At 75.9% G+C, this 192,595-nt stretch carries 181 protein-coding genes, 1 pseudogene and 1 riboswitch; of the genes and pseudogenes, 96 read left to right on the top strand and 86 right to left on the bottom strand.

The genetic code is table 11. From position 1 onward, the window contains the following. From ACI781_RS05625 to ACI781_RS05615, 3 genes are all read right to left on the bottom strand, one after another. Positions 1 to 1,822 (bottom strand): ATP-binding cassette domain-containing protein (locus ACI781_RS05625; RefSeq protein WP_456565092.1); only part of this gene is annotated, 1,822 nt, incomplete at its 3' end. Continuing rightward, positions 1,819 to 2,853: a cytochrome d ubiquinol oxidase subunit II gene (gene cydB, locus ACI781_RS05620; protein WP_456565091.1), complete on the bottom strand. Its 1,035-nt coding sequence runs from the start codon at positions 2,851 to 2,853 to the stop codon at positions 1,819 to 1,821. The genes ACI781_RS05625 and cydB, both read right to left, overlap by 4 nt. Before the next feature lie 13 nt (positions 2,854 to 2,866). Then, positions 2,867 to 4,471, bottom strand: a complete 1,605-nt coding sequence (locus tag ACI781_RS05615) for a cytochrome ubiquinol oxidase subunit I (protein WP_456565090.1) — start codon at positions 4,469 to 4,471, stop codon at positions 2,867 to 2,869. A 111-nt stretch (positions 4,472 to 4,582) separates the two neighbouring features. On the opposite strand from ACI781_RS05615, the gene ACI781_RS05610 reads away from it, so the two are divergent. Both ACI781_RS05610 and ACI781_RS05605 read left to right on the top strand, forming a co-directional pair. After that, a complete protein-coding gene (locus ACI781_RS05610; protein ID WP_456565089.1) occupies positions 4,583 to 4,951 on the top strand; it encodes a BlaI/MecI/CopY family transcriptional regulator in 369 nt (122 codons plus the stop codon). 1 nt (position 4,952) lies between these two features. Beyond that, on the top strand, positions 4,953 to 5,888 hold the full coding sequence (locus tag ACI781_RS05605) for a M56 family metallopeptidase (RefSeq protein WP_456565088.1): 936 nt from the start codon (positions 4,953 to 4,955) through the stop codon (positions 5,886 to 5,888). A 158-nt stretch (positions 5,889 to 6,046) separates the two neighbouring features. Here the strand turns inward: ACI781_RS05605 and ACI781_RS05600 are convergent, their stop codons facing one another. The 7 genes from ACI781_RS05600 to ACI781_RS05570 form a co-directional block, all read right to left on the bottom strand. Further along, a complete protein-coding gene (locus ACI781_RS05600) occupies positions 6,047 to 6,955 on the bottom strand; it encodes an oxidoreductase (protein ID WP_456565087.1) in 909 nt (302 codons plus the stop codon). Beyond that, positions 6,952 to 9,258: a heavy metal translocating P-type ATPase gene (locus ACI781_RS05595; protein ID WP_456565086.1), complete on the bottom strand. Its 2,307-nt coding sequence runs from the start codon at positions 9,256 to 9,258 to the stop codon at positions 6,952 to 6,954. The genes ACI781_RS05600 and ACI781_RS05595 overlap by 4 nt, the downstream gene beginning before the upstream one ends. Continuing rightward, a complete protein-coding gene (locus tag ACI781_RS05590; RefSeq protein WP_456565085.1) occupies positions 9,255 to 10,169 on the bottom strand; it encodes a hypothetical protein in 915 nt (304 codons plus the stop codon). The genes ACI781_RS05595 and ACI781_RS05590 overlap by 4 nt, the downstream gene beginning before the upstream one ends. A 9-nt stretch (positions 10,170 to 10,178) precedes the next feature. Continuing rightward, positions 10,179 to 10,388, bottom strand: coding sequence for a heavy-metal-associated domain-containing protein (locus ACI781_RS05585; protein ID WP_456565084.1), 210 nt, complete (start codon positions 10,386 to 10,388; stop codon positions 10,179 to 10,181). Between the two features lie 23 nt (positions 10,389 to 10,411). Continuing rightward, positions 10,412 to 10,717 (bottom strand): metal-sensitive transcriptional regulator, encoded by a 306-nt coding sequence (locus tag ACI781_RS05580; RefSeq protein ID WP_456565083.1) that lies wholly within the window; start codon positions 10,715 to 10,717, stop codon positions 10,412 to 10,414. 55 nt (positions 10,718 to 10,772) lie between these two features. After that, complete coding sequence (locus ACI781_RS05575) at positions 10,773 to 11,138, bottom strand: helix-turn-helix domain-containing protein (RefSeq protein ID WP_456565082.1); 366 nt, start codon at positions 11,136 to 11,138, stop codon at positions 10,773 to 10,775. A gap of 98 nt (positions 11,139 to 11,236) precedes the next feature. After that, complete coding sequence (locus ACI781_RS05570) at positions 11,237 to 11,737, bottom strand: Hsp20/alpha crystallin family protein (RefSeq protein WP_456565081.1); 501 nt, start codon at positions 11,735 to 11,737, stop codon at positions 11,237 to 11,239. A gap of 191 nt (positions 11,738 to 11,928) precedes the next feature. Here ACI781_RS05570 and ACI781_RS05565 point away from each other — a divergent pair, with 191 nt between their 5' ends. The 4 genes from ACI781_RS05565 to ACI781_RS05550 all read left to right on the top strand — a co-directional run bounded on the left by ACI781_RS05565 (position 11,929) and on the right by ACI781_RS05550 (position 14,673). Next, a complete protein-coding gene (locus ACI781_RS05565; RefSeq protein ID WP_456565080.1) occupies positions 11,929 to 12,291 on the top strand; it encodes an STAS domain-containing protein in 363 nt (120 codons plus the stop codon). 123 nt (positions 12,292 to 12,414) lie between these two features. Then, positions 12,415 to 13,725: a YibE/F family protein gene (locus ACI781_RS05560; RefSeq protein ID WP_456565079.1), complete on the top strand. Its 1,311-nt coding sequence runs from the start codon at positions 12,415 to 12,417 to the stop codon at positions 13,723 to 13,725. Then, the gene (locus tag ACI781_RS05555; RefSeq protein ID WP_456565078.1) at positions 13,722 to 14,354 is read left to right on the top strand and encodes a class I SAM-dependent methyltransferase; all 633 of its coding nucleotides are present in this window, start codon (positions 13,722 to 13,724) and stop codon (positions 14,352 to 14,354) included. Before ACI781_RS05560 ends, ACI781_RS05555 begins: the two co-directional genes overlap by 4 nt. Next, a complete protein-coding gene (locus ACI781_RS05550; protein WP_456565077.1) occupies positions 14,344 to 14,673 on the top strand; it encodes a TraR/DksA family transcriptional regulator in 330 nt (109 codons plus the stop codon). The genes ACI781_RS05555 and ACI781_RS05550 overlap by 11 nt, the downstream gene beginning before the upstream one ends. A 209-nt stretch (positions 14,674 to 14,882) precedes the next feature. Here the strand turns inward: ACI781_RS05550 and ACI781_RS05545 are convergent, their stop codons facing one another. From ACI781_RS05545 to ACI781_RS05525, 5 genes are read right to left on the bottom strand one after another with little or no spacing between them, the layout of a single operon-like run. Next, on the bottom strand, positions 14,883 to 15,779 hold the full coding sequence (locus ACI781_RS05545) for a glycosyltransferase family 2 protein (protein WP_456565076.1): 897 nt from the start codon (positions 15,777 to 15,779) through the stop codon (positions 14,883 to 14,885). Continuing rightward, positions 15,776 to 16,660: a glycosyltransferase family 2 protein gene (locus tag ACI781_RS05540; RefSeq protein WP_456565075.1), complete on the bottom strand. Its 885-nt coding sequence runs from the start codon at positions 16,658 to 16,660 to the stop codon at positions 15,776 to 15,778. Before ACI781_RS05540 ends, ACI781_RS05545 begins: the two co-directional genes overlap by 4 nt. A 31-nt stretch (positions 16,661 to 16,691) precedes the next feature. Next, positions 16,692 to 17,720 carry a prenyltransferase gene (locus tag ACI781_RS05535; RefSeq protein ID WP_456565074.1) on the bottom strand — a complete coding sequence of 343 codons (1,029 nt, stop codon included), beginning with the start codon at positions 17,718 to 17,720 and terminating at the stop codon, positions 16,692 to 16,694. A gap of 46 nt (positions 17,721 to 17,766) precedes the next feature. Then, complete coding sequence (locus tag ACI781_RS05530; protein WP_456565073.1) at positions 17,767 to 18,552, bottom strand: class I SAM-dependent methyltransferase; 786 nt, start codon at positions 18,550 to 18,552, stop codon at positions 17,767 to 17,769. Between the two features lie 10 nt (positions 18,553 to 18,562). After that, positions 18,563 to 19,816, bottom strand: a complete 1,254-nt coding sequence (locus ACI781_RS05525) for a glycosyltransferase family 4 protein (RefSeq protein ID WP_456565072.1) — start codon at positions 19,814 to 19,816, stop codon at positions 18,563 to 18,565. A gap of 85 nt (positions 19,817 to 19,901) precedes the next feature. On the opposite strand from ACI781_RS05525, the gene ACI781_RS05520 reads away from it, so the two are divergent. After that, positions 19,902 to 20,195, top strand: a complete 294-nt coding sequence (locus tag ACI781_RS05520; protein ID WP_456565071.1) for a Dabb family protein — start codon at positions 19,902 to 19,904, stop codon at positions 20,193 to 20,195. Between the two features lie 89 nt (positions 20,196 to 20,284). Continuing rightward, positions 20,285 to 21,340 (top strand): DUF4192 domain-containing protein, encoded by a 1,056-nt coding sequence (locus tag ACI781_RS05515; protein ID WP_456565070.1) that lies wholly within the window; start codon positions 20,285 to 20,287, stop codon positions 21,338 to 21,340. A gap of 16 nt (positions 21,341 to 21,356) precedes the next feature. Here ACI781_RS05515 and ACI781_RS05510 read toward each other — a convergent pair whose 3' ends face one another. Both ACI781_RS05510 and ACI781_RS05505 read right to left on the bottom strand, forming a co-directional pair. After that, complete coding sequence (locus ACI781_RS05510) at positions 21,357 to 23,453, bottom strand: S9 family peptidase (protein WP_456565069.1); 2,097 nt, start codon at positions 23,451 to 23,453, stop codon at positions 21,357 to 21,359. A gap of 63 nt (positions 23,454 to 23,516) precedes the next feature. After that, positions 23,517 to 24,251 (bottom strand): metal-dependent transcriptional regulator, encoded by a 735-nt coding sequence (locus ACI781_RS05505; RefSeq protein WP_456565068.1) that lies wholly within the window; start codon positions 24,249 to 24,251, stop codon positions 23,517 to 23,519. Between the two features lie 177 nt (positions 24,252 to 24,428). Between ACI781_RS05505 and ACI781_RS05500 the strand changes: the two genes are divergently transcribed. Together ACI781_RS05500 and ACI781_RS05495 are read left to right on the top strand one after the other, a co-directional pair. Further along, a complete protein-coding gene (locus tag ACI781_RS05500) occupies positions 24,429 to 25,610 on the top strand; it encodes an acetoin utilization protein AcuC (protein ID WP_456565067.1) in 1,182 nt (393 codons plus the stop codon). A 54-nt stretch (positions 25,611 to 25,664) separates the two neighbouring features. Then, entirely contained in the window at positions 25,665 to 28,355 is a 2,691-nt protein-coding gene (locus ACI781_RS05495; protein ID WP_456565066.1) for a bifunctional acetate--CoA ligase family protein/GNAT family N-acetyltransferase, read from the top strand. 114 nt (positions 28,356 to 28,469) lie between these two features. Here ACI781_RS05495 and sigB read toward each other — a convergent pair whose 3' ends face one another. The 3 genes from sigB to ACI781_RS05480 form a co-directional block, all read right to left on the bottom strand. Next, the gene (sigB, locus tag ACI781_RS05490; RefSeq protein ID WP_456565065.1) at positions 28,470 to 29,453 is read right to left on the bottom strand and encodes an RNA polymerase sigma factor SigB; all 984 of its coding nucleotides are present in this window, start codon (positions 29,451 to 29,453) and stop codon (positions 28,470 to 28,472) included. 257 nt (positions 29,454 to 29,710) lie between these two features. Beyond that, complete coding sequence (gene dtd, locus ACI781_RS05485; protein WP_456565064.1) at positions 29,711 to 30,142, bottom strand: D-aminoacyl-tRNA deacylase; 432 nt, start codon at positions 30,140 to 30,142, stop codon at positions 29,711 to 29,713. A gap of 52 nt (positions 30,143 to 30,194) precedes the next feature. Further along, complete coding sequence (locus ACI781_RS05480; RefSeq protein WP_456565063.1) at positions 30,195 to 31,211, bottom strand: iron-siderophore ABC transporter substrate-binding protein; 1,017 nt, start codon at positions 31,209 to 31,211, stop codon at positions 30,195 to 30,197. Between the two features lie 185 nt (positions 31,212 to 31,396). Here ACI781_RS05480 and ACI781_RS05475 point away from each other — a divergent pair, with 185 nt between their 5' ends. Together ACI781_RS05475 and ACI781_RS05470 are read left to right on the top strand one after the other, a co-directional pair. Beyond that, positions 31,397 to 31,861: a hypothetical protein gene (locus ACI781_RS05475; RefSeq protein WP_456565062.1), complete on the top strand. Its 465-nt coding sequence runs from the start codon at positions 31,397 to 31,399 to the stop codon at positions 31,859 to 31,861. 46 nt (positions 31,862 to 31,907) lie between these two features. Beyond that, positions 31,908 to 32,030, top strand: a complete 123-nt coding sequence (locus ACI781_RS05470) for a hypothetical protein (protein WP_456565061.1) — start codon at positions 31,908 to 31,910, stop codon at positions 32,028 to 32,030. Positions 32,031 to 32,105: 75 nt separating this feature from the next. Here the strand turns inward: ACI781_RS05470 and ACI781_RS05465 are convergent, their stop codons facing one another. Then, positions 32,106 to 32,705, bottom strand: a complete 600-nt coding sequence (locus ACI781_RS05465) for a TetR/AcrR family transcriptional regulator (RefSeq protein WP_456565060.1) — start codon at positions 32,703 to 32,705, stop codon at positions 32,106 to 32,108. A gap of 179 nt (positions 32,706 to 32,884) precedes the next feature. Between ACI781_RS05465 and ACI781_RS05460 the strand changes: the two genes are divergently transcribed. The 3 genes from ACI781_RS05460 (at position 32,885) to ACI781_RS05450 (ending at position 34,512) form a co-directional block, all read left to right on the top strand. Continuing rightward, positions 32,885 to 33,235 (top strand): cytoplasmic protein, encoded by a 351-nt coding sequence (locus ACI781_RS05460; protein WP_456565059.1) that lies wholly within the window; start codon positions 32,885 to 32,887, stop codon positions 33,233 to 33,235. A 185-nt stretch (positions 33,236 to 33,420) separates the two neighbouring features. Beyond that, entirely contained in the window at positions 33,421 to 34,005 is a 585-nt protein-coding gene (locus ACI781_RS05455) for an HhH-GPD-type base excision DNA repair protein (protein ID WP_456565058.1), read from the top strand. Positions 34,006 to 34,152: 147 nt separating this feature from the next. Continuing rightward, complete coding sequence (locus tag ACI781_RS05450) at positions 34,153 to 34,512, top strand: DUF3099 domain-containing protein (protein ID WP_456565057.1); 360 nt, start codon at positions 34,153 to 34,155, stop codon at positions 34,510 to 34,512. Between the two features lie 41 nt (positions 34,513 to 34,553). On the opposite strand, the gene ACI781_RS05445 is transcribed toward ACI781_RS05450, so the two are convergent. The 6 genes from ACI781_RS05445 to ACI781_RS05420 all read right to left on the bottom strand — a co-directional run bounded on the left by ACI781_RS05445 (position 34,554) and on the right by ACI781_RS05420 (position 40,576). After that, entirely contained in the window at positions 34,554 to 35,381 is an 828-nt protein-coding gene (locus ACI781_RS05445) for an ABC transporter ATP-binding protein (protein ID WP_456565056.1), read from the bottom strand. A gap of 52 nt (positions 35,382 to 35,433) precedes the next feature. Then, positions 35,434 to 36,486, bottom strand: coding sequence for a FecCD family ABC transporter permease (locus ACI781_RS05440; RefSeq protein WP_456565055.1), 1,053 nt, complete (start codon positions 36,484 to 36,486; stop codon positions 35,434 to 35,436). Then, positions 36,483 to 37,526, bottom strand: coding sequence for a FecCD family ABC transporter permease (locus ACI781_RS05435; RefSeq protein ID WP_456565054.1), 1,044 nt, complete (start codon positions 37,524 to 37,526; stop codon positions 36,483 to 36,485). The genes ACI781_RS05440 and ACI781_RS05435 overlap by 4 nt, the downstream gene beginning before the upstream one ends. A 10-nt stretch (positions 37,527 to 37,536) precedes the next feature. After that, the gene (locus tag ACI781_RS05430) at positions 37,537 to 38,562 is read right to left on the bottom strand and encodes an iron-siderophore ABC transporter substrate-binding protein (protein WP_456565053.1); all 1,026 of its coding nucleotides are present in this window, start codon (positions 38,560 to 38,562) and stop codon (positions 37,537 to 37,539) included. A gap of 177 nt (positions 38,563 to 38,739) precedes the next feature. Next, positions 38,740 to 39,633 carry a carbohydrate kinase family protein gene (locus tag ACI781_RS05425; RefSeq protein WP_456565052.1) on the bottom strand — a complete coding sequence of 298 codons (894 nt, stop codon included), beginning with the start codon at positions 39,631 to 39,633 and terminating at the stop codon, positions 38,740 to 38,742. 16 nt (positions 39,634 to 39,649) lie between these two features. Further along, complete coding sequence (locus ACI781_RS05420; RefSeq protein WP_456565051.1) at positions 39,650 to 40,576, bottom strand: pseudouridine-5'-phosphate glycosidase; 927 nt, start codon at positions 40,574 to 40,576, stop codon at positions 39,650 to 39,652. A 102-nt stretch (positions 40,577 to 40,678) separates the two neighbouring features. Here ACI781_RS05420 and ACI781_RS05415 point away from each other — a divergent pair, with 102 nt between their 5' ends. Beyond that, entirely contained in the window at positions 40,679 to 40,909 is a 231-nt protein-coding gene (locus tag ACI781_RS05415; RefSeq protein ID WP_456565050.1) for a DUF3039 domain-containing protein, read from the top strand. A gap of 19 nt (positions 40,910 to 40,928) precedes the next feature. Here the strand turns inward: ACI781_RS05415 and ACI781_RS05410 are convergent, their stop codons facing one another. The 3 genes from ACI781_RS05410 to ACI781_RS05400 form a co-directional block, all read right to left on the bottom strand. After that, a complete protein-coding gene (locus tag ACI781_RS05410) occupies positions 40,929 to 41,981 on the bottom strand; it encodes a YihY/virulence factor BrkB family protein (RefSeq protein WP_456565049.1) in 1,053 nt (350 codons plus the stop codon). Between the two features lie 82 nt (positions 41,982 to 42,063). Beyond that, positions 42,064 to 44,595 (bottom strand): VanW family protein, encoded by a 2,532-nt coding sequence (locus ACI781_RS05405; protein ID WP_456565048.1) that lies wholly within the window; start codon positions 44,593 to 44,595, stop codon positions 42,064 to 42,066. A gap of 159 nt (positions 44,596 to 44,754) precedes the next feature. Then, the gene (locus tag ACI781_RS05400) at positions 44,755 to 44,964 is read right to left on the bottom strand and encodes a DUF7455 domain-containing protein (protein WP_211435403.1); all 210 of its coding nucleotides are present in this window, start codon (positions 44,962 to 44,964) and stop codon (positions 44,755 to 44,757) included. Between the two features lie 561 nt (positions 44,965 to 45,525). Between ACI781_RS05400 and ACI781_RS05395 the strand changes: the two genes are divergently transcribed. Beyond that, entirely contained in the window at positions 45,526 to 46,398 is an 873-nt protein-coding gene (locus tag ACI781_RS05395) for a phytanoyl-CoA dioxygenase family protein (RefSeq protein ID WP_456565047.1), read from the top strand. A gap of 191 nt (positions 46,399 to 46,589) precedes the next feature. Further along, the gene (locus ACI781_RS05390) at positions 46,590 to 47,552 is read left to right on the top strand and encodes a helix-turn-helix transcriptional regulator (protein ID WP_456565046.1); all 963 of its coding nucleotides are present in this window, start codon (positions 46,590 to 46,592) and stop codon (positions 47,550 to 47,552) included. Positions 47,553 to 47,564: 12 nt separating this feature from the next. Here ACI781_RS05390 and ACI781_RS05385 read toward each other — a convergent pair whose 3' ends face one another. The 3 genes from ACI781_RS05385 to ppgK form a co-directional block, all read right to left on the bottom strand. Then, entirely contained in the window at positions 47,565 to 48,773 is a 1,209-nt protein-coding gene (locus tag ACI781_RS05385) for an MFS transporter (RefSeq protein WP_456565045.1), read from the bottom strand. Between the two features lie 163 nt (positions 48,774 to 48,936). Next, a complete protein-coding gene (locus ACI781_RS05380; protein ID WP_456565044.1) occupies positions 48,937 to 50,256 on the bottom strand; it encodes an RNA polymerase sigma factor in 1,320 nt (439 codons plus the stop codon). Between the two features lie 296 nt (positions 50,257 to 50,552). Beyond that, positions 50,553 to 51,296 (bottom strand): polyphosphate--glucose phosphotransferase, encoded by a 744-nt coding sequence (ppgK, locus tag ACI781_RS05375; protein ID WP_456565043.1) that lies wholly within the window; start codon positions 51,294 to 51,296, stop codon positions 50,553 to 50,555. A gap of 94 nt (positions 51,297 to 51,390) precedes the next feature. Here ppgK and ACI781_RS05370 point away from each other — a divergent pair, with 94 nt between their 5' ends. After that, positions 51,391 to 52,194 carry an inositol monophosphatase family protein gene (locus tag ACI781_RS05370; RefSeq protein WP_456565042.1) on the top strand — a complete coding sequence of 268 codons (804 nt, stop codon included), beginning with the start codon at positions 51,391 to 51,393 and terminating at the stop codon, positions 52,192 to 52,194. Between the two features lie 30 nt (positions 52,195 to 52,224). Here ACI781_RS05370 and ACI781_RS05365 read toward each other — a convergent pair whose 3' ends face one another. Next, complete coding sequence (locus ACI781_RS05365) at positions 52,225 to 52,713, bottom strand: LytR C-terminal domain-containing protein (RefSeq protein ID WP_456565041.1); 489 nt, start codon at positions 52,711 to 52,713, stop codon at positions 52,225 to 52,227. A 110-nt stretch (positions 52,714 to 52,823) separates the two neighbouring features. Further along, the gene (locus ACI781_RS05360; RefSeq protein WP_456565040.1) at positions 52,824 to 53,867 is read right to left on the bottom strand and encodes a phosphotransferase family protein; all 1,044 of its coding nucleotides are present in this window, start codon (positions 53,865 to 53,867) and stop codon (positions 52,824 to 52,826) included. A gap of 270 nt (positions 53,868 to 54,137) precedes the next feature. On the opposite strand from ACI781_RS05360, the gene ACI781_RS05355 reads away from it, so the two are divergent. The 7 genes from ACI781_RS05355 (at position 54,138) to ACI781_RS05325 (ending at position 58,694) form a co-directional block, all read left to right on the top strand. Next, positions 54,138 to 54,440 carry a DUF4193 domain-containing protein gene (locus ACI781_RS05355; RefSeq protein ID WP_089306675.1) on the top strand — a complete coding sequence of 101 codons (303 nt, stop codon included), beginning with the start codon at positions 54,138 to 54,140 and terminating at the stop codon, positions 54,438 to 54,440. Positions 54,441 to 54,503: 63 nt separating this feature from the next. Then, positions 54,504 to 55,430: a hypothetical protein gene (locus ACI781_RS05350; RefSeq protein ID WP_456565039.1), complete on the top strand. Its 927-nt coding sequence runs from the start codon at positions 54,504 to 54,506 to the stop codon at positions 55,428 to 55,430. Positions 55,431 to 55,471: 41 nt separating this feature from the next. Beyond that, positions 55,472 to 55,951 carry a dUTP diphosphatase gene (dut, locus tag ACI781_RS05345; RefSeq protein WP_456565038.1) on the top strand — a complete coding sequence of 160 codons (480 nt, stop codon included), beginning with the start codon at positions 55,472 to 55,474 and terminating at the stop codon, positions 55,949 to 55,951. Between the two features lies 1 nt (position 55,952). Further along, complete coding sequence (locus tag ACI781_RS05340; protein WP_456565037.1) at positions 55,953 to 56,654, top strand: DUF3710 domain-containing protein; 702 nt, start codon at positions 55,953 to 55,955, stop codon at positions 56,652 to 56,654. After that, positions 56,651 to 57,412 (top strand): alpha/beta hydrolase family protein, encoded by a 762-nt coding sequence (locus ACI781_RS05335; RefSeq protein WP_456565036.1) that lies wholly within the window; start codon positions 56,651 to 56,653, stop codon positions 57,410 to 57,412. The genes ACI781_RS05340 and ACI781_RS05335 overlap by 4 nt, the downstream gene beginning before the upstream one ends. Positions 57,413 to 57,432: 20 nt before the next feature. Next, a complete protein-coding gene (locus ACI781_RS05330; protein ID WP_456565035.1) occupies positions 57,433 to 57,810 on the top strand; it encodes an OB-fold nucleic acid binding domain-containing protein in 378 nt (125 codons plus the stop codon). After that, the gene (locus ACI781_RS05325; protein WP_456565034.1) at positions 57,807 to 58,694 is read left to right on the top strand and encodes a DUF3159 domain-containing protein; all 888 of its coding nucleotides are present in this window, start codon (positions 57,807 to 57,809) and stop codon (positions 58,692 to 58,694) included. Before ACI781_RS05330 ends, ACI781_RS05325 begins: the two co-directional genes overlap by 4 nt. Here the strand turns inward: ACI781_RS05325 and ACI781_RS05320 are convergent. Both ACI781_RS05320 and ACI781_RS05315 read right to left on the bottom strand, forming a co-directional pair. Further along, positions 58,691 to 59,359 (bottom strand): potassium channel family protein, encoded by a 669-nt coding sequence (locus ACI781_RS05320; protein WP_456565033.1) that lies wholly within the window; start codon positions 59,357 to 59,359, stop codon positions 58,691 to 58,693. The two genes, ACI781_RS05325 and ACI781_RS05320, sit on opposite strands and share 4 nt — an antisense overlap. Continuing rightward, positions 59,359 to 60,027 carry a potassium channel family protein gene (locus ACI781_RS05315; RefSeq protein ID WP_456565032.1) on the bottom strand — a complete coding sequence of 223 codons (669 nt, stop codon included), beginning with the start codon at positions 60,025 to 60,027 and terminating at the stop codon, positions 59,359 to 59,361. The genes ACI781_RS05320 and ACI781_RS05315 overlap by 1 nt, the downstream gene beginning before the upstream one ends. 177 nt (positions 60,028 to 60,204) lie before the next feature. On the opposite strand from ACI781_RS05315, the gene ACI781_RS05310 reads away from it, so the two are divergent. The 6 genes from ACI781_RS05310 (at position 60,205) to ACI781_RS05285 (ending at position 66,638) form a co-directional block, all read left to right on the top strand. Then, the gene (locus tag ACI781_RS05310; RefSeq protein ID WP_456565031.1) at positions 60,205 to 62,241 is read left to right on the top strand and encodes an APC family permease; all 2,037 of its coding nucleotides are present in this window, start codon (positions 60,205 to 60,207) and stop codon (positions 62,239 to 62,241) included. Continuing rightward, positions 62,234 to 63,544 (top strand): class I SAM-dependent RNA methyltransferase, encoded by a 1,311-nt coding sequence (locus tag ACI781_RS05305; protein ID WP_456565030.1) that lies wholly within the window; start codon positions 62,234 to 62,236, stop codon positions 63,542 to 63,544. Before ACI781_RS05310 ends, ACI781_RS05305 begins: the two co-directional genes overlap by 8 nt. 46 nt (positions 63,545 to 63,590) lie before the next feature. After that, a complete protein-coding gene (locus ACI781_RS05300) occupies positions 63,591 to 63,821 on the top strand; it encodes a DUF4177 domain-containing protein (protein ID WP_456565029.1) in 231 nt (76 codons plus the stop codon). 50 nt (positions 63,822 to 63,871) lie between these two features. Next, entirely contained in the window at positions 63,872 to 64,237 is a 366-nt protein-coding gene (locus tag ACI781_RS05295) for a hypothetical protein (protein WP_456565028.1), read from the top strand. A 182-nt stretch (positions 64,238 to 64,419) separates the two neighbouring features. Beyond that, entirely contained in the window at positions 64,420 to 66,339 is a 1,920-nt protein-coding gene (gene dxs / locus ACI781_RS05290; protein WP_456565027.1) for a 1-deoxy-D-xylulose-5-phosphate synthase, read from the top strand. Continuing rightward, positions 66,336 to 66,638, top strand: a complete 303-nt coding sequence (locus tag ACI781_RS05285; protein ID WP_456565026.1) for a thiamine-binding protein — start codon at positions 66,336 to 66,338, stop codon at positions 66,636 to 66,638. The genes dxs and ACI781_RS05285 overlap by 4 nt, the downstream gene beginning before the upstream one ends. Here ACI781_RS05285 and ACI781_RS05280 read toward each other — a convergent pair. Continuing rightward, positions 66,619 to 67,242, bottom strand: coding sequence for a TetR/AcrR family transcriptional regulator (locus ACI781_RS05280; protein WP_456565025.1), 624 nt, complete (start codon positions 67,240 to 67,242; stop codon positions 66,619 to 66,621). The two genes, ACI781_RS05285 and ACI781_RS05280, sit on opposite strands and share 20 nt — an antisense overlap. Positions 67,243 to 67,320: 78 nt before the next feature. Here ACI781_RS05280 and ACI781_RS05275 point away from each other — a divergent pair, with 78 nt between their 5' ends. Further along, positions 67,321 to 67,725, top strand: a complete 405-nt coding sequence (locus ACI781_RS05275) for a VOC family protein (protein ID WP_456565024.1) — start codon at positions 67,321 to 67,323, stop codon at positions 67,723 to 67,725. 205 nt (positions 67,726 to 67,930) lie between these two features. On the opposite strand, the gene ACI781_RS05270 is transcribed toward ACI781_RS05275, so the two are convergent. Further along, the gene (locus ACI781_RS05270; protein WP_456565023.1) at positions 67,931 to 69,082 is read right to left on the bottom strand and encodes a ribonuclease D; all 1,152 of its coding nucleotides are present in this window, start codon (positions 69,080 to 69,082) and stop codon (positions 67,931 to 67,933) included. Between the two features lie 222 nt (positions 69,083 to 69,304). Beyond that, the gene (locus ACI781_RS05265) at positions 69,305 to 69,943 is read right to left on the bottom strand and encodes a DUF3000 domain-containing protein (RefSeq protein WP_456565022.1); all 639 of its coding nucleotides are present in this window, start codon (positions 69,941 to 69,943) and stop codon (positions 69,305 to 69,307) included. A gap of 72 nt (positions 69,944 to 70,015) precedes the next feature. On the opposite strand from ACI781_RS05265, the gene hemE reads away from it, so the two are divergent. Continuing rightward, complete coding sequence (gene hemE / locus ACI781_RS05260) at positions 70,016 to 71,071, top strand: uroporphyrinogen decarboxylase (protein WP_456565021.1); 1,056 nt, start codon at positions 70,016 to 70,018, stop codon at positions 71,069 to 71,071. After that, on the top strand, positions 71,068 to 72,456 hold the full coding sequence (hemG, locus tag ACI781_RS05255; RefSeq protein WP_456565020.1) for a protoporphyrinogen oxidase: 1,389 nt from the start codon (positions 71,068 to 71,070) through the stop codon (positions 72,454 to 72,456). The genes hemE and hemG overlap by 4 nt, the downstream gene beginning before the upstream one ends. Before the next feature lie 134 nt (positions 72,457 to 72,590). Here the strand turns inward: hemG and ACI781_RS05250 are convergent, their stop codons facing one another. Then, positions 72,591 to 75,425, bottom strand: coding sequence for an ATP-binding protein (locus tag ACI781_RS05250; protein WP_456565019.1), 2,835 nt, complete (start codon positions 75,423 to 75,425; stop codon positions 72,591 to 72,593). A gap of 160 nt (positions 75,426 to 75,585) precedes the next feature. On the opposite strand from ACI781_RS05250, the gene ACI781_RS05245 reads away from it, so the two are divergent. The 3 genes from ACI781_RS05245 (at position 75,586) to hemQ (ending at position 77,653) form a co-directional block, all read left to right on the top strand. Beyond that, a complete protein-coding gene (locus ACI781_RS05245; protein WP_456565018.1) occupies positions 75,586 to 76,092 on the top strand; it encodes a hypothetical protein in 507 nt (168 codons plus the stop codon). Then, positions 76,089 to 76,613, top strand: a complete 525-nt coding sequence (locus ACI781_RS05240) for a YceI family protein (RefSeq protein WP_456565017.1) — start codon at positions 76,089 to 76,091, stop codon at positions 76,611 to 76,613. Before ACI781_RS05245 ends, ACI781_RS05240 begins: the two co-directional genes overlap by 4 nt. Positions 76,614 to 76,936: 323 nt before the next feature. Further along, positions 76,937 to 77,653, top strand: coding sequence for a hydrogen peroxide-dependent heme synthase (gene hemQ, locus ACI781_RS05235; protein WP_456565016.1), 717 nt, complete (start codon positions 76,937 to 76,939; stop codon positions 77,651 to 77,653). A gap of 30 nt (positions 77,654 to 77,683) precedes the next feature. Here hemQ and msrB (ACI781_RS05230) read toward each other — a convergent pair whose 3' ends face one another. The 4 genes from msrB (ACI781_RS05230) to ACI781_RS05215 are packed head-to-tail and all read right to left on the bottom strand — an operon-like array spanning position 77,684 to position 81,417. Further along, positions 77,684 to 78,097, bottom strand: coding sequence for a peptide-methionine (R)-S-oxide reductase MsrB (gene msrB, locus ACI781_RS05230; protein WP_456565015.1), 414 nt, complete (start codon positions 78,095 to 78,097; stop codon positions 77,684 to 77,686). Positions 78,098 to 78,155: 58 nt separating this feature from the next. Then, a complete protein-coding gene (msrB, locus tag ACI781_RS05225) occupies positions 78,156 to 78,578 on the bottom strand; it encodes a peptide-methionine (R)-S-oxide reductase MsrB (RefSeq protein ID WP_456565014.1) in 423 nt (140 codons plus the stop codon). A gap of 44 nt (positions 78,579 to 78,622) precedes the next feature. Further along, positions 78,623 to 79,279, bottom strand: a complete 657-nt coding sequence (locus tag ACI781_RS05220; RefSeq protein ID WP_456565013.1) for a response regulator — start codon at positions 79,277 to 79,279, stop codon at positions 78,623 to 78,625. After that, entirely contained in the window at positions 79,276 to 81,417 is a 2,142-nt protein-coding gene (locus ACI781_RS05215) for a histidine kinase (RefSeq protein ID WP_456565012.1), read from the bottom strand. Before ACI781_RS05215 ends, ACI781_RS05220 begins: the two co-directional genes overlap by 4 nt. Positions 81,418 to 81,593: 176 nt before the next feature. On the opposite strand from ACI781_RS05215, the gene ACI781_RS05210 reads away from it, so the two are divergent. Further along, complete coding sequence (locus ACI781_RS05210) at positions 81,594 to 82,235, top strand: hypothetical protein (protein ID WP_456565011.1); 642 nt, start codon at positions 81,594 to 81,596, stop codon at positions 82,233 to 82,235. Between the two features lie 133 nt (positions 82,236 to 82,368). Then, on the top strand, positions 82,369 to 82,833 hold the full coding sequence (locus ACI781_RS05205) for a hypothetical protein (protein WP_456565010.1): 465 nt from the start codon (positions 82,369 to 82,371) through the stop codon (positions 82,831 to 82,833). Between the two features lie 96 nt (positions 82,834 to 82,929). Here the strand turns inward: ACI781_RS05205 and ACI781_RS05200 are convergent, their stop codons facing one another. Beyond that, the gene (locus ACI781_RS05200; RefSeq protein ID WP_012948038.1) at positions 82,930 to 83,133 is read right to left on the bottom strand and encodes a cold-shock protein; all 204 of its coding nucleotides are present in this window, start codon (positions 83,131 to 83,133) and stop codon (positions 82,930 to 82,932) included. Between the two features lie 217 nt (positions 83,134 to 83,350). Here ACI781_RS05200 and ACI781_RS05195 point away from each other — a divergent pair, with 217 nt between their 5' ends. Together ACI781_RS05195 and ACI781_RS05190 are read left to right on the top strand one after the other, a co-directional pair. Further along, positions 83,351 to 83,623 (top strand): hypothetical protein, encoded by a 273-nt coding sequence (locus tag ACI781_RS05195; protein ID WP_456565009.1) that lies wholly within the window; start codon positions 83,351 to 83,353, stop codon positions 83,621 to 83,623. Positions 83,624 to 83,763: 140 nt separating this feature from the next. Beyond that, entirely contained in the window at positions 83,764 to 85,452 is a 1,689-nt protein-coding gene (locus ACI781_RS05190; protein WP_456565008.1) for a metallophosphoesterase family protein, read from the top strand. Between the two features lie 15 nt (positions 85,453 to 85,467). On the opposite strand, the gene ACI781_RS05185 is transcribed toward ACI781_RS05190, so the two are convergent. Genes ACI781_RS05185 through ACI781_RS05165 form a run of 5 tightly spaced genes read right to left on the bottom strand, consistent with a single transcriptional unit; the run spans position 85,468 to position 89,568 of the window. Further along, positions 85,468 to 86,070, bottom strand: a complete 603-nt coding sequence (locus ACI781_RS05185; RefSeq protein WP_456565007.1) for a hypothetical protein — start codon at positions 86,068 to 86,070, stop codon at positions 85,468 to 85,470. After that, positions 86,067 to 87,383 carry a hypothetical protein gene (locus ACI781_RS05180; protein WP_456565006.1) on the bottom strand — a complete coding sequence of 439 codons (1,317 nt, stop codon included), beginning with the start codon at positions 87,381 to 87,383 and terminating at the stop codon, positions 86,067 to 86,069. The genes ACI781_RS05185 and ACI781_RS05180 overlap by 4 nt, the downstream gene beginning before the upstream one ends. Then, complete coding sequence (locus ACI781_RS05175; RefSeq protein WP_456565005.1) at positions 87,380 to 88,180, bottom strand: ATP-binding cassette domain-containing protein; 801 nt, start codon at positions 88,178 to 88,180, stop codon at positions 87,380 to 87,382. Before ACI781_RS05175 ends, ACI781_RS05180 begins: the two co-directional genes overlap by 4 nt. Before the next feature lie 39 nt (positions 88,181 to 88,219). Next, complete coding sequence (locus ACI781_RS05170; RefSeq protein WP_456565004.1) at positions 88,220 to 89,020, bottom strand: zf-HC2 domain-containing protein; 801 nt, start codon at positions 89,018 to 89,020, stop codon at positions 88,220 to 88,222. Further along, positions 89,017 to 89,568, bottom strand: a complete 552-nt coding sequence (locus tag ACI781_RS05165; protein WP_456565003.1) for an RNA polymerase sigma factor — start codon at positions 89,566 to 89,568, stop codon at positions 89,017 to 89,019. The genes ACI781_RS05170 and ACI781_RS05165 overlap by 4 nt, the downstream gene beginning before the upstream one ends. Before the next feature lie 188 nt (positions 89,569 to 89,756). Here ACI781_RS05165 and ACI781_RS05160 point away from each other — a divergent pair, with 188 nt between their 5' ends. From ACI781_RS05160 to ppsA, 3 genes are all read left to right on the top strand, one after another. After that, positions 89,757 to 90,728 (top strand): NADPH:quinone oxidoreductase family protein, encoded by a 972-nt coding sequence (locus ACI781_RS05160; RefSeq protein ID WP_456565002.1) that lies wholly within the window; start codon positions 89,757 to 89,759, stop codon positions 90,726 to 90,728. Positions 90,729 to 90,977: 249 nt separating this feature from the next. Next, positions 90,978 to 91,859 carry a pyruvate, water dikinase regulatory protein gene (locus ACI781_RS05155; RefSeq protein WP_456565001.1) on the top strand — a complete coding sequence of 294 codons (882 nt, stop codon included), beginning with the start codon at positions 90,978 to 90,980 and terminating at the stop codon, positions 91,857 to 91,859. Continuing rightward, on the top strand, positions 91,856 to 94,273 hold the full coding sequence (gene ppsA, locus ACI781_RS05150) for a phosphoenolpyruvate synthase (RefSeq protein WP_456565000.1): 2,418 nt from the start codon (positions 91,856 to 91,858) through the stop codon (positions 94,271 to 94,273). The genes ACI781_RS05155 and ppsA overlap by 4 nt, the downstream gene beginning before the upstream one ends. Before the next feature lie 12 nt (positions 94,274 to 94,285). On the opposite strand, the gene ACI781_RS05145 is transcribed toward ppsA, so the two are convergent. From ACI781_RS05145 to ACI781_RS05120, 6 genes are read right to left on the bottom strand one after another with little or no spacing between them, the layout of a single operon-like run. Beyond that, positions 94,286 to 95,353: a DNA polymerase domain-containing protein gene (locus tag ACI781_RS05145; protein ID WP_456564999.1), complete on the bottom strand. Its 1,068-nt coding sequence runs from the start codon at positions 95,351 to 95,353 to the stop codon at positions 94,286 to 94,288. A 51-nt stretch (positions 95,354 to 95,404) separates the two neighbouring features. After that, positions 95,405 to 96,967: an alpha/beta hydrolase gene (locus tag ACI781_RS05140; RefSeq protein WP_456564998.1), complete on the bottom strand. Its 1,563-nt coding sequence runs from the start codon at positions 96,965 to 96,967 to the stop codon at positions 95,405 to 95,407. Positions 96,968 to 97,026: 59 nt separating this feature from the next. Beyond that, the gene (locus ACI781_RS05135; protein WP_456564997.1) at positions 97,027 to 97,185 is read right to left on the bottom strand and encodes a hypothetical protein; all 159 of its coding nucleotides are present in this window, start codon (positions 97,183 to 97,185) and stop codon (positions 97,027 to 97,029) included. An 11-nt stretch (positions 97,186 to 97,196) separates the two neighbouring features. Beyond that, entirely contained in the window at positions 97,197 to 97,928 is a 732-nt protein-coding gene (locus ACI781_RS05130; protein ID WP_456564996.1) for a class E sortase, read from the bottom strand. Continuing rightward, positions 97,925 to 98,995: an ATP-dependent DNA ligase gene (locus ACI781_RS05125; protein ID WP_456564995.1), complete on the bottom strand. Its 1,071-nt coding sequence runs from the start codon at positions 98,993 to 98,995 to the stop codon at positions 97,925 to 97,927. Before ACI781_RS05125 ends, ACI781_RS05130 begins: the two co-directional genes overlap by 4 nt. 4 nt (positions 98,996 to 98,999) lie before the next feature. After that, on the bottom strand, positions 99,000 to 99,689 hold the full coding sequence (locus ACI781_RS05120; protein ID WP_456564994.1) for a signal peptidase I: 690 nt from the start codon (positions 99,687 to 99,689) through the stop codon (positions 99,000 to 99,002). A gap of 86 nt (positions 99,690 to 99,775) precedes the next feature. Between ACI781_RS05120 and ACI781_RS05115 the strand changes: the two genes are divergently transcribed. Both ACI781_RS05115 and ACI781_RS05110 read left to right on the top strand, forming a co-directional pair. After that, positions 99,776 to 100,702, top strand: a complete 927-nt coding sequence (locus ACI781_RS05115; protein WP_456564993.1) for a hypothetical protein — start codon at positions 99,776 to 99,778, stop codon at positions 100,700 to 100,702. Continuing rightward, on the top strand, positions 100,699 to 101,289 hold the full coding sequence (locus ACI781_RS05110) for a hypothetical protein (RefSeq protein ID WP_456564992.1): 591 nt from the start codon (positions 100,699 to 100,701) through the stop codon (positions 101,287 to 101,289). The genes ACI781_RS05115 and ACI781_RS05110 overlap by 4 nt, the downstream gene beginning before the upstream one ends. A gap of 5 nt (positions 101,290 to 101,294) precedes the next feature. On the opposite strand, the gene ACI781_RS05105 is transcribed toward ACI781_RS05110, so the two are convergent. Beyond that, positions 101,295 to 101,981: a LuxR C-terminal-related transcriptional regulator gene (locus ACI781_RS05105; protein ID WP_456564991.1), complete on the bottom strand. Its 687-nt coding sequence runs from the start codon at positions 101,979 to 101,981 to the stop codon at positions 101,295 to 101,297. Continuing rightward, on the bottom strand, positions 101,978 to 103,486 hold the full coding sequence (locus ACI781_RS05100) for a sensor histidine kinase (protein ID WP_456564990.1): 1,509 nt from the start codon (positions 103,484 to 103,486) through the stop codon (positions 101,978 to 101,980). The genes ACI781_RS05105 and ACI781_RS05100 overlap by 4 nt, the downstream gene beginning before the upstream one ends. Positions 103,487 to 103,739: 253 nt before the next feature. On the opposite strand from ACI781_RS05100, the gene ACI781_RS05095 reads away from it, so the two are divergent. Both ACI781_RS05095 and ACI781_RS05090 read left to right on the top strand, forming a co-directional pair. Beyond that, positions 103,740 to 104,447: a TasA family protein gene (locus ACI781_RS05095; protein WP_456564989.1), complete on the top strand. Its 708-nt coding sequence runs from the start codon at positions 103,740 to 103,742 to the stop codon at positions 104,445 to 104,447. Between the two features lie 233 nt (positions 104,448 to 104,680). Then, the gene (locus ACI781_RS05090; protein WP_456564988.1) at positions 104,681 to 106,150 is read left to right on the top strand and encodes a serine/threonine protein kinase; all 1,470 of its coding nucleotides are present in this window, start codon (positions 104,681 to 104,683) and stop codon (positions 106,148 to 106,150) included. Positions 106,151 to 106,278: 128 nt separating this feature from the next. On the opposite strand, the gene ACI781_RS05085 is transcribed toward ACI781_RS05090, so the two are convergent. The 5 genes from ACI781_RS05085 to glgX all read right to left on the bottom strand — a co-directional run bounded on the left by ACI781_RS05085 (position 106,279) and on the right by glgX (position 114,214). After that, entirely contained in the window at positions 106,279 to 107,001 is a 723-nt protein-coding gene (locus ACI781_RS05085; RefSeq protein WP_456564987.1) for a dihydrofolate reductase family protein, read from the bottom strand. A 1-nt stretch (position 107,002) separates the two neighbouring features. Then, positions 107,003 to 108,757 carry a malto-oligosyltrehalose trehalohydrolase gene (treZ, locus tag ACI781_RS05080; RefSeq protein WP_456564986.1) on the bottom strand — a complete coding sequence of 585 codons (1,755 nt, stop codon included), beginning with the start codon at positions 108,755 to 108,757 and terminating at the stop codon, positions 107,003 to 107,005. Between the two features lie 83 nt (positions 108,758 to 108,840). Next, positions 108,841 to 109,710 (bottom strand): MOSC domain-containing protein, encoded by an 870-nt coding sequence (locus ACI781_RS05075; RefSeq protein WP_456564985.1) that lies wholly within the window; start codon positions 109,708 to 109,710, stop codon positions 108,841 to 108,843. A gap of 89 nt (positions 109,711 to 109,799) precedes the next feature. Then, a complete protein-coding gene (gene treY, locus ACI781_RS05070; protein ID WP_456564984.1) occupies positions 109,800 to 112,112 on the bottom strand; it encodes a malto-oligosyltrehalose synthase in 2,313 nt (770 codons plus the stop codon). Further along, entirely contained in the window at positions 112,109 to 114,214 is a 2,106-nt protein-coding gene (glgX, locus tag ACI781_RS05065; protein ID WP_456564983.1) for a glycogen debranching protein GlgX, read from the bottom strand. The genes treY and glgX overlap by 4 nt, the downstream gene beginning before the upstream one ends. Positions 114,215 to 114,658: 444 nt before the next feature. Here glgX and uvrB point away from each other — a divergent pair, with 444 nt between their 5' ends. The 6 genes from uvrB (at position 114,659) to ACI781_RS05035 (ending at position 122,251) form a co-directional block, all read left to right on the top strand. Then, a complete protein-coding gene (gene uvrB / locus ACI781_RS05060; protein WP_456564982.1) occupies positions 114,659 to 116,782 on the top strand; it encodes an excinuclease ABC subunit UvrB in 2,124 nt (707 codons plus the stop codon). A gap of 349 nt (positions 116,783 to 117,131) precedes the next feature. Next, positions 117,132 to 118,268 carry a TerC family protein gene (locus tag ACI781_RS05055; RefSeq protein WP_456564981.1) on the top strand — a complete coding sequence of 379 codons (1,137 nt, stop codon included), beginning with the start codon at positions 117,132 to 117,134 and terminating at the stop codon, positions 118,266 to 118,268. Next, a complete protein-coding gene (locus ACI781_RS05050) occupies positions 118,265 to 118,825 on the top strand; it encodes a hypothetical protein (protein ID WP_456564980.1) in 561 nt (186 codons plus the stop codon). The genes ACI781_RS05055 and ACI781_RS05050 overlap by 4 nt, the downstream gene beginning before the upstream one ends. An 11-nt stretch (positions 118,826 to 118,836) precedes the next feature. Continuing rightward, positions 118,837 to 119,940, top strand: coding sequence for a TerC family protein (locus tag ACI781_RS05045; RefSeq protein ID WP_456564979.1), 1,104 nt, complete (start codon positions 118,837 to 118,839; stop codon positions 119,938 to 119,940). Positions 119,941 to 119,965: 25 nt separating this feature from the next. Then, positions 119,966 to 121,906: a S9 family peptidase gene (locus tag ACI781_RS05040; protein WP_456564978.1), complete on the top strand. Its 1,941-nt coding sequence runs from the start codon at positions 119,966 to 119,968 to the stop codon at positions 121,904 to 121,906. Between the two features lie 9 nt (positions 121,907 to 121,915). After that, positions 121,916 to 122,251 (top strand): hypothetical protein, encoded by a 336-nt coding sequence (locus tag ACI781_RS05035; RefSeq protein ID WP_456564977.1) that lies wholly within the window; start codon positions 121,916 to 121,918, stop codon positions 122,249 to 122,251. A 4-nt stretch (positions 122,252 to 122,255) separates the two neighbouring features. On the opposite strand, the gene ACI781_RS05030 is transcribed toward ACI781_RS05035, so the two are convergent. Further along, positions 122,256 to 122,924, bottom strand: coding sequence for an MBL fold metallo-hydrolase (locus tag ACI781_RS05030; protein WP_456564976.1), 669 nt, complete (start codon positions 122,922 to 122,924; stop codon positions 122,256 to 122,258). A gap of 48 nt (positions 122,925 to 122,972) precedes the next feature. On the opposite strand from ACI781_RS05030, the gene ACI781_RS05025 reads away from it, so the two are divergent. Then, the gene (locus tag ACI781_RS05025) at positions 122,973 to 124,424 is read left to right on the top strand and encodes an amidase (RefSeq protein WP_456564975.1); all 1,452 of its coding nucleotides are present in this window, start codon (positions 122,973 to 122,975) and stop codon (positions 124,422 to 124,424) included. 70 nt (positions 124,425 to 124,494) lie between these two features. Continuing rightward, positions 124,495 to 127,386 carry an excinuclease ABC subunit UvrA gene (gene uvrA / locus ACI781_RS05020; RefSeq protein ID WP_456564974.1) on the top strand — a complete coding sequence of 964 codons (2,892 nt, stop codon included), beginning with the start codon at positions 124,495 to 124,497 and terminating at the stop codon, positions 127,384 to 127,386. 45 nt (positions 127,387 to 127,431) lie between these two features. Here the strand turns inward: uvrA and ACI781_RS05015 are convergent, their stop codons facing one another. After that, complete coding sequence (locus ACI781_RS05015) at positions 127,432 to 128,106, bottom strand: response regulator (protein ID WP_456564973.1); 675 nt, start codon at positions 128,104 to 128,106, stop codon at positions 127,432 to 127,434. Further along, positions 128,103 to 130,685 (bottom strand): ATP-binding protein, encoded by a 2,583-nt coding sequence (locus ACI781_RS05010; RefSeq protein ID WP_456564972.1) that lies wholly within the window; start codon positions 130,683 to 130,685, stop codon positions 128,103 to 128,105. Before ACI781_RS05010 ends, ACI781_RS05015 begins: the two co-directional genes overlap by 4 nt. A gap of 293 nt (positions 130,686 to 130,978) precedes the next feature. Here ACI781_RS05010 and kdpF point away from each other — a divergent pair, with 293 nt between their 5' ends. From kdpF to ACI781_RS04935, 15 genes are all read left to right on the top strand, one after another. Further along, positions 130,979 to 131,071 (top strand): K(+)-transporting ATPase subunit F, encoded by a 93-nt coding sequence (gene kdpF / locus ACI781_RS05005; protein ID WP_456564971.1) that lies wholly within the window; start codon positions 130,979 to 130,981, stop codon positions 131,069 to 131,071. Further along, positions 131,071 to 132,732 (top strand): potassium-transporting ATPase subunit KdpA, encoded by a 1,662-nt coding sequence (kdpA, locus tag ACI781_RS05000; protein ID WP_456564970.1) that lies wholly within the window; start codon positions 131,071 to 131,073, stop codon positions 132,730 to 132,732. The genes kdpF and kdpA overlap by 1 nt, the downstream gene beginning before the upstream one ends. Further along, positions 132,729 to 134,783 carry a potassium-transporting ATPase subunit KdpB gene (kdpB, locus tag ACI781_RS04995; RefSeq protein WP_456564969.1) on the top strand — a complete coding sequence of 685 codons (2,055 nt, stop codon included), beginning with the start codon at positions 132,729 to 132,731 and terminating at the stop codon, positions 134,781 to 134,783. The genes kdpA and kdpB overlap by 4 nt, the downstream gene beginning before the upstream one ends. Continuing rightward, positions 134,783 to 135,391, top strand: a complete 609-nt coding sequence (gene kdpC, locus ACI781_RS04990) for a potassium-transporting ATPase subunit KdpC (RefSeq protein ID WP_456564968.1) — start codon at positions 134,783 to 134,785, stop codon at positions 135,389 to 135,391. The genes kdpB and kdpC overlap by 1 nt, the downstream gene beginning before the upstream one ends. A gap of 88 nt (positions 135,392 to 135,479) precedes the next feature. Next, positions 135,480 to 135,788 (top strand): hypothetical protein, encoded by a 309-nt coding sequence (locus tag ACI781_RS04985; protein ID WP_456564967.1) that lies wholly within the window; start codon positions 135,480 to 135,482, stop codon positions 135,786 to 135,788. 154 nt (positions 135,789 to 135,942) lie between these two features. Then, complete coding sequence (gene uvrC, locus ACI781_RS04980) at positions 135,943 to 137,994, top strand: excinuclease ABC subunit UvrC (RefSeq protein WP_456564966.1); 2,052 nt, start codon at positions 135,943 to 135,945, stop codon at positions 137,992 to 137,994. Further along, complete coding sequence (rapZ, locus tag ACI781_RS04975; protein WP_456564965.1) at positions 137,991 to 138,923, top strand: RNase adapter RapZ; 933 nt, start codon at positions 137,991 to 137,993, stop codon at positions 138,921 to 138,923. The genes uvrC and rapZ overlap by 4 nt, the downstream gene beginning before the upstream one ends. Further along, positions 138,923 to 139,879 carry a gluconeogenesis factor YvcK family protein gene (locus ACI781_RS04970; protein ID WP_456564964.1) on the top strand — a complete coding sequence of 319 codons (957 nt, stop codon included), beginning with the start codon at positions 138,923 to 138,925 and terminating at the stop codon, positions 139,877 to 139,879. The genes rapZ and ACI781_RS04970 overlap by 1 nt, the downstream gene beginning before the upstream one ends. Before the next feature lie 227 nt (positions 139,880 to 140,106). Beyond that, the gene (gene whiA, locus ACI781_RS04965) at positions 140,107 to 141,081 is read left to right on the top strand and encodes a DNA-binding protein WhiA (protein WP_456564963.1); all 975 of its coding nucleotides are present in this window, start codon (positions 140,107 to 140,109) and stop codon (positions 141,079 to 141,081) included. 190 nt (positions 141,082 to 141,271) lie between these two features. Further along, entirely contained in the window at positions 141,272 to 142,276 is a 1,005-nt protein-coding gene (gene gap / locus ACI781_RS04960; protein WP_456564962.1) for a type I glyceraldehyde-3-phosphate dehydrogenase, read from the top strand. Between the two features lie 5 nt (positions 142,277 to 142,281). Further along, on the top strand, positions 142,282 to 143,484 hold the full coding sequence (locus ACI781_RS04955; protein WP_456564961.1) for a phosphoglycerate kinase: 1,203 nt from the start codon (positions 142,282 to 142,284) through the stop codon (positions 143,482 to 143,484). After that, positions 143,484 to 144,308, top strand: coding sequence for a triose-phosphate isomerase (tpiA, locus tag ACI781_RS04950; protein ID WP_456564960.1), 825 nt, complete (start codon positions 143,484 to 143,486; stop codon positions 144,306 to 144,308). Before ACI781_RS04955 ends, tpiA begins: the two co-directional genes overlap by 1 nt. 34 nt (positions 144,309 to 144,342) lie before the next feature. Beyond that, entirely contained in the window at positions 144,343 to 146,157 is a 1,815-nt protein-coding gene (locus tag ACI781_RS04945) for an ABC transporter substrate-binding protein (protein WP_456564959.1), read from the top strand. A 77-nt stretch (positions 146,158 to 146,234) separates the two neighbouring features. Further along, complete coding sequence (gene secG, locus ACI781_RS04940) at positions 146,235 to 146,468, top strand: preprotein translocase subunit SecG (protein WP_456564958.1); 234 nt, start codon at positions 146,235 to 146,237, stop codon at positions 146,466 to 146,468. Between the two features lie 142 nt (positions 146,469 to 146,610). Beyond that, positions 146,611 to 146,952: an RNA polymerase-binding protein RbpA gene (locus tag ACI781_RS04935; RefSeq protein WP_456564957.1), complete on the top strand. Its 342-nt coding sequence runs from the start codon at positions 146,611 to 146,613 to the stop codon at positions 146,950 to 146,952. Positions 146,953 to 147,005: 53 nt separating this feature from the next. On the opposite strand, the gene pgl is transcribed toward ACI781_RS04935, so the two are convergent. The 5 genes from pgl to tkt all read right to left on the bottom strand — a co-directional run bounded on the left by pgl (position 147,006) and on the right by tkt (position 153,997). Continuing rightward, positions 147,006 to 147,812, bottom strand: coding sequence for a 6-phosphogluconolactonase (pgl, locus tag ACI781_RS04930; RefSeq protein WP_456564956.1), 807 nt, complete (start codon positions 147,810 to 147,812; stop codon positions 147,006 to 147,008). Continuing rightward, positions 147,809 to 148,996 carry a glucose-6-phosphate dehydrogenase assembly protein OpcA gene (locus tag ACI781_RS04925; protein ID WP_456564955.1) on the bottom strand — a complete coding sequence of 396 codons (1,188 nt, stop codon included), beginning with the start codon at positions 148,994 to 148,996 and terminating at the stop codon, positions 147,809 to 147,811. Before ACI781_RS04925 ends, pgl begins: the two co-directional genes overlap by 4 nt. A gap of 34 nt (positions 148,997 to 149,030) precedes the next feature. Further along, positions 149,031 to 150,548 carry a glucose-6-phosphate dehydrogenase gene (zwf, locus tag ACI781_RS04920; RefSeq protein ID WP_456564954.1) on the bottom strand — a complete coding sequence of 506 codons (1,518 nt, stop codon included), beginning with the start codon at positions 150,546 to 150,548 and terminating at the stop codon, positions 149,031 to 149,033. A 92-nt stretch (positions 150,549 to 150,640) separates the two neighbouring features. Continuing rightward, positions 150,641 to 151,747 (bottom strand): transaldolase, encoded by a 1,107-nt coding sequence (gene tal / locus ACI781_RS04915; RefSeq protein ID WP_456564953.1) that lies wholly within the window; start codon positions 151,745 to 151,747, stop codon positions 150,641 to 150,643. 30 nt (positions 151,748 to 151,777) lie between these two features. Then, positions 151,778 to 153,997 carry a transketolase gene (gene tkt / locus ACI781_RS04910; RefSeq protein WP_456564952.1) on the bottom strand — a complete coding sequence of 740 codons (2,220 nt, stop codon included), beginning with the start codon at positions 153,995 to 153,997 and terminating at the stop codon, positions 151,778 to 151,780. 322 nt (positions 153,998 to 154,319) lie between these two features. Between tkt and ACI781_RS04905 the strand changes: the two genes are divergently transcribed. Then, the gene (locus ACI781_RS04905; protein WP_456564951.1) at positions 154,320 to 155,234 is read left to right on the top strand and encodes a heme o synthase; all 915 of its coding nucleotides are present in this window, start codon (positions 154,320 to 154,322) and stop codon (positions 155,232 to 155,234) included. A gap of 219 nt (positions 155,235 to 155,453) precedes the next feature. Here the strand turns inward: ACI781_RS04905 and ACI781_RS04900 are convergent, their stop codons facing one another. Further along, complete coding sequence (locus tag ACI781_RS04900; protein WP_456564950.1) at positions 155,454 to 156,407, bottom strand: COX15/CtaA family protein; 954 nt, start codon at positions 156,405 to 156,407, stop codon at positions 155,454 to 155,456. Between the two features lie 164 nt (positions 156,408 to 156,571). Between ACI781_RS04900 and ACI781_RS04895 the strand changes: the two genes are divergently transcribed. Genes ACI781_RS04895 through ACI781_RS04860 form a run of 8 tightly spaced genes read left to right on the top strand, consistent with a single transcriptional unit; the run spans position 156,572 to position 163,482 of the window. Further along, entirely contained in the window at positions 156,572 to 157,381 is an 810-nt protein-coding gene (locus ACI781_RS04895) for a helix-turn-helix transcriptional regulator (protein ID WP_456564949.1), read from the top strand. Further along, positions 157,378 to 158,811, top strand: coding sequence for a Fe-S cluster assembly protein SufB (sufB, locus tag ACI781_RS04890; RefSeq protein ID WP_456564948.1), 1,434 nt, complete (start codon positions 157,378 to 157,380; stop codon positions 158,809 to 158,811). The genes ACI781_RS04895 and sufB overlap by 4 nt, the downstream gene beginning before the upstream one ends. After that, entirely contained in the window at positions 158,811 to 160,106 is a 1,296-nt protein-coding gene (gene sufD / locus ACI781_RS04885) for a Fe-S cluster assembly protein SufD (RefSeq protein ID WP_456564947.1), read from the top strand. Before sufB ends, sufD begins: the two co-directional genes overlap by 1 nt. After that, complete coding sequence (locus ACI781_RS04880; RefSeq protein WP_456564946.1) at positions 160,106 to 160,471, top strand: non-heme iron oxygenase ferredoxin subunit; 366 nt, start codon at positions 160,106 to 160,108, stop codon at positions 160,469 to 160,471. Before sufD ends, ACI781_RS04880 begins: the two co-directional genes overlap by 1 nt. 14 nt (positions 160,472 to 160,485) lie before the next feature. Further along, entirely contained in the window at positions 160,486 to 161,256 is a 771-nt protein-coding gene (gene sufC, locus ACI781_RS04875; RefSeq protein WP_456564945.1) for a Fe-S cluster assembly ATPase SufC, read from the top strand. Further along, positions 161,253 to 162,605 carry a cysteine desulfurase gene (locus ACI781_RS04870; protein ID WP_456564944.1) on the top strand — a complete coding sequence of 451 codons (1,353 nt, stop codon included), beginning with the start codon at positions 161,253 to 161,255 and terminating at the stop codon, positions 162,603 to 162,605. Before sufC ends, ACI781_RS04870 begins: the two co-directional genes overlap by 4 nt. A 2-nt stretch (positions 162,606 to 162,607) precedes the next feature. Next, positions 162,608 to 163,099 (top strand): Fe-S cluster assembly sulfur transfer protein SufU, encoded by a 492-nt coding sequence (sufU, locus tag ACI781_RS04865; protein ID WP_456564943.1) that lies wholly within the window; start codon positions 162,608 to 162,610, stop codon positions 163,097 to 163,099. Next, positions 163,096 to 163,482, top strand: coding sequence for a metal-sulfur cluster assembly factor (locus tag ACI781_RS04860; protein WP_456564942.1), 387 nt, complete (start codon positions 163,096 to 163,098; stop codon positions 163,480 to 163,482). Before sufU ends, ACI781_RS04860 begins: the two co-directional genes overlap by 4 nt. Before the next feature lie 74 nt (positions 163,483 to 163,556). Here the strand turns inward: ACI781_RS04860 and ACI781_RS04855 are convergent, their stop codons facing one another. Genes ACI781_RS04855 through ACI781_RS04840 form a run of 4 tightly spaced genes read right to left on the bottom strand, consistent with a single transcriptional unit; the run spans position 163,557 to position 168,239 of the window. Further along, positions 163,557 to 163,946 (bottom strand): VOC family protein, encoded by a 390-nt coding sequence (locus tag ACI781_RS04855; protein ID WP_456564941.1) that lies wholly within the window; start codon positions 163,944 to 163,946, stop codon positions 163,557 to 163,559. Next, entirely contained in the window at positions 163,943 to 164,239 is a 297-nt protein-coding gene (locus ACI781_RS04850; protein WP_456564940.1) for an ArsR/SmtB family transcription factor, read from the bottom strand. The genes ACI781_RS04855 and ACI781_RS04850 overlap by 4 nt, the downstream gene beginning before the upstream one ends. A 45-nt stretch (positions 164,240 to 164,284) precedes the next feature. After that, positions 164,285 to 166,030, bottom strand: coding sequence for an SCO7613 C-terminal domain-containing membrane protein (locus ACI781_RS04845; RefSeq protein ID WP_456564939.1), 1,746 nt, complete (start codon positions 166,028 to 166,030; stop codon positions 164,285 to 164,287). Positions 166,031 to 166,076: 46 nt separating this feature from the next. Continuing rightward, on the bottom strand, positions 166,077 to 168,239 hold the full coding sequence (locus ACI781_RS04840) for an SCO7613 C-terminal domain-containing membrane protein (protein ID WP_456564938.1): 2,163 nt from the start codon (positions 168,237 to 168,239) through the stop codon (positions 166,077 to 166,079). A gap of 140 nt (positions 168,240 to 168,379) precedes the next feature. Between ACI781_RS04840 and ACI781_RS04835 the strand changes: the two genes are divergently transcribed. Continuing rightward, the gene (locus ACI781_RS04835) at positions 168,380 to 169,981 is read left to right on the top strand and encodes an ABC-F family ATP-binding cassette domain-containing protein (protein WP_456564937.1); all 1,602 of its coding nucleotides are present in this window, start codon (positions 168,380 to 168,382) and stop codon (positions 169,979 to 169,981) included. Positions 169,982 to 170,003: 22 nt separating this feature from the next. Here ACI781_RS04835 and ACI781_RS04830 read toward each other — a convergent pair whose 3' ends face one another. After that, complete coding sequence (locus ACI781_RS04830) at positions 170,004 to 170,378, bottom strand: VOC family protein (RefSeq protein ID WP_456564936.1); 375 nt, start codon at positions 170,376 to 170,378, stop codon at positions 170,004 to 170,006. Between the two features lie 178 nt (positions 170,379 to 170,556). Between ACI781_RS04830 and ACI781_RS04825 the strand changes: the two genes are divergently transcribed. The 6 genes and pseudogenes from ACI781_RS04825 (at position 170,557) to ACI781_RS04800 (ending at position 174,963) form a co-directional block, all read left to right on the top strand. Further along, on the top strand, positions 170,557 to 170,790 hold the full coding sequence (locus ACI781_RS04825; RefSeq protein ID WP_456564935.1) for a helix-turn-helix domain-containing protein: 234 nt from the start codon (positions 170,557 to 170,559) through the stop codon (positions 170,788 to 170,790). Next, positions 170,787 to 171,569: an enoyl-CoA hydratase/isomerase family protein gene (locus tag ACI781_RS04820; protein WP_456564934.1), complete on the top strand. Its 783-nt coding sequence runs from the start codon at positions 170,787 to 170,789 to the stop codon at positions 171,567 to 171,569. The genes ACI781_RS04825 and ACI781_RS04820 overlap by 4 nt, the downstream gene beginning before the upstream one ends. Before the next feature lie 76 nt (positions 171,570 to 171,645). Then, a complete protein-coding gene (locus tag ACI781_RS04815; RefSeq protein WP_456565094.1) occupies positions 171,646 to 173,526 on the top strand; it encodes an ABC transporter ATP-binding protein in 1,881 nt (626 codons plus the stop codon). Between the two features lie 117 nt (positions 173,527 to 173,643). After that, positions 173,644 to 174,108 (top strand): SgcJ/EcaC family oxidoreductase, encoded by a 465-nt coding sequence (locus tag ACI781_RS04810; protein WP_456564933.1) that lies wholly within the window; start codon positions 173,644 to 173,646, stop codon positions 174,106 to 174,108. Then, a pseudogene (locus ACI781_RS04805) lies at positions 174,105 to 174,425 on the top strand (sulfurtransferase); the annotation flags it as partial. The gene ACI781_RS04810 and the pseudogene ACI781_RS04805, both read left to right, overlap by 4 nt. A gap of 232 nt (positions 174,426 to 174,657) precedes the next feature. Beyond that, positions 174,658 to 174,963, top strand: a complete 306-nt coding sequence (locus ACI781_RS04800) for a sulfurtransferase (protein ID WP_456564932.1) — start codon at positions 174,658 to 174,660, stop codon at positions 174,961 to 174,963. Here ACI781_RS04800 and ACI781_RS04795 read toward each other — a convergent pair. From ACI781_RS04795 to ACI781_RS04770, 6 genes are all read right to left on the bottom strand, one after another. After that, on the bottom strand, positions 174,947 to 175,261 hold the full coding sequence (locus tag ACI781_RS04795) for a DMT family transporter (protein WP_456564931.1): 315 nt from the start codon (positions 175,259 to 175,261) through the stop codon (positions 174,947 to 174,949). The two genes, ACI781_RS04800 and ACI781_RS04795, sit on opposite strands and share 17 nt — an antisense overlap. Before the next feature lie 11 nt (positions 175,262 to 175,272). Beyond that, positions 175,273 to 175,340: riboswitch (guanidine-III (ykkC-III) riboswitch) on the bottom strand. Positions 175,341 to 175,360: 20 nt separating this feature from the next. After that, positions 175,361 to 176,110, bottom strand: coding sequence for a DUF427 domain-containing protein (locus ACI781_RS04790; protein WP_456564930.1), 750 nt, complete (start codon positions 176,108 to 176,110; stop codon positions 175,361 to 175,363). Positions 176,111 to 176,181: 71 nt separating this feature from the next. Then, positions 176,182 to 176,709: a hypothetical protein gene (locus ACI781_RS04785; protein ID WP_456564929.1), complete on the bottom strand. Its 528-nt coding sequence runs from the start codon at positions 176,707 to 176,709 to the stop codon at positions 176,182 to 176,184. Between the two features lie 9 nt (positions 176,710 to 176,718). Beyond that, a complete protein-coding gene (locus ACI781_RS04780; protein WP_456564928.1) occupies positions 176,719 to 177,459 on the bottom strand; it encodes a sirohydrochlorin chelatase in 741 nt (246 codons plus the stop codon). Next, a complete protein-coding gene (locus ACI781_RS04775) occupies positions 177,456 to 178,217 on the bottom strand; it encodes an SDR family oxidoreductase (protein WP_456564927.1) in 762 nt (253 codons plus the stop codon). Before ACI781_RS04775 ends, ACI781_RS04780 begins: the two co-directional genes overlap by 4 nt. A 5-nt stretch (positions 178,218 to 178,222) precedes the next feature. After that, positions 178,223 to 181,045, bottom strand: a complete 2,823-nt coding sequence (locus tag ACI781_RS04770; RefSeq protein WP_456564926.1) for an aconitate hydratase — start codon at positions 181,043 to 181,045, stop codon at positions 178,223 to 178,225. 182 nt (positions 181,046 to 181,227) lie between these two features. On the opposite strand from ACI781_RS04770, the gene ACI781_RS04765 reads away from it, so the two are divergent. Together ACI781_RS04765 and ACI781_RS04760 are read left to right on the top strand one after the other, a co-directional pair. Next, positions 181,228 to 181,980 carry an SIR2 family NAD-dependent protein deacylase gene (locus ACI781_RS04765; RefSeq protein WP_456564925.1) on the top strand — a complete coding sequence of 251 codons (753 nt, stop codon included), beginning with the start codon at positions 181,228 to 181,230 and terminating at the stop codon, positions 181,978 to 181,980. Beyond that, a complete protein-coding gene (locus ACI781_RS04760; protein WP_456564924.1) occupies positions 181,977 to 182,399 on the top strand; it encodes a DUF1772 domain-containing protein in 423 nt (140 codons plus the stop codon). Before ACI781_RS04765 ends, ACI781_RS04760 begins: the two co-directional genes overlap by 4 nt. A 43-nt stretch (positions 182,400 to 182,442) precedes the next feature. Here ACI781_RS04760 and ACI781_RS04755 read toward each other — a convergent pair whose 3' ends face one another. Then, positions 182,443 to 183,816 carry an FAD-binding oxidoreductase gene (locus ACI781_RS04755; RefSeq protein ID WP_456564923.1) on the bottom strand — a complete coding sequence of 458 codons (1,374 nt, stop codon included), beginning with the start codon at positions 183,814 to 183,816 and terminating at the stop codon, positions 182,443 to 182,445. Between the two features lie 49 nt (positions 183,817 to 183,865). After that, positions 183,866 to 184,276, bottom strand: a complete 411-nt coding sequence (locus ACI781_RS04750; RefSeq protein WP_456564922.1) for a RidA family protein — start codon at positions 184,274 to 184,276, stop codon at positions 183,866 to 183,868. Positions 184,277 to 184,399: 123 nt separating this feature from the next. On the opposite strand from ACI781_RS04750, the gene ACI781_RS04745 reads away from it, so the two are divergent. The 6 genes from ACI781_RS04745 (at position 184,400) to ACI781_RS04720 (ending at position 192,354) form a co-directional block, all read left to right on the top strand. Further along, on the top strand, positions 184,400 to 185,536 hold the full coding sequence (locus ACI781_RS04745; RefSeq protein WP_456565093.1) for a LuxR C-terminal-related transcriptional regulator: 1,137 nt from the start codon (positions 184,400 to 184,402) through the stop codon (positions 185,534 to 185,536). Between the two features lie 9 nt (positions 185,537 to 185,545). Further along, positions 185,546 to 187,081 (top strand): AMP-binding protein, encoded by a 1,536-nt coding sequence (locus ACI781_RS04740; protein WP_456564921.1) that lies wholly within the window; start codon positions 185,546 to 185,548, stop codon positions 187,079 to 187,081. A gap of 137 nt (positions 187,082 to 187,218) precedes the next feature. Further along, positions 187,219 to 188,589, top strand: a complete 1,371-nt coding sequence (locus tag ACI781_RS04735) for an NlpC/P60 family protein (RefSeq protein WP_456564920.1) — start codon at positions 187,219 to 187,221, stop codon at positions 188,587 to 188,589. A 278-nt stretch (positions 188,590 to 188,867) separates the two neighbouring features. Continuing rightward, positions 188,868 to 190,205: an AAA family ATPase gene (locus ACI781_RS04730; protein WP_456564919.1), complete on the top strand. Its 1,338-nt coding sequence runs from the start codon at positions 188,868 to 188,870 to the stop codon at positions 190,203 to 190,205. A gap of 113 nt (positions 190,206 to 190,318) precedes the next feature. Beyond that, a complete protein-coding gene (locus ACI781_RS04725) occupies positions 190,319 to 191,404 on the top strand; it encodes a DUF58 domain-containing protein (RefSeq protein ID WP_456564918.1) in 1,086 nt (361 codons plus the stop codon). Continuing rightward, positions 191,401 to 192,354, top strand: coding sequence for a VWA domain-containing protein (locus ACI781_RS04720; RefSeq protein WP_456564917.1), 954 nt, complete (start codon positions 191,401 to 191,403; stop codon positions 192,352 to 192,354). The genes ACI781_RS04725 and ACI781_RS04720 overlap by 4 nt, the downstream gene beginning before the upstream one ends. Positions 192,355 to 192,595: the final 241 nt, after the last annotated feature.

Below are 192,595 nucleotides of genomic sequence, written 5' to 3'. Positions count from 1 at the left end.
GACCCCTAACGCGGTCCCCCCGCGCGCCAAGACCCCTGACGCCGTCCCCCCGCGCGCCGAGAGCGGCGAACTCGGCGGCATCAGCCGCTGATACCGCCGAGATCGCCGATCTCGGCGGAGTAGCGGGGGTGGGGAGCGGAGCGGCGGGGGTGGGGAGCGGAGCGGCGGGGGTGGTCGCGGGGGCGGGGAGGTCGACCGTGCGGTCGGCGAGCGCGGCCAGCACCGGGTCGTGGGTCACCAGCAGGACGGTGACGGTCCCGCGCAGCGAGGCGAGGACGGCGGCCACCCGGGCCGTGGCGGCGGCGTCGAGCGAGGCGGTCGGCTCGTCGAGCAGCAGCAGCCGGGCGCCGCGGCGGACCCGCACGAGGGCCCGCGCCAGGGCCACCCGCTGCAGCTCGCCGGGGGAGAGGGTCTCGCACGAGCGGCCGGCGAGGTCGGCGGCGCCCACCCGGGCCAGCACCTCGACGACGTGGGCCTCCGCGACGACCTCGTCGACGCCCGGCGCCGCACCGGCGTGCCGGCGGAGCTCGTCGGCGACGGTCGCGCCGGTGGTGCGCGGGTGCTGGGGCACCCAGGCGACCGCGCCGGTGGGCACGCCGCCGACCGTGCCGGCGACCACCGCGTCCGGCGGCAGCACCCCGGCCAGGGCGGCCAGCAGCGTCGACTTGCCCGAGCCGCTGCGGCCGCGCAGCGCGACGAGCTCGCCGGGGCGGACGGCGAGGTCCACCGGCGGCAGGGCCGGCACGCCGCGACCGGGGTGGCGCACGGTCAGGGCGGTGACGGCGAGGTCGGCGCCCCGCGGGTCGTCGTCGTCCCCGCCGGCCGCGACCACCGCGGCCTTGCCGTCGTCGGCGGCGAGGACCGCGCGGGCCTCGGCCGCCGCGAGCGTGGCGGCCTCGCCGGCGTGATGGGCGGAGCCGAGGGCGCGCAGCGGCGCGAACGCCTCGGGGGCGAGCAGCAGCGCGGTCAGCGCGACCGCCAGCGGCAGGTCGCCGTGCACCAGCCGCAGGCCGGCGGTGACCGCGACCAGCGCCACCGACAGCGTGGCGATCAGCTCGAGCACCAGCGAGGAGAGGAAGGCGAGCCGGAGGGTGGCCAGGGTGCGGCGCCGCGCGGCCTCGCCCAGCCCGGCGAGGGCGGTCACCTGCTCGGCGGCCCGGCCGAGCCCGACGAGCACGGGCAGCCCGCGCACCAGCTCGGCGACGTGCGCGGCGATGCGGTCCAGCGCGCGGGCCGACTCCGTCGTCCCGTCGCGGGTGGTCAGGCCGACCAGGACCATGAACACCGGCACCAGCGGCAGGGTGACGGCGACCAGGACCGCCGACAGCAGGTCGGTCCAGGCGAGCACGACGAGCAGCAGGGGCGGCACCACGAGCGTCTGCGCCAGCGCCGGCAGGTACGTGGCGAGGCCGGGCGCGAGGTCGGCCAGCCGCGTGGTGGCCAGGACGGCGGCCGGGCCCGGGCCGCCGGCCGCCTCGACGGCGGCGGGCGAGCCGGCCAGGCGCGCCAGCAGCCGCTCGCGCAGCTGCTCCTCGGCGCGCCGGGCGTCGCGGGCGGCCAGCAGCTCGCCCACCGCCCCGGCGACCGCGCGCAGCACCGCGCCGCCGGCGGCCACCGCCAGCGGGGGGAGGACGGCGCCCTCGGCGTACCCGGCCGCGCGGGCGACGGCGGCGGCCAGGCCCGCGGCCAGCAGCACCAGCCCCGCCGCCTGCCCCAGCGCGGCGACGGCCGCCCGGGCCAGCGTGCCGCGCAGCGCCGGGACGCCCGCCAGCGCCGCCAGCGGTCCCCGGGCGGCGCCGGTCGCGCGCGGCGCCCTGCTCACGCCGGCACCTGCTCCGGCTCGTGCGCGTGCTGCGGCTGCGCGGTCAGCCGCTTGCGGAACACCCAGTAGGTCCAGGTCTGGTAGGCCAGCACCACCGGCAGGCCGATCCCGGCGGCCCAGGTCATGACCGTGAGCGTGTAGTCGCTGACCGCGGCGTCGGCGACGGTGACGTCGAAGGCGGCGTCGACGGTCGAGGGGATGACGACCGGGTAGGCCGCGCCGAAGATCGTGGCGGCCGCGGCCGCGAGCATCGTCCCCCAGGCGGCGAACGCCTGGCCCTCGCGGCCGGCCCGCAGCCGCGCCCAGGCCAGCACCACGGCCAGGGCCGCGACCAGCCACAGCACCGCGGTGACCGGCGTGCCGTACCGCAGGTGCACGATGCCGGCCCAGCCCAGCAGCGGCAGCGCCGCGACGGGCGCCCAGCGCAGCGCCAGGGCGTGCGCCGCGACCCGGAGCGGCCCGTCGGTCTTCAGCGCCAGGAACACCGCGCCGTGCACGACCGAGTAGGCGAGTACGGCGACGGCGCCCAGCAGCGCCGGCCAGCCCAGCCCGGCGAGCGGGCCGCCGACCCGGTTGCCGTCGGCGTCGATCGGCAGCCCGAGCGTGGTCGCGCCCAGCGCCGCGCCGATGCCGGCGGCGGCGATCAGCGAGCCGCCGGTGATGACCCACGTCCAGGTGCGGTCCCAGGTCTCCGTGTGGTGCGAGTGCCGCCACTCGAAGGCCACCGCCCGGATGATCAGCCCGAAGAGCACGAACACGAACGGCAGGTACAGCGCCGGCAGCCAGGTGGCGTACCAGCCGGGGAAGGCGGCGAACACCGCGCCGACGGCGGTGATCAGCCACACCTCGTTGCCGTCCCAGACCGGGCCGATGGTGCGCAGCATGAGGTGCCGGTCGGCCCGCCCCTCGACGCCACCGCGCCGGCCGAGCACCGGCAGGAGGGCGGCCACGCCGAAGTCGAAGCCCTCGAGCAGGAGGAAGCCGATCCAGAGCACCGCGACCGCGGCGAACCAGAGGGTCTGCAGGTCCATGGCGATACCCCGATCAGTACGCGAAGGAGAGGACGTCGTCGTCGCGGTCCGGCCGCGAGCGGCCGCCGGAGGACGGGCCGCCGTCGCCATCGCCGTCGTCCCGGTCGTCGTCCCGGGCGCGCTGCGAGGGCAGGGCGACCGGCGTGGGGTGCGCGTCCCCGGTGGTGACGCCGCGGCGGACGAAGCGGGTGATGAGCCACAGCTCGACCACCGCGAGCGCGCCGTAGACGGCGCTCAGCGCGATCAGCGACGTGAGCACCTCGCCCGCGCTGACGCCGGGGGAGACGGCCTGGGCGGTGAAGAAGTACACCTGCTCGCCGACCGGGACGTCGGGGTTCGGGTAGACGACGAAGGGCTGGCGGCCCATCTCGGTGAAGACCCACCCGGTGGCGTTGGCGACGAACGGCGCGGCCACGGCCAGCAGCGAGCCGTAGACGCCGATCCGCGAGGTCGGTACCCGGCCCCGCCGGGTGGCCCACAGCGCGTAGGCCGCGACGGCCGCCGAGACCGCCCCCATGCCGATCATCAGCCGGAAGCTCCAGTAGGTGACCGCGAGCAGCGGCGTGTAGTCGATCTCGCCGCCGGCCCGGTCACCGAAGGACGGGTCGTCGGGGTAGGTCGTGCCGTAGGTCTCGGCGTACCGCTCCTGCAGCTCGTTGACGCCGGGGACGGCGGTCTCGAAGTCGCTGTGCGCGAGGAAGGACAGCAGGCCGGGGACGGTCCAGGAGTGGACGTCGTCGCACTCGTTGGAGCCCAGCTTGCCGAAGGCGAAGATCGAGAAGGGGGCCGGCGACTCGGTCTCGCACAGCGCCTCGGCCGAGCTCATCTTCAGCGGCTGCTGCTGGTACATGAGCTTGCCCTGCCAGTCGCCGGTGACCGCGACGAGCACGAACGCGGCCAGCGACACGAACCCGCCCAGCCGCACCGACCGCCGCCACACCTGGTGATCCACGTCGGTGTCCGGCTGCTGCGCCAGCTTCCGCCGGCGCAGGTGCCACAGGCCGATGCCGACCAGCAGCGCGCCGGCGACCATGAGCGCGGCGACGATCGCGTGGCTGAAGGCGGCCAGTGCGGTGTTGTTGGTCAGGACGGCGAGGAAGTCCACGTGCTCCGGCCGGCCGTCCGCGCCGACCTCGACGCCGACGGGGTGCTGCATCCAGGAGTTCGCGGCGATGATGAAGTAGGCGCTCACGATCGAGCCGATGACCGCGGCCCACAGCGCGGCCAGGTGCAGCTTCTTGGGGATGCGTCCCCAGCCGAAAATCCACAGGCCGAGGAACGTGGACTCGAGGAAGAAGGCCAGCAGCGCCTCGAGCGCGAGCAGCGCGCCGAACACGTCGCCGACGAAGCGCGAGTACTCGCTCCAGGCGAGGCCGAACTGGAACTCCTGGACCAGTCCGGTGGCGACGCCCAGGGCGAAGTTGATGAGGTAGATGCGGCCCCAGAAGCGGGTCATCCGCAGCCACTCGGGCTTGTTCGTCCGCACCCACATCGTGTGCATGACCGCGACCAGAATCCCCAGGCCGATGGTCAGCGGCACCATCAGGAAGTGGTAGACGGTGGTGATCCCGAACTGCCAGCGGGCCACGTCCAGTGTGTCCAGTCCGAGCACGTCCACCCGGGGTCTCCTCGCGCCGTCCGATCCGACGTATCCTTTCTACGTCGCGTAGAAGAAGAGTTCTACACGTTGTAGAAAATCGGGCGTGTGACACGCCGGACAGGAGGAGCGATGGCCTCGCTGGGGGACCTCGAACGCGCCGTCATGGACCGGCTGTGGGCCGCCGCCGGCCCGCTGGCCGCGACCGACCTCCGCGACGCCCTCGCCGACCGCGGCCTGGCGCTGACCACCGTGCACACGGTGCTCGGCCGGCTGGAGGCCAAGGGGTTCGTCGCCCACGACGAGGCCCGCCCGCGCCGCTTCCGGCCGACCGCGACCCGCGAGGAGCACGCGGCCGAGCTCATGCACGAGGTGCTCGGCCAGGCCGCCGACCGGCAGGCGGTCCTGGCCCGCTTCGTCGGCAGCGTCGACGCCGAGGAGGCCGCGCTGCTGCGCCGGCTGCTGACCGGTCCGGACACCGCGGCCGCCCCGACCGCCTGACGTGCTCCCCGCCACCGCCGCCACCCTGGCGGTGCTCGCCGCGCTGCTGGCCTGGCCGGTGCCGGCCCTGCTGGGCCGGGCCCGCTGGCCGGGGCGCGACCCGCTCGTCGCGCTGGTCAGCTGGCAGGCGCTGGGCCTGGCCGGTGGCCTGTCGATCATCGGCGCGCTGCTGGTGCACGGGCTGGCGCCGTGGGGGCACTCGCTGCCCGAGGCCGGCTGGCACCTGCTCACCGGGGCCCCAGCCGCCGGGCGGGTCCGCGGGGACCACTGGGTCGCGCTGACCCTGGCCGGGGCCCTGGCCGCCCAGCTGCTCGGGGTGCTCGCGCTGTCGTGGTGGCGCACCGCCCGCGCCCGCCGCCGGCACCGCGAGCTGCTGGAGGTCGTCGTCCGGCCGGCCGACACCGTGCCCGACGCCCGGCTGCTGGACACCCCCGCGCCGGTGGCCTTCTGCATCCCCGGCGCCCGCCCGCTGCTGGTCCTGTCCGCCGGGATGGTCGCCGAGCTCGACGACGCCCAGCTCGCCGCCGTCGTCGCGCACGAGCGGGCCCACCTGCGCGAGCACCACCACCTCTACCTGCTGCCGTTCGTGGCGTGGGAGGCGGCGCTGCCGGTGCTGCCCGCCGCGGCCCGCGCGCACGTCGCCGTCCGCACCCTGGTCGAGATGCGCGCCGACGACGTCGCGCTGGCGGCGGTGCCCGGCCCCGACCCCCGCCGCACCCTGGCGCGGGCGATCGTCGCGGCCGGTGCCTCCAGCGGGGGCGACGGCGTGCCGTCGGGGGCGCTGGCCGCGTCCGGCGGGGCGGTCACCGCCCGAGTGCGGCGGCTGCTGGAGCCGCCGGCGCCGCTGCCGGCCGCGGTGCGCGCCGCGGTGCTGACGGCGGCGGTGCTGCTGCTCGCCGTCCCGACCGCGCTGCTGCTCCTCCCCGCCGTCCTCTGAGCCGGCCGTCCGCCGAGCCCGCCGTCCGCCGAGCCCGCCGTCCTCCGAGCCCGCCGTCCGCGCACTCTGCGGGGCGATTCCGCACCCTGCGGGCGGGATCCGGCCCGCAGGGTGCCGATCCCGCCCGCAGGGTGGGGCCGCGCCGGGCCTGGGGCGGGTCAGCCCGCCGGCAGCGGGGAGGGGGAGTCGACGCCGGTGAGCTCCACCGAGCGGGCCCACAGCGCGGCGGCCAGCCGCGGGTCGCTGGCGGCGGGGGTCCGGCCGACCAGGGTGGGCGCCCCGCGGGTCTCGGCCAGCCGGCTCGGCCCGGCGTAGCCGCCGCCGGGCAGGTCCGCGGTCGCGGCGAAGAGCGTGGGCAGCGCGCCCTCGGCGGCGCTGGTGGCCACGACCCGGTTGGCCACCCCCATGAGCGCGTCCCAGGCGCGGTTGCCGGTGTGGCCCTGCAGGTTGGTCGCCGCGTAGCCGGGGTGGGCGGCCAGCGCCCGCAGGCGCGACCCGGCGGCGGTCAGCCGCCGCTGCAGCTCCAGCGTGAACAGCAGGTTGGCGAGCTTGGAGGCGGCGTAGGCGGCGGTGGGGGAGTAGGGACGGCGCCGCCAGCCGAGGTCGTCCACGTCGAGGCCGCCCATCCGGTGGGTGGACGAGGAGACGGTGACGACCCGGTCGGTCAGGTGCGGCAGCAGCAGGTTGGTCAGCGCGAACGGGCCGAGGTGGTTGGTGCCCAGGTGGGTCTCGAACCCGTCGACGGTCTCCCCGGCGGGCACCCACATCACGCCGGCGTTGTTGACCAGCACGTCCAGCGGGCCGCTCCAGCCCGCGGCGAACGCGCGCACCGAGGCGAGGTCGGCCAGGTCCAGCCGGCGCACCTCGGTCGACCCGGGCAGCCCGGCCGCGACCGCCGCCCCGCGCGCGGGGTCCCGCACGGCGAGGACGACGTGGGCGCCCGCGGCGGCCAGCGCGCGGGCGGTCTCCAGCCCGAGCCCGCTGGTCGCGCCGGTGACGACCGCGGTGCGGCCGGCCTGCGGCGGGAGGTCGACGGGGGGCTCCGACCCGGTGCGGGCGCTCGTCATGCCGATCCAGCGTAGGCGCGGGTCGCCGGCCGGTCGTCCGGCAGCGGGCCGGTGGCCGCCCCGTTGCCCGGCAGCGGCGCGAAGCCGCGCAGCCGCAGGCTGTTGGTCACCACGAACACCGAGCTGAACGCCATCGCGGCGCCGGCGATCATCGGGTTCAGCAGCCCGGCGACGGCCAGCGGGATCGCCGCGACGTTGTAGGCGAACGCCCAGAACAGGTTGCCCTTGATGACGGCGAGGGTGCGGCGGCTGAGCCGGATCGCGTCGGCGGCGGCCCGCAGGTCGCCGCGGACCAGCGTGAGGTCGCTGGCCTCGATCGCCACGTCGGTGCCGGTGCCCATCGCCAGCCCCAGGTCGGCCTGGGCGAGCGCCGCGGCGTCGTTGACGCCGTCGCCGACCATCGCCACCACCCGGCCCTCGCCCTGCAGCCGCCGGACGACGGCGGCCTTGTCGGCGGGCAGCACCTCGGCGATCACGTCGTCGATGCCGACCTCGGCGGCCACGGCGCGGGCGGCGCGCTCGTTGTCGCCGGTGAGCAGGACCGGCCGCAGGCCCAGGTCGCGCAGCTGGCCGACGGCCGCGGCCGAGGTCGGCTTGACCGTGTCGGCGACGACGAGCAGCCCGCGGGCGGCGCCCTCCCAGGCGACGGCGACGGCGGTGCGCCCGGCGGCCTCGGCCGCGGCGCGCGCGGTCTCGAGCTCCGCGGGCAGCGGCACCGACCGCTCGGCCAGCAGCCGCGGCCGGCCCACGACGACCGCGCGGCCCTCGACGGTGCCGGTGACCCCGAGCCCCTCGACGTTGCCGAACGACACGACCGCCGGCAGCTCACCCCGCTCCGCCGCCGCGCGGGCGACCGCCTGGCCGATCGGGTGCTCCGACGCCGCCTCGAGCGCGCCGGCCACCCGCAGCACCGCCGCGGGGTCCTCGCCGGCCGCGGGGACGACGTCGTGCAGCGCCATCCGCCCGGTGGTGACGGTGCCGGTCTTGTCCAGCACCACCGTGTCGACCCGGCGGGTGGACTCCAGCACCTCCGGGCCCTTGACGAGGATGCCCAGCTGCGCGCCGCGCCCGGTGCCGACCATCAGCGCGGTCGGCGTGGCCAGCCCGAGCGCGCAGGGGCAGGCGATGATCAGCACGGCGACGGCCGCGGTGAACGCCGCGGGCAGCCCGCCGCCGGCGCCGATCCAGAACCCGAGCGTGGCGACGGCGAGGGTGAGCACCACCGGCACGAAGACCGCCGAGACCCGGTCGGCCAGCCGCTGCACCTGCGCCTTGCCGTTCTGCGCCTCCTCGACCAGCCGGGCCATCTGGGCCAGCTGCGTCTGCGCGCCGACCCGGGTGGCGCGCACGACCAGCCGGCCGCCGGCGTCGACGGTGCCGCCGGTGACCGCGTCGCCCGGGCCGACCTCCACCGGCACGGGCTCGCCGGTCAGCATCGAGGCGTCGACGGCCGAGGACCCCTCGGTCACCACGCCGTCGGCGGCGATCCTCTCCCCGGGCCGGACGACGAACAGGTCCCCGACGGCGAGCTGGGCGGCCGGCACCCGGTGCTCGGTGCCGCCGCGCAGCACCGACACCTCCTTGGCGCCGAGCTCCAGCAGCGCGCGCAGCGCCGCACCCGACCGCCGCTTGGCGCGCGCCTCGGCGTAGCGGCCGGCGAGCAGGAAGGTGGTGACCCCGGCCGCGGCCTCCAGGTAGACCTGCCCGGCGCCGTCCGCGCGCTCGACGGTGAACGAGAAGGGGTGGGTCATGCCGGGTGTGCCGGCGGTGCCCCAGAACAGCGCGTACAGCGACCACGCGAACGCGGCGAGGGTGCCGAGGGAGACGAGGGTGTCCATGGTGGCCGCGCCGTGCCGCAGGTTGGTCCAGGCCGCCCGGTGGAACGGCAGCCCGCCCCACACGACGACCGGCGCGGCCAGCGTCAGCGACAGCCACTGCCAGTACTGCACCTGCAGCGCCGGCACCATCGCCATCGCCACGACGGGCACGGTCAGCGCGAGGGAGACCAGCAGCCGCGTGCGGAGCGGCCGATCGGCGTCGGTCTCCGCGGCCGGCGCCTCGGGCTCCGGCTCGGGCAGGTGTGCCGTGTACCCGGTCTTCTCCACCGTGGCGATGAGGTCGTCGACGGGGACGTCGCCGGCGACGGTCACCCGCGCCTTCTCGGTGGCGTAGTTGACGGTGGCGGTGACGCCGTCCATCCGGTTGAGCTTCTTCTCCACGCGGGCGGCGCAGGAGGCGCAGGTCATCCCGCCGATGAGCAGCTCGAGCTGGACGGGGGCGGGCTCGGTCGCGGGCCGGGTCATGCGGGGACCTCCACGGTGAACTCCGCGGTGCGGACGACGTCGCCGTGCCGGAAGTCGAGGAACAGGCGGTAGGTGCCCGCCGAGGGAGCGGTCGTGACGAAGGCGACGTGCGGCCCGGGCGCGGGGGCGGCGCCGTCGGCCGGGTCGGCCGGGTGCACGTGCAGGTAGGCCAGGTCGCCGGAGCGCAGCACCACGAGGTGGCCGTAGGCCCCCAGGTAGGGCTGCAGGTCGGTCACGGGGACGCCGTCGCGGCTGACGCTCAGGGTCAGCTCGGTCTCCGCGCCGTCAGTGAGGGTGCCGGTGAGCACGACGGTGTACCCGTCGACCTCGGCGGTCGCGGCCGGGGGTGGCAGCTCCGCCGGCGCGAGGTCACCGGGCACGGACACGTCCGCGCCGAGGGTGAGGCCCGCGCCGAGGGCCGAGGGGGTGGTGTCGGCGACCAGCCGCCAGCTGCCCGGGGTGAGGTCCAGCGGGACGGTCCAGGTGCCGTCCGGGGACGGCGTGGGGTGCACGTGCTGGTACCCGCTGAGGTCGCGGCGGACGGCGACCAGGTGCAGGTCCTCCTCGTGCACGACGTCGAAGGCGGTCACCGGCGCGCCGTCGGGGCCGAGGACGCGGAAGGCCAGGGGCGTCGCCGGGCCGGCCGGCAGCGTGCGGGGGACGTCGAGGGTGTAGCCGGCCTCGCTCACCGACAGCCCGCCGACGGCGACCTCCCCTCCCGCGCCGTCCGACGCCGAGTCGTCCTCGTGCCCGCCGTCGGCGTGGGGGTCACCGCCGTGGCTGTCGGTGCCGTGCGTCGCCGCGGCGGGCTCGGCGTCCACCGGCCCGACCGCGGCGCCCACCCCCAGGGCGGCGCCGAAGGCGGCGGCCAGCCCGAGCGCGAAGGCGGCGACCCGCCCCGTGGTGCCCATGGCCGCGGGTCAGCTCCCGGCCAGCTCGTACCCGGCCTCCTCGACGGCGGCGGCCACGGCGGCCTCGTCGAGGGGGGCGTCGCTGGTGACGGTGACCGCGCCGATCGGCAGGTCGACGTGGACCTCGCTGACGCCGGGCAGGGCGCCGACCTCCTCGGTCACGGCGGAGACGCAGTGGCCGCAGGTCATGCCGACGACGGTGTAGGTGCTGGTGCTCACGGGGATCTCCTCGGGGTGTCGGGTCAGCTGCGGACGAGCCGGGCGATGGCGGCCGAGGCCTCGCGGACCTTCTCGTCGGCCTCGGGGCCGCCGGCCTGGGCGGCCGCGACCACGCAGTGCGCCATGTGCTCCTCGAGCAGCCCCAGCGCCACCGACTGCAGCGCGCTGGTCATCGCCGAGACCTGGGTGAGGATGTCGATGCAGTACTTCTCGTCCTCGACCATCCGCTGCAGGCCGCGGGCCTGGCCCTCGATGCGGCGCAGGCGCTTGAGGTAGTCGTCCTTGCGGGAGATGTACCCGTGCGGGGCGTGCGCCGTGCCGTCGTCCATGGCGCGAACCATACCCCCGTTGGGTATCGGCGTCCAGCGTCCCACGGTGCGCTGCTCAGCCGGCGTCGTCCCGGTCGGCCTGCAGCCGGTCGACCGCCCCCTGCAGCCGGGCGGTGTCGGCCCGGGCGTCGGCGAGCTCGTCCTGCAGCCCGACGATGACCTCCGCGGAGGCGAGGGTGTGCCCGTCGTCGAGCAGCGCCCGCAGGCGGGCGGCCACGGTCAGCTGGGCCCGGGAGTAGCGGCGGTGGCCGCCGGGGGAGCGGTGCGGGTGCAGGGCGCCGGAGCCGTCGAGGCTGCGCAGGAACGCGGCCTGCACGCCCAGCAGGTCGGCGGCCTGGCTCATCGTCAGCGCGGGGTAGTCCGGGTCGTCCAGCCGGCGCAGCGGGTCGGCCGGGCCGTCCCGCTCCTCGGGTGTGCCCACGGTGCTCCCTCCTCCCGGGACGACGGAGGGCCGGACCTCGGCGGTCCGGCCCTCCGGCCCGATCCCGTCGCCGCCCGTGCGGGCGGCGACCGCCGCCGTCAGCTCTCGACCGCCGGCTGCTCCGACTGCCCGTGCTCGCCCTCGATGGTGCGCGGCTGCACGGTGGCCGGCGTGTCGGCCCGCGTGACGGTGATCTTGCGGGCCCGGGCCTTCTCGGCCACCGGGATGCTCAGGGTGAGCACGCCGTCGTGGTAGTGCGCCTCGAGGCGGTCGGTGTCCAGGCTGCGGCCGAGCACCAGCTGGCGGGTGTAGCTGCCGAAGGGGCGCTCCGCGACGGTCCACTCGGCGCCCTCGATCTGCGGCACCGAGCGCTCGGCGCTGATCGTGAGCGTGTTGCCCTCGACCGACAGGTCGATCGACCCCGGGTCGACGCCGGGCAGGTCGAAGTGGGCGACGAAGTTGTCCCCGACGCGGTAGGCGTCCATCGGCATGCCCGACAGGGGGCGGGCGGTCGTCGAGCCCGAGCGGCCGGTCAGCTGGTCCAGCGCGCGGAAGGCGGCGGACGTGGCGGCGAACGGGTCGTAGGCGGTCAGCATCATGGCTGGTCAACCTCCTGGTGTCGCTGGGTGCGGTTCGCTGCCCGAGGAGAACCTCTAGTGGCAAGTGGAGATTACCTCGGTCGTGCGTTCCTGTAAACGTCTCCCGTGTGCTGGTGTTCCCCCGGGCTGCGGGGCGGCGGCGCCCGGGTGCCCGGGGTTGCGGGACGGGCCGAACGGGGCAGGAGGGCACCGTGGACGACATCTCCAGCGATGCAGCAGCACCCGCCGGCCCGCACGTCCTCGACGTGCAGGAGCACCGAGGCGGCGAGGTCTGCACCCTGACCCTCACCGGCGAGCTGACCGAGGCCGCCCGCCGGCCGCTCGTGCGCGCCGTCACCGACGTGCTGCTTGAGGAGCCCACCCTCCGCCGGGTCGAGCTGCGGCTGGGCGAGGTGACGTTCATGAACTCCGCCGGCATGGCCGTGCTCGTGCAGCTGCAGAAGATGACAGCGCCCCGGGGCGTGGACGTCGTCCTCGTCCGGCCGCGCGCCGTCGTCGCCCGGCCGCTGCAGCTGTCGGGGCTCTGGCACCGCTTCCCGGTGCTCGAGACGTGAGCCGCGAGCGGCCGCGGCCCGAGCGGTGCGCGCCCGGGACCGCAGCCCCGCCGCTCCCGTCACCGGCCGGGCACCCCCGCGCGCGTGCGCGGGGGAACCGGTGCCGGTCCTTACCCTGACCGGGTGCCTGCCTCCCCGCACGACCACACCGGCCACTCCCACGGCAGGGACCCCGACGCGCCCCCGCCACCGCCCGAGGTCGTCGCCCGCCGGCGCCGCGCGGTCCGGCTCATGCTGGTCCTGCTGGTCCCCGTCGGCCTGGCCACCGTCGTCGGCCTGGTCTGGCTGTGGCCCTCCGGCGAGCCCAGCCGCGCGCAGGAGGCCGCGGAGGTCCAGCTGCCCGCCGGCACGACCTACCCCGACGGCCGGGTCGTCTCCGTCGACCCCTACGACTGCTCGCTGCCGGCCGGGGACGACGGGACGGTGCAGGAGCTGACCTGTGCCTCGGTCGTCGTCGAGGTGCTGGAGGGGGAGGACGCCGGGGAGTACCGGCAGCTGGACCTGCCCGCGGAGGTGTACGCCTCGGGGATCGACGTCGACGACGTCCTCGTGCTCAGCCGCGACGGCGGGGCCGAGGGCGGGGCCACGGTCGCCTTCGCCGACTACGAGCGCACCACGCCCATGGTGCTGCTCGCGATCCTGTTCGCGGTGGTGGTCGGCGCGGTCGCCCGGCTGCGCGGGCTGGCGGCGCTGCTGGGGCTCGCCTTCGCGTTCGTCGTCCTGCTGCAGTTCATGCTGCCCGGCCTGCTGGAGGGGTCCTCGCCGACGGCGGTGACCCTGGTCGGCTCGGCGGCGATCATGTTCGTCGTCCTCTACCTGGCGCACGGCTTCTCCGCCCGGACGACGACGGCGCTGGTCGGCACGCTGTTCGGCCTCGCGCTGGTCGCCGGCCTCGGCGCGATCGCGGTGGCTGCGGCCCGGCTGACCGGCCTCACCAGCGAGGAGACGGTGACCCTGCAGGGCTACGACCCGGGGCTGGACTTCTCCGGGCTGGTGCTCGCCGGCGTCGTGGTGGCCGGGCTGGGCGTGCTCAACGACGTCACCATCACCCAGGCCTCGGCGATCTGGCAGCTGCACGAGGTGGACCCCTCGCTGGGGTGGCGGCAGCTGTACCTGCGGGGGATGGCCGTCGGCCGCGACCACATCGCCTCCACCGTCTACACGGTCGTGTTCGCCTACGCCGGCGCCGCCCTGCCGCTGCTGCTGCTGTTCGAGCTGTACTCCCGCCCGGCCGGGGTGACCCTCACCAGCTCGGGGCTGGCCGAGGAGGTGATCCGTACGCTGGTCGGCGGCATCGCGCTCGTGCTGGCGGTGCCGGTGACCACCGCCGTCGGGGCGTTCTTCGCGACCGCCTCCCAGACGGCCTCGGGATCGGAGTCGCAGTCCATGTCGGACAAGGGTCTGGCCGCGCTGCGGTCGCGGTTCGCCCGGTGACGGGGGCACCCGCGGCCGCCCTGCTCGCCGCCGCCCGGGCGGCCGAGGGCTTCATGCCCGACGACGAGGGCACGGCGCTGTACGAGGCCGCCCGCTCCGTCGCCGTCCCTGGGCCGCTGCTGGAGGTCGGCAGCTGGATGGGGAAGTCGGCGCTGTACCTGGCCGCCGCCGCCCGCGAGACGGGCCGGCAGGTGGTCACCGTCGACCACCACCGCGGCTCGGAGGAGCACCAGCCCGGCTGGGAGTACCACGACCCCGCGCTCGTCGACCCGCACGTGGGGCGGGTCGACACCCTGCCGCGGTTCCGGCGGCAGGTCGCCGAGGCCGGCGCGGAGGACGTCGTGATCGCCGTCGTCGCCCGGTCGGAGGCGCTGGCCCCGCTGTGGGCGACGCCGCTGGCCCTGCTGTTCCTCGACGGCAGCCACACCGAGGAGTCCGCCCGGCGCGACCAGGACGCGTGGGTCGCGAAGCTCGCCGTCGGCGGCACCCTGGCCATCCACGACGTCTTCCCCGACCCCGCCGACGGCGGGCAGGCCCCGTACGGCGTCTACCAGCGGGTGCTGGCCTCCGGGGACTTCACCGAGCTGCCCGGCGCCGGGTCGCTGCGGCTGCTGCGCCGTGAGCGCTGACCGGCTGACCGCCGAGCGGGACGCCGCCCGCGCCGCGATCGCCGCGCTGACCGGGGAGTTCGACGCCGTCGTCGCCGCCTCGCAGTCGTCCAACGCCGACGACGAGCACGACCCCGAGGGCGCGACCATCGCCTTCGAGCGGCAGCAGGTCGCGGCGCTGCTGGAGGCCGCCCGCCGCCGGCTGGCCGACGCCGAGGCCGCCCTGGCACGCCGGGCCGCCGGCGCCTACGGCGTGTGCGAGAGCTGCGGGCGCGACATCGCCCCCGAGCGGCTGGCGGTGCGCCCCGCGGCGCGCACCTGCATCGTCTGCGCCCGCTGACCCCACCCCCGCCCGCGCCTCCCTGACCCGCTCCCGCGCCTCCCTGACCCGCTTCCCGCCCCCGCCGCGCTTCCCGCCCCTGTCTGCCGAGATCGGCGATCTCGGCGGCATCGGGGCCTGATGCTGCCCAGATCGCCGATCTCGGCAGGGGTCCCGGGGGTCTCGGCAGGGTCCCGCGGGCCCAGGGGGTCGGGCGGGGTCGCGGCGGGTCAGCTGACGTAGCGGCGGGCGGTCGACCGGCGCTGGACGGCGTCGAGGGCCGCGAACCGCGCCTCGGCGTGCGGCGGGAGGACCCGACGCTCGCGCACCAGCCACGGGACCCCGCGGGCCGCGGCGAGCAGGCCCTGCGCGGTCACCCGGTCCCGGGGCAGGGTGCGCAGCAGGTGCGCGGTGCGGCGCAGCGCGGGCCACAGCGGCCGGCGCAGCCACGTCGTCCACAGCGTGTTGCGGATGCCGTCGCGGCGGCGCCGGTGCGCGTCACGGACCCGGGACGCGCGGTGGTGCACGGTCAGCGCCGGCAGGTAGCACAGCTCCCAGCCGGCCGCGGCCAGGTCGCCGGCCATCAGCTCCTCCTCCCCGCCCAGCCACAGGCGCGGGGAGAAGCCGCCGACCGCGGTGAACGCCTCCCGGCGCACCACCGAGGCGCCGGCCAGGAAGGAGCCCAGGGCGGGGCCGGGCAGCCAGCCGGCACCGGGCACGGGGGAGTCGCGCAGCTCCGGCACGATCGGGTCCTCCCGCCCGCCGGGCTCGACCAGGATCCGGGCCGTCACGACGGCGAGCCGGGGGTGGGCGTCGAGCACGTCGGCGGCGGTGCGCAGCGAGCCCGGTTCCCACCAGGTGTCGTCGTCGCAGAAGGCCACGTAGGGGGTGCCCACCCGGGCGACGCCGACGTTGCGGCCGATCGCCCCCAGGTTGTCCGGGCTGGCGACCAGCTCCACCTGGGGGAACCGGAACCGGACGGCGGCGGCGGTGCCGTCGGTCGAGCCGTTGTCCACGACGACGACGTGCGGCCGCTCGGGCAGCGCGACCAGCCGTTCCAGTGCGAGCAGCAGCTCCGCCCGCCGCTGGTGGGTGATGACGACGACGGCCACCCGCGGGTCCCTCACCCGCCCCCTCCCTCCAGCAGCCGCCGCTGCGCGAGGACGGCGTCGGGCACCCGGCGGCGCCGCCGCACCGCCCGCGGCAGGTCGGGCAGGGCCCGGGCGAGACCGCGCCGCTCCGCGGGGCCGGCCCGCAGCGCGGCGAGGACCACCCCGGCGACGTGGCGCACCGGCAGCCGCATCACCGCGGTGAGCACCCGCGACCGCCAGATCGCCGTCCGCCGCGCCGCCGGGTCGTGCCGGCGGGACGAGGGGTGGTGGTGCACGGTGACCGAGTCGACGTAGGCCAGCCCCCAGCCGGCCGCGGCCAGGTCGAGGGTCAGCCGCTCCTCCTCGCCGGGGAACCGGACGACCGGGTCGAAGCCGCCGACGGCCAGGAACGCCTCGGTGCGCACCATCGCCCCGCAGGCGACGAACCCCAGCAGCGACGGGCCGGGCAGGCCCGGCCCGGTGCCCAGCGGGCTGGCGGCCATCTCCGCGCACACCGGGTCCAGCCGCTCCTCGGGGCCGACCAGGATCCGGGCGTTGAGCACCGCGAGCCGCGGGTGCTCGCGCATCACCGCCGCGGCCCGGGCCAGGTCCCCCGGTGCCCACCAGCTGTCGTCGTCGGCGAAGGCGACGAACGGCGTGCCCGCGCGCTCGGCGCCCAGGGTGCGGGCGCGGGCACCGACGTTGCGGGCCAGCGGCAGCACGGTGACGTCGGGGTGGGCGGCGCGGACGGCGTCGACCGACCCGTCGGTGGAGCCGTTGTCGACGAACACGACGCGCGCCTCGTGCCGGGGCATCGAGGCGAGGAGGTCCTCGCGGCGGTCGCGGCTCATGACGACGACCGTGACGTCGTCGGTCCCCGCCGGGCGGGGTGAGCGCTCGGTGGACGTGCTGGTCACGTCCGGGGACCGTGCCCAGTCCCGGCCCGGCTCAACCGGCTCGGGGCTCGAACTCCTCGTCGGCGTCGACCGGCGGGAGGGCGGCCGGGTCGGCGAACAGCCCGCTGCCGCCCGTGGCGCCCGCGAGCGCGTCGGCGGCCAGCACCACCGCGGCCGCGGTCCACGTGGTGCGCTCGACCGGCCAGCGCTTTCCGTCGGCGAAGACCAGCCCGGTCCAGTAGGCGCCGTCGTCGTCGCGCAGGTGCTGCATGGCGGCCACCTGCTCGAGCGCGTCGTCGGGCCGGCCGGCGGCGGCCAGGGCCAGGGCCAGCTCGCAGGTCTCGGCGCCGGTGACCCAGGGCCGGTCGGCCACGCAGCGGATGCCCAGCCCCGGGACGACGAACGCCGGCCAGGAGGCGGCCAGCCGCTCGTCGGCGTCCGTGCCGGTCAGGGCGCCGGCCAGGACCGGGTAGTACCAGTCCATCGAGTAGCGCGACCGGTCGGCGAACGCGGCCGGGCGGTGGCGCAGCGCCGCGCCGAGGCCGACCGCGGCCAGCTCCCAGTCCGGCTGCGGCTCACCCAGCAGCGCGGCCAGCGCCACCCCGCAGCGCAGGGCCTGGAACTGGCTGGCGTTGCCGGTGAGCAGGGCCGTGTCGTCGGGGGTGCCGTCCGGGCGCAGGGCCCAGCCGATCGCCCCGGTGGGCAGCTGCATGCGGGTGACCAGGTCCAGGCCGCGGCGCACGGCCGGCCACAGCTCGGCCACCAGCTGCTCGTCGCCGGTGACCAGCCACCGGTGCCACAGGCCGACGGCGAGGTAGCCGGCGTGGTTGCTCTCCACGCCCGCCTGCGTCTCCCTCCAGCCGGTGCCCGCCGGGCGCAGTTCGGCGGCCCAGGAGCCGTCGGGGCGCTGCCGGCCGGCCACCCAGCGGTAGGCGGCCGCGGCGCGGTCGGGGCGGCCGCCGACGTCCAGCGCCATCGCCGCCTCGACGGAGTCCCACGGGTCGAGCTGGCCCCCGCGGAACCAGGGGAGCGCGCCGTCGGCGTCCTGCTGGTCGGCGATCCAGTCGACGGTCTGGCGCACCTGGCCGCCGGCGAGGACCCCCGGGAGCTCGGGGAGGTCCGCCGGCTCAGCGCGCAGCGGCCCGCTCCCGGTCCGGCCGGCCGGACCCGGCCGACCAGCGGCGGGCGGCGGGGGCGGCGGGGACCGCGGGCTTGTCGGCGTAGACCACGAGGCTCTTGCCGATGACCGGGTCGAGCAGCTTCTCGGCGGTGCGGGTGACCCACGGGCGCTCGGTGAGGTCCCAGACCAGCAGCCGGTGGTAGGCGCGGACGGCGGCGTTGTCGCGCTCCACCCCGGTCGCGCACTTGAGCCACCAGAACGGCGCGTGCAGGGCGTGCGCGTGGTGCTGCGGGCCCGGCTGCAGGCCCGCCTCCGCCAGCCGGGACCGCAGCTGGTCGCCGCGGTAGATGCGGATGTGGCCGCCCTCGTTGGCGTGGTAGGTGTCCGACAGCGCCCAGCAGATCCGCTCCGGCAGCCAGCGGGGCACGCTGACGGCGACGCGGCCGCCGGGCTTGAGCACCCGGGCGATCTCGGCCATGGCGGTGCGGTCGTCGGGGATGTGCTCGAGCACCTCGGCGGCGATGACCCGGTCCACGCTGGCGTCGGGCACCGGCAGGTGGAGCAGGTCGCCGCGGACCGACGCCGCGGCCGCGCCCGCCGGGGCCTCGCCGGTCTCGGCGATCGCGGTCAGCCAGGTGCGCGTCGTCCGGACCTCGTCCACGCCCCAGTCCAGCGCCACGACGCGGGCGCCGCGCCGGTAGGCCTCGAACGCGTGCCGCCCCTCGCCGCAGCCCAGGTCCAGCAGGGTCATCCCCGGCCGGAGGTCGAGCAGGTCGTAGTCGACGGTCAGCACGTGCGCGTCCTCACTGGGCGGCCCTCTTCCGGTCGAGCACCTCGGCGTACCAGTCGGCGGTGCGCTCGGCGGCCGAGCGCCAGGTGTAGCTGGCGAGGACGCGGCGCCGGCCGGCCCGGCCGAGCTGCTCCTGCAGTCCGGGGGAGTCCAGGACCAGCCGCAGGGCCTCGGTGAGCTCGCCGACGTCCCCGGCCCGCACCCGGATGCCCGCCTGCGTCCCGACCACCTCGGGCAGCGCGCCGGCGTCGGTGGTCACCAGCGGGGTGCCACAGGCCATCGCCTCGATGGCCGGCAGCGAGAAGCCCTCGTAGAGCGACGGGATCGCCACCACCGCGGCCCGCTGCAGCAGGCCGACGAGGTCGGCCTCGGGCAGCGACCCGGTGAAGGTGACCGCGTCGTGCAGCGCGAGGCGGTCCAGCGCCGTCTGCGCCGGGCCGCCGGGGCGGGCGCTGCCCACCACGGTCAGGTGCACCGGCCGCTCGGTGCGCAGCTTGGCGACCGCCTCCAGCAGGTGCACCAGCCCCTTGAGCGGGACGTCGGCGCTGGTCACCACGACGACCGACTCGGGGTCGCGCGGCCGGCCGGCCGGCGGCGGGGTGAAGACGTCGGGGTCGATGCCGACCGGGATGACCGAGATGCCCTCCGGCGGCACGCCCAGGTGGGTGCCGATGTCGGCGCGCGAGTTCTCCGACACCGTGGTGATCGCGTCCAGCCGTGGGGCGACGCGCGCCTGCATGCGGGTGAAGGCGTACCAGCGGCGCAGGGTGAGCTTGCGGGACCGCGAGGGCGCGGCGGCCAGCTCCAGCTCGCGGTCGATGGCCACCGGGTGGTGCACCGTGGCCACCGTCGGGATCCCGGCGCGCACCAGCCGCAGCAGCCCGTAGCCGAGGCTCTGGTTGTCGTGGACGACGTCGAACTCGTCGCGGCGGGCCAGCAGCAGCCGCGCCGCGCGCAGGCTGAACGTCAGCGGCTCGGGGAACCCGGCGACGGCCATGGTCGCCCACTCGGTGACGTCGATCCAGTCGCGGATCTCCGACGGCCGGACCACGCGGAAGGGGTCGGGCTCGCGGTACAGGTCGAGGCTGGGCACCTGCTCCAGCGGGACGCCCTCGTCGAGCTCGGGGTAGGGCTGACCGCTGAGGACGCGCACGTCGTGGCCGAGGTGCGTGAGCTCGCGGGAGATGGCCCGGACGTACACGCCCTGCCCGCCGCTGTGCGGCTTGCTCCGGTAGGACAGCAGTGCGATGCGCAGCGGCCGTCCCATGACCCGGACTCTAACGACCCGGTTCCGGCGGCCGGGATCGCCCGGTCGGGTGCGCGGCGCCGCGGGGGGCTGACAGGGTGGCTGCATGATGCGCCACGTGGTCGTGTTCACCTGGTCCGACGACGCCGACGAGGAGCGCCGGGAGGCGACGCTCGCCGAGCTGCGGCGCCTGCCGGAGACCGTCGGCGGGATGACCTCCTTCGCCGTCGGCCCGGACGCCGGCCTGCGCCCGGGCAACGGGCACGCCGCGCTCGTCGCCGACTTCCCCGACGCGCAGGCCTGGCGCCGCTACGCGGAGGACCCGGTGCACCTGCAGGTGATCGCCGACCACGTGACCCCGATCCTCGCCGCGCGCACCGCCGTCCAGTACGAGGTCTGAGCCGCCGCCGGTCGTCCACAGCCCGCGGCGCCGTCCACAACCCGCGCCGGCGGGGACCGCCGGGTGTCGCGGGCGGTCACGGTCGGGGCATGGCCGAACTCCCGCACCCTCCCGTCCGCGTCTCCGGCCCGGGGGAGGTCGCCGCAGCCCTCCCGGCCCTGCTGGGGTTCGCCCCGCAGGAGTCGGTGGTGCTCGTCGCGCTCGGCGGGCCCGGCGGGGAGCGCGTGGGCATGGTCGCCCGGGCGGACCTGCCGGCGGGGGACACGGCCGTGGGCACGGCGGGGGACGGGGCCGGGGGGACGGCCCGGCGGATGGCCGCGGAGGTGCTGGACCGGGTCGCGGGCAGCGGCGCGACCGGGGTCCTGGTCGTGGTCGTCTCGGAGGCTCCCGACGTGCTCGAGCGGGCGGTCCCGCGCGGCGGGGACGTGCCGGGGCTGCCGCACCGCGACCTCGCCGGCGCCCTCGTGGCCGCCGCGGACGCCCAGGCGGTGCCGGTGCGGGAGGTGTTGCTGGTGCGCGCCGGGCGGTGGTGGTCCTACGACTGCCCCCGCTCCTGCTGCGCGCCGGGTGCGGGCACCCCGCTCCCGGTGGGCGTCTCACCCGTGGAGGCCGCCGCCGTCGCCGGCGGTGCGGTCGTGGAGCGCGCCCGCTCCGCGCTGGCCGACCGGATCGCGCCGCCGTCGGCGGACGCCCGGCGGGCGTGCGCGTCGGCGGTCTGGGAGGCCGCCGGCAGCCCGCACGGGTGGGAGGCGGTGACCGCGGCCCTGCGGCGTTGCGCGCCCGGGCGCACCGGGGGGCTGCCCGATCCCGACGTCGCGGCCGTGGTCTGGGCGCTGAACGACCGCGACCTGCGCGACCGCGCGCTCGGCTGCGCCCTGGGCGAGGACGCCGCCGCCGCGGAGACGCTGTGGACCGAGTGCACCCGCCGGGCGCCGGCCCCGCTGGACGCCGCGCCCGCGACGCTGCTGGCCGTCTCCGCCTGGCTGCGCGGGGACGGCGCGATGGCCAACGTGGCCCTCGACCGCGCACTGACCAGCCGGCCCGGCTACTCGCTCGCCCTGCTGCTGGCCGAGGCGCTGTCCCGGGCGCTGTCCCCGGCCGACCTGCGGCTCGTCGTCAGCGAGGTCGCCGGGCGGGCCGGCTGAGTGCCGCGCGGCCCGGTCACAGCAGGGCGGGGCGCTCCCACGGCCGGTCCAGGACGTGCTCGGCGAGGAACGCCAGCACCGTCTCGTACCAGACGATCGAGTTGCCGGGGGTCAGCACCCAGTGGTTCTCGTCCGGGAAGTACAGGAACCGCGACGGGACGCCGCGCTTCTGCAGCCCGTACCAGAGCTGCAGCGCCTCCCCGATCGGCACCCGGTAGTCCCGGTCGCCGTGGATGACCAGCATCGGGGTGCGGATGGCGTCGACGAAGCGGTGCGGGGAGTGCAGCTCGTAGCGGCGCGGCTCGGTGAACGGGTCGCCCCACTCCTTCTCCCAGAAGTAGGCGGCGTCGGTGGTGCCGACGAACGAGTCGAGGTTCCACAGGCTGGCGTGGGTGACGATGGCCCGGAACCGGTCGGTCTGCGTGGCGATCCAGTTGGCCATGTAGCCGCCGAACGACCCGCCCATCGCGGCGGTCCGCTCCGCGTCCAGGTCGGGGCGCTCCAGCGCGGCGTCGACGGCCGCCATCAGGTCGGTGTAGGGCGCCTCGCCCCAGGCGCCCCAGCCGCGGCGGACGAAGTCCTGCCCGAAGCCCTGCGACAGCGCGGGGTTGGGCAGCAGGACGGCGTAGCCGCGGGCCGCCATCACCCACGGGTTCCACCGCCACGACCAGGCGTTCCAGCTCATCAGCGGCCCGCCGTGGACCCACAGCAGCAGCGGGGCGGGCGACTCGGCCGACGCGCCCTCGGGCAGCACCAGCCAGGACTGCACGCGGCTGCCGTCGGCCGCGGTCGCGGAGACGTCGTGCACGGTGCCGGGCAGCGGGCCGAGCGCGCCGGGGGAGGGCAGGCCGGGCGGCTGCTGCATCGGTGCCGCGGGGTCCAGCCGCACCGGCGTCGGCGGCTCGTCGTAGGCCGACCTCAGCGCGTACAGCGCGCTCCCGTCGAGGGCCACCCGCAGGTCGCTGTAGGCGCCGTCGGCGGTCAGCCGGACCGGCTCGCCGCCACCGGCTGGCACCCGGAACAGCGCGTGCCGGCCGTCGTCGTCGGCGAGGAAGTACACGGCCGTCCCGTCCGCGGCGAACTGCGGGGCGCTCGGCCACCGGTCGAAGCCGGCGGTGAGGTCACGGGTCGTCCCGGAGGCGACCTCGACGTGCAGCAGCGTGTAGTCCGGCGGCTCGGCGTAGCTGGACAGGCTCTCGCGCACGCAGACGACGGCCGACCCGTCGGGGGAGAAGCGGGCGGAGTGGACGTCGGCCAGCGGGTCGTCGACCAGCGGCCGGGACGCCCCGGTGGCGGTGTCGACGAGCGCGAGGCGGGTGCGCTGCCCGGCGGGCCCGTCGGGCACCGACTCGACGACCAGCAGCAGGCTGCCGTCGGGGGACAGCGCCGGGTCGTCCCCGCCGCCGGCCGGCGGCAGCGCGCCGGGCGTGAGGTCGCGCAGCACGACCGGCTCCGGCGCGGCGCCCGAGGGGTCCTCGGCCGGCAGCTGCCCGGCCCAGAACAGGTGGGTGGTGTCGGGGCCGAGGTCGGCGTCCCAGTGCCGGACCGGGTAGCGCTCGTGCAGCACCGCGGTGACCCCGGCGTCCTTGCGCGCCGCGCGGCGGGCGGACTCGGCCTCGGCGTCGTCGGCGCCGGGCATCGCCGGGGCGACCACGACGACGTCCCCGCTGCCGGCGGCCACCGTCACGCCGGCGACGCCGGCCGGGTGCGCCACGACCAGCCGCGCCTCGCCGCCGTCGGCCGGCAGGCTCCACAGGGCCGGCTTCGGCTCGCCCGCGTCCGGCCCGGCGCCCGGGTCCGGGCGGGCGGAGGTGAACAGCAGCGTGCCGTCGGGGGCGAAGACCGGCGCCGACTCGCCGGGGGCGCTGCGGGTCAGCCGCCGCGGGGGCCGCTGCCCGTCGGGGTCGACCTCCCACAGGGCCGACACCCACTTCTTCCGCGGCGGGTCCAGCGTCTGCACCGACACGGCCAGGCGCCGGCCGTCGGGGGAGAGCGCCAGCCCGGTCACCCGTGGCAGGGCGACGAACGCGGCGAGGTCGGCGAACGGGTCCGGCGCGGCGGCCTCCCCGGCCGGGGCGTCGGGGGCGGGGGTCGTGACGTCGGCCTGGCTCACCCCGGCCACGTTAGTGACCGGCCGCCGGCCCGGCTCCTCGTGCACGACCCCCGCCGCGGCCCGTCAGAGGCGGGCCGCCGCCTGCGCGGGGGTGAGGTCCTCGTCGAGGGCGTGGACGAACAGGTGCTGCGCCACGCCTGCCGGCAGCGGCTCGCCGTCGACGCTGATCGCGTCGCCCTCCTGGCGGGCGACGACGGTCACGCCGGGCCGCACGCCCTGCTGGGCGAGCGCCCGGATGAGGCTCGTGTCCTCCTGCAGCTGCTCGCTGATCCGGCGGATCTGCACCCGCCGGCCCTCGGCGGTCGCGGTGGTCGACAGCAGCGTGAGCGCGTCGAGCACGGCCGACGTCTCGCCGCCGACCGGGGCGGCGACCGGCTGGGCGCCGAGCTCGTCGAGCCCGGGGATCGGGTTGCCGAACGGGGAGACCGTCGGGTTGCCGAGCAGGGCCAGCAGCTTCTTCTCCACCGCCTCGCTCATGACGTGCTCCCAGCGGCACGCCTCCTCGTGGACGTCGGCGTAGTCCAGGCCGATCACGTCCACGAGCAGGCACTCGGCCAGCCGGTGCTTGCGCATGACGGCGGTGGCCAGGCGGCGGCCCTCCGGGGACAGCTGCAGGTGCCGGTCGCCCTCGACGGTGAGCAGGCCGTCGCGCTCCATGCGCGCGACCGTCTGGCTCACCGTGGGGCCGCTCTGGTGCAGGCGCTCGGCGATCCGGGCCCGGAGCGGGACGATGCCCTCCTCCTCGAGCTCGAAGATCGTCCGGAGGTACATCTCCGTGGTGTCGATGAGATCGTTCACAACTCTCCTCCGTGTCACGGCGATCGTACGGGCGAGCGGCGACGTCCCCGGTCAACCGCCCACGGCAACGGCGGCACGCCGTGCCCGATTCCCGGCGGTAGCGTCGGGGACCCCGGGAACCGGACCCGACGGCGGGTGCGGAGCCGGCGGAGCCGGCCTGCCCGGCGAGGAGGGATCGTGAGCGACTCCGTCGCCGTCGTCTGGGACGACGCGCTGCTGGGCTACACCATGGGCGGCGACCACCCGATGCACCCCGTGCGCCTCGACCTGACCATGCAGCTGGCGGACTCGCTGGGCGTCCTCTCCGGGGACCGCGTCACCGTGGTGTCGCCCCGGCCCGCCGGCGAGGACCTCCTCACGCTGGTGCACGACCCGGCCTACCTCGACGCCGTGCGGCGCGCGCCGGGAGACCCCGGCGTCGGCCACGGCCTGGGCACCGACGACAACCCGATCTTCCCCGGCATGTACGACGCGGCCGCGCTCATCACCGGCGGCAGCGTGGAGGCCGCCCGACTGGTGCACGAGGGCGGCGCGCAGCACGCGGTCAACATCTCCGGCGGGCTGCACCACGCGATGCGCGACCGGGCGTCGGGGTTCTGCGTCTTCAACGACGCGGCGGTCGCGATCGCCTGGCTGCTCGCCCAGGGCTACGAGCGGATCGCCTACGTCGACGTCGACGTGCACCACGGCGACGGCGTCCAGGCCGCCTTCTACGACGACCCGCGGGTGCTCACGGTCAGCATCCACCAGACGCCGCTCACCCTGTTCCCGGGCACCGGCTACCCGGAGGAGACCGGCGACCCGGAGAAGGCGCTGGGCAGCGCGGTCAACCTGGCCCTGCCCAACGGCACCGACGACTCCGGCTGGCTGCGGGCCTTCCACGCCGTGGTGCCCGGCGCGCTGCGAGCGTTCGAGCCGCAGATCCTGGTCACCCAGTGCGGCTGCGACGCCCACCACGAGGACCCGATGGCCGACCTGGCGCTCACCGTCGACGGCCAGCGCGCCAGCTACCGCGCGCTGCACGACCTCGCCCACCAGCTGTGCGACGGCCGCTGGGTCGCACTCGGCGGCGGCGGGTACGGGCTGGTCCGGTGCGTGCCGCGGGCCTGGACCCACCTGATCGCCGAGGCCTCCGGCGACCGGCTGGACCCGGAGACCGAGATCCCGGAGTCCTGGCGGGAGGACGTCGTCCGTCGCGGGCTGCGGGCCCGACCACCGACGCACATGACCGAGGGCGGTTACACCGGCTTCGCGCACTGGGACCCGTTCACCGAGTCCCGCGTGGACCGCGCCGTCCTGCGCACCCGCCGCGCCTCCTTCCCCTACCTCGGCCTCGACCCGGACGACCCCCGTGATTGAGGACCCCGCTCGCGCGCTCGCGGTGAGCCTCGGGACGGGGTCGAGGAGGATGCCGTGACCACCGACGACGAGCAGACGCCGCAGCCGCCGGCCCACTGGGAGGCCGACATCGTGGCCGCCGACGGCGGCACCGTGCACCTGCGGCCGATCGGCCCCGCCGACGCCGACGGCCTGGTCGGGCTGATGGACCGCAGCTCCGACCAGACCCGCTACTACCGGTTCTTCGGGCCGATGAAGCGGCTCAGCGACCGGGACCTGCGCCGGTTCACCCACGTCGACCACGACAGCCGGGTGGCGTTCGTGCTGCTGCTGGGCGACCAGGTGATCGGCGTGGGCCGCTACGACCGCTACCCCGGCACCGACGACGCCGAGGTGGCGTTCCTGATCGAGGACGCCCACCAGGGCCGCGGGCTGGGGTCGGTGCTGCTGGAGCACCTGGCCGCGGCCGCGCTGGAACGGGGCATCAAGCGCTTCGTCGCCGAGGTGCTGGCGCAGAACAACCGGATGGTGCGGGTCTTCCTCGACGCCGGGTACACGCCCACCCGCACCTACGAGGAGGGCGTCGTCCACCTCACCTTCCCGATCGCACCGACCGCGACCGCGCTGGCGGTGGCCTCCGAGCGGGAGCAGCGCAGCGAGTCCCGCTCCATCGCGCGCCTGCTGGCGCCGTCGTCGGTGGCCGTCGTCGGTGCCAGCAACGTCGACGGCAAGATCGGCCACGCGGTGCTGCGCAACCTGCTGGCCTACGGCTTCGACGGGCCGGTCTACCCGGTGAACCCCGGTGCCCGGCACGTGCGCGGGGTCCCCGCCTACGCGGGGCTGGAGGAGATCCCCGGCGACGTGGACCTCGCGGTGGTCGCGGTCCCCGCCGAGCAGGTCGCGGGCGTCGTCGCCGCCGCGCGGCGCAAGAAGGTGCACGGCCTGGTGGTGATCTCCGGCGGGTTCGGCGAGTCGGGGGAGGAGGGGCGCGCCCGGGAGCGCGAGCTCGTGGCCGCCGCCCGCCAGTCGGGCATGCGGGTGGTCGGGCCCAACTGCCTGGGCATCGTCAGCACCGACCCGGCGGTGCGGCTCAACGCCAGCCTCGCGCCGCGGGTGCCCGGCCGCGGGCGGGTGGGGTTCTTCGCCCAGTCCGGGGCGCTGGGCGTCGCGCTGCTGGAGCGGGCACGCGAGCGCAACATCGGGCTGTCCAGCTTCGTGTCGGCGGGCAACCGCGCCGACGTCAGCGGCAACGACCTGCTGCAGTTCTGGGCCACCGACCCCGGGACCGAGGTGGTGCTGCTGCACCTGGAGAGCTTCGGCAACCCGCGCAAGTTCGCCCGGCTCGCCCGCTCCGTGGGCCGCACGAAGCCGGTGGTGGCGGTGAAGAGCGGCCGGCACGTGCGGATGACCGAGGGGCTGGCCGGCACGTCGGTGGCGGTCCCGGAGGAGTCGGTGGCGGCGCTGTTCGCCTCGGCCGGCGTGATCCGGGTCGAGACGCTGGCGCAGCTGTTCGACGTCGGTCTGCTGCTGGCCCACCAGCCGCTGCCCGCCGGCGACCGCGTCGCGATCGTCGGCAACTCGACGGCGCTGGGGGTGCTCGTCGCCGACGCCGTCCTCGAGGAGGGCCTGGTGCCGGCCCACGACGCGCCGATCGACGTCGGCACCGCCGCGGACCCGGAGGTCTTCGCCGGCGCGCTGCGGGAGGCGCTCGAGGACGACCGCGTGGACGCGGTCGTCGCGGTGTTCCTCCCGCCGCTGGCCCGCCGGGTGGAGGAGTTCGGCCGCGCGCTGCTGGAGGTGGCCCGCACCTCGCCGAAGCCGGTCGTGGCGACGTTCCTCTCCACCGAGGGCATCCCGCCCGAGCTGACGGTCCCCGGCGAGGACGGGACGCCGGCCCGCGGCTCCATCCCGTCGTTCTCCACGCCGGAGCGGGCGGTGATCGCGCTGGCCAAGGTGGCCGAGTACGCGCGCTGGCGCCGCCGTCCGGTCGGCGAGCTGCCCGAGCTGGCCGACGTCCACGAGCCGGCCGCGCGGGCGGTGGTGGAGTCGGTGCTCGTCGACGCGCCGGGCGGCCGGGACCTCACCGACGACGAGCTGATCGGGCTGCTCGCGGCCTACGGGCTGCCGCTGCTGGGCACCCGCACGGTGACCAGCGACGCCGAGGCCGCGGCCGCGGCCGACGAGATCGGGTACCCGGTCGTGCTCAAGTCGACCGCGCCGTGGCTGCGGCACCGCACCGATCTCGGCGGGGTGCGGATGGACCTGGCCGACGCGGCGGCGGTCCGGGCGGCCTTCCGCGCCATCCCGGCCGGTGACCCGGTGATCGTGCAGGAGATGGCGGCGCCGGGCGTGGCGACGGTCGTGGAGATCGTGGACGACCCCTCGTTCGGTGCGCTGGTCAGCTTCGGCGTCGGCGGGGTCGCCACCGACCTGCTCGGGGACCGGGCCTACCGGACGCTGCCGTTGACCGACCTGGACGCCGCCGAGCTGGTGCGCGCCCCGCGGGCGTGGCCGCTGCTCAACGGCTACCGCGGCTCCGAGCCGGTGGACGTCACGGCGCTGGAGGACCTGCTGCTGCGCGTGGCGCGGCTGGCCGACGACCTGCCGGAGGTGCTGACGCTGCGGCTGGACCCGGTGATCGTCGGGCCGGCGCAGCCCTGGCACGGCGGCCGGTCGCTGGTCATCGCCGGCGCCTCGGCACGCGTGGGCCGGCCGACCGCCCGCGTCGACACCGGCCCCCGCCGCATGCGCTCCCCGGGGGTGTAGCGACGCCGAGCCCGCCACCCGGGCGACGGGTGGCGGGCTCGGGATGTGCTCAGCGGCCCCCGCGGGCCGAGAGCCGCTCCTGCGGGCGGTGTCGTCCGGTGGGACGACGAGGCGTCACGCGAGGTAGTCGCGGAGGGCGTCCGCGCGCTGCGGGTCGCGCAGCTTGGCCATCGTCTCGCGCTCGATCTGGCGGACCCGCTCGCGGGAGAGCCCGAACTGCTTGCCGATCTGCTCCAGCGTCCGGGGCTGGCCGCCGTCCAGGCCGAAGCGGAGGACGACGACGTCGCGCTCGCGCTCCTCCAGCGTCTGCAGGACGTTGCGCACGTCGCCCTTCATCATCTGGAAGGCGACGGCGTCCTCGGCGACCGCGGCGTCGGCGTCCTCGATGAAGTCACCGAGGCGCGACTCCTCGTCGGCGCCGACGGTCTGGTCGAGGCTGACCAGGTCGCGGCTGTACTCGAGCAGCTCGGTGACGCGCTCGGGCGTCATGTCCAGCTCGAGGCCGAGCTCCTCGGCAGTGGGCTCGCGCTCCAGCTCCTGGTGGATGCGGCGCCGGGTGCGCACCACCTTGTTGACCTGCTCGGCCAGGTGGACGGGCAGGCGGATGGTGCGGCCGGAGTCGGCCATGGCGCGGGTGATCGCCTGGCGGATCCACCACGTCGCGTAGGTCGAGAACTTGAAGCCCTTGGTGTAGTCGAACTTCTCGACCGCCCGGATGAGGCCGACGTTGCCCTCCTGGATGAGGTCCAGGAACGTCATGCCGTGGCCGGTGTAGCGCTTGGCCACGGACACGACGAGGCGCAGGTTGGCCTCCAGCAGGTGCCGCTTGGCGGCCTTGCCGTCGGCGGCCAGGGCCCGGTAGTCGCGCTGCAGGGAGGGGGTGAGCCGCCGCTCGGCGAGGAGGCGGTCGGCGTACAGTCCGGCCTCGATGCGCTTGGCGAGCTCGACCTCCTGCTCGGCGGTCAGCAGGGCGGTCTTGCCGATGGTGTTCAGGTAGACGCGCACGAGGTCGGTGGAGACCAGGCCACTGGTGTCGGGCTCGCGGCGGGGCGAGCGGACCTCGAGGGCGTCGTTGGGGGAAGACTGCAGCAGCGTCACGATCTGTCTTCGTCCTTGCCTCTGGTTCGGATGCCTCCGCCGGGCGTCTTCGGCGGCGGGGCGACCGGGCGTCGGTGAGGGTCGGCGGTGCCGGCCGGGGGCCCTCGCGATGTCTCGTCTGTGTGGTACGCCCTGTCCAACGGCCGCGACGGGGCCGGGTGTTCCACACCGGGGCCCTTCACAGCCAACCCACAGGACGTGTGTTCCGTCACCGCTGCCATACCCGCTGCGGCGCCGGACGAACGACATCGGTGGAACTAGACCTCGAGCAGCAGCGTCATCGGTCCCTCGTTGACCGAGGAGACGAGCATCGCCGCGCCGAACAGGCCCGTGGCGACCTCGGCGCCGCGCCGCCGCAGCTCGGCCACGACCTCGGCGACCAGCGGCTCGGCCACCTCGCCGGGTGCGGCGTCGGCCCAGGAGGGACGCCGGCCCTTGCGCGTGTCGGCGTAGAGGGTGAACTGGCTGACGACGAGCAGCGGCAGGCCCAGGTCGGCCGCGGACGCCGCGCCCTCGGCGTCGGGGAACACCCGCAGCTCATGCACCTTGCGGGCCAGCGCCCGCGCGGCGGCGGCGTCGTCGGTGCGGCCGACGCCGACCAGCGCGAGCAGCCCGCGGCCGATCTCCCCGACGACGGCGTCGTCCACCGTCACGGCCGCCCGGGTCACCCTGCTCACGACGGCGCGCACCGGCCCATCCTGCGGGACGGGCCGGTGCGCGCGGTGCGGGGGACGCCGCCGGTCAGGACCGGGCGTCGAGCGCCTCCTGCAGCAGGGGGACCAGCCGGTCGACGACGTAGGGGACCGACAGGACGGAGTTGTAGGTCATGGCGCCGCGCAGGTCCAGGTCGGGCAGCACGAGGCCGCCGGCCCGGGACACGGGCAGGTTCTGCAGCACCGGGTCCTGCTCGACGGTCGCCCGGGTGCCCTCGTCGGTCAGGACGACCAGGACGTCGCCGTCGACCATGTCCAGCCGCTCGCGCGAGACCTCGACGAAGAAGCTGTCCCCGGGGTCGGCGGCGACCACCGCGTCCGGCAGCTCGAAGCCGAGCTGGTCCATGGCCTGGCCGCGGTTGTCCCCGGGGAGGTAGGCGCCGTACTTCCCGTCGTAGGGGAGCACCACGGTGCCCGTCGCGCCAGCGAAGTCCGGATGGGCCTCGACGGCGTCGGCATAGGCGGCGTTGGCCTCGTCGATCAGCTCCTCGCCGCGGGCCTCCTGGCCCAGGGCGCGGGCGATCATGCGGGTCGCGTCGTCCCGGGGGACGGCGTAGGCGTCGGTGCCGGCCGGCCGCACGACGGTCGGGGCGATCTGGCTGAGCTGCTCGTACACCGGCTCCTCGAACCCGGCCGACACCGCGACGATCAGGTCCGGGTCGTAGGTGGCGATCTGCTCGACGTCGATGTCGCTGGACGAGGCGAGGACGTCGGGGCGGGCCCCGTCGAGGTACGGCTCGGCCCACGGGCCGACGCCGAGCCCGTCCAGGTAGAACGAGAACCCGGAGACCGCCTGCGGGACGACGCCGAGGGCGAGCACCGGGTCCGCGTCGGTCACGCCGAGGACGACGACCCGCTCGGGCTCCTCCTCGACGGTGGTGCTGCCCCAGATGTGGTCGATCGTCACCGGGAAGGCGTCGGACCCGTCCTCCGCGCCGGCGCCGGCCTCCGGCTCGCCGGACGTGTCCGCTCCGCAGGCCGAGGTGAGGAGCAGCAGGCCGGTCGCGGCGGCCAGCAGCGCGGTGCGGGGGGCGGGGGTGGGCACGAGGACTCCTCACGTCGGGCGGCCGGTTCGCCGCGAGAACGAAGGTTAGCCTGCCCTCACTCGGAGTTGATCACCGGGTCCGGCCTCCGTCGCCCGGACGCGGGCGCCGTCCGTGGTGCTGCCGGCGCCCGCCCCCGCGGACGTCGGCTACCGTCCGCTGCCGGTCGAGTCCGTGGGAGGTCCTCGTGTCGTACGTCGTCGACGTCGAGCAGGTGTCCGTCGAGGGGCTGGAGTCCTCGCCGGTTGCCGAGGCACTCGCCGGGCTGCGGGCGAACGAGGCCCGCTACTACCGGAACAAGTTCGGTCACGTCTTCACCGTCGACCCGGCGGGCGAGGCCGCGGAGACGGTCGACTGGGTGCACCGCGTCCTCGCCGAGGAGCGGGACATCGTCATCGCGTCGCGACCGCTGGAGGCCACGGCCTTCGAGGTCGACGGCACCCGGATGGCCTACGTGTTCTACGAGTCCGGCCTGGCGGTCAACGTGATGTACGGCCTGGCCGAGGGGTCCAAGCGCGCCGTGGGCTTCAAGCTGTCCGACGGGATGGAGGTCCCCGAGGAGCTCGCGTCCCGGTTCAAGTTCGCCCGCCAGCGGTCGAAGTTGGCCGGCACCATCCGCGGGTCCTACTTCGTGGTCAAGGGGCAGTACTGAGCCTCCGGCCGGACGGGCCCACCCGCCGGTCGGGCAGGATGTCGCCGTGCCGGAGCGGACCCTCGCCCAGGACCCGCGCGCCGACGAGTTCCTGGGGCGCGAGCTTCTCGCCCTGCTGCTGGGCATGCCGTTCGACCAGCACGTGCGTCGACGAAGCAGTGTTGCGTGACGCTGCTCCGGCGGCCGGCACGCGGCCCCTCTGTTGCGGCCGGCACGGTCCACCAGGAGCCGGCGATCGCGGACGTCAGTGGTGGAACAGAGCAGAGCAGAGCATCTCGTTGGCGAGGCGCGTGGCTTCGCCGTCCCCGTCGTGGACCTGCTCGCAGAGCGTCTGCCAACCGGCGTGGCTGGTGAGCGTGTAGGCGAGGGCGATGGCCGTGGACGGTGGGATCTCGAGGATCCCCGCCTGCTCGGCGCGGTCGATCACCTGACCGAGTCGCCTGGTCCGCTGCGCCCGGATCTCGCGGACCTGGTGGTCCAGCTCGGGATACCCGCGCAGCGCGAGCAGCGCGCTCAGCCGGGCCCCCATCCGGGCGTAGCGCTGGTGATAGGCCTCGACGACGTGACGCAGTTGTTGCTCGGGGTCGGCATCGGGAACGGTGAGCGCATCGACCGCGATCCGGGTCTGTTCTGCGTGATGGCGGAACGCCGCCGCCAGGAGCTGGTCGCGGCCGGCGAAGTGGTTGTACAACGTGCGCAGTGCCACGTCGGCCCGGGCGGCGACCGCTTGGAGCGTGACCTCACCGTTGGCAGCAGCGACCTCGTCGAGCGCCGCTTCGAGGATGCGGCGCTGGATCTCGGTGGCCGCCTGCTGCCGCCGCTCCATCGAATAGGGCCGAGGCATGCCCAGGAAGGTAGCACTTTACGTGCATGCTTGCGTGCATTAGATTTCTCACCGTCGGTCGAGGTCGACAGCACCGGGCCGGCGATCAGCAGGCGGGTGACCGCGCAACCCCGCCGGGCCCGTCCGAGGACCCGACCGCGGCCCACCGCCGGAACCACACACGAGCGGAGGAGCCGGCCGTGACCCTGGACCCCACCATCACCAACTCCGACCACTACAAGGTCGTCTTCGAGAACGACCGCGTGCGCGTGCTGGAGTACACGGACGTACCAGGGGACAAGACGACGCAGCACGAACACCCCGACAGCGTCCTGGTCGCTCTCAGCACCTTCCGGCGGCGCATGTACTCGAAGGACGACGAACCGCACGACGTCACACTGGCCGCGGGAAGGGTCGGGTGGCTCGACGCCCAGCAGCACGCGGGCCACAACATCGGCGACACCGACAGCCACGTCATCTTCGTCGAGCTGAAGGAAGGGCCACGTGCGCCGGGGGCGGCTCTCGGTCCCATCGGGCCGGCCGTCGGGTAGTGCCTCCAGCCTGCACCCTGGGCGGGACAGGCGAGTTCGGACGTGACCGGGGGTGCGGTTGACCCCCGTGTCGCGTCCCGCTCGTCGGCGAGCAGCTACAGCCGCACGTGCGTGTCCCTGTGCGGAGCGACGTCGGGATGGGGGAGCTGATCGCCCTCTGATCGCCCTACGGCACCATCTCCGGTGTGCCTCAGTTGACGCTCACCCAGGACCCGCGCGCCGACGAGCTGCTGGGCCGCGACCCGCTGGCGCTGCTGCTGGGCATGCTGTTCGACCAGCAGTTCCCGATGGAGCGTGCCTTCGCCGGCCCGCGGCTGCTGGCCGACCGGATGGGGGTCGACACCCTCTCCGCGGCGCAGCTCGCCGACGCCGACCCCGGGCAGGTGGCCGCCTGGTTCCAGGGACCGCCCGCCGTCCACCGCTATCCCGGCTCCATGGCCGCGCGCGCCCAGGCGGTGTGCCGGCTGCTGGTCGAGCGCTACGACGGCCGCGCCGACGCGCTGTGGGCCGACGCCCCCGACGGGACGACGCTGCTGCGCCGGATCGGTGAGCTGCCCGGCTTCGGCGCGCAGAAGGCGAAGATCCTCGTCGCGCTGCTCGGCAAGCGGTACGGCGTCGCGCCGCCGGGCTGGCGGGAGGCCGCCGGCGAGTACGGCGAGGAGGGGTCCCACCGGTCGGTCGCCGACATCACCGGGCCCGAGTCGCTGGCCGAGGTGCGCCGCACCAAGCAGGAGAAGAAGCGGGCGGCGAAGGCCGCGGCGACCTCCTAGACCGGGTCCGCAGCGGGCGGCCCAGGTACCTGCGTCGCGCGCGATCCGGTGGCACGATGGGCGGCAGGAGCCGGGGGCTCCGGGGCCGACGGATCCGCTCGCCGACTCCTCGCCACCACCCCCCGGCCGGTCCAGGGAAGGGCACCCGTGGCCTCCAGCCAGCAGTCCGCACGATCCCGGCGAGCAGAGCCGGTCCTCATCACCGAGGCGGCGCCGAGCCTCGCCGAGCAGCACGCCGCGCGGAAGCGCCGCTACGTGATGACGATGGGCGTGCGCCTGGTCAGCGTCGTGCTGGCCGCGGCGTTCTACCAGACCCTGTGGCTGGCGATCGGCTTCGCCGTCCTCGGCACCGTCCTGCCCTGGATCGCCGTCGTCATGGCCAACGACGCCCCACCGAAGAAGAAGCTCGACCCCAACCGCTACCGGCCGCCGGCGCCGGACCGGATCCTCGCCGACCCGGCCGCCGCCCGCCGGGCCATCGAGCCGGGTCGGGTCATCGAGCACTGACCCCGGCGCACCGACCCCCAGCGCACCGACCCGGGGGGCCCTCAGCCGCGCGGGGACACCTCCGCCGGCGTGCCCACGTGGTGGCGGCCCAGCGGGAGCATCAGCGGTGCGCCGGACGTCGGGTCCACGACCACCCGGCTGTCCAGCCCGAACACGGCCCGCACGCACTCCTCGGTGAGCACGTCGGCCGGGCTGCCGGCGGCGTGGATCCGGCCGGCGGCCAGGGCGACGAGGTGGTCGGCGTAGCGCGCGGCCAGGTTCAGGTCGTGCAGCACCATCACGATCGTCGTCCCGCGGGTGCGGTTCAGGTCGGTGAGCAGGTCCAGCACCTCGACCTGGTGGGCGACGTCGAGGAAGGTCGTCGGCTCGTCCAGCAGCAGCAGGTCGGTCTGCTGGGCCAGGGCCATCGCGATCCACACCCGCTGCCGCTGACCGCCGGACAGCTCGTCGACCGCCCGGTCGGCCAGCGCCGTCGTCTGCGTCGCCTCCAGCGCGGCGGCCACCGCGGCGTCGTCCTCCCGGCTCCAGCGCGAGAACACGCCCTGGTGCGGGTGCCGGCCGCGGCCGACCAGGTCGGCCACGGTGATGCCCTCGGGGGCGATGGGCGACTGGGGGAGCAGCCCGAGGGTGCGGGCGAGCTCCTTGGCCGGCGTGCGGTGCACCGCCCGGCCGTCCAGCAGCACCTGGCCCGCACGGGGGGAGAGCAGCCGCGACATGGACCGCAGCAGCGTCGACTTCCCGCACGCGTTCGCGCCGACGATGGCGGTGATCCGCCCCGCCGGGACGGCGAGGTCCAGGCCCTCGATGACCGTGCGGTCGCCGTAGGCGAGCGTGAGCTGCTCGGCCGCGAGCGAGTGGGTGGCGGTCACGGTGTGCTCCGTTCGCTCGGGTGCGGCGCGGCCGGCGCCGGCGGCGGGCCGCTCACACCGAACCACCGCCGCGGTTGGTGCGGACGATGAGGTAGATCAGGTACGGCGCGCCCAGCACGCCGGTGACGACGCCGACGGGGTAGCGGGTGCCCAGCGCGAACTGCCCGACCAGGTCGGCGACCAGCACGAGCAGGGCCCCGACCAGCGCCGCCGGGACCAGCAGGGACCCGTTCGGCCCGACGATCCGCGCGGCGATCGGCCCGGCGAGGAACGACACGAACGCGATCGGGCCGCACGCGGCGGTGGCGAATGCGACGAGCCCGACCGCGCAGACGATCGCCACGACGCGGGTGCGCTCCACCCGGACGCCCAGCGCCGAGGCGGTGTCGTCGCCGAGCTGCAGCGCCGACAGGTTCCTCGTCTGCCCGAGCAGCACCGGCGCGAGCACGACGAGGGCGACCAGGGCGGGGGCGACCGCCTCCCAGGTCGTGCCGTTGAGGCTGCCGGTCAGCCAGCGCAGCGCCTCCTGGTAGTCCCAGGCGCCGGCCTTGGTCAGCACGTAGGAGACGACGCTGTTGAGCATCGCGCCGACGCCGATGCCGATCAGGATGAGGCGGGTGCCCGCGACGCCGTTGCGGAACGCCAGCAGGTAGATGACGAGCGCGACGCCCAGGGCGGCGACGACGGCGAGGGTGGAGACCGCCGTCCCGCCGAGGGAGAAGATGACGATGCCGGTGACGGCGGCCGCGCTGGCGCCCGAGCTGATGCCGATGACGTCGGGGCTGGCCAGCGGGTTGCGCAGCATCGTCTGGAACGTGACGCCGGCCAGGCCGAAGCTCAGCCCGGCGACGATCGCGAGGACCCCGCGCGGCAGCCGCAGGCGCCCGACGGTGAAGGTGGCGCCGGGCACGCGCTCGCCCAGCAGCACGCGGAGCACGTCGCCGGGCGGGTAGGTGGTCTGCCCGACCATCAGCGTGACGGCGAAGCCGGCGACCAGCAGCGTCCCGAGCACCGCGATGACCACCCGGCGCCGGGAGGCGCGGCGGACCCGGTCGCGGGTGACGGTCTCGACGGTGGCGTCGGGGACCGGGACGACGGCGGTCACAGCGCGCGCACCTTCTGCCGGCGGACGATCGCGATGAAGACCGGCGCCCCGACCAGGGCGGTGATGATGCCGACGTCGAGCTCGGAGGGCCGGGCCACGACGCGGCCGATCACGTCGGAGGCGACCAGCAGGCACGCCCCGGCGAGCGCCGAGAAGGGGAGCAGCCACCGGTGGTCCACCCCGACGAGCAGCCGGCACAGGTGCGGGACGACCAGCCCGACGAACCAGATCGGGCCCGCGACGGCGGTCGCCGCGCCGCACAGCAGCACCGAGCCCAGCGCCGCGACCCCGCGCGCCAGGGCCACGCGCTCGCCGAGGCCGGCGGCGAGCTCGTCGCCCAGGGCCAGGGAGTTCAGGCTGCGGGCCGACAGCAGGCTGATGGCGAGCCCGGCCACGAGGAACGGCAGCACCGGGGTGATGGTGGCGAAGGTGGCCCCGCCGACCCCGCCGACCTGGAAGGACTGGACGTCGGCGGCGATGTCCCCACGCGGCAGGGCGATCGCCGTGACGAACGAGGTCAGGGCCGCCGACGTCGCGGCGCCGGCCAGCGCCAGCTTGAGAGGGGTCGCGCCGCCGCGGCCCAGGGACCCGACGGCGTAGACGAACACCGCGGCCAGGGCGGCGCCGGTGATCGCGGTGGCGATCTTGCTGGTCGCCGAGAACAGGCCGAACCACGCGATGCCGGCCACGACGGCCAGCGAGGCGCCCATGTTGATGCCCAGGACGCCCGGGTCGGCCAGCGGGTTGCGGGTCACCCCCTGCATCACGGCGCCGGCCAGCCCGAGGGCGGCGCCGACCAGGACGGCCAGCACCGTGCGCGGGATCCGCTTGGTGACCGCGGCCTCCTCGATGGTGTCCGAGGAGCCGCCGAGCGCGGCCAGGATGTCCGACCAGCCCACGCCGCGGGAGCCGATCGCCACGGACGCGGCCGCCAGCAGGACGAGGGCGGCCACGACGAGCAGCAGCCAGAGCACGCGCACCGACCCCGGACGCCGCGCGGCGGCGGTGTCCGGGGTCGGTGCGGGGTGGACCGAGGTCACGAGGGACCGGTCACGCGGCCGGCGCCACGGCCTTGTCGGCGGCCTCGGCCAGCATGGTCACGTAGTCCTCGAGCACCCAGGAGATCGCCAGGGGGGTGGGGTTGGCCGCGGTGCCGAGCGGGGTGTCGGGCAGCAGCACGATCGCGTCGTCGGCCACCGCGGGCATCTGCGACAGCAGCGGGTCGGCCTTCAGCGCGTCCACCAGCGACTGGTCGCCGTAGGTCACGATGATCTGCACGTCGTCGAGGGTGTCGATCTGCTCGGCGCTGATCGTGCCCGAGAACTGCTCCGGGTCGGTCGACGCGGCGGTGATGCTGGGGGGCGTGCCCAGGCCGAGGTCGGCGAAGAACGCGCTCCGGGTGTCGAACGGCGTGTAGTAGCTGACCTCGCTGAGGTCGGTGGTGTCGACGTGCGTGAGGAACATCGTGTTCACGCCCTCGAGCTGCGGGTGCTCCGCCACGGTGTCCTCGATCTGCTGCTCGAGGTCGGCGATCAGCTCGTCGCCCTCCTCGGCCATCCCCATGCCGGCCGAGTTGATCTCGATCATCTCGCGCCACGGGGTCGCCCACGGCGCCTCGGGGAAGGCGATGGTCGGGGCGATCTCGCTGAGGGTGTCGTAGTCCTCCTGCGTGAGGCCCGAGTAGCCGGCCAGGATCACGTCGGGCTGGGTGTCGGCGACGGCCTCGAAGTCGATGCCGTCGGTCTCGTCGAACAGCACGGGCGTCTCGCCGCCCAGCTCCTCCAGGCGCTCGGAGACCCAGGGCAGCAGGCCGTCGCCGTCGTCGTCGCCGAAGTTGGCCGCGGCCATGCCGACGGGGACGACGCCGAGCGCCAGCGGGACCTCGTGGTTGGCCCAGGCCACCGTCGCGACGCGCTCCGGCGTCCCCTCGATCGTCGTGGTGCCGAAGGCGTGCTCGACGGTGACGCTGTCGTCGGCGCCCGCGGCGTCGTCCGAGGAGTCCTCACCGCAGGCGGCGAGGCCGCCGACGAGGAGGGCGGCGGTGGTGAGCGCGGCCAGTCGCGGAGCGCGGCGCATGGTGTCCTTCCGGTCGGAGCGGGCGCGCGGGGCGCCCCGGTGAGTGCACCCCCGCGGTCCGGCGCGTCGCGCGGTCCGGCGGCCCCATCGAGACGGGCTGAGGGTTGCCTAACCGAACTTAGGGTGTCCTTGGCGATTCGTGGGTCACGATCGAGTCACGGTTGACCCATCCGCGGGTCAGCGCGCTCCCGGCCGCCGCACCACGTCGGCGGCGACCGCCATGCCGGCGTCGAGGAGCGCCGCGGCGGCCGCCTCCGGTGCCCGGCCGGCGTCCCCGGCCGGCCAGGCGGCCAGCAGGCCGGCGGTGAAGGCGTCGCCGGCGCCGGTGGTGTCGAGCACGGTCGTCGGGGGCGCGGGCCGGTGCACGAGGAGGTCGCCGGCGCACCACAGCGCGCCGTCCGCGCCGAGCGTCACCGCGACGGCCGGGTGCCGGCCGGCGAGCGCCCGCGCCGCGTCGGCGACGTCCGCGCAGCCGGTGAGCAGCCGCGCCTCGTCGGCGTTGGGCAGCAGCAGCGTCACGCCGGCCGTGTCGGCCAGCCAGCGGTCGACGCCGTAGCGGGCCAGCGGGCCGGTGGAGGCGGGGTCCAGGGAGGTGGTGGCGCCCGCGGCCGCCGCGGCGGCCAGCGCCGCCAGCCCGGCGGTGCGCGGGCGCGGGTCCAGCAGCGTGTAGCCCGACAGGTGCAGGTGCGTCCCGGCCGACGGCGGCGGGACGTCGTCCGCCACGAGCTCCAGGTTGGCCCCGCGGTCGGCGACCATGCTGCGCTGCCCGCCGGGCTCCACGAGGCTGACGATCGTCCCGGTGACCCCGCCGGGCACCGTCCGGACGGCGAGCGCCACCCCCGCCGCGGCCAGCTCCGCCCGCAGCGCCTCCCCGGCGGGGTCCGCGCCCACGCAGCCGGCGAAGGTCACCGCGACGCCGAGCCGGGCCAGGTGCACCGCCACGTTGGCACCGGCACCGCCGCCGCGGGTGCGGATGGTCGCGGGGCGGTCCGAGCCGGGCGCGGGCTCCCCGGCGAGGACGGCGACGACGTCGGTCGCCGCGTCCCCGACGACGACCACGGCGCGCCCCACGTCCGGCGGCCGCGGGTCAGGCCGGCAGCGCGGCCAGCGCCGCGGCGATCCGCCCGGCCAGCTCCGCGTTGCGCAGCACCAGCCGCACGTTGACCGCGAGCGTCGCGCCCGCGCTGGCCCGGTGCAGGTGGTCCAGGACGAACGGCGTCACCGCCTTGCCCCGCACGTCGTAGGCGTCGGCGGCCGCCAGCGCGTCGGCGATCACCCGGTCGTGCAGGCCGCGGTCCAGCTCCTCCTCGACCGGCAGCGGGTTGGCCACCACGACCGCCCCGGGGGACAGCCGGCGTCGGGCGGCGAGCACCGCGGCGGCCTCCGCCGGGTCGTCCACCGACCAGTCCACGGTCGACCCCGAGTCGGCCACGTAGAAACCGGGGAAGGTCCGGGTGCGGTAGCCGACGACGGTCACCGAGAGGCTCTCCAGCCGCTCGAGGGTCGCGGGGACGTCGAGGATCGACTTCACGCCGGCGCAGACGACCGCCAGGGACGTGCGCGACAGCGCGGTGAGGTCGGCGGACTCGTCGAACGTCTCGACCGACTGCCGGTGCACCCCGCCGAGGCCGCCGGTGGCGAACACGCCGATGCCGGCGCGCTCGGCCAGCAGCGCGGTCGAGGAGACGGTGGTGGCCCCGGACAGGCCCAGGGCCGCGGCCACCGGCAGGTCGCGGACCCCGAGCTTGGCCAGGTCGGGATCGGCGCAGACGCGGTCGACCTGGGCGGGGGTGAGGCCCACGTGCGGGACGCCGTCCAGCACCGCGATCGTCGCCGGCACCGCGCCGCCGGCCCGCACGGCCGCCTCGACCTCGTCGGCGGCGGCCCGGTTGTCCGGGCGCGGCAGGCCGTGGGCGAGCAGCGTGCTCTCCAGGGCGACGACGGGCGCGCCCGCGGCCAGCGCCGCGGCCACCTCGGAGGACAGCTGCACGGCGGGGGAGGGGAGCCCGGTCACCCTGTCATCATGGACGTCGGCCGGCGGGTCCGCGCCGGCCCGGACACGGGTCCGTCCGGGGCCCGTCCGCCGCAGTCCGCCCGCCGAGCCAGGGAGCACCCCGTGAGCAGCAGCGACCTCCTCGAGAAGCCCGACGTCCGCGAGGGCGACACCGGCAGCGCCAACGAGGTCTTCCACTACGTGCGCAAGAACAAGATCGCCGAAAGTGCGGTCATGGGCACGCTGGTGGAGGCGCTGTGTGGCGAGGTCTTCCCGGTGACGAAGAGCCCGAAGCCCGGCAGCCCGGTGTGCCCGGCCTGCAAGGAGGTCTACGAGCAGCTCCGCAAGGAGTAGCCGGCTCCGGCGGGCGGGGTCACAGCGCGTCGAGCTGGCGGGCGCGCTCCAGCTTCTCGGCCCGCCGCTGCTGGCGGCGCTTCTCGTGCCGGCGCAGCGGCGCCGGCCACCGCTCCTGGATCGTCGCGTTCAGCTCGGCGCCCAGCAGGATGGCCATGCCGAAGAAGAAGCAGAACAGCAGGACCGCGATGGGGGTGGCCAGCGCCCCGTAGGGCAGCGCCGCCACCAGGATGTCGGCGATGTAGACGCGCAGGATCGTCGCGGCCACCCAGAAGAAGGCCATCGCCAGCACCGTGCCGGGCAGGTGCCGCCGCCACGGCAGCCGCCGCGGCAGGATCACGTGGTAGAAGCTCGTCAGCCCCACCAGCAGGCCGATGAGCACCACGGGCCCGTAGACGGCGTTGACCAGCACGGTCGCCGTCCCCTGCCAGCTCTCGGCGAACAGGTCCACGAGCAGGCCCGGGCCGAGCACCAGCAGCGGCAGGGTGAGCACCGCCAGCAGCAGCCCCACGACGAACAGCCACAGCGCCATGAGCCGGGTGGCGATCGGTCCGCGGACGTCGCGCTGCCCGTACGCGATGACGATCGTGTTCATGAAGGTGGCCGTGGCCGAGGAGCCCGCCCAGAGGGTCACCAGGAAGCCGACGCTGACGACGTCGAGCCGGCCGGAGCCCAGGATGTCGGTGAGCGTCGGCCGCACCAGGTCGTCCACCACGTCCGGGGTGAGCGCGGTGGCCGAGGCGTCGACCAGCTGCTCCTCGATGCGCGCGACCGTGTCGCCACCAATCCAGTCCCCGAGGAAGCCCAGGGACCCCAGGAGGGCGATCAGCAGCGGCGGGATCGACAGCACCTGCCAGAACGCCGCCTCCCCGGACAGCCCGAGGATGCGGTCGGACCACGCCTTGGCCACGGTGCGGCCCAGCACCCGGAACGGCACCCGGACCGCGGTCGCCCACCCGGGCCGGGTCGCTCCCGCGCCGGACGCGGTGCTGCCGCCGGGCGGGGGGTTCCCCGGCGGGTCGACGGGCTCGCCGGCCCGAGCCGGGGAGTCCCCGGGCAGCACGGCGCTCACCGGACCAGTGTGCACGCCCGCCCGGGGTGGACCGGGACGGCGCCCGGCGCGGCCGCGGCGGGACGGGCGCCGCGGCCGGAGGTCAGCCGGCCCGCCGCCCGCCGGGGCGACGCCCCGCCGGCCCCGCCGCCGGGGTCTGGCCCGGCGTGGCGGGCGGCGCGGCCGGGTCCGCCGGGGGCGGCACCGGCACGCAGGTGATGACGGCCTCGGCGGCGTAGGAGGTGTCGAACGTCTCCCGGCGCAGCTCCGCACCGGTCTGCAGGTCGCGGAAGATCCGGGTCACGGTCACGTCGAAGCCGGGGACGCCGGACTGGGCGATGCAGTCGCCGTCGTCCGGGCGCTCCAGGACGGCGGGCTGCCGGGAGTTGGTCCGCGGCCCCTCGACGGCCTCGATCTCGTAGCGCCGGGTCCCGTAGAAGGTCACCGTCACCGAGCCGCCACCCCCGGCGCGCGGCTCCCAGGCGGTGTCGACGTAGACACCGGTGTCGGAGTCGTTGCGCCACTGCAGGTCGATCTGGCCCTCGTACACGGTGGCCTCGCGGCCGGCCGGGTAGCGGCTGATGTAGAAGCTGTGCGGCTTGTGGTAGACGTCCTCGAGCCCGGCGAAGAAGACGGCGTTGAACATCGTCGTCGCGAACTGGCTGATGCCGCCGCCGACCGCCGTGGACAGCCGCCCGCCGCTGATGACGTTGGCCGGCACGTAACCCTGGGCGGTGCCCCGCGGGCCGGTGAAGTCGTTGAGGCTGAACGTCTCGCCGGGTAGCACCAGCGCGCCGTCCACCTCCTCGGCGACCACGCGGATGTTGGTACCGCTGGCGCTGCTCTGCGTGGTGGTGGTGAAGCTGCTGATCTCCTCGCGGATGCCCAGCGCCTGCGCCTCCTCGGTGGTGAGGTCGGCCGGCACCGGGCCCAGCTCGGCGGTGACCTGGCGGGGCGCCGGGGCCGGCAGCACCTCGACGACCTGCGCGGCCAGCGCCGCGGGGTCGACGCCGGTGCCGTCGACCGACGGCACGACCTGCACCTCGCCGCCGGAGATCTCGAAGCGGGCGTCCTGGGCCGGCGTGCCGAAGGCGGCGAACCCGTCCTCCATGGCCTCGACCAGCCGGGCGGGGTCGATTCCGACGACGAGCTCGCCGTCGTCCTGCGGGGTGAAGGTCAGGGAGCCGGCGATGGCCTCGACGGGGACCTCGACCGAGGCGCTGCCGTCGGAGCTGGCCACGGTGACCGGCGCCGCCAGGCCCGGGGTGACGACCTCGTCGAGGACGCGCTGCGCCTCGTCGGCGTCGACCCGGAACCCGGCCTCCTCGACCGGCAGCTCGATCGGCTGCGCCGGGTCGCCGCCGGAGGCCAGGGCGGCGGTGACGGCCGCAGCCGCCGCGTCCCGGTCCAGCTCGCGGCCGACCTGCGGCGCGACGACGGACGCCGAGGTGCCGTCGAGCGCGATCGTGGCGTCCACCGGCGGGCGGTCGACCTCCGCGGCGATGGCCTCGACCTGGGCGGCGAGGGCGGTGTCGTCGCCGGAGATCACCGGCTCGACCTCGCGGTCGGTGAAGAAGCTGGTGACCCGCGTCCACGGGTTCAGCGGCTGGCCGGACGCGGCCTCGACCGTGGCGTCGACGTCGAGGGCGATGCCGGCGGCGGCGGGGGACAGCGGCGCGGTGACGTCGTCGGCGACGACGGTGTGGTCGGCGACCACCCGCGGCGCGAGCCGGTCCTCCAGGGTCCGGGCCGCCTCGGCGGGGGACAGTCCGCCGATGTCGATGCCGGACACCACGGTGTTGCGCGGGACGCCGTCGCCGGCCACCACGAGGTCGGCGGCGTACGCGCCGCCCAGGACGACGACCGCGGCGGCGGGAGCGAGGACCGCCGGGCGGCGCCACCAGGCGCGCCGCGCGCCCGGGGGTGGGCCGCCGTCGCCGGGACCGTCGTCACCGGGGCCGTCGTCGCCGGGGCCGTCGTCGCCCGGGCCGTCGTCCCGGGGGCCGTCGGGGGCCGGCGGCACCGGGCCGCCCGGGGTCGGGGGGAGGGCGGCGGTGTCGTCGTCGGCCGGTGCGGCCTGCTGGCCCGGGACCTGGCCGGCGGGGAGGCGGAGGTCGGCCGTCCGGTCCCACTCGGCCGCGGGCGCCGCGACGGAGGCGGCCGCGGGCGGCGGCGCCATCTCGCCGGGGAGCGGGCCGCGGTCGCGCGGGACCGGGCGCGTGTCGTCGGACAGCCCCTGCTCACCGGCCGCGGGACCCGCGGGCACGACGTCGGCGGGCGCCGCGTCGGCGGGCGCCGCGTCAGCGACGGCCGGAGGGGTGGCGGGCGCGGTGTCGACGGGCTTGGTGTCGGCGGGCGCGGTGTCGACGGGCCCGGTGTCGACGGGGACCGGGTCGGCGACGGCCGGAGGGGCGGCCGGGGCGGCGTCGACCGGAGGGGCGTCGGCTCCGGCGGTCGGCTCGGCGGCCGCCGCGGGCGCCCCTGCAGCCGGTGTGCCGGCAGACGGGTCGGCGGGGCTGGCCTCGGTAGGGCCGGGCTCGACCGGGCTGGGCTCGGCCGGGCCGGGCTCGGCGGGGGTGGGGACGGCGTCGCCCGCGCGGGCGGTGTCGTCGGAGATCTCGGGGCGCTGCGGCATGGGGTGTTCCTCGGGTGGCCGTCGACCGGTGCTACCCGGGAACGACGGAGCCGCCGGGCCCTCGTACGCATCACGCGAACGGGGGACACCGGCGGCGGCGTCGGGTGAGGGCTTCATCGCTGTCCGCGACGATAGCGCCTCCTTCGGGTGAGGCCGGGGCTACTCGCCGTCGGTCTCGATGATGTCGGCGGCCATGTCGCGGAGCTTGCCCTCGTACTCGCGGGCGTGGTGCCCGCAGAACACGAGGTCGCTGCCGCTGGGGAGGACGACCCGCACCTTGGCCAGCGCCCCACAGCGGTCGCAGTGGAAGGGGACGACGAGGTCGTCGGCGGGCGTGGTCGTCGTCAGCGTCTGGGTCATCTGGGTCATCACTCGCTCTCTACCGCACGGACCCGCGGCTGCGGATCGGCCTCCTGCACAGCGCCAGGATGGCCTCCCGTGTTCCCGGGCCGGCGGGGCGGCTGCGGGACCCGCCGCGAGGTCGGGTCGGCCGTGGCCGGTGGTGCCGGTGGGTCCAGCAGGGACTCATCACTGGGTCGTGCTGATCTGTCGTCGGTCGTGCTGTCGTGGTTCCGTGCGCCGGGTTGTGGTCCGGCCGTGGGTCCGCTGCTGTCGTGTGCGTCCCCAACGCTACGCCCGATACCCGACAGGTGTGGCCGTACACGGCTCCTCCGGCCCCTGGGGGTGAGATCGTGACCTCCCCGAGATGACCGCGCCGGCCGCCCTGCACCGCGTGCCCGCGGCGGCGGCCCACCGCGGCGTCTTCCCGCTGGTCCCGGCCGCGACGCGACGGCCCGGACCGCCGGCGGGGGACCCCCGGCCGCGCCGTCCACCCCGTCGTCCAACCCCGTGGCAGACGACCCCAATCCGGGCGCCGCCGGCCGGGCGATGTTGTGCAGGACACACCCGCCACGGCGAAGGGGACCTCCCATGACCACGACGACGACCCGCGGCCTGCGCCGGCTGCCCGCCACCGCTCCGCTCGAGGACCTCCTGCAGGTCTACCGCGAGGACGGCGGGGTGATCCTGCAGGGGTTCCTCTCCCCGGAGCAGGTGCGTGCGGTCAACGCCGAGCTCGACCCCCACCTCGAGGGCGTCAAGGCGGGCAACCCCGCGCACGACACCGAGGCGGCGGCGGACTTCCACGGCCGGCAGACCAAGCGGATGAACCGCCTGGTGGTGCGCAGCCGGACCTTCCGCGAGGAGGTCCTGGACCTCGACCTGCTGCACGACCTGTGCCGCGCGGTGTTCGAGGAGGAGTCGGGCTCGTACTGGATGACCACCGCCCAGCTCATCCAGATCGGCCCCGGGAACGCGCCGCAGACGCTGCACCGCGACCTCGAGGACCACCCGCCGTTCGTGGGGATGGGCCAGGCCGGGCCGGAGGTGATGGTCAACTTCATGATCGCGCTCACGGAGTTCACCGACGCCAACGGCGGGACCCGCGTCATCCCGGGCAGCAACACCTGGCCCGACTACACCGACCGCGGCACCCAGGAGATGACGGTCCCCGTCGAGATGGAGGCCGGCGACGCCTTCTTCTTCTCCGGCAAGGTCGTCCACGGCGGCGGCGCCAACCGGACCGCGGACGAGCACCGCCGGGGGATCGCGCTGCCGCTGCAGCCGAGCTACCTGACGCCCGAGGAGCCCTACCTGTTCATCGTGGACCTCGACCTGGTCCGGACGCTGCCCACCCGGGTGCAGTCGATCCTGGGCTTCCGCTCGCAGCAGACGAAGGGCTCGCCGGCCGGGGTCTGGTTCGTCGACAGCGGCCGCGAGCTGGCCGACCACCTCGGTCTCTGACCCGGCCGCGGCGTGGCCGCCAGGAGGGCTCGCGCGTCGCGCGGGCCCTCCTGCGCGGGGAGGAGGACCATGATGGCGGGTCCGCGAGCCGGGACCACGACGCTCCGCGGCCCGACGCCGTCCCCCGAGGGCGCGCCGGGGCGCGGGACCGGCGCGGCGCCGCGGACGACACGGTCGGCGAGGAGGTCCGGATGACGACGGTGCGAGCCGGCGCGGCGCTCGAGGTGAGCGGACCGGTCGACCCTGCGCGGCTGCGTGCCTGGAGTGCCGCCTACGTCGGCAGCGGGATCGCCGACGCAGTCTGGATCCCCGAGCAGCTCACGGCGTTCCGGGGCCGGCTGCGCCGGCGGATGGTGCAGGACATCGCCCTCATCGACGTCGAGTCCGACCCGTTCGGGTCCCGGTGGACCACCGGGACCGCCGCCGCCGAGCACATCGGGGTGTCGGTGAAGACGCGGACGTTCACCGAGCGGGTGGTGCTGGGTGACAACCGGGAGTTCGTCTCGACCACGTCGATGGACGTGTGGGACGCGAGCATCCTGGTGGAGGCCGAGGTGCTGGACCCGATGGCGCAGACGATGCTGCTCGTCCCGAAGTCGGCGCTGCACATGTCGCCGTCCTGCTCGCTGCGGCGCAGCGCGGCCGTGGGTGCCGACGAGCCGACCCTCGCCGTGCTGCGCAGCCTGGTCCTCGCGGTGACGGCCAACGCCGACCGCTTCGACGCGACGTCGGCCGCCGCCGCCCGCGACGCCGTGGTCGACCTCCTGCTGTGCGTCGTGCGCGAGCGGCGGCTGCCGCCGGGCGCCGCCGTCGGCGATGCGATGCGCGTGGCCGTCTGCCGCTGGGTCGAGGAGAACCTGCCGCTGGGGAACCTGACGGCCGAGCAGGCGGCCGAGCACCACGGGATCTCGGTCCGGTCGCTGCACCGGCTGTTCACCGAGTCCGGCGACAGCTTCCGGTCCCTGGTGCGGCGGCGCCGGGTCGCCGGGGCCGGCCGGGACCTGCTGCGGACCGACGACCTGGTGCAGACGATCGCCATGCGCTGGGGCTACTACGACGCCAGCCAGTTCATCAACGAGTTCAAGCGGGCGCACGGCTCGAGTCCGGCCGCCTACCGCGCCGCCCACCGGACGGTGCCGCGCCCGCCCGGCTGACCGGGCGGGGCGTCAGGGCTGGTACGCCGCCGCGGAGAGCCGGGCGACGTCGCCCCGCGTCGTCCGCAGGGACAGCAGCAGGGCGAGGACGGCCCCCGCGGTCGCCATCAGGAAGGCCCCGGTCACGCCCCACCGGCTCTCGATGACCAGGCCGGCCACGGCCGTCCCCACGGCCGCCGCGCCGAAGGTGACCGTGGACAGCCACGTGAACGCCTCGGTGGCGGCCCCGGCGGGGGACAGCTGGCCCATCAGCGCGTTCTGCACGGTCAGCATGGGGGCCAGGGCCGACCCGCCGACGAACAGCACGGCCCCGAGCGCCCAGGTGCTCGAGGCGGCGGCCAGCGGCGCCGTCCCGAGGGCCACGGCCAGCAGGCTCCACACGTACTGCTTCGGCAGGGGCATCCGGAACACGCGGGAGCCGAACCAGAGCCCGCCGAACACCGAGCCGACCGACCACACCGACACCAGGACCCCCGCGGCGCCGGGGGTCCCGGCCTCCGTGGCGAAGGCCGGGATGGCGACCTCCAGCGCGCCGAACCCCGTCATCACCGCGGTGGCGGTCAGCAGCACCCGGGCCACGCCCGGTGCCCCGACCGTCGCGAGCAGGCCGCGCCGCTCGCCGCCCTCGGCCGTCGGCCACGCGCGCATCGGCCGCGACACGGCGATGAGCAGCGAGCCGGCCGTCCCGGCCGCGCCGGCCACCGCCACGGCCAGCACCGGGCTCACCGGCACCGCCAGGACCGCGACCAGCGCCGGCCCCACCACGAAGACGAGCTCGGTCGTCGTGGCGTCCAGCGCGAAGGCGGTCGGGCGCAGCGACACCGGTTCCGTCCGGGCCCAGAGCGCCCGGACCGTGCCGGAGACCAGCGGGGTCGCCGCCCCGGCCGCGGCCGAGGCCGCGACGACGAGCGCGGTGGCGGACCCGGCGCGGACGACGACCACGAGGACGGCGAGCAGCAGCGGGTAGACCAGCGCCTGCGCCAGCAGGACCGGGCGGGGGGAGCGACGGTCGGCCAGCCGGCCGAGGATCGGCGCCATCACGGCCATCGCGATGCCGATCGCCGCCGTGGAGATCCCGCCGACCGCGAACGAGCCGGTCTCCTCCTGCACCATCAGCAGCAGGGCGAGCGGGACCATCGCCGCGGGCAGGCGCCCGACCAGCCCGCCGAGCAGGAGCGCGGGGGCCGAGGGCAGCCGCCAGACGTCGAGGTATGCGCGCACGGTCGGGCTGCTCCTGCCGGGTGAGGACGACGACGTCCCGCACGGTACGGCGCTGGCCTCGCCGTTCCCGGCCAGGGCCCCCGGGCGCGGCGGCGCTCCGCCGCAGGACGCAGCCGACCCCCGGCCCGTGGGACGGGCCGGGGGTCGGCGGGGTCGAGCGGGGTCAGTCCAGGTAGTCGCGCAGGACCTGCGAGCGGCTGGGGTGGCGCAGCTTCGACATGGTCTTGGACTCGATCTGGCGGATCCGCTCACGGGTCACGCCGTAGACCTGGCCGATCTCGTCGAGGGTGCGCGGCTGCCCGTCGGTGAGCCCGAAGCGCAGCCGGACGACGCCGGCCTCCCGCTCCGACAGCGTCTGCAGCACGCTGGTCAGCTGGTCCTGCATCAGCGTGAAGCTCACCGCGTCGACGGCCACGACGGCCTCGGAGTCCTCGATGAAGTCGCCGAGCTGGCTGTCGCCCTCGTCGCCGATCGTCTGGTCGAGGCTGATGGGCTCCCGGGCGTACTGCTGGATCTCCAGCACCTTGTCCGGGGTGATGTCCATCTCCTTGGCCAGCTCCTCCGGGGTCGGCTCGCGGCCGAGGTCCTGGAGCAGCTCGCGCTGGATGCGGCCGAGCTTGTTGATGACCTCGACCATGTGCACCGGGATGCGGATGGTGCGGGCCTGGTCGGCCATGGCGCGGGTGATCGCCTGGCGGATCCACCAGGTGGCGTAGGTGGAGAACTTGTAGCCCTTGGTGTAGTCGAACTTCTCGACCGCACGGATGAGGCCCAGGTTGCCCTCCTGGATGAGGTCCAGGAACGCCATGCCGCGGCCGGTGTAGCGCTTGGCCAGGGAGACCACGAGGCGGAGGTTGGCCTCCAGCAGGTGGTTCTTGGCGCGCTCGCCGTCGCGGACGATCCAGTTGAGGTCGCGGCGCATCTGCGGGGAGAGCTTCTGGCCCTCCTCCTCGACCTGGCGCAGCCGCTCGGCGGCGTAGAGCCCGGCCTCGATGCGCTTGGCGAGGTCGACCTCCTCCTCGGCGTTGAGGAGGGCGACCTTGCCGATCTGCTTGAGGTAGGCCCGGACCGAGTCCGCCGAGGCGGTCATCTCGGCGTCCTTGCGGGCCTGCCGCAGCGCCTCGGACTCCTCCTCGTCGTCCCACTCGAAGTCGCCGCCCTCGGCGGTCTCCCCGGCGGCCGGCTCGGCCTCGGCGACCGCGACGCCGTCGGGGCCGGCGACGACGGTCTCGTCGAGCTTGAGACCCTCCCCGCCGTCGACGACCGCGACCGTGGTGCCGTCGGTGGCGACGGCGGTCAGCACGGCGCCGCCCTCGCCCGCGGTGGGCGAGGAGGCGATGGCGGGCTTGGTGCGGCTGGTCTTGGCGGCGCTCTTCGCCGGGGCCTTCTTGCGGGCCGCGGGGGCGGCCTTGCCGGCGGCCGTCCTCGAGCGGCTGGCGCTGCTCGCGGTGGCGATGTCCGGTGCGGGCGTTTCGGCGGGCACTCAGGGTTCCTTCCCGTGCTGGGTCCCGTTCCCCGGTGAACCGATCGGTCTCCGGGCAGCGGCCTCGATCCGCGTCGGCGAGCGCGAGTGGGGACCCCGACCCTGCGCGGCGTTTGACCGGCGCGCAGCGGGGGGAGGGCTCTCGGCTGGGAGCGACGGGGCGGGGCTCGTCCATTGTAACGACGCTCGGGCCGGCTTCCACCGCCTTCGTCGTGCGGGCCTCGCCCGGAAGGGCGGGTCACCCACCCGGTGGTGCGGGCGGCGGCGGACGCGCAGGTGGGGGACGGGGACGCCGGTCAGCGGCCGATGCCCTCCGCGGCGGCCAGCGCGGCGCCCACGATGCCGGCGTCGTTGAGCAGCTGGGCCGGCACCACCGGGGTCCGGGTGGACAGCAGCGGCACCCACTTGTCGGCCTTCTTGCTCACCCCGCCGCCGACGATGATCAGGTCCGGCCACACGCCGGCCTCCAGCACGTCCAGGTAGCGGTCCACCCGCCGGGCCCAGTCGGGGTAGGAGAGCTCCTCCCGCTCGCGAGCCGAGGCCGACGCGCGCTTCTCGCCGTCCTCCCCGTCGACCTGGATGTGACCGAACTCGGTGTTGGGCACGAGGACGCCGTCGGCGAACAGGGCGCTGCCGATGCCGGTGCCGAAGGTGAGCATCAGCACCACCCCGTCGTGGCCGCGGCCGGCCCCGTAGCGCATCTCGGCGAGGCCGGCGGCGTCGGCGTCGTTCAGCGTCTGCACGGTGCCGGGGATCCGCTTCGCCACGCCTTCGGCCAGGTTCGTGCCCAGCCAGCTCTTGTCCACGTTGGCCGCGGTGTGCGCGACGCCCCGCTTGAGGACGCCGGGGAAGGTGACGCCGATCCGCTCGGACCAGTCGAAGGCCGCGACGATCTCGGCGACCGCCTCACAGACCGGGTCCGGCAGCGAGGGCTGCGGGGTCGGGAGGCGCACCCGCTCGCCGACGAGCTCGCCCCGGTCGAGGTCGACCACGCACCCCTTGATGCCGCTGCCGCCGATGTCCACGCCGAAGCCCCGCACGGGCTCACCCTAGAAGGACCCCCTCGCCCCCCGCCCCTCGCAGGCCCGCGGCGGGCCCCTGCGAGGTGGCCACGGCGTGCAGGAGGATCGGGCCGTGACCGGACCGGACGCCCTGCTCGACCTCGCCGTCGCCACCGCCGCCGAGGCCGCGACGCTGATCGCCCGGGAGCGGGCGGGCGCGGCCGCCCTGGTGGACACCAAGTCCAGCCCCACCGACGTCGTGACCGCGGTCGACCGGGCCGCCGAGGAGCTGATCACCGGGCGGCTGCTCGCGGCCCGCCCCGACGACGGGCTGCTGGGGGAGGAGGGGGCGCAGCGGGCCGGCACCAGCGGCGTGCGGTGGGTGGTCGACCCCGTCGACGGCACCGTGAACCTGCTCTACGGCCTGCCGGCGTTCTCCGTGTCGATCGCCGCCGAGGTCGACGGGCAGGTCGTGGCCGGCGTGGTGCACAACGTGCTCACCGGCGAGCGGTACACGGCCACCGCCGGCGGGGGCGCGCACCTGGCCACCCCGGACGCCCCCGGACCGGTGCGGCTGTCGGCCGGCAGCCCGGCGTCGCTGGAGCAGACGCTCGTCCTCACCGGGTTCGGCTACCGGGTCGAGCAGCGCCGCGCGCAGGGCGCCGTCGTCGCCGAGCTGCTCCCGCAGGTCCGCGACATCCGCCGGCACGGCTCGTCCGCGCTCGACCTGTGCACGGTCGCCGCCGGCCGCGCCGACGCCTACTACGAGGAGGGGCTCAAGCCGTGGGACCACGCGGCGGGCGCGCTCGTGGCCGCCGAGGCGGGCGCGGTGGTCACCGGCCTGCCCGGCCGGGCGTTCGCCGACCCGCTGGCCATCGCCGTGGCCCCGTCGGTCGCCGGGCCGTTCGTCGAGCTGCTGGCCCGGCTGCACGCCTGAGCGCCGGCCGCCCGCGGCACGGGCGGCCGGCTACGCGGCGTCGGGGCCGCAGGCCGCCGCGGCGCTGGACGCCGGGTTGAGGACGGCATCGACCTCGTCGGCCGACGGCAGGCCGGCGTAGTCGGGACCCAGCACGACGTCGACCAGGTCCGTGGCCCGGGTGTCCAGCCAGTCCCCGGCGCCGGGCAGGTAGACCTCCATGTAGGCCGCGGCGTCGGTGCCGGGGTGCCCGTGCCGGATCTCCCCGACGCCGGTCACCTCGCGGTCGGTGGGGTCGTTGTCGACCTCCTCCACCGCGAACCCCCGCGCCTGCAGGTCCGCGGCGACCTGCTGGGCCAGCCCGGGCGTGTCGGTGGCGTTGAAGACGCGCAGGCGCACGGTCGAGGGGTCCAGCTGCGGCGGGGCCTCCGCCGCCGCGTCGCAGGCGGCGTCCCGGCGCTCGTCCTCCTCGGCGGCGTCGCCGAAGACCTTCCACCAGACGCCGACGGCCACGATGGCCAGCACCAACAGGAAGATCAACGGGGGCAGGGGACGACGGCCGCTGCGAGGCCGGACCGCCGGACGGTCGGTCGTCGTGCTCACCGCTGCTCCAGTCCCACGGCGCGGGAGTCTAGGGGCGGGGACGGCGGCTAGATCGCACCGTCGTCCAGCGCGGCGCGTCCCAGCTCGACGCAGGGGCCGATCCGCTCGGCGTACCCGGTCGTGTCCTTGCCGGCCATCGCGCCGGCGGCCGAGCGGGCGACGATGCCGGCCACGATCGCGGCGAACTTGAAGAAGGCGAAGCCCACGTACCAGGACAGGTCCGACAGGTCCAGGCCGCTGCGCTGCGCGTAGCGCTCGGCGACCTCCCGCCGGGTGGGGAAGCCGGGCAGCGCCGTCACCGCGTTCGCCGTCGGCCGGTCCTCGCCGGCCTCGGGCCAGTACAGGAACAGCATCCCGATGTCGGTCAGCGGGTCGCCGAGCGTGGACATCTCCCAGTCCAGGACGGCGCGGATGCGGCCGGGCGTGGCGGGGTCGAGCAGGCAGTTGTCCAGCCGGTAGTCGCCGTGCACGACGCCGGACCGCTGCGTGGCCGGGACGGTCTCGGCGAGGCGGGCGGCCAGCGCGTCCATGTCGGGCCGGTCGCGGTCGCGGGTGGCGTCCCACTGCTTGGTCCAGCGGCGCACCTGGCGTGCGGTGAACCCCTCGGGCCGGCCGAAGTCGGCCAGCCCGACCGCGGCCGGGTCGACGGCGTGCAGGTCGGCGAGCACGTCGACCAGGCCGTCGCCGATGGCGCGCCGCTGGGCCGGCTCGTCGGCGTAGCCCGGCGGCAGGTCCGAGACGACGTGCACGCCGGTGACCTTCTCCATCACGTAGAACGGCGCCCCGAGCACCGCGGTGTCGGTGCACAGGTGCAGCGTGCGCGGCACCGGGACGGCGGTGCCGCCCAGCGCGGAGATCACCCGGTGCTCGCGCTCCATGTCGTGCGCGGTGGCCAGGACGGCGCCCGTGGGCGGTCGCCGGAGGATGACGGCGTCGTCCTCCGTCCCGCCCTCGGGAGTGACTGTGTAGGTCAGGTTGGACATGCCCGCGGCGATGAGGTCCACGGTCACCCGCTGCCAGCGCTGGTCGCCCAGTGCGCTGGCGAGGTACGGCCCGACGACGGCTGGTTCGGCACCCACGGTGGTCGACACCGCCGCAGGGTAACCTCTGGCGCTCCGCGGTCCACCCGGTGCGATCCGGCGCGGACGTGCCGCTCGCGACAGCCGGGCACAAAGCGGGGCCGCTCGGCGTTGGGGGGCCTGCCGGTCCGCTGGCGCCGCGTCCCCGACCGGGCACGGGGCCGGGAACGGACAACGAACCGATCGGTCGCCCCGTGCGGCCGACCAGGACGGCGACGCCCCGCGTCGCCGTCGACAGGCGGGCGACAGCCCGACAGGACCCCGGAGGAGGGGCACACACCAATGGCCACCGACTACGACGCCCCGCGCCGAAACGAGGCGGACGAGCTCGGCGAGGACTCGCTCGAGGAGCTCAAGGCGCGGCGCGCGGAGGCTCAGTCGTCGTCCGTCGACGTCGACGAGACCGACTTCAACGAGAACCTCGAGCTGCCCGGCGCGGACCTCAGCAACGAGGAGCTCACCGTGCGGGTGCTCCCGAAGCAGGAGGACGAGTTCACCTGCTCCCGCTGCTTCCTGGTGCAGCACCGCAGCCGGCTGGCCGCCACCAAGGGCGACCAGCTGTACTGCCGCGACTGCGCCGCCTGAGGCAGGACCCCGCCGCCCGGCCGGCGACGGGGGCCGGGGGCGGGTCCTGACGGAGGGGGAGCGATGACCGAGCACGTCCGCACCGGACCGGCGCGGGACGTGCCGCCGCCGCGCCCGGTGCCGCCGGACGACGCGCCGGCGGCCGAGACCGGGCGCGCCCGGGCCGCCCGGCTGCTGGCCGAGGCCGTCACCGGCCTGCTCGGCACCGCCGGGCCCGACGCGAGCGGCGGACCCGACGCGGCCGGTGGGTCGTCGGCCGCCGGCGGTGCCCGCGCCGCCGGTGGCGTCCTGCGCGAGGTCGTGGCGGCCGTCGCGTCAGCCGTGGGGTCGGGCCTGACCCGCGGCCGGGCGCCGGAGGACGGCACCCGGGACGACGCCGCCCACGGTCCGGCCACCGGGAGCCCCGACGGCGGGCCGGGCCTGCTGGGCGACCTGCTCGCCGCCGCCGTCCCGCGGCTGCCCGTCCGCGACGGCGCCGCGCTGCGGGCGGCCCACCCCGGCCGCGCCGACGAGGAGATCGCCGACGCGCTCGTCGCCCGGGCCGCCCGGCTGACCGCGGCGGTGGGGGCGGGCACCGGCGGGCTGTCGGCGGCGCACTGGTTCGCGCCGCCGTCGATGCTGGCCCTGCCGCTGGAGCTGGCGGCCGAGACGGTCCTCACCGCCGCGGTCGAGGTCGTGCTCCTCGGTGAGCTGCACGAGCTGCACGGCCGCGCCCCGGCCGGGAACGCGCGGGAGCGGGCGGCGGCGTACCTGGCCAGCTGGTCGGCCCAGCGCGCCGTGGAGCGCAGCGGCCAGACCGGGCTGGGCTCGGTGCTCGGTGCCGCGGGCTTCCGCGCCCTGCGCCGCCGGCTGGGCCGCCGGATGGCGCGCGGGGCCCCCGCCGCGGCGCCGTTCCTCATCGGGGCCGCGCTCGGTGCCCGCGGCAATCGGAAGGCGACCGAGACCCTGGCCCGCCGGGTGCGGGCCGACCTCCGCCGGCCCCTGGCGTGAGCGCCGACCCGGCGGGGGCAGCGCCTCCTAGGATCGGCCTCGTGCCGCAGCCGCCCGCCCCGCCCGGTCCCGCCGAGGTGGAGGTCCCGGTGCGGCTGACCGGACCCGGGGCGGTGCCGCCCGCCTACGCCCGGTCCGGCGACGCGGGCGCCGACCTCACCGTCACCGAGGACGTCGAGCTGGCCCCGCTGCAGCGCGCGCTGGTCGGCACGGGCGTGGCGGTGGCGATCCCGGACGGGTACGCCGGTTTCGTGCACCCGCGGTCGGGCCTGGCCCACCGGCTGGGGCTCAGCGTGGTGAACGCGCCCGGCACCATCGACGCCGGCTACCGGGGGGAGATCAAGGTGAACCTCGTGAACCTGGACCCGACGACACCGCTCACGCTCCGCCGCGGCGACCGGGTCGCGCAGCTGGTGGTGCAGCCGGTGGTGCGGGCCCGCTTCGTCCCGGTCGAGGAGCTGCCGGCCAGCGAGCGCGGCGCGGGCGGCCACGGCTCGACCGGTGTCGGCGGGGAGGGCTGAGATGCCGTTCGGACGCCGTCGCAACCGGATCGACCGCAGCCTGCGGGAGAAGGGCGTGCCGCCGGAACCGCAGGTGCGGGTGCGCGAGACCGCCGTCACCACCGGGCCCTTCGACGAGGCGGACGCCCCGCCGGCCGGTCCCGCCATCGACCTGGGGGCGCTGCGGCTGCCGGCCGCCGGCGGCATGGAGCTGCGGGTGGACGTCAACCAGCAGCAGAAGGTGATCGGCGCGACCCTGCGCTACGGGGAGTCGCTGCTGCAGGTCGCGGCGTTCGCGGCGCCCCGCGCCGGCGGGATCTGGGACGACGTCCGCGCCGACCTGGCGCGCAGCGCGTCCGGACAGGGCGGTTCGCTGCGCGAGGTCGAGGGTCCGTTCGGGACCGAGCTCGCCGGGCACGTGCGGGTGGCCCCTCCCGCCGCGGCGGGGCAGCCGGCCCCGGCTCCGGTGCGCCGGGCCACGCGGTTCCTCGGCGTCGACGGCCCGCGCTGGTTCCTCCGCGGGATGATCAGCGGCCCGGCGGCGGAGAGCCCGGAGGCGGCGGCGCCGCTGGAGGACGTCTTCCGCCGGATCGTCGTCGTCCGCGGGACGGCGCCGATGCCGGTGCGCGAGCAGCTGCCGCTGTCCCTGCCCCCGCAGGCCGCCGCCCAGGTCGCGGCGCAGCAGGCAGCCCGCCAGCAGCCGCCCACGCCGCCCCGGGCGTGACCTCGACGGTCGCCTACGGGCCGCACCCCGACCAGTTCCTGGAGCTGACCCTCCCGGCCGGGGACGGGCCGGCCCCGGTGGCCGTGGTGCTGCACGGCGGGTTCTGGCGGGCCGCGTACGGCGTGGACCTGGCCCGGCCGCTGGCCGCGGACCTCGCGGCGGCCGGGTTCGCGGCGGTCGCCGTCGAGTACCGCCGGGTGGGGGCCGGTGGCGGGTGGCCGCGGACCGCCGAGGACGTGGCCGCGGCCCTGGACGCCCTGCCCGGGCTGGGCGAGGCCGCCCGGCTGGACCTCGGCGACGTGACGGTCGTCGGGCACTCGGCCGGCGGTCACCTCGCGGCCTGGGCCGCCGGTCGGGCGCGGCTGCCGGCGGGCGCCCCCGGTGCGGGGCCGCGGGTGCGCGTCGCCGCCGCGGTGCTGCAGGCCGGCGTGCTGGACCTCGCCCGGGCCGACGGGCAGGACCTCGGCGGCGGTGCGGTGCGGGAGCTGCTGGGCGGCCCGCCGACGCCGCAGCTGCTGGCGCTCGCCTCGCCGGTGGCCCTGCTGCCCACCGGCGCGCGGGTGCTGTGCGTGCACGGCACCGGCGACGACGTCGTCCCCGCGGAGCAGAGCGAGCGGTACGCGGACGCCGCGGGGCGGGCCGGGGACGACGTGCTCGTGCGGCTGGTCCCGGGCGACCACATGGGGCTGATCGACCCGGCCGGACCGGCCTGGGCGGTGGTCCGGGAGTGGCTCGGGACACGGCGCACACGCCCCTGAGCCGGAGCTACGCTGGGACGGTGACAGAGACCCGGCCGGCCGGCTGGTTCACCCGGACCCTGCAGCGGCTCACCGCCGACGACCACACCCGCGACGCGGAGCAGCTGCGCGACGACGCGGCCAGCGCCGGCTGCGAGGCCGTGAGCGCGTGCCAGAAGGGGCGGGTCGTCACCGTGACGGGCCGGCTCAAGTCGGTCGTCTACACGCCGCGGGAGACGGTCCCGACGCTGGAGGCGGAGCTGTTCGACGGGTCCGGCTCGGTGACGCTGGTCTGGCTGGGGCGCCGGCGCATCGCCGGCATCGAGCCGGGGCGGACGCTGACCGCGCGCGGGCGCTTCGGCTCCTTCGAGGGCCGCGAGGTCATCTACAACCCGTGGTACGAGCTGGGCGCCGGGTGACGGCTGCGGCCGGGAGCGAGCGTCCCGCGGAGGGGACGCCGGGGGAGGAGCAGCCCGGTCCCGACGGCGACGGCGCCGCCCGGGCGCCAGGCTTCGACCGGCACGTGGTGCTCGACCAGCTCGGCGGCTGGCGGGGCATGCTCGACGCGTCGCTGCCGACGGTGGCGTTCATCGTCGCCAACTCCCTCGCGGGCCTGCGGGTCGGGATCTGGAGCGCCGTCGGCGCGGCGCTGCTGGTCTTCCTCGTCCGGCTGCTGCGCCGGCAGAGCGTGCAGCAGGCGTTCAGCGGGCTGTTCGCGGTCGGGATCGCCGTCGCCATCGCCGCCTACTCCGGCCAGGCGCGCGACTTCTACGTCCTCGGGATCGTCCGGAACGCGGCGATCGGCCTGGTGCTGCTGGGCTCGGTGCTGGTCCGCTGGCCGCTGGTCGGGGTGGTCGCCGAGTTCCTCGCGCCCAGCCACCTGGGCGCGATGGCCGCGCACACGGCGCACCCACCCGGCCTGCGCGGGCGGCTGCACCGGGCGTCGGCGGTGCTGCAGCCCGCCGAGCGGGACCCGGAGACCGGCACGCGGGCGGCGGACCCGGAGGCGGAGTGCCACTGGCGGGACGACCCGCGGCTGGTGCGCGCCTACAACTGGCTGACCGTGCTGTGGGGCGGGGTGTTCCTCCTCCGCGCCGCCGTCACCGGGCCGCTGTACCTCCAGAGCGAGGACGGGGACGCGACCGTGCTCGGCGTCGTCTCGCTCGTGCTCGGCATCCCGGTGACCGTCGTCGAGCTGGGCGTCACGCTGTGGGTGGTCGCCCGCCTGCACCGGCACCGCACGCCCGCCGCGCCGCCGGGCCCCGGGCGCTCCGCCGGCCGGACCGAGCGGCCCGCCGACTAGACCGGGCGGCCCGCCGAGAGCACCTGCTGGAGCTGCTCCTCGACGTCGGCGTGGGCGACGAACAGCAGCTCGTCGCCGGCCTCCAGCGGCTCGTCGGGGCTGGGCGTGATCACCCGGTCGCCGCGCAGCACCGCGGTCAGCACGGTCTCGCGGGGGAGCGGCACCTCGCGCAGCGGGCGGCCGACCCAGGGCGTGTCCTCGGCGAGGGTGATCTCGACGAGGGCGGCCGCGCCCTTGCGGAAGGTCATCAGGCGGACGACGTCGCCGACCGTGACGGCCTCCTCGACCAGCGCCGCGAGCACCCGCGGGGTCGAGACGGCGACGTCGACGCCCCACGCGTCGGTGTAGAGCCACTCGTTGCGCGGGTCCTTGACGCGGGCCACCACGCGGCTGACCGCGAACTCGGTCTTGGCCAGCAGGGACACCACGAGGTTGGCCTTGTCGTCACCGGTGGCCGCCACCACGACGTCGCAGGAGGCGAGCTGGGCCTCCTCCAGGCTGGAGACCTCGCAGGCGTCGGCCTGGACCCACTCGGCGCCGGGGACCGCCCGGGTGCGCACCTTGCGCGGGTCCTTCTCGATGAGCATCACCGCGTGCCCGTTGTGGAGCAGCTCCCCGGCGATCGAGCGGCCGACGGCGCCGGCGCCGACGATGGCGACGCGCATCAGTGCAGCCCTCCCTCGGGCCCGCGCTCGACGACCTCGTGCACGCGGGGGGTGATCGCATCGGTCACGGCGAGCGCGAGCTGGTCGCCGTCCTGCAGCACGGTGGTGGAGGTGGCCAGCTGCGCCTCCCCGAACCGGTTGAGCCAGGCGGCGCGGGCGCCGGTGGCCTGCTCGAGCTCGGCGAGCTTGTGGCCCACCCACCGGTCGCTCACGGCGACCCGCAGCATCAGCACCTGCCCGGTGGGCTCGCGCCACAGCTCGTTGACCTTCACCGACAGCAGCTCGCGCAGCAGGCGGTTCACCGTCCACGGCACGGTGGCGACGCTCGGGATGCCCATCCGCTCGTAGACCTCGGCCCGCTTGGAGTCGTAGATCCGCGCGACGACGTGCTGGACGCCGAAGGTCTCGCGGGCCACGCGGGCGGCGATGATGTTGGAGTTGTCGCCGCTGCTGACCGCGGCGAACGCGCCGGCGGAGTCGATGCCCGCGTCGAGCAGCGTCTGGCGGTCGAAGCCCAGCCCGGTCACCTGCCGGCCGGCGAAGTCCGGCCCGAGCCGGCGGAACGCCTCCGGGTCCTGGTCGATGACCGCGACGCTGTGGCCGACGTCCTCCAGCCGCCGCGCGATGGCCGAGCCGACGCGGCCGCAGCCCATGACGACCACGTGCACGTGCCGCTCCTCGGTCCCCCGGCGGGGGGTTCGGTGTCCGCGTGCGCGCGACGTCCGCTGCGCACCCGGCGCGAAGCTACACCCGCGACGGGCCCCGGGGAGCCGCGCCGGGGAGAGGTCCCTCTCACGGGGCGGCGCGCCCCCGCGGCGGGGCCCGGCGTCCGTACCATCGCCGCCGTGCCAAGCCTGTCCGACCTCGGACAACTCCCGAAACGGCTCGTCCTGGGGCGTCCGGTCCGCAGCGACCGCGCCGGCGAGTCGCTGCTCCCGAAGCACCTGGCCCTGCCGATCTTCGCCAGCGACCCGCTCTCCTCCGTGGCCTACGCCACGCAGGAGGTGTTCATCGTCCTGACCCTCGCCGGGACGGCGTTCCTGTTCCTCGCGCCGTGGCTGGCCGTGGGCGTCGTCGTCCTGCTGGCGACCGTCGTGCTGTCCTACCGGCAGGTGGTGCGCGCCTACCCGTCGGGCGGCGGCGACTACGAGGTCGCGATGAAGAACCACGGGCAGTTCGCCGGGCTGACCGTGGCCAGCGCGCTGCTGGTGGACTACGTGCTCACCGTCGCCGTGTCGGTGTCCTCGGGCACGGACAACATCATCTCGGCCTTCCCGTCGCTCGACGAGCACCGGCTGGCCATCGCGCTGACCCTCGTCGCCGTCCTCGCCGCGGCGAACCTGCGCGGGGTCCGCGAGTCGGGCAAGGCCTTCGCCGTCCCGACGTACCTGTTCGTCGCCGGCATCATGGTCATGATCGTGACCGGGCTGGTCCGGGACCTGTTCACCGACGACCCGGTCATCGCGGAGAGCGCAGACTGGAGCATCACCCCGGAGCCGGGGTACGAGAACGTCGCCGGGCTGGCGCTGGTCTTCTTCGCGCTGCGGGCGTTCGCCTCCGGCTGCACCGCGCTGACCGGGGTGGAGGCGATCGCCAACGGCGTCCCCGCGTTCCAGCCGCCGAAGAGCCGGAACGCGGCGACCACGCTGGCCCTGATGGGCGGCATCGCCGCGCTGATGTTCTCCGGGGTGACGGCGCTGGCCCTGCTGGCCGACGTCAGGTACGCCGAGAACGCCTGCGACCTCGAGGGCTTCACCGACTGCGCCACCGAGCCGCAGCGCACCGTCATCGCGCAGCTGGCGGCGGCCACCTTCGGCGGCGACACCTCCGTCGGCTTCTTCTACGTGCAGGCCTTCACCGCGCTGGTCCTCGTGCTGGCGGCCAACACCGCCTTCAACGGCTTCCCGCTGCTGGGCTCGGTCCTCGCCCAGGACCGGTTCATGCCGCGGCAGCTGCACACCCGCGGCGACAAGCTGGTCTACAGCAACGGCATCCTGCTGCTCGCCGGGTTCGCGGCGCTGCTCATCGTGGCGTTCGACGCCGACCCCAACCGGCTGATCCAGATGTACATCGTGGGCGTCTTCACCAGCTTCAGCATCGGCCAGTGGGGCATGGTGCGGCACTGGAACCGGGAGCTGCGGACCGAGACCGACGCCCTGGCCCGCCGCCGGATCCGCCGCTCGCAGACGATCAACACCGTCGGCGGCACGCTGACCAGCGTCGTCCTGGTGATCATCGTGATCACCAAGTTCTCCCGCGGGGCGTGGCTGGTCCTGCTGATCATGCCGGTGCTGTTCGTGCTGATGCGGGCGATCAACCGGCACTACTCGCACGTGGCCGAGCAGCTCGTCCCCGACACCGACGCGCGCACGCTGCCGAGCAAGGTGCACGCGATCGTGCTGGTGTCGAAGGTGCACAAGCCGACGCTGCGCGCCCTGGCCTTCGCCCGCGCCACCCGGCCGGACGCGCTCACCGCGCTGACGGTGAACGTCGACGACGGCGAGATGCGCGGCCTGCAGGCGGACTGGGAGCGCTACGACATCCCCGTGCCGCTGACGGTGCTGGAGTCCCCCTACCGGGAGATCACCCGCCCGGTCCTCGACTACGTGAAGAAGATCCGCCGGGCCAGCCCGCGCGAGCTGGTCGTGGTCTTCGTGCCGCAGTACGTCGTCGGGCACTGGTGGGAGAACGTGCTGCACAACCAGAGCGCGCTGCGGCTGCGGGCCCGCCTGCAGTTCCAGCCGGGCGTCATGATCACCACCGTGCCCTGGCAGCTGGAGAGCTCGGTCGGGCGCGACGAGGACTCCCGGCGCGGCGGCCCCGCCCCCGGTGACCTGCGCCGGGGCATCACCGACGACGCGGACGCCACCCCCTATGGCTGACCGCCGGCGGGCGTCGTCCCGCACCCCGCGGCCGCCGCGGGCCGACCGCGGACTCGGCTGGGCCGGCCGCCGGTTCGAGGTCGAGGTCGGCCCGGTCGCGCACGGCGGACACTGCGTCGCCCGGCACGAGGGGCGCGTCGTGTTCGTCCGGCACGCGCTGCCGGGGGAGCGGGTCGTCGTCGAGGTCACCGAGGACCGCCAGCCCGGCTACTGCCGCGCCGACGCGGTCGAGGTGCTCCAGCCCTCGGCGCACCGCGTGGAGCGCCCGTGCCCGCACAGCGGTCCCGGCCGCTGCGGCGGCTGCGACTGGCAGCACGTCGACCCCGCCGAGCAGCGCCGGCTCAAGGCGGCGGTCGTGCGCGAACAGCTGTCCCGGCTCGCCGGGCTCGGCGAGGACCCCGCGGTCGCGGGCCTGGCGGTGGAGGAGCTCCCCGGCGGTCCGCTGCGCTGGCGGTCCCGGGCGCGGTTCGCCGTCGACCGCAGCGGGACGCCGGGGCTGCGCCGGCACCGCTCGCACGACGTGCACCCGCTGCCGGACTGCCCGATCACCCTGGAGCCGGCCGCCGCCGCGGTCCTGCAGCGGCGCTGGCCGGGGGCCGGGGCGGTCGACGTCGCCGTCGACTCGGCCGGCGCGGTCACGACCACCCGGCTGGACCGCCGCGGCACCCCGACGTCCACCCGGGTGCAGCGCCCGGGGGGAGAGCTGCCCGAGGAGCCGGCGGCGCGGGCCGCCCGCGCGGCCGGTGGCCGCGACTGGGAGGTGGAGGGGACCGGCTTCTGGCAGGTGCACCCCGCCGCCGCCGACGCGCTGGTCGCCGCCGTCGCCGGCTACGCCGGCGTGCGGCCGGGGGACACCGTCCTGGACCTCTACGCCGGCGCGGGGCTGTTCGGCGGCGCGCTGGCGCCCGCCGCCGGCGCGGAGGGGCGGGTGGTGTGCGTCGAGGCCGACGCCGGCGCCTGCGCCGCCGCCGAGGCCAACCTCGCCGGCCTGCCGCAGGCCGAGGTCTGGCAGGGGGAGGTGGACGCCGCGGGGCTGGCCGAGCTGCTCACCGAGCTCGGGGACCGGCCGTCGGTGGTCGTGCTGGACCCGCCGCGGGCCGGCGCGGGGGGCGCGGTGAGCCGGGTGCTGGCCGGCTCCGGGGCGCGGGCGGTCGTGTACGTGGCGTGCGACCCCGCCGCCCTCGCCCGCGACGTCGCCGCCTTCGCCGCGGCCGGCTGGCGGCTGGCCGGGCTGCGCGCGTTCGACGCCTTCCCGATGACGGCCCACGTGGAGTGCGTGGCGCTGCTGGAGCCCGCCGCCTGACCCGGGTGGTGGGCCGGTCCGGCCGGGCCCCGGCTACGGTCGAGGGGTGACCACCTGGGAGTACGCCTCGGTCATCACGGCCAACGACGCGGAGTCGCAGCGCGCAGGGGTGAGCGTGAAGCTCCCCGGCGGAGCCCTCGAACGGCAGGCGGGCGACACGAGCTCGGTCCTCAACCGCCTGGGCGGCGAGGGGTGGGAGCTGGTCAGCTACCACTCCAGCGGTGCCGGCACCTGGGGCTTCGAGCAGTTCTGGCTCAAGCGGCCCGTGGCCTCCTAGGCCCCCACGCCGGGTCGAACGCCTGTTCGACCCGGTGGCACACTGGTGCGGTGGACGCGACCCCGCCCGGCTGGCCGGAGGCTGTGCGCCCGCCCGGCGCCCCGGACTGGGAGCGGACGGCGGTCGCGTGGCTGTTCGATCTCGTGCCGCCCGACTACCGCGCGCACGAGGTGCTGCGCCGGTACCCCGTGCTGCTCGCCCGCTTCGCCCGCGACCACGTCGCCGCGGGCCTGGAGGCGGCGCGGGCCGGCTGGCGCACGGTGCGGGTCGAGCTCGCCGACCACCTGCCGGCCGACGCCATGGCCGCGGCGATGACCGCCTACGAGCGGGAGGGTGCCCGGTTGGCGGCCGCGGCCCGCGGCGTGGAGGTCGTGGCCGGCGCGCTGCGCGGGGAGCGGTGGGTACCGCGGCTGTAGCGAGTGCGCGCCCGGGCGACGGTGAGCCGCACCGCCGGTGCGCCGGGCGCCGCCCGGCGGGAGAGAGCAGTGCCTCCTGCGCTCACCCGGAGGGAGGAGCCGTTCGCGGATACAGTGGGTGCCCCGGCGGCGTCCCGCGTTGCCCGGTCCCTGCCGCCGACAGAGAGGACGCTGACCACCTCGTGTCGCTCCTGCGCTCCCTCCGCGGTCCCGAGGACCTGCGGGCCCTGCCCGCCGACCAGCTCCCGCCGCTGGCCGCGGAGATCCGCGACGCCCTGGTGAGCAGCGTCGCCCGCACCGGCGGGCACCTGGGGCCCAACCTCGGCACCGTCGAGCTGACCATCGCCCTGCACCGGGTCTTCGACTCCCCGCGCGAGCCGATCGTCTTCGACACCGGCCACCAGTCCTACGTGCACAAGATGCTCACCGGCCGCGTCGATGGCTTCGACCGGCTGCGCCAGCGGGGTGGCCTGTCCGGCTACCCCAGCCGGGCCGAGAGCGAGCACGACTGGGTGGAGAACAGCCACGCCTCCACCGCGCTGTCCTACGCCGACGGGCTCGCCAAGGCCTTCGCCGTGCGCGGGGACTCCCGCCCGGTCGTCGCCGTGGTGGGCGACGGCGCCCTCACCGGCGGCATGTCCTGGGAGGCGCTGAACAACATCGCCGCGGCCCGCGAGCGGCCGGTGGTCATCGTCGTCAACGACAACGGCCGCTCCTACTCGCCGACGATCGGCGGGGTCGCCGACGCCCTCGCCACGCTGCGGCTGCGCCCCGGCTACGAGCAGGCGCTGCTGCAGGTGCGCCAGGCGCTGCAGCGGGCGCCCGTGCTGGGCACGGCGCTGTACGACGCGCTGCACGCCATCAAGAAGGGCCTCAAGGACGTCCTGTCCCCGCAGGGCATGTTCGAGGACCTGGGCCTGAAGTACCTGGGGCCGGTCGACGGGCACGACGTCGAGGTGCTGGAGTCCGCCCTGCGTCGCGCCCGCGCCTTCGGCGGCCCGGTGATCGTGCACGCCGTCACCACCAAGGGCTTCGGGTACGCGCCCGCCGAGACCGACGAGGTCGACGCCTGGCACGCCACCGGGGTGTTCGACCCCGACAGCGGTGCCGCCGTCCGCAGGACCGGCCTGGCCTGGACCGACGCCTTCGCCGACGAACTGGTGCGCATCGGTGCGCAGCGGCCCGACGTCGTCGCGGTCACCGCGGCGATGCTGCACCCGACCGGGCTCGCGCCGTTCGCCGAGCGCTTCCCCGAGCGCACCTTCGACGTGGGCATCGCCGAGCAGCACGCGATGACGTCGGCGGCGGGCATGGCGATGGCCGGCCTGCACCCGGTGGTCGCCGTCTACTCGACGTTCCTCAACCGCGCCTTCGACCAGCTGCTCATGGACGTCGCGCTGCACGGCCAGCCGGTCACCGTCGTCCTCGACCGCGCCGGCGTGACCGGCGACGACGGCGCCTCGCACAACGGCATGTGGGACATGTCGATCCTGTCCGTGGTGCCCGGCCTGCGGCTGGCGGCCCCGCGCGACGAGCCCACCCTGCGCGAGGCGGTGCGGGAGGCGGTGGCGGTGACCGACGGGCCGACCGTCGTCCGCTTCCCCAAGGGCGTGCTGCCCCCGGACCTGCCGGCGCTGGAGCGCCGCGGGCCGGTCGACGTGCTGCGCCGCGGCGAGCGGCGCGACGTGCTGCTGGTCGCCGTCGGGTCCATGGTGCCGATGTGCCTGGCCGTGGCCGAGCGGGCCGCCGACCAGGGGGTCGACGTCACGGTGGTCGACCCGCGCTGGGTGCTGCCGGTCTCCGCGGAGCTCCTCGCGCTCGCCGCCGAGCACCGGCTGGTCGTCACCGTCGAGGACGGCGGGCGGGCCGGTGGCGTCGGCACGACCCTCAGCCAGGCGCTGCAGGACCGCGAGTGCGACGTCCCCGTCCGCACCCTCGGCCTGCCGCAGGCGTTCTTCGACCACGGCAGCCGCGGCCAGGTGCTGGCCGACGCGGGGCTGACCGAGCAGGACGTCGCCCGCCGGGTCGTGGAGTGGACGGCGGTGCTGGCCGACCGCGCGGAGAGCCGGCTCGCCGCGCCGGTGGACGGGGCGCAGCAGTGACCGGCCCCGCGGGGGAGTGGGTGATCGCCGAGATCCAGGTGGCGCCCTCGCCGCCCGGCACCGACGACGACCCGCACGCCCACGTCGAGGCGGCGATCGAGGTCATCGTCGGCTCCGGGCTGCGCTACGAGGTGGGCGCCCTCGGCACGACCCTCGAGGGCGAGGCGGACGCCGTCTGGGACACGCTGCGGGCCGCGCACGAGGCGATGATGCTGGCCGGTGCCCGCGGCGGGCTCTCCCACGTGAAGATCGCCTCGGTGCAGCGCGACATGGACAGCCTCACCCGCCGGTTCCGCTGACGCCGCCGCCCGGCGGTGTGCCGGGAGTGCGCAGGGCGCCGAGCATGGTGCGCAGGGTCCGCCAGGCCGGCTCGGCCGACGGGACGGGGGAGTCGGCGATCCACAGGGCCGCCTCGTTCATCGCGCCGGACAGCAGTGCGGCGGCGGCGGCGGGATCGGTGTCGCCCAGGGCGCCCGCCGCGCTCAGGTCGGACAGCGACTCCTCGAGCAGGCGGCCGGAGTGGGCGGCGTCCTCCGCGCGCCACTCCGCCCACCCCAGGGCGGCAGGGGCGTCGACGAGGAGCACCTGACGGACGCCGGGCGCGGCGCTGGCGTGGAGGAAGGCCCGGCAGCCCTCCTCCAGGCCGCGCCAGGGGTCTGCCTCGGCATCCGCGGCCGATTCGACGGCGGCGGCGACGGCGGCCTGCGCGCGGGTGACGACGGCCCGGAAGAGGCCGGCCTTGTCGCCGTAGTGGTGGTAGACCGCCCCGCGGGTGACCCCGGCTGCGGCGGCGACCGCCTCGACGCCCACGGCGGCGTACCCGGAGCGCCCGAACAGCTCCGCGGCGACCTCGAGGACGCGGGCGGCCGTCGCCTCGCTCTCCGCCTTCGATCTCCGGGGCACGGCGTCTCCTTGTTTACGGACACGGTGTCGGTATAACGTCCCGACCGGATACCGACACACTGTACGTAAGGAGTACCGATGGCTGTCACGAGCGTCTACCCCGTGCTGATGACCGAGGACGTGGCGGCCGCCGCGACCTTCTTCCGGCGCCACCTCGGGTTCGTCCCGACCTTCGAGTCCGACTGGTACGTGAGCCTGCGGCGCGACGGCGGCGAGGTCGCGGTCGTGCACCGCGACCACCCGACGGTGCCCGCCTCGCACCGCGGCGTCCCGGCCGCGGGCGTGCTGGTCAACGTCGAGGTGGACGACGTGGACGCCGAGCACCGCCGGCTCGTGGAGGAGGGCGGGCTGGTCGCCGTCCTGCCGCTGCGCACCGAGGAGTTCGGGCAGCGCCACTTCATCCTCGCCGGTCCCGAGGGCGTGCTCGTGGACGTGATCGGCGAGGTGCCGGCGGTGGGCGAGTACGCCGCCCAGTACCGCTGACCGCGGCGCCCCGCGGCGACGGCCCGGTCTCCTCGAGCGGTGGGGAACCGGGCCGTCGTCGTCACGTCGGGCGGGCGGCAGGACCGCCTGCCGATGACCCTGCGCCCGACTCCGTTCGGGCATGGGAAGCCATCCCCACGTCGCGGCCCATCCGGAAGGGGGGATGGCTTCCCATGCCTGGGGCGGAGGGCGAAGTGCGGGCGGTCTAGGCGCGGGTGGCGGCGTCGGTCAGCAGCTCGCCGGTGAGCTCCACCTGCCACTCGCGGGCACCGCCCGCGCGCAGCGCCGCCGCGATCGTCGCCGCCTCGCGCGGCTCGGGCGGGCTCCACATCAACCGGCGCACCAGGTCGGGGGAGAGCAGGTTCTCGACGGGGACGTCGTGCTTCTCCGACAGCTCCGCCAGCCCGGCCCGCGCGACCTGCAGCCGCGTGGCCGCCGCCGGGTCGCGGTCGGCCCAGCGGTTGACCGGCGGCGGGCCGTCGCCCGGCCGGCTGTGCGGCGGCAGCTCCTCCTCGGGCAGCGCCCGGCCGCGGGCGAGCGCGCCGAACCAGGTGCCGACCAGCCGGCGGTTGGCGCGCCCCTTGAACACCGGCAGCTCCAGGAGGGCGGCCTCGGTCTGCGGGTCGGCCTGCACCGCGGCGACCATCGCCGCGTCGGGCAGCACCCGGCCGGGGGCGACGTCGCGCTTGCGGGCCAGGTCGTCGCGGGCCTGCCAGAGCGTGCGCAGCATGCCCAGCTGGCGGCGGTTGCGCAGGCCGTGCACGCCGGACGTGCGCCGCCACGGGTCGGCCTTGGGCGCCGGCGGGCCGGCGGCGAGGATGGCCTCGAACTCCTGCCGGGCCCACTCGGTCTTGCCCTGGTCCTCCAGCAGCGCGGCCAGCGCGTCGCGCAGGTCGACCAGCACCTCGACGTCGAGGGCGGCGTAGACCAGCCACTCCTCGGGCAGCGGGCGGGTGCTCCAGTCGGCGGCCGAGTGGCCCTTGACCAGCGAGAAGCCCAGCAGCGACTCGACGACGGCGGCCAGACCGACGCGCGGCAACCCGGCCAGCCGGGCGGCGAGCTCGGTGTCGAAGACCCGGCCCGGCACGAGGCCGATCTCGGCCAGGCAGGGCAGGTCCTGGTTGGCGGCGTGCAGGACCCACTCGGCGTCGGCGATGGCGTCCTGCAGCACGGACAGGTCCGGCAGGGGCACGGGGTCGACCAGCCCGGTGCCGGCGCCCGCGCGGCGCAGCTGCACGAGATAGGCCCGCTGCCCGTAGCGGTAGCCCGACGCCCGCTCCGCGTCGACGGCGACCGGCCCGGTGCCGGCCCGCAGCGCCTCGGCGTACTCCACCAGCGCGGTGGAGGTGTCGATCACCGGGGTGAGCCCGTCGCGGGGGGCCAGCAGCGGGACGGCGGGGGTCGTCTCCTCGTCCGGCGCGGCAGGGGTGCCGTCGTCCGGGGACTCGGTGCTCAGGGCCGGTCCACCTCCTCGCCCGTCTCGGCGGCCGGGTGGGCCGCACGCGTACCCGCCGTCGCGGGTGCGGGGGCGAGCTGCCGTCTGGCGCTGACCGGGGTTCGTCGTCCGGTCACCCCGATGTTAGAGAGTCCCGCCGCCGGCGGGCCCGGTGGGACCCAGCAGGTGCACCCCGGGCGGTGGCAGGCCGGCCGCGTTGCCCATGACCTCCAGCCAGGCGGCCAGGTGGCGGTCCAGCGCCGGGTCCTCGGCGGTCCAGGACGCGCGGATCTCCACGTCCACGGTGTGCTCGGGCCCGGCGAGGTCGCCGAAGCGGGTCGAGGCGGTGCGGGTGACCGTGCCGCCGAGGGCGTGCCACGTGGCGCCGGCCTCGGCCAGGGCGTCGGTCAGCCAGCTCCACGCGACCTCGGAGAACATGGCGTCGTCCACCAGGTGCTCGTCGGTCTCGGCCGACAGGAACCCCACGCAGCGGGTGGTGCCGGCCCACGCCTCGTGGCCGGCCGGGTCGTGCAGCACGATGAACCGGCCGCTGGCGATCTCCTCCGGGTCGGCGGGGTCGCCCGACTCCGGGTCGTCGATCCGCGCGCCCAGCGCGTACGCGAACGGGGCCAGGCGCTGCGGGGCGGGGATGGGCTCGACGGCGATCTCCGGGCGGACCTGCAGCCCCGCCAGCGCGGCGAGCGCGGCCCGGAACTCCTCCGGTGGCTCGTCGGCGGCGCCCGGGCCCTCACCCGGGCGCGCGGCCAGGCTGCGTGGCTCCACGCTCGCAGGGTAGGTCCGGACCCGGCCCCGCGTCGCCGACGCGCCGCACGCGGTCTGGGAGGATCGACTGTCGTGACGCCTCCTGCCGGTCCCGCCACCTCGCCCGCCGACTCGGATCTGGTGCGCGCCGCGCGCGGGCTGCCGGTCCGCCGGACCCCGGTGTGGTTCATGCGCCAGGCCGGCCGCTCGCTGCCGGAGTACCGGGCGCTGCGGGCCGGCACCAAGATGCTCGAGTCCTGCCAGGACCCCGACCTGGTCACCGAGATCACCCTGCAGCCGGTCCGCCGGCACGGCGTGGACGCGGCGATCCTGTTCTCCGACATCGTGCTGCCGCTGGTGGTGGCGGGTGTCGACATCGAGATCAAGCCCGGCGTCGGCCCGGTGGTCGCCTCCCCGGTGCGCACGGTGGCCGACGCCGACGCGCTGCCCGACCTCGAGCCCGAGCGGCTGGAGTTCCTCGCCACCGCCGTCCGCCGGCTCGTCGCCGAGCTGGGCGCGACCCCGCTGATCGGCTTCGCCGGCGCCCCGTTCACCCTCGCCACCTACCTGATCGAGGGCGGCCCGTCCAAGGAGCACGCCCGCACCAAGGCGTTCATGTACGCCGAGCCCGAGGCGTGGAGCCGGCTGCTGGACAAGCTGGCCGTCTCGGCCGCGACGTTCCTGCGCACGCAGGTCGACGCCGGCGCCTCGGCCGTGCAGCTGTTCGACTCCTGGGCCGGCGTGCTCTCGGCGGCCGACTACGCGGAGCGGGTGCTGCCGCACTCGCGGGCGGCCTTCGACGGGCTGGGCGACCGGGACGTGCCGCGGATCCACTTCGGGGTGGGCACCGGCGAGCTGCTGCCGCTCATCGGTGACGCCGGCGCCGACGTGGTCGGCGTGGACTGGCGGGTGCCGCTGGACGAGGCGGTCCGCCGGATCGGCCCGGCGCGCTCGGTGCAGGGCAACCTGGACCCGGCGGTGCTGCTGGCCGGCCCCGACGTGGTCGAGCGCGAGGTGCGCCGCGTGGTCGAGCAGGGCCGCGCCGCCCGCGGGCACGTGTTCAACCTCGGCCACGGCGTGCTGCCCGACACCGACCCCGACGCCCTCACCCGCGTGGTGGAGCTGGTGCACGAGCTCACCGCGCGATGAGCGGGCGGCCGCGCCGCCTCGTCGTCGTCGGGGCCGGTATCGCGGGGCTGGCGGCGGCCTTCGAGTGGCGCCGCCGGCGGCCCGACGACGAGATCGTCGTCCTGGAGGCCGGCGGGCGGGTCGGCGGCAAGCTGGACCGGGTCGAACTGGCCGGGCACTGGTACGACACCGGGCCCGAGGCGATGCTCGCCCGGGTGCCCGAGGCGGTGCGGCTGGTCGAGCGGCTCGGGCTGGCCGGCGAGCTGGTCGCGCCGGCCACCACCCAGGCCGCCGTCGTCCTGCCCGACGGCCGGTTCCCGCTGCCGGCGGGCACGGTGCTCGGCGTCCCGGCCTCGGCCGACGGACTGGACGGCGTCCTGACGCCCGCCGGGGTGGCCCGCGTGGCGGCCGAGGCGGACCTGCCGCCGCTGCGGCTGGAGGGGGACGTCGCCGTCGGCGCGCTGCTGCGCGAGCGGCTGGGCGACGAGGTCGTGGACCGGCTGGTCGAGCCGCTGCTCGGTGGCGTCTACGCCGGCCGCGCCGACGAGCTGTCCCTGGCCGCGACGATGCCGCAGCTGGCCGCGCACCTGCCGGCCGCGGGTTCGGTGCTCGATGCCGCCGCGGCCGCCCGCGACGCCGGGGCCCGCAGCCGGTTCGACGTCGACGCCCCGGTCTTCGTCACCGTGCGCGGGGGCATCGGGTCGCTGCCCGCGGCGCTGGTGGCGGCGTCGCGCGCCGACGTCCGGCTGCACACGCCCGCCCACCGGCTGTCCCGCACCGCCGGCGGCTTCGAGCTCGCGGTCGGCCCGGCCGCGGCGCCGGAGACGCTGACCGCGGACGCCGTCCTGGTCACCGCTCCCGCGCCGAAGGCCGCCCGCCTGCTGGCCGGGGTGGCGCCCGGCGCGGTCGCGCCGCTGGAGGGGATCCCGTACGCGTCGATGGCGGTCGTCGCGATGGCCTTCCCCGCGCAGGAGGTCGCCGCGGGCTCGGGGCTGCTCGTGCCGCCGGTGACCGGCCGGCTGGTCAAGGGCGTCACGGTGTCCTCGGCCAAGTGGCCGCACCTCGCGCCGGGGGCCGGCGGGCACCTGCTCGTCCGGTCGTCGGTCGGCCGGTTCCGCGCCGAGGAGGAGCTCCAGCGCGACGACGACGACCTCGCCGCCGCGGTCGTCGCCGACGTCGCCGACCTGCTGCAGCTGTCGCGGCCGGAGCCCGTCGCCACCCGCGTCGTCCGCTGGGGTGGCGGGCTGCCGCAGTACCTGGTCGGTCACCGCGCGCGGGTGGCCGCCGTCCGGTCGGCGGTCGACCAGGTGCCGGGGCTCGCGGTCGCCGGTGCCGCCTACGACGGCGTCGGCGTCCCGGCGTGCATCCGGGACGCCGAGCGGGCCGTCGAGCAGCTGCTGGTCTAGGGCGGTCCCGCCGTCGTCCGGCTGCGGCGACGGTGTGCGCTGACGCGCACGTTCCGGGCCAGGAAGTGCGCATCAGCGCACACCGTCCCGGCGCGCGGTGTCCCAGGGGCCGCCCCGTCCGCGGAACGAAGGGTCTACGAGCGGCCGATCAGGGTGGCCAGCTCGGTGCGGTTGGCCGCGCCCAGCTTGGCCAGGACGCTGCGCACGTGGCTCTCCACCGTGCGCTCGGAGACCACCAGCTCCTCGGCGATCCGGCGGTTCGTCCAGGCCCGCGCCACCAGGAGGGCGATCTCCCGCTCCCGTGCCGTGAGCGGGTCCGCCGCCCGCGCGGCCCGGGCCACCCGCTCGGCGAGGGCGCCCGCCTGCCGCTCCGGCCCCGGCATCCCCAGCCGCCGCGCCTCGCCGGCGGCCGCCCGGGCAAGCTCCCCGGCCCGCACGACGTCCCCGGGGGCGGCGCGTTCCAGCAGCGCCCCGGCGAGCCCGACCCGGTCGTGCACGGTCGCCGGCCGGGCCCCGGTCCCGGTGTCGACGGCCAGCGCCTCCTCGAACCAGCGCACCGCCTCGTCGAGGCGGCCGCGCACCACCGCGAGCCGCGCCACCAGCGAGGCGTAGGAGCCCTGGCAGTAGACGCCGGCCCCACCGGCGGCGTACGGCTGCCGGGACAGCTGGGCGTGCAGGACCTCGGCGGCCGCGACATCTCCGAACTCCTCGACCAGCGGCACCAGGTTCAGCGGGACACCGCCGGAGGCGACGAAGTCCGGGTCGGACAGCCGGTCGCGCAGCGCTGCGTACCGGGCGGTGGCCTCCTCCCGCCGGCCGCGCAGCAGGTCCACCAGCGCGCGGCTGACCAGCACCACCGGCACGTCCCCGGCCCGGTCCAGCGTCGCCAGTACCTCGTCGTCCCACGCGAGGTCCCGGCCGGTGACCAGCGCGTGCTGCAGCGCGAAGGCGTCGGACAGCCCGACGGTCGACAGGTCGCCGGCCAGCTCGCCGCTCCCGATCGCGCGGGCCTCCTCGTTGAGCGCCAGCGCCTCGTCGAACCGGCCGAGCAGGGCCGCGAGGGAGGCGCGCAGCCGCCGGTCGTGCCAGCGGACCAGGGGCAGCCGGGTGCTCGCGGCCAGCGCCGAGACCCGGTCCAGCTCGTCGCGGACGACGTCCATGTCGCCGGTCTCCAACCCCGCGTCGATCCGCCACTTCGCGCCCCACAGCTCGGCCAGCGGCTGGCCGGTGCCGGCCGCGTGCTCGATGGCCAGCCGGCCCAGGTCCAGCCGCTCGGTGACGGCGAGGGCGGTGGGGCTGGCCTTCGTCCGGGCCCGCACCGCGTCCAGGACCGCCTCGGAGTCCCCGCAGGCGCGGGCGAGGTCGAGGGCCGCCGCGGCGTTGCCGGCGGCCACGGCCATCCGGCCGGCGTCGGCCTGCACCGACGCCAGCTGCGAGAGCAGGCGGGACCGTAGGGCGGGGGAGCGGGCGCCGTCCACGGCGGCGAGCGCGCGCTCGCAGAGGCGCACCAGCGCCGGCACGAACCCCGGGGCGCTGACGTCGTGCACGGTGAGCGCGGCGGCGGCCAGCAGACCCGGGTCCCCGCCGGCGGCGTCGGCGCCGGCGACGGCGTGCTCCAGCGCCGCGTCGAAGCGGCCGGCGCGGAACTCGGCGGTCGCCAGGTCGACGAGCAGGACGGCGCGCTCGGCCCGGTCGGCGCCCGCGCGCCGGGCGGCGTCCAGCGCGGTCGCGAGCAGCCGGGCGGCCTCGTCGAAGGCGAGCAGCCGGGTGGCGGTCGCGGCGGCCCGCTGCGCCCAGGCGGCCGCCCGGCGCAGGGTCTCCGGGCCCGCGGCGGCCCGCAGCCAGTGGCCGGCGACCAGACCCGCCAGCGCGTCGTCGGCGTCGTCCTGCCCGGCCAGCCGCCCGAGCGCCTCCGCGGCCCGCCGGTGCAGCTCCTCCCGCACGCTGGGCGCCAGGTCGGCGTAGACGGCGTCGCGGACGGCGGCGTGGGCGAAGCGCCGGCGACCCGGTGCGTCGGGCACCGCGGCGAGCATCCCGCCGCGGACGGCGGCGTCCAGCCCGGTGGCCACCTCGCCGATCGGGCGCCCGGTGACCGCCGTCAGCCGCGCGGCGTCGACCTCCTCCCCGAGCACCGCCGCGGCGTCGAGCAGGTCCAGGGCGGCCGGGGGCAGCGCGGTGAGCGTCGTGCGGACGAGGGCGCGCAGCTCCGCCTGCCCGTCGGCGCCGGCCCCCGGGTCGGGGGAGCGGGCCACCGCGCGCAGGTACAGCGGGACGCCGCCGCTGCGCCGGTGCACCGCCCGGACCAGCTGAGGGGTGGCAGCGCGGAGGTAGGTGCGGACGTCGTCCTCGGTCAGCGGCCGCAGCCGCAGGGACCGGACGCCGGGCTCCCGCAGCAGCCCGGGGAGCGCGGCGTCGAGCGCCCGGCCGGTGCGGGCGCCGTCGGGGTCGCGCACGGTGCCCACGACCAGCAGGCGCGAGCGCGGCAGCTCGCCGGCCAGGTGGCGCAGCAGCCGCAGGGAGCTCTCGTCGGCCCAGTGCAGGTCCTCCAGGACGACGACCAGCCCGCTCCCGTCGGCGGCGCAGTCGAGCAGGGCGTCGGTCACGGTGGTGGTGAGCCGGAAGCGGGCGGCGTCCGGGTCGGCACCCCCTCCGGCGCGGTCGACCTCGGCCAGGGCACCGGTGACCGCCGCCGCCACGGCGGGCAGGGCGCGCACGACCCGCCGCCACGGCCACAGCGGCGGCGCGCCGGGGTCGTCGACGCAGCGGCCCCACACCACCGGCACGGCCGCCCGCCCGGGGGGCAGCGCCTCCTCGACCGTCCGTGTCTTGCCGATTCCCGCCGGCCCGGACAGCAGGAGCAGGCCACCGGCGCCCGCGGCGGCCGCCGAGACCCGCGCCGCCAGCTCGGCCAGCTCGGCGTCCCGGCCGACGAAGGGCCCGCCGTCGGGGGCCGCCGTCCCGGTGCCCACGCCGCGGAGTATCCGCGCGCCGCGGGCGGCGCGGTACCGGTCTGCGCGGCCGTCTGCGTACCGCGGTCCGGTGGTTCCACGGATGTCCGGTCCCGGCCGCGGCCGGATCGTTGCCGGCGACGGGGCCGGGACGGCCGGCCCGCACAGGAGGGGAGATCCCGTGTACGCCACCATCCACACCGGTCCCGCGCCGTCCGGCGCCGCCGGCACGCTCGTCCTCGACACCGCGGACGGCGGGACGACGACCGTCGCGCTCTGGCCGGACGCGACCACCGCCGCCACCGCCGGCGGGCGGGTGTACCGCGTCTCCGACGTCTTCCGTGGCCGGTCCGCCGGCCGCCGCCCGATGTTCGCGCAGCTGACCTGGCTCAACCGCGACGGCGACCCGGCGCGGGCCGACGCCGCCGAGCACGGCGGGCGCGACCGCATCTGGCCCGCCGTCCGCGACATCGAGGGCATCGTCGAGGTGCTGGCCCTGCGCAGCGACGACGACCGCGTCGTCGTCGTGGGCACGGCCACCGGGCGCGAGACGCACCAGGCCGTGCAGCGCACCATCGCCACCACGCCGCTGCTGCCCGACGAGGACCCGGCGCTGCTGCCCGGCGCCGACCGGGTCGACCTCGCGCGCGTGGTGTCGGCCGACCTGCCGACGGCGGTGGCACCGTGACCGCCGGCCTGCGCGCCTCGGACGTCGCGGCCGGCACCTGGGTCGCCGCCGACTGCCGCACCCGCGCCGCCTTCGCCGTCCGCGGCCTCACCGGGACGGTCACCGGCACCATCGCCCTGGTCCGCGGCGAGGTCCGGGTCGACGCCTCCGGGGCCCCGCGGTCGGCGCGCGCCGAGCTGGACCTGCGCACCGTCGACACCGGTGTCGCGCGGCGCGACGCCGACCTGCGCAAGCCGCACCTGCTCGACGCCGACCGCTGCCCGGCGATGACCTGGTCGGCCGACCGCTTCACCCGCGACGAGGACGGCGCCTGGACCGCCGACGGCCTGCTCGCGCTGCGCGGCACCTCCGCGCCGCTGGCCGTGCGGGCGGTCCCCGAGCCGTCGAGCGGCCGGCTGCTGGTGCGGGCCACAGCGACGCTGGACCGCCGCACGGTCGGCATCCGCGTCCCGCGGCTCGTGATCGGCCGGGAGGTCCGGATCGAGGTCGAGGCGGAGCTGGCGCCGGCCGGACCCACCTGAGCGGGCGTGGCCGCCACCACGGCCGGCGCGGGCATCCCCGGGGGGACGGCGCTGTTGTCCAGGCGTGAGCACCCAGCACGAACAGCACGCTCCCGTCCACACCGCCGTCTCCTCCGCGGGCCGCCCGCTCCGGTGTCTGCGACACCGGGTCTGGATGGCCGCCTGCGACGCCTGCCGCGACGCACACCGCGACCGCGCCGGCCGCCCGTCGCGGACGTCCGCGCCGGCCTCCTGACCCGGTGACCGCCGGGCCGCCCGCCCGCCCCGCCGCCGTCCCCGGACCCCCGGCGGGCGGCCGGGCGGAGCGGGAGACAATGGGGGACATGAGCGAGCAGACCGAGCAGAAGAGCATCGGCAAGCGGGCCAACGAGCTCAACGCCCAGATCCGCTACACGATGTGGTCGGTCTTCCGGCTCACCCGCCCGCTCGCCGACGACCAGCGGCCCGCGATGACCGACGAGCTGCAGGGGCTGTTCGACGAGCTGGCCGGCAAGGACGTCGTCGTCCGCGGCACCTACGACGTGGCCGGCTTCCGCGCCGACGCCGACCTGATGGTGTGGTGGCACGCGGAGTCCGCCGAGGCCCTGCAGGAGGCCTACACCCGGCTGCGCCGCACCGCGCTGGGCCGCCACCTCGAGCCCGTGTGGTCGCAGTTCGCGCTGCACCGGCCGGCGGAGTTCAACCGCAGCCACATCCCGGCGTTCCTCGCCGACGAGGAGCCCCGCCGGTTCGTCTGCGTCTACCCGTTCGTGCGGTCCTACGAGTGGTACCTGCTGCCCGACGAGGAGCGGCGGGACATGCTCAAGGAGCACGGCATGCAGGCCCGCCCGTACCCGGACGTGCGCGCCAACACCGTGGCCTCGTTCGCGCTCGGCGACTACGAGTGGATGCTCGCCTTCGAGTGCGACGAGCTGCACCGCATCGTCGACCTCATGCGCGACCTGCGTGCCAGCCGCGCCCGGCGGCACGTGCGCGAGGAGGTGCCGTTCTACACCGGCGTCCGCAAGCCGGTCGCCGAGCTGGTCGCCGACCTGGCCTAGGGCGGACCCGGGCCGCCTGGCGGCCCGGGGTCAGCCCGGCAGGAAGCGGACCGCGGCCGAGTTGATGCTGTACCGGTCGCCGGTGGGGGTGGGCTCGCCGGTGTAGACGTGGCCCAGGTGCCCGTGGCAGGCCGAGCAGCGCACGGCGATCCGCGGGTGCCTGCCGGTCAGGTCCGGCCGCAGCTGCACGTGGGCGGCGCTGCTGGGGGCGTAGAACGACGCCCAGCCCGACGTCGACTCGACCTTGGTGCGGGACCGGAAGACCTCCTGCCCGCAGCCGCGGCACACGTAGGCCCCGCCGACCTTGGTGTCCACGTAGTCGCCCGACCACGGCCGTTCGGTGCCGCCGCGACGGAGGACGGCGAACTCGCGGGCGCTCAGCTGCGTCCGCCACTCGTCGTCGCTCTTCACCACCAGCGGCTCGTCGTCGTCCTCGGGGAGCATCGCGCCACCGTAGGACCGCCCGCCGCGCCCCCGGGGGACGCGGCGGGCGCGTCGCGGGTCAGCTCTGCGCGGGCTGCAGCCGGATGCTGACCGAGTTGATGCAGTAGCGGTCCCCGGTCGGGGTCTGCGGGGCGTCGTCGAACACGTGCCCCAGGTGGCTGTGGCAGGTGCCGCAGAGGACCTCGGTGCGCAGCATCCCGTGGCTGCGGTCCTCCCGGAGGACCACGTTGTCGGCGGCCTTCGGCTCGTAGAACGAGGGCCAGCCGCAGTGGCTGTCGAACTTGGTCTCCGAGGTGAACAGGTCGGCCCCGCACGCGCGGCAGGTGTAGACGCCGGCGGTCTTGGTGTCGACGTACTCCCCGGTCCAGGCACGCTCGGTGCCGGCCTGGCGCAGCACCGCGTACTCCTCGGGGGAGAGCTGCGCGCGCCACTCGGCGTCGCTCCTGGTCACCTTCGGCGGCTGCTGCGCGGACGTCGTCATGCGCCCACGCTACGACGATCGCGCCACCGGCAGGGGCCGCGCGGTCACCGCCCCAGCCCCGCCTCCCGGGCCGCCACGATCGCCTGCGCCCGGTCGGTCACCTGCAGCTTCGTCAGCACGTTGGACACGTTGTTGCGCACCGTCTTGGGCGACAGGTACAGCGCCGCGGCGATCTGGGCGTTGGACCGACCGGCGGCCACCAGGTCGAGCACCTCCCGCTCGCGCGCGGTCAGCTGCGGGAAGGCGGCGTCCGGGCCGCCGGGGCGGGCGGCGAAGAACTCGGCGATCCGCCGGGCCAGCGCCGCGCCGAAGACGGCGCCGCCGGCGGCGACGGTGGTGATCGCCCGCACCACCTCCTCCTGGTCGGCGCCCTTGAGCAGGTAGCCGCGGGCACCGGCGCGGACGGCGGCGAAGACCGTGCCGTCGTCCTCGCTCATGGTGAGCACCACGACGCCCACCGACGGGCTCTCGGCGGTGATCCGCCGGGTCGCCTCGATCCCGTCGAGCACCGGCATCTGCACGTCCATGACGACGACGTCGGGCTGCTCGTCCAGCGCCAGCGCGACCGCGCTCGCTCCGTCGGCGGCGGTGCCGACGACCGCCAGCCCGGGGACCGAGCCCAGCAGCATCGCCAACCCGTCGCGGTAGACCGGGTGGTCGTCGACCACCAGCACCCGCAGCGGCTCCTCGGGCTCGCTCACCCTCGTCCTCCTCCCTCGACGGGCAGCTCCGCCCGCACGACCGTGCCGCCCCCGGCCGGGCACGACACCGAACTCCGCCCGCCCAGCTCCGCGGCCCGCTCGCGCAGGGAGACCAGCCCCACCCCGGCGGGGGCGGTCGGGGCGATCCCCACGCCGTCGTCGGCGACGCTCACCACGAGCCGGGTGTCGTCGTGCTCCAGCGTCAGCGACACCCGCACGGCCGTCGCGCGGGCGTGGCGGGCGACGTTGGCCAGCGCCTCGGAGGCGATCCGGTAGGCGGCCACCTCGACGGCGGCCGGCAGCCGCTCGACGCCGGGGCCGGCGGTCACCGAGGCGCTCACCCCGGCCGGCAGCAGCCGCTCGGCCTGCTGGCGCACGGCGCCGGCCAGCCCGAGGTCGTCCAGCGCGGGCGGGCGCAGGTCGTGCACCAGCCGCCGGACGTCGGCCAGCGCCCCGGCCACCTCGTCGCGGGCCTGCCGCAGCACCGTGTCGGCGTCGTCGGGGCGGGTGCGGGCCAGGTTGCGGGCGGTGTCGATGCGCAGCACGACCGCGCCCAGCGCCGGGCCGAGTCCGTCGTGCAGGTCGCGGCGCAGCCGCCGCCGCTCCTCCTCGCGGGCGGCGACCATCTGCTCGCGGCTGGCCTGCAGCTGGCCGGCCAGCGCGTTGGCGCGGGCCGCGGCGGCGGCCTGCCGGACGACGTCGGCGAGCAGCCGCTCGTCCCGGGACATCAGCTGCGCGCGGACGCCGTCGCGGGGGACGAGCAGCCGGCCGATCTCCTCGCCCCGGTAGCTGATCGGCAGCCGCTGCACCTGCGCGGGGCGCCGCCCGGACTCGGCGAGCAGGCGGTGGCCGGGGCAGGACTCGACCTCGACGCCGACGTAGGGCGCGCGGAAGGCCTCGGCGACGGCCGCGGTCACCGCCCGCAGCTGCTCCTCGAGGTCCTCCGACCGCTCCAGCTGCTCGGCGAGGCCGGCGACGACGCGGTAGGGGTCCTCCCGCTCGCCGAGCACCCAGCGGCGCACCAGGCGCCAGGTCTGCGCGCGCAGCGGCACGTACAGCCCGGTGACGACGAGCAGGGCCAGCAGCGTCGCGTCGCGGTCACCGATCCGGTCCCCCAGCAGGGCCCCGGCGGCGGCGATCACGGCCAGGTCGATGAGCACGACGGCGACGGCCAGCCCGCCGTAGACCAGCGTGCCGCCCAGCAGCCGGTCGATGTCGACCAGGCGCGGCCGGAGCAGGCCGATCGCGACCGCGGCCCCGGTCAGCCCGACCGCGGTGCCGAGGGCGACCGAGGTGAGGTCGCCGGGGACGAGCAGGGTGGCCAGCATGACCAGCCCGTCGACGACGCCGGCCCACAGCAGCCAGCGGATCTGCTGCCGGCGGTCGCCGGACGCGCGGCGGTAGCGGGCGACGATCGCCGCCAGCGGCACCGCGATGGCCAGCACCGCCGCGGGGAAGGCCACCGCGCGCAGCGGCAGCACGAACCAGGCGGGCAGCGGGAGGCTGGTCGGGTCCAGGTCGATGCGGTCGTAGAAGGCCGGCGTCGTCGACCCGGCGCCGGCGTCCAGGACGTCGGCGGGGGCGACCATCAGCAGCAGCGGCAGCATCGAGGACGCCGCCAGGCTCAGGACGGCGACCGGCCGCCACCGGCCGCCGGGCAGCCGCCCGTCGGGGTAGACCGACAGCAGCAGCGGCAGGCCGAGCAGCAGCCAGGCGCCGAAGCGGGAGACGAACCAGAAGGCGGCGGTCGCGCCGGGCAGGACCTCGTCCCCGCGCAGCGCGAACACCAGCCACGACTGGGCCAGCCCGTCGAGGCCCCAGATGACGGCGTTGCCGGCGAGCACCCACGCCACCGGGTGGCGGGGGAGCCGGGCCAGCACGAGCGCCGAGGGGACCGCCAGCAGCAGCCCGGGCAGCCCGATGAACCAGCCGGGGGTGGCTCCCGCCTCGGCCCGCACCGCGGCCGGGGTCAGCAGGTCCAGCAGTGCCGCACCGACCGTGGACCCCGCGCTGGTGACGGCCACCGTCCACGCGGCGACCCGCGCCGCCCGGCGGCGGTCCGCGGGGCCGGGCGCCGGCGGGTGGGCGGCTGCCGGCGCGGCGGCGACCGGGGGTGCGACGTCGGGGGCGGCGGTCACCGGGGGATCGTGCCCGACCGGCGTCCCGCCCGGCACGAGGCAGCTGTCCCGGGTCGCCCGGGACGGTGACCGTGACCCGATCGGGGGCGCCCGGCCCTGGGAGCCCGGGACGCCGCCCGCCGACGGTGGGGACAGGCCGGGGCAGCAGGCGCCGGCGCCCGAACCGGAGGACCCCGATGACGCTCGGCACCACCCCCGTCCCCGCCCGCACCGACGTCCCCGCGCCGGACGGCGCACCGCCGCGGCCGCTGCCGCCCGGAGCGGTCCGCGGCGCCGGGATCGCCGTGACCACCGGCTCCGCCGCCTGGGCGGTGTGCATCCTGGCGTTCGGCCTCGGCGACACCGAGGGCGCCGGACTGGTGGTCTACGGCATCTCCGGGCTGCTGTTCCAGGTCGGCCTCGTCGCCCTGGTGGCGGTGCAGCGGCGCACCGGCGCGACCGGGACCGGCCGCCTGGCCCGGGGCTTCCTGCACGCCGAGCACGTGCTGCTGGGCCTGGCGATCCTGTCGTCGCTGCAGACGATCGTCGTCCCCGCCTGGGACGACCACCCCGCGGCGCTCGCCCTCGACGCCTGCTGGCCGCTGTCGATGCTCGGCATGTTCGCCATCGGCATCCGCATCGCGGTCGCCGGGCGCTGGCGCGGCGCCGCCCGGTTCTGGCCGCTGGGCGCGGAGAGCTGGGCCCCGGTGTGCATCCCGGTCTCCGGTGCGCTGCCCGACGTCGCCCCCTACGTCGCCGCCGGCCACCTGCTCGTCGGCTACGCCGTGCTGGGCGTCGTCCTGGCGCTGCGGCCGGAGCTCACCGTGCCCCGGCCCTGACCGACCGGTCGCCGCCCTCGCCCGGCACCGGGGCGGGGCGGCGCCGCGGGCGGGGGAGCGGGAGGCCCAGTCCTCCCCCCGCCACGCGAGCCCTGGAGCGGGCCGGACCGCGCATCGGGGGAGACTCCTCCGCATGACCGCTCCCGACGCGCCGCTGCCCGACGTCTGGTTCACCCGCGACCTGCCGGTGCTGCGGGCGATCGCGCGGCTGGTCGACGAGCCGCGGCACGGGGGCGCGCCCTACCTGCTCGGCTCGGTCGTGCCGGCCAGCGGGCTGCCCAAGGCGGAGGTGGTCGCGGCGGCGCGGGCGCTGGCCGACGCCGGCTACATCGAGCCGCTGACCAACCACGCGGGCGACATCGTGCGGATCACCGGCATCTCGGGGGAGGCCCGGCGGCTGGCGGGGCTCTGGCCGACCCCGCAGGGGGAGTGGGAGCGGCTGCGGGAGCAGCTGGCCACGCGCGCGGAGCAGGCGCCGACCGACGTCGAGCGGCAGCGCTGGCGGGCGATGGCGGACGCGGCGGCCGCGGTGGGCGACGACGCGGGCGCCCTGCTCATGCAGGCGCTGGTCGGCGGGTACGTGCCGCGGGCGCGCTGACCGCCGGGCACCGCGGCCCGGCACACCGTCCCCGCACAGCACAGCGCCCCCGCCCGGCGATGCCGGACGGGGGCGCTGCGGACTGATCGGGGAGGATCAGAGCGGGTTGACGTTCGCCGCCTGCGGGCCCTTCTGGCCCTGCTCGATGTCGAACGAGATCCGCTGGCCCTCGTCGAGCGAGCGGTACCCGCTGGTCTGGATGGCCGAGTAGTGGACGAACACATCCGGTCCGCCACCGTCGGGGGTGGCGAAGCCGAACCCCTTCTCAGCGTTGAACCACTTCACTGTTCCTTCGGGCATTGCTCGCTCCTAGCTGCGGTGGTGCATCGGGGTCCTGCCATATCGCAGGGCCTTCCCGACGTCGCTGACCATAGCCGCTGGGCGACCGCGTGGGCAGGGGAGTGCGGCGCGCCGTTCTTGCGCCGATCGTGCGGGATCCGCGCGGGCGCCCTGCGGCGGGCGCCGGAGGGTCGTCCGTGCCGGAGGAACCGGCCACGGACACGCGAGGAGCACCGTCATGACCGCCACCGCCACCGCCACCGCCACCGCCACCGCCACCGCCGCCCTGCCGCTGGTCGACGTCGACGACCTGGCCGACGCCGACCTCGCGGCCCGCATCGACGAGATCGACATGCCGGTCGGGGCGCTGACGGTCCCGGTCGCGACGGCCCCGCCCGTCTCTGGCATCGGGGCCGACGTGGTGCCGGTCGTGGCGTCCGTCGCCGGCGACGCGGCCGCCGCCGTGCACGCCCACCGGCTGGGTGCCCGGGCCGCCGCCCTCGTCGCCTGACGCCGCGCCCCGTGGCGCGCCGCCACCGGATGGACGTCGGGGATGCTGGACGGCGTCCCGTCCGCGGGTGACGCCGCGCGGGTGGCCCCGGGACGGGCGGGGCATGCAGGACGGGAGTCGGCAGAGCGGAGGGACGCCCGGTGGACGTCGAGGAGTCCGGTGCGGGCGCGGTGGAGGAGCCGGCCCGGAGCGGGGGCCGGCGCGCCCGGGCGCTCCGCGTGCTGCGGGCCCTCCCGGCGTTCCTGGCGCGGCTGGTGCTGCGCGTGGGCATGGGGATCGCCGGCGCGGCCGCGGTGCTGCAGCTGCTGCCCTACCGCGCCACGGTCCAGGACGTCCCGCTCACCGTCCGCGGCAACCTGTTCGCCCAGCCCGGGCTGACGGCCGAGACCACGCTCGGCAGCTGGGAGTTCCCCTACGTCACGGGCCTGCCCGTCGGGGTCACCGTCACCCCGCGCGACGTGGACCTCCTCCAGCTGGTGGGCGCGACCGGCGGGGACCGTGCCGCGACGGTCGAGCGGCTGCGCGCCGACGTCACCGAGCTGGCACCGCGGATCGCCACCTGGCTCGCCGCCGAGGCCGTGCTGGGGATGCTGCTGGGGGTGGCCCTCGCGGCGGCGATCGGGATGGCGGTGCGCTACCTGCGCGGGGCCGCGCGCCGGCCGCACGAGGCGCGCTCGACGCTGGTGCAGCTCGGCGGCGCGCTGGGCGTCGCCGTGCTCGTCGCCGGCTACGGGTGGGCGACCTACGACCCGGACTGGGCGCGGCAGTCCCGGCTCACCGGCACCCTGGCCGCCGCCCAGCTGTTCCCCGACCAGCTGTCGCGGTACTACGAGCAGAACAACAAGGTGTTCGACGTGCTGGGCTCGGTGCTGGGGATCCAGGCCGCGCTGCAGGACGAGATCGACGAGGACGCCCCCGAGACGGCGCTGCGGATCATGTACGTCTCCGACATGCACCTGGCGGCGAACTACCCGCTGGTGCAGTTCTACGCGTCCAGCTACGACGTCGACCTCATCGTCAACACCGGCGACGAGTCGCTGTTCGGCACCACGATCGAGCTCACCGACAGCTACGTCGCGGCGGTCACCGCCGTGGCGGCGCAGACGCCGATGCTGTGGCTGGCGGGCAACCACGACTCGCCCTCCACCGAGGCGACGATGCGGACCGTCCCCGGGGTCACCGTGCTGGGCAGCAAGCAGGCGACGGCGGACGGCTACCGGGTGCGCGCCGGCTACGTGGAGGCGTTCGGGCTGACCGTCGCCGGGCTGCCCGACCCGCGGGTGTACGGCGGGCCGGGGGCCTACGGCGCCGACGACCCGGCGGTCACCGACCCGCTGCAGCGGGGCGCGGTGGAGGAGGCGCTGGCCGACGTCGTCGAGTCCGACCCCGACCTGACCTTCGACGTCTTCGCCGCGCACGAGCCGATCCAGGCCGAGGCGCTGCGCGAGCTCCTGCCGGGCCGGATCCGCCAGACCAACGCCGGGCACACGCACCGGCAGAACGACCCGGACGAGATCCAGCAGGACGGGCAGATCGACCTGGTGGAGGGCTCGACCGGCGCCGGCGGGCTGACCGAGCTGGGCCCGGGCTCGGAGCGGCCGCCCATCGCCTTCTCGATCGAGTCGGTGGCCCCGAACTGCCAGTTCACCCGCGTCGTGCGCTTCCAGATCGACTCCTCCCGCACCGGGGTGGCGACGTCGGGGACGGGCACGCCGCAGGCCTTCGGCGACGACGTCACGGCGACCACCCGCTACTTCACGCCGCAGGACGTCGAGACCGGCCGCACCTGCGGCCCGGACCTCGGGATCAGCGCCGAGCGGCCCCTGTGACCGGGGGCGGCGGCGTCACAGCGCGGCCTCGGCCGGTGGGCGCAGCGCCGGGCCGGCCAGGGCGTACGCCGCGACCCCGCTGACGGCCAGGACCGCCGCGACCAGCGCCGCCGGGGTGCTCCCCGGTGGCTGCCCCTGCCAGGTGAGCGCCTCGCCGAGCGCGGACCCGCCCAGCGGGTGCACCACCGCGGCGAGCGTCCAGCCCAGCGGCAGGAACCAGGCCCGCGCCGCGCCGAGCAGGACCGCCGCGAGCGCGGTGAGCCCGACCAGGCCGGCCGCGTCGCGCAGCACCAGGCCGGCCGGCCCGAGCCCGCTGCCGGTGAGCAGGGTGGCCGCGGGCAGCCCGGCGACGACGGCGAGACCCGCCAGCAGGTGGGCCACCCGGCGGGGCGCCCATGCCAGCGCCGCGGTCCGCTCCAGCGTGTCGTCGGGACCCCCGAGCGTGCCGGCCAGGATCGTGGTCAGCAGCAGCACGGTCAGGACGACGGCGACCGGGCCCGCGGGCTCGCCGGTCGCCACGACCGGGAGCAGCCACATCACCGTGGTGCCGGCGACCGCGGCGGCCAGCGCCACCGGCACGCGGCGGCACCGCAGGTACCGCACCGGTCCCCGGTTCACGGGGTCAGCAGCCCGGTGACGTCGCGGCAGGCCAGCGCCTGCTCGCGCACCGCCCGCACCCGGGCCAGCGCCTCGTCCCGGGGCAGCTCCCGCAGGGCCGTCCACAGGGCGAGCACGCGCTCGTGGTCGCCGCCGTCCTCCCGCACCAGCGGGTCGCGCACGGGCTCCTGGCCGGCCAGCCACCACGCCGCCGCGCTCGTGGTCACGACGTCGACCCCGTCGGGGCAGGACCCCCGGTTCTGCAGGACCCGCTCCAGGGTCGTCGCCACGAAGGTGTCCGCGTGCGCCAGGCCGCCGCGGGCGCCGACCCCGACGGTGAACAGCGCCGTCCCGGCGGGGTCGGGCCGGGGCCGGTACGCCGCGTCGGACACGACCGCCGTGTCCTCCCGCGCGTCGACCGGGGGCCCGGGCAGGTCGGCGAGCAGGGCCAGCGCCTCCCGCGCCCGGGGCGTCACCTCGGGCAGCAGGCCGGCGTGCGCCCGGGCGACGCACACCCGGGGGGCGTCGCCGGAGCAGACGAGCTCCCGCGCGACCGGGTCGATCGCGCCGGGCAGGTCCCCGCCGGCGGGTGCCAGCACCACCGCCACGGCTCCCGCGACCGCCAGCGGCAGGAGCGCGGCCGCCCGCGCCCGCCGGCTGCGCGCCGCGTGCAGCAGGAACGCCGCGGCGGCGACCGCGGCCAGCCACCCGGCCTGGGCCGCGCTCAACCGGCCGGGCACGGTGTCGAAGTCGCTGAACACGCTCATGCCCGCCATCGGCGAGAGCACCGAGCCGTACCAGTCGTGCCCGAGCAGCAGCGGCACGCCCATCAGCCAGCCCAGGCCCGCGACGGCGAGCACCGGCCCGGCGGCGTTCGCCGTCCACAGCCGGCCCACCGCGAGGCCCAGCCAGGCGGCCGCGACCACCGCGAGCGCCCCCACGGCCGCGACCGCGAACGCCGCGGCCGGCACGTACCCGGTGCTGCCGGCGGTCCAGGGGGCGGTGACGGCCAGGACCACCAGGTAGCCGGCCGCGACCGCCGCCCCGAGCGCGCCCAGCACCGGCAGCACCTGCTGCCGGGGCGGGCGGGGCGTGCTGCCGAGCAGCTCACCCAGGCCCGTCCGGGTCTCCCGGCGCCCCTGCCAGGCCCCGGCCGCCAGGGCCAGCGGGATCATCAGCACCAGGTACTCCCGCTGCGTCATGACCAGCGGCATCCAGCCCCCCGACCAGCGTCCCGGCGCCGCGTGCAGCAGCACCGCCCCGGCCAGCAGGACCACCAGCCCGGCGCCGAGGGCGGCCGAGCGGCGCAGCTCGGTGCGCAGCACGCGGGTCACCGGGCACCGCCCGCGCGGTGCCGGCGCAGCAGGGCGGAGTAGCCGCGCTCGGCCGGGCTGTCCCCGGCGTGCCCGTCGCCGCCGGCGGCGGCCAGCGAGTCCGTGCTGCCGGTGTGCACCACCCGGCCCCCGTCGAGCAGGACGACGTCGTCGCAGGCGGCGACCACGTCCTCGACCAGGTGCGTGGAGACCAGCACGCAGCTGTCGGTCCCCAGGTCGCGCAGCAGCTCGCGGAAGTCCAGGCGCTGCTCGGGGTCCAGGCCCACGGTGGGCTCGTCGAGCAGCAGCAGCTGCGGGTCGTTGACGATCGCCTGGGCGATGCCGGCCCGCCGCAGCATGCCGCCCGACAGGGTCTTCAGCCGCGCGTCCGCCCGGGCGGTCAGCCCGACCCGGTCGATGGCCCGCTGCGCGGCGTCGGGCACCGCGGCGCGGGGCACCTCCTTGAGCCAGGCCATGTACTCGACGAACTCGCGCACGGTGAACCGGGGGTAGAAGCCGAACTGCTGCGGCAGGTACCCCAGCGCGCGGCGGACGCCCCGCAGGTCGGCCCGGCCGTCGACGGCCGAGCCGAGCAGAGTCAGCCGGCCGCCCGCGGGGCGCACCACGGTGGCCAGCGCGCGCATGAGGGTGCTCTTGCCGGCCCCGTTCGGGCCGAGCAGCGCGTGCGCGCCGGGCGCCAGGGTCAGGTCGAGCCCGTCGACGGCCAGGGAGGAGCCGGCCCGCACCTGCAGTGCCTCGGCCTGCACGGCCCAGAACCAGGTGGTCGGGGCCGTCTCGGCGGAACTGATCTCGCGCATGGGCGGACCTCTCTCGGGAGAACTGGTCGGGGGAGGGGGTCAGGAACGGCTGGCGAGCCGGCGGAAGTCGTCCGCGCGGGCGAGGACGACCCCGGCCAGCGCGACCGCGGTCAGCGCCCACGGCAGGGCGGTGCCCGGGCTCAGCAGCGGCGGCAGGTCCCCGGCGACGAGGGCGGGCGCGACGACGGCCAGGGCCCAGAGCGCGCCGAGGGCGGCGGCGGCGCGGGGAACGCCGGTCAGCGTCCCCAGCGCGAGCGTGCCCGCGGTGAACGCCAGGCTCGGCAGGAGGAGCAGGGCCAGCGACGTGCCGCTGCCCGCGCCGAGCAGGGCGAGGACCGGGACGAGCACGGCCAGGACCGCGAGGGTGCGGCGCAGCAGCATCGTCAGGCCGGCGGCGGGGGTGCTGCAGACGAGCTCGCCGGCCGGGTCCAGGCGCCGGCTCCACGCGGCCGCGACGCCGGGCAGCGGGGCGAGCGGGGCGAGCAGCAGCACCAGCGAGGGCAGGCCCGACCACAGGCGGTCCAGGGCGGTCGCGCACAGCAGCACGGCGACGGTCGTGACGACGAACGGCAGGAACGCGGCGGCCGCCCAGTGGCGCCGGGGGGCGGTCCAGCGGCGGGCCCGCCGGGCGGGGAGCGGGCCGGCGGCGATCGCCCGGTCGAGGTCGGCGGCGACCCGGTCGAGCAGCCCGCGGGTCGGGTCGCCGGCGCCGGCGGCCAGCCGAGCCCGGCACGGGGCGCAGGTCTCCAGGTGCACCTCGACCGCCCATAGCGTGGCCTCGTCGAGGGGGCCGCCGTCCGTGTAGGCGGCGAGCACGCCGGCGTCGGGGTGGATGGTCATGACAGCGCCTCCCGCAGGGCGATCCGGGCCCGCCGCGCACGGGACCTGACGGTGTTCTCCGGCACGTCGAGCAGCACCGCGGTCTCCCGGGCGGTGAGCCCGTCGAGCACCATGGCGCGCAGCACCTGGCGCATCTCCGCGGGCAGGGCCAGCAGCGCCCGCTCGAGCCGGGCGTCGACCTCGCCGGCCAGCGCCTCGTCCTCGGCGGCCGGCGCGGTCGCCTCGGCCGCCGCGGCGGTGGGCAGCCGGTCCTGGCGGGCGCGCCGCCGGAAGCCGTCCACCAGCCGGTTGGCCGCGATGGTCCAGATCCAGCCGACGGCGCTGCCCGAGGTCACCGTCCCGGCGAAGCTGCCCGCCGCCCGCCACACCGCCAGGTAGGTCTCCTGCAGCACGTCGGCGACGACGTCCTCGTCGGCGCACCGGCGGCGCAGGCGGACGGCCAGCCACGGGGACGTGCGGCGGTACAGCTCGTCGAAGGCACGACGGTCGCCGTCGGCGGTGCGGCGGACCAGCTCCGCCTCGTCCACGCCGTCCCAGTCCCGTCGCACACCAGGCAAGACGACGCCCACCACCGATCCCGTGCACCCGCGACCGTGACTCCGGTCACGTCGCGCCGGCTCCGGGGCGCCGCCCCTCACGTCCCCGCTCCCGGCCCGCGGAGCGTAGGTGTCGGCGACGGGAGGCCGGGGTCTCGGGTAGACACGGGGCACCACCGGAAACGAGCCGAGGAGTGTCCGTGCGCGCTGTCCAGATCCAGACCCTCGACGGCCCCGAGGCGCTGCGCGCCGTGGAGGTCGAGGAGCCGGCGACCGGAGGGGACCAGGTCGTGGTGGACGTGCACGCGGCCGGCGTGACCTTCCCCGAGGTGCTGCAGAGCCGCGGCCAGTACCAGATCAAGCCGGAGCTGCCGTTCGTCCCGGGCTCGGAGGTGGCCGGCGTCGTCCGCTACGCGCCCGACGGCGCCGCCGTCCGCGCCGGCGACCGGGTGGCGGTGTTCTGCGGGACCGGCGGCCTCGCCGAGGCGGTCGCGGCCGACCCGCGGATGGTGTTCCCGCTGCCGGACAACCTGTCGTTCGCGCAGGGCGCGGCGCTGCCCATGAACTACCTGACCGTGCACTTCGCGCTCACCCGCCGCGGCGAGCTGCGCGAGGGGCAGACCGTCCTGGTGCACGGCGCGGCCGGCGGCGTGGGGACGGCGGCGGTGCAGCTGGCCGCCGCCCGCGGCGCGCGGGTGATCGCGGTGACCTCGTCGGAGGAGAAGGCGGACACCGCCCGGGCCGCCGGCGCCGCGGACGTCGTCCTGGCCGACGGGTTCCGCGACCGGGTGAAGGAGCTGACCGGCGGCCGCGGGGTGGACCTCGTCGTCGACCCGGTCGGCGGGGACCGGTTCACCGACTCGCTGCGCAGCCTCGCCGTCGAGGGGAGGCTGCTGGTCATCGGGTTCACCGGCGGGGAGATCCCCACGGTCCGGGTGAACCGGCTGCTGCTGAACAACATCTCGGTGGTCGGGGTCGGCTGGGGCGCGTTCTGGAGCCGCCTGGGCCTGGAGTACCTGCAGGAGCAGTGGGCCGACCTGCTGCCGCTGCTGCGCGAGGGCCGGCTGGACCCGGTGCTCGGCGCGCAGTACCCGCTCGCCGAGGCGACGCAGGCGCTGCTGGAGCTCGACGAGCGCCGGGCGCAGGGCAAGGTCCTGCTCACCGTCCGCTGAGCCGGTCCCCTCGGCGGCGGCCGTCCGGCGGCCGGTGGTGTGCGGGCGGGGCGCGTTCTCGCGACCGGGACGCGCCGCCGCCGCACATCACTGCGGCCCTCCGGGGCCGGCCGCGCCCGTGCCGGCCCCGGTGGCGGGCACGGGCCGCCGGCGGGACGGGCGCGGCGCGCGCGGTGGGGAGGCGCCGGGCCGGCCGGCGCGGCATGATCGCGCGATGACCGCCGACCGCCCGGGGCGCTGATGGGGATCGTGCCCGAGCCCGACCCGTCGGTGGTGCCGGTGTTCTTCCTGTCCGACAGCACCGGGATCAGCGCCGAGACGATGGGCAACGCCCTGCTGATCCAGTTCCCCGACGTGCACTTCGAGCGGATCACGATCCCGTTCATCTCCACGGTCGAGCAGGCGCGCGAGGTCGTGGCGCAGCTGGACGAGGCGATGGACGGGCCGGTGGCGCCGCTGGTGTTCTCCACGGCCGCGGTGGACGACGTCCGCGAGGAGCTGCTGCGCACCCGGGCCCCGATCGTGGACTTCTTCGGCCTGCACATGCAGCGGGTGGAGGAGCAGCTGGGCGCGCGCGGCCTGCACGAGGCGCGCCGCCTGCACGGGGTCGGCGACGTGCGCCGCTACAACGACCGGATGGCCGCGGTCGAGTTCGCGATCGAGCACGACGACGGCCTGGGCACCCGCGGCCTGGACCGGGCCGACGTCGTCCTGCTCGCGCCCTCACGCTGCGGCAAGACGCCGACGGCGATGTACCTGGCGCTGCAGCACGGCCTGTTCGTGGCCAACTACCCGCTGGTCGACGAGGACCTGGAGACGACGGACCTGCCCGCGCCGGTGGCCGGCCTGCGGGAGAAGTGCTTCGGGCTGACGACGACGGTCGCGCGGCTGAGCCGGGTGCGGCAGGAGCGACGTCCGGACTCGCGGTACGCCTCCGAGGAGCAGTGCCGCTTCGAGCTGCGCCGGGCGGCCGCCATGTACGCCGCGCACGACCTGCCCACGGTGGACACCTCGGCCGCCTCGGTCGAGGAGATCGCGACCGTGGTGATCCAGACCCTGGCCCGGCAGCGGCGCGGCCCGCGCGCCCGGTCCGGCCAGGACTCCCGCAGAGGAAGGACGACCCGCGCATGAGCAGCACGCAGTCCGCCGCCCAGGCCAGCCCGGTGGGGGAGGGCGACAACGTCCGCTGGTTCGCCGAGCTCGGGCTGGGCGACCTGGAGGTGGTCGGCGGCAAGAACGCGTCGCTGGGCGAGATGATCTCGAACCTGGCCGGTGCCGAGGTCAGCGTCCCCGACGGGTTCGCGACGACGGCGGCGGCCTACCAGCGGTTCCTGGGGGACACCGGGTTGGCCGCGCGGATCGCCGACCGGCTGCGTGCGCTGGACGTCGACGACGTGCGGGCGCTGGCGGCGGCCGGTGCCGAGATCCGCCGCGAGGTCGTGGAGCAGCCGTTCCCGCCGGCGCTGGAGGCCGACATCCGGGCGGCGTTCGAGCGGCTGGCCGGCGGGGACGCGGACGCGTCGTTCGCGGTGCGCTCCAGCGCGACGGCCGAGGACCTGCCGGACGCCTCGTTCGCCGGGCAGCAGGAGACATTCCTCAACGTGCGCGGCATCGACGCCGTCCTCACCGCGATCCGCGAGGTGTTCGCCTCGCTGTACAACGACCGGGCGATCGCCTACCGGGTGCACCACGGCTTCGACCACGAAGCGGTGTCGCTGTCGGCGGGCGTGCAGCGGATGGTCCGCTCGGACGTCGGCGCCTCCGGTGTCGTGTTCACGATGGACACCGAGTCCGGCTTCCGGGACGCCGTGTTCGTCACCGCCGCCTACGGCCTGGGCGAGGGCGTGGTGCAGGGCGCGGTCAACCCCGACGAGTTCTACGTCTACAAGCCGGCGCTGCGGGCCGGCCGCCCGGCGGTGCTCAAGCGCGGGGTGGGGGAGAAGGCCACCAAGATGGTCTACACCGAGCACGCGGAGGTCGGGCGGACGACGGAGTTCGTCGACGTCGACCCCGCCGACCGGCGCCGGCTGTCGCTGACCGACGACGAGGTCACCGAGCTGGCCCGGCAGGCGCTGCTCATCGAGGAGCACTACGGCCGCCCGATGGACATCGAGTGGGGCAAGGACGGGCTCACCGGGCAGATCTGCATCCTGCAGGCGCGCCCGGAGACGGTGCAGTCGCGCGCCGGGACCACGACCGCCCGCTACCGGCTCACCGGCAGTGGCGAGGTGCTGGTCGAGGGCCGGGCGATCGGGCAGAAGATCGGCGCCGGCGCGGTCCGGGTGCTGCGCGACGTCGAAGAGATGGGCGACTTCGTTGCCGGGGACGTGCTCGTCGCGGACATGACCGATCCCGACTGGGAACCGATCATGAAGCGGGCGTCGGCGATCGTCACCAACCGCGGCGGGCGCACCTGCCACGCGGCGATCATCGCCCGCGAGCTGGGCATCCCCGCCGTCGTCGGCACCGGGAACGCGACCCGGCTGCTGTCCGACGGCGACCCGGTCACCGTCTCCTGCGCGGAGGGCGACACCGGCCTGGTGTACGCCGGGGAGGTCGGCTTCGAGGTCGAGGAGACCGGCCTGGGGTCGATGCCGGAGATCCCGACCAAGATCATGATGAACGTGGGGACGCCGGACCAGGCGTTCGCGTTCTCCCGGCTCCCCAACGCCGGCGTCGGGCTGGCCCGGCTGGAGTTCATCATCAACCGGCAGATCGGCATCCACCCGCGGGCGCTGCTGGAGCTCGACACCCTGGACGCCCCGCTGCAGGCGCAGGTCCGGGAGCGGATCGCCGCCTATCCCTCGGCGCGGGACTTCTTCGTGCAGCGCGTCGCCGAGGGCGTGTCGATGATCGCCGCGGCCTTCGCTCCGGAGCCGGTGATCGTTCGGATGAGCGACTTCAAGTCCAACGAGTACGCCAACCTCCTCGGCGGCGACCTGTACGAGCCGCACGAGGAGAACCCGATGCTCGGCTACCGGGGCGCCTCCCGGTACCTGTCGGCCGACTTCGCCGACTGCTTCGCGATGGAGTGCGAGGCGCTGCGGTACGTCCGCGACGAGATGGGCCTGACCAACGTCAAGATCATGATCCCGTTCGTGCGGACCGTCGCCGAGATCGAGGGCGTCGTCGCGCTGCTCGCCGGGCACGGCCTGCGCCGCGGGGAGAACGACCTGTCGGTCGTGATGATGTGCGAGCTGCCGTCCAACGCGCTGCTGGCCGGGCAGTTCCTCGAGCACGTCGACGGGTTCTCCATCGGCTCCAACGACATGACCCAGCTGGTGTTGGGCCTGGACCGGGACTCCAGCCTGGTCGCGGGCGGGTTCGACGAGCGCGACCCCGCCGTCCTCGCCGTGCTGGAGATGGCCATCCGCGCCTGCCGCGAGCGGGGCAAGTACGTGGGGATCTGCGGTCAGGGCCCCAGCGACCACCCCGACCTCGCCGCGTGGCTGGTGGAGCAGGGCATCGAGACGATCTCGCTGAACCCCGACACCGTGGTCGACACCTGGCTGCACCTGGCCCGGTCGGGGACGGCGACCGGCTGAGCCGAGCGGCGGTCAGGCCTCCTCGGCCGCCGGCTTCCGGGCGCGGCTGGGCTGGACCCGCATCGGCTCGCCCGGCATCTTCGGGTAGTCCGGGGGATAGGGCATGTCCCCGAGCCCCTGGTCGGCGGCCTGGCGGTCGGCGAGCTCCAGCAGCGGCTCGATGCCGAACGCGTGGTCGGCCAGGCCGGCGTGCTTGTCGCCGACCGCGGCGAACCGCTCCGGCATCGTCAGCACGGTGAAGTCCGTCGGGTGCACGTCGGGCAGCTCGTCCCAGTCCAGCGGCGCCGACACCGGGGCGTGCGGCTTGGGCCGGATGGAGTACGCCGAGGCGATCGTGCGGTCCCGGGCCATCTGGTTGTAGTCGATGAAGATCTTCTCGCCGCGCTCTTCCTTCCACCACGACATCGTCACGCGGTCGGGGAGGCGCCGCTCCAGCTCGCGGCCGAAGGCGATGACCGCCCGGCGCACGTCGGTGAAGGTCCACCGCGGCTGGATCGGCACGTAGATGTGCACGCCGCGGCCGCCGGAGGTCTTCGGCCAGCCCTGCATCCCGAACTCCGCGAGCAGCTCCCGCACGTGCGGGGCCACCCAGACGGCGTCGGAGAAGTCGGTGCCCGGCTGCGGGTCCAGGTCGATGCGGATCTGGTTGGGCGACTCGACGTCGTCCTTGCCGACCGGCCACGGGTGGAAGGTCAGCGTCCCCAGGTTCGCGCACCAGGCGACGACCGCGACCGAGTCCGGCGCGATCTCGTCGGCGGTGCGGCCGCTGGGGAAGGTGATGTGCGCCGTCGGCACCCACTCGGGGGCGTTCTTGGGCACCCGCTTCTGGTAGAAGGCGTCACCCGAGTTGTCCATCCGCGTGGACAGCCGCGCGCCCTCGAACACCCCGCCGGGCCACCGCTCCAGCGTCGTCGGCCGGTCCCGCAGGGCGAACAGGATGCCCTCGCCGACGCTGACGAAGTAGTTCACGACGTCGATCTTGCGGATGCCCAGATCGGCGAAGTACGGCTTCTCCGGGCTGGAGACGCGCACCTCGTGCCCGTCGACCTGCAGGACCACGGCGTCCTTGCTGGAGGCCATCCACGCCCTCTCGTCGTTCGGCCCGGCAGGGCCGAGGTCAGCGAGCCGGCGTCAGGCCGGGCACACCAGCCCATCCTGGGGGACGGCGAGGTCGATCAGGTAGGCGTTGACCGCTGCTGTCACACAATCGGTCTTCGGGTAGGCCGTGTGGCCCTGCCCCTGCCAGGTGACCAGCACGCCCGCGGTGAGGTCCTCGGCCAGGTCGACGGCGCCCTGCACCGGCGTCACCGGGTCCCCGCTGGTGCCGAGGACGACGATCGGCGCGCTGCCCTCGGCGTCGCGCTCCGGCAGCGGCGTGCGCGGCGCGTCCCAGACCCCGCACAGGTACAGCGCGGCCGCGGAGTCGGCGCCGAACAGCGGGTAGCGGGCGTTCCAGTCCGCGGCCAACTGCGCGACCTGGTCGCGGCCGAACGTCTGGTCCTCGGGCTTGTCCGCGCAGTCGATCGCGAAGTTCGCGTCGAAGAGGTTGGCGTACGTGCCGTCGTCCAGGCGCTGGGAGTAGCTGTCGGCCAGCGACAGCAGCCCGGCGGAGTCCCCCTGGCTGGCGGCGCGCAGCCCCTGGGACAGCTGCGGCCACGAGCCCGGGTCGTACATCGCGGCGGTCACCGCGGTCATGACCAGCCCGGGCGTGGCCTGGCGCGTCTCACCCGGCTTGCTGCTGGCGATCGGGGCCGCCGCGGCCGCGCCGAGCAGGTCGTAGACGAACTGGCGCGGGTTGTCCCCGAGCGGGCAGCCCGACACCAGGCTGGTGCAGTTCGCGGCGAACGCGTCGAACCCGGCCTCCAGGCCGGCCGCGCCGGCCTCGGCGTCGGCCTGCGGGTCGGCGTCGGGGTCGACCGCGGCGTCGAGCACCATCGCCCGCACCTTCTCCGGGTACAGCTCCGCGTAGGTGGAGCCCAGCGTGGTGCCGTAGGAGTAGCCGAGGAACGTCAGCTGCTCGTCGCCGAGCGAGGCCCGCAGCCGGTCCATGTCCCGCGCGGTGTCGACGGTGTCGAACGCGCCCAGCGCGTCGCCGTACTCGTCGGCGCAGGCCGCCGCCACGTCGTCGTACAGATCGAGGACGGGGTCCAGCTGCTCGGCCGTGGCCGGCCGCGGCTCGTCGGAGAAGTACTGGTCCTTCTGCGCGTCGCCGAAGCAGTCGACGGGCGTGGTCAGGCCGACGCCGCGCGGGTCGAACCCGACGACGTCGAACCGGCGCAGCACGTCCTCGGGCAGCGTCTGCGACAGGCTGAGCGCGGCGTCGGCCCCGGACGCGCCCGGCCCACCCGGGTTGACCACGAGCGTGCCGATCCGGTCGGTCTGCTCGGGGAGGCGGGCGCGCAGCACGAACATCGGCAGCGTCTCGCTGTCGGGCTCCTCGTAGTTGATCGACACGTCGAGGTAGCCGCACTCGTAGCTCAGCGACCGCTGGCTGGGCACGCCCAGCGACGTGATGTCCCCGGTGCAGTCCCGCAGCTCGATCGGGTCGACGTCCTCGGCGGCCGCGGTCGGGGCGGCCGACGTCGACGACGACGCGGCGGTGCCGTCCGGTTCGTCGGAGTCGCCGGAGGTGCAACCGGTGAGGACCACCAGCAGGCCGGTCGCGGCGGCCAGCAGACCGCGGGAGGCGCGCATGATCACCGAGGGTAGCGGACGGACCTGTCCGGCCCCACCGCTCGCGGAGAGCCCGCCGGCTACCGGTCGACCGTCACGTCGGTGAACGGCAGCAGGTGCTCGACCCGCGGGAAGACGACGAACAGCAGCAGCGCGCTGACCGCCAGCACCAGCAGCAGGGCGCAGAACGCCTTGCCGCCGGTGCCGCCGGGCAGGTGCCGCCAGATCCACGAGTACACCGGCTCTGACCTCAGCCTTCCTGCAGTGCGGGCGGGCCGTCGGGGGCGTCGGCCCGCAGGACCGGGCCCCCCTCGAGGAAGGCGTGGACGATCAGCCGCTGCCGCGCCGAGTACTTCGGGTGGCAGGTCGTCAGGGTCAGGTAGGCCCCCGACGGCGGCGCCTCCGGCGGGGCCAGCGGAGTGGGGGAGATCACCGAGACGTCACTGGGCGTGACGATCTGCTGACCGGGCACCGGCCCGCCGGTGAAGTCCCCGGTCGCCGGGTCGCCCAGCACCCGGTACACGTACCAGGCGTCGGCGGTCTCCACGACGATCGGGTCGCCCGGGCGCAGCTGGTCCAGGTCGAGGAACGGCGAACCGCGGCCCACCCGGTGCCCGGCGACGGCGAAGTTCCCCTGCTCGCCCGGCAGCGCCGTCCCGACGTAGTGGCCGGGCCCCTCGGCCAGCTCGTCCTGGCCGGTGCCCTCGACCACCGCGCGGTTCCACCCCGCGCCCAGCCCCGGGATGTGCAGGAAGGCGAACGGCTCGCCGGCCTCCGGCGTGATCGGCGCGGGCGTGGCCGCCGATCCCCCGTCCCACTCGTCGCGCAGCTCGCCGCTGAGCTCCTCCTGCGCCTGGTCGGCGAGGAGGTCGGTGACGTACAGCTCGTAGACGACGAACAGCAGCAGGACGAAGCCGAGCGTCAGCAGCGCCTGCCCGACGCCGCGTACTCCGGTGCGGACCAGGTCACCTGCGCGGCTCACCCGGCCAGCACCTCCGCGAGGTCGTAGCGGACCGGGACGTCGAGCTGGTCGTAGGTGCAGCTGCGCGGCTCCCGGTCGGGCCGCCAGCGGAGGAACTGGCCGGTGTGCCGCAGCCGCCGTCCCTCCAGCTGGTCGTACTTGATCTCCACGACCAGCTCGGGCCGCAGCGGCACCCAGGACAGGTCCTTGCCGGCGTTCCAGCGGCTCTGCGCGCCCGGCATCCGGTGCTCGCCGTCGGTGCCGGTCTGCGCGTTGGCCCAGCTCTGCCACGGGTGTCCGTCCAGCGCCTCGGCCCGGTACGGGGCCAGTTCCTCGACCAGCTCCGCGCGGCGGGCCATCGGGAAGGAGGCCGCGACGCCGATGTGCTGCAGGTCGCCCTCGCCGTCGTAGAGCCCCAGCAGCAGCGACCCCACGATCGGCCCGCTCTTGTGCCAGCGGAAGCCGGCGACCACGCAGTCGGCGGTGCGGACGTGCTTGACCTTGGTCATCAGCCGCTGGTCGGGTCCGTAGGGCAGGTCGGGGGCCTTGGCGACGACGCCGTCCAGCCCGGCGCCCTCGAACTGCTCGAACCACCGCTGCGCCGTCGCCGGGTCCCGGGTGATCGCGGTCGTGTGCACCCGGTCGGTGGGCCGGACGGCCTCGGTCAGCCGCGCGCGGCGCTGCTCGAACGGCAGCTCCATCAGCGACTCGTCGCCGAGGGCCAGCAGGTCGAAGGCGACGAAGGTGGCCGGGGTCTGCTCGGCCAGCAGCGCGACCCGGCTGGCCGCCGGGTGGATCCGCTGGAGCAGGGCCTCGAAGTGCAGCCGGTCCCCGGCCGGGACGACGATCTCGCCGTCCACCACGCACCGCTCCGGCAGCGCCGCCTTCACCGCCTCCACGACCTCGGGGAAGTAGCGGGTGAGCGGGCGCTCGTTGCGGCTGCCGAGCTCCACCTCGTCGCCGTCGCGGAAGACGATGCAGCGGAAGCCGTCCCACTTGGGCTCGTAGAACAGGCCGTCCGCGGTGGGCAGCTTCGTGGCCGCCTTGGCCAGCATCGGCTTGACCGGCGGGAGCACGGGCAGGTCCATGCGGTCAGTCAAGCAGCCGGACCGCAGGCGGGGGCACGGGGACGCGCGGTCGCGCAGCGCCGACCAGAGCGGTCGCGGGCTCGTCGACGACCGGCGCCATCACCACGGTGCGGGCGTTGTCGGCGTCGACTTCTCCGACCGGGGCGGGCGAGTCCGGCTCGTCGTCGCCGGGGCGCTTGCCGGGGTGGACGGCGATGAGCCCGCAGACGAGGACGACGAGCACGCCGACGCCCTTGGGCGAGTGCAGGATCGCCGTGACCCGGCCGATCTGCGGCACCGAGAACCACAGCTCGCCCTGCACCGCGGAGGCGGGCACCGGGTCGACGTCGGGGTCCTCGTTGGCGTCGCCCTTCGTCGTGAACACCGGCGAGCCGGACGAGGTGTCGACGGCGATCACCCGGTGGGTGACCACCGCCGCGGGGTCCGAGGGGTGCCGGAAGGTGATGACGTCCCCGACCTCGACCGCTGCCGGGTCGGCCTCCCGGGTGAAGACCATGCCGCCGACCGGCAGGTCGGGCTGCATGCTGCCGGAGAGGACGGCGAGCGCCTGACCGCCGGTGACCGTCGGGTAGAGGGCCACCCCGAGCGCGGCGCCGGTGCTGGCCAGCAGGACGAGGCCGAGGGCCCATGCCACCACCAGCCGCAGGGCGCGGACCGCCGGGTTCGTCGCGCTCGCGGGGGCGGGGGAGGGCACGCTCCGAGTCTCGCGGGCGCGGGGGTGCGCGACATCATCGATTCTGACGATGTGGCCGCCCGCCGGCCGCGGGGAGCATCCTCCGCGTGCGCCGCACCCTGACCCGCTCCGCCGCCGTGGTGGCGGTCGGGCTCGGCGTGCTCGCGGGAGCCGGCTCCGCCGCGGCCGACGGCCCACTGCTGCCCGGGCAGACCCAGGTGCTGCCGATCGCGCTGACGCCGGGCGAGTGGGCCGAGGTGCCCGACCGGGTCACCGTGCAGGTGACCCGGCTCGTCCAGCTGGAGAACGGCTGCCTCGAGCCCGAGGACGCTGCGGGTGACCGGTCATGCGACGCGGAGCAGGGCGAACTGGCCGGGCAGTTGCAGGCGACGGTGACCCCCGGGGTGTCCCGGGACGACGCCTGCGAGGCGATCGGGCTGCCGCGCGATCTGGACCTCCTCGCATCCGGCCCGGTCGAGCTGGCGGTGTCCACCCCTGCCGACTGGGACCGGGTCACCTGCCTGCGCTTCGCGTTGACCTTCCGGGACCTGCCGGAGAACGACCGCGCCCAGTCCGACGAGGCCGTCGTCGACCTGCGCGTCGTCGCGCAGGACCTCCCGGGTCGGCCGGCCGGCGGCGGCGTTCCCGCGACCGTCGAGGTGCCCGTCGGCACCCCGGCCGGGTCCGCGCTGGGAGCCGGGGCGGCCGGCGGCCCGGCGGACGGCACCGCCGGCGCGCCGGCGGACGCGGGGCCGGCAGGCGGCGGGACCGGGGCCGGCCTCCCGGCCGCCGACGGTGCGGGCGCCGGGTCGGTCGCGCCGGCCGCCGACGGGCCGGAGGGCGAGGTCGTCGGCCGCTCGGACGCGTCGGTCACGGTCGGCGGGGAGGGCGTGGCGGTGCAGACCCGGGCCGCGGACACCTCGCTGTTGGGCGCGGCGCTCATCTGGAGCGGGGTCTTCCTCGCCGCCGTGGCCCTGTTCTGGTCGCTGTTCCTGCTGCTGCGCCGCCGTCGCCGGACGGAGCAGCCGGCGTGAGGCGGCAGACGCAGTGGGCGCTGGCCGGCGTCCTGGCCGGCACCGCGATGCTCGGCGTCACCGGCACCCTGGCCGGGTTCACCGACTCGGAGAGCGTGGACGCCTCGGCCGGCGCCGGCACGCTCGACCTGCAGGTCGAGACCGAGGCCCGGGCGGGGCAGCGGCTCCAGCTGCACGCGCAGCACGTGGAGGGCGGGCAGGTGACCGCCCGGCTGGTGGGGAGCTCCGCGGCGACGCTGTCCGTCTCCGTCGACGCGCCGTCCGGCCCGTGCCGGCTGCCGGACGTGGTGGTGAGCTTCTCGGTGCCCGGCCGGGCGATCCCCGTCGCGGAGGAGCTGTGCGACCTGGCGGCCGGGCCCGTCGAGCTGACCGGGCTGGACGCCGCCACCCCCAGCGTCGACGTCGTCGTCCGTGTCGCGGCCGGCTCGGCTCCCCGCCAGGGCGCCGTCAACTGGGACGGTGCCCTGCGGTTCGACCTCCGGCAGGGCGGCGGCGGGTTCAGCGACACGGCACTGGTCGACGTGCGCGTCCACGTCCCCAACGGCGTCGGGAACGACACCCGGGGTGGCGGTCCCCGGAACGGCTGAGCCGCTCAGCGGGCGGGGACTCCCGGCCGGTCGTCCAGCCAGCCCGCCTGGCGGGCCAGCGCGACGGCCTGCAGCTGCGAGGACACCTGCAGCTTGCTCAGGACGGCGCGGATCTGCGTCCGCACCGTGGCCTCGCTGACGTGTGCCGCCGCGGCGATGGCCGCCGCGGGCAGGCCGTCGGCCATGCACCGCAGGACCTCGTCCTCCCGCGGGGTGAGCGAGCGGAACGGCGCCAGCCGGGCGTCCGCCGCGCTGCGAGCCCGCCGCGCGGCGGCCAGCAGGTCCTGCCGGCGGCCCTCGTCGAGGACCCGCTCCCCGGCGTGCACGGCGCGGACCACGGCGACGAGGTCGTCGAGCGCGGTCTCCTTGGCCAGCACCGTGGCCGCCCCGCGCTCGACGGCGGTACCCCAGACGTCGTCCCCGACCTCGCCGGTGACGACGACGACCCGGCAGCCGGCCTGGGTGAGCGGGCCGACCAGGTCCAGGCCCTCGATCGGCTCGCCGTCCTCCCCGGTGCCCAGCCGCAGGTCGAGCAGCACGGTGGCGGGCGCCGAGGCCGCGCACGTGGCCCGGACGTCGGCGGCCGTGCGCGGCACGATCCGCTCGGCCGGGAGACCGGCGGCGGCGAGACCCAGCTGCAGGGCCTGGGCGAAGAGCGAGTGGTCGTCGACGAGCAGCACCGGAGCCGTCACCGGCGCACCCCCACCGGGGCCGGGGCCGCGTCGGCCGCCGCGCGGGGGCGGGGGACCGCGGCGGTGGGGACCGCCATCGCGGCCGTGCCCGTCGCCCGCGTGACCGGCAGGGTGAGCACGAAGCGGCAGCCACGCGCGGCGTCGGCGGCGACCAGGTCGCCGCCGTGCCGGCGGGCCAGGTCACGGGAGATGGCCAGGCCCAGACCCTCGCCTGGGCTCGCGGTGCCGCGCTCGCCGGCTTCGAAGGCCGCGGCCCGCCGGCCCGCCGGGAGGCCCGGCCCGTCGTCGGCGACGGTCACGGTGAGCTGCTCACCCACCTCGACGGTGAGTGTGCAGAGGGCACCGGGGGCGTGCACCAGGGCGTTGCCGAGCAGGTTGCCGACGACGACGGCCAGCGCGTCGCCGTCCAGGCCGACCGGTCCGGCTCCGGTCGGGGCCCAGCGGACGCGCAGCCCCCGCTCGCGGTGGCTGACGACCAGCGGGCGGACCAACCGGTCGAGGTCCACGTCGCTCAGCCGCGGGGTGCGGTCGGGCAGGCGGAGCAGGCGCTCGACCCGCTCGAGCTCGGCGGCCATCGACTCCTCGAGCTCGGCCCGTGCCGGTCCGGCGACGTGCCGGACCGCGGAGCCGGCCGCCCGCACCCCGGCGACGGCGGCGCGGGCGTCGTGCAGGCAGGCCCGCGCCTGCTGGAGGTGGCGCTCGTGCCCGGCGACCTGCTCCAGCAGCCCGGCGACGTAGCGCTCCTGCCCGGCGAGGGCGTCGGTCAGCCGGCGGACGGCGGAGAGGACGGCGACGACGGAGGCGGCCACGAACGCGAGGTCGTTCACCGTGCGGACCGCCAGCGTCGCGCCGGGCAGCGCGGCGGGCAACATCGCGAGCGCGGTCAGCCCGGACAGGATCAGCGCGATGGCGGCCAGCGCCCGCGCGGCCCGGCGGTGCCCGCTGCTGAGCTGGTCGCTGCGCCACGCGGCGACGGCCGTGGCCCCCCACAGCAGCGACATGCCCAGGCAGGCCGCGGCCAGGCCGGGGCGGGCGAGCGCGGGGACGAACGCGCCGAGGGCCATCAGCAGCGCCCCGCCGAGGGTGGCCGCCAGCAGCGTGAGCGTGACGGGGCGGCGGCGGGTCCCGGCGTCGGGGAAGGCCCGCAGGACCGCGGTGGCCGCGACGGCGCAGACGACCAGGCCGACCGTGTCGCCCACCGCCGTCCACCGGTGCTCGAGGAAGGCGTGGGTGATGGCGCTCGCCGGCCGGTGCAGGCCGACCAGCAGCAGCCCGACGCCGATCCGGGCCGTCGTGTCGTTGCCGGTGACCCGCCAGCGCAGCAGGAAGCCGCAGCCGGCGCCGAGGAAGCCGAGCGTCCCCAGGACGGCCATGACGGCGTGCCGCGCCTCGTGGTCGGCGAGCGCCACCAGGGCGATCGCGAGAGCGGCGACGGCGAGCCGGGCGTGGCCGACCCGCCCGGCGATGCTCCGCGACGGAGCCGGAGCGGTGGTGGTGCTGGGCATGCGCGGACCCCCCGTGGTCGTCGTTGGAGAGAAGACCACGAAGGAGTGACTCCACCGGAACCGCTGCGTCCCTGGAGGGGGGCCTGGGCCGAGCGGGACGGTTGTGACGAGCGAGACGGGTTGGCGCCGGATCAACAGATTCGACGATGCCCGGGGGGAGTGGCTCACCGGAGTCTCGACGTCGACGCCGGGGGCGCAGCGCCCGGTGAGAGACGTCCGTCGGTCGACGGGGACATCGACAGGGAGACCCACCGTGAAGAAGATCGCCATCGCCTCCGCCGCCATGGGCGGCGCCGCGCTCATCGCCTTCGGTGCCAGCGGCACCTTCGCCTCGTTCACCGACACGGAGAACCGCGCCGGCAACGCGGGCGCCGGCACCATGGACCTCACGCTCGGGGGGTCCGAGTCGGCCACCATCACCGGTCTCGGGCTCAACCCGGGCGACACGGCCACCTACGGCTACTGGGTGAACAACGCGGGCACGACCAACGCGACCCTGCTCGCCGACCTCACCATCCTCGGCGACGAGGACCGCAACTGTTCCGAGGCCGAGCGCGAGCCGATCCAGGGCGTCTACGCCGGGGACGCGACCTGCGACTGGGGCACCAACGGTGAGTTCTCCGCCACCGCGCAGGTCCAGTTCTTCGAGAACACCACCGCCACCGAGGCCACCTGCGCGACGCAGACCGGTGGGACCGCCATCGGCCCGGCGACGACGCTCAAGCAGTCCGCGGCCGCGAACGCCCAGGCCCTCGGCGCCGTCGGCAAGGACAGCGGGCGCTGCATCGTCCTCCGGGTCTCCCTGCCGGGCAACGCCACCAACGCCGTGATGGGCGACGTGACGACCTTCACGTTCACCGCGACCCTGAACCAGGCCCCCGTCGCCACTGGCTCGCGCAGCGTCGCCGGCAACGCGGGCGGCACCGTCAGCAACAACCCCACCCAGGCCCAGCTCCCCTGATCCACTCCGCCGAGGGCGGTCCGGGAACTCCCCGGGCCGCCCTCGCGGCGTCTGCGGCGCCTCCGCCTGGGTGATGTGCGCCCCGGGCGCGCTCCGGCCCCGCGAACGCGCCGTGGGTGCACATCACCGGGGGGGCGACTCGCCGTCCCGACCTCCCGAGGGTGAGCGCTTCCCGGGGCACAGCGGATCATGGACGGCCGGACCCCGCCGCGGGACCGAGCAGAGGAGGGTGCGTGCAGCCCACGCCGACCAGGATCGCCGACCGCTACGAGCTGCGGTCGCTGCTGGCGACCGGCGGGATGGGCCAGGTGTGGCGCGCGCACGACACCCTGCTCGGCCGCGACGTCGCGCTCAAGCTGCTGCGCGGCGAGTACACCGGCGACCCGGCCTTCCTGGCCCGGTTCCGCGCCGAGGCCCGGCACACCGCGTCGCTGGGCCACCCGAACATCGCGACCCTGTTCGACTACGGCGAGACCGCCGGCCCGCAGCACCTGGCCCACCTGGTCATGGAGCTGGTCGAGGGGGAGTCGCTGTCGCAGCTGCTGAGCCGGGAGGGCCGGCTCGCCCCGGCGCGCGCCGCCTCGGTGCTGCGCCAGACCGCCGCGGGGCTGGCCGCCGCCCACGCGGTCGGGGTGGTGCACCGCGACGTGAAGCCCGGCAACGTGCTGGTCGCCCGCGACGGCACGGTCAAGCTCACCGACTTCGGCATCGCGTCGTCGGCGGCCAGCATCCCGCTCACCGGCACCGGGCAGGTCATGGGGACCGCGCACTACCTCTCCCCGGAGCAGGCGCAGGGGGCGCCGGCGACGCCGGCCAGCGACGTCTACGCCCTGGGCCTGGTCGCCTACGAGATGCTCGCCGGCCGGCGGGCGTTCGAGGGCAGGGACTCCGTGCAGGTCGCGTCGCGGCAGATCGGCGAGCAGCCGGCGCCGCTGCCCGCCGACGTCCCCGCCGGCCTGCGCGCCCTCGTCGACCGGATGCTGGTCAAGGACCCGGCGCGGCGCCTCCCCGACGGCGCCGCCGTCCGCGACGCGGTGGGCGCCGTGCTCGCCGGGGGACTCCCGGACGCCGTCCCGCCCGCCGCGCCGGAGTCGGGCGCCACCGCCGTCCTGCCGGCGCGGGCCGTCCCGCCGCACGGCACCCGGGTGCTGCCGCTGCCCGTGCCGCCGGCGACCCCGCCGCCCGGCTCTCCCGCCCGTTCCCGCCGGCGCCTGGTCGCCGCGCTCGCGGCGCTGCTGCTGGTGGCGGCCGCCGTCGCGGCCGGGCTCGTGCTCGCCGGGCGCGGGGACGGCACCCCCGCCGACGCGCGGCCCACGGCGAGCGCGGAGCCGCCGGGCACCACGGTCCCGACCACCGCCGAGCCGGCACCGTCGCCGGAGGTCGTCGCGATCGACGCCGGGGACCTCGTGGGCCGGCCGGTGTCCGCGGTGCAGGCCGAGCTGGCGCGGCTGGGTCTCACGGTCCAGCTGCGCCCGGTCACCACCGCGGACGCGGCCGACGGCGAGGTGCTCGCGGTCTCCCCGGACGGCGAGCTGGAGGTCGGCTCCACCGTCACCGTGACGCACGCGGCCGCCCCGCCGGCGACCCCGACCCCGACCCCCGACGACGGCCAGGACGACGACGGCCAGGACGACGACGGCGGGAAGGGCGACCGGGACGGCGGTAACGGGCGCGGGCACGGCCACGGGCGCGGGCACCGCTGACGTCGGGCAGCGGGTGGCCGGGCACGGCGTGAGTGTGCAGGGATCCACGTCACGGCGCGCCGATGACGTGGATCCCTGCACACCCGCGCCCGGGGCTGCGCCGGCGGAGGGCCCCGCCGGCGGCCGGGTCAGTCGCGCAGGGCGTAGCGGGTGAAGAGGACGCCGTCCTCCTCGAGCACCTGCACCAGCCGCGGCCGCACCACCTCGGGCAGCGACGACGGCAGCAGCCGGGTCTGCCCGCCGACCAGCGCGGGCGCGATCGTCAGGTCCAGCTCGTCCACCACCCCGGCCGCGAGCGCCGCGGCGAACAGCGCCGGGCCGCCCTCGCACACCACCTGCGCCAGTCCGCGGTCGGCGAGCTCGTCCAGCGCCCGCGGTAGGTCGACCTCGTCCTCGCCGCACACCAGCACGGTCACCCCGGCGTCGGCCAGGGCGGCCCGGCGGGCGGGGTCCGAGGCCGCGCAGGTGACCAGGATCGTGGGGTCGGCGGCCAGCCGGTCACCCGGCGCCAGCGACGCCCGCCGCGAGACGACCGCGATCGGCGCGGTCGCCGGCCGGCCCAGCGCCGCGCGCAGCGTGCCGACGGCGGAGTCGGCGGCCACCGGCCGGTAGCCCTCCGCGGCCGCCGTCCCGGCGCCGACGAGGACGACGTCGGCGAGCGCCCGCAGCGTGCGGAACACCCGCCTGTCGCCCGGCGACCCGAGCCCGCCGCTGCGGCCCTCGACCGCGATCGCGCCGTCCAGCGAGCCCACGAAGTCCACCCGCACCGACCGCCCGGGCAGCCGGTAGGCGTCGGCGAGCGCGAGATCGTCCAGGTCGGCCGGGTCCGGCGCCGGCAGCAGGCGGCGCACGTCAGGCGGTGGTGACCACGGCCGCGCTCTCCGCGGGCAGCGTCACCGTCGGTCCGTCCAGGCCGGGCCGGTCCCCGGTGGCGAAGAGCACCCCGGTGGCGTCCCGGTCCAGGTCGATCTCGCGGGGCTCGCTTGCGAGGTTCGCCACGACGCGCAGCGCGCCCCGGTGCACGATCAGCCAGCGGTCCTCGTCGTCCCAGCTCACCTCGACCGCGGACAGGTCCGGGTCGACCAGGTCCGGGTGCGCGCGGCGCAGCGCCAGCAGCGCCCGGTGGACGGCGAGCAGGCGGGCGTGCGGCTCCCGCTCCAGCTCGGACCAGTCCAGCTTCGAGCGGGTGAAGGTCTCCGGGGCCTGCGGGTCGGGGACCTCCTCGGCGTCCCACCCGTGCGCGGCGAACTCGCCGATCCGCCCCTCCGCCGTCGCCCTGCCCAGCTCGGGCTCGGGGTGGCTGGTGAAGAACTGCCACGGCGTCGTCGCGCCCCACTCCTCGCCCATGAACAGCATCGGCGTGAACGGGCTGGTCAGCACCAGCGTCGCGCCGACGGCGAGCAGGCCGGGGGAGAGGGAGGCGGAGATCCGGTCGCCGACCGCGCGGTTGCCGATCTGGTCGTGGTCCTGCAGGTAGCCCAGGAACTTCCAGCCGGGCAGCGCGGCGGTGTCGACCGGCCGGCCGTGGTGCCGCCGGCGGAAGCTCGACCACGCGCCGTCGTGGAAGAAGGCGCCGGTCAGGGTCTTGGCCAGCCCGCCGAGCCCCGCCTCGGCGAAGTCGGCGTAGTAGCCCTGGGCCTCGCCGGTCAGCACGGCGTGCAGGCAGTGGTGGAAGTCGTCGCTCCACTGCGCGGTGAGCCCGAGGCCGCCGGCCACCCGCGGGGTGACCATCCGCGGGTCGTTGAGGTCGCTCTCGGCGATCAGCGTCAGCGGCCGGCCGACGGCGACCGACAGCCGGTCGACCTCCCGCGCCAGCTCCTCGAGCACGTGCGTGGCCCGCTCGTCGACCAGCGCGTGGACGGCGTCCAGCCGCAGCCCGTCGACGTGCATGTCGCGCAGCCACATCAGCGCGTTGTCGACGATGTAGCGGCGCACCTCGTCGGAGTCCGGCCCCGACAGGTTGATCGAGTCGCCCCAGGTGTTCGCGCCGCCCTCGCTGAAGATGGGCATGAACAGCGGCAGGTAGTTCCCCGACGGGCCGAGGTGGTTGTAGACGACGTCCTGGATCACGCCCAGCCCGCGCTGGTGGCAGGCGTCGACGAACCGCTGGTAGGCCGCCGGGCCGCCGTACTCCTCCTGGACCGTGTACCAGAGGACGCCGTCGTAGCCCCAGTTGTGCGTGCCGTTGAACCCGTTGACCGGCAGCAGCTCGACGAAGTCCACGCCCAGCTCCACGAGGTGGTCCAGCCGGCCGACGGCGGCGTCCAGCGTGCCCTCGGGGGTGAAGGTGCCGACGTGCATCTCGTAGACCACGCCGCCGGCCAGCGGGCGCCCGGTCCACGCCTGGTCGGCCCAGCCGTGCGCGGTCGGGTCGTGGCGCCGCGACGGCCCGTGCACGCCCTGCGGCTGCCGGCGCGAGCGGGGGTCGGGGCGCACCGCGTCGTCGTCGTCGAGCAGGAAGCCGTAGTCGGCCTCGGGGCCGGCCGCGACCTCGGCCCGCCACCAGCCGTCGTCGTCCCGCGCCATGTCGTGGACGGCGCCGTCGACCTGCACGCGGACCCGCGAGGGGACCGGCGCCCAGACGGCGAACTCGACGGGCTCGGGCATGCGGGGACCTCCGGGAACGGTGCGGGTGGGGTGGCTGCGGCCAGGACCGGTCATGCCCGCGTGCCCGGCGGCCAACCGTCGCCTCAGGCCAGCGTGACCGGGTCCCCGACCCGCACGGTGCCCGGGCCCGTGACGTCGGCGTAGACACCGGCGCAGGCCCAGGTGCCCATGCCGGGGATCTCGCGGCGGTGGTGGCGGGCCACGGTGCGCAGCGTGCCCCGGTCCTCGGGCAGACCGCCCTGGGCCAGCGTGGTCATCACGCAGCGCATCGTCAGCATGCTCACGCCCGCGCGGACGGCGTCGCCCAGCGCGAGGGTGCGGCCGACCCAGTCGTCCTCGGCGAACCCCGGCCCGGTGCCGGCGACGAGGGCGTTGGGGCGGTAGCGGAGGACGTCGAAGTCGCTGCCCCCGCCGAGCTCGGTGAGCTGCTCGAGCGTGGCCCGGGTGAGCAGGTGCAGCGGCGCGAGGTCGACGAAGGTGCCCGACGGGGCCATCATCCCGATCGGGAAGAGGCTGACCGGGTCCGCGCCCTCGAACGCGTGGGTGCTGCCCTCGATGACCTCGGCCGGGGCCAGGCCGTCGATGTCGGGCCAGTGCTCCTCGAACTGGCCGCCCTCGGGCACCTCGGCGGTGAGCCGCACCGGCTGGCCCACCACGTCCGACAGCACCGCGTCGGCCCGCCGGTCGTCGCTGCTGAGCTCGGTGCCGTCGGGGAGGGTGATCACCACGGTCGGCGTGGGGGCGCCCGGCTCCGGCTCGGCGGTGAACCGGGCCGACATCCCGAGCAGGGCACCCCACTTGCGGGGGTGCTTGGCGCTGGCGACCCGGCCGTCGGCGTCGACGAGCGCGAGCGCGCGGTCGCCGACGACGCCCCGGTCGGTCAGCCGCAGCCGGTCGACCTCCTCGCCGAGCAGCGACTTCACCGGGAACCGGTACAGGGCGTCGATGTGCACGCCGCATCAGACCACGCGCCGGGCCGCGGCGTGACGCGGGCCACGCGTCCCGCCCCGCGGCCCGGTCGGCCACGGGGCGGGACGCCGCGTCAGTCGCGGACCAGCAGGGCCACCGGCAGCCGCGCCAGCAGCGCGTCGGCGCGCACCCCGCCGGCGTCGGACACGAGCCGCTCGCCGGTCAGCAGGTCGCGCCACGCCCCGGTGGGCAGCGGCAGCGCGGTGTCGCCCCAGCCCGTGCGGGCCAGGCCGACCGGCAGGCGGGTGCCCACCGTGACCGCGCCGCCCCGGTCGAACGCCAGCAGGTGGTCCGCGGCCGGGCCGGTCGCGGTCACCGGGGTGTAGCCGGTGAACAGCCCGGGGCAGTCGCGCCGCGCCCGCAGCGCCCGGGACACCACGAGCAGCTTGGCCGCGCCCGTCTCGTCGACGGCGGGCACCCAGCCGCCGTCCAGCCGGGACAGCAGCTGCCGCCGCAGGTCGTAGTCGACCGGCCGGCGGTTGTCGGGGTCGACCAGCGAGTGGTCCCACAGCTCGGTCCCCTGGTAGACGTCCGGGACGCCGGGCATCGTCAGCTGCACGAGCTTCTGGGTCAGCGAGTTCGACCAGCCGGGCAGCGCGATCCGGTCGGCGAACGCGGCGAGCCCGGCGCGGGACTCCTCGTCGTCGTAGGCGGCGTCGACCAGCGCCCGCAGCGCCGTCTCGAACCCCTCGTCCGGGTCGGTCCAGGTCGTCGACGTGCCGGCCTCGCGGGCCGCCTTCTCCGCGAACGCCTGCGCCCGCTCCCGCGACAGCGGCCAGGCGCCCACGAGGTTCTGCCACACCAGGTGGGCCAGCGGCCGGTCGGGCAGCGGCGAGCGGGCCAGCAGGCGGTGCACGAGGTCCGCCCACTCGGCCGGCAGCTCGGCGAGGACGGCCAGCCGCGCCCGCACGTCCTCGCTGCGCTTGGTGTCGTGGGTGGACAGCGTCGTCATCGCCTGCGGGCTGCGCTCCAGCCGCCGGGCCTGCGCCTCGTGGAACTCGCCGACCGTCGTCCCGAACCGGGCCGGGTCCCCACCCACCTCGTTGAGTGCCACGAACCGCGCCCACCGGTAGTAGGCGCTGTCCTCGACCCCCTTGGCCATGACCGGGCCGCTGGTCTGCTCGAACCGGGTCGCCGCCTCGGTGCCGGCCGCGCCGAGCACCGGGTGCAGCGCGTCGAGCGCCGCGACCAGGTCCGGACGGCGGTCGCGGACGGCGGCCACCGTGGCGTCCAGGTGCTCGCGGCCGTCGGGCAGGTAGCTGCGGTACACGTCGAAGGAGGCCAGCAGCTCGGCCAGCGCCTCGGTCAGCTGCTCGGCGTCCACCCCGGGCAGCTCGCCGACGACCCGCACCAGCCGGGCCACCTCCGAGCCGAGGATCCCGTCGGTCACCTCGCGCTTGCAGTCGTGCACGAGGCGGGCGTATTCGACCGGCGCGCCGGCCAGCTCGGTGTCCAGGGCGGTCATCGCCGCCTCGCCGGCCGGGTCGACCAGCACCTGGTCGACCTCCGACAGCGCGTCGTAGCCGGTCGTGCCCGCCGCCGCCCAGCCCTCGGGCAGGTCCTCGCCCGGCTCGAGGATCTTCTCCACGACCGTCCACCGGCCGCCCGAGGCCTCGGCGAGCCGGTCCAGGTAGCCCCTCGGGTCGGCCAGGCCGTCGGGGTGGTCGATCCGCAGCCCGTCGACGGCGCCCTCGCGCACCAGCTGCAGCACGAGCTCGTGCGTCGCGTCGAACACCGCCGGGTCCTCCGCGCGCAGGCCCGCGAGGGTGTTGATGGCGAAGAACCGCCGGTAGTTCAGGTCGCCGTCCGCCCGGCGCCAGTCGACCAGCTCGTAGTGCTGTCGGTCGTGCACCTGCTGCGGCGTGCCGTCGCCGGTCCCGGGGGCGATCGGGAAGCGGTTGTCGTAGTAGCGCAGCTCCCCGTCCACCACCACCAGCTCCTCCACGTCGTCGGCCGACCCCAGGACCGGGAGGCGGACCCGCCCGCCGCCGAACTCCCAGTCGACGTCGAACGCGTCGGCGTGCGCGCTGTCGCGGCCGTGCTGCAGCACGTCCCACCACCACGGCGCCTCCGCCGGGTCGGCGACGCCCATGTGGTTGGGGACGATGTCCAGCACCAGCCCGAGGCCGTGCCCGTGCAGGGCCGCGACGAACCGGTCGAACGCCTCCCGCCCGCCGCGGGCCTCGTCGACGTGCGCGTGGTCGACCGTGTCGTACCCGTGCGTGCTGCCCGCCGCCGAGCGCAGCAGCGGGGAGGAGTACGCGTGGGTGACGCCGAGGGCCGCCAGGTGGTCGGCGACGGCGGCCGCGTCGTCCAGGGTGAACCCGGCGTGCACCTGCAGCCGGTAGGTCGCGCCGGGGACGGCGCGACGGTCCGGCTCGCTCACGCGCCGGCCTGCAGGACGACGGTGGCGCGGGCGGCGACGGCCAGGGTCTCGCCGGCCTTGACGACGACCGGCTCCACCTCGTGCAGCTCGGCGGTGTCGACGACGACCGTCCAGCCGTCGGCGTACTCCGCGGGCGGCGCCGTGAACTCGATCGGCTCGTGGGAGGCGTTGAACGCGAGGTAGAAGCAGTCGTCGACGACGTCCTCACCGCGCTCGTCGGTCTCCCGGATGCCGTGGCCGTTGAGGTACATGGCCAGCGACTTGGCGAAGCCGACGTCCCAGTCCTCGTCGGACATGAGCTCCCCGCCCGGGGTGAACCAGGCGACGTCCTGCACCGGGTCGCCCTCCTCGCGGCGCACCGGCCGGCCGTGGAAGAAGCGGCGCCGGCGGAAGGTCGGGTGCTCGGTGCGCAGCCGGGTCAGCGTCCGGGTGAACTCCAGCAGGCCCTCGTCGACGGACTCCCAGTCGATCCAGGTCAGCTCGGAGTCCTGGCAGTAGCCGTTGTTGTTGCCGTTCTGGGTGCGGCCCAGCTCGTCGCCGTGCAGCAGCATCGGCACGCCCTGGCTCAGCATCAGCGTGACCAGGAGGTTGCGCTGCTGGCGGGCGCGCAGCGCCAGCACCTCGGGGTCGTCCGTCGGCCCCTCGACGCCGTGGTTCCAGCTGCGGTTGTGGCTCTCGCCGTCGTTGTTGCCCTCGCCGTTGGCCTCGTTGTGCTTCTCGTTGTAGGAGACGAGGTCGCGCATCGTGAAGCCGTCGTGCGCGGTGACGAAGTTGATGCTGGCCACCGGCCGCCGGCCCGAGTGCTTGTAGAGGTCGGCCGAGCCGGAGATGCGGCTGGCGAACTCGCCGATCGTGGCGTCCTCGCCCCGCCAGAAGTCGCGGACGGTGTCGCGGTACTTGCCGTTCCACTCGGTCCACAGCGCGGGGAAGTTGCCGACCTGGTAGCCGCCGTCGCCGACGTCCCACGGCTCGGCGATCAGCTTGACCTGGCTGACGATCGGGTCCTGGTGCACCAGGTCGAAGAACGCCGACAGCCGGTCGACCTCGTGGAACTGCCGGGCCAGGGTGGAGGCCAGGTCGAACCGGAACCCGTCGACGTGCATCTCGGTCACCCAGTAGCGCAGCGAGTCCATGATCAGCTGCAGCGACTGCGGGTGCCGCACGTTGAGCGAGTTCCCGGTGCCGGTGGTGTCCATGTAGTACTGCTCGTCGCCCTCGACCAGCCGGTAGTAGGCCCGGTTGTCGATGCCCTTGAACGACAGGGTGGGGCCGTTGTGGTTGCCCTCGGCGGTGTGGTTGTAGACGACGTCGAGGATCACCTCGATGCCCGCCTCGTGCAGGGTGCGGACCATCCCCTTGAACTCCTGCACCTGCTGCCCGTCGCTGTTCTGCGCGTACTCGTTGTGCGGCGCGAAGAACCCGATCGTGTTGTAGCCCCAGTAGTTGCGCAGGCCCTTCTGCAGCAGGGTGTCGTCCTGCACGAACTGGTGCACCGGCATGAGCTCGATCGCCGTCACGCCGAGGTCCTGCAGGTGCTCGATCACCGCCGGGTGCGCGATGCCGGCGTAGGTGCCGCGCAGCTCCTCCGGCACCCGCGGGTGCGTCATCGTCAGGCCCTTGACGTGGGCCTCGTAGATGACGGTCTTGTTGTAGGGGGTCCGCGGCGGCCGGTCGACGCCCCAGTCGAAGTACGGGTTGACGACGACGGACTTGGGCATGTGCGGCGCCGAGTCGTCGTCGTTGCGCTCCCCGGAGGAGAAGCGGTAGCCGAAGCACGCCTCGTCCCAGTCGACGGCCCCGTCGATCGCCTTCGCGTACGGGTCCAGCAGCAGCTTGTTGGGGTTGCAGCGGTGGCCGTGCTCCGGCTCGTAGGGGCCGTGCACCCGGAAGCCGTAGCGCTGGCCCGGCTGGATCCCGGGCAGGAAGGCGTGCCAGACGTAGCCGTCCATCTCCGGGAGCCGGATCCGCTCCTCGTTGCCGGCCTCGTCGAACAGGCACAGCTCGACCTTCTCGGCGACCTCGCTGAAGAGGGCGAAGTTGGTGCCGGTGCCGTCGTAGGTGGCACCCAACGGGTACGCGCTCCCGGGCCACACCTGGGTCATGAACGCCGTCCTCCTGCGCTGCGCCCCCGACGTCGGCGGGGGCCGGTGGCCTCCCGCCGCGGCCGTCGGCGGGAGGTCGGTGCGTGCTGCTCCGGGCTGCCGGGTGCCCGCGCGGAGGGCCCGGCACACGTCCGCGGGGTGTCGGTCCGGACACGTCACGCAGCGTCATCGGAGGGGGCGCGGCGGGGCGGCGCAGGGAGCCGCCGGCCGCGGACGCAGAAGGAGCGGTCCCGCCGGGGTCCGTCCTCGCCCGGGCGACCCGGGTGGCGCTGGTCCCCGGCCGGGACCGCTCCTGCGCGCGGGACACTATCGGGGTCGGGCCGGGATGGGGAGCAGCCGGTCGGCCCGCGGCGCAAGTCGGTGACCCCACCGGCCACGCGTGTCGCAGGGGAGTCGTCCCGTCACACCCGCCGTCCTGTCACACCCCCGTCGTACCGTCGACGCGTGCGAGCGAAGACCGACCTGAAGCGGCCCACGCGGGGGCGGTTCCGCGTCGTCAGCGAGTTCGAGCCCTCCGGTGACCAGCCGGCCGCGATCACGGCGCTCGCCGAGCGGGTGAACGCCGGCGAGCAGGACGTCGTCCTCCTCGGCGCGACGGGCACCGGCAAGTCGGCCACCACCGCCTGGCTCGTCGAGCAGGTGCAGCGCCCGACGCTGGTGATGGCGCCGAACAAGACCCTCGCCGCCCAGCTGGCCAACGAGTTCCGCGAGCTGTTCCCGGACAACGCCGTGGAGTACTTCGTCAGCTACTACGACTACTACCAGCCCGAGGCCTACGTCCCGCAGACGGACACCTACATCGAGAAGGACTCCTCGATCAACGAGGAGGTCGAGCGGCTGCGGCACTCCGCGACCAACAGCCTGTTCACCCGGCGCGACGTGATCGTGGTCGCGACCGTCTCGTGCATCTACGGCCTGGGCACGCCCGAGGAGTACGTCGAGCGGGCGCTGAAGATCAAGGTGGGGGAGGAGCGCGACCGCGACGAGCTGCTGCGCACCCTGGTCACCGAGCAGTACACCCGCAACGACCTGTCCTTCACCCGCGGCACGTTCCGGGTCCGCGGCGACACGATCGAGGTCTTCCCGGTCTACGAGGAGCTCGCCGTCCGGATCGAGATGTTCGGCGACGAGGTGGAGCGGCTGTACTACCTGCACCCGCTCACCGGCGAGGTCGTGCGCGAGGTCGACGAGCTGTTCGTCTTCCCGGCCACCCACTACGCCGCCGGTCCCGAGCGGATGGAGCGCGCCATCGGCTCCATCGAGGCGGAGCTGGAGCAGCGGCTGGCCGAGCTGGAGCGCCAGGGCAAGCTGCTGGAGGCCCAGCGGCTGCGCATGCGCACCACCTACGACATCGAGATGATGCGCCAGGTCGGCTTCTGCTCCGGGATCGAGAACTACTCCCGGCACATCGACGGCCGCGCCGCCGGGTCCGCCGGCTCCTGCCTGCTCGACTACTTCCCCGACGACTTCCTGCTGGTCATCGACGAGTCGCACGTGACCGTGCCGCAGATCGGCGGCATGTACGAGGGCGACATGAGCCGCAAGCGGACGCTGGTCGACCACGGGTTCCGGCTGCCCTCGGCGATGGACAACCGCCCGCTGAAGTGGGAGGAGTTCGTCGAGCGGATCGGGCAGACCGTCTACCTGTCGGCGACGCCGGGCAACTACGAGCTCGGCCGCACCGGTGGGGAGTTCGTCGAGCAGGTCATCCGACCGACCGGCCTGGTCGACCCGGAGGTCGTGGTCAAGCCGACCAAGGGCCAGATCGACGACCTCGTGCACGAGATCCGGGTCCGGGTGGAGAAGGACGAGCGCGTCCTGGTCACCACCCTGACCAAGAAGATGGCCGAGGACCTGACGGACTACCTGCTCGAGATGGGCATCAAGGTCCGCTACCTGCACTCCGAGGTCGACACCCTGCGCCGGGTCGAGCTGCTGCGCGAGCTGCGGCAGGGCGAGTACGACGTGCTGGTCGGCATCAACCTGCTACGCGAGGGTCTCGACCTGCCCGAGGTCTCGCTCGTGGCGATCCTGGACGCCGACAAGGAGGGCTTCCTCCGGTCGGGGACCTCGCTCATCCAGACGATCGGCCGCGCCGCGCGCAACGTGTCCGGCCAGGTGCACATGTACGCCGACAAGGTCACCCCGTCGATGGCGCTGGCGATCGACGAGACCAACCGCCGGCGCGAGAAGCAGATCGCCTACAACCTCGAGCACGGCATCGACCCGCAGCCGCTGCGGAAGAAGATCGTCGACATCCTCGACGGCATCTACCGCGAGGCCGAGGACGCGCAGGGCGCCACCGAGCTGCTCGGCGGGTCCGGGCGGCAGCAGTCGCGCGGCAAGTCGCCGGTGCCCGGCCTGTCGTCGAAGGCGCGGGGGGCCAAGGCCGGGGCGATCGACGTCCAGGGACTGCCGCGCAACGAGCTGGCCGACCTGATCACCCAGCTGAACGAGCAGATGCTGGCGGCCGCCCGCGAGCTGCAGTTCGAGGTCGCCGCCCGGCTGCGCGACGAGCTGTCCGAGCTGAAGAAGGAGCTCCGCCAGCTCGACGCCGCACACGCCTGACGCCGGCTCGTCGTCGATCATCGGCGGACGGCTGCTCGCGCCCGCGTGTCGCGCAGCCACCCGCCGATGATCGCCGCGGTCGGGGAGTCCGCGGACTGAGAGCGGGCTCACAGTCGCCCGGGAACTCCCCGGGCCGCTCGGCCGTTCACCCAGTCGAGACCGCCTGGCGTGACGGCTCGCTGCGTCACGCCCGGACGATCTCGACGTGGAGGGGAGTATCCCCAGCGGCAGTGTCGTCAGTACGAGGCCCCACGGCCTCCGGCGCTGCCGGTCGCGAGGCCCTGGGCTCGCGGCGGGAGAGACCTCCGGTACGGACACCCGTCTGTCTGTCGACCGGAGGAACGCACGCATGGACGTCCCCACCTGGGTCTGGGCCCTGACCATCGCCGGGATCGTGGCGATGCTCGCCTTCGACTTCGTCGGCCACGTGCGCACCCCGCACGCGCCGTCGCTGCGCGAGGCGGCCCTCTGGTCGGCGGCCTACGTCGGCATCGCCGTCGTCTTCGGGCTCGGCGTCTGGTGGTTCTCGGGCGCGCAGTACGGCGGCGAGTACTTCGCCGGCTACATCACCGAGAAGAGCCTCTCGGTCGACAACCTCTTCGTCTTCGTCCTGATCATGGCGAGCTTCGGGGTCCCCCGGGAACTGCAGCAGAAGGTGCTGCTGTTCGGCATCACGTTCGCGCTCGTCCTGCGGACCGTCTTCATCCTCGTCGGCGCCGCGGCCATCGAGAACTTCAGCTGGGTCTTCTACCTGTTCGGCGCGATCCTCATCTACACCGCCTACGTGCAGGCCCGCAGCGGCGGGCACAGCGGTGACGACCACTACGAGGAGAACAGCGTCCTGCGCCTGGTCCGCCGCGTCGTGCCGACGACCGAGGAGTACCACTCCGACCGGCTGGTCACCAAGGTCGACGGCAAGCGCTTCATCACCCCGCTGATGATCGCGCTCATCGCCATCGGCAGCGCCGACGTCCTGTTCGCCGTCGACTCGATCCCGGCGATCTTCGGGCTCACCCAGGAGACGTTCCTCGTCTTCACCGCCAACGCCTTCTCGCTGCTGGGCCTGCGGCAGCTGTTCTTCCTCATCGACGGCCTGCTCGACCGGCTGGTCTACCTGGCCTACGGCCTCGCGGTGATCCTCGGCTTCATCGGCGCCAAGCTCGTCATCCACGCGCTGCACACCAACGAGCTGCCCTTCATCAACGGCGGCGAGCACGTCACGGCGATCCCCGAGGTGCCGACCTGGCTGTCCCTCACGGTGATCCTGGTGACGCTGCTGGTCACCACGGTGGCCAGCCTCGCCCGGGACCGGCGCACCCGCGCCGCCGAGGCCGGCGCCCCGCCGGCCGCGGTGGCCGGGGACGGCGGCCCCACGCCCGCCGGGGACGGCGCCGCGCCGGCGGCCGGGACGGGGACCGTGCCCGGGACGGTGCGCGGCCGGGACGACGACGGCGTGCCGGCCGACGCGAGCCCGGGGGCCCGGTGACCGCGCCGCAGCTGGAGCGTCCGCGCCCGGCGGCGACACCACCGCCGCCGGGTCGGCTGGGCACGGTGCTGGAGCTCGCCGACGAGCTCGCCGACGTCGCCCGGGCCACCGAGCGGGTGGCCGGGCGGGTCGAGGAGGCGACGGGCCTGCGCCGGGGCGAGCTGGCGGCGCTCTCGGCCGTCGAGGAGGGCGCCGGGTCCGCGCGCGCGGTCGCCCGCCGCAGCGGTCAGGTCGACGACGCGGGCGCCGCGACGGTCGAGACCCTGGTACGCCGCGGCCTCCTCCGGCGCCGCCCGCACCCCGGCGCGCCGTCGGGGGCGGCCGGTGGCACCGAGCTCGAGGTCACCGACGCGGGACGGGTCGTCCTGGCGCAGGCCGAGGGGCTGCGGATCCGGCTCCTGGACCGGGTCGTCGGCACCCTCGGACCCGGGGACACGGCAGTCCTCCGCGCCGCCGCGCAGGCCCTCACCGGGGCGTTGGAGGGCGCCGCCGGCACCCGCGCCGGTGACTGTCGCGGAAACGACTCCCGGGAGGTTGGCGGGGGCCTCGCCCCGTAGAGTCCCCAGGCGTGCACGAGCTCCCCGTCTGGTTCGAGGTCGCGACCTTCGTGGGGCTCACCGTCCTGCTGCTGGCCGACCTGGCCATCGTCGCCCGCCGCCCGCACGAGCCGTCGATGCGCGAGGCGGGCCTCTGGGTCGGCTTCTACGTCGGGCTGGCGCTGGTCTTCGGCGCGGTGTTCTGGGCGATCACCGACTCGCAGTTCGCCACCGAGTTCTACGCGGGCTGGCTGACCGAGTACTCGCTGTCGGTCGACAACCTGTTCGTGTTCGTGATCATCATGGCGCGGTTCCGCGTGCCCCGGGCCCTCCAGCAGGAGGTGCTCATGGTCGGGATCATCATCGCGCTGGTCCTGCGCGGCATCTTCATCCTGCTGGGCGCGGCCCTGATCACCCGCTTCACCTGGGTCTTCTACATCTTCGGCGCCTTCCTCGTGTACACCGCGATCAACCTGGTGCGGCACCGTGGCGAGGACGAGGACTACGAGGAGAACGCCTTCATCCGCGGCATGCGCCGGGTGCTGCCGATCACCGGGGACTTTCACGGCGCGAAGCTGCGGGTCAGCGAGGCGGGCAAGAAGCTGTGGACGCCGATGATCATCGTGTTCCTGGCCCTCGGGACCACGGACCTGATCTTCGCCCTCGACAGCATCCCGGCGATCTTCGGCCTCACCAAGGAGCCGTTCATCGTCTTCACGGCCAACGTGTTCGCGCTCATGGGCCTGCGGCAGCTCTACTTCCTGCTCGGCGGGCTGCTGCAGCGGCTGGTGTACCTGTCGCTGGGCCTGGCGGTGATCCTGGCCTTCATCGGCGTCAAGCTCGTGATGGAGGCCCTGCACGAGAACACGCTGCCGTTCATCAACGGCGGCGAGCACATCGAGGCCGTGCCGACGATCCCCATCTGGCTGTCGCTCACGATCATCCTCGGGGTCATCCTCATCGCCACGGTGGCCAGCCTCGTGAAGACCCGCGGTCAGCTGGCCGCGGTCCCGGACGCGGCCGAGGTCGCCGACGGCACCACCGCGGTCGGCCCCGCGGCGTCGGCGGACGCGGAGGCGACCACCGCCGAGGCGACCAGCGCGGCCGCCGAGCGGGACGACCGCCGCACCCGCTGACCGGCGCCCGCTAGCGTCGGCGCCCGTGCGCCCCGACGACCTCGCCCTGCTGCGCACGCCGGGCAGCCCGGCCGTCGCGCCGGACGGGCGCGTCGCCGTCGTCGCCGTCACCCGCCCCGACCCGGCCGGAGACCGGTACCGCAGCCAGCTGTGGGCCGTGCCGACCGACGCCTCGGCGCCGGCCCGTCCGCTCACCTCCGGCGGCCGGGACACCGACCCGGCGTTCTCGCCGGACGGGCGCTGGCTGGCCTACCTGGGCGCCACCGGCGACGGCCCGCCGCAGGTGCACGTCCTGCCGGCGGCGGGCGGGGCGGCCCGCCGGCTCACCGACCTGCCGCTCGGCGCCGGCGCGCCGGTCTGGTCCCCGGACTCGCGGCGGCTCGCCTGGACGGCGCGCACCGGCCCGGCCGCGGACCCGGGGGCGCCCCGCCTGGTGACCACGCTGCGCGCCCGCCGCGACGGCGTCGGGTACGTCGACGGCCGGCCCAGCCAGGTGCACGTCCTGGACCTGCCCGACGACCTCGCCGACGACGGTGTCCCCGTCCCCGGGCCGGTGGTGGTGACCGAGGGGGAGGCCGACTGCACCGACGTGTGCTGGCGTCCCGACGGCGCCGAGCTCGCGTTCGTGTCCGCCCGGCACCCCACCGCCGACCGGGACCTGCGCACCGACGTCTTCGCCGTCCGCCCCGACGGCACCGGCCTGCGGCGGGTGACCGGCACGCGGTCGCTGTGCAGCCGGCCGGTGTGGTCGCCCGACGGCGCCGTCCTCCACGTCACGGCGGTGCCCGACCTCGGGCCGGGCGGGCTGGACGTCGCCGGCCGCGCACGCACGCTGTGCTGCGTCCCCGCCGGCGGAGGGCAGCTGGAACCGCTGCTGGACCCGGCGGCCGACGCCGGCGGGCCCGGCACGCCGCACCCGGTGGTGACCGCCGGCGGGGTGCTCGTCGGCGTGCGCCGGCGGGGCGCCGTGGAGCTGCTGCGGGTGCCGCCGGGCGGTGGGGAGGCCGAGGCGCTGGTCGACGGGCCGTTCACCGTGCACGGCGTGGGCGCCGGCGGCGGCGTCGTCGTCGCCACGGTCGGGCACGACGCGTCGGCGGGGGAGCTCGTGGCGATCACCCCCGGCCGCCGGCGGCTGCTCACCGGCTTCGGGACGGCGCTGGGCGCGACCGGGCGGGTGCACCGCCTGCGCGAGCGCACCGCCCGGACCGCCGGCGGCCCCGCGGTGCACGGCTGGGTCGCGCTCCCCGGGGGGCCCGGCCCGCACCCCGTCCTGCTGTCGGTGCACGGCGGCCCGTTCGCCCAGTCGGGCTGGTCGCTGCTGGACGAGGTGCAGGTGGCGGTCACCGCCGGCTACGCGGTCCTGCGGTGCAACCCGCGGGGCTCGGCGGGCTACGGCCAGGCGCACGCCAGCGCGGTCGCCGGGGCGTGGGGGAGCGTCGACGCCGACGACGTCCTCGCCTTCCTCGACGACGCACTCGCCGATCCGGGGCTGCGGCTGGACGCCGGCCGGGTCGGCGTCACGGGCGCCGGCTACGGCGGCTACCTGGCCGCGCTGCTGCTCGGGCGCACCGACCGCTTCGCCGCCGCCGTCGTCGAGGGGGCGCCCCTCGAGCCGCACAGCCTCGCCGGGACGTCGGACGTCGGCTGGTACGCGGTCGAGCAGGCGTTCGGGCCGGACCCCGCGCGCTGGTCCGAGCGCAGCCCGCTCGCGGACGCCGGCGCCATCAGCACGCCCACCCTCCTGGTGTACGGCGAGGAGGACCTGCGCTGCCCGGCCGAGCAGGGCCGGCAGCTGTTCGTCGCGCTGACCCGGCGCGGGGTGCCCGCGGAGCTGCTGCTGTTCCCCGGGGAGGGGCACGACCTGCCGCGGTCGGGGCGCCCCCGGAACCGCGTCGCCCGCCTCGAGCACCTGCTGCGCTGGTGGGCCCGCTGGCTGCCGGTCGCCACGGAGGCCGCGCACCCCTAGCGTCGCCCCATGGCGCTCATCTATCCCGTGCAGGCCGACTCGCCCGAGCCCGACGACGGCAGCGAGCCCGACTTCGCCGAGCTCGCGGCCGACCTCTCCGACACGTGGCTGGTCGAGGTCGCGCTGGAGGAGGACGGCGACGACGCCTGCTTCGGCCCGCTCACCGCCCGCGCGGCCTGGGACCTGGCGGTCGGCGTTGACCGGCGCCGCCCCGGGTGGCTGGTGTCGGTGGTGCCGCTGCACGTCGCCGGCACCGCCGACGAGCTGGTCGAGCTCTTCGACGAGGACGACGACGTCGACGGCGCGGTCGACGGCGGGGTCGACGGCGGGGTGGACGACCGCTAGCGGTTCACCAGCCGCGGGCGCGCCACTCCGCCAGGTGCGGCCGCTCGGCGCCCAGCGTCGTGTCCCCGCCGTGCCCGGGGTAGACCCAGGTCTCGTCCGGCAGGGGCGCGAACAGCCGCTCCTCGACGTCGTCGATCAGGCTGGTGAACCGCGCCGGGTCCTGCTGGGTGTTGCCGACGCCGCCGGGGAACAGGCAGTCGCCGGTGAACAGGTGCGGGGAGGCGTCGCCGGGTCCGCGCCACAGCAGGGCGATGCTGCCGGGCGTGTGCCCGCGCAGGTGGATCACCTCCAGCTCGTGCCGGCCCACCCGGACGGTGTCCCCGTGCTGCACTGGCCGGTCGACCGGCACGGGCAGGTCGGCGGCGTCGGCCGGGTGGGCGACGGTCTGCGCGCCGGTGGCGGCCACGACCTCGGGCAGCGCCCGGTGGTGGTCCCAGTGCCCGTGCGTGGTGACGACGGTCCGCAGGTCGGCGTCCCCGACCAGCCGCAGCAGCGCGGGGGCGTCGGTGGCCGCGTCCACCAGCAGCGCCTCGCCTCTGTCGGCATCGCGCAGCAGGTAGGCGTTGTTGCTCATCTCGCCGACGGCGAGCTTGGTGACGACGAGCCCGGGCAGTTCCCGGACGGCGGCCGGGCCGCCCACCTCGACGTCCCCGGTGTACGGATCGGCGCTCATCCTGGGCTCCTCCGGAAAGTGTCGGCGACCGCGGCTACGGTCCTGGGCATGGACGCTAGCGGAGGTCGGCCCGGCTCCCACGCCCCTCCGCTGGTCGGGCTGCCGGCCGCCGAGCTGGCCGCCCGGGTCCGGTCCGGCGCGGTCTCCGCGGTCGAGGTCGTGCGGGCCCACCTGGCGTGGGTCGACGAGGTCGAGCCCCGCGTGGGCGCGTTCCGCGTCGTCCGCTGCGAGGCGGCGCTGGCGGAGGCGGCGGCGGTCGACGCGTCCGCCGACCGCGCCCGGCTGCCGCTGGCCGGCGTGCCCGTCGCGGTCAAGGACAACGTGGCCGTGGCCGGCGAGGTGGCCACCGACGGGTCCTCGGCGGGGCACCCGGTCCCCGCGGGCGCCGACCACCCGGTCGTGGCCCGGCTGCGGGCCGCCGGTGCGGTGGTCGTCGGCATCACCCGCGTGCCCGAGCTGTGCCTGTACGCGTCCACCGACAGCGCGGGCTCGGTGACCCGCAACCCCTGGGACACGGCCCGCTCCCCGGCGGGCAGCTCCGGGGGCAGCGCTGCCGCGGTGGCCGCGGGCATGGTCCCGCTGGCGCACGGCAACGACGGCATGGGCTCGCTGCGGCTGCCCGCCGCGGCCTGCGGACTGGTCACGCTCAAGCCGGGGCGCGGCGTGCTGCCCGGCGGCATCGGCGCCGACGACTGGTCGGGCATGGCCGTGAACGGGGCGCTCACCACGACGGTGGCCGACCAGGCGCTGGCGGTCGCGGTGCTCGCGGGGGAGGAGCCGGCGCCCCCGCCCGCGCCGGGGCGGCCGCTGCGGGTCGCGGTCAGCCTGCGCTCGCCGGTGGCCGGCCTGCGCGCCGACCGGGCCGCCCGGGAGGCGGTCGAGGAGACGGCGCGGCTGCTGCAGGAGGCCGGTCACACCGTCGTCCGCCGGGACCCGGTGATCCCGACCGAGGCGGCGCTGGCCGCCCTGGCCCGGTGGTTCGCCGGCGCGGAGGACGACGCCACCCTCCTCGGGCTCGACCGCGCCGCGCTGGAGCCGCGCAGCCGCACCCACGCCCGGCTCGGGCGGTGGGTGCGCCGGCTGGGGCTGGTGCGCCCCGGCCCAGCCGAGCGGTTCCGCCGGCGCACCGAGGAGTTCTTCGCCGGCACGGGCGACCCGCAGGGCGGTGGGGAGGCGGTCGACGTGCTGCTCACGCCGGTGGTCAGCGGCCCGCCGCTGGCCGCCCGGCCCTGGCACGAGCGGGGCTTCCTCGCCAACGTCACGGCGAATGCGCGGTGGGCGCCGTTCGCCTCGCCGTGGAACCTGGCCGGGGTCCCGGCCGCCGTGGTGCCCGCCGGCACGCGGCCCGAGGGGTGGCCGCTGGCGGTCCAGCTCGTGGGCCCCCCGGGCGCCGAAGGACGACTACTCTGGCTGGCCGGAGAGCTGGAACGCCGACGGCCGTGGCGCCGTCACGCGCCGGTCTTCGACCCCCTCCCGTCGGCGGCCGCGGCGCCCGCCTGAGCGGCGTCGCCCGACGCCGCCGACCCCGGCCCCGGCCGACCGACCGAGCACTTCGACCGACAGGACACCCATGGACCGCCTCGTCGTCCGCGGCGCCCGCGAGCACAACCTCAAGGACGTCGACCTCGACCTGCCGCGCGACGCGCTGATCGTCTTCACCGGCCTGTCGGGCTCGGGCAAGTCGAGCCTCGCGTTCGACACGATCTTCGCTGAGGGCCAGCGCCGCTACGTCGAGTCGCTGTCGGCCTACGCCCGCCAGTTCCTCGGGCAGATGGACAAGCCCGACGTCGACTTCATCGAGGGCCTGTCGCCCGCGGTCTCGATCGACCAGAAGTCGACCAACCGCAACCCGCGGTCGACCGTCGGCACGATCACCGAGGTCTACGACTACCTCCGCCTGCTCTACGCCCGCGCCGGCCAGCCGCACTGCCCCAACTGCGGCAAGCCGATCTCCCGGCAGACCCCGCAGCAGATCGTCGACCAGGTGCTGGCCATGGAGGAGGGCACCCGCTTCCAGGTGCTCGCGCCGGTGGTCCGCGCCCGCAAGGGCGAGTACGTCGACCTGTTCAGCTCCCTGCAGACCCAGGGCTTCTCCCGCGTCCGGGTCGACGGCACCGTGCACCCGCTCACCGAGCCGCCGAAGCTCAAGAAGCAGGAGAAGCACTCCATCGAGGTGATCGTCGACCGGCTGACGGTCAAGGAGAGCGCCAAGCGGCGGCTCACCGACTCGGTGGAGACGGCGCTGGGGCTGGCCGGCGGCCTCGTCGTCCTCGACTTCGTCGACCTGCCCGAGGACGACCCGCACCGCGAGCGCACCTTCTCCGAGCACCTGGCCTGCGTCGACGACGGGCTGTCGTTCGAGGCGCTGGAGCCGCGCAGCTTCTCGTTCAACTCGCCGTTCGGCGCCTGCCCGGAGTGCACCGGCATCGGCACCCGCAAGGAGGTCGACCCCGAGCTCGTCGTGCCCGACCCGACGAAGAGCCTCGCCCAGGGCGCCGTCGCGCCGTGGGCGGGGTCGATGAGCAACGAGTACTTCACCCGCCTGCTCACCGGCCTCTCCCAGCAGCTGGGCTTCTCCATGGACGACCCGTGGGAGCGGCTGCCGGCCAAGGTGCAGAAGGCCGTGCTGCACGGCTCGCCCGACCAGGTGCACGTCCGCTACAAGAACCGCTACGGCCGCGAGCGCAGCTATTACGCCGCCTTCGAGGGCGTGCTGCCGTTCCTCGAGCGCCGGCACGACGACACCGACAGCGAGTACATGCGGGACAAGTACGAGGGCTACATGCGCGACGTGCCCTGTCCCGTCTGCCACGGCACCCGGCTCAAGCCCGAGATCCTCGCGGTCAAGCTCAACGACCGGTCGATCGCCGAGGTCACCGGCCTGTCGATCGGCGAGGCGTCGGAGTGGCTGAACGCCCTCGAGCTGGGGGAGCGGGAGCGGGCGATCGCCGACCGCGTGCTCAAGGAGATCCAGGCGCGGCTGTCGTTCCTGGTCGACGTCGGCCTGGACTACCTGTCCCTCGACCGGCCCGCCGCGACGCTGGCCGGTGGCGAGGCGCAGCGGATCCGGCTGGCCACCCAGATCGGCTCGGGCCTGGTCGGGGTGCTCTACGTGCTCGACGAGCCCTCGATCGGCCTGCACCAGCGGGACAACACCCGGCTCATCGAGACGCTCGTGCGTCTGCGCGACATGGGCAACACCCTCATCGTCGTCGAGCACGACGAGGACACGATCAAGATCGCCGACTGGGTGGTCGACATCGGTCCGGGCGCGGGCGAGCACGGCGGCGAGGTGGTCGTGAGCGGCACGGTCGCCGACCTGCTGGCCAGCGAGCGCTCGCTGACCGGCCAGTACCTGTCCGGCCGCAAGGAGATCGTCGTCCCGGAGAAGCGGCGGGAGCCGACGCCGGGCCGCGAGCTGGTCGTCAAGGGCGCCCGCGAGAACAACCTCAAGGGCGTCGACGTGACCTTCCCGCTCGGGGTGCTCGTGGGCGTCACCGGCGTCTCCGGCTCCGGGAAGTCCAGCCTGGTCAACGACATCCTGTACACGGTGCTGGCCAACGAGCTCAACCGCGCCCGGCAGGTGCCGGGGCGGCACCGCACGGTCACCGGGCTGGAGCACCTGGACAAGGTCGTGCACGTCGACCAGTCGCCGATCGGCCGCACGCCGCGGTCCAACCCCGCGACCTACACCGGGGTGTGGGACCAGGTCCGCAAGCTGTTCGCCCAGACCACCGAGGCGAAGATGCGCGGCTACCTGCCCGGCCGGTTCTCCTTCAACGTCAAGGGCGGCCGCTGCGAGGCCTGCTCCGGCGACGGCACGCTGAAGATCGAGATGAACTTCCTGCCGGACGTCTACGTCCCGTGCGAGGTGTGCAAGGGCGCCCGGTTCAACCGGGAGACCCTCGAGGTGCACTACAAGGGCAAGACGGTCGCCGAGGTCCTCGACATGCCGATCGAGGAGGCCGCGGACTTCTTCTCCGCGATCCCGTCGATCGCCCGCTACCTGCGCACCCTCACCGACGTGGGGCTCGGGTACGTGCGGCTCGGCCAGCCGGCCACCACCCTGTCCGGCGGCGAGGCCCAGCGCGTGAAACTCGCCAGCGAGCTTCAGAAGCGCAGCAACGGCCGCAGCATCTACGTCCTCGACGAGCCGACCACCGGCCTGCACTTCGAGGACATCCGCAAGCTGCTGCTGGTGCTGCAGGGCCTGGTCGACAAGGGCAACTCGGTGGTCGTCATCGAGCACAACCTCGACGTGATCAAGAGCTGCGACTGGCTGATCGACATGGGTCCCGAGGGCGGCTTCCGGGGCGGCACGGTCGTCGCGGAGGGCCCGCCGGAGTTCGTCGCGTCGGTGCCGGCCAGCCACACCGGCCGCTACCTGGTGCCGCTGCTGGACGCCGGCGCGATCGACGCCGCCGCCGCGCCGAAGAAGCGGACCCGCCGCAAGGCCAGCTGACGCGGTGCCCGCCGCCGCCCGGGGTCGGGTCGCGGCGGGCACTGGTCAGGGCGTGAAGCGGTAGCCCATCCCGGCCTCGGTGCGCAGGTACCGCGGGTGCGCCGGGTCGGGCTCCAGCTTGCGGCGCAGCTGGTTGAGGTAGACCCGCAGGTAGTGGGTCTCCCGCTCGTAGGCCGGCCCCCACACCGCCTGCAGCAGCTGCCGCTGGCCGACCAGCCGCCCCGGCGCCCGCACGAGCTCCGCCAGCAGCGCCCACTCGGTCGGGGTGAGGCGCACCGGCTCGCCGGCCACGGTCACCTGCCGGGCGCCCAGGTCCACGGTGAACGCGTCGGTCGTCACGACGGGCTCGCCGGGGTCCGCCGTCCCGCGCCGGGCCAGCGCCCGCAGCCGGGCCAGCAGCTCGCTCATGTCGAACGGCTTGGTCACGTAGTCGTCGGCGCCGGCGTCGAGCGCCTCCACCTTGTCCGTGCTGTCCGTGCGCGCCGACAGCACCAGCACCGGCCCGGCGAACCACGGCCGCAGCCCGGCCAGCACCTCGGTGCCGTCGAGGTCGGGCAGACCCAGGTCCAGGACGACGACGTCGGGACGCGCCGCTGCGGCCTCCTGCAGCGCCGACCGCCCGTCGGGGGCGACGACCACCTCGTAGCCGGCGGCGCGCAGCGTGATCCGCAGGGCACGCGCCAGCTGGGGGTCGTCGTCGACGACCAGCACCCGGCTCACGGCGCCACCCCGCCGGCCGCCGACAGCCCCGCCGCCGGGACGCCCGCCGGGAGCCCGGCCGCCGGCAGCGACACCACGATCGTCAGCCCGCCCCCCGGGGTGTCCTCGGCGGCGAGGGTGCCGCCCATCGCCTCGGTGAGGCCCCGGGCCACCGCCAGCCCCAGCCCGACGCCGTGCCCGCCGGGCCGGTCGCCGAGCCGCTGGAACGGGGCGAACACCCGCTCCCGGTCGGCCGGTGGCACGCCCGGGCCGCGGTCGGCCACCCGCAGCTCCACCCGGTCGCCCAGCGCGTCGGCGCGCATCGTCACCGGCCCCGCGGGCGCGTGCCGGACGGCGTTGCCCACCAGGTTCACCAGCACCCGGTCCAGCAGACCCGGGTCGGCCAGCACCGCCGGCAGCTCGGCGGGCCACGCACCCGAGACCCGGCCGCGGTCGGGCCGCTCCAGCTCGTCCAGCGCGCGGGCGGCCGCCGCGGGCAGGTCGGTCGCCGCGAGCGCGGGGCGGACGACCCCGGCCTGCAGCCGGCTCATGTCGAGCAGGTTGTCCACCAGGGCGGTCAGCCGGTCGGCGGACTCGTCGACCGTGGCCACCAGCTCCTCGCGGTCGGCGCCGGACAGCTCCAGCCCCCCGGCCCGCAGCGCCGAGGAGGCGGCCTTGATACCCGCCAGCGGCGTGCGCAGGTCGTGGCTGACCGCGGCCAGCAGCGCGCGCCGCATCTCGTCGCCGGCGGCCCGCCGGTCGGCCTCGGCGGCCTGCGCCGCCAGCCGCCCGTGCTGCAGCGCGACCGCCACCTGCCCGGCGACGGCCACGAGGAGCCGGTGGTCGGCGGCCGGCAGGGCCCGCCCGCTCCAGCGCAGCACCAGGGTCTCGGTGACCGCCACCTCGCCGGTCGCCGCGTCGGGGTCGGCCGGCCCGGCGGCGCCGCAGCTGCCGACGACGGCGTCCTGCCCGCGGCCCGCGCCCGGACGCCGCTCCACCATGGTCACCGACGCCAGGCCGAAGCCCTCCCGGATCCGCTCCAGCAGCCCCGGGAGGTCGCCCCGGCCCTCGAGCACGGCGCGCGACAGGGAGGCGAGCATCGACGTCTCCGCGCGGGAACGGGCCGCGGCGGCCGCGCGGCGGGCCGAGCCGTCGACGACGGTCGCGACGGCGACGGCGACGACGAGCCCCCCGCCCAGCGCCAGCAGGTCGTCGGGGCTGCTCACGGTCAGCCGGCCGGTGGGCGACACGAAGAACCAGTTCTCCGCCAGCCCGCCCAGCACGGCGGCGACCAGTGCCGGCCGCAGCCCCCCGACCAGCGCGACCGCGAGCACCAGCAGCAGGAAGGCGAGCAGCACCACCGGCAGCGAGACGGCGCCCCCCGCGGCGAGGCACAGCGCGGTCAGCAGCGGGACGCCGGCCACGGCCAGCGCGGTGCCGGCCCAGCGGCGCCGGGCGGTGAGCGCGCCGGTCAGCGGCGGCAGCCGGCGCCGCCGGGAGCCCGCGGCGGCGTGCGGGACGATGTGCACGTCGACGTCCCCGGACGCGGCGACCACCGCGCCGCCGATGCCGGTGCGCAGCGCCCGCGCCCACGCCGAGCGGCGGCTGGTGCCGACGACGAGCTGCGTGGCGTCGGCGCCGCGGGCGAAGTCGAGCAGCGCCGCGGCGACGTCGTCGCCCACGACCTGGTGCCAGCTGCCGCCGAGGCTCTCGGCCAGCCGGCGCAGCGCGTCCAGCGCGGCGGGGGAGGCGCCGGTGAGCCCGTCGGGGGTGACCACGTGCACGGCCAGCAGCTCGCCGCCCGACCGCCGCGCCACCCGCGCGGCCCGGCGCACCAGGTCCTCGCTCTCCGGCCCGCCGGTCAGCGCGACCACGACCCGCTCGCGGGCCTCCCAGACGGCGTCGATGGCGTGCTCGGCGCGGTAGCGGCGCAACGCCTCGTCGACGCGGTCGGCCAGCCACAGCAGCGCCAGCTCCCGCAGCGCGGTCAGGTTGCCGACCCGGAAGTAGTTGCCCAGGGCGGCGTCCACCCGCTCCGCCGGGTAGACGTTGCCGTGCGCGAGCCGCCGCCGCAGCGCCTCCGGGGACATGTCGACGAGCTCCACCTGGTCGGCGCGGCGGACCACCTCGTCGGGGACGGTCTCCTGCTGCACCACGCCGGTGATCGCGGCGACGACGTCGGTGAGGCTCTCCAGGTGCTGCACGTTGACGGTGGTCAGCACGCTGATGCCCGCCTCCAGCAGCTGCTCGACGTCCTGCCAGCGCTTCTCGTGCCGCGAGCCGGGCGCGTTGGCGTGCGCCAGCTCGTCGACGACGACGATCTCGGGACGGCGGGCGAGCACCGCCTCGACGTCGAGCTCCTCCAGCAGCACGCCGCGGTGGCCGACCCGGCGGCGCGGCAGCACCTCCAGGCCCTCGAGCTGCTCCCGCGTGCGCGGCCGGCCGTGCGTCTCCACGAGCCCGACCACGACGTCGGCGCCGCGGGCCGCCCGCCGGCGCGCCTCGCCGAGCACCGCGTACGTCTTGCCGACACCGGGCGCCGCCCCCAGGTAGACGCGCAGGGTGCCGCGGGGGCGGCCGGCCGGGGTCATGACGTCCATGATCACCCGCTCCCGGGTCGCGCCGGGGCGCCGCGGCGTCAGGATCCCGTCAAGGAGGGAAGGAGCCGGCGTCAGGACCCCGTCAAGAGCCCCCGCACGGCCCGCGGGCGCTCCTAGCGTCGCGGCCCGGTGCGGGTGGCGACGGCGCCCCCGCCGGGACGGAACGAGGTCGTGCGCCGTGGGTGACGTGGTGTCCGTGCTGCTGACGCTGGGGGTCTCCGGGCTGCTGGCGCTGGCCGCCCGAGGGGTCGAGCGGCTGTGAGCGGCGGGGTGTGCGGCGGGGGCGGGGACCGGTGAGCGACGTCGCCCAGTGGGTCGGGCTCGGCGTGGCGGTGGCGCTGGTGCTGTACCTGCTCGCCGCGCTGCTGTTCCCGGAGCGGTTCTGATGAGCGCGACCACCGCGGGGTGGCTGCAGGTGGCGGTGCTGGTGGTGGCGCTGGTCGCGGTGCACCGCCCGCTGGGGGACTGGATGGCCCGCGTCTTCACCGACGCGCGGCACTGGCGCGTCGAGCGGCTGGTCCACCGGGCCGTGGGCGTCGACGCGGACGCCGAGCAGCGCTGGCCGGTGTACCTGCGCAGCGTGCTGGCCTTCTCGGTGGTCGGCGTCCTGCTGCTGTACCTGCTGCAGCGGGTGCAGGGCCTCCTCCCGGGGTCCGGGGGCCGGGGCGCGGTCGAGCCGCACTCGGCGTGGAACACCGCCGTCAGCTTCGTCACCAACACGAACTGGCAGGGCTACGCGGGCGAGTCGACGATGGGCCCGCTGGTCCAGATGGCCGGCCTGGCGGTGCAGAACTTCGTCTCCGCCGCCGTCGGCATCGCCGTGGCGATCGCGCTGGTGCGCGGGTTCGCCCGCAGCCGCACCGACGTCCTGGGCAACTTCTGGGTCGACCTCACCCGCGCCGTCACGCGCCTGCTGCTGCCGCTGTCGGTCGTGGCCGCGCTGGTGATGGTGCTCGGCGGCGTCGTCCAGGGCCTGTCGTCGGGCACGGACGCGGCGACGGTCGCCGGGGCCGCGCAGACCCTGCCCGGCGGTCCGGTGGCCTCGCAGGAGGCGATCAAGGTGCTGGGCACCAACGGCGGCGGCTTCTTCAACGCCAACTCGGCGCACCCCTTCGAGGGCCCGACCGCCTGGGTGTCGCTGTTCCAGGTCTTCCTGATGCTGCTCATCCCGTTCTCCCTGCCGCGCACCTTCGGGCGGATGGTGGGCGACCGGCGGCAGGGCCTGGCCATCGCCGGGGTGATGGCCGGCCTGGCCGCCGCCTCGCTCACGCTCACCACCTGGGCCCAGGCCCGGGCCGGGGGAGCGGCGACCCAGCTGGCCGGGGCGGCGATGGAGGGCCAGGAGGTCCGCTTCGGTGGCCCGCTCTCGGCGCTGTTCGGCGCCGCCACGACACTCACCTCGACCGGCGCGGTCAACGCGGCGCACGACAGCTTCACGCCCGCCGGCGGCCTGCTGACGATGGCGGACATGATGCTGGGCGAGGTCGCGCCCGGCGGTGTCGGCTCCGGCCTGTACGGGATGCTCGTGCTCGCCGTGGTCACGGTGTTCGTCGCCGGGCTCATGGTCGGGCGGACGCCGGAGTACCTGGGCAAGAAGCTGGGCCGCCGGGAGATGACGCTGGCCTCGCTGTACGTGCTGGCCACCCCGGCGCTGGTGCTCGTCGGCACCGCGGTCGCGACGTCCACCGGCGCCGGCCGCGCCGGGATCCAGGACGACGGACCGCACGGGCTGTCCGAGGTGCTCTACGCCTTCACCTCGGCGGCCAACAACAACGGCTCGGCCTTCGCCGGGCTCACGGCGGGCACGCCCTTCTACGACGTCGCCCTCGGGCTCGCCATGGCGTTCGGCCGGTTCCTGCCGATCGTGCTCGTGCTCGCCCTGGCCGGCCGGCTCGCCGCCCAGGGGCGGGCCCCCGTGACCGCCGGGACCCTCCCCACCCACCGGCCGCTGTTCGCCGGCCTGCTGGGCGCCGTCGTCCTCGTGGTCGTCGGCCTCACCTACCTGCCCGTGCTCTCGCTCGGGCCGATCGCGGAAGGACTGTCATGACCACCGTCCTGGAGCGGCCCCCCGCGCCTCCGGTCCAGCCCCGCGGGCCCCGGCGGCCGGCCGTCGAGTGGGGGCCGGCGCTCGCGGGCGCCGTCCGCAAGCTCGACCCCCGCGGCCTGGTGCGCCAGCCCGTCGTGTTCGTGGTCTGGGTCGGGTCGGTGTTCTCGACGGTGCTGGCCGTCGCCGACCCCTCGGTGTTCGCCTGGCTGGTCACCGGCTGGCTCTGGCTGACGGTCCTGTTCGCCAACGCCGCCGAGGCGGTGGCCGAGGGGCGCGGCAAGGCGCAGGCCGCCACGCTGCGCCGGGCCCGCACCACCACCGTCGCGATCCGGCTCGACGGCACGCAGGTGCCCGCGGCCGACCTGCGCCCGGGCGACCGCGTCGTCGTCACCGCCGGGCAGGTGGTCCCCGGCGACGGCGACGTCGTCGAGGGCATCGCCAGCGTCGACGAGTCCGCCATCACCGGGGAGTCCGCGCCGGTGATCCGGGAGTCCGGCGGCGACCGCTGCGCGGTGACCGGCGGGACGACGGTGCTGTCGGACCGGATCGTCGTGGAGATCACCAGCCGGCCCGGGGAGACCTTCGTCGACCGGATGATCGCCCTCGTCGAGGGCGCGCAGCGGCAGCGGACACCGAACGAGATCGCGCTGGACATCCTGCTCAGCTCGCTCACGGTGGTGTTCCTGCTGGCCGTGGTCACGCTGCAGCCGATTGCGCTGTCGGCCGGCGCCGGGCAGCGGACGATCGTGCTCATCGCCCTGGTGGTGTGCCTGATCCCGACCACCATCGGCGCGCTGCTGTCGGCCATCGGCATCGCCGGCATGGACCGGCTGGTGCAGCGCAACGTGCTGGCGACCAGCGGCCGCGCCGTCGAGGCCGCCGGCGACGTGGACACCCTGCTGCTGGACAAGACGGGCACCATCACGCTCGGCAACCGGCAGGCCGCGGAGTTCCTGCCGGCACCGGGGGTCGGTGAGCGCGAGGTGGCCGACGCCGCCCGGCTGGCGTCGCTGGCCGACGAGACGCCCGAGGGGCGCAGCGTCGTCGTCCTCGCGGAGGAGCGGTGGGGGCCGGGCGCCGGCGGGGCCCCGGCGGGGGCGGAGTTCGTCCCGTTCACGGCGCAGACCCGCATGAGCGGCGTCGACCTGGCCGGCGGCCGGACCCTGCGCAAGGGCGCCGCGGGCGCCGTCACCGGCTGGGTGCGGGCCCTCGGCGGCGCCGTCCCGCCGGCGGTGGCCGAGGACGTCGACCGGGTCTCCGCCGCGGGCGGCACCCCGCTCGTCCTGGCCGAGCACGGCCCGAACGGCGCGCGCGTGCTGGGCGTCGTCCGGCTGGCCGACGTCGTCAAGCCGGGCATGCGGGAGCGCTTCGCCGAGCTGCGCCGGATGGGCATCCGCACCGTGATGGTCACCGGCGACAACGAGCGCACCGCCCGCGCCATCGCCGCGGAGGCCGGGGTGGACGACGTCCTCGCCGAGGCCACCCCCGAGGACAAGCTGGCCCTGATCCGGCGCGAGCAGGAGGGCGGCCGGCTGGTCGCGATGACCGGCGACGGCACCAACGACGCCCCCGCGCTCGCCCAGGCCGACGTCGGCGTCGCCATGAACACCGGGACGACCGCGGCCAAGGAGGCCGGGAACATGGTCGACCTGGACTCCGACCCGACGAAGCTCATCGAGGTCGTGCGGATCGGCAAGCAGCTGCTGGTGACCCGCGGGGCGCTGACGACCTTCTCGATCGCCAACGACCTGGCGAAGTACTTCGCGATCCTGCCGGCGATGTTCGCCGGCGCGCTGCCGGGGCTGGACGCGCTCAACGTCATGCGGCTGGCCTCGCCGCAGTCGGCGATCCTCTCCGCGGTCGTGTTCAACGCCCTGGTGATCGTCGCCCTGGTGCCGCTGGCCCTGCGGGGCGTGCGGTTCCGGCCCGGCCCGGCCGAGGCGGTGCTGCGCCGCAACCTGCTGGTCTACGGCGTCGGCGGCGTCCTCGCCCCGTTCGCCGGGATCAAGCTCGTCGACCTGCTCGTCTCTCTCGTCCCCGGGATCGCGTGATGCCTGCCCTGCGCACGGGCCGCCAGCTGGCGGCCGCCGTCCGGCTCCTCCTCGTCGCCACCGCCGTGCTCGGCCTGGCCTACCCCCTGGCGGTCACCGGCGTGGCCCAGCTCGTGGCGCCCGGCCGGGCCGACGGCTCGCTGGTCGAGGTCGGCGGGCAGGTGGTCGGCTCCGCACTGGTCGGCCAGGCGTTCACCGACGCGGCGGGGGAGGCGCTGCCGCAGTACTTCCAGACCCGCCCGTCGGCTCCCGGGTACGGCGGCACGGCGTCGGGCGGGTCGAACCTCGGGCCGAACTCCGCCGAGCTCGCCGAGCTGGTCCGGCAGCGCCGGGCCGAGGTGGCGCAGCGGGAGGGCGTCGACCCCGCCGACGTCCCGCCGGACGCGGTCACGGCCTCCGCGTCGGGCCTGGACCCCGACATCTCGCCCGCGTACGCCGCGATCCAGGTCGACCGGGTGGCGGCCGCCCGCGGGGTGGACCCGGCGGCGGTCCGGCGGCTGGTGGACGACGCGACGGCCGGCCGGGACCTCGGGTTCATCGGTGCCCCGCACGTGCGGGTGCTGGAGCTGAACCTGGCGCTGGACCGGACCCTCGGGCGCGCCGGCTGACGACTTGTGAGACAGGTCACGACCGGCGTACGCTCCGTGTGACCGACGTCACCGGGGCAGTGGCTGCTGCCCTCGCGAGGAGGCCGCGATGAGCGCACTCACGCCCGACTGCGACCCGGACATGAGCCACTGCGGCCAGCCGTGGCAGGGGAAGAGCCGGCCCGGTTCCGGGCTGCTGTCCGCCGCGTTGCTGGTCGGCGTGCTCGCGCTGTCGCTGCTCGTCGTCACCAAGGACGTCGTGTCCGACGCGTTCGACCTCGTCGCCGTGCCGGTCGGGCTGCTCGCGGCCGTCGCGCTCGGTCGCCGGCTGGTGCGCCTGCTGGCCCGGGGCGTCTCGGCGGTGGCCGCCCGGGTGCCGACCGCGGTCGCGGTGCGGCGCTCGCAGCCGGTCGGCTGAGGCCGGGCGCCGACCGCACCACGCGACGGCGGAGCGGGGCCCGCGGGCCCCGCTCCGCCGTCGCGCGCGCCCGAACCGCCGGGCGGGTGGGGCGCGTGGGACGGACGGGTCCGCCGCGGCACGGCGTGTCGGCCCCGCGACCTAGGGTGGAGGCATGCCCGACCCGTCCTCGTACCGCCCGGCGGTCGGCAGCATCCCGGAGTCGCCGGGGGTCTACAGGTTCCGGGACCCGAACGGCCGCGTCATCTACGTCGGCAAGGCCAAGAGCCTCCGGCAGCGGCTGAACAGCTACTTCGCCGACGTCGCCGGCCTGCACCCGCGCACCCGGCAGATGGTCACCACCGCCGCGAGCGTGGAGTGGACCGTCGTCGGCACCGAGGTCGAGGCCCTCCAGCTCGAGTACAACTGGATCAAGGAGTTCGACCCGCGGTTCAACGTCCGCTACCGCGACGACAAGAGCTACCCGTCGCTGGCCGTGACGCTGGACGAGGAGTACCCGCGGCTGCAGGTGATGCGCGGCCCCAAGCGCAAGGGCGTGCGGTACTTCGGGCCCTACGCCCACGCCTGGGCCATCCGGGAGACCCTCGACACCCTGACCCGCGTCTTCCCCGCGCGCACCTGCTCCACGGGCGTGTTCAAGCGGGCCGGGCAGATCGGCCGGCCGTGCCTGCTGGGCTACATCGGCAAGTGCTCAGCGCCGTGCGTCGGCCGGGTCAGCGCCGAGGAGCACCGGCGGATCGTCGACGACTTCTGCGACTTCATGGCCGGCCGGACCGACCTCATGGTCAAGCGCCTCGAGCGGGAGATGGGCGAGGCCGCGCAGGCGATGGAGTACGAGCGGGCCGCGCGGATCCGCGACGACATCGGCGCCCTCAACCGCGCGATGGAGAAGCAGGCCGTCGTCCTCGGGGACGGCACCGACGCCGACGTGGTCGCCTTCGCCCAGGACGACCTCGAGGCCGCCGTGCAGGTCTTCCACGTGCGCGGCGGGCGGGTCCGCGGCCAGCGCGGCTGGATCATCGACAAGGTCGAGGAGATCGGCACCGGCGAGCTGGTCGAGCAGTTCCTGCTGCAGGTCTACGGCGGCGTCGACGAGCAGACCGGCGCCGTCGAGGCGGGGGAGACCGTGCCCCGCGAGGTGCTGGTCCCGGAGCTCCCGGCCGACGCCGACGTCTACGAGGAGCTGCTCAGCGAGCTGCGCGGCAGCCGGGTGAGCCTGCGGGTGCCCCAGCGCGGCGACAAGCGCTCGCTGATGGAGACCGTCGAGCGCAACGCCAAGGAGGCCTTCGCCCGGCACCGGGTGAAGCGCTCCAGCGACCTCACGGCCCGCTCGCTGGCCCTGTCGGAGCTGCAGGAGGCCCTGGAACTGCCGGAGGCGCCGCTGCGGATCGAGTGCATCGACGTCTCGCACGTGCAGGGCACCAACGTCGTCGCCTCGATGGTCGTGTTCGAGGACGGCCTGGCGAAGAAGTCGGACTACCGCCGCTTCTCGGTCACCCACGGCACCGACGACACCGCCGCGATGGCCGAGGTCGTCCGCCGCCGCTTCGCCCGGCACCTCAAGGAGGAGGCCGACCGGAAGGACGAGCAGGGGGTGGCCGCCGAGGAGGGCCGCCCCCGCCGGTTCGCCTACCCGCCGAACCTGCTCGTGGTCGACGGCGGCGCCCCGCAGGTCGCCGCCGCCGCCCGGTCGCTGGACGAGCTCGGCGTCGTCGACGTCGCCGTGTGCGGCCTGGCCAAGCGCATGGAGGAGGTCTGGCTGCCGAACGAGGCCGACCCGGTGATCCTGCCGCGCACCTCGGAGGCGCTCTACCTGCTGCAGCGGGTCCGCGACGAGGCGCACCGCTTCGCGGTCACCTACCACCGGCAGAAGCGGTCGGCCGGGATGCTCGTCTCCCTGCTGGACGACGTCCCGGGCCTCGGCGACACCCGCCGCAAGGCGCTGCTGAAGCGCTTCGGTTCTCTCAAGCGGCTGCGCGCCGCCTCCCTGGAGGAGCTCATGGAGGTACAGGGCATCGGCCGGCGCACCGCCGAGGCCGTGATGGCCGCGGTGGCGGAGCCGGGCACCGCCCCGGGCGCGGGGGAGGAGCAGGACGCGGCGGCCGAGTCGACGCTCGCGCCGTCCGGCCCCGCCGAGCGGGGCACCCCGCGGCCCGGCGCCGGTGGCACCCCCGAGGTCGGCCGCGTCGCGGGGGTGGCCTCGTGACGCAGCCGCCGGAGGGGTCCGGGCCGCAGCGCGACGTCGCCCCGCCCGCGGACCCGACCAGCACCGAGACCGCACCCCTGGACGTCGTCGTCGTCACCGGGCTGTCCGGCGCGGGCAAGAACAGCGCCGGGCGGGTGCTGGAGGACCTCGGCTTCTACGTCGTGGACAACCTGCCCCCGGCGCTCCTGCAGCCCATGGTCGAGCTCGGCGCCCGCGGCGACCTGCGCCGGTTCGCCGCGATCGTCGACGTGCGCAGCCGGGCCTTCTCCAGCGACCTGCAGGAGTCGATCCGGGCGCTGGCCGGCGCGGGCCACCGGCCCCGCGTGCTCTACGTGCACGCCCGCGACGAGGTGCTGGTCCGCCGGTACGAGTCCAACCGCCGCGAGCACCCCCTGCAGGGCAGCGGTCGGCTCATCGACGGCATCGCCGCCGAGCGGGCCCTGCTCACCGGCATCGCCGGGGACGCCGACCTGTGGGTGGACACCAGCGACCTCAACGTCCACCAGCTGCGTGCGACGCTGGAGAACGCCTTCGCCCGCGAGGGGCAGGCCCCGCCGCTGACCGCGACCGTCCTCAGCTTCGGGTTCAAGTACGGGCTGCCGCTGGACGCCGACCTCGTCGTCGACGCCCGGTTCCTGCCCAACCCGCACTGGGTCCCCGAGCTGCGCCAGCACACCGGCCGCGACGCCGACGTCCGGGACTACGTGCTCGGCCAGGCCGACGCCGGGCCGTTCCTCGACCGCTACACCGACGTGCTGCGGCTGCTCATCCCCGGGTACCGCCGCGAGGGCAAGCGCTACCTCACGCTCGCCGTCGGCTGCACCGGCGGCAAGCACCGCAGCGTCGCCATCACCGAGGAGTTCGCCCGCCGGCTGCGCGCCGACGGCGTCCAGGCCGTGGCCCAGCACCGCGACCTGGGGCGCGAGTAGTGGGCGCCCCCGGGTCCCCGCCGCGGGTGGTCGCCTTCGGCGGGGGGCACGGCCTCGCCGCGGCCCTGGGCGCGTGGCGGCGGCTGACCCCGGAGCTGACGGCCGTGGTCACCGTGGCCGACGACGGCGGCTCCTCCGGGCGGATCCGCCGCGAGATGCCCGTGCTGCCCCCCGGCGACCTGCGGATGGCGCTGGCCGCCCTGGCCGACGACGACGGCCGGCGCGCGGAGATGACCGCGCTGCTGCAGCACCGGCTGGGCGGCACCGGCGTCCTCGCCGGGCACCCCGTGGGCAACCTGGTCCTCACCGGCCTGGTGGAGCTGCACGGCGGCGACACCGTGCGGGCCCTGGACAGCCTCGGCGAGCTGCTGGGGACCTGCGGGCGGGTGCTGCCCATGGCCGACGTCCCGCTGGACCTCGTGGCCCGCGTGGAGACCGTGGACCCGGACGACCCGGCCCGCACGCGCACGATCCGCGGCCAGGTCGCGATCGCCGCCACCCCCGGACGCGTCCGCGACATCCTCCTCTCGCCGGCCGACCCGCCGGTGCACCCGGCCGTGCTCGAGGCGATCGCCGCAGCGGACGTGGTCTCGCTGGGCCCGGGCTCCTGGTTCACCTCGGTCCTGCCGCACCTGCTGGTGCCGCGGCTGCGCGCCGCGCTCGTCGAGAGCCGCGCGAAGGTGGTCGTCGTCCTCAACCTCGAACCACAGCCGGGGGAGACCGACGGGTTCTCCCCGGAGGAGCACCTCCGCGTGCTGCAGGCCCACCTGGGCGGAGTGGCGCTGCACACCGTGATCGCCGATGTCGACTCGGTGGTTGACCACTGTGGTCTGCTGTCAGCGGTCCGCGAGTGCGGCGCCGAGCTGGTGCTGGCCCCCGTGGCCGAGCCGGACGGCGCGCCACGGCACGACCCGGGGCGCCTCTCGGCGGCACTGGCCGACGTGGTCGGGACCTGACGGTTGGCGATCGAGGGCCGGGTACCGGGAGGATCGCGTCCCGGGACGGACCGCTCCGTGCGGGGACGGTCGGACGAGGGGGAGGGGACGCCGTACATGGCGCCTGAGGAGGCAGGGACCCGGGGGACGGGCGCGGCGTCCCCCGTGCTGCGGGAGGACGAGCTGGCGATGACCTCGGGGGGAACGGACGGTCGCGCGGTGGCCGGGCGGGGGTGGACGACGTGGCGATGACCGCGATGGTGAAGGACGAGCTCTCCCGCGTGGAGTGCTCGCGGACCTCCGAGCGCAAGGCGGAGGTGACCGCGCTGCTGCGCTTCTCCGGTGGCCTGCACATCGTGGGCGGCCGGGTCGTCATCGAGGCCGAGCTGGACACCGGCTCGGTGGCCCGCCGCCTGCGCCGCGACATCAGCGAGGTCTACGGCTACACCAGCGGGGTCAGCGTCCTCGCCGGCGGCAACATCCGCCGCGGTGTCCGGTACCTGGTCCGCATCGCCAAGCACGGCGAGGGGCTGGCCCGCCAGACCGGCCTGGTCGACCAGCGCGGCCGCCCGGTCCGCGGGCTGCCGCCGTCGGTCGTCTCCGGCGGCATCGGCGACGCCGAGGCCGCCTGGCGCGGGGCCTTCCTGGCGCACGGCTCCCTCACCGAGCCCGGCCGGTCCTCCTCGCTGGAGGTGACCTGCCCCGGCCCCGAGGCGGCCATGGCCCTGGTCGGCGCCGCCCGCCGGCTGGGCATCGCCGCCAAGGCCCGCGAGGTCCGCGGCGCCGACCGGGTCGTCGTCCGCGACGGCGACGCGATCAGCGCCCTGCTCACCCGCATGGGCGCGCACGACGCCGTCCTGGCTTGGGAGGAGCGGCGGATGCGGCGCGAGGTCCGCGCCACCGCCAACCGCCTGGCCAACTTCGACGACGCCAACCTGCGCCGGTCCGCGCGCGCCGCGGTCGCGGCCAGCGCCCGCGTCGAGCGGGCCCTGGAGATCCTCGGCACCGAGGCGCCCGAGCACCTGCTGGTCGCGGGCCGGCTTCGCCTGGAGCACGGGCAGGCGTCGCTGGAGGAGCTGGGGCAGCGCGCGGACCCGCCGATGACCAAGGACGCCGTCGCCGGCCGCATCCGCCGGCTGCTGGCCATGGCCGACAAGCGGGCCAAGGACCTCGGCATCCCCGACACCGAATCGGTCGTCACCGACGACATGCTCGCCCAGTGACGCCGGCCGCCTGAGGCCCCCGGCTGCCCGCCCGGGCGGTCCGGGTCCCCCGTGCGGGTCACGTCCGCGGCCGGGTCGCCGCACCGCGGACGAGGCCGGACCGCGGTGCCGATAGGCTCGCCGGGGACGCGCGGCCGGGCGAACCCGCACGGTCGCCGCCGCAAGCGACGGGATCTCGGGAGGTCCAGCAGTGACGGTACGGGTCGGCATCAACGGCTTCGGGCGCATCGGCCGCAACTTCTGGCGGGCCGCGGCCGCCAGTGGCAAGGACATCGAGATCGTGGCGGTGAACGACCTCACCAGCCCGGCGACCCTGGCCCACCTGCTCCAGTACGACAGCATCCTCGGTGTCCTGCCGCAGGAGGTGGAGGCCACCGACGACGGCATCCGCGTCGGCGGCGCGACGATCAAGGTCCTCTCCGAGCGCGACCCGGCCGCACTGCCCTGGGGCGACCTGGGCGTCGACGTCGTCGTGGAGTCCACCGGCTTCTTCACCAAGGCCGACGACGCGCGCAAGCACGTCGACGCCGGTGGCGCCAAGAAGGTCATCATCTCGGCGCCGGCCTCCGGCGACGACCTGACGATCGTCATGGGCGTCAACCACGAGAAGTACGACGGCAGCCAGACGATCATCAGCAACGCGTCCTGCACCACGAACTGCCTGGCCCCGCTGGCCAAGGTGCTGCACGACGCCTTCGGCATCGAGCGCGGCCTGATGACGACGATCCACGCCTACACCGCCGACCAGAACCTGCAGGACGGCCCGCACAAGGACCTGCGCCGCGCCCGCGCCGCCGCCCTGAACATGGTGCCCACCTCGACCGGTGCGGCCAAGGCGATCGGCCTGGTGCTGCCCGAGCTCAACGGCAAGCTCGACGGCTACGCCGTCCGGGTGCCGGTGCCGACCGGCTCCGCGACCGACCTCACCGTGCAGCTGTCCCGCGAGGCGACCGCCGACCAGATCGACGCCGCCTACCGCGAGGCCGCCGAGGGCCCGCTCAAGGGCTACCTCAAGTACACGAACGCGCCGATCGTCTCCAGCGACATCGTCACCGACCCGCACTCGTGCATCTACGACGCGGGCCTGACCAAGGTCTTCGGGCCCATGGTGAAGGTGCTCGGCTGGTACGACAACGAGTGGGGCTACTCGAACCGGCTCGTGGACTCCGTCGAGCTCGTCGGCGCCTCGCTCTGACGCGGATGCGCTCCCTCGACGACCTGCTGGCCGAGGGGATCTCGGGTCGGCGCGTGCTCGTGCGCGCCGACCTGAACGTCCCGCTGGACAAGCAGACCCGCGCCATCACCGACGACGGCCGGATCCGGGCCAGCCTGCCGACCCTGCAGGCGCTGCGCGACGGCGGCGCCCGCGTCGTCGTCGCCGCGCACCTGGGCCGCCCCCAGGGCGCACCGGACCCGCAGTTCTCGCTGGCGCCGGTGGCCGCCCGGCTCGGTGAGCTGCTCGGCGCGCCGGTGCCGCTGGCCGCCGACGTGGCCGGCGAGGACGCCGCCGCGAAGGCCGCGGCCCTCGGCGACGGCGACGTCCTGCTGCTGGAGAACGTCCGCTTCGAGGCGGCCGAGACGTCGAAGGACGACGCCGCGCGCGGGGAGCTGGCCGACCGGCTGGCCGCCCTCGCCGACGTCTACGTCGACGACGCGTTCGGCGCGGTGCACCGCAGGCACGCGTCGGTCTACGACGTGGCGCTGCGGCTGCCGCACGTGGCCGGCCGGCTGGTCGCCACCGAGCTCGACGTCCTGACCCGGCTCACCACCGACCCGCAGCGGCCCTACGTCGTCGTGCTCGGCGGGTCCAAGGTCAGCGACAAGCTGGCCGTCATCGAGGCGCTGCTGCCCAAGGTCGACCGGCTGCTGGTGGGCGGCGGGATGTGCTTCACCTTCCTGGCCGCGCAGGGCCACGGGGTCGGGACCTCGCTGCTGGAGGCCGACCAGGTCGACACCTGCCGCCGGCTGCTGGCCGAGGCGGGCGACCGCATCGTCCTGCCCGTCGACGTCGTCGCGGCCTCCGCCTTCAGCGCGGACGCCGAGACCTCGGTGGTCCCGGTCGACGCGATCCCCGACGACCGCATGGGCCTGGACGTCGGCCCGCGCACCGTCGAGGCCTTCGGGCGCGAGCTCGGCGATGCGCGCACCGTCTTCTGGAACGGCCCGATGGGCGTGTTCGAGCTGGCGCCGTTCCAGGCCGGCACCCGGGGCGTGGCCGAGGCCGTCGCCGCAGTGGCCGGGCTCTCGGTCGTCGGTGGCGGCGACTCGGCCGCCGCGGTGCGCGTGCTGGGACTCGACGAGTCGGCCTACGGGCACATCAGCACCGGCGGCGGCGCGTCGCTGGAGTACCTGGAGGGCCGCGAGCTGCCCGGCCTCGCCGTGCTCGCGGACGGGGCCGCCTGATGGCCCGCACCCCGGCCCCCGCGCCGCGGGAGGGGCAGGCCGCTCAGGGGCGGCGGCCCCTCATCGCCGGCAACTGGAAGATGCACATGACGCACCTGGACGCCATCGGCCTGGTGCAGAAGCTGGTGTTCTCCCTCAAGGAGCCGCAGCTGCGGGCCGCCGAGGTCGTCGTCGTGCCGCCGTTCACCGCGCTGCGCAGCGTGCAGACGCTGGTCGCCGGCGACAAGCTGGAGATCGGCTACGGCGCGCAGGACCTGTCCCTGCACGACTCCGGCGCCTACACCGGTGAGGTCAGCGGCGCGATGCTGGCCGCGCTCGCCTGCACCTACGTGGTGGTCGGGCACTCGGAGCGGCGCGCGCTGCACGGCGAGGACGACGCGGTCGTCGCCGGCAAGGTCCGGGCCGCGCAGCGGCACGGCCTGGTGCCGATCCTGTGCGTGGGGGAGGGGCTCGAGGTCCGCCGCGCCGGCACGCACGTGGCGCACTGCACCGGACAGCTCGACGCCGCCCTGGAGGGGCTGACCGCCGAGCAGGTCCAGGCGCTGGTGATCGCCTACGAGCCGGTGTGGGCGATCGGCACCGGCGAGGTGGCCACCCCCGAGGACGCGCAGGAGGTGTGCGGCGCACTCCGGTCCCGGCTCGCCGAGCGTTTCGGCCCGGAGACGGGCGCGAGCGTCCGTATCCTCTACGGCGGGTCGGTGAAGGCCGCGAACACGGCCGGGATCCTGGCCGGGCCGGACGTCGACGGTGCCCTCGTCGGCGGGGCCAGCCTGGACGCCGACGAGTTCGCGCAGATCTGTCGGGTCGCCGCCGACGGCAGCTGACCGCTGCCCGCCGGGGCGGCGGGGAGCGGGGGACGTGGGGATCAGCAGCACGCTGGAGCGGGCGGCGCGACGGCGCCCGTCCTGGCTGCGCGGCACCCTCGGCCGGGTCCTCGGTCTCGTCGTCGTCGCCGCCCTGGTGCTCGCGGTGGTCGTCCGCTGCGGCGCGGGCGGCGACGCGGAGGCCGGCGTCCCCGTCCTCGGTGACGGACCGGACGCCGGCCTGACCGGTGTCCGGTCGCCGTCGGACGCCGACGGCGGCACCCTCCGGGTCGTCGCCGGCGACGTCGACAACCTCGACCCGCAGCGGTCCTACTCGCCCGGCGTGTGGAACCTCATGCGGCTCTACACCCGGACGCTGGTCACCTACTCCACCGAGCCGGGGGAGACCGACACCCTCGTCCCCGACCTGGCCACCGACCTCGGTCAGACCCCGGACAACGGCCTGACCTGGACGTTCACCCTCCGCGGGGGCACCCGGTTCGAGACCGGCGAGCCGATCACCTCGCGCGACGTGAAGTACGGCATCGAGCGGTCCTTCGCCTCCGACGTCGTCGTCGGCGGTCCGAACCGGATCGTGGAGCTGCTGGACGACCCGGCCAACCCCTACCCGGGCCCGTACCAGGACGAGGCCGCGGACAAGCTCGGCCTGCCGGCCATCGAGACACCCGACGACGTCACCGTCGTCTTCCGGCTGCGGACGCCGACGCCGGACTTCCCCTTCGTGCTGGCGCTGCCCTCCAGCAGCCCGGTCCCGGTCGCCGCCGACACCGGCGCCGCGTACGGGGCCGACCCGGTCAGCTCCGGGCCGTACGCGATCACCACGGTCGACGCGCAGACCGGCATCGTGCTCGACCGCAACCCGCAGTGGGACCCGGCGACCGACGACGTCCGGACCGCGCTGCCCGACCAGGTCGTCGTCCGCACCGGCCTGGCCTCGCTGGACCGTGACCAGGCGCTGCTGGCCGGCTCCGCCGACGTCGACATCGCCGCGACCGGCATCCAGATGGCCACCGAGAACCGGCTGGCCGACGGGGCCGGGGGCGAGGTGCCGCTCACCGACCGCGTCGACGAGGTGCCGACCGGTGCCGTCCGGCTGCTGGCCCTGCCCACCGACGTGGCGCCGATGAACGACCCGAACTGCCGCGCCGCGGTCGCGGCGGCCGTCGACCGCGGCGGGGTGCTGGACGCCCTGGACGCCCTCGGCGGCAGCGCGGACGCGGTGCGCACGTCCCGGCTGTGGCCGGCCGGCGTAGCCGGCGGGCCCGAGGAGGCCGATCCGGCCGCCGACCCGGGCGCGGCCCGCGAGGCGCTGACCGCCTGCGGCACGCCCGACGGGTTCAGCACCGTCCTCGCCGTCCCGGACGCCCCGGCCAGCGTCGCGGTGGCGCAGGCTCTGGCCGACCAGTTCGCCGAGGTCGGCATCACCGTCGAGGTCCGCCCGCTGGAGGCCGGGGGCTTCTACGCCCGCGACGTCGGCGACCCCGACAACGTCGCCGCCAACGGCTTCGGCATGGTCCTGGCCACCTGGACCGCCGTGGTGCCGACCCCGTCGGCGTTCCTGGTGCCGCTGGTGGACGGGCGCTCGGTCAGCCGCGTGGGCAACACCAACTACGCGCGCCTCGCCGACCCGGCGATCAGCGGGCTGGTCGACGCGGCGGTCGCGGCGGCCCCCGACCCGGCCGCCGCCCGGGACGCCTGGCGCGAGGTGGCCACCGCGGCCGGCGCGACCGGCGCCTACGTCCCGCTCGCGGAGACGCAGGTGCAGCTGCTGGCCGGCCAGCGGCTGCGCAACGGCGTCGTGATGGAGCCCTACAGCAGCTACGACCTGGCCACCGCCGGCGTCCGCTGACCGCGCCGGGTGCGGCCGCGGCCGGCCCGCTCGGGTCGCGCAGCGGGGCGGCGGGCCCGCTCGGCTACCCTGGGTCCATGGTCGAGTTCGTCCTCAACGTGCTGCTGGTCCTCACCAGCGTGCTCCTCGTGGTGCTGATCCTGCTGCACCGCGGCAAGGGCGGCGGCCTCTCCTCGATGTTCGGCGGTGCGGCGTCGGCCTCGCTGTCCGGCTCGTCGGTGGTCGAGAAGAACCTCAACCGGCTCACCGTGTTCACGGGGCTGATCTGGGCCGTGTGCGTCGTGGCCCTGGGGATCCTGCTCAAGGTCTGACGGCGGCCCCCGGTCCGGCGCGGGTTCCGGCACCGGGCCGTGCTCGCGCGCAAAACGTGACCTGGAACGTCTCGGACAGGCCCTAGACTCCCGTCGGCGGCGCGTCGGGCGCCGCTGTGCGGGCTGAGTCCAGGGGGCGCTCATGGCTGGTGGGAACGCGATCCGTGGCACGCGGGTCGGCGCGGGACCGATGGGTGAGGCCGAGCGCGGCGAGACCGCGCCCCGCCGCCGGGTGGTCTTCTGGTGCGCCCAGGAGCACGAGACGCGGGTGGCCTTCGCCTCCGACGCCGAGGTGCCCGAGCTGTGGGACTGCCCCCGCTGCGGGCTGCCGGCCGGTCAGGACCAGGCGGCGCCGCCGCCGGCGCCGCGCACCGAGCCGTACAAGACGCACCTGGCGTACGTCCGCGAGCGGCGGACCGACGCCGACGGCGACGCCCTCCTCGAGGAGGCGCTGGCCAAGCTGCGGGCACGCCGCGGCGCCTGATCCGCCCGCCCGGGGCCGGCCGCGCCGGTCCCGGGCCTCCCGGTCGCCCGGCCTCAGGCCCGCGGCAGCCGGGACGCCGCGTCGGCGTCGAGCAGCCAGCGCGTCGCCCGGCGCCCGTGCACGCCCGCGGCCGGCACCTCCGCCGGCGTCGCCCCGCCCAGCGCGCGGGCGACCGCCTCGGCCTTGCCCGCGCCGGAGACGAGCAGCCAGACCTCCTCGGCCGCGCCGATCGCCGACAGCCCCAGGCTGATCCTCGTCGGGGGCGGCTTGGGGCAGTCGTGCACCGCCACGACCGGCCGCTCGTCGCGGACCGCGGGCGAGTCCGGGAAGATCGACGCGACGTGACCCTCGGGGCCCATCCCGAGCAGCAGCAGGTCGAAGCGCGGCAGCTGCCCGTCCCCGGCGGCGGAGGCCAGCTCCGCCGCGTACCAGGCGGCGGCCTCCTCCGGGGTGTCGAAGCCAGCGTCGGCCGCCGGCATCGGGTGCACCCGGGCGTCCGGCACCCCGACGGGGTCGAGCAGGGCGTCGCGCGCGCCGAGCTCGTTGCGCTCCGCGTCCGCGGTCGGCACGAAGCGCTCGTCGCCCCACCACACGTCCACGGCGGCCCAGTCGACCCGCTCGCGCGCCGGCTCCTCGGCCAGCGCGGCCACCTGGCGCAGCACCGCCGTCCCGATGCCGCCGCCGGTGAGGACGACGGAGGCGGTGCCGTGCACGGCCTGCGCCGCGGCCAGCCGGGCGACCAGCGCCGCGGCCACCGCCCGGGCCAGGGTCTCGGCGTCGGGCTCGACGACGACGTCGGGCACCGGGCGCTCGCCGCCAGCCAGGGCGGCGGCGATGCGGTCGCCGGGGGAGAGGCTCATGCGACCGGCGCCGTCGGGTCGGTGCGCTCGCCCGGCTCGCGCTCGCCGTTCAGGGCGACGTCGTCGGTGCCCTCCGAGTCGCCGGGCACGGTCGGTGCCGGCGGCCCGTCGGCCGCGCCGCCGGGACCGCCGCGCCCGCCGTTGCCGTTGCCGTTGCCGTTGCCGTTGCCGTTGCCGTCGAGGTCGCCGTCCGCCTCGGCCGGGTCGAACCACTCGTGCTCGCGCACCGGGGAACGCGACGACAGACCGGTGACCCCGGTGGCCGTCTCCAGGGCCTCCGCGTAGGGCTCGTCGGGGTCGAGCCGGCGCAGCTCCTCGCCGAGCAGGTCGCCCAGCGGCCGGTCGGGCAGCGGGACGGTCGCGTCGGGCCGGTAGGGCTGGGTGAGGACGGCGCCACCTCGACGGTCGGCGTGGACGGCGACCTCCTCGTCCTGGTCCAGCTGCAGCACGACGGCGTCGACGCCGCTGGGCCCGGGGCGCCGCGGGCCCTCGACGACCTCGATGTCGCAGCCGCAGCGGGAGGACAGCCAGCCGGCCAGCAGCTGGGCCGAGGCATTGCCCGGCTCGCCCTCGACGCGGCCGCTCTGCACCCGCACCGCGTCCCCGCGCCGTCCGGACACGGCGTCGAGCGTGGAGGCCAGCACCGCGCGCCAGGCCGTGGAGCGGGTCCACGCCAGGTCGGTGTCACCGGGGGCGTAGTCCTGGGCGCGCGTCCGCAGCGCGGTGAGGTGGTCCTCGGCGATCGCGCTGTCGGTGATCCGCCGGTCGGCGATGACGGCCAGCGCGTCGGTCTGCAGCCGCTCCGGTGCCGGGGCGTGCCACCAGGCGACGACCGGGGCGTCGGCGGCCAGCAGGGGCAGGACGACCGACTCCGCGTGCAGGGCCAGCCGGCCGTACATGCGCATCACGACGGCCTCGCCCGGGCCGAGGCGCCCACCGATGAGCACCTCGGCGTCCAGCCGGGGGACCGGCGCCTCGATCTGGCGGCGGACCACCACGAGGATGCGGCAGGGGTGCTGCTCGGCGGCGGCCGTGGCCGCCTCCTCGGCCTCGGCGACGCGGCTCTCGTCGGCGACGACGACGAGCGTCAGCGCGACGCCCGAGACCACCGCCCCGCCGGTGCGGCGCTGCGCGGCCAGTTCCTTGACGACGGCCGAGCCGGTGGTGTCCCAGAGGGTGGTCATGCGGTCTCCTCGGGTCGGGTCGGGAGGGGGGCGGTCACGGTCGCCGCCACCGGCGGCCCTCGGCGGCCAGCATCTCGTCGGCGGCGCGCGGGCCCCACTCGCCGGCGCGGTAGGGGTGCGGCGTCGAGTCGGCCCAGAACTCCTCCAGCGGGTCGATCACCGCCCAGGAGGCCTCGACCTCGGCGTTGCGGGGGAACAGCGTGGCGTCACCGAGCAGCACGTCCAGCAGCAGGCGCTCGTAGGCCTCCGGGCTCGCCTCGGTGAACTGCTCGCCGTAGAGGAAGTCCATCGAGACGTCGCGGACCTCCATCACGCTCCCCGGCACCTTCGACCCGAACTTGAGGGTGACCCCCTCGTCCGGCTGCACGCGGACGACGAGCTGGTTGTTGCCCAGCTCCTCGGTGTCGGTGTCGGCGAAGGGCAGGTGCGGCGCACGCTTGAAGACCAGGGCGATCTCGGTGACCCGGCGGGGCAGCCGCTTGCCGGTGCGCAGGTAGAACGGGACCCCGGCCCAGCGGCGGGTCTCCACGCCCAGGCGCACGGCGGCGTAGGTCTCGGTCGTCGACCTGGCGTCGACGCCCTCCTCCTGGCGGTAGCCGCGCGCCCGCTGACCGGCCAGCCAGCCCTGCTGGTACTGGCCGCGGATCGCGGCGGTGGGCAGGTCCTCGGGCAGCGAGATCGCCCGGAGCACCTTGAGCTTCTCGGTGCGGATCTCCTCGGCGGAGAACTCGACGGGCTCCTCCATCGCGGTGAGGGCCAGCAGCTGCAGCAGGTGGTTCTGCAGCACGTCGCGGGCCGCGCCGGTCTTCTCGTAGAAGCCCGCCCGCCCGCCGATGCCGACGTCCTCGGCCATGGTGATCTGCACCGAGTCGACGTGGTGGCCGTTCCAGACCGGCTCGAAGAGGGTGTTGGCGAACCGCAGCGCCATCAGGTTCTGGACGGTCTCCTTGCCCAGGTAGTGGTCGATGCGGAACACGTCGCCGGCGCTGAAGACCGAGTCGACCAGCTCGTTGAGCTCGCGGCTGGAGGCCAGGTCGGTGCCGAAGGGCTTCTCCACCACGACCCGGCGCCAGCGGTCCGGGGTGCTCTCGGCCATGCCGGTGCGCTGCATCTGCTTGAGCACGACCGGGAACATCGCCGGCGGGATGGAGAGGTAGAAGGCCGCGTTGCCGCCGATGCCGTGGCTGCTCTCGAGGTCGGCGAGCGCCCCGGCGAGCTCGTCGAAGGCGTTGTCGTCGTCGAAGGAGCCCTGCACGAAGCGGACGCTGCCGGCCAGTCGCTCCCAGACGTCCTCCCGCCACGGCGTCCGCGCCGCCTTGCGGGCGGCGTCGCGGGCCAGCTCGGCGAAGTCCTGGTCGCCCCAGTCGCGGCGGGCGAAGCCCAGCAGCGCGAAGTTGGTGGGCAGCAGCCCCCGGTTGGCCAGGTCGTAGACGGCGGGCAGCAGCTTCTTGCGGGCCAGGTCTCCGGTGATGCCGAAGACCACCAGCGCGCACGGGTCGGGGACCCGGGGCAGCCGCCGGTCCCGGGGGTCGCGCAACGGGTTGACGATCATCTGTCCGTCCTCGGGTCGCAGGGCCGCCGTCCGGTCCCTGCGGGGGACCGGACGGCGGCCGGGGCGGCGGCTGGGGGAGTCGGGGCCCCCTCCTACTTCTTGTCGCGGAGCTCGCTCTCCACCGAGGCGGTGAGCTCGTCCCAGGAGTCGACGAACTTCGCGACCCCCTCCTCCTCGAGGACCCGGAACACGTCGTCGAGGTCCACGCCGGCGTCGCGCACGGACTGCATGACCGCCGCGGCGTCGTCGTAGGCCTTCTGCACGGGCGTGCCCGGGGAGCCGTGGTCGGCGTAGGCCATGAGCGTCTTCTCCGGCATCGTGTTCACGGTGCCGGGGGCGATGAGCTCGCTGATGTAGAGGGTGTCGGGCAGCTCGGGGTTCTTGACCCCGGTGGAGGCCCACAGGGGCCGCTGCGGCCGGGCCCCCTTCGCCTCCAGGGCCCGCCAGCGGTCGGAGGAGAAGACCTCCTCGTAGGCCTGGTAGGCCAGCTGCGCGTTGGCCACCCCCGCCCGGCTCTTCAGCGAGGCGTCGGCGCCGGCCGCGTCCAGCCGCTTGTCGATCTCGGTGTCCACCCGGGACACGAAGAACGACGCGACCGACGCGATCCCCGACAGCTCGGCGTCGGGGTCCTCGGCCAGCCGCTGCTCCAGCCCGGAGAGGTAGGCGTCCATGACCGCCCGGTACCGCTCGAGGCTGAAGATGAGGGTGACGTTGACGCTGATCCCGCGGGCGATCGACGTGGTGATCGCGGGCAGGCCCGCCACCGTCGCCGGGATCTTGATGTACAGGTTCGGCCGGTCGACCAGCCACCACAGGTGCGCGGCCTCGGCCGCGGTGGCGTCGGTGTCGTGGGCCAGGCCGGGGGCCACCTCCAGGGACACCCGGCCGTCACCGGGCTGCCGCTGCGCCACCGGGGCCAGCAGGTCGCAGGCGTCGCGGACGTCGGCGGCGGTGATGGTCCGCAGCGCCTCCTCGACGCTCACGCTGCGGACGGCGAGCGCGTGCAGCTGGTCGTCGTAGGAGTCCGAGCCGCTGATCGCCGCGGCGAAGATCGTCGGGTTCGTGGTGACGCCGACGACGCTGTGCCCGTCGACCAGCGACTGCAGGTTGCCGCTGCGGATGCGGTCGCGCGACAGGTCGTCGAGCCACACCGCGACCCCGGCGGAGGAGAGGTCGGCCAGTCTGTCGTTCTGGGCCATGTCAGTGCCTTCCGGATGAGGTGCGGCCGCTCAGCGGTCGCCGGTGGGGTGGGGGAGCCCGCCTGTGGCGGCGACCGGCCCGGCGGGGACGGCGTTCCCGGAGGCCGCGGCCGCGATGCTCTCGCGGGCGGCCGCGACGACCGCCTCGTGCGTGAGGCCGAACTGCTCGTAGAGGACCGAGTAGGCCGCGCTCGCGCCGTAGTGGGTCAGCCCGACGATCCGGCCGGCGTCCCCGACGAACTCCCGCCAGCCCATGGGCACGCCGGCCTCGACGCTGACGCGCGCCCGCACCGACGGCGGCAGGACCTCGTCCTTGTAGGCCTGCTCCTGGTCGGCGAACCACTCGACGCAGGGCACCGAGACCACCCGGGTCGGGACGCCGTCGGCCTCCAGCTGCTCGCGCGCGGCGACCGCGATCTGCACCTCGGAGCCGGTGCCGAGCAGGATGACCTCGGGCGCGCCGTTCGAGGCGTCGGCCAGCACGTAGGCGCCGCGGGCGGTGCCCTCGGCCGAGCCGAACGTCTCGCGGTCGAACACCGGCAGGTTCTGCCGGGACAGCAGCAGCCCGGCCGGCCGGTCGTTGTTCTCCAGGATCGTGCGCCAGGCGACCGAGACCTCGTTGGCGTCGGCCGGGCGGACGACGTCCAGGCCCGGGATGGCCCGCAGCGCGGCGAAGTGCTCGATCGGCTGGTGGGTCGGGCCGTCCTCGCCCAGACCGATGGAGTCGTGGGTCCACACGTAGACGACCGGCAGCTGCATGAGCGCGGCCAGCCGGACCGCGCCGCGCATGTAGTCGGAGAACGTGAGGAACGTGCCGCCGTAGACGCGGGTGCCGCCGTGCAGGGCGATCCCGTTCATGATCGCGCCCATGGCGTGCTCGCGGACGCCGAAGTGCAGGGTGCGCCCGTAGGGGCCGCCGGACCACATCTTCGTCTGGCGGTCGGCGGGCAGGAACGACGGCTCGCCCTCGACGGCGGTGTTGTTGCTCTCCGCCAGGTCGGCCGAGCCGCCCCACAGCTCCGGCAGCGCCGGGTAGAGCGCGGCCAGGGCCTTGCCGCTGGCCTTGCGGGTGGCCACGCCCTTCTCGTCGGCGGGGTAGGTCGGCAGGTCGGCGCCGAAGCCCTCGGGCAGCCGGCGCTCGCGCATGCGGGCCAGCAGCTCGGCCCGCTCGGGGTTCGCCTGCGCCCAGGCGTCGAAGCGCTCCTGCCACTCGGCGTGCGCCCGCTTCCCGGCGTCCACCACGGAGCGGGCGTGGGCCAGCACCTCCGGGTCGACCTCGAAGGTCTTCGCCGGGTCGAACCCGAGGACCTCCTTGGTGGCGCGGACCTCGTCCTCGCCCAGCGCCGAGCCGTGCGCCGCGCCGGTGTTCTGCTTGTTCGGGGCGGGCCAGCCGATGATGGTGCGCAGCACGATGATCGACGGCCGGGAGGTCTCCGCCTTCGCGGCGGCCAACGCCGCGTCGAGCGCGACCAGGTCCTCGCCGTCGTCGACGTGCTGCACGTGCCAGCCGTAGGCCTCGTAGCGCTTCCCGACGTCCTCGGTGAAGGCGACGGTCGTGTCGTCCTCGATCGAGATCTTGTTGTCGTCGTAGACGAGGACGAGGTTGCCCAGCTGCTGCGTGCCGGCCAGCGAGGACGCTTCGGCGCTCACGCCCTCCTCGAGGTCGCCGTCGGAGCAGAACGCCCAGATCGTGTGGTCGAACAGGCTCTGGCCCTCGGGGGTGTCGGGGTCGAGCAGGCCGCGCTCGCGGCGGGCGGCCATGGCCATGCCGACGGCGTTGCCGACGCCCTGGCCCAGCGGGCCGGTCGTGGTCTCGACGCCGGGGGTGTGGTTGACCTCGGGGTGGCCCGGCGTCTTCGACCCCCAGGTGCGCAGCGCCTGCAGGTCCTCGACCTCGAGGCCGTAGCCGGAGAGGAACAGCTGCACGTACAGCGTCAGGCTGGAGTGCCCCATCGACAGGACGAAGCGGTCCCGGGCGACCCAGTTGGGGTCCGACGGGTCGTGCCGCAGCCACTTGTGGAACAGCAGGTAGGCGGAGGGAGCCATGCTCATCGCCGTCCCCGGGTGGCCGTTGCCCACCTTCTGGACGGCGTCCATGGCCAGCACGCGCGCGGTGTCGATCGCACGGCGGTCCAGGTCCCCGAAGCCCTCCGGCAGCGTCGGCCGGGGCTGGCGCGGGTCCCCGGTCGGGGTGTCGGTGGCAGCCTCGGCGGGGGCCTCGGCTGCGGTGCTCTTCGTGTCGCCTGTCATCGTGGCGGTGCTCCCTCGGTCGGCCGGGTCCAGCGCTCCGGTCGGGGTGCCGGGTCCGGAGCGGCGGCGGTCTGCGGTGCGGCGACCCGCCAGGCCGGTCCCGACGCCGGACCGACGACCGCGCCGTCGTCGACCCCCTCGTCGCGACCCGGCCCTACCCGCTGCACCCGCAGCACCAACCTGCCCGACCCTAGTCGTGCGTGCCGGGTCACCCGGCGCCCGCGGGCTACAGTGGGGCCGTTCGACTCCCGGCCGGAAGGTTCCCCGTGCAGTCTCCGTCGCCGGTGGGGTCCCGCAGCCCGTTCCCGCGGGCGGCACTCCGGTGACCGCCGTCTCCGAGCGCCCGGCCGTCTCCACCCGCAGCCTCACCTCGGTCGTCGGCGCCTACGTGGCGCTGACCAAGCCGAAGCTGGTCGAGCTGCTGCTGGTGACCACGCTGCCGGCGATGATGCTGGCGGCCGGTGGCTGGCCCTCCTGGCGGCTGGTGGTCGCCACGATGGTGGGCGGGACGCTCGCCGCCGGCGCCGCGAACACCTTCAACTGCTGGTACGACCGCGACATCGACCGGCTGATGACGCGCACGCAGAGCCGGCCGATCCCCTCGGGGGCGGTGTCGGCGCGCGCGGCGCTGGTCTTCGGCCTGGTGCTGGCGGCCGCCTCGCTGACGATCCTGTGGGTCGAGACGACCCCGCTGGCCACCGCCCTGGCCGCGGTCGCGATCCTCGCCTACTCCGTCGTCTACACGATGGTGCTCAAGCGCCGGACCCGGCACAACACGGTCTTCGGCGCCTTCCCCGGGGCCGCGCCGGTGCTCATCGGCTGGGCCGCGGTGACCGGCTCGCTGGACTGGCCGGCGCTGGTCTTCTTCGCGATCGTCTTCTGCTGGCAGATGCCGCACTTCTGGGCGCTGGCCAGCCGCTACCGCGAGGACTACGCGCGGGCCGGCGTCCCGATGCTCTCGGTGGTCGCCGGCCCGGAGAGCGTCGCCCGCCAGTCGGTGGCGTGGGCCTGGGCGACCCTGGGTGCGACCCTGCTGATGGGCTCGATCACCCCGGTCCTCGACTGGGCCTTCGCCACCTGCGGCGGGGTGCTGGGCGCCTGGTACGTGGTGGAGTCCCACCGCTGGCTCGACCGGATCCGCGGCGCCGTCCCCGACCGCCCGATGCGGGTGTTCACGGTGTCGATCACCCAGATGACCCTGCTCTCGATCGCGATCGCGATCGACGTCCTCGTCTGAGCAGAGCCGCCCGTCGTCCCGTCCGGGTGCGGCAGCGGTGTGCGGTCAGGGCGCATTCCGGGGTCCGGAACGCGCCTCAGGTGCACATCGCTGCCGGCGGCGGGGCGCTCCGGCTGGGGTGATGCGCGGTCAGGGCGCATTCCGGGGTCCGGAACGCGCCTCAGGTGCACATCGCTGCCGGCGGCGGGGCGCTCCGGGTGTCGGGCGTCGGCGCCGGGGTCAGCGGGTGGCGGGGACCTCGGAGCGCGGCGCGGTCTCCAGCGGCAGCTCCGACGCCGGGCCGCGGACCGACCAGACCAGCCGCGCGGCGTAGGCCGTGACCAGCACCGCGCCGAGCATGTGCAGCAGCACCAGCAGGGCCGGCAGGTGCATGAAGTACTGCACGTAGCCGACGACGCCCTGCAGTGCCAGCACGACCAGCAGGTCCCGCGCCGCGCGGCGGGTGCGGCCGGCCGTGTCGGTCGCGTACAGAGCGACCAGCAGGGCGACGGTCAGGCCGATGAGCAGGAAGACGGCGTCGGCGTGCAGCTGGCTGACCAGCTCGGGGTCGAAGCCCATTCGACCCACCCGCAGGGTCCCCGAGGCGTCCTCGGCCAGGTCGCCGCTGTGCGGACCGCTGCCGGTGACGACGGTGCCGAGCACCAGGACGACGGCGGTGGCGGCGGCGATGCCCCCGACGAGCAGCGCGAACGGACGGCGGACCAGCAGCTGGCCCACGCCCGGCTCGCGGCTGCGCAGCCACAGCACGGTCATCAGGGCGACGAGGGCCGCCGAGAGCAGGAAGTGCGCGGCCACCGTCCACGGGTTGAGGCCGGTGAGCACCGTGATCCCGCCGAGCGCCGCCTGGACCGGGATGCCCACCAGCCCGAGCACGGCGAGCGGGCGCAGGTCGCGCCGCGGGGAGCGCCACACCACGACCAGCGTGACCAGCGCGATGACCCCGAGCACGCCGGTCAGCGTGCGGTTGCCGAACTCGATCAGCCCGTGCCCGGCGAGCTCGCGGGTGGGCACGAAGCTCGCGTCGGTGCAGTTGGGCCACGTCGGGCAGCCGAGCCCGGAGCCGGTCAGGCGCACGGCGCCCCCGGTGACGACGATGAGCCCGTTGGCCACCGCGCTGGCCAGGGCGACCCGGGAGATCGCGCGGGAGGAGAACGAGGCGGGCAGGACCGGCACGCTCCGATGCTAGGCGGTCGGCGACGCGGTCCCGGGCGGCGACGGGGCCCGGGACCGCGTCGCACGCCGCGGGTAGTGAGACGGGTCACGCGCGGGGCGGGTGCCGCGCCTGGGGTTAGGTGGACCTTCCTTGCGGGTCCACGGAAATAGGTCACACTCGTGTTGTGGAAAGCGAGGACCGGAGCACGCGGCACCGCGTCACCGCCCTCCTCCTCGAGCACGGCCCGCAGACGGCGTCGGAGCTCGCCGGGCGGCTGGGCGTCTCCCCGGCCGCCGTCCGCCGGCACCTCGACGCCCTGGCGGCCACCGGCCGCGTGGAGGAGCGACCCGACGCCCCCGGTGGCGCGCAGCGTGGCCGGGGCCGGCCCGCCCGCCACTACCACCTGACCGACGTCGGCCGGTCGGCGTTCCCGCACGCCTACGACGACCTGGCGCTCACCGCGCTGCGGCACATCGCCTCCTCGCAGGGGCCCGAGGCCGTCCGCGCCGTCGCCGAGGCGCAGCTGTCCGGCCTGGAGCAGCGCTGCTCGACCGCGGTCGAGCAGGTCACCGCCGGCGGCGCCGCGCCGGTCGACCGGGCACAGGCCCTGGCGAGCGCCCTCACGGCCGAGGGCTACGCTGCCGCGGCCTCGGTGATCGCCAGCGGGGGCCAGCTCTGCCAGCACCACTGCCCGGTGGCGCACGTGGCGGCCGAGTTCCCCCAGCTGTGCGAGGCCGAGACGGCGGTCATCGGCCGGCTCGTCGGCACCCACGTGCAGCGACTGGCGACGATCGCCCACGGCGACGGGGTGTGCACCACGCACATCCCCGGACCACACCTCCCGCCTCCGCGAGGCGGCCGGGACCACACCCGGGCGGGGAACAGAACACCCCCCGCCCGCCCTGTACCAGGTGAGCGGAGAGCGCCGCGCGCCGTGACCGCCGCCCCGCCCGCCAGCCCCACCCAGACCCACCGGGAGAGGACGCCCGCATGACCAGCACCCAGCAGCCCGTGCCGCTGACGCAGGACGAGCAGATCGACCAGCTCGGCCGCTACCAGTACGGCTGGGCGGACGCCGACGTCGCCGGCGCCTCGGCCACGCGCGGTCTCAACGAGGACGTCGTCCGCGACATCTCCCGCCGCAAGAACGAGCCCGAGTGGATGCTCGAGCGCCGGCTCAAGGCGCTGAAGCTCTTCGAGCGCAAGCCGATGCCCGACTGGGGCTCGGACCTGTCGGGGATCGACTTCCAGAACATCAAGTACTTCGTCCGCTCCACCGAGCAGCAGGCCGGCAGCTGGGACGAGCTGCCCGAGGACATCCGGAACACCTACGACAAGCTGGGCATCCCGGAGGCCGAGAAGCAGCGGCTGATCGCCGGTGTCGCGGCCCAGTACGAGTCCGAGGTCGTCTACCACAAGATCCGCGAGGACCTCGAGGAGCAGGGCGTCCTGTTCCTCGACACCGACACCGCGCTCAAGGAGCACGAGGACCTCTTCCGGGAGTACTTCGGCTCGGTGATCCCCTCCGGCGACAACAAGTTCGCCGCGCTGAACACCGCGGTGTGGTCCGGCGGGTCGTTCATCTACGTCCCCAAGGGCGTGCACGTCGAGATCCCGCTGCAGGCCTACTTCCGGATCAACACCGAGAACATGGGCCAGTTCGAGCGGACCCTCATGATCATCGACGAGGGCGCCTACGTGCACTACGTCGAGGGCTGCACCGCGCCGATCTACAAGAGCGACTCGCTGCACTCCGCGGTCGTCGAGATCATCGTCAAGAAGAACGCCCGCTGCCGGTACACGACCATCCAGAACTGGTCGAACAACGTCTACAACCTGGTCACCAAGCGGGCGATCGCCCACGAGGGCGCGACCATGGAGTGGGTCGACGGCAACATCGGCTCCAAGGTGACGATGAAGTACCCGGCCGTGTGGATGACCGGCGAGCACGCCAAGGGCGAGGTGCTCTCGATCGCCTTCGCCGGCGAGGGCCAGCACCAGGACGCCGGCGCGAAGATGGTGCACGCCGCGCCGCACACCTCCTCGAACATCATCAGCAAGTCGGTGGCGCGCGGCGGTGGCCGCACCTCCTACCGCGGCCTGGTGCAGATCGACGAGGGCGCCTCCGGTTCCCGCTCCACGGTGAAGTGCGACGCGCTGCTGGTCGACACGATCAGCCGGTCGGACACCTACCCGTACGTCGACGTCCGCGAGGACGACGTCGCCATGGGCCACGAGGCCACCGTCTCCCGGGTCAGCGAGGACCAGCTCTTCTACCTGATGAGCCGCGGCCTGACCGAGGACGAGGCCATGGCCATGGTGGTCCGCGGCTTCGTCGAGCCCATCGCCCGTGAGCTGCCGATGGAGTACGCCCTCGAGCTCAACCGCCTGATCGAGCTGCAGATGGAAGGTGCCGTCGGCTGATGTCGGCCAGCAACGAGACCAGCACGACCCTCGCCGGGGAGCTCTTCGCGCCCGGGGTGGGTGCCCAGGCCGGACCGCCGTCCACCCCGGCGGCCGGCACCGGCACCGCCGGGGAGGCGGCGCCCGGCGCGCACAGCCACGGCGGCCCGACCCCGACCGGCTCGCCGGCCGAGCGGTTCACCTCCGCCGACCCCGAGGCGTTCGGCGACCCGACCGGCCGCGAGGAGGCCTGGCGCTTCACCCCGATGCGCCGGGTCCGCTCGCTGCTGCGCGGCGAGCCCTCCGACGCCCGCCCGCAGTGGCAGACCGACCTCCCCGACGGCGTCGAGCTGACCACCGTCGAGGCCGGCGACCCGCTGCTCAAGGGCCTGCCCGAGCCCGTCGACCGGCTCGCCGCGCTGACCCGCCAGCGCAGCGCCGGCGCGACCGTCGTCCGCGTGCCCGCGGAGGCGCAGCTGGACCGGCCGGTCACGCTGCGCCTGGACGGCGCCGGCGACGACGAGGCGGTCGCCTGGGGCCACCTCGTGATCGACGTCGGCGCGTTCGCGCAGGCGACCGTCGTCCTGGACCACACCGGCTCCGCGCGCTACTCCGGCGGCGTCTCCGTGCTGACCGGCGACGGCGCGCAGGTGCGGCTCGTGTCGGTGCAGGACTGGGCGCCCGGCAGCGTGCACGGCGGCCAGTACGACACCGTCGTCGGCCGCGACGCCAGCGTCACCCAGGTGGTCGTGACCCTCGGCGGCGACCTCGTCCGGCTGGTCAGCAACGTGACCTACGCCGGCCCCGGCGGCTCCGCGGAGCTCTTCGGCGTCTACTTCGCCGACGAGACCCAGCACCAGGAGCACCGGCTGTGGGTGGACCACGCCGTGCCGCACTGCCGCAGCAACGTCCTCTACAAGGGCGCCCTGCAGGGCGAGCAGGCCCGCACGGTCTGGGTCGGCGACGTCCGCATCCGCCCGGCCGCCGTCGGCACCGAGACCTACGAGCTCAACCGCAACCTGGTGCTCACCGACGGCGCCCGCGCCGACTCGGTGCCCAACCTGGAGATCGAGACCGGTGAGATCGTCGGCGCCGGCCACGCCAGCGCCACCGGCCGGTTCGACGACGAGCAGCTGTTCTACCTGTGCTCGCGCGGCATCGACGCCGAGACCGCCCGCCGCCTGGTGGTGCGCGGGTTCTTCGCCGACGTCATCGCCCGGGTCGGCCTGCCGGAGCTGCAGGACCGGCTGATGGCCTCGGTCGAGGCGCGGCTGGGCCAGCTCCCCGGGCTCGCCGAGCAGCCGGTGGAGGCCTGATGGCCTTCACCCGGCTCTGCTCGCTGGCCGACGTCGCCGAGCCCGGCGCGCTGCGCGTCGAGCTCGACGGCCTCGGCATCGAGGGCCGTGAGGCGGTCGCCGTCGTCCGCTTCGAGGGCGAGGTGTTCGCCATCGAGGACCTCTGCTCGCACGCCGAGGTCCCGCTGTCCGAGGGGGACGTGGAGGAGTTCCGCGGCGCCCCCACCATCGAGTGCTGGCTGCACGGGTCGTGCTTCGACCTGACCAGCGGCCGCCCCACCAACCTGCCGGCCACCGAGCCGGTCCCCGTCTACCCGGTCCGCGTGGAGGGTGACGACGTGCTGGTCGACGTCGACGCTCCCGTCCGCGTGACGGCCGGCACCTGAGGAGCGAGAAGACAGTGTCCGTGCTCGAGATCCGCGACCTGCACGTCAGCGTGGGGGAGGGGGACGAGGCCAAGGAGATCCTCCGCGGCGTCGACCTCACCATCCGCTCCGGCGAGACCCACGCGATCATGGGCCCGAACGGTTCGGGCAAGTCGACGCTGGCGTACTCCATCGCCGGCCACCCGAAGTACACCGTCACCGGCGGCTCGGTGACCCTCGACGGCGAGGACGTCCTCGCGATGAGCGTCGACGAGCGCGCCCGCGCCGGGCTGTTCCTGGCCATGCAGTACCCGGTCGAGGTGCCCGGCGTGTCGGTCTCGAACTTCCTGCGCACCGCGGCCACCGCGATCAAGGGCGAGGCCCCGAAGCTGCGCACCTGGGTCAAGGACGTCAAGACCGAGATGGCCGGCCTGGAGATGGACCCGGCGTTCGCCGAGCGCAACGTGAACGAGGGCTTCTCCGGCGGTGAGAAGAAGCGCCACGAGATCCTGCAGATGCGTCTGCTCAAGCCGAAGATCGCCGTCCTCGACGAGACCGACTCCGGCCTGGACGTCGACGCGCTGCGGATCGTCTCCGAGGGCGTCAACCGCACCCGCGAGGAGGGCGAGATCGGCGTCCTGCTGATCACGCACTACACGCGGATCCTGCGCTACATCAAGCCCGACTTCGTGCACGTGTTCGTCGGTGGCCGGTTCGTCGAGGAGGGCGGCCCGGAGCTGGCCGAGAAGCTCGAGAACGAGGGCTACGCCGAGTACGTCAAGGGCTCGGAGGCGGCGTCGGCATGACCCGGACCGTCTCGCGTCCCGGTGCCGGGGCGCAGCGCAGGCCCCTCCCGCTGGACGTCGAGGCGATCCGGGCGGACTTCCCGATCCTGTCGCGCACCGTCCGCGACGGGAAGCGGCTGGTCTACCTCGACTCCGGCGCCACCTCGCAGAAGCCGCGCAGCGTCCTGGACGCCGAGCGCTGGTTCTACGAGAACGTCAACGCGGCCCCCCACCGCGGCGCGCACCAGCTCGCCGAGGAGGCCACGGGCGCCTACGAGGAGGCGCGCGAGACGATCGCGCGCTTCATCGGGGCCCGCACCGACGAGGTCGTGTTCACCCGCAACTCGACCGAGTCGATCAACCTCGTCGCCTACGCGCTGTCCAACGCGGCCACGGCCAAGGAGCCGGGGTTCCGCCGGTACGCGGTCGGCCAGGGCGACGAGATCGTCGTGACCGAGATGGAGCACCACGCGAACCTGGTGCCGTGGCAGCAGCTGTGCGAGCGCACCGGGGCGACCCTGCGCTGGCTGGGGCTGACCGACGACGGCCGGCTCGACCTGTCCGACCTCGCCACGGTCGTCAACGAGCGGACCAAGCTGGTCGCGGTCACCCAGCAGTCCAACATCCTGGGCACGATCAACCCGCTGGAGCCGATCGTGGCCCGCGCCCGCGAGGTGGGCGCCCTGGTGCTGGTGGACGGCGCGCAGTCGGTGCCCCACCAGCCGGTGGACGTCACCGAGCTCGGCGCGGACTTCCTCGTGTTCTCCGGCCACAAGATGCTCGGCCCCACCGGGGTCGGTGTCCTGTGGGGCCGCTACGACGTGCTCGACGCGCTGCCGCCGTTCCTCACCGGCGGCTCGATGATCGAGGTCGTGCGGATGGAGGGCAGCACCTTCATGCCCCCGCCGCAGCGCTTCGAGGCCGGCGTCCCGATGACCGCGCAGGTCGTGGGGCTCGGCGCCGCCGTCCAGTACCTGCAGCGGCTCGGCATGGACGCCGTGCTGGCGCACGAGGAGGCGCTGACCGCCTACGCGCTCGAGCGGCTCGCCGAGATCCCCGGCGTCACGGTGATCGGCCCGCCCGACACCGTCGCCCGCGGCGGAGCGATCTCGTTCACCGTCGACGGCATCCACCCGCACGACGTGGGCCAGGTGCTCGACGACGAGGGCATCGCCGTGCGGGTGGGCCACCACTGCGCGTGGCCGGTCGTGCGGCGCTACGGCGTCCCCGCGACGACCCGCGCCACCTTCTACGTGCACACCGGCTACGACGACGTGGACGCGCTGGCCGACGGCATCCGGAAGGCCCAGCAGTTCTTCGGCGTTGTCCCCTCGGGAGCCGCCCCGTCGGCCGGCACCAGGGAGGCCTGATCGTGCAGCTCGAGTCGATGTACCAGGAGATCATCCTGGACCACTACCGCAACCCGCACGGCCGCGGCCTGCGGGAGCCCTTCGAGGCCGAGGTGCACCACGTCAACCCGACGTGCGGCGACGAGGTGACCCTGCGGGTGCACCTGGAGAAGGACGCAGCGGGGGACGTCGTCCTGTCAGATGTCTCGTACGAGGGCATGGGCTGCTCGATCAGCCAGGCCTCGGTCTCGGCGATGTACGACCTCGTCATCGGCCGCACCGTGCCGCAGGCGCTGGAGACCGGCGAGCACTTCATGACGCTGATGCAGAGCAAGGGCGACGCGGCGGTGGCCGAGAAGCTCGAGGACGAGCTGGAGGACGCCGTGGCGTTCGCCGGCGTCTCCAAGTACCCGGCGCGCGTCAAGTGCGCGCTGATGAGCTGGATGGCCCTCAAGGACGCCAGCGCCCGAGCCCTGTCGGTCGCCGACACCGCCACGACTGGAGGCCAGCAGTGAGCGAGACCACCGAGACCCCTGCCGCCGGGACCCCGTCCGCGGAGCTCCCCGCCTACAAGTCGGCGCTGCTCGAGGACGTCGAGGAGGCCATGCGCGACGTCGTCGACCCCGAGCTCGGCGTCAACGTCGTCGACCTGGGCCTCGTCTACGGCATCGACGTCGACGAGAACAACGTCGCCGTGCTCGACATGACGCTGACGTCGGCGGCCTGCCCGCTGACCGACGTCATCGAGGACCAGGCGCGCACCGCGCTGACCGGCGGCCCCGGCCCCGGCCTGGTCGACGACATCCGGATCAACTGGGTCTGGATGCCGCCGTGGGGCCCGGACAAGATCACCGACGACGGTCGCGAGCAGCTGCGGGCGCTCGGCTTCCGCGTCTGAGGACGGGCCCCGCTGCCCGGCCGCGCCACGGTCCGTGGCGCGGGCCCCGGCAGCGGGGTCCTGTCCCGCCGGGCCTACTTCATCGCGGCGATCTGGATCAGGTTGCCGCAGGTGTCGTCGAGGACGGCGGTGACCACCGGCCCCAGGTCGGTCGCCTCCTGGGTGAACTCCACGCCCAGCGCCTTGAGCCGCTCGACCTCGGCGTGGACGTCGTCCACGGCGAACGAGGTGAACGGGATGCCGTCGGCGACGAGCGCCTCCTTGAGCGGGCGCGTCGCCGGGTGCCCGTCCGGCTCCAGCAGCAGCTCGACGCCGTCGGGCGCGGCGGGGGAGACGACGGTCAGCCACCGCGCGTCCCCGGCCGGCACGTCGGTCTTCGTCACGAAGCCCAGCTTCTCGGTGTAGAACGCCAGCGCCTTGGCCTGGTCGTCCACCCACACGCTGGTGATGTTGATCCGGATCACGGGTCGGGTGCCTCTCGGTCGACGGGCCACCGCTCGACGATCGAGCGCAACGGGCCCGTGTCGAGGTGGTGGAACTTGTACCGACCCTGCCGCCGGGTGCGGACGAGGCCGGCCTGTTCGAGGACGGCGAGGTGCTGCGAGATCGCCTGTCGCGACGAGCCGAGCCCGTGCTTCATGCCGAGCCGGCCGCAGAGCTCGAAGAGCGTCTGACCGTCCCGGTCGGTCAGCTCGTCGAGGATGGTGCGTCGCGTCGCGTCACCGAGAGCCCGGAAGATGTCGGCGTCGTCGTCCACGCCGGATGTATAGGCAAGTGGCGACTTGCCTGTCAAGGGGCCGGGTCAGCGCATCTCCGCGACCCGGTCGGCGAACCCCCCGACGGGCCGGAGCTCGCGCCGGGCCCCCAGGGCCAGCAGCGCCACGCCGGCGACGACGGTGCCGGCCAGCGGGAGCGGCAGCGCCACGACGGCCAGGCCGATCGCCAGCGCGACGGCGGTGCCCGCCCCGGCCAGCAGCGGCGCCCGGATCCCCGCGGCGGCGCCCCCGACCAGGGCCAGGGCCGCCGCCGCCAGCACGAGCAGGGGCCGCCCGACGCCCGGCGCGACGACGGCGAGGACCGTCGACGGGACGGCCGCCAGCAGCAGCCCAGGCCCCCACGCGCGTCCCGACGGCCGGCGCCGCAGGTCGGGACCGGCCGCGGCCAGCAGCCCCACGGCCGCCGGCAGCGTGTAGGCCTCCAGGACGGCGACGTCCCCCAGCGCCGCCGCCGTCCACGCCGCGGCGACCACCTCCGCGGCGCCCACCGCCCGGGCGGTCGCGGACGGGTCCTCGACGCGGCGGCCGGGGTGCCCGGCCCACAGCCACGTCAGGACGCCCTGGACGGCGAGGTGGGCCGCCACCTGGCCGGGCGAGCCGGCGGCGGCCGCGAGCAGCACCGCCGCCGCCGCGGCGCCCGCGGCGACGGTCAGGGTGTGCTCCCGGGTGTGCGGCGCCAGGCCGGAGGCGCCGAGGAGGGCCGCCGCGTACAGCCCGGTGAGCGCCGCCGCGGCGGCCGCCGGGGCGAGCAGCCCGGCCGGGACCGCCAGCAGCGAGGCCGCCGCCAGGCAGCCCACGGCCGCCGGCAGGGCGGCCGGCCGGTCCTCCCGGCGCCACCGCGCGACTGCGGCCGCGGGCACCGCCGTGAGCAGGAGCAGCAGCGCCAGCGGCCCCCAGGCCGCGGCGCCGACGAGCTGGGCCAGGGCGCAGGCGAGCAGCACGGCCCCCGCCGCGAGCGCGCACGGCAGCAGCAGGCCGCGCCACCGGCCGTCCAGGACCGCGGCCGAGACGGCCGCCAGCAGGACGCCGGCGTACCCGGCCACCACCTCGCCGGCCGGTCCGCCGGACAGCGGTCCCGCGACCGCCGCGCCGGCGACGACGCCGGCCACCACGGGGACGGCGCGGGGCGGCCCCAGCAGCGGCGTCACGGCGCGGACCAGCCGGACGACGAGCAGCCCGGCCGCGGCGGCGACGGTCAGCGCGACGGACGCGGCCGCGGCGGGGGCGGGGGCCGACCACGCCGTGCCGATGCCCGCGCCGACGCCGAGCACCCACCACGGGACGGTCGTGGCGAGGACGACCCGGGCGAGCGCGGGCCGCGCGCCCAGCACCACGACCAGGCCGATCAGGGCGACGGCGAGCAGGGCCGCGGTGCGGGCCGCCCCGGCGGGGACCTCCGCCAGGGCCCGCAGGGCCGCCAGCTGGAGGGCGGCCCAGGCGCCCAGCGGCCAGCTCAGCGGCGCCGGCTGCAGCCGGGCGACCCCGGACAGCGCCAGGGCGAGCAGCGCCGGGCCCAGCGGCGAGCCGCCCTGCGGGACACCGGCCAGCGCCAGCACCACCGCGGTGGCGGCCAGCGCCTCCCGGGTGCCCCGCGCGCCGACCCGGCCGGCCCACGCGGAGACCGCACCGGCCGCGAGCGCGGCCAGGGTGAGCGTGGCGCCCGATCCGGGGCCGTCCCTGCCGGGGGCGGCCAGCGCGCCCACCAGCAGGAGCACCGTGCCGACCGCCAGCAGCACCTGCGGCGGCCGGACGCGGGAGGGGAGGTCCGCCACGCCGTCCACGCTAGGACCGGCTGCCGCGCCCGGCAGGCCGGGGAGGTCAGCGCATCTGCGCCACCCACCCGACCGCCTCGCGCGCCTGCTGCCGCCGCCGCTCGTACGTGGCGCCGACGACCAGCAGCACCACGCCGACGACGCCCAGGGTGATCCAGCGGGGCAGCAGCGGCGCATACGGGGCCAGCCGGCCGAGGACCACCCAGACCAGGCTGCCGGCGCCGAGGACGAAGAGCGCCTGCCGGTGCGCGACCGCTCCTCCCGCCGTGGCGAGCGCCGCGGCCGCGACCACGACCAGCCAGCGCAGCGGGGCGGGGTCGGCGACGGCGGCCAGCGCGGAGGGGACCAGCGCGACCGCCAGCGCCGGCCCCTCCACGGACCAGGACCCGGCCCCCGCCCGCAACCCCGCGACGGCCAGCACGGCCAGGCCCGCGGCGGCCGGCAGCGTGTAGGCCTCGACCACCGCCACCTCCGCGCCGGCTCCCGCGGACCAGCACGCCGCCACCAGCACGGCGACCGCGAGCGCCTGCACGACCCGCGACCGCACGGCGAGGCCGTAGCCGCCGGCCGCCACGCCGACGACGGCCAGCTGCACGGCCAGCGGGCCGAGGGCGCCGGCCGGCGCGGTCGTGCCGACGGCCAGGGCGCCGGCCACCGCGCCGGCCCCCGCCGCCACGCGCTTCTCGGGCCGGCCGGCCCGCAGCGCCGCCACGGCGAACGCGACCGCCGCCGTGAGCGCCAGCAGCAGCCCGGCCGCGGGCCGGTCCAGCGACCCCCCGACGGCGGCCAGCAGGGCGGCCGCCGCCGGCGCGGCCAGCGCGGTCCCGACCGCGGCCGGGCGCAGCGCCGGGCGACGCACCGCGGCCAGCGCGGCCGGGGCCGCGACGGCCAGCGCCAGCCACGCGAGCTCGACGAACCGGCCGGCGTCCAGCAGCACCCCCGCACCGGCCAGCGCGAACACCGACCCGCCGGCGGCCGTGCCGGCCGGCACCACGCGGGGCCGGGGGACCAGCACCGCGACGGTGAGCAGAGCGAGCCCGAGGGCGACCGCGAGCACCGGACCGGGGCGGCCGAGCGCGTCGAGGGAACCGGTGGCCGCCGCCGCGGTGACCCCGGCTCCGACGCCCACCAGCGGGACGGTCCCGGGCAGGAGGGCCGCCGGGCGCGACCAGCGGAGGAGGAGAGCGACGCCGGCGGCCGCGGCGAGCAGCAGGCCGGTGGCCGCCCACGACAGCGGTGCCTCCCGACCCCAGGCGACCACCAGCGCCAGCAGGACCCCGCCGGCTGCGGCCAGGGCGGTCACCGTCCCCGCGACCGGACGCAGCAGCGGCCGCACCGCCGCCAGCACCAGCACGTCGGCCAGCGCCAGCCCGAGCAGCACCGCCACCCCGGCCGGCCCCCCGGCCGCGCCCGCGGGCAGGAGCAGCAGCGGCACCGGCTGCGCCGCGAGGAGCGCGACGAGCGGCCAGGCCGCGGTGCTGCGGGTCAGCCGGCCCAGGGCCAGCGCGACCAGCGCGACCGCCGCGCCCGAGCACGCCGTCCACACCCGGACCGGGACGTCGTCGGCCCCGGCCAGGCCGAGCGCGTGCGCGGCTCCCAGGTCGACGGCCAGCAACGCGGCCCCGGCCCCGGCCAGCGCCTCCTCCGTGGCCCGCAGCCCGCGCCGCGCGGTCCACGCCGAGGCGCCGCACAGCCCCGCCGTCACCGCGAGCAGCACGACCACCTGCCCGGCCACGCCCAGGCGGTCCCAGGCGACCGCGACGAAGGCCAGCGCGCCGGCGACGAGCGCCAGCGCCCCCAGGCCGAGCAGCACCTGCTGCGGGCTCAGGCGCCGGGCCGGTGCGGTCGGTGCCGCGACCGGCGCCGACGGAGGGGCCGGCCACGGGGGAGCGGCCGGCCACGGGGGAGTGGGCGGCCACGGCGCGTCGGACCGGGGTGACCCGTGAGCCGGCCCGGGCGGTGGAGGCCAGGCCGGTCCGGGCGGCGGGGCGGGGACGGCGGCCGGGGCGGGCCCGGGCGCGGCCGAGCGCAGGGCCGCCAGCAGGCGGTCGCGGTCGCGGACCAGCTCGTCCAGGGTGGCGCCGATCCGTGCGACGACCAGGGCCGCCTCGCCGACGGCGGGCAGGCCGCAGGCCGGGCACGTGGCCGGCCCCCCGCCGAGGGCGGGCAGGCCGCAGACCGGGCACGGCAGGCCCGGGGAACGCGTCATGGCCCGCATCGTGGCGGGTCCCGGTCACGGGCGGGTCCCGGCCGACCGCGCCTGTGGACACCCGCCGGCAGCACCGGTGCAGCCGATGTCACCGGCGAAAGAGGTCGAGCCGGCCGCCCGGAGCGCCTACCCTGGGCTCAGTGATCACGACGACCGGTCTGGAGCTGCGCGCCGGCGCCCGGATCCTCATCAGCGGCGCGGACCTGCGCGTGCAGCCGGGCGACCGGATCGGCCTCGTCGGTCGCAACGGCGCCGGCAAGACCACCACCCTCACCACGCTGGCCGGTGAGCGGGTGCCGCACGCCGGCAAGGTCGAGGTGTCCGGGGAGCTGGGCTACCTCCCGCAGGACCCGCGCAGCGGCGACCTCGACATCACCGCCAGCGACCGGGTGCTCTCCGGCCGCGGCCTCGACGTCCTCAAGGCGCAGCTCACCAAGGCGCAGGTGGCGATGGCCGAGCCGGCCGACGACGCCGAGCGCGACCGGGCGGTGCGGGCGTACGGGCGCCTGGAGGACCAGTTCGCCGCGCTGGGCGGGTACGCCGCGGAGAGCGACGCCGCGCGCATCTGCACCAACCTGGGCCTGCCCGACCGGGTGCTGGCCCAGCCGCTGCGCACCCTCTCCGGCGGTCAGCGCCGCCGCGTCGAGCTCGCGCGCATCCTGTTCTCCGACGCCGACACGCTGCTGCTCGACGAGCCGACCAACCACCTCGACGCGGACTCGATCGTGTGGCTCAAGGGCTTCCTCGCCGGCCACAAGAGCGGGCTGGTGGTGATCAGCCACGACGTCGAGCTGCTCGAGGCCGTGGTCAACAAGGTGTGGCACCTGGACGCCAACCGCGCCACCGTCGACGTCTACAACCTCGGCTGGAAGCGCTACCTGGACGCCCGGGAGACCGACGAGCGCCGCCGGAAGGCCGAGCGCGCGAACGCCGAGAAGAAGATCGACGCGCTCACCGCGCAGGCGGACAAGATGCGCGCGAAGGCCACCAAGGCCAAGGCCGCGCAGAGCATGGACAAGCGCGCCCAGCGCCTGGCCGCGGGGCTGGCGGAGGTGCGCGTCGCGGACCGGGTCGCCAAGTTGCGCTTCCCGACGCCGGCGGCCTGCGGCCGCACGCCGCTCACCGCCGAGCACCTGAGCAAGAGCTACGGCTCGCTGGAGATCTTCACCGGCGTCGACCTGGCCATCGACCGCGGCACCCGGGTGGTCGTGCTCGGCTTCAACGGCGCGGGGAAGACGACGCTGCTGCGCATCCTGGCCGGCACCGAGGTCCCCGACACCGGCGAGGTGAAGCCGGGGCACGGCCTGCGGATCGGGTACTACGCGCAGGAGCACGAGACCATCGACATGGACCGCACCCTGCTGGAGGTCATGCGGTCCTCGGCGCCGGACTCCACCGACACCGAGCTGCGCCGGATCCTCGGCGCGTTCCTCTTCTCCGGCGAGGCGGTCGACCAGCGGGCCGGCACGCTGTCCGGGGGCGAGCGCACGCGGCTGGCCATGGCCACCCTCGTCGTGTCCGGGGCGAACGTGCTGCTGCTCGACGAGCCGACCAACAACCTGGACCCCGCCAGCCGCGAGCAGGTGCTCGACGCGCTGCGCACCTACGCCGGGGCGATCGTGCTGGTCACCCACGACGAGGGCGCGGTGCGGGCGCTGGACCCGGACAAGGTGATCATCCTGCCCGACGGCACCGAGGACGCCTGGAGCGAGGAGCTGGCCGACCTGGTGTCGCTGGCCTGACGCGGCCGGCCACTCCTGCCGCTCAGCTCGCGGCCCAGACGCCCAGCTCGTTGCCGCTGGGGTCGGTGAAGTGGAAGCGGCGGCCGCCGGGGAACTCGTAGGGCCCCTGCACGACCCGGCCGCCGGCCCGCTCGACCGCCGCCGCGCTGGCGTCCAGGTCGGCGGAGAACAGCAGCACGAACGGCCCGCCGGCGGGGCGGGGCGCCTCGCCCAGCGCCAGGCCCCCGCTCTCGGCGGCGCCGCCGCGGCCGTCGCGGAAGCCCGCGTAGCCGGGGCCGTAGTCGGTGAACTCCCAGCCGAAGGCCCCGGTGTAGAAGCGCTTCGCGGCGTCGAGGTCGGTCACGGTGAGCTCGACGTAGTCGATCGCGTGGTGCTGGTTCCCAGCGGTGTCGGCCATGCCGGCATCGTGCCGGGCGGGTCCGACAGGACGTGGTGCCGGCGCTCGCCGCGCGCGGGCCGGGTGCCTGGGTGATCATGTGTCCCGGGATGCCGTGGTCACCGGGACGGCGGCGCCAAGGGGACGAGCAGCCGTCCCGGCCGGGCAGGTCACGGCCGGCTGCTGACGGAGGGGACTCATGGCCGACTCGAGCACGGCGGACCTCGGCAAGGGCAAGCGGATCACCGGCGGGGACCGCACGACGCTGGCCGACGAGCTCCGCAAGCGGTACGACGAGGGCGAGAGCATCCGCTCCCTGGCCACCTCGACCAACCGCTCCTACGGCTTCGTCCACCGGCTCCTGTCGGAGTCCGGTGCCAGCCTGCGCAGCCGTGGGGGAGCCAACCGGAACGCCGCCAAGAAGGAGGCGTGAGCCCCGGCGCCGCGCCGGGCTGGGTGCGGACGGCGCGCGAGGGCGCCGTCCTCACCGTGACCCTGGACCGCCCCGAGCAGCTCAACGCCCAGACCCCGGCGACCTGGGCCGCGCTGGCGGCCGTGGGAGCCTCCCTGGACGACGACGTGCGGGTGGTCGTCGTCCGCGGGGAGGGCCGGTCGTTCTCCGCCGGCCTGGACCGCAGCCTGTTCAGCCCCGACCCGTCGACGGCCGGGGGGCTGGGGGCGCTGGGGGAGATGCCGACGGGGGACGCCCAGGAGCAGATCCGCGGCTACCAGGCCGGGTTCCGCTGGTTGCGGTCCCCGGGGATCGTCTCGGTGGCGGCGGTGCAGGGGCACGCGATCGGCGCCGGTGCCCAGCTGGCCCTGGCCTGCGACCTGCGGGTGCTGAGCGAGGACGCGAGCCTGCGGCTGCCCGAGGCGACGCTGGGGCTGGTCCCCGACCTCACCGGCACGAGCACGCTGGCCGAGCTGGTCGGGTACGCGCGGGCGCTGGAGATCTGCGTGACCGGGCGCCCGGTGCCCGCGGCCGAGGCCCTCGCGTGGGGCCTGGCCAACGCCGTGGTGCCGCGCGCGGAGCTGGACGACGCGGTGGCGCAGCTGGTCGCGGCCCTCACCGCCCCGCCGGCCGGGGCGGTGCGGGAGACGGCATCGCTGGTGCGCTCCGCCGTCCGCAACGACCCGGAGGCGCAGGACGCCGCCGAGCGGGCCGCGCAGGCCCGCCGGCTGGCCGAGCTCGCCGCGTCCGCCCAGGGCTGACAGCCGGGGTGGAATCCTCGAGGACCGGGCGCGGTTGCCCGGTACCGAGAGAGAAGGAGGTCGAGCGGTGAACAACATGACCTCCATGGCGGCGATGCGCTCGTTCCGTCGGGACCCCTCGGTGACCGAGCGGCGGCTGCCCAAGGGGACGGTCCGGCGGGTGCTGGGCATCGCCCGCCCGTACCGCCGGGACCTCAGCTGGTTCCTGCTGCTGGTCATCGGGTCGTCGCTGATCGGCGTGGCCACCCCGCTGCTGGCCGGCGACATCGTCAACCGGATCGCGGCGCTGCGCGGCACGTCGGGCGACATCGTGCGGATCGCGCTGCTCATCGCGGGGCTGGCCGTGCTCGACGCGGCGATCGCGCTGGGCACGCGGTGGTTCTCCGCGCGCATCGGCGAGGGCGTCATCTACGACCTGCGCGCGCGGGTCTTCCAGCACGTGCAGCGGATGCCGGTGGCGTTCTTCACCCGCACCCAGACCGGGGCGCTGGTCAGCCGGCTCAACAACGACGTCATCGGCGCGCAGCAGGCGTTCACCTCGACGCTGTCGGGCGTGGTCAGCAACGTCATAGGGCTGGTGCTGACCGCCGCCGTGATGTTCAGCCTGTCCTGGCAGATCACCCTGCTGTCGCTGGTCATGGTGCCGCTGTTCGTCCTGCCCGCGCGGCGCATCGGCACCCGGCTGCAGGAGATCACCCGGGAGTCCTACGCCCTCAACGCGTCGATGAACGCGACGATGACCGAGCGGTTCAACGTGGCCGGCGCGCTGCTGGTCAAGCTGTTCGGCCGGCCGGCGGTGGAGGCCGAGTCCTTCCGGGGTCGCGCCGCCCGCGTGCGCGACATCGGCGTGCTGTCGGCGATGTACGGGCGCACCTTCTTCACGGCGCTCACCCTGGTCGCCGCGCTGGCCACCGCGCTGGTCTACGGCCTGGGCGGCGCGCTGGCGTTCAACGGCTCGCTGAGCCCCGGTGACGTCGTCGCCCTGGCCCTGCTGCTGTCGCGGCTGTACGGGCCGCTGACGGCGCTGTCGAACGTCCGGGTCGACGTGATGAGCGCGATGGTCAGCTTCGACCGCGTCTTCGAGGTGCTGGACCTGCCGCCGATGATCCGCGAGGCGCCCGACGCCGTCCCGGTGCCGGCCGGCGACCGCTCGGTCGAGTTCGAGCACGTGTCCTTCAGCTACCCGGCCGCCTCCGACGTGTCGCTGCCGTCGCTGGAGGAGGTGTCGCTGCCCGAGCACGGCGGGCCGACGGCGGTCCTGCACGACGTGTCGTTCCGCGTGGAGCCCGGCCAGCTCGTCGCGCTGGTCGGCCACTCCGGTGCCGGCAAGTCCACGATCGCCAACCTGGTGCCGCGGCTGTACGACGTGACCGAGGGCGCGATCCGGGTCGGCGGGGTCGACGTCCGGCACGCGACGACGGACTCGCTGCGCGACGCGATCGGCGTGGTCAGCCAGGACGCCCACCTGTTCCACGACACGATCCGCGCCAACCTGCTGTACGCGCGGCCGGACGCCACCGACGAGCAGCTGTGGAACGCGCTGACCGGCGCCCGCATCGCGGCGCTCATCGGGTCCCTGCCCGACGGGCTGGACACGGTGGTCGGCGACCGCGGGTACCGGCTGTCCGGCGGCGAGAAGCAACGGCTGGCGATCGCCCGGGTGCTGCTCAAGGCGCCGGGCGTGGTGATCCTCGACGAGGCGACCGCGCACCTGGACAGCGAGTCCGAGGTCGCGGTGCAGCACGCGCTGGACACCGCGCTGGCGGGCCGCACCTCGCTGGTGATCGCGCACCGGCTGTCGACGATCCGCAGCGCGGACCAGATCCTCGTCGTCGACGACGGTCGCATCGCGGAGTCGGGCACTCACGAGGAGTTGCTGGCACTCGGGGGGCGGTACGCGGAGCTGTACCGGACCCAGTTCGCGGACGGCGAGCGTCGGACGGTCGGCGCGGCCTGACCACTACCGTTCCTCCTGTCCCACCGGCACCACAGGGGGACGCGCGGCCGAGCGTGCGAGGGCGCGCTGACACAGAGCACCGCCGGGGACCTCCGGCGAGCGCCAGCGAGGAGTGAAGTGACCTCAGCCCATCCGCAGGACGCGCAGATCCGCGCCCTGTACACCGCCTTCCTGGAGGCGTGGAACCGGCGCAGCGGAGCAGCGGTGGCGGCCACGTTCGCCGACGACGGGGACATCGTCGGGTACGACGGCACGCACACCAGCGGCCGGCTGTCGATCGCCTCGGAGCTGCGCCGCGTCTTCAGCAGCCACCCGACGGCGACCTACGTCGGCCTCGTCCGGTCCGTGCGGCAGCTCGCGCCCGGCACCGCGGTCCTGCACGCCCACGCAGGGGTCATCCCGCCGGGCGAGGAGGACCTCGACCCGGTGCTGCACTGCCAGCAGACCGTGGTCGCCGTCGAGGAGGCCGCGGGGCGCTGGAAGATCTCGCTGTTCCAGATCACGCCGGTGGCCTTCGCGGGCAAGCCGGCGGCCCGCGAGGCGCTGACCACGGAGCTGCGCGGGCTGCTCGCCGTCCGGTGAGCCGCGACGGCGTCCTCGTCGACGCGGCCGGGCTCCGCGCCGAGACCCGCCGGATCGTGCTGCTCGACGTCCGGTGGGCGCTCGGTGACGACCGCGGCCGGGAGCGGTACCGGGAGGCGCACCTGCCGGGCGCGGTCTTCGTCGACATGGACACGGAGCTGGCCGACCCGCCGTCCGCGGCCCAGGGACGGCACCCGCTGCCGTCGTTACAGCGACTGCAGTCCGCGGCGCGACGCTGGGGGATCGGCGCGGGAGACGGGGTCGTCGCCTACGACGACTCCGGTGGCCTCGCGGCCGCCCGGGCGTGGTGGCTGCTGCGGTGGGGCGGGCTGGACGACGTCCGGCTGCTGGACGGCGGCCTGGCCGCGTGGCGGGCGGCCGGCGGCCCGCTGGAGGCGGGCGAGGTCGTCCCCGAGCCGGGGGACGTGACCCTGAGCGGGGGCGGCATGGCCACCTTGACCGCGGACGAGGCGGCCGGCCTCCCGGCCGCCGGCGGGGTGCTGCTCCGACGCCCGCGCCGGCGAGCGGTACCGCGGCGAGGTCGAGCCCGTGGACCCGCGCGCCGGGCACGTCCCCGGCGCGGCCAGCGCGCCGGCCACGGCGAACCTCGCGCCCGACGGCACATTCGTTGCAGCCGCTGTACTGACGGAGCGGTTCGCCGCCCTGGGGGCGGTGCCCGGCGCCGACGTCGGCGTGTACTGCGGGTCCGGGGTCACCGCGGCCCACCAGGTCGCCGCGCTCGCGGTCGCGGGGGTGGACGCCGCGCTGTGGCCCGGCTCGTGGTCGCAGTGGGCGAACGACCCCCGGCGGCCGGCCGCGACGGGGCCCGACCCCGGGCTCAGGACAGGACCTTGAGCCCGATCACGCAGCCGACGATCCCGCCGACGAGCAGCAGCCGCACGACGCTCGCTGGCTCGTCGCCGGTGGCCATGGCGACGAGCACGGTCAGCGCCGCCCCGACGCCGACCCACACCGCGTAGGCGGTCCCGGTCGGCAGCTCCCGCAGCGCGTACGCCAGCCCCGCCATGCTGCCGGCCAGCGCGAGCAGGAACACGACGGACGGCCACAGCCGGGAGAGGCCCTCCGAGCGGCCGAGCGCGGTGGCCCACACCGACTCCAGGACACCGGACAGGACGAGCACGAGCCAGGACACGACGACCTCCGAGGTCGCCGTCTTGTCGCTGTCCGGGTACGGCGCCGCTCGTCCGGGGGCCGGGAGGCCTCGGCTCCATGCTGGCACGCCGGCGGCGGGTCAGCGGGAGAAGTGCGTCACCGGCCGGTCCTGGGGCACCCCGTCCAGCACGACGTCCACCGCCTCGTCGAGGAACGCGACCAGGCCCGCGACGGCCAGCGCCGCGCCGACCGGCGTCTCGTAGCTCCAGGCGACGTCGGTGGGGCCGCCGCGGACCGACCAGTAGTCGCTGGTGCGGCCCTTGTACGGGCAGCGGGTGCGGGTCCCGCTGGGCACGAGATGGGCGAAGCGGACGTCGGTGCGCGGCAGGTAGCAGCGGGGCGGCAGGCCGGTCTCGAACAGCAGCACCGGGGACCTCGACTCGGCGAGCAGCACCCCGCCCAGCTCCACCCGCACGTGCCGCTGGGAGCGCAGGGCGTCGACGCGGGCGTAGGGGTTGCGCGGGTGGACGAAGACCTCCTCGTCCTCCTCGAACCAGGCGTCCAGCGCCGCCCACTCGAACCGCAGGTGCCCGGCCAGCGGCCCGTCGGTGTAGCACCAGCCGGCGGCGGGCCGGTCGGTGGAGCCGGCGCGCAGGCCGTGGCGGCGGGCGCGCCCCAGCGGGCGGTCCTCGTCGACACCCTCGTCGACGAGCACGGCGGGGTCGACGTCGGCCACCGGCACGTGGAACTGCGGGTAGGGCGGCCACTCCCAGCCGTAGCGGGCGCGGCTGGTGTCGAGCACCACGCGGTCGGCCAGGACCGCGCGCACCCGGCGCGGCACCGGCTCGACGGAGCCGGCGGGCACGATCGGCTGCGGGTAGGCGGTCACGGCGCGATCCTGCTCCGCCCCGGCCCGGCTGTCAGGAGCCCGCCGTCAGCAGCGCGCCGGGAGCCCGCCCGTCAGGAGTTCGGGCAGTTCTCGTCGATCCAGGCGCCGACCCGCTCGAAGGCGGGGCCGAGGGTGGCCCCGGCGTCGGCGATGATCGCGACCGCCTGCTGCTCGGCGTCCGGCGCAGCCGGGTCGATGGCGGCGACGGCGTCCCGCAGCCCGGCGAAGCCGTCCCGGGACGCCTGCCAGTCCTCGGCGATCTCGGCCGGCGGCTCGAGCGCGTCGAAGGCGTCGAGGGTCTGGTCGAGGGCGGCGACGAACGCCGGGATGCCCATGCCCTCGGCGTCGTCCAGCGCCTCCCCGGCCTCGCCGAACAGCTGCTCGCCGTCGGTGCAGAACTGCGCCAGCTCGGGGTCGGCCGGGCGCGAGGAGCTGCTGCTGGAGGAGGACGAGGACGAGGAGGAGCTGGAGGACGAGGTGGCGGTGGTCGCGGGGCTCGCCGTCCCCGACACCTCCTCGCTGCAGCCGGTGAGCAGCAGGCCGGCGGCGACGACGGCGGGCAGGACGGCCGGGACGAGGGCGCGGGAACGAGACGGCACCGCACCACGCTAGCCAGCGCGGCGCGGACCCGCCGTCCCGGCGAGGGCCGTGTCGTAGCGGTCGAGCAGGACGGCGGCGACCCGGCCGTCGGGCAGCAGGGGAGCGGTGACGGCGTCCGCGCCGGCGCCGGCCAGCTTGTCGGCGAAGTGCCCGGGGGCCAGCAGATACGCGGCGACCACCACCCGCTCGGCACCGGCACGCCGCGCGGCGGCGACGGCGTCGGGGACCGGTGGCTGCGCGGCCGAGCCGTAGCCGGTGGTCACCGGCCCGGCCCAGGAGCGCTGGAGCAGGGCTGCGGTGCCCTCGACGCCGGCGACCGCCCGACGGTCGCTGGACCCGGCGGCGGCGAGCACGACCGCGGTCCCCGGGTCGCGCGGGTCGGCGCCGGCGGCGGTCAGGCGGTCGGTGAGGACCTCGGCCAGCCGCGGGTCCGGGCCCAGCGGCCGTGCGGCGACGACGCTGTCGTGGCCCTCGACGGCCGCGGCGATGTCGACGTGCACGTGGTAGCCGCCGGACAGCAGCAGCGGGACGACCACCGCGGGGCGCCCCTCGGCGGCGAGCCCGGCGACGACGTCGGCGACGGTGGGCGGCTGGACGTCGACGAAGGCGGCGACGGTGTCCAGGCCCGGGCGCAGCTCCCGCGCGGCCAGGGCGAGCTCGGCGACCAGCCGCCGCCCGGTGGGGTTGCGCGTGCCGTGCGCGCAGGCGACGAGGACCGGGGCGGCTGCCCGGCCGGCGTCGGGGGTCACAGGCCGGACAGGACGCCGCCGTCGACCGGCAGCATGACGCCGGTCAGGTACGAGGCGGCGGGGGAGAGGCAGAAGGCGGCGACGCGGCCGAACTCCTCGGGGCGGCCGTAGCGGCGCAGCGGGATGCCGGCCTCCGCCGCGCGGCGCGCCGCCTCGGGGTCGGCGCTGCGGGAGGTGAGCTCGAGGATCCGGTCGGTGGCGATGCCGCCGGGGAGCAGGCCGAAGACGCGGATGCCGCGCGGGCCGAGCTCGGTGGCCAGTGACTTCGCGGTCATCGCGAGGCCGGGGCGCAGGCCGTTGGAGATGGCCAGGTGCGGGATGGGCTCGCGGACCGACGTGGACAGCACCAGCCCGATCGCGGCGCCGTCGTCCAGGTGCGGGACCAGCGCCCGGACCAGCCGCAGGGTGCCCAGCAGGACCGAGTCGATCGCGGCCCGCCAGTCGTCCTCGCTGGTGTCGAGGACCGTGCCCGGCGCCGGCCCGCCGACGGAGACCAGGGCGCCGTCGAGCCGGCCGAGCCGCGCGCGCCCCTCGGTGACCAGGTGCTCGGCCGCCGCCGGGTCGGCGAGGTCGGCCGGCGTGCCGAACGCGGCCGGCGCCCCGCCGAGCTCGGCGGCGGCCCGCGCCACGGACTCCGGCGTGCGGGAGCTGACCAGCACCCGCGCGCCGTCGTCGACCAGGGCCCGGGCGGCCGCGAACCCCAGTCCCCGGCTCGCGCCGGTGAGCAGGTACCCGCGACCGCCCAGACCCAGGTCCATCGGGATCAGGCGTTGCGCAGCGAGCGCAGGACGTACTGCATGATCCCGCCGTTGCGGTAGTAGTTCGCCTCGCCGGGGGTGTCGATCCGGACGCGGGCGTCGAACTCCACGTCGCCGGCCGTGACCTTGACGGTCTTCGGCGTGCGGCCCTCGTTCAGCTCGGTGATCCCGGTGATCGTGAACTCCTCGTCCCCGGTCAGGCCGAGCGACGCGGCGGTCTGGCCCTCGGGGAACTGCAGCGGGAGCACGCCCATGCCGATGAGGTTGGAGCGGTGGATCCGCTCGTAGCTCTCGGCGATGACCGCCTTGACGCCCAGCAGCGCGGTGCCCTTGGCGGCCCAGTCGCGCGAGGAGCCCGAGCCGTACTCCTTGCCGGCCAGCACGACCAGCGGGATGCCGGCGTCGATGTAGGCGCGCGAGGCGTCGTAGATCGTCGTCGTCTCGCCGGTCAGGTGGTTCTTGGTGACCCCACCCTCGGTGCCGGGCACCAGCTGGTTGCGCAGCCGGATGTTGGCGAAGGTGCCGCGGATCATGACCTCGTGGTTCCCGCGGCGCGAGCCGTAGGAGTTGAAGTCGCGCCGCTCGACGCCGTGCTCGGACAGGTACTTCCCGGCGGGGCTGTCGGCCTTGATCGAACCGGCCGGCGAGATGTGGTCGGTGGTGACCGAGTCGCCGAGCACCGCCAGCGTGCGGGCACCGGTGATGTCGCCGACCGGGGCCGGCTCGGCCGGCATGCCCTCGAAGTACGGGGGCTTGCGGACGTAGGTGCTCTCGGCGTCCCAGTCGAAGGTGCGGCCGGTGGGCGTGGGCAGGTTCTGCCACTGCTCGGTGCCGGCGAAGACGTCGGAGTAGCTGCGGCCGAACTGCTCCGCCGAGACCGCCTGGTCGATGGTCTGCTGGACCTCCTGCGGGGAGGGCCAGATGTCGCGCAGGTAGACCGGCTGCCCGTCCTTGCCGGTGCCCAGCGGCTCGGTGGTGATGTCGATGTCCATCGACCCGGCCAGGGCGTAGGCGATGACCAGCGGCGGGGAGGCCAGGTAGTTCATCTTGACGTCGGGGTTGATCCGGCCCTCGAAGTTCCGGTTGCCCGAGAGCACGGAGACGACGGCGAGGTCGGCCTCGTTCACCGCGGCCGACACCGGCTCCGGCAGCGGGCCGGAGTTGCCGATGCAGGTGGTGCAGCCGTAGCCGACCAGGTAGAAGCCCAGCTTCTCCAGGTACGGGGTGAGCCCCGACTTCTCGTAGTAGTCGGTGACGACCTTCGAGCCCGGCGCCATCGTCGTCTTCACCCACGGCTGGCTGGACAGGCCGGCCTCGACGGCCTTCTTGGCCAGCAGGCCCGCGCCGATCATGACCTGCGGGTTGGACGTGTTGGTGCAGGAGGTGATCGCGGCGATCACGACGTGGCCGTTGTCCACGAAGGTCTCCGTGCCGTCCTCCAGGACCACGCGGGTCGGCTTGGAGGGGCGGTCGGGCACCCGGTCGGGGACGACGGTGTGCGGCTTGCCGGCCTCGCCGTTGCCGGACGCGAACGGGCTGGCCGGGTCGGAGGCCGGGAAGGTCTCCTCGACCGACTCGTCGACGTTCGAGGCGGTGTCGGCGGCCTGGTCCTCGTCGCCGTCCACGCCGTGCGAGGCGTAGGTCGGCAGGACCTCGCGGAACGCGGCCTTCGCGTCGGACAGCGCGACCCGGTCCTGCGGCCGCTTCGGGCCGGCGATGGACGGGACGACGGTGGAGAGGTCCAGTTCCAGGTACTCGGAGAAGGCCGGCTCGCGCGACGGGTCGTGCCAGAGGCCCTGCTCCTTGGCGTAGGCCTCGACGAGGGCGACCTGCGCGTCGCTGCGGCCGGTGAGCCGCAGGTAGGCGATGGTCTCCTCGTCGATCGGGAACATCGCCGCGGTGGAGCCGAACTCCGGGCTCATGTTGCCGATGGTGGCGCGGTTGGCCAGCGGCACCGAGGAGACGCCCGCGCCGTAGAACTCGACGAACTTCCCGACGACGCCGTGCTGGCGCAGCATCTCGGTGATCGTGAGCACCAGGTCGGTGGCGGTCGAGCCCTCGGGCAGCTCGCCGGTCAGCTTGAAGCCGACGACGCGCGGGATGAGCATCGACACCGGCTGGCCGAGCATGGCGGCCTCGGCCTCGATGCCGCCGACGCCCCAGCCCAGCACGCCCAGGCCGTTGACCATCGTGGTGTGCGAGTCGGTGCCGACGCAGGTGTCGGGGTAGGCGACCGTGCGGTCACCCTCCTGGCGCGGGAACACCACGCGGGCCAGGTGCTCGATGTTGACCTGGTGGACGATGCCCATGCCCGGGGGGACGACCTTGAAGTCGTCGAACGCGCCCTGGCCCCAGCGCAGGAACTGGTAGCGCTCGCCGTTGCGCTGGTACTCGATCTCGACGTTGCGCTCGAAGGAGTCCGGCGTGCCGAACACGTCGGCGATGACGGAGTGGTCGATGACCAGCTCGGCGGGGGCGAGCGGGTTGATCGTGTCGGGGTCGCCGCCGATCTCGGACATGGCCTCGCGCATCGTGGCCAGGTCGACGATGCAGGGCACGCCGGTGAAGTCCTGCATGACCACGCGGGCCGGCGTGAACTGGATCTCCTCGCTCGGCTCGGCCGAGGGGTCCCAGTTCGCCAGGGTGCGGATGTGGTCGGCGGTGATGTCCGCGCCGTCCTCGGTACGCAGCAGGTTCTCGAGGAGGACCTTGAGGCTGAAGGGCAGCTTCTCGGCGCCCTCCACCGCGTCGAGCCGGTAGATGTCGTAGTCGGTGCCCTCGACGCTCAGCGTCGCCCGAGCCCCGAAGCTGTCCTTGCTGGCTGCCACTCTTCTGCGCCTACCCCTCGCTGGTTGCGTCCGCGGCGTCTGCGTCGCGCTCGTTGCCACCCCCGATCATCCCAGCCCGCGCGCACGGGTGCGCGAGTGAGGCGACCCTTCCCTCACCCGTGACCTCGGCCACTCCACCGCGGGGACGGCGGCGCCGCCCGGACGTCCCTACGGTGGACGGCGTGCCCCCGCCCTCCGCAGCGGTCCCCGACTGGCTGGCCGGTGCCCGCCGGGTCACCGTGCTGACCGGGGCCGGCATCTCCACCGACAGCGGCATCCCCGACTACCGGGGGCCGAACGGCGTGTGGACCCGGGACCCCGACGCCGAGAAGCTCGTGACGCTGTCCTGGTACGTGGCCGACCCCGGGATCCGGCGCCGGGCCTGGCTGATGCGCCGCGACCTGGCCGGCGGGGAGATCCGCCCCAACGCCGGCCACCGCGCGCTGGTGGACCTGGAGCGGCAGGGGCGGCTGCGGGCGCTGGTGACCCAGAACGTCGACGGCCTGCACCAGGCGGCCGGCTCCGCCCCGGGCCGGGTGCTGGAACTGCACGGCACCGTGCACGCGGTCGAGTGCCTGTCCTGCCGGGACCGGACGACGACGGCGGAGGCGCTGGCCCGCGTCGACGCCGGCGAGCCGGACCCGGCGTGCCTGGTGTGCGGCGGGATCCTCAAGACGGCGACGGTCAGCTTCGGGCAGGCGCTGGACGCCGCCGTGCTGGACGCCGCCGTCGCGGCCGCCGGCGACTGCGACGCGTTCCTCGCCGTCGGGACCTCGCTGGGCGTGCACCCGGCCGCCGGGCTGGTCGAGGTGGCGGCCGCCGCCGGGGCGCGGGTGGGCATCGTCAACGCCGAGCCCACGCCCTACGACCGGCTCGCCGACCTCGTCGTCCGCGAGCCCATCGGCACGGCGCTGCCCCGGCTGCTCGCACCGTGACCCTGCTGGCCGTGCACCTGACGCTGGCCGCCGCCTACGCCGGGTTCCAGTGGACCGTGCGCGGGCTGGTCTACCCGCAGATGGCGCTGGTGCCGGCCGCGGCGTTCCCGGCGTTCGAGCGGAGCCACCAGCGCCGGGCCACCCGCGTCGTGGGCCCGCTGTTCGCCGGGCAGGCGGTGACCACGCTGTGGCTGCTGGTCGACCGGCCGGCCGGGACGCCGCTGCTGGGGGTGCTCGCCTCCGCGGCCTGCCTCGCCGCCGTCCTGGAGCTCACCGCGCTGGGCGCGGTGCCCCAGCACCGGCGGCTGGACCGCGGCTGGGACCCCGTCGTGCACCGCCGGCTGCTGCGGGTCGACACCCTCCGCGCGCTTACGGCGACCGCCGGGGTGGCGGTCGCGCTGTGGTTGCTGCTGGCCTGAGGCGGCCCGGTCCCCGCCGGGACCGGGCCGCCCGGCGCCGGGGTCAGCCGACCACGTGCCCGTGGGTGAACAGCCCGGCCGGGTCGACGCGGCGCTTGACGGCCAGCAGCCGCTGCCGGTCGGCCTCGTCCCACAGCCCGCCGACCTGCGCCGCCGTCAGGGACCCGGCGAAGTTGAGCAGCGCGCGGCCGGTCGACCAGGGGGCGAGCGCGCCGGCGACGGCGTCCACCACGCCCGGCACGATGCCGGCGACCGGCGGGAACATGGGCCCCAGCACCCAGCAGGAGAAGGCGGCGTCGCGGCCGGCGACGGCGTTCGGCACGGCGGCCGGGCGGCCGACCGCCCCGCCGAGCTGGCGCAGCTCCACCATGACCAGCGGCACCTCGACGTCGGGGCCGGCGGCGGCCAGCACCGCGTCGACGGTGTCGGCGGTCAGCTCGCGCAGCAGCGTGCCGCGGTCGTAGGTCGGCATCGGGGCGGTCGGGTCCATGTGGATGGCGTCGACCGCGGCGAACGGCATCTCGCCGAGACCGTCGAGCAGCGCCGGGGCCACCGCGCGCATCGGCGCGACGAGCGCGGCGCCCTCCTCGGCGTCGCCCAGGTGCGCGACCCGCAGGTGCACCACGGTCTGCCCGCGCAGCGGCTCGGGCAGCGCCGGGTCCGGCGGCAGCCGCAGCACGGCGATCGACGTCGTCGTCTCCTCCGGCAGACCCGGCGCCCACTCGCGGTAGGCGTGCAGCAGCGCGGCCGCCGCCGAGCCGGGGAAGAACACCCCGCCGCCGTACAGCCGCGCGACCGGCACCAGGTCGAACTCCAGCGCGGTGACGACGCCGAAGGAGCCCTTGCCGCCGCGCAGCGCCCAGAACAGCTCCGGGTCGCTCGCGGCGTCCACGGTGCGCACCTCGCCGTCCCCGGTCACCAGCTCGGCGCGGCGGACGGCGTCGGCCGCGAAGCCGTACCGGCGGGCCAGCGGACCGAGGCCGCCGCCGAGGGTGTACCCGACCACGCCCACCTGCGAGGACGAGCCCGACAGCGGGGCGAGGCCGTGCGGGGCGGCGGCGTCGATCACCGCCCGCCAGCGGGCGCCCGCGCCGACCCGGGCGGTGCGCGCGGCCGGGTCGACGTGCACCTCGTCCATCCGCGAGGTGGTGACGAGGACCGCGCCGGTCAGCGCCGAGACGAGCCCGTGGCCGGTGGCCTGCACGGCCACGGACAGGCCGCGCTCGGCGGCCCAGCGGACGGCCGCGGCGACGTCGGCGGCGCACGTGGCGCCGACGACGACCGCCGGGGCGGGCGTGTGGGTGGTGGTGAACGGCGCGACCTCGGCGGCGAGGCCGGGATCGCCGGCGCACAGGACGGGACCGCGGACGGCGAGCTCGAGCTCGGTGGTGGACAGGTCGGGGGTGGTGCTGGTCATGGCGGGACTCCTGGGGAGGCGGACGGGCGGGGCGGGGGAGCGGGCGGGGTCAGCGCCCGGCGGTGACCTCGAGGTCGACGGCCATCCCGGGGAGGGCCAGCCGGCAGACGCCGAGGAGGGTCGTGGGCGGGGAGGCGCCGGTGGCGGCCAGCCGCTCGGCGAGCACGTCGTAGGCGGCCAGCACGGCGTCGACGTCGGTGGTGTGCACGGTCAGCCGCAGCACGTCGGTGAGGTCCATGCCGGCGGCGGCGAGCACCGACTCGACGTTGGCCAGCGCGAGCGCCAGCTGGGCCGCGACGTCGCCCTCGTGCAGCAGGGCGCCGTCGTCGTCGACCGGGCCCTGGCCGGCCAGGGTGAGCAGGCGGGCCGGGGCCGGGCGCAGCTGCGCCTGGTCGAAGCCGAGGGCCGCGCTCCAGCCCGTGGGGTTGATCCGCTCGACCGGAGCGGGAGGCGCTGTCATGGCGTCGACCCTGGCGTCGCGGCCGCCGCCCGCCCATCCCAGCGATCTGGGGAGTCGGACCCCCAGGAGTCTGGGGGTTCCGCACCGGGCCGCCGCGGTCCACACTCCTGCGCCGTGACGACGATGCTGGCCGAGCGGGTCCGTGCGCAGGTCGACGGGCTGGCCGCCAGCGGCCTGGACGTCGAGACCTTCGCGATGACCGCCTTCGACGTGCTGCGCCGGGCCGTTCCCTTCGTCGCCGGCTGCGTGGGCAGCGCCGACCCGGCCACCGGGCTCATCACCGGGACGGTGAAGGACGGCGAGCTCACCCACGAGACCGACGACGAGTGGGCGCACTTCGAGTACGAGGTGGACGACCCGACCGCCTTCCTGCGGGTCGCCCGGCTCCCCGGCGGGGTGCTGGCCCTGGAGGAGGCGGGCAGCGGGGTGGTCGGTCGCTCACCGCGGTTCCAGGACTTCCTCCGCCCGGTGTGGGGCTTCGACGACGAGGTGCGGGTGGCGCTGCGCACGGACGACAGCACCTGGGGGTTCATGGCGCTGTTCCGCCAGGGCGCCGGCCGGTTCACCGCCGCCGACCAGGCGTTCCTCAGCGGCGTCGCCCCGGCCCTGGCCACCGGCCTGCGGGCGGGGCTGCTGGTCGCGGCCGCCGCGCGGGCCCCCGAGGTGGACGGGCCGGCGGTGGTCGTCGTCGACGTGGCGGGCGAGGTCGTCTCCGCCAGCGTCGGGGCCGAGGCCCGCGTGGCCGACCTGGGTGGCGGGCCGCTGGGCCGGTCCGCGCTGCCGATGGCCCTGCTGACCCTCGTGCGTGCCGCCCGGCGGGCCGTCGTCGGCGGGCGCCCGGCGCTGCCCCGGATGCGGCTGCGCACGCTGTCCGGCTCCTGGGTCGTCGCGCACGCCTCGCCGCTGGTGTCCCGGGACGGCGGCGGCACGGACGTCGTCCTCACCATCGAGGAGGCCCGGCCGCCGGAGATCATCCCGCTGGTCGTGGCCGCCTTCGGCCTCACGCCGCGGGAACGGGACGTCGTCACCCTGGTGCTGCAGGGGGTGGACACCACCGCGATCGGCCGGGCCCTGCACCTGTCGGCCTACACCGTGCAGGACCACCTCAAGTCGATCTTCGCCAAGGCGGGGGTGCGCAGCCGGCGCGAGCTGACCGCCCGCGTCTTCTACGACCAGTACGCGCCGCGGCTCGCCGCGGGCGCCGAGGTCGGCACGACCGGGTGGTTCGCACCTGCTGCCACGGGGGCCGCCGAGCGCTAACGTCCGGCCATGCGCGTGCCCCTGACGACCCGGGACTTCCTCGACCGTGCGGAGCTGGTGTACGGCGACCGCATCGGCATCGTCGACGAGCCGGCCCAGCCCGCCCCCTCCCTCGGCGAGCTGACCTGGCGGGAGGTGGCCCGCCGGGGCCGCGCCCTGCAGGCCGGCCTCGACGCGCTGGGCGTCGGGGCGGGTGAGCGGGTCGCCGTGGTCAGCCACAACGCGGCCCGGCTGCTGGAGGTGCTGCTCGCCGTCCCCTCGTCGGGGCGGGTCGCCGTCCCGGTGAACTTCCGGCTGGGCGAGGAGGAGGTGCGCTACATCGTCGGGCACTGCGGCGCGCGCGTGCTGCTGGTGGACCCGGAGCTGCGCGAGTCGCTGAAGGGCGTCACGGCCGAGCACTGCCTGGGCACCGGCGAGGAGTACGAGCAGCTGCTGCGCTTCGACACCGAGCCGGTCCCGTGGGCCGAGCCGGACGAGGACGCCACGGCCACCATCAACTACACGAGCGGGACGACGGCGCGCCCCAAGGGCGTGCAGATGACCCACCGCAACGAGTGGGTCAACGCGGTCACCTTCGGCATGCACATGCAGGTCAGCGACCGCGACGTCTACCTGCACACGCTGCCGATGTTCCACTGCAACGGCTGGGGGCTGCCCTACTCGATGGCCGGCGTCGGCGCCCGGCAGGTCGTGCTGCGCAAGGTCGACGGCGCCGAGATCCTCCGCCGCGTCGAGCAGCACGGCGTGACCGTGATGGCCGGGGCGCCGGCGGTGTGGAACGCGGTGCTCGACGCCGCGGCCGAGTGGGACGGCGAGATCCCCGGCCGCGACCGGGTGCGGGTCATCGTCGCCGGCGCCCCGCCGCCGTCGCGGACCATCGCGCGGATCGAGGCCGAGCTGGGCTGGGAGTTCAACCAGATCTACGGCCTCACCGAGACCGCGCCGCTGCTCACCATCAACCGGCCGCGCGCCGAGTACGACGGCCTCGAGCCCGAGGAGCGGGCCCGGCAGCTGTCCCGCGCGGGGGTGCCGGGGCTGGGGACCCGCCTGTCCATCAGCGAGTCCGGCGAGGTGCTGGCGCAGGGCAACACGGTGCTGGCCGGCTACTGGGAGAACCCCGACGCGTCGGCCGAGGCGCTCGAGGGCGGCTGGTTCCACACCGGCGACGGCGGCTCCCTGGACGAGGGGGGCTACCTCACCATCTCCGACCGCAAGAAGGACGTGATCATCACCGGCGGCGAGAACGTCTCCTCGATCGAGGTCGAGGACGTCGTCTTCGGCCACCCCGCCGTCGCCGAGGTCGCCGTCATCGGGATCCCGGACGACAAGTGGGGCGAGATGGTCACCGCGATCGTGGTGCTCGCCGAGGGGGAGCAGGCCGACGAGGCGGCGATCATCGCGCACTGCCGCGGCAGGCTGGCCGGCTACAAGGTGCCCAAGCGCGTGGAGTTCCGCGACGAACTGGCCCGCACCGCGACCGGCAAGATCCAGAAGTTCAAGCTGCGCGAGGCCTTCTGGGCGGGCTCCGAGCGCCAGGTCAACTGACCCGCCGCCCCACCCGGGCAGGACGGGGGCCCGGGGCGCCTCACCCCCTGGGGTGAGGAGGCGTCAAGACCACCCGGACGAGCGCCGTTCCGGGAAGGGTGAGCAGCGGAGCGCGCACGAGGCGACGAACGACGCGGGTGTCCCGGTGGACCGTCCGCGGAGCGGGGACGGGCATCGCCGCCCTGGTGGTGCTCGGGCTGGCCCCCGGCGTGGCGTCGGCCGCGCCCACCGCCGGCGATGTCGCCGCCGCCCAGGCCGCGCGCGACGCGGCCGCCGCCCAGGTCGGGCAGCTGACCGCCCAGCTCGCCGCCGCGCAGGCCGCCGCCGCGCAGGCCGGGCAGGACGCGCAGATCGCGCTGCAGGACTACGAGGAGACCCAGGCCGCCCTCGAGGAGGCCCGCGCCGCGCAGGCCGCCGCGCAGGCCGCCGTCGACCAGGCGCAGGCCGAGCTGGCCGAGGGGCGGGCCGACGTCGCCGACTTCGCCCGCCGCAGCTACATGCAGGGCACCACCTCGCCGGGCATGACCGCGCTGATGAGCGCGGGGGGGCCCGCCGAGCTGCTCGAGCGCGCCACCCTCCTGGAGGCCGCGGGCACCCACCGCGTCGACGTCGTCGGCCAGCTCACCGTGCTGGAGCAGCAGGCCGGCGCCGCCGAGGAGCAGGCCACCGCCTCGGCGGACGAGGCCGCGCAGCTGGAACAGACCGCCGCCGAGCAGCTGGCGGTCGCCCAGACCCAGGAGATCGCCGCCCGCGAGCAGACCGCGGCGCTCACCGAGCAGCAGGCCGCCGTCGAGCAGCAGCTCGCCGCCGCCGAGGCGGAGGTCGGGGAGCTGACCGCCGAGCGCCAGGCCGCCCAGCAGGCCGCGGCACGGCCCCCGGCGGCGCCCACGCCCAGCGCCCCGCAGCCCGCGCCCCCGTCCTCCGCGGCCCCGTCCGGCTCCGGCTCGCCGGCAGGGTCCGGCCCGTCCTCCTCCGGGGGCGGCACCGGCTCCTCGGGCGGCGGCAGCACCGGCACCCCGGGCGGCGGCGGCAGCTCCGGTGGTGGCGGCGGGACCCCCGTGCCGCCGCCGACCACGGCCGGTGCGCCGTCCGCCGGCGCCGCGCAGACCGCCATCGACGCCGCGCTCAGCCAGCGGGGCCTGCCCTACAGCTGGGGTGGCGGCGGGGCGAACGGCCCGAGCTACGGCATCCCGCCGGACACGAACGTCTACGGCTTCGACTGCTCCGGGCTCACCGAGTACGCCTACGCGCGGGCCGGCATCCGGATCGGCGGCACCAGCCGCGACCAGTACCACCGCTTCCGGGACCGGACCGTCGCCCGTGCCGACCTGCAGCCCGGCGACCTGGTCTTCTGGGCCAACGGGTCGTCCTACACGTCGATCTACCACGTGGCGATCTACATGGGCGGCGGCAAGGTCGTGCAAGCGCCGCAGAGCGGGGACGTCGTGAAGGTGTCGAACATGTGGTACGGCCGCGACTACTTCGGGGCCGTCCGCCCGACGGCCTGACCCGCTCCCGCCCCCCGAACGCCGACAGGGCCCTGCGTCGCCGCAGGGCCCTGTCCACGTTGGGGCGTCGGGCAGCCACGGGGGGAGCTGCCCGACGCAGGGCGAGGTTAGCAGCCCACCCGTCGCGCGGGCAGGGGCCAGTGCGCGGCGGTGGCCCCGTCCCGGTGGGCGCGCCCACCCAGCTGGGCGCCCGGGTGTAGGACACTGGCCGGGGGACGGGCAGACCGACCCGTCGCCGGCCTCCGGGAGGCCGCGAACCGGCACGAGCAGGGAGCGCAGTGACCCAGGCCGCCAGCACCTCGTCCGAGACCCCCCACGGCGCCACCGCGTCGGGCGGCCAGCCCGTGCCGCCGGCCGCCGACGCCGCTCGTCTTGAGCGGGCCCTGTTCGAGATCAAGCGGGTCATCGTCGGTCAGGACCGCCTGGTCGAGCGCATGCTGGTGTCCCTGCTGGCCCGGGGGCACGTGCTCCTGGAGGGCGTGCCGGGCGTCGCCAAGACCCTCGCCGTCGAGACCCTCGCCACCGTGGTCGGCGGCCGGTTCGCGCGGCTGCAGTTCACCCCCGACCTCGTGCCGGCCGACATCATCGGCACGCGCATCTACAAGGCCGGTCAGGACGCCTTCGACACCGAGCTCGGCCCGGTGTTCGCCAACTTCGTCCTCACCGACGAGATCAACCGCGCGCCGGCGAAGGTGCAGTCGGCGCTGCTGGAGGTCATGGCCGAGCGGCAGGTCTCCATCGGCGGGGTCACGCACCCGCTGCCCGACCCGTTCCTCGTGCTGGCCACGCAGAACCCGATCGAGTCCGAGGGCGTGTACCCGCTGCCCGAGGCGCAGCGCGACCGTTTCCTCATGAAGGTGCTCGTGGACTACCCGAGCCCCGAGGAGGAGCGCGAGATCATCTACCGGATGGGCTCCAACCCGCCGGTGGCCGAGACCGTGCTGGGCCCCGACGACCTGCGGCGCATGCAGCACACCGCCTCGCAGGTGTTCGTGCACCACGCGCTGGTCGACTACGTGGTCCGCCTCGTCGTGGCCACCCGCGCCCCGCGCGAGCACGGCATGGACGACGTCGCCTCGTGGGTCTCCTACGGCGCCAGCCCCCGCGCCTCCCTGGGGCTGATCTCGGCCAGCCGTGCGCTGGCGCTGGTCCGTGGCCGGGACTACGTGCTGCCGCAGGACGTCCTGGACATCACCGCCGACGTGCTGCGCCACCGGCTGGTGCTCTCCTACGACGCGCTGGCCGACGGCGTGCCGGCCGACCACGTCGTGAAGCGGATCCTGCAGACCGTTCCGCTGCCGCAGGTCACCCCCCGCCAGCGGGCGGGCGGCTTCGGCCCGTCGCTGCCGGGCGGGCCCACCGTGCCGGGCTTCGGCGGCCCCGGCCCGCAGTTCGGCCCGCCGGGCCCGCAGTTCGGCCCGCCGGCGCCCGGCCAGCCCCCGCGTCCGCAGGTCCCCGCCGCCCAGGTCCCGGGTGCCCAGGTCCCGGGTGCCCAGATCCCGGGTGCCCAGGTCCCGGGTGGGCCGGTGCCGGGTGCGCAGGTGCCCGGCCCGGGCGTTCCCGGCCCGCAGGCGCCGGGGACCAACGGCTACGGGCACGGACCGCAGCCGGCGTGAGACTGCGGCGCAGGGCGGCCGCCCGGGCGGCTGCGCCGGAGCAGGAGGCGGTCCCGCCCCGCGCGGAGAGCGCGCCGGGCGGCGGGGCCGACGGCGCGGTCCCCGAGGGCTCCGTGACCGAGGCCTCCGTCCCCGAGGCCTCCGTGACCGAGGGCTCCATCACCGACGGTGCGCCTCCCGACGGGTCCACGACCGGGAGCAGCGGGGGCCCCGCCCGCCCGGCCGCCGACACCCCCGGCTCCGGCATCGACCCCGCCCACGCCGGCTCCCCGACCGACGACGGGGCGCCGCCGAACTTCGCCGAGGGGCCGGCCGACGTCCTGCTCCAGCGGCTGGAGCTGACCATCCGCCGGCGGCTCGACGGGTTGCTGCAGGGCGACCACCAGGGCCTCGTGCCGGGCTCGGGGACCGAGGCCGGCGACTCGCGCACCTACCACCCCGGTGACGACGTGCGGCGGATGGACTGGCCGGTCACGGCGCGCACCCAGGTGCCGCACGTGCGGGAGACCATCGCCGACCGCGAGCTGGAGACGTGGGCCGTGGTCGACCTGTCCGCGAGCCTGGACTTCGGCACGGCCAACTGCCAGAAGCGGGACCTGGCCATCGCCGGGCTCGCCGCGGTCAGCCACCTGACGGTGCGCGGCGGGAACCGGCTCGGCGCGGTCGTCACGACCGGCGAGCGGGTGGACCGCTACCCGGCCGCGCCGGGGCGGCTGGCCGCCGACCGGCTGCTGCGCTCGGTCGTCGCGACGCCCCGCGCCGCCGGCGGCCGCCGGGGTGACCTGGCCGCGACCCTGGAGTCGCTGCGCCGGCCGCCGCGCCGCCGCGGGCTGGTCGTCGTCGTGTCGGACTTCCTGGGTGACAGCGACTGGGAGCGGCCGTTCCGGCTGCTGTCGGCGCGGCACGAGCTGCTGGCCATCGAGGTGGTCGACCCGCGGGAGCTGGAGCTGCCCGACGTCGGCCTGCTGACCGTGGTCGACCCGGAGACGGGGCAGACCCTCGAGGTGCCCACCGGGAACGCGGAGTTCCGCGCCCGGTTCGCCGCGGGGGCCGCCGCGCAGCGCCGGGAGATCGCCCGGGCGCTGCGCCGCGCGGGGGCCGGGCACCTGCAGTTGCGGACCGACCGTGACTGGCTCATGGACGTGGTGCGGTTCGTCGCCGATCGCCGGCGCGCCGGCAGCGGAGGGGCTTCCCGATGACCTTCCAGGCTCCGCTCTGGCTGCTGGGTCTGCTGGCGGTCGTGGCGCTGGTGGCGCTGTACGTCGTCCTGCAGCTGCGGCGCAAGAAGTACGCCGCCCGGTTCACCAACGTCGCGCTGCTGGGCACGCTCGTGCCGAAGCGCCCCGGCTGGCGGCGGCACGTCGCCTTCGGGCTGGTCGCGCTGGCCCTCGGCGTGCTGGTCGTGTCGCTGGCGAAGCCCAGCACCGAGGTGGAGGTGCCGCGGGAGCGGGCGACGGTGGTCATGGCCGTGGACGTCTCGATGTCCATGCAGGCCACCGACATCGAGCCGACCCGCTTCGAGGCGATGCAGAAGGCGGCGAAGGAGTTCGTCGACGTCCTCCCCGAGCAGATCAACCTCGGGCTGGTCGCCTTCTCGGGGACCGCCACGACGCTGGTCACGCCCACCACCGACCGCGGCCAGGTGCGCGCGGCGATCGACAACCTCGAGCTGTCGGAGGCCACCGCGATCGGCGAGGCGATGTTCACCTCGCTGCAGGCGATCGCGAACTTCCAGTCGGCGCTGGGGGAGACCGAGGACGAGGTGCCCGCCCGGGTCGTGCTGCTGTCGGACGGGTCGAACACCGTGGGCCGCAGCACCACCCAGGCCATCGACTCGGCGCTGGACGCCGGCGTCCCGGTGTCGACGATCGCGTTCGGCACCGACTACGGCAGCGTCGAGATCGAGGGCGAGTCCGTGCCGGTGCCGGTCGACCGGGCCGCGCTGGAGGACATCGCGGACGAGACCGGCGGCAGCTACAGCGAGGCGGCCAGCGCCGCCGAGCTGGAGGAGGTCTACGCCGACCTCGGCAGCCAGATCGGCTACACGACCGAGCCGCAGGACGTCAGCTACTGGTTCGTCCGCGGCGGCGTGGTGCTGGCCCTGCTCGGCGTGGCGCTCAGCCTGCTCTTCACCAACCGCCTGCTGTAGCGGGGGGGGGGGGGGGGGGGGGGGGGGGGGGCGGGCGGGGGGCGCGCGCGGGCCGGGCGCGCGCCCCCCCCGCCGCGCCCGGGGGGGGGGGGGGGGGGGGCGGGGGGGGGGGGGCCCCCCCCAGGACCGGGCCCCCCTCGAGGAAGGCGTGGACGATCAGCCGCTGCCGCGCCGAGTACTTCGGGTGGCAGGTCGTCAGGGTCAGGTAGGCCCCCGACGGCGGCGCCTCCGGCGGGGCCAG

It is taken from the genome of Blastococcus sp. SYSU D00695, assembly GCF_054050555.1.
Note: the sequence above shows the minus strand (reverse complement) of the source record. Positions and strands in the feature narration are given on the sequence as shown.

Bases quoted from the DNA above. Each gene is read 5' to 3' on its own strand.
- kdpA (WP_456564970.1), top strand. From the start codon at position 131,071: ATGAGCGCGACCACCGCGGGGTGGCTGCAGGTGGCGGTGCTGGTGGTG.
- hemG (WP_456565020.1), top strand. From the start codon at position 71,068: ATGAGCGGGCGGCCGCGCCGCCTCGTCGTCGTCGGGGCCGGTATCGCG.
- ACI781_RS05140 (WP_456564998.1), bottom strand. From the start codon at position 96,967: ATGCGCGCCTCCCGCGGTCTGCTGGCCGCCGCGACCGGCCTGCTGGTG.
- ACI781_RS05025 (WP_456564975.1), top strand. From the start codon at position 122,973: ATGGACGCTAGCGGAGGTCGGCCCGGCTCCCACGCCCCTCCGCTGGTC.
- ACI781_RS04925 (WP_456564955.1), bottom strand. From the start codon at position 148,996: ATGACCACCCTCTGGGACACCACCGGCTCGGCCGTCGTCAAGGAACTG.
- ACI781_RS05320 (WP_456565033.1), bottom strand. From the start codon at position 59,359: ATGCGCGTCGCCATCGTCGGCGCCGGCGCCGTCGGCCGCTCGATCGCC.
- ACI781_RS05210 (WP_456565011.1), top strand. From the start codon at position 81,594: ATGACGCTCGGCACCACCCCCGTCCCCGCCCGCACCGACGTCCCCGCG.
- treZ (WP_456564986.1), bottom strand. From the start codon at position 108,757: ATGCCCGAGCCCGTCGAGTTCGCCGTCTGGGCGCCGGTCCCCTCGCGG.
- kdpB (WP_456564969.1), top strand. From the start codon at position 132,729: ATGACCACCGTCCTGGAGCGGCCCCCCGCGCCTCCGGTCCAGCCCCGC.
- ACI781_RS05590 (WP_456565085.1), bottom strand. From the start codon at position 10,169: ATGGGCACCACGGGGCGGGTCGCCGCCTTCGCGCTCGGGCTGGCCGCC.
- ACI781_RS05275 (WP_456565024.1), top strand. From the start codon at position 67,321: ATGGCTGTCACGAGCGTCTACCCCGTGCTGATGACCGAGGACGTGGCG.
- sufB (WP_456564948.1), top strand. From the start codon at position 157,378: ATGACCAGCACCCAGCAGCCCGTGCCGCTGACGCAGGACGAGCAGATC.
- glgX (WP_456564983.1), bottom strand. From the start codon at position 114,214: ATGACCCAGGTGTGGCCCGGGAGCGCGTACCCGTTGGGTGCCACCTAC.
- ACI781_RS05205 (WP_456565010.1), top strand. From the start codon at position 82,369: ATGACCGCTCCCGACGCGCCGCTGCCCGACGTCTGGTTCACCCGCGAC.
- ACI781_RS05570 (WP_456565081.1), bottom strand. From the start codon at position 11,737: ATGATGCTGACCGCCTACGACCCGTTCGCCGCCACGTCCGCCGCCTTC.
- ACI781_RS05395 (WP_456565047.1), top strand. From the start codon at position 45,526: ATGACCACGACGACGACCCGCGGCCTGCGCCGGCTGCCCGCCACCGCT.
- ACI781_RS04955 (WP_456564961.1), top strand. From the start codon at position 142,282: ATGCGCTCCCTCGACGACCTGCTGGCCGAGGGGATCTCGGGTCGGCGC.
- ACI781_RS05465 (WP_456565060.1), bottom strand. From the start codon at position 32,705: ATGCCTCGGCCCTATTCGATGGAGCGGCGGCAGCAGGCGGCCACCGAG.
- ACI781_RS04985 (WP_456564967.1), top strand. From the start codon at position 135,480: ATGAGCGCACTCACGCCCGACTGCGACCCGGACATGAGCCACTGCGGC.
- msrB (WP_456565015.1), bottom strand. From the start codon at position 78,097: ATGCTCCCCGAGGACGACGACGAGCCGCTGGTGGTGAAGAGCGACGAC.
- ACI781_RS05100 (WP_456564990.1), bottom strand. From the start codon at position 103,486: ATGCCCAGCACCACCACCGCTCCGGCTCCGTCGCGGAGCATCGCCGGG.
- pgl (WP_456564956.1), bottom strand. From the start codon at position 147,812: ATGAGCCTCTCCCCCGGCGACCGCATCGCCGCCGCCCTGGCTGGCGGC.
- ACI781_RS05600 (WP_456565087.1), bottom strand. From the start codon at position 6,955: ATGACGAGCGCCCGCACCGGGTCGGAGCCCCCCGTCGACCTCCCGCCG.
- tal (WP_456564953.1), bottom strand. From the start codon at position 151,747: ATGGCCCAGAACGACAGACTGGCCGACCTCTCCTCCGCCGGGGTCGCG.
- ACI781_RS05400 (WP_211435403.1), bottom strand. From the start codon at position 44,964: ATGACCCAGATGACCCAGACGCTGACGACGACCACGCCCGCCGACGAC.
- kdpC (WP_456564968.1), top strand. From the start codon at position 134,783: ATGCCTGCCCTGCGCACGGGCCGCCAGCTGGCGGCCGCCGTCCGGCTC.
- ACI781_RS04720 (WP_456564917.1), top strand. From the start codon at position 191,401: ATGACCTTCCAGGCTCCGCTCTGGCTGCTGGGTCTGCTGGCGGTCGTG.
- msrB (WP_456565014.1), bottom strand. From the start codon at position 78,578: ATGACGACGTCCGCGCAGCAGCCGCCGAAGGTGACCAGGAGCGACGCC.
- uvrC (WP_456564966.1), top strand. From the start codon at position 135,943: ATGCCCGACCCGTCCTCGTACCGCCCGGCGGTCGGCAGCATCCCGGAG.
- ACI781_RS05430 (WP_456565053.1), bottom strand. From the start codon at position 38,562: ATGCGCCGCGCTCCGCGACTGGCCGCGCTCACCACCGCCGCCCTCCTC.
- ACI781_RS05390 (WP_456565046.1), top strand. From the start codon at position 46,590: ATGACGACGGTGCGAGCCGGCGCGGCGCTCGAGGTGAGCGGACCGGTC.
- ACI781_RS05125 (WP_456564995.1), bottom strand. From the start codon at position 98,995: ATGGACCTGCCCGTGCTCCCGCCGGTCAAGCCGATGCTGGCCAAGGCG.
- ACI781_RS04870 (WP_456564944.1), top strand. From the start codon at position 161,253: ATGACCCGGACCGTCTCGCGTCCCGGTGCCGGGGCGCAGCGCAGGCCC.
- ACI781_RS04825 (WP_456564935.1), top strand. From the start codon at position 170,557: ATGGCCGACTCGAGCACGGCGGACCTCGGCAAGGGCAAGCGGATCACC.
- ACI781_RS04750 (WP_456564922.1), bottom strand. From the start codon at position 184,276: ATGACAGCGCCTCCCGCTCCGGTCGAGCGGATCAACCCCACGGGCTGG.
- ACI781_RS05030 (WP_456564976.1), bottom strand. From the start codon at position 122,924: ATGAGCGCCGATCCGTACACCGGGGACGTCGAGGTGGGCGGCCCGGCC.
- zwf (WP_456564954.1), bottom strand. From the start codon at position 150,548: ATGATCGTCAACCCGTTGCGCGACCCCCGGGACCGGCGGCTGCCCCGG.
- ACI781_RS05010 (WP_456564972.1), bottom strand. From the start codon at position 130,685: ATGGACGTCATGACCCCGGCCGGCCGCCCCCGCGGCACCCTGCGCGTC.
- hemQ (WP_456565016.1), top strand. From the start codon at position 76,937: ATGAGCGAGCAGACCGAGCAGAAGAGCATCGGCAAGCGGGCCAACGAG.
- ACI781_RS04745 (WP_456565093.1), top strand. From the start codon at position 184,400: ATGCTGGCCGAGCGGGTCCGTGCGCAGGTCGACGGGCTGGCCGCCAGC.
- whiA (WP_456564963.1), top strand. From the start codon at position 140,107: ATGACCGCGATGGTGAAGGACGAGCTCTCCCGCGTGGAGTGCTCGCGG.
- ACI781_RS04815 (WP_456565094.1), top strand. From the start codon at position 171,646: ATGACCTCCATGGCGGCGATGCGCTCGTTCCGTCGGGACCCCTCGGTG.
- ACI781_RS04880 (WP_456564946.1), top strand. From the start codon at position 160,106: ATGGCCTTCACCCGGCTCTGCTCGCTGGCCGACGTCGCCGAGCCCGGC.
- ppsA (WP_456565000.1), top strand. From the start codon at position 91,856: ATGAGCAGCACGCAGTCCGCCGCCCAGGCCAGCCCGGTGGGGGAGGGC.
- ACI781_RS04775 (WP_456564927.1), bottom strand. From the start codon at position 178,217: ATGGACCTGGGTCTGGGCGGTCGCGGGTACCTGCTCACCGGCGCGAGC.
- ACI781_RS05055 (WP_456564981.1), top strand. From the start codon at position 117,132: ATGGACGTCCCCACCTGGGTCTGGGCCCTGACCATCGCCGGGATCGTG.
- ACI781_RS05305 (WP_456565030.1), top strand. From the start codon at position 62,234: ATGGCTGACCGCCGGCGGGCGTCGTCCCGCACCCCGCGGCCGCCGCGG.
- tkt (WP_456564952.1), bottom strand. From the start codon at position 153,997: ATGACAGGCGACACGAAGAGCACCGCAGCCGAGGCCCCCGCCGAGGCT.
- ACI781_RS05595 (WP_456565086.1), bottom strand. From the start codon at position 9,258: ATGACCCGGCCCGCGACCGAGCCCGCCCCCGTCCAGCTCGAGCTGCTC.
- uvrA (WP_456564974.1), top strand. From the start codon at position 124,495: ATGGACCGCCTCGTCGTCCGCGGCGCCCGCGAGCACAACCTCAAGGAC.
- ACI781_RS05145 (WP_456564999.1), bottom strand. From the start codon at position 95,353: ATGGCCTCCAGCAAGGACGCCGTGGTCCTGCAGGTCGACGGGCACGAG.
- ACI781_RS05515 (WP_456565070.1), top strand. From the start codon at position 20,285: ATGGCCGAACTCCCGCACCCTCCCGTCCGCGTCTCCGGCCCGGGGGAG.
- ACI781_RS04830 (WP_456564936.1), bottom strand. From the start codon at position 170,378: ATGGCCGACACCGCTGGGAACCAGCACCACGCGATCGACTACGTCGAG.
- cydB (WP_456565091.1), bottom strand. From the start codon at position 2,853: ATGGACCTGCAGACCCTCTGGTTCGCCGCGGTCGCGGTGCTCTGGATC.
- secG (WP_456564958.1), top strand. From the start codon at position 146,235: ATGGTCGAGTTCGTCCTCAACGTGCTGCTGGTCCTCACCAGCGTGCTC.
- ACI781_RS04755 (WP_456564923.1), bottom strand. From the start codon at position 183,816: ATGACCAGCACCACCCCCGACCTGTCCACCACCGAGCTCGAGCTCGCC.
- ACI781_RS05195 (WP_456565009.1), top strand. From the start codon at position 83,351: ATGACCGCCACCGCCACCGCCACCGCCACCGCCACCGCCACCGCCGCC.
- ACI781_RS05355 (WP_089306675.1), top strand. From the start codon at position 54,138: ATGGCCACCGACTACGACGCCCCGCGCCGAAACGAGGCGGACGAGCTC.
- sufD (WP_456564947.1), top strand. From the start codon at position 158,811: ATGTCGGCCAGCAACGAGACCAGCACGACCCTCGCCGGGGAGCTCTTC.
- ACI781_RS05580 (WP_456565083.1), bottom strand. From the start codon at position 10,717: ATGGACGACGGCACGGCGCACGCCCCGCACGGGTACATCTCCCGCAAG.
- ACI781_RS05350 (WP_456565039.1), top strand. From the start codon at position 54,504: ATGACCGAGCACGTCCGCACCGGACCGGCGCGGGACGTGCCGCCGCCG.
- ACI781_RS05170 (WP_456565004.1), bottom strand. From the start codon at position 89,020: ATGACCATCCACCCCGACGCCGGCGTGCTCGCCGCCTACACGGACGGC.
- ACI781_RS05525 (WP_456565072.1), bottom strand. From the start codon at position 19,816: ATGGGACGGCCGCTGCGCATCGCACTGCTGTCCTACCGGAGCAAGCCG.
- ACI781_RS05175 (WP_456565005.1), bottom strand. From the start codon at position 88,180: ATGCGCGAGATCAGTTCCGCCGAGACGGCCCCGACCACCTGGTTCTGG.
- ACI781_RS05035 (WP_456564977.1), top strand. From the start codon at position 121,916: ATGGCGCTCATCTATCCCGTGCAGGCCGACTCGCCCGAGCCCGACGAC.
- tpiA (WP_456564960.1), top strand. From the start codon at position 143,484: ATGGCCCGCACCCCGGCCCCCGCGCCGCGGGAGGGGCAGGCCGCTCAG.
- ACI781_RS04740 (WP_456564921.1), top strand. From the start codon at position 185,546: ATGCGCGTGCCCCTGACGACCCGGGACTTCCTCGACCGTGCGGAGCTG.
- ACI781_RS05340 (WP_456565037.1), top strand. From the start codon at position 55,953: ATGCCGTTCGGACGCCGTCGCAACCGGATCGACCGCAGCCTGCGGGAG.
- ACI781_RS05405 (WP_456565048.1), bottom strand. From the start codon at position 44,595: ATGCCGCAGCGCCCCGAGATCTCCGACGACACCGCCCGCGCGGGCGAC.
- ACI781_RS04840 (WP_456564938.1), bottom strand. From the start codon at position 168,239: ATGACGCGTTCCCCGGGCCTGCCGTGCCCGGTCTGCGGCCTGCCCGCC.
- ACI781_RS05200 (WP_012948038.1), bottom strand. From the start codon at position 83,133: ATGCCCGAAGGAACAGTGAAGTGGTTCAACGCTGAGAAGGGGTTCGGC.
- ACI781_RS05520 (WP_456565071.1), top strand. From the start codon at position 19,902: ATGATGCGCCACGTGGTCGTGTTCACCTGGTCCGACGACGCCGACGAG.
- ACI781_RS04935 (WP_456564957.1), top strand. From the start codon at position 146,611: ATGGCTGGTGGGAACGCGATCCGTGGCACGCGGGTCGGCGCGGGACCG.
- ACI781_RS05610 (WP_456565089.1), top strand. From the start codon at position 4,583: ATGGCCTCGCTGGGGGACCTCGAACGCGCCGTCATGGACCGGCTGTGG.